The organism is Sphingobacterium wenxiniae, assembly GCF_900116225.1.
GTDB lineage: Bacteria > Bacteroidota > Bacteroidia > Sphingobacteriales > Sphingobacteriaceae > Sphingobacterium > Sphingobacterium wenxiniae.
On record NZ_FOZZ01000005.1, the window covers coordinates 57672 to 284716 of the forward strand.

176 protein-coding genes and 1 pseudogene are annotated in these 227045 nt (G+C 41.9%); 99 read left to right on the plus strand and 78 right to left on the minus strand.

The window, feature by feature from the left end; translation table 11 throughout:
- Nucleotides 1-73: 73 nt before the first annotated feature.
- Nucleotides 74-385, minus strand: a complete 312-nt coding sequence (locus tag BM375_RS08185) for a hypothetical protein (protein WP_093365126.1) — start codon at nucleotides 383-385, stop codon at nucleotides 74-76.
- Between the two features lie 100 nt (nucleotides 386-485).
- Between BM375_RS08185 and BM375_RS08190 the strand changes: the two genes are divergently transcribed.
- Together BM375_RS08190 and BM375_RS08195 are read left to right on the plus strand one after the other, a co-directional pair.
- A complete protein-coding gene (locus BM375_RS08190) occupies nucleotides 486-746 on the plus strand; it encodes a hypothetical protein (protein WP_139227533.1) in 261 nt (86 codons plus the stop codon).
- Nucleotides 743-1423, plus strand: coding sequence for an ATP-binding cassette domain-containing protein (locus BM375_RS08195; RefSeq protein WP_093365131.1), 681 nt, complete (start codon nucleotides 743-745; stop codon nucleotides 1421-1423). The genes BM375_RS08190 and BM375_RS08195 overlap by 4 nt, the downstream gene beginning before the upstream one ends.
- 65 nt (nucleotides 1424-1488) lie before the next feature.
- Here the strand turns inward: BM375_RS08195 and rpmA are convergent, their stop codons facing one another.
- The 8 genes from rpmA to proS all read right to left on the minus strand — a co-directional run bounded on the left by rpmA (nucleotide 1489) and on the right by proS (nucleotide 9829).
- Nucleotides 1489-1752 (minus strand): 50S ribosomal protein L27, encoded by a 264-nt coding sequence (rpmA, locus tag BM375_RS08200; RefSeq protein ID WP_093365132.1) that lies wholly within the window; start codon nucleotides 1750-1752, stop codon nucleotides 1489-1491.
- Between the two features lie 45 nt (nucleotides 1753-1797).
- Nucleotides 1798-2109, minus strand: coding sequence for a 50S ribosomal protein L21 (gene rplU, locus BM375_RS08205; protein WP_093365134.1), 312 nt, complete (start codon nucleotides 2107-2109; stop codon nucleotides 1798-1800).
- A gap of 164 nt (nucleotides 2110-2273) precedes the next feature.
- Entirely contained in the window at nucleotides 2274-4184 is a 1911-nt protein-coding gene (locus tag BM375_RS08210; RefSeq protein WP_093365136.1) for an amidophosphoribosyltransferase, read from the minus strand.
- A 1005-nt stretch (nucleotides 4185-5189) separates the two neighbouring features.
- The gene (locus BM375_RS17320) at nucleotides 5190-5543 is read right to left on the minus strand and encodes a tetratricopeptide repeat protein (RefSeq protein ID WP_212611652.1); all 354 of its coding nucleotides are present in this window, start codon (nucleotides 5541-5543) and stop codon (nucleotides 5190-5192) included.
- Between the two features lie 141 nt (nucleotides 5544-5684).
- Nucleotides 5685-6089 carry a hypothetical protein gene (locus BM375_RS17325; protein WP_212611653.1) on the minus strand — a complete coding sequence of 135 codons (405 nt, stop codon included), beginning with the start codon at nucleotides 6087-6089 and terminating at the stop codon, nucleotides 5685-5687.
- 1 nt (nucleotide 6090) lies between these two features.
- Nucleotides 6091-7461 carry a sulfatase-like hydrolase/transferase gene (locus tag BM375_RS08220; protein ID WP_093365408.1) on the minus strand — a complete coding sequence of 457 codons (1371 nt, stop codon included), beginning with the start codon at nucleotides 7459-7461 and terminating at the stop codon, nucleotides 6091-6093.
- Between the two features lie 40 nt (nucleotides 7462-7501).
- Nucleotides 7502-8278 (minus strand): NAD-dependent epimerase/dehydratase family protein, encoded by a 777-nt coding sequence (locus tag BM375_RS08225; protein ID WP_093365139.1) that lies wholly within the window; start codon nucleotides 8276-8278, stop codon nucleotides 7502-7504.
- Nucleotides 8279-8356: 78 nt separating this feature from the next.
- On the minus strand, nucleotides 8357-9829 hold the full coding sequence (proS, locus tag BM375_RS08230) for a proline--tRNA ligase (RefSeq protein WP_093365141.1): 1473 nt from the start codon (nucleotides 9827-9829) through the stop codon (nucleotides 8357-8359).
- A 231-nt stretch (nucleotides 9830-10060) separates the two neighbouring features.
- On the opposite strand from proS, the gene BM375_RS17175 reads away from it, so the two are divergent.
- On the plus strand, nucleotides 10061-11254 hold the full coding sequence (locus tag BM375_RS17175) for a hypothetical protein (protein WP_170852622.1): 1194 nt from the start codon (nucleotides 10061-10063) through the stop codon (nucleotides 11252-11254).
- 60 nt (nucleotides 11255-11314) lie between these two features.
- Entirely contained in the window at nucleotides 11315-12847 is a 1533-nt protein-coding gene (locus BM375_RS08240; RefSeq protein ID WP_093365147.1) for an OmpP1/FadL family transporter, read from the plus strand.
- Nucleotides 12848-12922: 75 nt separating this feature from the next.
- On the opposite strand, the gene BM375_RS08245 is transcribed toward BM375_RS08240, so the two are convergent.
- A complete protein-coding gene (locus BM375_RS08245) occupies nucleotides 12923-14275 on the minus strand; it encodes an NfeD family protein (protein WP_093365149.1) in 1353 nt (450 codons plus the stop codon).
- A gap of 31 nt (nucleotides 14276-14306) precedes the next feature.
- Between BM375_RS08245 and BM375_RS08250 the strand changes: the two genes are divergently transcribed.
- Genes BM375_RS08250 through BM375_RS08260 form a run of 3 tightly spaced genes read left to right on the plus strand, consistent with a single transcriptional unit; the run spans nucleotide 14307 to nucleotide 16636 of the window.
- Nucleotides 14307-15056, plus strand: coding sequence for a hypothetical protein (locus tag BM375_RS08250; RefSeq protein ID WP_093365151.1), 750 nt, complete (start codon nucleotides 14307-14309; stop codon nucleotides 15054-15056).
- 9 nt (nucleotides 15057-15065) lie between these two features.
- On the plus strand, nucleotides 15066-15971 hold the full coding sequence (locus tag BM375_RS08255) for a DPBB and LysM peptidoglycan-binding domain-containing protein (protein WP_093365152.1): 906 nt from the start codon (nucleotides 15066-15068) through the stop codon (nucleotides 15969-15971).
- Between the two features lie 20 nt (nucleotides 15972-15991).
- Nucleotides 15992-16636, plus strand: a complete 645-nt coding sequence (locus BM375_RS08260) for a uridine kinase family protein (protein WP_093365154.1) — start codon at nucleotides 15992-15994, stop codon at nucleotides 16634-16636.
- A gap of 221 nt (nucleotides 16637-16857) precedes the next feature.
- On the opposite strand, the gene BM375_RS08265 is transcribed toward BM375_RS08260, so the two are convergent.
- Nucleotides 16858-18084 (minus strand): MFS transporter, encoded by a 1227-nt coding sequence (locus tag BM375_RS08265; RefSeq protein ID WP_093365155.1) that lies wholly within the window; start codon nucleotides 18082-18084, stop codon nucleotides 16858-16860.
- Nucleotides 18085-18183: 99 nt separating this feature from the next.
- On the opposite strand from BM375_RS08265, the gene BM375_RS08270 reads away from it, so the two are divergent.
- From BM375_RS08270 to BM375_RS08300, 7 genes are all read left to right on the plus strand, one after another.
- Nucleotides 18184-18621: a hypothetical protein gene (locus BM375_RS08270; protein WP_093365157.1), complete on the plus strand. Its 438-nt coding sequence runs from the start codon at nucleotides 18184-18186 to the stop codon at nucleotides 18619-18621.
- 13 nt (nucleotides 18622-18634) lie between these two features.
- Nucleotides 18635-19282, plus strand: a complete 648-nt coding sequence (locus BM375_RS08275) for an SCO family protein (protein ID WP_093365158.1) — start codon at nucleotides 18635-18637, stop codon at nucleotides 19280-19282.
- Nucleotides 19282-19713, plus strand: a complete 432-nt coding sequence (locus BM375_RS08280; protein ID WP_093365160.1) for a c-type cytochrome — start codon at nucleotides 19282-19284, stop codon at nucleotides 19711-19713. Before BM375_RS08275 ends, BM375_RS08280 begins: the two co-directional genes overlap by 1 nt.
- Nucleotides 19714-20199: 486 nt before the next feature.
- Nucleotides 20200-20775 (plus strand): TetR/AcrR family transcriptional regulator, encoded by a 576-nt coding sequence (locus BM375_RS08285; protein ID WP_093365161.1) that lies wholly within the window; start codon nucleotides 20200-20202, stop codon nucleotides 20773-20775.
- Nucleotides 20776-20779: 4 nt separating this feature from the next.
- A complete protein-coding gene (locus BM375_RS08290) occupies nucleotides 20780-22111 on the plus strand; it encodes a TolC family protein (protein ID WP_093365410.1) in 1332 nt (443 codons plus the stop codon).
- Nucleotides 22112-22145: 34 nt separating this feature from the next.
- Nucleotides 22146-23276, plus strand: a complete 1131-nt coding sequence (locus tag BM375_RS08295) for an efflux RND transporter periplasmic adaptor subunit (RefSeq protein WP_093365163.1) — start codon at nucleotides 22146-22148, stop codon at nucleotides 23274-23276.
- 96 nt (nucleotides 23277-23372) lie between these two features.
- Nucleotides 23373-26543: an efflux RND transporter permease subunit gene (locus tag BM375_RS08300; protein ID WP_093365164.1), complete on the plus strand. Its 3171-nt coding sequence runs from the start codon at nucleotides 23373-23375 to the stop codon at nucleotides 26541-26543.
- Between the two features lie 47 nt (nucleotides 26544-26590).
- Here BM375_RS08300 and BM375_RS08305 read toward each other — a convergent pair whose 3' ends face one another.
- Nucleotides 26591-27298: a class I SAM-dependent methyltransferase gene (locus tag BM375_RS08305; RefSeq protein WP_170852623.1), complete on the minus strand. Its 708-nt coding sequence runs from the start codon at nucleotides 27296-27298 to the stop codon at nucleotides 26591-26593.
- A gap of 54 nt (nucleotides 27299-27352) precedes the next feature.
- Here BM375_RS08305 and BM375_RS08310 point away from each other — a divergent pair, with 54 nt between their 5' ends.
- The 6 genes from BM375_RS08310 (at nucleotide 27353) to BM375_RS08335 (ending at nucleotide 37438) form a co-directional block, all read left to right on the plus strand.
- Nucleotides 27353-28186 carry an MBL fold metallo-hydrolase gene (locus tag BM375_RS08310; RefSeq protein ID WP_093365167.1) on the plus strand — a complete coding sequence of 278 codons (834 nt, stop codon included), beginning with the start codon at nucleotides 27353-27355 and terminating at the stop codon, nucleotides 28184-28186.
- A gap of 135 nt (nucleotides 28187-28321) precedes the next feature.
- Nucleotides 28322-28897, plus strand: a complete 576-nt coding sequence (locus BM375_RS08315) for an RNA polymerase sigma factor (RefSeq protein WP_093365169.1) — start codon at nucleotides 28322-28324, stop codon at nucleotides 28895-28897.
- Between the two features lie 66 nt (nucleotides 28898-28963).
- Nucleotides 28964-29926 (plus strand): FecR family protein, encoded by a 963-nt coding sequence (locus BM375_RS08320; protein WP_093365170.1) that lies wholly within the window; start codon nucleotides 28964-28966, stop codon nucleotides 29924-29926.
- A complete protein-coding gene (locus tag BM375_RS08325) occupies nucleotides 29923-33279 on the plus strand; it encodes a SusC/RagA family TonB-linked outer membrane protein (RefSeq protein WP_093365172.1) in 3357 nt (1118 codons plus the stop codon). The genes BM375_RS08320 and BM375_RS08325 overlap by 4 nt, the downstream gene beginning before the upstream one ends.
- Nucleotides 33280-33299: 20 nt before the next feature.
- The gene (locus BM375_RS08330; protein WP_244525853.1) at nucleotides 33300-34817 is read left to right on the plus strand and encodes a SusD/RagB family nutrient-binding outer membrane lipoprotein; all 1518 of its coding nucleotides are present in this window, start codon (nucleotides 33300-33302) and stop codon (nucleotides 34815-34817) included.
- Between the two features lie 164 nt (nucleotides 34818-34981).
- Entirely contained in the window at nucleotides 34982-37438 is a 2457-nt protein-coding gene (locus BM375_RS08335; RefSeq protein WP_093365412.1) for a phosphocholine-specific phospholipase C, read from the plus strand.
- Nucleotides 37439-37670: 232 nt separating this feature from the next.
- Here BM375_RS08335 and BM375_RS08340 read toward each other — a convergent pair whose 3' ends face one another.
- From BM375_RS08340 to BM375_RS08350, 3 genes are all read right to left on the minus strand, one after another.
- Complete coding sequence (locus BM375_RS08340) at nucleotides 37671-39047, minus strand: OmpA family protein (protein ID WP_244525854.1); 1377 nt, start codon at nucleotides 39045-39047, stop codon at nucleotides 37671-37673.
- 752 nt (nucleotides 39048-39799) lie between these two features.
- A complete protein-coding gene (locus BM375_RS08345; RefSeq protein ID WP_093365176.1) occupies nucleotides 39800-40810 on the minus strand; it encodes a PorP/SprF family type IX secretion system membrane protein in 1011 nt (336 codons plus the stop codon).
- A gap of 99 nt (nucleotides 40811-40909) precedes the next feature.
- Nucleotides 40910-50548 carry a DUF7507 domain-containing protein gene (locus BM375_RS08350; RefSeq protein WP_170852624.1) on the minus strand — a complete coding sequence of 3213 codons (9639 nt, stop codon included), beginning with the start codon at nucleotides 50546-50548 and terminating at the stop codon, nucleotides 40910-40912.
- Nucleotides 50549-51422: 874 nt separating this feature from the next.
- Here BM375_RS08350 and BM375_RS08355 point away from each other — a divergent pair.
- Nucleotides 51423-52097 (plus strand): response regulator transcription factor, encoded by a 675-nt coding sequence (locus BM375_RS08355; RefSeq protein ID WP_093365179.1) that lies wholly within the window; start codon nucleotides 51423-51425, stop codon nucleotides 52095-52097.
- Nucleotides 52084-54075, plus strand: coding sequence for a sensor histidine kinase (locus BM375_RS08360; RefSeq protein WP_093365181.1), 1992 nt, complete (start codon nucleotides 52084-52086; stop codon nucleotides 54073-54075). The genes BM375_RS08355 and BM375_RS08360 overlap by 14 nt, the downstream gene beginning before the upstream one ends.
- 367 nt (nucleotides 54076-54442) lie before the next feature.
- Here BM375_RS08360 and BM375_RS08365 read toward each other — a convergent pair whose 3' ends face one another.
- The gene (locus BM375_RS08365) at nucleotides 54443-54643 is read right to left on the minus strand and encodes a hypothetical protein (protein WP_093365182.1); all 201 of its coding nucleotides are present in this window, start codon (nucleotides 54641-54643) and stop codon (nucleotides 54443-54445) included.
- Between the two features lie 756 nt (nucleotides 54644-55399).
- Here BM375_RS08365 and BM375_RS08370 point away from each other — a divergent pair.
- The 6 genes from BM375_RS08370 (at nucleotide 55400) to rodA (ending at nucleotide 63425) form a co-directional block, all read left to right on the plus strand.
- Complete coding sequence (locus BM375_RS08370; protein ID WP_093365184.1) at nucleotides 55400-57058, plus strand: M1 family metallopeptidase; 1659 nt, start codon at nucleotides 55400-55402, stop codon at nucleotides 57056-57058.
- Between the two features lie 633 nt (nucleotides 57059-57691).
- Nucleotides 57692-58714, plus strand: a complete 1023-nt coding sequence (locus BM375_RS08375; RefSeq protein ID WP_093365186.1) for a rod shape-determining protein — start codon at nucleotides 57692-57694, stop codon at nucleotides 58712-58714.
- A gap of 106 nt (nucleotides 58715-58820) precedes the next feature.
- Nucleotides 58821-59657 (plus strand): rod shape-determining protein MreC, encoded by an 837-nt coding sequence (mreC, locus tag BM375_RS08380; RefSeq protein ID WP_093365188.1) that lies wholly within the window; start codon nucleotides 58821-58823, stop codon nucleotides 59655-59657.
- The gene (locus tag BM375_RS08385) at nucleotides 59650-60177 is read left to right on the plus strand and encodes a rod shape-determining protein MreD (protein ID WP_093365190.1); all 528 of its coding nucleotides are present in this window, start codon (nucleotides 59650-59652) and stop codon (nucleotides 60175-60177) included. Before mreC ends, BM375_RS08385 begins: the two co-directional genes overlap by 8 nt.
- Before the next feature lie 19 nt (nucleotides 60178-60196).
- Entirely contained in the window at nucleotides 60197-62158 is a 1962-nt protein-coding gene (gene mrdA / locus BM375_RS08390; RefSeq protein ID WP_093365192.1) for a penicillin-binding protein 2, read from the plus strand.
- Nucleotides 62151-63425, plus strand: coding sequence for a rod shape-determining protein RodA (gene rodA, locus BM375_RS08395; protein WP_093365194.1), 1275 nt, complete (start codon nucleotides 62151-62153; stop codon nucleotides 63423-63425). Before mrdA ends, rodA begins: the two co-directional genes overlap by 8 nt.
- Before the next feature lie 81 nt (nucleotides 63426-63506).
- On the opposite strand, the gene BM375_RS08400 is transcribed toward rodA, so the two are convergent.
- Genes BM375_RS08400 through BM375_RS08410 form a run of 3 tightly spaced genes read right to left on the minus strand, consistent with a single transcriptional unit; the run spans nucleotide 63507 to nucleotide 65829 of the window.
- Complete coding sequence (locus BM375_RS08400) at nucleotides 63507-64361, minus strand: nucleoside phosphorylase (protein WP_093365196.1); 855 nt, start codon at nucleotides 64359-64361, stop codon at nucleotides 63507-63509.
- On the minus strand, nucleotides 64358-64975 hold the full coding sequence (locus BM375_RS08405) for an IMPACT family protein (protein WP_093365198.1): 618 nt from the start codon (nucleotides 64973-64975) through the stop codon (nucleotides 64358-64360). Before BM375_RS08405 ends, BM375_RS08400 begins: the two co-directional genes overlap by 4 nt.
- Nucleotides 64972-65829, minus strand: a complete 858-nt coding sequence (locus BM375_RS08410; RefSeq protein WP_093365200.1) for a DMT family transporter — start codon at nucleotides 65827-65829, stop codon at nucleotides 64972-64974. The genes BM375_RS08405 and BM375_RS08410 overlap by 4 nt, the downstream gene beginning before the upstream one ends.
- Before the next feature lie 646 nt (nucleotides 65830-66475).
- Here BM375_RS08410 and BM375_RS08415 point away from each other — a divergent pair.
- The 5 genes from BM375_RS08415 (at nucleotide 66476) to BM375_RS08435 (ending at nucleotide 71798) form a co-directional block, all read left to right on the plus strand.
- Nucleotides 66476-67300, plus strand: a complete 825-nt coding sequence (locus tag BM375_RS08415) for a prephenate dehydratase (protein ID WP_093365202.1) — start codon at nucleotides 66476-66478, stop codon at nucleotides 67298-67300.
- A 128-nt stretch (nucleotides 67301-67428) separates the two neighbouring features.
- Nucleotides 67429-68535 (plus strand): chorismate mutase, encoded by a 1107-nt coding sequence (locus BM375_RS08420; protein WP_093365204.1) that lies wholly within the window; start codon nucleotides 67429-67431, stop codon nucleotides 68533-68535.
- Nucleotides 68535-69788 (plus strand): 3-phosphoshikimate 1-carboxyvinyltransferase, encoded by a 1254-nt coding sequence (gene aroA / locus BM375_RS08425; protein ID WP_093365206.1) that lies wholly within the window; start codon nucleotides 68535-68537, stop codon nucleotides 69786-69788. Before BM375_RS08420 ends, aroA begins: the two co-directional genes overlap by 1 nt.
- Before the next feature lie 74 nt (nucleotides 69789-69862).
- A complete protein-coding gene (aroC, locus tag BM375_RS08430; RefSeq protein ID WP_093365207.1) occupies nucleotides 69863-70957 on the plus strand; it encodes a chorismate synthase in 1095 nt (364 codons plus the stop codon).
- Nucleotides 70947-71798: an ROK family protein gene (locus BM375_RS08435; RefSeq protein WP_093365209.1), complete on the plus strand. Its 852-nt coding sequence runs from the start codon at nucleotides 70947-70949 to the stop codon at nucleotides 71796-71798. Before aroC ends, BM375_RS08435 begins: the two co-directional genes overlap by 11 nt.
- 35 nt (nucleotides 71799-71833) lie before the next feature.
- Here the strand turns inward: BM375_RS08435 and BM375_RS08440 are convergent, their stop codons facing one another.
- The gene (locus tag BM375_RS08440; RefSeq protein ID WP_093365210.1) at nucleotides 71834-74248 is read right to left on the minus strand and encodes an alpha-ketoacid dehydrogenase subunit alpha/beta; all 2415 of its coding nucleotides are present in this window, start codon (nucleotides 74246-74248) and stop codon (nucleotides 71834-71836) included.
- A gap of 665 nt (nucleotides 74249-74913) precedes the next feature.
- Here BM375_RS08440 and BM375_RS08445 point away from each other — a divergent pair.
- The 3 genes from BM375_RS08445 to BM375_RS08455 are packed head-to-tail and all read left to right on the plus strand — an operon-like array spanning nucleotide 74914 to nucleotide 76925.
- Nucleotides 74914-75651, plus strand: coding sequence for a hypothetical protein (locus tag BM375_RS08445; protein WP_093365212.1), 738 nt, complete (start codon nucleotides 74914-74916; stop codon nucleotides 75649-75651).
- Nucleotide 75652: 1 nt separating this feature from the next.
- Nucleotides 75653-76468 carry a 3-keto-disaccharide hydrolase gene (locus tag BM375_RS08450; RefSeq protein ID WP_093365213.1) on the plus strand — a complete coding sequence of 272 codons (816 nt, stop codon included), beginning with the start codon at nucleotides 75653-75655 and terminating at the stop codon, nucleotides 76466-76468.
- Nucleotides 76469-76472: 4 nt separating this feature from the next.
- Nucleotides 76473-76925, plus strand: a complete 453-nt coding sequence (locus tag BM375_RS08455) for an NUDIX domain-containing protein (RefSeq protein WP_093365214.1) — start codon at nucleotides 76473-76475, stop codon at nucleotides 76923-76925.
- A gap of 224 nt (nucleotides 76926-77149) precedes the next feature.
- Here the strand turns inward: BM375_RS08455 and rlmH are convergent, their stop codons facing one another.
- Complete coding sequence (rlmH, locus tag BM375_RS08460) at nucleotides 77150-77623, minus strand: 23S rRNA (pseudouridine(1915)-N(3))-methyltransferase RlmH (RefSeq protein WP_093365216.1); 474 nt, start codon at nucleotides 77621-77623, stop codon at nucleotides 77150-77152.
- A gap of 110 nt (nucleotides 77624-77733) precedes the next feature.
- Here rlmH and BM375_RS08465 point away from each other — a divergent pair, with 110 nt between their 5' ends.
- Nucleotides 77734-78615 (plus strand): DUF3078 domain-containing protein, encoded by an 882-nt coding sequence (locus BM375_RS08465; RefSeq protein WP_093365414.1) that lies wholly within the window; start codon nucleotides 77734-77736, stop codon nucleotides 78613-78615.
- 466 nt (nucleotides 78616-79081) lie between these two features.
- Nucleotides 79082-79672: a riboflavin synthase gene (locus BM375_RS08470; protein ID WP_093365217.1), complete on the plus strand. Its 591-nt coding sequence runs from the start codon at nucleotides 79082-79084 to the stop codon at nucleotides 79670-79672.
- A 116-nt stretch (nucleotides 79673-79788) separates the two neighbouring features.
- Here the strand turns inward: BM375_RS08470 and BM375_RS08475 are convergent, their stop codons facing one another.
- Nucleotides 79789-81579, minus strand: coding sequence for a chloride channel protein (locus tag BM375_RS08475; RefSeq protein ID WP_093365219.1), 1791 nt, complete (start codon nucleotides 81577-81579; stop codon nucleotides 79789-79791).
- A 6-nt stretch (nucleotides 81580-81585) separates the two neighbouring features.
- Nucleotides 81586-82527 carry a hydrogen peroxide-inducible genes activator gene (locus BM375_RS08480; RefSeq protein WP_093365221.1) on the minus strand — a complete coding sequence of 314 codons (942 nt, stop codon included), beginning with the start codon at nucleotides 82525-82527 and terminating at the stop codon, nucleotides 81586-81588.
- A gap of 93 nt (nucleotides 82528-82620) precedes the next feature.
- Here BM375_RS08480 and BM375_RS08485 point away from each other — a divergent pair, with 93 nt between their 5' ends.
- The gene (locus BM375_RS08485; protein WP_093365222.1) at nucleotides 82621-84789 is read left to right on the plus strand and encodes a S46 family peptidase; all 2169 of its coding nucleotides are present in this window, start codon (nucleotides 82621-82623) and stop codon (nucleotides 84787-84789) included.
- Nucleotides 84790-84913: 124 nt separating this feature from the next.
- On the opposite strand, the gene BM375_RS08490 is transcribed toward BM375_RS08485, so the two are convergent.
- The 9 genes from BM375_RS08490 to BM375_RS08530 form a co-directional block, all read right to left on the minus strand.
- Nucleotides 84914-86854, minus strand: a complete 1941-nt coding sequence (locus BM375_RS08490) for an OmpA family protein (protein ID WP_093365224.1) — start codon at nucleotides 86852-86854, stop codon at nucleotides 84914-84916.
- A gap of 32 nt (nucleotides 86855-86886) precedes the next feature.
- Nucleotides 86887-87873, minus strand: a complete 987-nt coding sequence (locus BM375_RS08495; protein ID WP_244525855.1) for a PorP/SprF family type IX secretion system membrane protein — start codon at nucleotides 87871-87873, stop codon at nucleotides 86887-86889.
- 33 nt (nucleotides 87874-87906) lie between these two features.
- Nucleotides 87907-98961, minus strand: a complete 11055-nt coding sequence (locus BM375_RS08500; RefSeq protein WP_170852625.1) for an Ig-like domain-containing protein — start codon at nucleotides 98959-98961, stop codon at nucleotides 87907-87909.
- Nucleotides 98962-100227: 1266 nt separating this feature from the next.
- Nucleotides 100228-101043, minus strand: coding sequence for a ZIP family metal transporter (locus BM375_RS08505; RefSeq protein WP_093365228.1), 816 nt, complete (start codon nucleotides 101041-101043; stop codon nucleotides 100228-100230).
- Between the two features lie 102 nt (nucleotides 101044-101145).
- A complete protein-coding gene (rplT, locus tag BM375_RS08510) occupies nucleotides 101146-101490 on the minus strand; it encodes a 50S ribosomal protein L20 (RefSeq protein ID WP_093365229.1) in 345 nt (114 codons plus the stop codon).
- A gap of 100 nt (nucleotides 101491-101590) precedes the next feature.
- The gene (gene rpmI / locus BM375_RS08515) at nucleotides 101591-101791 is read right to left on the minus strand and encodes a 50S ribosomal protein L35 (protein ID WP_093365231.1); all 201 of its coding nucleotides are present in this window, start codon (nucleotides 101789-101791) and stop codon (nucleotides 101591-101593) included.
- A gap of 122 nt (nucleotides 101792-101913) precedes the next feature.
- Nucleotides 101914-102477, minus strand: coding sequence for a translation initiation factor IF-3 (gene infC / locus BM375_RS08520; protein WP_093365232.1), 564 nt, complete (start codon nucleotides 102475-102477; stop codon nucleotides 101914-101916).
- Between the two features lie 11 nt (nucleotides 102478-102488).
- Entirely contained in the window at nucleotides 102489-104414 is a 1926-nt protein-coding gene (gene thrS / locus BM375_RS08525) for a threonine--tRNA ligase (RefSeq protein WP_093365234.1), read from the minus strand.
- A 135-nt stretch (nucleotides 104415-104549) separates the two neighbouring features.
- The gene (locus BM375_RS08530) at nucleotides 104550-106973 is read right to left on the minus strand and encodes a T9SS type B sorting domain-containing protein (protein ID WP_093365235.1); all 2424 of its coding nucleotides are present in this window, start codon (nucleotides 106971-106973) and stop codon (nucleotides 104550-104552) included.
- 516 nt (nucleotides 106974-107489) lie between these two features.
- On the opposite strand from BM375_RS08530, the gene BM375_RS08535 reads away from it, so the two are divergent.
- Complete coding sequence (locus tag BM375_RS08535) at nucleotides 107490-108113, plus strand: 7-carboxy-7-deazaguanine synthase QueE (RefSeq protein WP_093365237.1); 624 nt, start codon at nucleotides 107490-107492, stop codon at nucleotides 108111-108113.
- A 284-nt stretch (nucleotides 108114-108397) separates the two neighbouring features.
- The gene (locus BM375_RS08540; protein ID WP_244525856.1) at nucleotides 108398-110245 is read left to right on the plus strand and encodes an OmpA family protein; all 1848 of its coding nucleotides are present in this window, start codon (nucleotides 108398-108400) and stop codon (nucleotides 110243-110245) included.
- 107 nt (nucleotides 110246-110352) lie between these two features.
- On the opposite strand, the gene BM375_RS08545 is transcribed toward BM375_RS08540, so the two are convergent.
- Both BM375_RS08545 and BM375_RS08550 read right to left on the minus strand, forming a co-directional pair.
- Nucleotides 110353-111420, minus strand: a complete 1068-nt coding sequence (locus BM375_RS08545; protein ID WP_244525857.1) for a Gfo/Idh/MocA family protein — start codon at nucleotides 111418-111420, stop codon at nucleotides 110353-110355.
- Between the two features lie 82 nt (nucleotides 111421-111502).
- On the minus strand, nucleotides 111503-112780 hold the full coding sequence (locus BM375_RS08550; protein WP_093365243.1) for a Gfo/Idh/MocA family protein: 1278 nt from the start codon (nucleotides 112778-112780) through the stop codon (nucleotides 111503-111505).
- 114 nt (nucleotides 112781-112894) lie between these two features.
- Here BM375_RS08550 and BM375_RS08555 point away from each other — a divergent pair, with 114 nt between their 5' ends.
- The gene (locus tag BM375_RS08555; RefSeq protein ID WP_212611654.1) at nucleotides 112895-114160 is read left to right on the plus strand and encodes a DUF819 family protein; all 1266 of its coding nucleotides are present in this window, start codon (nucleotides 112895-112897) and stop codon (nucleotides 114158-114160) included.
- A gap of 87 nt (nucleotides 114161-114247) precedes the next feature.
- Here the strand turns inward: BM375_RS08555 and BM375_RS08560 are convergent, their stop codons facing one another.
- From BM375_RS08560 to BM375_RS08570, 3 genes are all read right to left on the minus strand, one after another.
- Entirely contained in the window at nucleotides 114248-115759 is a 1512-nt protein-coding gene (locus tag BM375_RS08560) for a bifunctional GNAT family N-acetyltransferase/carbon-nitrogen hydrolase family protein (RefSeq protein WP_093365245.1), read from the minus strand.
- Nucleotides 115760-115871: 112 nt separating this feature from the next.
- Nucleotides 115872-116198 carry a DUF3467 domain-containing protein gene (locus tag BM375_RS08565; RefSeq protein WP_170852629.1) on the minus strand — a complete coding sequence of 109 codons (327 nt, stop codon included), beginning with the start codon at nucleotides 116196-116198 and terminating at the stop codon, nucleotides 115872-115874.
- 80 nt (nucleotides 116199-116278) lie between these two features.
- Nucleotides 116279-117397, minus strand: coding sequence for a M42 family metallopeptidase (locus BM375_RS08570; protein ID WP_093365247.1), 1119 nt, complete (start codon nucleotides 117395-117397; stop codon nucleotides 116279-116281).
- 135 nt (nucleotides 117398-117532) lie between these two features.
- On the opposite strand from BM375_RS08570, the gene lgt reads away from it, so the two are divergent.
- The gene (lgt, locus tag BM375_RS08575) at nucleotides 117533-118363 is read left to right on the plus strand and encodes a prolipoprotein diacylglyceryl transferase (protein ID WP_093365249.1); all 831 of its coding nucleotides are present in this window, start codon (nucleotides 117533-117535) and stop codon (nucleotides 118361-118363) included.
- A 51-nt stretch (nucleotides 118364-118414) separates the two neighbouring features.
- Here lgt and aroQ read toward each other — a convergent pair whose 3' ends face one another.
- Both aroQ and BM375_RS08585 read right to left on the minus strand, forming a co-directional pair.
- Nucleotides 118415-118831 carry a type II 3-dehydroquinate dehydratase gene (gene aroQ, locus BM375_RS08580; RefSeq protein ID WP_093365251.1) on the minus strand — a complete coding sequence of 139 codons (417 nt, stop codon included), beginning with the start codon at nucleotides 118829-118831 and terminating at the stop codon, nucleotides 118415-118417.
- Nucleotides 118832-118946: 115 nt separating this feature from the next.
- On the minus strand, nucleotides 118947-120569 hold the full coding sequence (locus BM375_RS08585; protein WP_244525858.1) for a gliding motility protein RemB: 1623 nt from the start codon (nucleotides 120567-120569) through the stop codon (nucleotides 118947-118949).
- A 225-nt stretch (nucleotides 120570-120794) separates the two neighbouring features.
- Here BM375_RS08585 and BM375_RS08590 point away from each other — a divergent pair, with 225 nt between their 5' ends.
- Both BM375_RS08590 and murI read left to right on the plus strand, forming a co-directional pair.
- The gene (locus BM375_RS08590) at nucleotides 120795-122213 is read left to right on the plus strand and encodes a glycoside hydrolase family 125 protein (protein ID WP_093365253.1); all 1419 of its coding nucleotides are present in this window, start codon (nucleotides 120795-120797) and stop codon (nucleotides 122211-122213) included.
- Nucleotides 122214-122276: 63 nt separating this feature from the next.
- Complete coding sequence (gene murI, locus BM375_RS08595; protein WP_093365254.1) at nucleotides 122277-123092, plus strand: glutamate racemase; 816 nt, start codon at nucleotides 122277-122279, stop codon at nucleotides 123090-123092.
- A gap of 23 nt (nucleotides 123093-123115) precedes the next feature.
- On the opposite strand, the gene BM375_RS08600 is transcribed toward murI, so the two are convergent.
- The 3 genes from BM375_RS08600 to BM375_RS08610 form a co-directional block, all read right to left on the minus strand.
- On the minus strand, nucleotides 123116-124273 hold the full coding sequence (locus BM375_RS08600; RefSeq protein WP_093365255.1) for an acyloxyacyl hydrolase: 1158 nt from the start codon (nucleotides 124271-124273) through the stop codon (nucleotides 123116-123118).
- A 17-nt stretch (nucleotides 124274-124290) separates the two neighbouring features.
- Complete coding sequence (locus BM375_RS08605) at nucleotides 124291-124710, minus strand: SufE family protein (RefSeq protein WP_093365257.1); 420 nt, start codon at nucleotides 124708-124710, stop codon at nucleotides 124291-124293.
- Between the two features lie 80 nt (nucleotides 124711-124790).
- Nucleotides 124791-126014: a cysteine desulfurase gene (locus tag BM375_RS08610; RefSeq protein ID WP_093365259.1), complete on the minus strand. Its 1224-nt coding sequence runs from the start codon at nucleotides 126012-126014 to the stop codon at nucleotides 124791-124793.
- A gap of 172 nt (nucleotides 126015-126186) precedes the next feature.
- On the opposite strand from BM375_RS08610, the gene BM375_RS08615 reads away from it, so the two are divergent.
- The 5 genes from BM375_RS08615 to BM375_RS08635 all read left to right on the plus strand — a co-directional run bounded on the left by BM375_RS08615 (nucleotide 126187) and on the right by BM375_RS08635 (nucleotide 130970).
- Complete coding sequence (locus BM375_RS08615) at nucleotides 126187-127182, plus strand: acyl-ACP desaturase (protein ID WP_093365261.1); 996 nt, start codon at nucleotides 126187-126189, stop codon at nucleotides 127180-127182.
- 87 nt (nucleotides 127183-127269) lie between these two features.
- Nucleotides 127270-127710: a MarR family winged helix-turn-helix transcriptional regulator gene (locus tag BM375_RS08620; RefSeq protein ID WP_093365262.1), complete on the plus strand. Its 441-nt coding sequence runs from the start codon at nucleotides 127270-127272 to the stop codon at nucleotides 127708-127710.
- A gap of 79 nt (nucleotides 127711-127789) precedes the next feature.
- The gene (locus BM375_RS08625) at nucleotides 127790-128794 is read left to right on the plus strand and encodes an NAD(P)/FAD-dependent oxidoreductase (RefSeq protein ID WP_093365264.1); all 1005 of its coding nucleotides are present in this window, start codon (nucleotides 127790-127792) and stop codon (nucleotides 128792-128794) included.
- 2 nt (nucleotides 128795-128796) lie between these two features.
- Complete coding sequence (locus tag BM375_RS08630) at nucleotides 128797-129129, plus strand: 2Fe-2S iron-sulfur cluster-binding protein (protein WP_093365265.1); 333 nt, start codon at nucleotides 128797-128799, stop codon at nucleotides 129127-129129.
- Between the two features lie 173 nt (nucleotides 129130-129302).
- Nucleotides 129303-130970 (plus strand): DNA polymerase/3'-5' exonuclease PolX, encoded by a 1668-nt coding sequence (locus tag BM375_RS08635; protein WP_093365266.1) that lies wholly within the window; start codon nucleotides 129303-129305, stop codon nucleotides 130968-130970.
- A gap of 72 nt (nucleotides 130971-131042) precedes the next feature.
- Here BM375_RS08635 and BM375_RS08640 read toward each other — a convergent pair whose 3' ends face one another.
- The 4 genes from BM375_RS08640 to BM375_RS08655 all read right to left on the minus strand — a co-directional run bounded on the left by BM375_RS08640 (nucleotide 131043) and on the right by BM375_RS08655 (nucleotide 133886).
- The gene (locus tag BM375_RS08640) at nucleotides 131043-131846 is read right to left on the minus strand and encodes a M48 family metallopeptidase (RefSeq protein WP_093365268.1); all 804 of its coding nucleotides are present in this window, start codon (nucleotides 131844-131846) and stop codon (nucleotides 131043-131045) included.
- 48 nt (nucleotides 131847-131894) lie between these two features.
- Nucleotides 131895-132542: a glycerol-3-phosphate 1-O-acyltransferase PlsY gene (gene plsY / locus BM375_RS08645; protein WP_093365269.1), complete on the minus strand. Its 648-nt coding sequence runs from the start codon at nucleotides 132540-132542 to the stop codon at nucleotides 131895-131897.
- A gap of 28 nt (nucleotides 132543-132570) precedes the next feature.
- Nucleotides 132571-133425: a carboxylating nicotinate-nucleotide diphosphorylase gene (nadC, locus tag BM375_RS08650; protein ID WP_093365271.1), complete on the minus strand. Its 855-nt coding sequence runs from the start codon at nucleotides 133423-133425 to the stop codon at nucleotides 132571-132573.
- A gap of 86 nt (nucleotides 133426-133511) precedes the next feature.
- On the minus strand, nucleotides 133512-133886 hold the full coding sequence (locus BM375_RS08655; RefSeq protein WP_170852626.1) for a DUF4783 domain-containing protein: 375 nt from the start codon (nucleotides 133884-133886) through the stop codon (nucleotides 133512-133514).
- An 814-nt stretch (nucleotides 133887-134700) separates the two neighbouring features.
- Here BM375_RS08655 and gpmI point away from each other — a divergent pair.
- Together gpmI and BM375_RS08665 are read left to right on the plus strand one after the other, a co-directional pair.
- On the plus strand, nucleotides 134701-136236 hold the full coding sequence (gene gpmI / locus BM375_RS08660) for a 2,3-bisphosphoglycerate-independent phosphoglycerate mutase (protein WP_093365275.1): 1536 nt from the start codon (nucleotides 134701-134703) through the stop codon (nucleotides 136234-136236).
- On the plus strand, nucleotides 136223-136780 hold the full coding sequence (locus BM375_RS08665) for a hypothetical protein (protein WP_093365276.1): 558 nt from the start codon (nucleotides 136223-136225) through the stop codon (nucleotides 136778-136780). The genes gpmI and BM375_RS08665 overlap by 14 nt, the downstream gene beginning before the upstream one ends.
- 35 nt (nucleotides 136781-136815) lie before the next feature.
- Here BM375_RS08665 and BM375_RS08670 read toward each other — a convergent pair whose 3' ends face one another.
- The 4 genes from BM375_RS08670 to BM375_RS08685 all read right to left on the minus strand — a co-directional run bounded on the left by BM375_RS08670 (nucleotide 136816) and on the right by BM375_RS08685 (nucleotide 141071).
- Nucleotides 136816-137346 (minus strand): adenine phosphoribosyltransferase, encoded by a 531-nt coding sequence (locus BM375_RS08670; RefSeq protein WP_093365278.1) that lies wholly within the window; start codon nucleotides 137344-137346, stop codon nucleotides 136816-136818.
- A 110-nt stretch (nucleotides 137347-137456) separates the two neighbouring features.
- Nucleotides 137457-138371: a ComEA family DNA-binding protein gene (locus BM375_RS08675; RefSeq protein ID WP_093365279.1), complete on the minus strand. Its 915-nt coding sequence runs from the start codon at nucleotides 138369-138371 to the stop codon at nucleotides 137457-137459.
- 27 nt (nucleotides 138372-138398) lie between these two features.
- Nucleotides 138399-139706 carry an efflux RND transporter periplasmic adaptor subunit gene (locus BM375_RS08680; RefSeq protein ID WP_093365281.1) on the minus strand — a complete coding sequence of 436 codons (1308 nt, stop codon included), beginning with the start codon at nucleotides 139704-139706 and terminating at the stop codon, nucleotides 138399-138401.
- Nucleotides 139707-139718: 12 nt separating this feature from the next.
- Nucleotides 139719-141071 (minus strand): TolC family protein, encoded by a 1353-nt coding sequence (locus BM375_RS08685; protein WP_093365282.1) that lies wholly within the window; start codon nucleotides 141069-141071, stop codon nucleotides 139719-139721.
- 58 nt (nucleotides 141072-141129) lie between these two features.
- Between BM375_RS08685 and BM375_RS08690 the strand changes: the two genes are divergently transcribed.
- Nucleotides 141130-141738, plus strand: a complete 609-nt coding sequence (locus BM375_RS08690; protein ID WP_093365284.1) for a polysaccharide deacetylase family protein — start codon at nucleotides 141130-141132, stop codon at nucleotides 141736-141738.
- 1 nt (nucleotide 141739) lies between these two features.
- Here the strand turns inward: BM375_RS08690 and BM375_RS08695 are convergent, their stop codons facing one another.
- The 5 genes from BM375_RS08695 to BM375_RS08715 form a co-directional block, all read right to left on the minus strand.
- A complete protein-coding gene (locus tag BM375_RS08695) occupies nucleotides 141740-142564 on the minus strand; it encodes a DUF4249 domain-containing protein (protein ID WP_093365285.1) in 825 nt (274 codons plus the stop codon).
- Between the two features lie 4 nt (nucleotides 142565-142568).
- Nucleotides 142569-144890 carry a TonB-dependent receptor gene (locus BM375_RS08700; protein WP_093365287.1) on the minus strand — a complete coding sequence of 774 codons (2322 nt, stop codon included), beginning with the start codon at nucleotides 144888-144890 and terminating at the stop codon, nucleotides 142569-142571.
- Entirely contained in the window at nucleotides 144887-145699 is an 813-nt protein-coding gene (locus BM375_RS08705; protein WP_093365421.1) for an alpha/beta hydrolase, read from the minus strand. Before BM375_RS08705 ends, BM375_RS08700 begins: the two co-directional genes overlap by 4 nt.
- 117 nt (nucleotides 145700-145816) lie before the next feature.
- Nucleotides 145817-146704, minus strand: a complete 888-nt coding sequence (locus BM375_RS08710; protein WP_139227537.1) for a hypothetical protein — start codon at nucleotides 146702-146704, stop codon at nucleotides 145817-145819.
- A gap of 61 nt (nucleotides 146705-146765) precedes the next feature.
- Nucleotides 146766-147398, minus strand: coding sequence for a hypothetical protein (locus BM375_RS08715; protein ID WP_093365290.1), 633 nt, complete (start codon nucleotides 147396-147398; stop codon nucleotides 146766-146768).
- Nucleotides 147399-147727: 329 nt separating this feature from the next.
- Here BM375_RS08715 and BM375_RS08720 point away from each other — a divergent pair, with 329 nt between their 5' ends.
- Both BM375_RS08720 and BM375_RS08725 read left to right on the plus strand, forming a co-directional pair.
- Nucleotides 147728-147931, plus strand: a complete 204-nt coding sequence (locus BM375_RS08720; protein WP_093365291.1) for a hypothetical protein — start codon at nucleotides 147728-147730, stop codon at nucleotides 147929-147931.
- A complete protein-coding gene (locus BM375_RS08725; protein WP_093365293.1) occupies nucleotides 147928-148353 on the plus strand; it encodes a PIN domain-containing protein in 426 nt (141 codons plus the stop codon). The genes BM375_RS08720 and BM375_RS08725 overlap by 4 nt, the downstream gene beginning before the upstream one ends.
- Nucleotides 148354-148506: 153 nt before the next feature.
- Here the strand turns inward: BM375_RS08725 and BM375_RS08730 are convergent, their stop codons facing one another.
- Nucleotides 148507-151428 carry an FAD-binding and (Fe-S)-binding domain-containing protein gene (locus tag BM375_RS08730; RefSeq protein ID WP_244525859.1) on the minus strand — a complete coding sequence of 974 codons (2922 nt, stop codon included), beginning with the start codon at nucleotides 151426-151428 and terminating at the stop codon, nucleotides 148507-148509.
- A gap of 235 nt (nucleotides 151429-151663) precedes the next feature.
- Here BM375_RS08730 and BM375_RS08735 point away from each other — a divergent pair, with 235 nt between their 5' ends.
- The 4 genes from BM375_RS08735 to smc all read left to right on the plus strand — a co-directional run bounded on the left by BM375_RS08735 (nucleotide 151664) and on the right by smc (nucleotide 157701).
- The gene (locus BM375_RS08735; protein WP_093365294.1) at nucleotides 151664-152143 is read left to right on the plus strand and encodes an Lrp/AsnC family transcriptional regulator; all 480 of its coding nucleotides are present in this window, start codon (nucleotides 151664-151666) and stop codon (nucleotides 152141-152143) included.
- 3 nt (nucleotides 152144-152146) lie between these two features.
- The gene (locus BM375_RS08740) at nucleotides 152147-153253 is read left to right on the plus strand and encodes an EamA family transporter (protein WP_093365296.1); all 1107 of its coding nucleotides are present in this window, start codon (nucleotides 152147-152149) and stop codon (nucleotides 153251-153253) included.
- 88 nt (nucleotides 153254-153341) lie between these two features.
- Nucleotides 153342-154049 (plus strand): DUF4397 domain-containing protein, encoded by a 708-nt coding sequence (locus BM375_RS08745; RefSeq protein ID WP_093365297.1) that lies wholly within the window; start codon nucleotides 153342-153344, stop codon nucleotides 154047-154049.
- Nucleotides 154050-154164: 115 nt separating this feature from the next.
- Nucleotides 154165-157701, plus strand: coding sequence for a chromosome segregation protein SMC (gene smc / locus BM375_RS08750; protein ID WP_093365299.1), 3537 nt, complete (start codon nucleotides 154165-154167; stop codon nucleotides 157699-157701).
- 79 nt (nucleotides 157702-157780) lie between these two features.
- On the opposite strand, the gene BM375_RS08755 is transcribed toward smc, so the two are convergent.
- From BM375_RS08755 to BM375_RS08785, 7 genes and pseudogenes are all read right to left on the minus strand, one after another.
- Entirely contained in the window at nucleotides 157781-159007 is a 1227-nt protein-coding gene (locus BM375_RS08755) for an MFS transporter (protein ID WP_093365301.1), read from the minus strand.
- A gap of 272 nt (nucleotides 159008-159279) precedes the next feature.
- Nucleotides 159280-159723, minus strand: coding sequence for an Hsp20/alpha crystallin family protein (locus tag BM375_RS08760; protein ID WP_093365303.1), 444 nt, complete (start codon nucleotides 159721-159723; stop codon nucleotides 159280-159282).
- A gap of 137 nt (nucleotides 159724-159860) precedes the next feature.
- Nucleotides 159861-160226, minus strand: a complete 366-nt coding sequence (locus tag BM375_RS08765) for a dihydroneopterin aldolase (protein ID WP_093365304.1) — start codon at nucleotides 160224-160226, stop codon at nucleotides 159861-159863.
- A gap of 444 nt (nucleotides 160227-160670) precedes the next feature.
- A complete protein-coding gene (asnB, locus tag BM375_RS08770; RefSeq protein ID WP_093365306.1) occupies nucleotides 160671-162359 on the minus strand; it encodes an asparagine synthase B in 1689 nt (562 codons plus the stop codon).
- Between the two features lie 295 nt (nucleotides 162360-162654).
- Nucleotides 162655-162849 (minus strand): annotated as a pseudogene (locus BM375_RS17645) (Txe/YoeB family addiction module toxin); the annotation flags it as partial.
- A gap of 389 nt (nucleotides 162850-163238) precedes the next feature.
- Nucleotides 163239-165077, minus strand: coding sequence for a UbiD family decarboxylase (locus tag BM375_RS08780; RefSeq protein ID WP_093365309.1), 1839 nt, complete (start codon nucleotides 165075-165077; stop codon nucleotides 163239-163241).
- Nucleotides 165078-165138: 61 nt separating this feature from the next.
- On the minus strand, nucleotides 165139-166008 hold the full coding sequence (locus BM375_RS08785) for an SDR family oxidoreductase (protein ID WP_093365311.1): 870 nt from the start codon (nucleotides 166006-166008) through the stop codon (nucleotides 165139-165141).
- Nucleotides 166009-166278: 270 nt separating this feature from the next.
- On the opposite strand from BM375_RS08785, the gene BM375_RS08790 reads away from it, so the two are divergent.
- The 4 genes from BM375_RS08790 (at nucleotide 166279) to BM375_RS08805 (ending at nucleotide 172952) form a co-directional block, all read left to right on the plus strand.
- Entirely contained in the window at nucleotides 166279-167520 is a 1242-nt protein-coding gene (locus BM375_RS08790) for a deoxyribodipyrimidine photo-lyase (protein ID WP_093365312.1), read from the plus strand.
- 174 nt (nucleotides 167521-167694) lie between these two features.
- On the plus strand, nucleotides 167695-170433 hold the full coding sequence (locus tag BM375_RS08795) for a 2-oxoglutarate dehydrogenase E1 component (protein ID WP_093365314.1): 2739 nt from the start codon (nucleotides 167695-167697) through the stop codon (nucleotides 170431-170433).
- Nucleotides 170434-170532: 99 nt separating this feature from the next.
- Nucleotides 170533-171777: a 2-oxoglutarate dehydrogenase complex dihydrolipoyllysine-residue succinyltransferase gene (odhB, locus tag BM375_RS08800; protein WP_093365315.1), complete on the plus strand. Its 1245-nt coding sequence runs from the start codon at nucleotides 170533-170535 to the stop codon at nucleotides 171775-171777.
- Nucleotides 171778-171938: 161 nt separating this feature from the next.
- The gene (locus tag BM375_RS08805; protein ID WP_093365317.1) at nucleotides 171939-172952 is read left to right on the plus strand and encodes a hypothetical protein; all 1014 of its coding nucleotides are present in this window, start codon (nucleotides 171939-171941) and stop codon (nucleotides 172950-172952) included.
- A 9-nt stretch (nucleotides 172953-172961) separates the two neighbouring features.
- Here the strand turns inward: BM375_RS08805 and BM375_RS08810 are convergent, their stop codons facing one another.
- Together BM375_RS08810 and BM375_RS08815 are read right to left on the minus strand one after the other, a co-directional pair.
- A complete protein-coding gene (locus BM375_RS08810) occupies nucleotides 172962-174893 on the minus strand; it encodes an LTA synthase family protein (protein WP_093365319.1) in 1932 nt (643 codons plus the stop codon).
- A 55-nt stretch (nucleotides 174894-174948) separates the two neighbouring features.
- Entirely contained in the window at nucleotides 174949-176829 is a 1881-nt protein-coding gene (locus tag BM375_RS08815; RefSeq protein WP_170852627.1) for an LTA synthase family protein, read from the minus strand.
- Between the two features lie 128 nt (nucleotides 176830-176957).
- Here BM375_RS08815 and BM375_RS08820 point away from each other — a divergent pair, with 128 nt between their 5' ends.
- A complete protein-coding gene (locus BM375_RS08820) occupies nucleotides 176958-179576 on the plus strand; it encodes a valine--tRNA ligase (protein ID WP_093365323.1) in 2619 nt (872 codons plus the stop codon).
- Nucleotides 179577-179680: 104 nt separating this feature from the next.
- Nucleotides 179681-180430, plus strand: a complete 750-nt coding sequence (locus BM375_RS08825; RefSeq protein ID WP_093365324.1) for an isocitrate lyase/PEP mutase family protein — start codon at nucleotides 179681-179683, stop codon at nucleotides 180428-180430.
- A gap of 160 nt (nucleotides 180431-180590) precedes the next feature.
- On the opposite strand, the gene BM375_RS08830 is transcribed toward BM375_RS08825, so the two are convergent.
- Both BM375_RS08830 and BM375_RS08835 read right to left on the minus strand, forming a co-directional pair.
- Entirely contained in the window at nucleotides 180591-181304 is a 714-nt protein-coding gene (locus BM375_RS08830) for an anti-sigma factor (RefSeq protein ID WP_093365326.1), read from the minus strand.
- 3 nt (nucleotides 181305-181307) lie between these two features.
- On the minus strand, nucleotides 181308-181871 hold the full coding sequence (locus BM375_RS08835; RefSeq protein ID WP_093365327.1) for an RNA polymerase sigma factor: 564 nt from the start codon (nucleotides 181869-181871) through the stop codon (nucleotides 181308-181310).
- 89 nt (nucleotides 181872-181960) lie between these two features.
- Between BM375_RS08835 and BM375_RS08840 the strand changes: the two genes are divergently transcribed.
- Nucleotides 181961-183949 (plus strand): PKD domain-containing protein, encoded by a 1989-nt coding sequence (locus BM375_RS08840; protein WP_093365329.1) that lies wholly within the window; start codon nucleotides 181961-181963, stop codon nucleotides 183947-183949.
- Nucleotides 183950-183953: 4 nt separating this feature from the next.
- On the plus strand, nucleotides 183954-186578 hold the full coding sequence (locus BM375_RS08845) for a CHAT domain-containing protein (protein ID WP_093365331.1): 2625 nt from the start codon (nucleotides 183954-183956) through the stop codon (nucleotides 186576-186578).
- 91 nt (nucleotides 186579-186669) lie between these two features.
- Here the strand turns inward: BM375_RS08845 and BM375_RS08850 are convergent, their stop codons facing one another.
- A complete protein-coding gene (locus BM375_RS08850; RefSeq protein ID WP_093365332.1) occupies nucleotides 186670-188433 on the minus strand; it encodes an OmpA family protein in 1764 nt (587 codons plus the stop codon).
- A gap of 271 nt (nucleotides 188434-188704) precedes the next feature.
- On the opposite strand from BM375_RS08850, the gene BM375_RS08855 reads away from it, so the two are divergent.
- The 3 genes from BM375_RS08855 to BM375_RS08865 all read left to right on the plus strand — a co-directional run bounded on the left by BM375_RS08855 (nucleotide 188705) and on the right by BM375_RS08865 (nucleotide 190249).
- The gene (locus BM375_RS08855; protein ID WP_093365334.1) at nucleotides 188705-188965 is read left to right on the plus strand and encodes a hypothetical protein; all 261 of its coding nucleotides are present in this window, start codon (nucleotides 188705-188707) and stop codon (nucleotides 188963-188965) included.
- A 56-nt stretch (nucleotides 188966-189021) separates the two neighbouring features.
- Nucleotides 189022-189204 (plus strand): YqaE/Pmp3 family membrane protein, encoded by a 183-nt coding sequence (locus tag BM375_RS17650; RefSeq protein ID WP_093365335.1) that lies wholly within the window; start codon nucleotides 189022-189024, stop codon nucleotides 189202-189204.
- Between the two features lie 166 nt (nucleotides 189205-189370).
- Nucleotides 189371-190249 (plus strand): SH3 domain-containing protein, encoded by an 879-nt coding sequence (locus tag BM375_RS08865; RefSeq protein WP_093365337.1) that lies wholly within the window; start codon nucleotides 189371-189373, stop codon nucleotides 190247-190249.
- A 4-nt stretch (nucleotides 190250-190253) separates the two neighbouring features.
- Here BM375_RS08865 and BM375_RS08870 read toward each other — a convergent pair whose 3' ends face one another.
- The 4 genes from BM375_RS08870 to BM375_RS08885 all read right to left on the minus strand — a co-directional run bounded on the left by BM375_RS08870 (nucleotide 190254) and on the right by BM375_RS08885 (nucleotide 194020).
- Nucleotides 190254-191042, minus strand: coding sequence for a hypothetical protein (locus BM375_RS08870; RefSeq protein ID WP_093365339.1), 789 nt, complete (start codon nucleotides 191040-191042; stop codon nucleotides 190254-190256).
- Nucleotides 191043-191394: 352 nt separating this feature from the next.
- Nucleotides 191395-191826: a Dabb family protein gene (locus BM375_RS08875; RefSeq protein ID WP_093365340.1), complete on the minus strand. Its 432-nt coding sequence runs from the start codon at nucleotides 191824-191826 to the stop codon at nucleotides 191395-191397.
- A 177-nt stretch (nucleotides 191827-192003) separates the two neighbouring features.
- Nucleotides 192004-193248 (minus strand): hypothetical protein, encoded by a 1245-nt coding sequence (locus BM375_RS08880; RefSeq protein WP_093365342.1) that lies wholly within the window; start codon nucleotides 193246-193248, stop codon nucleotides 192004-192006.
- 163 nt (nucleotides 193249-193411) lie between these two features.
- Entirely contained in the window at nucleotides 193412-194020 is a 609-nt protein-coding gene (locus BM375_RS08885; protein WP_093365343.1) for a Crp/Fnr family transcriptional regulator, read from the minus strand.
- Nucleotides 194021-194277: 257 nt separating this feature from the next.
- On the opposite strand from BM375_RS08885, the gene BM375_RS08890 reads away from it, so the two are divergent.
- The 11 genes from BM375_RS08890 to BM375_RS08940 all read left to right on the plus strand — a co-directional run bounded on the left by BM375_RS08890 (nucleotide 194278) and on the right by BM375_RS08940 (nucleotide 204404).
- A complete protein-coding gene (locus tag BM375_RS08890; RefSeq protein ID WP_093365345.1) occupies nucleotides 194278-194754 on the plus strand; it encodes a c-type cytochrome in 477 nt (158 codons plus the stop codon).
- 26 nt (nucleotides 194755-194780) lie between these two features.
- The gene (nosZ, locus tag BM375_RS08895; RefSeq protein WP_093365346.1) at nucleotides 194781-196754 is read left to right on the plus strand and encodes a Sec-dependent nitrous-oxide reductase; all 1974 of its coding nucleotides are present in this window, start codon (nucleotides 194781-194783) and stop codon (nucleotides 196752-196754) included.
- A 195-nt stretch (nucleotides 196755-196949) separates the two neighbouring features.
- Entirely contained in the window at nucleotides 196950-197540 is a 591-nt protein-coding gene (locus BM375_RS08900) for a hypothetical protein (protein ID WP_093365348.1), read from the plus strand.
- A gap of 138 nt (nucleotides 197541-197678) precedes the next feature.
- Nucleotides 197679-198131, plus strand: coding sequence for a nitrous oxide reductase accessory protein NosL (locus BM375_RS08905; RefSeq protein ID WP_093365349.1), 453 nt, complete (start codon nucleotides 197679-197681; stop codon nucleotides 198129-198131).
- A 49-nt stretch (nucleotides 198132-198180) separates the two neighbouring features.
- The gene (locus tag BM375_RS08910; protein ID WP_244525860.1) at nucleotides 198181-199389 is read left to right on the plus strand and encodes a nitrous oxide reductase family maturation protein NosD; all 1209 of its coding nucleotides are present in this window, start codon (nucleotides 198181-198183) and stop codon (nucleotides 199387-199389) included.
- On the plus strand, nucleotides 199386-200105 hold the full coding sequence (locus tag BM375_RS08915; RefSeq protein WP_093365352.1) for an ABC transporter ATP-binding protein: 720 nt from the start codon (nucleotides 199386-199388) through the stop codon (nucleotides 200103-200105). The genes BM375_RS08910 and BM375_RS08915 overlap by 4 nt, the downstream gene beginning before the upstream one ends.
- A complete protein-coding gene (locus BM375_RS08920) occupies nucleotides 200102-200872 on the plus strand; it encodes an ABC transporter permease subunit (RefSeq protein ID WP_093365354.1) in 771 nt (256 codons plus the stop codon). The genes BM375_RS08915 and BM375_RS08920 overlap by 4 nt, the downstream gene beginning before the upstream one ends.
- A 185-nt stretch (nucleotides 200873-201057) precedes the next feature.
- On the plus strand, nucleotides 201058-201984 hold the full coding sequence (ric, locus tag BM375_RS08925; RefSeq protein WP_093365355.1) for an iron-sulfur cluster repair di-iron protein: 927 nt from the start codon (nucleotides 201058-201060) through the stop codon (nucleotides 201982-201984).
- 6 nt (nucleotides 201985-201990) lie between these two features.
- Nucleotides 201991-202812, plus strand: coding sequence for a DUF2249 domain-containing protein (locus tag BM375_RS08930; protein WP_093365357.1), 822 nt, complete (start codon nucleotides 201991-201993; stop codon nucleotides 202810-202812).
- Between the two features lies 1 nt (nucleotide 202813).
- A complete protein-coding gene (locus tag BM375_RS08935; protein ID WP_093365358.1) occupies nucleotides 202814-204094 on the plus strand; it encodes a hypothetical protein in 1281 nt (426 codons plus the stop codon).
- Nucleotides 204075-204404, plus strand: coding sequence for a metal-sulfur cluster assembly factor (locus BM375_RS08940; RefSeq protein ID WP_093365360.1), 330 nt, complete (start codon nucleotides 204075-204077; stop codon nucleotides 204402-204404). Before BM375_RS08935 ends, BM375_RS08940 begins: the two co-directional genes overlap by 20 nt.
- 5 nt (nucleotides 204405-204409) lie before the next feature.
- Here BM375_RS08940 and pdxR read toward each other — a convergent pair whose 3' ends face one another.
- Entirely contained in the window at nucleotides 204410-205831 is a 1422-nt protein-coding gene (gene pdxR / locus BM375_RS08945) for a MocR-like pyridoxine biosynthesis transcription factor PdxR (RefSeq protein ID WP_093365361.1), read from the minus strand.
- 99 nt (nucleotides 205832-205930) lie between these two features.
- Between pdxR and BM375_RS08950 the strand changes: the two genes are divergently transcribed.
- The 9 genes from BM375_RS08950 to BM375_RS08990 all read left to right on the plus strand — a co-directional run bounded on the left by BM375_RS08950 (nucleotide 205931) and on the right by BM375_RS08990 (nucleotide 210755).
- Nucleotides 205931-206431, plus strand: coding sequence for a cupin domain-containing protein (locus BM375_RS08950; protein ID WP_093365363.1), 501 nt, complete (start codon nucleotides 205931-205933; stop codon nucleotides 206429-206431).
- 21 nt (nucleotides 206432-206452) lie between these two features.
- Nucleotides 206453-207352: a dihydrodipicolinate synthase family protein gene (locus tag BM375_RS08955; protein ID WP_093365365.1), complete on the plus strand. Its 900-nt coding sequence runs from the start codon at nucleotides 206453-206455 to the stop codon at nucleotides 207350-207352.
- A 23-nt stretch (nucleotides 207353-207375) separates the two neighbouring features.
- A complete protein-coding gene (locus BM375_RS08960; protein WP_093365367.1) occupies nucleotides 207376-207606 on the plus strand; it encodes a thioredoxin family protein in 231 nt (76 codons plus the stop codon).
- An 87-nt stretch (nucleotides 207607-207693) separates the two neighbouring features.
- Complete coding sequence (locus BM375_RS08965) at nucleotides 207694-208026, plus strand: 2Fe-2S iron-sulfur cluster-binding protein (RefSeq protein WP_093365369.1); 333 nt, start codon at nucleotides 207694-207696, stop codon at nucleotides 208024-208026.
- Between the two features lie 102 nt (nucleotides 208027-208128).
- Complete coding sequence (locus BM375_RS08970; protein WP_093365371.1) at nucleotides 208129-208575, plus strand: GNAT family N-acetyltransferase; 447 nt, start codon at nucleotides 208129-208131, stop codon at nucleotides 208573-208575.
- A 116-nt stretch (nucleotides 208576-208691) separates the two neighbouring features.
- The gene (locus BM375_RS08975; RefSeq protein WP_093365373.1) at nucleotides 208692-209243 is read left to right on the plus strand and encodes a GNAT family N-acetyltransferase; all 552 of its coding nucleotides are present in this window, start codon (nucleotides 208692-208694) and stop codon (nucleotides 209241-209243) included.
- A complete protein-coding gene (locus BM375_RS08980) occupies nucleotides 209228-209713 on the plus strand; it encodes a GNAT family N-acetyltransferase (protein WP_093365375.1) in 486 nt (161 codons plus the stop codon). The genes BM375_RS08975 and BM375_RS08980 overlap by 16 nt, the downstream gene beginning before the upstream one ends.
- Nucleotides 209714-209731: 18 nt before the next feature.
- Nucleotides 209732-210460: a YggS family pyridoxal phosphate-dependent enzyme gene (locus tag BM375_RS08985; RefSeq protein ID WP_093365377.1), complete on the plus strand. Its 729-nt coding sequence runs from the start codon at nucleotides 209732-209734 to the stop codon at nucleotides 210458-210460.
- A 22-nt stretch (nucleotides 210461-210482) separates the two neighbouring features.
- The gene (locus tag BM375_RS08990; RefSeq protein WP_212611656.1) at nucleotides 210483-210755 is read left to right on the plus strand and encodes a hypothetical protein; all 273 of its coding nucleotides are present in this window, start codon (nucleotides 210483-210485) and stop codon (nucleotides 210753-210755) included.
- Between the two features lie 277 nt (nucleotides 210756-211032).
- Here the strand turns inward: BM375_RS08990 and BM375_RS08995 are convergent, their stop codons facing one another.
- The 5 genes from BM375_RS08995 to BM375_RS09010 form a co-directional block, all read right to left on the minus strand.
- Nucleotides 211033-211470, minus strand: a complete 438-nt coding sequence (locus tag BM375_RS08995; protein WP_093365379.1) for a PepSY-like domain-containing protein — start codon at nucleotides 211468-211470, stop codon at nucleotides 211033-211035.
- A 19-nt stretch (nucleotides 211471-211489) separates the two neighbouring features.
- Nucleotides 211490-211780 (minus strand): PepSY-like domain-containing protein, encoded by a 291-nt coding sequence (locus BM375_RS09000; RefSeq protein WP_170852628.1) that lies wholly within the window; start codon nucleotides 211778-211780, stop codon nucleotides 211490-211492.
- A gap of 9 nt (nucleotides 211781-211789) precedes the next feature.
- Nucleotides 211790-211924, minus strand: coding sequence for a hypothetical protein (locus tag BM375_RS17570; protein WP_262987258.1), 135 nt, complete (start codon nucleotides 211922-211924; stop codon nucleotides 211790-211792).
- Between the two features lie 76 nt (nucleotides 211925-212000).
- A complete protein-coding gene (locus BM375_RS09005; RefSeq protein ID WP_093365383.1) occupies nucleotides 212001-213302 on the minus strand; it encodes a sensor histidine kinase in 1302 nt (433 codons plus the stop codon).
- Between the two features lies 1 nt (nucleotide 213303).
- The gene (locus BM375_RS09010; RefSeq protein ID WP_093365385.1) at nucleotides 213304-213975 is read right to left on the minus strand and encodes a response regulator transcription factor; all 672 of its coding nucleotides are present in this window, start codon (nucleotides 213973-213975) and stop codon (nucleotides 213304-213306) included.
- Nucleotides 213976-214188: 213 nt separating this feature from the next.
- On the opposite strand from BM375_RS09010, the gene BM375_RS09015 reads away from it, so the two are divergent.
- The 9 genes from BM375_RS09015 to BM375_RS09055 all read left to right on the plus strand — a co-directional run bounded on the left by BM375_RS09015 (nucleotide 214189) and on the right by BM375_RS09055 (nucleotide 226989).
- Nucleotides 214189-219459, plus strand: coding sequence for a translocation/assembly module TamB domain-containing protein (locus tag BM375_RS09015; RefSeq protein ID WP_093365387.1), 5271 nt, complete (start codon nucleotides 214189-214191; stop codon nucleotides 219457-219459).
- Nucleotides 219425-221761, plus strand: a complete 2337-nt coding sequence (gene tamL, locus BM375_RS09020) for a translocation and assembly module lipoprotein TamL (RefSeq protein ID WP_093365389.1) — start codon at nucleotides 219425-219427, stop codon at nucleotides 221759-221761. Before BM375_RS09015 ends, tamL begins: the two co-directional genes overlap by 35 nt.
- 179 nt (nucleotides 221762-221940) lie before the next feature.
- Entirely contained in the window at nucleotides 221941-222879 is a 939-nt protein-coding gene (locus BM375_RS09025; RefSeq protein WP_093365390.1) for a malate dehydrogenase, read from the plus strand.
- 10 nt (nucleotides 222880-222889) lie between these two features.
- Nucleotides 222890-223327, plus strand: coding sequence for an aspartyl protease family protein (locus BM375_RS09030; RefSeq protein ID WP_093365392.1), 438 nt, complete (start codon nucleotides 222890-222892; stop codon nucleotides 223325-223327).
- A gap of 121 nt (nucleotides 223328-223448) precedes the next feature.
- The gene (locus tag BM375_RS09035; RefSeq protein WP_093365394.1) at nucleotides 223449-223736 is read left to right on the plus strand and encodes a transposase; all 288 of its coding nucleotides are present in this window, start codon (nucleotides 223449-223451) and stop codon (nucleotides 223734-223736) included.
- An 87-nt stretch (nucleotides 223737-223823) separates the two neighbouring features.
- Nucleotides 223824-224432, plus strand: coding sequence for a hypothetical protein (locus tag BM375_RS09040; RefSeq protein ID WP_093365395.1), 609 nt, complete (start codon nucleotides 223824-223826; stop codon nucleotides 224430-224432).
- A 158-nt stretch (nucleotides 224433-224590) separates the two neighbouring features.
- Nucleotides 224591-225106, plus strand: a complete 516-nt coding sequence (locus BM375_RS09045; RefSeq protein ID WP_093365397.1) for a hypothetical protein — start codon at nucleotides 224591-224593, stop codon at nucleotides 225104-225106.
- 147 nt (nucleotides 225107-225253) lie between these two features.
- Nucleotides 225254-226312 carry a YbjQ family protein gene (locus BM375_RS09050; protein ID WP_093365398.1) on the plus strand — a complete coding sequence of 353 codons (1059 nt, stop codon included), beginning with the start codon at nucleotides 225254-225256 and terminating at the stop codon, nucleotides 226310-226312.
- Between the two features lie 20 nt (nucleotides 226313-226332).
- A complete protein-coding gene (locus BM375_RS09055) occupies nucleotides 226333-226989 on the plus strand; it encodes a hypothetical protein (RefSeq protein ID WP_093365400.1) in 657 nt (218 codons plus the stop codon).
- Nucleotides 226990-227045 lie beyond the last annotated feature (56 nt).

Below are 227045 nucleotides of genomic sequence, written 5' to 3' on the forward strand. Positions count from 1 at the left end.
TTCAATACCTTTTCTCGTTATCGGATTTTAAAAGAAATGACTTCCTAAAAACGATATTTACAAAAACAGCTTACTACAAAATCAGACTCTTGGAAAACAGCCTCATCAGCTTCGGGTCAGCAATTCTTCTATGCTTAAATAACCAATACATTTTAGCTCTACTACTGTCCGTAGCGTGCGGACTTTTTATTTTCTTATCCACCTCCTCCTTTTGGAAACGATGTATTCCCACTCCTTTTACTAAAAAGCCATTTGAATTTATCATAGGGTTTCGCAACAGTTGGCTGTTATTACTGTGCTTGTACACTATTAGCATCATTGCTTTTACAGTAAATAATATCAATCTGGCATTATTCTGTCTGTTTTGCATCTGCTTATCTTGCATTTTTTATTATCAAAGCCCCGAACCGTCCCTTATCCATTGGAACCAGAACCGGAAACCGGCTTCCTTCTTGCGCTATAAGATTTGGCGAGGCATCATACAGTTGAGTATACTCCTAGGTCCGGTTCTCCTTCTTTTTGCCATTCTGCACTTGGACGAATTTCACAAAGCTATTGTGGTATGGTTGCTGGGGCTTACCCTAATTCCATTTATAATTACCATGAAATATGCTGTATTTCCAAGAAAGATGAGCGTTACAGAACTAACGATTGTAGGGCTTTGTTTGGCCTTCTACCCATTGATATTAGCCATCATCCCCTATTATTATTTCAAAGCGATTAACAATTTAAAAAACACAGCATGATTCGTATAGCCAATATATCAAAATCCTACGGAAACAAAAAAGTGCTTAACGACATCAGCAGCAATTTTGAACAAGGCAAGGTCTATGGTATTGTTGGGGAAAACGGTGCAGGAAAGACAACGTTGTTTCGCTGCATTGCAGGCTTGGAATCTTATACAGGGGATATAAGTTGTGATAAACCGCCATTAAAGAATCGCTTGGGATTATTAACATCCGAACCTTACTACCTGAACAAAATAACAGGAGAGGAATATATTTACGTTCTGACCGATGCACGTAAGATACAGTTCAGGAGCTTACATGAACGCAACATCTTCCAGCTGCCTTTGAAAGAGTACGTTTCCAACTATTCTACAAGCATGAAGAAAAAACTGGCTTTAACCGCTGTCTTACTTCAGGAGAACGACTACTTTATCCTTGATGAACCCTATAACGGCATCGACCTTGAGAGTTCCATTATCCTAAGCCACATCATCCATCGACTAAAAGAAACAGGTAAAACTATCTTGATATCATCCCACATTTTCTCTACACTGAAAGACTGTTGCGACCAGATATTAGTATTGGAAGCGGGTCAGATAAGGAAAATGGTTGAGAAGGAAAATTTTCAAGAACTAGAGGAAGAAATGAGAAGAAAGGTCTTACTAAAGGATATAGACAAGTTGATTAAAGGTTAGTCCTTAAACAGAATAAGCCGTCAGAAAAATCTGACGGCTTATTCTGTTTCTTTGGAAAACCTTACTTAGTTTTTCTCTGCAGGAACTACAGAAACGTAAGATTTATTGTTTGCTTTTTTACGGAATACTACTGTACCGTCGATCAAAGCGAATAATGTATGGTCTTTACCGATACCTACGTTAGTATCAGGATTGTGTTTTGTACCACGCTGACGAACGATAATGTTACCAGCGATAGCTTGTTGACCACCAAAAATTTTGATACCTAATCTCTTACTATGTGACTCACGGCCGTTCTTGGAACTACCCGCACCTTTTTTGTGTGCCATTTCTTTATCTTAATTTATGACGTAAAGTCAGATTAAAAATTCTATTTACAAACTGATACCAGTAATCTGGATTTTAGTGAATTGCTGACGGTGACCGTTTTTCTTTTTGTAGCCTTTACGACGTTTTTTCTTGAAAACGATTACTTTATCACCTTTCAAATGAGACAAAATCGTAGCCGAAACTTTTGCTCCTTCAATTGTAGGTGCTCCTACAGTGAATTTACCACCGTCTTCTGCTAACAATACATTGTCAAATTCAATAGTAGCGCCCTCTTCTCCTTGTAAGCGGTGTACAAAAAGAGACTGGTCTTTTACAACCTTAAATTGCTGTCCTGCTATATTTACTATTGCGTACATTGTTATATAATATAATTGTTAAATATTTTAATGAGTTGCAAAGGTATGAAAACAAATTAAAAAGTAAAAATTAAATAGTAAAAAATTATCAGTGGTAAGTAGTCAGTAACATTATAAACTATCACTTACAACTGACCACGTATCACTTACTGACTTATGACTAATTAACTACTAAAATAAGCTCTCACATTTTTACCCTCTACCCAGTTCATAAACGCCCTGTTCACGACCTTATTACCTCCTGGAGTCGGATAATCCCCAGAGAAATACCAGTCACCTTTATGGTTAGGACACGCTTTATGCAAATTATTCAGTGTCTGGTAAATAATCTGTAGTTCTGCTTTCAGCGAGTGCGGCCGTACGATGTTTGCAATTTCTATCGATATTTCCTCATCCGAGAACGGCTCATAGATTGCTTTTACATAATTCTCGACCTCGTCTTTCGGCTTGGTAATAGAGGCTAAACATTTTTGGTAAACTTCATCGACAATATGTCCCATCCCGCGCTGCTTTAACAAATTGATTGCAGCCTCAAACGCAACGAACTCACCCATTCTGGACATATCGATACCATAACAGTCTGGATAGCGGATTTGTGGTGCAGAAGACACGATAACAATCTTCTTCGGGTTTAATCTATCTAAGATAGTCAAGATACTTTGCTTAAGCGTAGTACCACGCACAATAGAATCATCAATAGCAACGATCGTATCTTGATGATCCTTCACAATACCATACGTCGTATCATAAACATGTTGCACCATATCGGTACGGTCAGCATCCTGTGTAATAAACGTTCGAAGTTTCGCGTCTTTCACATTCAGCTTCTCGAAACGCGGTGTAATATTGAGCATTTCCTCTAGTTCCTCGTCGGATATTTTTTCAGCACGCTTCAACAGAACATCTTTCTGATAATCACGAACATACCTATTCACCCCTTCCATCATACCGTAGTAAGAAACCTCAGCCGTGTTAGGGATAAAGGAGAACACCGTGTTTTTAATATCATGATTCACCGCTTCCAATACCTGAGGAATCAGTAAGTGTCCTAATTCTTTTCTTTCTTTATAAATATCGGCATCCGATCCCCGAGAGAAATAGATACGTTCAAAAGAACACGATTTCTGTTCAACCGGCTGACGGAACATTTCTTCTGTAATTGTACCATCCTTCTTCGCTATCAGCGCATGTCCGGGCTTAATTTCCTGCACTGCTTCCAAAGGAATATTAAAAGCCGTTTGGATAACCGGTCGCTCAGACGCAACCACCAGTACTTCATCATCTTGGTAATAGAAAGCTGGACGGATACCTGCCGGATCACGCATAACGAATGCATCGCCGTGTCCGAAAATCCCTGCAATTGTATATCCCCCGTCCCAAGTTTTCGCTGAACGTGTCAAAATATTAGCCACATCCAGATTTTTAGCTATCAGTGCACTTATTTCAATATTCGAATAACCTTCCTGCTTGAACTTATCAAAAAGCTCCTGGTTCTCATCATCCAAAAAGTGTCCGATTTTCTCCAGTACCGTAACCGTATCTGCCTGCTCTTTTGGATGTTGCCCCAATTCATAAAGCTGTTGCAAAAGTTCATCTACATTTGTCATATTGAAGTTTCCGGCAACAACCAAGTTACGGCTCATCCAATTGTTTTGTCTTAAGAACGGATGGCAACTTTCGATACTATTTTTACCATGCGTACCATAACGCAAATGCCCTAGCAGAACCTCTCCGGTAAAACTTACATGATCTTTCAACCAAGTAGTATCCTTCGATTCCTGTGGATAAGCCTTATGGACAGCTGCAAATTTTTTCTGCACATATTCGAAAATATCCGCCACTGCCGACGCCCCCATTGCCCGATAACGTGAGATATAACGGTTTCCAGGTTTTACATCAAATTTAATAGTAGCAATACCCGCACCGTCTTGTCCTCTATTATGCTGTTTCTCCATCAGGAGATACAATTTATTTATGCCATAATAGGGCGTACCATATTTTTCTTGATAATAAGACAGGGGTTTTAAAAGTCGAATAAGTGCTATTCCGCACTCATGTTTTATAGCGTCACTCATTAGCTTGAATTGAGATGCAAAAATAGAAAATATTTAGAAAAAAAACATAGTGATTCCCTTCATTTCAATGATATTATCTAAAGCCTCAGATCCTACCCCGAGAAAACTTAGGGATAACAAAGAAAAAGGATAATACACAACGGGATTACAAGCGATAAAAACCTGTGAAATAGAGAGGTTAAAGAACTACGCTGTCATAAAGTTATAGATAGTTTTCAACTCCACACATCATTTTGAGGAAAAACATATAAACAACAACTTGCTCACGACATATAACAAAACGCCCAACATATACTTATTACCAAACTACATAAACAACACAACAGACACAACTGCTTTCCACAACATGTAAATATACCTGTCCTTCCCATACAAACTCATATTCATAAACGCAACAGTTTATTCCACAGTGTAAATCGTATTTTTCTTGCTGTACATATTCTTAGCAAAGGATACAATAGTCTTTATAAGAACCTACACGATCATATAGTTAACGTAACGTGTCGTTGTTGTTTTGCTACGTAACATGCCTTTAAAGAAAGGCAAATTTCCTTAAAAGAACAATGTCGTTACCTTAAATTAAACAGCGGAACACAATTTGTATGCTGTTGTTGTACAAAAAACAATAGACTTTATCGCTTTGCACATAGCATCCCTGTAAAATCACTATGACAACAGCAAAATTTGAATTGACTTATGGAAAATTCCAATACGCGATGCAAAAAAGCCTCCTATCATCAAGAAAAAGAGCATTGCACAGATATAAAATACAACAGAGCCGTTGTAAATTCTCTTCGACTTTGTTCTAATGTATGTTGTCTCTCCGGTGATGTGTGTTGTCTTTGTTGTATTGCATGTTGTCTTTATAGCAATGTATGTCGTCACTGTCTCCATGTTACGTACAATTTTAAACTGTAAATCATAATGTATAACAGGTTATTACCCATACCTCGGCGATGATATACGCCAAGAATTAAAGTACACATAAGACAGACACACAGAAACTTAATTATTCCTCAGTTGATAGGGATAACGCTCGTAAATCGCATTATCCTCATTGATGGTATAACCCTTTTTTCTATTCGCGATTGCTTCTTGTATCAATTCAGGAGCTTCCATATATCTTTCCGTATATGGAAGGCAAAACGCTTTATAATACTGTGCTTCCGAAAACTGCGGATATATACGTAGCACCCAATCGAATGTTTCTATCGCCTTTCTATATTCTTTCTTCTCATACTGAACAATCCCATAATAAAGCAATTCCAGATGATGCACGCCCTCTTTCCCCCACTTTGCCTCCATCTCATCCAGCTCTTCACGAAGCAATGTTTCCGCTTTATCATATTCATTTAACATACGGTGGCACAATGCCCTGTAAAAACGATAAGTATGATCCATAATATGGAGATTACCCTCCAAACGCTCACATTCTTCCAGGTCCGCAAGTGCTTCCCTATAAGTCTTAGCAAAAATACATTTGATAAAAGCCCGATACCCTTACCAGCTTTGACGATCATACTTTACCGCCTTATCAATATATGCCATACCTACTTCATATTTTCCAGCCTTAAACCAAGGCATGGCTTTTTGTTGCCACAGGTAAGCGATAGTAGAATCTTCTGCTAACCCCTTATCAATATAGTATTGCCATTCATGGTCAACGTAAGAATACGATCTAGCACTATCCACCAACCATTTATCGATAATAGCCTGTTGCTTTTCCTTATCCACTGATGGGCGTTCGGATTTTTCAGTCGTTGTGCCACAACTGCCAAGAAACAGCATTGCTATATAAGAAAGTAAAACATAGACTTCCGAAGTTTTCGAAATTTCGGAAGTCTTTAGAAACCTCCTTCTACCAAGAAGACAAAAAATGCCTCCCATATACAACAGGTTATTCATACTAATTCCCTTCTATATTGCCATCAAAGGCATCGAACAAACGTTTCAATTCCTGCGCTTTTTCCTCATATTCCTGCATAAGGTTTGTGCGTTCACTTGGGTCCCAAGCCAGGTTAAACAGTTCCTCAATCGCAGGATAAGGCTGTCCCGATATAGCATTCACACCTGCCGGAATCCGACGGTACTTCCACTCACCTACCCTCACAGCTTCTGCTTTCCCGTAATTCACCAAAAATATAGGCCGATGCTCAGCTGTCAAATCGGAAACTTCACCCCGCAACACCGCAGTGATAGATTGTCCATCTAAATCCTTTGTCGGCAAGGGTGCTCCTGTCCATTCGGCAAACGTAGGCAATATATCCAGATTACTCAACGGTTGACGAATGACTTTCCGCTTACCCACATACGCTTCCGGACCATACACAATCAATGGCACGCGCACGCCGCCTTCATACGTTTCGGCTTTCGAACCACGGAAAACACCCGCCGTACCTACATGCCAGCGACGCGTTTCACCGTCATCCGCCATACGTTGTGGATAATCAATCCACGGCCCATTATCACTGGAAAACATAAGGATCGTATTTTCTGCCAAACCTTGTTGCTCCAGGACTCTCCACAATGCAGCGATATACTGATCCAGCTCCAGCATCACAGCACCTAAAACCCCAGCCTGCTGCTTATCCATAAAGCGATTATGCGTATTGGCAAAAGCCAAAGGAAGATGAGGAAAATTATGCGCATAGTATAAAAAGAAAGGTTGCTCTTTCGATTGCTCCTGTACAAATTTCACAACCTGCTCATGATACAGCCTACTTAAGTCCGCATCATCCGGAGCAGTAACGGCAACGCTTTTATTCTGAAATAGCTTTATCGTTGTGTCCGTGCGCACATACGGGTTCCTGTAATCATGGCTGTAGAGCATACCGTAAAAATAATCAAACCCATGTGCATTTGGATGAAACTCAGGTTTGGTATCGCCCAAATGCCATTTCCCAACCAACCCTGTGCGGTACCCAACTTTCTTCAACATGGTTGCTATGGTTTCTTCATCTGCAGGCAAGCCTTGTGGTGCTCCCGGTCCAATAGGTGCAGGCAAATTATAACGGGAAGCATAACGCCCCGTGAGCAAAGAAGCACGAGAAGGCGTGCACGAAGGTGTCGTGACGACATAGTTGGTTGCACGCAATCCGGCATGCGCCAAGGAATCCAAAAAGGGCGTTTGTATATTCGGACTTCCATAACTACCCAAGTCAGAATAGCCCAAATCATCCGTCAGGATAAAAATAATATTTGGCTTTGATGTCTGCGCGTAAAGATCGGCAGCCATAAGGAAAAACACAATATATAGGAGTCCCGTTATTCTTTTCATGCACATTTGCTTATTTTGTTTAGTTACACCGACTAATATATCAAAAATCTAAGGGCGACGGATACAAGAATGTATATTGTAACGCGTTTTCTACTTTTCGTCCGGAAACAGTCTTCTGAAAATCAGCTTGCTTATCAAAGCTCACAGGCAATGCAAAGCCATATTTCTGCGCCGAAGACAAAACAACCTCCTTCTTTAAAGGATGTTCTGGCGTTACAATATTATAAAATTCCCCAACAGGTAGCTTTTTAAACCCTTGGTCAAGGATTTCAAGCACATCCCGCAGATGTATGAAATTAGCTAGTTGCTGACCAATAGCACATATTTTATTTTCAAAGTACTTGGCTAACACTCTATTCTCACCAAAAAGCCCGCCTAACCGATAGATTATCGTATGAGGCAATACACGCATATACTCTTCTGCCAATGCCAGGTTGGAATCGGTTAATATCGTTGATTCTTCATCAAAAACGCCATCAATATCGGGATAAATCCCTATAGAACTGAGAAAAATATGCTTACGATAAGAAGTATTGCCCAATACCTCCACCACACGCGCAAAACGTTGCTGTATTTGTTCAGCAGACAATCGTCTTATAGCAGGCACACTATTCAGCACATAATCCACCTCTTGCGGAAAATCTGAAGGATTGACAGGTTGGTCAAAGTCACATAATATAGCAAAAATACCAGCATCTTTCAGACGCTGGTATTTTTCTTCTTTGGTTGTTGTTGCGTATACACGATGCCCTTCTGCACAAAGTTTAGCAGCAAAAGCCTCACCTATCCAACCGCAACCTAATATCAGAATATTCATTTTTTCTCAGTGGTAAGCAGTAAGTGATATGTTGTCAGTCTATTTACCACTGAGAACTTATCACTTACCACTAAATACCTAATACGCTTTTGCGAAAAGCACACGTTTTGTCGAAGGTTTCCCTGTAAAAATACAAGTTCCGGCTTCTTCCTTTGCATCCAACGGGATACAGCGGATAGTCGCTTTGGTTTCTTCCTTCACTCGTTTCTCGGTTTCTACCGTGCCATCCCAATGACAGGAAATAAAGCCCCCTTTACTTTCTAACACTTCTTTAAATTCGTCATAAGAATTCACTTCCGTGATATTTTCCGCACGGAAATTCAATGCTTTTTGGAAGATATTATCCTGAATGACATCCAAAAGATTGCCAATAGTATCTGCTAAGCCTTCCTGAGCAACAGTTTCTTTGGTCTGTGTATCACGTCTTGCCAGTTCCACAGTTCCGTTTTGCATATCGCGTGCACCTACTGCCACGCGCAAAGGCACGCCTTTCAATTCCCATTCCGCAAATTTAAAACCAGGGCGTTGTGTATCACGGTCATCATATTTTACGGACACGTCTTTTCCTTTCAAGTCAGCCGTCAATGCATCCACAAAACCATCAATCTGCGCTTTTTCTTCGTCTGTTTTATAGATCGGAACGATAACGACCTGAATAGGAGCCAATTTAGGCGGCAATACCAAACCCTGATCGTCCGAATGCGCCATAATCAAAGCGCCCATCAAACGGGTTGACACCCCCCATGAAGTAGCCCAAACGTATTCTTGCTTACCTTCCTTGGATGTAAATTTCACATCAAAAGCCTTAGCAAAATTTTGTCCAAGGAAATGTGACGTACCAGCTTGCAAGGCCTTACCATCCTGCATCAGCGCCTCAATACAATACGTATCCAATGCACCTGCGAAACGCTCATTTTCAGTTTTTCTTCCACGAACAACAGGCACTGCCAAAGTATTTTCTACGAAATCAGCATAAACATCCAACATTTTTTCAGCCTCTTCAATAGCTTCAGCCTCTGTCGCATGGGCAGTATGCCCTTCTTGCCACAAAAATTCCGCTGTACGTAAGAACAAACGCGTACGCATTTCCCAACGCACAACATTCGCCCACTGATTCACTAGAATCGGTAAATCGCGGTACGACTCTACCCAGCCCTTATACGTGTTCCATATAATCGTTTCCGATGTCGGACGCACAATCAATTCTTCCTCCAATTTGGCATCCTCATCCACGATAATGTTACCATTACCGTCATTTTTAAGTCGGTAATGTGTCACCACAGCACATTCTGTCGCAAAACCTTCGACGTGGGAAGCTTCTTTGGAAAAGAAAGATTTCGGAATAAACAAAGGAAAATAAGCATTGGAGTGCCCTGTCTCCTTAAATCTTTTGTCCAGAATCGCCTGCATACGCTCCCAGATACCATAGCCATAAGGTTTGATAACCATACATCCTCGAACGGCAGAATATTCTGCTAAATCTGCTTTTATCACCAAATCATTATACCATTGTGAGTAATCCTCACTGCGGCTCGTTATTCCTTTTCCCATTGTTTGTCTTTATTTCTGGAACAATTATCGTAATTTTTATATATCAATCACAAATACTTTAGCCTGCACTAAAGTTTTATTTATATTTTTGAAAAAGCGGTTAAACCCTTCTTACAAAAGTGCGTCTAAGATAGTAAAAAGACGTGTATTAACGAAAGTTTAACGATATATAGCGGTTATCGACCAATGAAAAGGCGAGCGACTGAAATAGGAAAAGAAAACAGTAAACAGATGAAAACAAACAGATTATTATTCGGAAGTCTAACATTAGCAGCAATATTTGCCCTAAGCTCATGTTCGACAAGTAGGCAGGTTGCTTACAAAGATGATGTGTATAATAATCAGTCCAGAGCTCCTCAGGATTATCAGAGTCCGGATTATTATTACACCGATGGCGGACAAGGGGAACAATACGCTGAAAACGACTACTATGCTGACGAATATACCGACGGTGAGTACGTAGAAGGCTATGAATATGACGACAATCTGGAATATGCAAACCGCATCAACAGATTTTATTACGCCACACCCGGCATGGGTTACTACGACCCGTGGTTTGATCCATGGTACGGTTATTCTGGCTTCGGTATGGGATTTGGCATGAGCTTCGGATGGTCTAACTGGGGCTGGGGACGCCCAGGCTGGTCAATGGGCTTCGGTTGGGGCTCTCCATATTACGGCTTTGGTTGGGGTGGTTACCCTTATTATGGAAACCGTTGGGGTGGATACTACGGGTATGGAAATCACTGGGGATATAACGCTTGGGGACATCCATTCTATGGATACAACAATTACTATTATGGAGGTGGTCACTATGTAGGAACGAACAGATACCGTGTAAGACCTGCAAACTCGTCACCACGTTCAGCTTACCGCGATGGCTACAACTCTCGTGTTAGCAGCTCATCCCGCGTACGTAGCGGCACAATAGCAAGAGATGCTAACGGACGTATTGTTTCCGGTAGAACTGCAGACCGTACAACAGTTGGAAGCTCATCCAGAACAAGAACCAACACAAACGGGACAGTTTCCCGCGGAACGAATTCACGCACGACTGTCGGTAGAACAAGTGATTCACGTACTCGCGTAGGAACAACAAATACGACAAGACGTCCAACAGTGGGCACAAACCAACCAGCTACCCGTTCAAGAGTCGGAACAACTCCACAACGTACGCGTACGCAACAGGGGTCTAACATGGGAACAAGCAGACCGACAACACGGCAAAACACAACGCCTACAAGAACAACAAGAGGTTCTTCTGCAGCACCAACACGCAGTTCGGCTCCTGCAAGAAGCAGCTCTGGTTCATCTTACACACCTTCACGTAGTTCTGGCGGAAGTTCAATGTCCAGCGGAGGCGGTGCTTCCAGAAGTTCCGGCGGCGGAAGCAGTAGCCGTTCAGGAGGTTCATCAAGAAGATAATATTTTTATAGTAAAGACGCGATTAATCGCGTCTTTACATCTATATACACAATTAATTATATGAGATTAAAAAATATACTATTCACGTCGTTATTTGTTTCAGGGATTGCATTTTCTGCACAAGCGCAGTTTATAGGAGATGCTTTGACTTTTTCACAGGAGAACAACCGGGGTACGGCACGTTTTAAAGCTATGGGAAATGCCAATAGCGCATTGGGTGGCGACTTGAGTTCTATTTCTGGAAATCCTGCTGGTTTGGGGTTCTTCGGACAATCCGATATATCCGTTACCTTGAATTATAACAATGCTAACAACAAAGGCTCTTTCTTTGGCACGAATACGAGCCGAAACAAAGGTCGTGTAGGGGTAGACCATGCAGGCGTTGTATTTCACTTCCCTACCAATCAAGGTTATTCTGGCTGGCAGAATTTTAACGTAGGTATTAGTTACGAAAACACCAATACGTTCACGAATAATGTTCGCTATGAAGGAATAAATCCCAACAGTTCGATTGTAGAAGATTATGCACTGACAATAAATAGCAATCCGAACAGCAACTTTACACAGGACATGTATTATTCTTACCTTGTTGAGAAGCATTCAAACACGGGCAACACCTATTTCCCTGTTGTCAAGGAGAATTTTGCAAAAGAGCAGATTAGTGATATTTTGACAAAAGGTTACAACTCCCGCACAGCTGTAGCTTTTGGTGCGAATTACAATAACAAACTTTATATCGGGGCTAATTTAGGATTTGCTTCTTTCCGATATGACCATTCGAATCAGTTCTCTGAGTTTGGGATGACAAAAAACAGAAGTGAAATTCTGGCAAACAACCCCAATTCTACTATTGCAGATCCAACACATCAGGACTACGACTATGTGGAGGCGAATTACGACCTATTGGATGATTATTATCAGCTGACCGAAGGAAGCGGAATCGATTTCAAAATAGGTGCTATCTTCAAGCCTACCGTGGACTGGAATATCGGTGCAACAATCGCTTCCCCTACCTGGTATACCATAGACGATTACACCAGCAGCTTTAATGATGTCATCTATTTCGATCCGAACGACCCGAACTGGGAATCGTCATTTCAAACTCCGGAAGAGCAAACAGAAGACAGATACCGCTTAATCACTCCTTGGAAATTCAGCTTAGGTGTATCCAAATTCTTCAGTCGTGGTTTGTTATCTGCTGATGTAGAATATGTAGATTACAGCAGTACAAAATTGAGAACCATCGGCAATCTAGACACATCATTAGAAGCAGATTGGGATGCAGACATGAAAGACGCTTACCAAGGTGTTGTTAATGTACGCGTGGGAGGTGAAGTCCTTCTAACCAATACCATTAGTGGCCGTGCCGGCTTCAACTATTACGGCAACCCATATAAAGGCGCGGACAACACGCAATATAGCGGAAGCTTAGGATTGGGTGCGAAATTAAGTAATACACTTTACCTGGATCTGGCCGTTGTACATTTAGTAAATGATTACAAGGTTTCTCCATACGCAACGGCTAATGCACCGATTGCGGACATCAAACACCAACGTACAAATGCCGTATTGACATTGGGTGCGAAGTTTTAATAAAAGAACTTTCTATATCAAAAACAAGGGGGATGCAGCTACATCCCCCTTATTTTTGATATAACACCTTTACACTTACACTTTCGGTTTATCCGACAGCTTCCGTACAAAGAGATTATAGTTCTCGTGCTTCTCCACGTATACTTCCTCTCCCGCATCGATAAAACCATCTAAAGCCACCGCATCATACCACACACCGTCAATCTCTATTTTACCCGAAGGCCGCAATACCGTACGAGCAACACCATTCCGATTAAGGAGATTCACTTTGTGCTGTGAAGAGACATAGCCACTCTCCGCAGTTTGCTCGTCCTCAAGCACCAAACGCTTGAACGCTCTTGACCGTAAAATATTCCGTCCAAAAATCACCATTAGGATAACGGTCAGCACCATAGCCCCCGTTACAATTATAAAAGAGTTCACTAATAATCCAGGTTGTGTTAATTTAAAATCTAAGAAATCATTGTCGACCATCGAAAAAGCCAAGCCACAGAGTACCATAATTATCCCCAGAATGCCCGCCACACCAAATCCAGGTATAACAAACACCTCCAAAGCTATTAGAATAACACCTATTACAAATACGGCAATTTCCCAATTATCCGCCAGACCTTGTAAATAGAGTGGTGCAAAAAACAGTGCCGCACAGGTCAACGCTACGACCAGTGCAAACCCAATACCAGGTGTTTGCAACTCAAAGTAGATTCCTCCGATAATTCCCATAATCAATAGACCGCTGACGATAGGGTTAATCAAAAGTGCGATGATCTTATCTATTGCGGTCACTTGATGTTGCTTCACATCGCTCCGAGAAAGTTGTGCCTGTTGATACAATTCATCCAGATTATTGACCTCTGCCTTTACTATCCCAGCTTTCACCGCTTCGGACGAAGTCAATGTCAACAACTTTCCGTCTGGTTTGAAGTCCGGAACGGAGACTTCAGGATCAACGAAAGCCTCAGCGATACGTGGATCACGATTTTTGGCCTCGGCAGTTGCCCGCATCAGTCCTCTCATGTAAGATTGGTACTTTTCCGGCATGATTTCTCCTTGTTGATTGACTACGCTCGCTGCCCCCAGACTCCCCCCTTTATGCATATAAATATCATCCGCAGCCAACGAAATCAACGCCCCAGCAGATGCCGCATTATTATTGACATAAACAATGGTTTTCATCGTTGAACTGAGCAATCGCGAACGGATAGAATCAGCAAAATTCACGGCACCCCCAAAAGTATTGAGCTCAATTAAAAAGATATCAGCCCGTTCCTTTACGGCTTTTTGATGAGCAAGGTTAACCGTCCGCCATGCATTCGGTCCAATATCTTCCTTGATATCCACCTTGTAGACTTGCTGAGCCACAGCGATGTTCAGCAAAGCACAAAAACCAATAAGCAAAGCCCGAATGCTTTTCGTAAATTTGTCCATATAGATCGTATTTGTCTTATCCGTTATTCGAATGATTAAATATACAATAAAAAAGGTATTTGATAAAGCTTTCCCCTTGGAAATTTGGAAAATAGCCGTCGATGCCGAACAAGAACATATTGCTATAGAAACGCGAGATATAGAAACCACATGGCCCTATATTTACATATTGGATTTTCAGGGAAATATTCTTTTAGAGCATCATCCTCTTGAAGAAAAAAGCTGGACGTTAGACAATATACGCCAACATACCGTGGTCTTAAAAGCCGTTGGTGATTCCAAACCCGTAAAAGAAGGAATCATCCTTTTGGATCTTCACGGAAAAGAGAGACTATATTTGTCGGACTTTATACTCTTGGAAACTTATCAGCAATATATTAAAGTAAGGCACCGCAGTTTTCAGTCTGGCTTTGAGAAGTATATAAATCTTTCGGAGCACGACAATCTTAGCATAGGTGATGAGGGGCTTGATCATTATGGCGAAGAGATAGAACTACCTCTTCCCTACCCTTATCAACGGCCGGCCTACCTCGAAGCAAGAGACATCGAAGACATACTCTGGGTTAGCAGAACACAAGACAAAACCCTGTGGGCATACCACGCCAAACGAGATGGCCAATACACATTAAACCTTTGCGTAGCTAATACATCCAACATCCTGAGCGAACAACCGTTAATAAGTGGTATGTCCAAAATGCTTCCTCAACCCTTTTTTCAGGTCAGGAATCAAATTTTTCTAATGTCATATAATAAACGGGAAATTGTTTCGTATTTAGTATAATTGCAACATATGAAGAAATCGAGTAATCTTTTCAACCCAATCAAATGGGGAATATTGAGTATATTCTGTACACCACTTTTTATTTTTGCCCATACGGAAACAACTGTTGAACATTCCTTCGTTCCTTACACTACCCCAGATTCTGTAGGTACGGAAATTATCAATGGCGAGGTATACATCATCCATGAAATAGAGCGAAAGGACACCTATTATGCTTTAAGCCGACGTTATAACGCTCCGGTAAATGGTATTATGGCTGCTAACAATAAGAAGAGCCTGAAGCCTGGAGATAGAGTGAAAGTCCCTACTGGAAGAAGACCTGCGCAAGAAACATCAACGCCTGTGCAAATACCAGTTGCACAATCCCAAGAGCAAAACCCTGTATTGACTGAATATAAAGTCGGGAAAAGTGAAACACTCTTTGCAATTTCAAGACGTTTCAACACCACTGTTGAACAAATCAAAAAAATGAACAATCTTAGTTCTGACACGGTCAAGGAAGGGCAACTAATCAAAATCCCCAATTCCGACTATGTAGAACCAGCTCCGGTTGTAGCAGCTCCTGTTATTATCGAAAGTCCTGTTGCAGAAGATCTACGTGATTTGGGATTTGAAGCCAATCGTTACGGTATCCGTGAAAAAAAAGAAAAAGGTATAGGCGTATGGATAGATAATCTAGAAAGTGATGGCAAAAGTAACTTGGCCTTACACCGTACCGCGCCTGTAGGCACAATTCTTAAAATTACCAACCCGATGACCAAAAACGTTACGTATGCAAAAGTCGTTGGAAAATTCACGGATAATGCTGAGACACATGATGCTATCGTTGTTTTATCAAAATCGGCGGCTTCGTATATCGGTGCGATAGACAGAAGATTTTTGATTGAAATTGCATATGGCGTACCTTTGCAATAATTTTAGCTAATTTTGCACCGATGAACAAACCGTACGTTATTGGCATAGCCGGAAGCAGTGGTTCCGGAAAAACATTTTTTTTAAAAAGCTTTTTGAATCATTTTCTCCCGCAACAGGTCACCCTGATTTCACAGGATGATTATTATATTCCGGCCAATACCAAAACGCAGGAAGAGAATCGCTTGTACAATTTCGATTTGCCTACTGCCATTAACCGCAAAGATTTCTATCAGGATATCAAACAGCTTTTTGATGGCAAAACAGTATTCAAGGAAGAATATACATTCAATAATCCAGCCTTAAAACCGAAAATATTAGAAATTAAACCTGCTCCTATCCTTATTGTTGAGGGGTTGTTCATCTTTCATTACGAAGAGGTCAACGAACTTCTGGATTTTCGGATTTTCCTAGATGCGGAGGAATCTGTTGCATTGGAAAGAAGACTACGCAGAGATCTAATAGAACGAGGCTACGATCATGACGATGTTATGTACAAATGGGAGAACCACGTAGTACCTTCTTACCAACAGTATTTATTACCCTACAAACCGGAAGTTGATTTGGTTATCATTAACAATACCGACGACCCGAAAATCATTGACGATGCAACACACAGCATTTCCACAGATCTAAAAGCAAAAAAAATCGACATCAGTATTATTTAAAATAAATCTAAACAACTATCTTTGTACCAGAAAGAGGAGTTGATAGTGAACAATTTAGATTTTAATACAGATAGCAATCCCTTTTTGGATGAAATCCGAAAAGGTTTTAAATCCAATACCGATATAGACTGCTGTGTGTTCAAAAAATGCTGCAAGAAATACAAGGATGGCAAACGCTGCAAAAAATGCCCGAAGAGATAGTTTGTGTATTTAATGGTTAATCAATCTTTCTCTACGTAATTCAAATCCTTATTAAAACTTTCCTGTAGCTGCGATAACGCAAACACCGCTATCAGGGTTAAACAAGCTGTGACCACCATAGCAGCATTTAAAATTCCCATGGAAGGCACCAATGCCCCATAGATCATCGTTGAAGGTATCAATGCTCCGCGCACGAAATTTGGTGCTGTCGTCGCTACAGTGGCACGTAGATTAGTACCAAACTGCTCTGCAGCTATCGTGACGAATGTTGCCCAATAGCCGACTCCTATCCCCATCAGGAAAGCCAGCACTAGAAATTTACCTTCCGTTATACCTGTACTCGTAAGGTAGGTAATCGAAAATATCAAAATCAGCACCTGGCATATCAACACGACTTTCCTTCTTGACTTTAACCATTGCGCCAGCACACCGGCCATAAAATCCCCCAACGAAATACCTAAATAGGTGAACATGACACCTTTTCCCGCGCTCAATGGGTCGGTAGATTGCAAAGCTTTCCCTATTTCCGGCGCTTGCGTTACCAATACGCCTACCACAAACCAAATCGGTAAGCCGATGCACAGACAATAGACATAGCGCAGGAATCGTTCTTTATTGGTAAACAACATCCAGAAATTCCCTTTGACCACATTTTGCTGTGCCTGCTTTTGGAACAATCCGGATTCAAACGTTCCCACACGCAACAAAAGCAGTAAAAGCCCCATTCCTCCGCCTACAAAATAAGCCGTCCGCCAATCAAACCATTCTGAAATAAAATAGGCCAATATTGCTCCTAAAACACCAACTCCGGCAACAATCATTGTCCCATAGCCCCGCTTGTTCTTAGACATACTCTCGCTTACCAGGGTAATTCCAGCTCCCAACTCCCCCGCCAAACCTATACCTGCAATAAAGCGGACAATACCATAGGTCGTTACATCCTGTACAAAGCCATTATAGATATTCGCCAAAGAATAGAGCAATATAGATCCGAAAAGAACTTTCAATCGTCCGAACTTATCTCCAATAATACCCCAAATCACCCCACCTATCAACAATCCAGCCATCTGCATGTTGAGCACATATTCACCTCTCGTACGCATATCAGTCTCAGGAATGCCGATATCCTGAAAAGATTGTACACGCACAATGGAAAAGATAATAAGGTCGTAAATATCGACAAAATAGCCCAGTGAAGCGACGAGTACCAGTACCCATACGCGTTTAGATTGTAGGTTGCTCTCCATAACTTATAGTTCCGCTACCAATTTACAATCTTTTGGATTTATTACAAGAATAAAACATTCAAATTCCCCAATACCGGGCGATAATTGTACTTTTGTATTATGAGAAAGTTATTTTTTATAGCCCTTGTAGCTTCATTCACTGTAATGGCGTGTCAGAACAGCAAAACAGAAAACAACGAAGCTGCTGATTTAGCCAAACAAGCCATCGATATACACGATGAAATCATGCCTCAGATTGCACTATTTGATAGACGAACAGTACTGATAGACTCGCTATTGGGTGATTTAAATGCAATTAAGTCACAACATCCAGATGTGGATACAGTACAACTTCGCGAGCAACTTAGCCAACTCAAAATCGACTTAGAAATCGCAACCGATAATATGATGCTGTGGATGCGTGAATATGAAAAAGATAGTACTGATGTTAGTTATCAAGAGCAAGAAGTTCAGCACATGATGGCCATGAAAGCGCAGTTCCAGAAAGTCACTAATGAAAGTGACAGCATATTACCCAACATAACGCAAGAAAAATAACACCCCCCCCATAATGAGAAACAATTTGTTATGTGCATTCGGTTTAGCCATAGCCTTTTTGGCTTCAGGTTGTTCTGATTCCAAGACGAATAAGCGATTGCCCCACATTGGCAACCACAGTACAACGGAAAAAGTTGTTGATGGCAAAACCGTTATCGATACAAACTATTATCAAGTTCCAGAGTTTCGTTTCCTCAATCAAGACAGTGTATATATTTCCAGTGCAGATTTTGCCGACAAGATATATATTACGAATTTCTTTTTCACCCATTGCCCGAGTATCTGTCCAACTATGCAACGGAATCTTTTGCAGGTGTACGAGAAGTATAAGGATGACAACCGGGTGGCATTCCTCTCACATAGCATAGACTTCAAGTATGATTCACCGAGCGTATTAAAATCCTATGCTGATAAATTAGGTGTTACCAATCAGCAATGGCAATTTGTAACAGGTGAGAAGAAAGACATCTACGGAATAGCAGATCATTATTATGTGTATACCAAGGAAGACGAGTCTGCTCCTGGGGGGTACGACCATCAGGGCTATTTGGTTCTTATCGATGGCCAGCGACACATTCGCGGAGCCTATGACGGCACCAACGATGAGCAGGTAAAACAGCTTTTCGAAGATTTAGCCATCTTATTGGAAGAGAACAAATAATGATAAACAGGGCACACACATTATCGATCATCAGCATACTCTTCAGTGTGCTGATGATTGTTTTTTCCTGCCAACCCAACGTCAGTATAGAAACAGCCCAATACGCCGTCAATGGACAAAAGTTATATGTAACCCATTGTCAAAATTGCCATGGCGCTAAAGGGGAGGGATTGGGTAATCTATATCCACCGCTAACCGACACAAATTTTCTTAACCAGAATCGAGACAAATTGGCCTGTATCGTTAAAAACGGTTTGTCGGGAAGTATTGAAGTTTCGGGTAAGATTTACGACACCGAGATGCCAGGGATTCCGGAGTTAACTCCTGTTGATATTGCCTATATCCTGACTTACGTAACAACCTCTTTCGGCAACAGCACTACTACCTATACACAAGAAGAGGTAAAGAAAAGTTTGGGAGAGTGTTTGTAAATATTTTTATACCGTAGGGGTGTATCGCATACGCCCTTTTGAATCTTCTTACAAAAATCATCCCTCCTATCCTTAGATTTAGCGAAGCGTTCGCCTTCCTGTCGCAAGCTTTTATAGCTTGTGACTGAAATAAATCAAGTTTTCAACTTGGTTGTATCAGCAAAGTTGAAAACTTAGGCTATTTATACTCACAAGTTACGCTTCGCTATAACTTGCGAAAGGATGGGGCATTATACACAGTTTATAAAGTTAGGGACATAAAAAAAGGTTTCCAAACGGGGAGAATGGAAACCTTAAACTAACCAATTATAAACCTAAATTATGATGACACAAAGATAAAGAAGAAAACAATATCCTGCAAGAGCAAAAATGTTTTAGCAGCAGATTTAACAGAAACTTAACATTAGAAACCTCTTTCTTCCACGCTTATTTTATAACAAATATTTGACATAGCAAGCTCGTAAATTTCATTACATTTGCAACCGAATGAACATTCAATTGCACAACAAAAAAGAAGCTATCTTCGAAAGTACCTTGCATCTTATCTATGAATATGGATTTAGAGGTACCCCCATGAGTCAGATTGCCAATCATGCAAATGTTGCTACTGGTACCATTTATCATTATTTTGCTTCAAAAGATGAACTGATTCTGGAACTGTTCAAATACTGCCGTGAGCAGACTAATGAACATATTTTTTCCGTAGATAAGAATCTGCCATATAAGGAACGCTTCTTCTTCATTTGGAAACGATTGGTGGCCTATTATTTGGACCACAAAGAAATTTTCAGATTTGTAGAACAATTTTATTCTTCTCCCTATTTTGCCATTATGCAATCCAGCCAAGACCCCAGTTATTATGGTGTGGACAAGTTGCATCAGTTTTTTGAAGAAGGGGCAAAATCCGGGATTATCAGGGAAATGAATTTCCCGACTATTGTCTCAGTCTATATAGGACCGGCAACCTCCTATATTAAGAATATCAGCTATGGTTTTTGTAAAATGACCGATAGCGACAGAGATAATATCATTGAAATAATTTGGAATGGTGTTAAAAAATAATAAAATGAGATTTAAAAAACTTGCTATCCTATTTATGGCCTCTTTCGGTATAGGGCAGCTTTATGCCCAATCTGGCGCTGAGGGTCAACAACTAAACAACAATGCCACGTTAACAGATTTGATTGACTATGCACTGCGCAATAAAATCGAATTAAAACAAGCTGACATTGATAAGGAAATCGGGGAGCGTGAAATTGCATCAGCACTTTCTGGCTGGCTTCCACAGATCAATGCTACAGGTAACTATATCCACAACATTCAATTGCCGACTGCAGTTATTGCAGGAAACACCATTACGATGGGACAAAAGAACACCAGTATGCTCACTTTTCAGGCGGACCAATCCATCATCAGTCCGCAATTGTTCCAAGCATCCCGAGCTGCAAAATTTGTCCGTGAGCAGAATAATTTGAACATCGAAAGCACGCGGATCAATACAGTAGTGGATGTAAGCAAAGCTTATTATGACATATTAACCTCTGAGGAGTCCATCAACATCATCAACGAAAACATTGCTCGCTTGGAACGCCAGTATACAGAGGCTAATTCCCGCTATGAGGTAGGGTTAGTAGACAAAACGGATTATAAGCGTGCACAAATCTCCCTCAACAATGCCCGAGCACAGCTAAAATCGGCCAATGAGATCCGTAATTATAAATATGATTACCTTAAAATGCTATTGGGGATGCCTACGTCGCGTCCTTTGTCCCTATCTTTTCAGAATCAGGACATGGAAGCCTCTATCCTATTAGATACCACCGAAGTATTGAATATTGCAAACCGCGTGGAATTCAAGCAAATGCAAACACTGAAAGATCTACAGAAGTTGAACACACAATTCCAACGTTGGAATTTCTTACCGCGCGTAGGGGCTTATGCCAACTATGGACTGAATTACCGTAATGACAAGTTCGGTGATCTCTATAGAGATAATTTTCCAAGTTCATCTGTGGGGTTGACGTTATCTATGCCGATCTTCACTGGAACCAAGCGTATTCAGGAAATTCGCAAATCCGAACTTCAAGAAGAGCGCTTAGATTGGGATTTAATCAATTTAGAGAACAGAATCAGTACAGAATATTCTGCAGCGATGGCCAGCTACCGAGCCAACATGACGGAATGGCGCAATGCAAAAGAAAACATGGAATTATCAGAAGAGGTATACAATACTATCAAACTGCAATATGATGCAGGTGTAAAAACCTACTTAGAGCTAATGACTGCAGAAACAGATCTAAAAACAAGTCAATTAAACTATTTGAACGCACTTTATGCTGTATTATCCAGCAAATTAGATATACAAAAGGCATTAGGTACAGTAGATATCACAAATTAACAACAACCTTTATCAACATAGAAATATACAGAATATGAATAAGAAGCATTTACTTTCCGCACTATTAATAGGCTCTGCAATCTGCTGGCAATCCTGTGGGTCAAAAGACGGAGCTAAGCAACAGCAAGCTGCTCCGGGTGAAATGGCCATTCCGGTATCAACAGTTACAGTTGAACAACAGATTGTCTCAGGAATTAAAAGTTATCCGGCAACTGTAGTCCCTTTACAGGAGACAGAGATCCGTGCCGAAGTCAGTGGATATGTTACCAAAATATACGTAGCCGATGGAGCTTTTGTTTCTCAAGGTCAATCGCTTTACGAAATTGACCGAGTGCGCTATCAAGCTGCTGTAGACCAAGCAAAAGCAAATTTAGAAATTGCGAAAGCGAACCTAGACCGCGTAGAGAAAGACTTACAACGTTACCAGACTTTGGCAGAAAAAGATGCGATTGCCAAGCAGACTTTGGACTATGCTACTACGGACGTAAACAACCAAAAAGCACAAGTTCAAGCAGCTCAAGCAGCTTTAACTACCGCACAGACAAATCTACAACGCGCTATTATCAAAGCTCCTTTCTCAGGCGTAGTAGGGATTTCCCAAGTACGTAACGGTGCATTGGTAAGTCCTGGAACTACTTTGTTGACGACTATCAGTGCCATTGATCCTATTGCCGTTGAATTCCAGATTTCGGAAAAAGAGATTGCTGAGTTTTCTGCTTACCAGTCTGGCAAAGCCTCTACAGAAATTAGCGTAGCGTTGCCTGACGGAAGTATTTACGACAAAGCCGGACGCGTTGCAACAATGGACAGAGCTGTGGACCGCACAACAGGTACTTTGAAAGTTCGTGCCACATTTAACAACCCCGAAAACACATTACGTGCAGGCATGAACCTCACTACCAACGTTATAAGTGCTTCTTCTTCCGAACAACTTATTATCCCTTTCAAGGCTGTACGTGATGAATTAGGTGTATATAATGTTTTTGTAGTGAACGACAGTAGTCGTGCGGAACAAAAGATGGTACAGTTAGGCTTAAAAGTCGAGGATAAAGTGGTCGTAATATCAGGTGTCGAAGCAGGGCAGAAAATTGTCGTTGACGGCATTATGAACGTACGTAGCGGAGCAAAGGTAGCTGAAAAACCAACAGAACCGCAGACTAAATAATCGTGAAGTTGTAAAGTTGTGAAATTGCGAAGGATGAAAACATCTTCCATACGCAAATCTCACATCACATATCTAATATCTCAATAATAAACAAAAATGATATCAGAAGTATTTATAAGAAGGCCCGTCACGGCAATCGTTATCTCGATTCTCATCTTGATTATCGGTACGATTTCCATTATGACATTGCCGATTAGCCAGTACCCTTCTATTGCGCCACCGACAGTAAGTGTTACGGCCAACTATACAGGGGCTGATGCGCAGACAGTCGAGCAGACTGTTACCACACCTATTGAGAGTCAAATCAACGGTACGCCCGGGATGATCTATATGTCTTCGAACAGTACATCCAATGGTCAATCGAGCATCACCGTAACATTCGAAGTTGGTACAGACATCGACATTGCCACTTTGGATGTGCAAAACCGCGTAGGCATTGCCGAACCCGCCCTTCCAGAAGCAGTAAGGCGCTTAGGAGTGACCACACGTAAAGCCAATACAGACATCTTGATGTTAGTATCACTAGTTTCTCCCAACGGCACACGCGACGATAAATTTTTAGCCAATTACGCCAACCTATATCTTAAAGATGCAATTATGCGTGTTAAAGGTGTGGGCGATGTAACGGCTTTTGGTCAACCATTCTCCATGCGTGTGTGGTTAGATGCCAACAAGCTGACAGCTTTGAACCTTACCCCGGCAGATGTATCTTCTGCAATCGCAGAGCAAAACTTAAGAATGCCCGGTGGTTCCGTAGGTGCTCCTCCGCAATATAATTCACAGGTATTTGAATATCCGGTTATTACGGACTCCGATCTTTCCGAAGTAGAAGATTTTGAAGAAATCATTATCAAATCCAACACAGATGGTTCTATTGTGCAGCTAAAAGATGTTGCCCGTGTAGAATTAGGACAGTTTAACTATGCAACAACCACACGTGTAAACGGCATGCGTTCGACAGGTATGATGATCGCACAGACTCCTGGAGGAAACGCAGTAGAAACAGCGGAAGGTATATATGCGGCATTGGAAAACCTAAAAAAGTCCTTCCCAGAAGATGTTGACTATGTAGTTGGTTACGAAACAGTTTCCGTAGTACACGCTTCTATTGAATCTGTTATCCACACGTTGGTAGAAGCCTTACTTTTGGTAACTTTCGTCGTATTTTTCTTCTTACAATCATGGCGAGCCACGCTTATCCCTGTATTAGCGATTCCGGTTTCTATTGTAGGTACATTTATATTCTTTACCCTCTTCGGGTTTTCCATCAACAATTTAACCCTATTGGCCTTCGTTTTGGCTATCGGTATTGTGGTGGATGATGCCATCGTTGTGGTTGAGGCCGTGCAGCATTATATCGATCATTATAAGTTATCCGCCAGAGAAGCAACCATCCGCGCAATGCGTGATATTACAGCACCGGTTATTGCCATCGCCCTAATCTTGGCCGCAGTATTCGTTCCGGTTGGTTTCATTCCGGGTATGGTGGGTAAACTGTACCAACAGTTTGCCATAACCATCGCGGTATCCGTATTAATTTCAGCATTTGTAGCGCTATCACTTACCCCGGCACTTTGTTCCTTACTGTTAAAACCTACAGCGGTCAATGCCGAAGCAAAAGGCTTAAATAAGTTCTTCTACAAATTCAATCAATGGTTTGCCAAAGTCACGAATAAATATTCCAATGGTGTGCGTACGACTATCCGCAGAGCACCGCTGGCTTTGATTATATTAATCTGTATCTTTGTCGGAACGGGCTACATGTTCAACATAAAACCTACGGGATTCATTCCTACCGAAGATAACGGGATGTTCTTTGCCGGAGTTACTTTACCTGAGGGAGCTTCTGCTTCAAGAACAGCAGAAGTACTAGACGAACTTGAAGCTGATCTGCGAAAGGATTTCCCTGAAATCAACCATATTACCCTCATCTCAGGGATTAATATCTTGAACAGGTCGTTCAAATCCAATGGTGCGACGTTATTCGTCTCCTTACACCCTTGGAAAGAGCGTACACGCACAGCCGCACAAATCACAGGTGCCATTATGGGCAAATACGCGGCTTATAACAAAGCCCGTATATTGGCTGTAACACCACCAGCAATTCCTGGTCTGGGGACATCAGGAGGTTTCTCCATGATGGTTCAAGATCACCAAACGGTGGATATCAAACAATTTGAAGCGGTAGTTGGTCAGTTCTTAGCTGCAGCGAACCAACGTCCAGAAATCGGTATGGCTTATACCTTGTTTAACTCAAATTCACCCAACTTTAAAATATCGGTGAATAGAGAACAAGCTAAGAAAATGTCTGTACCTGTATCTTCAGTATACAGCACACTATCGGCTTATTTAGGTTCAGCTTATATCAATGACTTTACCAAATATGGACGTAATTTCCGTGTCGTTACACAAGCGGATCAGGATTTCCGTATGAATATTGAAGATATCAATAAATTGTATGTGAAAAACCTACAAGGAGCCTCTATTCCGATGGGAAGCTTGGTAAGCTGGGAATTGGTACAGAATCCTTCCATTATCAATCACTATAATATCTTCCGTAGTATCGAAGTCAGCGGTTCAGCTGCTCCTGGATATAGTTCGGGGGATGCGCTGCGAGCCTTGGAAGAAGTGGCTGCCCAAACTTTGCCAAATGGGTATGGATATGAATTCTCGGGATTATCCTTACAGGAGAAACAATCAGGCAACATGACGATTATGATCTTTGCCCTCTGTATTGTTTTCGTTTTCTTGCTATTGGCATCGCTATATGAAAGTTGGTCCGTACCGTTTTCTATTCTTTTGTCTGTGCCGATCGGTATCTTTGGAGCTATCCTTACGCTCCTATTTATTCCGGCATTAGATAACAACATCTATGCACAGATTGGTTTGGTAACCATCATTGGTTTGGCGGCGAAAAACGCTATCCTGATCGTAGAGTTTGCAAAAGAACGGGTAGATATTGGTATGCCACTATTAGATGCAACTCTGGATGCCGTAAAGCTAAGGTTACGACCAATTATCATGACCTCTTTTGCGTTTATTCTGGGAATTATCCCATTGATGTTATCCACAGGAGCAGGTGCTTTCTCCAGACAGACCATCGGCTGGACCGTATTCGGGGGGATGACTGCTGCAACATTATTAGGAATTTTCATTATTCCGGTATTGTTCTATGTCATCACCAGAATGGCTTACGGCAAGAAAAAGCTTGCTGAGCTAGAAGCCAACTTCGATGAGGAAAAAGCGAAAAACTTAAGTGCACACTAAACAACAATAATAAAAAAGCCCCCTCGGTATACCGAGGGGACTTTTTTTTATTTAAAAGCTACGAATGAAGCAAAACACAAGTTCTTGTGGAGCACATCCACTGTTTCAAAGCCTACTCTTTCCAATAGTTGCAGTTGGTAGACTAAGCTTCTCGGCGAATCTTCCTTAGCAATATAAGCAAATACAGCATCCCGATACTGTTCATCTTTTAAACTTACCAAATACTTACCATACAAATCGGTGTAGATATAATTCTGAAGCGAAACAGTGTGCTGCTCCACCAAATCAAAAATCCAAAGACTCCCCCCTGGTTTCAGTAACCGATAAAGTCTGCTGAAAGCACTTTCCCAATCATCGTCATCACGCAGGTGGTGCAGTACCGCCGTAGCAATAATCACATCAAATTTTTCATTATCCAAGGCTACCGTCCTAAAATCACCTTTTACTGCACGGACATTTCCCTTCGTAACTGCACCGAGACGTTCTAGAGCTTTATCCAACATCGGTTGACTTAAATCAACCAACGTCACGGCGATATCCGACATTTTTTGCGCAAGCTTTACCGGGTAGTTCCCAGCACCACATCCAATATCTAATACAGCAATAGGTGATGAATAATGCCTTGCAATGCCCTCGGTCATCAGTTCCATATTCCATGCCGCATCCAGGGTAGTTTGTTGTCCGGTATTCAGGTTGGAAAAACGATCTACATCCTTGTCAAAACGTTCTTCAATTTCTTTTAATGTTGATTTCATTTTAATTCCATAACTCCAATCTCTTTCCTAACTTTATGACAAAATACAATAATTATGAAACTTTATACCATAGATACAGGATTTTTTAAGCTTGACGGTGGCGCTATGTTTGGCGTAGTTCCCAAATCCATTTGGCAACGCACGAATCCTGCCGATGAAAAAAACCTCTGTACATGGGCAAACCGTTTACTACTTATTGAAGATGGCAAAAGGCTTACTTTGGTAGATACCGCTATTGGTGACAAGCAAGACGACAAATTCTTTAGCCATTATTATATGCATGGAGATGATACATTGGATAAATCTCTGGCCAAATATGGATTTAATAAAGATGATATTACTGATGTCATTTTAACGCATTTGCATTTTGACCATTGTGGCGGAGCAATCGTTAGAGACGGAGAAAAACTCTTACCTGCTTTCAAAAATGCAAATTATTGGAGCAATGCAAAGCATTGGAATTGGGCAGTAAATCCCAACCCACGTGAAAAAGCATCCTTCCTAAAGGAAAACATTCTTCCAATACAGGAAAGCGGACAATTACAGTTTCTTGAAGAAGGCGAAAAATACGACACCGACATTGCTATACGCTATGCCCACGGACATACGGAAGCTATGATGCTACCACAGATTCAGTACAAAGGGAAGACCATCCTCTATATGGCAGATTTGTTACCCTCCATCGGGCATATTCCTCTTCCTTATGTGATGAGCTACGACGTTCGTCCTTTGGTTACGATGGATGAAAGGCAAAATTACTGGCAGGAAATTGTAGATAATGAGTACATTCTCTTCTTGGAACATGACCCTGTCAATCCTTGCTGTACCTTACAACACACGGAGAAAGGCATCCGTTTGAAAGAGACTTTCCGACTGGAAGATATTTAACTCCATCAACATCTTTTTTAATTACTTCACAAAAACTTAATCTGGCTTTTTTTAGGAATGCCAATTACTTTTAATAATATTGTACCGTAATCACCTAACAGCAACTAACGAAATCGCAAAAAGCTTAAAGGAATTATGGAAGAGATATGGCTAAAATTGAGGAAGGGAGATACCGAAGCTTTTCGGGTATTTTTCTATTCGCACAAAGATGCTATCTATAAGTATGCTTTTTTACACCTCAAGGACGAAGAACTAGCCGCAGATATTGTACAGGAAGTATTTCTTAAATTCTGGAATAAAGTCAAGAGTATAGACCCCCATCAAAATATACGAGCCTATCTCTATACCATCACCAAACACACCGTATTAGAAGAACTACGTAAAAAGGCTTTGTTCTCTAATTTTATAAATCATACCCAATATCAACACACTGAAGGCTCAAACAGTAACGAAGAACAACAAGCATTTCAGGAATTACAGACCATTTATCATCAAGCTATCTCATCCCTTCCAGAAAAAAGAAAGGAAATCTATCAACTTAGCAAATTAGAAAACCGTTCCAATCAGGAAATTGCAGAACATCTTTCCATTTCCCCCAATACCGTACGCGATCAATTGGTAAAGGCTCATAAATCTGTAAAAACATATATCCTTTCCATGTCCAATTATATCCTCCCTCTTCTTCTTATCATTAAAAAAATATTTTTTTAATCCACGCATCGTCTTTTCCCTTCGTGAGTTAGTATATATAATAAAGCACAAGGCTAACACACGTAAATGCGAAAAGAAGAATTTAAAATTTTATACCAAAAATATCTTATTGGTGCATGTACTGCTGAAGAATTGCAGAAGTTAAAACAATTTTTCGCTCAATTGCAGGATACTGATGATCTGGAAGATGTAGAAATCTTAATTGAGAAAGATCAACGTCATATCATACTACCTTCGGATAAATCCAGTGATATTTTGGAAAATATCCTGACATCTACACATCCAAAACGTAAAACGGTGAGCATCTATACATATTTAAGGTATACTGTTGCTGCTGCCAGCATATTTATCGCGGGTTTTCTTTTCTTCAAAAAGCAGGAGCAGGAGACAGTTCCTTCTTCACCCCATGTTGTGTTCAAGAACGACAGCAATCATCTAAAGAAGGTTTTGCTACAGGATGGAACCACAGTTTATATCAAACCTAATAGCCAGATTACCCAAACTACTAATTTCGAAACAGACACTCTCCGAGAGCTTCATTTGTCAGGCGAGGCATTTTTTGCAATTGCGCACAATGCAGAAAAAGCTTTCATCGTACAAGCTGACAATGATGTTTCTGTACGCGTATTAGGAACAAGGTTTAATTTGAAATCAACCAAAGAAGAACAAGAAGTCGTCCTTACCCAAGGAGCCGTGGCATTAAGCCGAGATAAGGAAAACGTCATCCTCAAACCGGCAGAACGTGCAGTATATTCCAAGGAACACCAAGCATTTGAAACGGCTGTGGTCGATACCTTACAATACATCGCTTGGAAAGACAACCAAATGTACTTCTCAGATACAAAACTTGCACAAGTCATTCACCAATTAAATAAAAATTATGCGTATGAAACACAAAAACTAACCGTTCCCAAAGCGGCAGGCAACTTGGAGTTTACAGGCTATCTGCCTACAAACAATTTGGACAAATGCGTAACGATTTTAAACAAAACATTTGCTAACCACCATATTATCATCACAAAAAAATGAAAAAACAATCATTAACTTGGGTGCTGGCCCTAGCTCTCTGTACCGGAACATTAAGTTTCGATACTGTTAAAGCCAAATCACTGAACCTTGACCAGGACAAAAACATCACCGAGCTTCTCAAGCAACTAGAGAACCGTTTTGATGTACGATTCAACTATGAATCAGGATTAAAAAACCTCAAAATCAAGAACAATTTTGATATCAAAAACCTACGTAAAGGCGATATTGAAAGCTTCGTAAAAGAGGTTACTTTAAATCAAATCGTTATTGAAAAAGTTGGGAATAACGCTTATGTTATCCAAAAACCAACAGCTGCATCTGTTAATCAAGCAAGCACACTTGTCAACACGATTAGCAATACTGTTCAGCAGACCCTATCGGGAACAGTGATCGATGCAAACACCAATACACCACTTTCCGGTGTAACCGTTCGCGTGAAAGGCGGAAGTCAATCTACACAGACAGATGCAAACGGTAGATTTTTCTTTGAGGGAGTTCCGAGCAACGTTACACTTATTATCTCCAGTGTAGGATATAACGTGGTAGAAATTGCCGCTTCTAATAATCAAACCATCCGATTAACTGCAGATGATCAATCTTTAGAGGAAGTTGTCGTAACAGCCTTGGGTATAAAACGTGAGCAGAAAGCCTTGGGTTATGCCGTACAGGATATCAAAGGCGACCAGTTACAAAAGGTAAAAGGTGTGGATATAGGAACTACCCTAACCGGACGTATCTCCGGTATGCGCGTTACCAACAGTACAGAGTTTAACCGTATGCCTACCATCCAATTACGAGGTATGAACCCTATTTTGGTTATTGATGGTATTGCCTATGAAAATATGGATCTAAGAGATATTCCTGTAGACAATATCGAAGATATCACGGTTCTAAAAGGAGCTACAGCAACTGCATTATATGGAAGTATGGGAGCTGGTGGTGCCGTTATGGTAACTACCAAAAAAGGACTACAGCAAAAAGGTGTTGAAATAGCCGTAAGTTCCAATAACATGTTCTTCTCTGGCTATTTGGCATTGCCCGAGGTACAATCCTCGTACTCTGCCGGTTATGGCGGTAAATACAATACCGATGATGAGGTTTGGGGAGACAAATTGGATATCGGCCGGATATATTCGCAATGGAACCCACTTACCAAACAAATGGAGGATAGCGAATTGACTTCTAAAGGAAAAAACAACTTCCAGAACTTTTTAGAACCTGGCTTTATTTCTAATAACTCGGTTAGTTTCACCAATCAAGGTGAGAACGGAAGTATCCGCACATCAATAAGCCATATTTACAATAAAGGGCAATATCCGAACACTAAACTGAATATGACCAATATTTCTGTGTCTGGCGAGACCAAAATATCGGACAAAATCAGTCTAGAAAGCCGCTTTGGTTATAATCGTCGATATGCACCAAACGATTTCGGCGCTGGTTATAACGATCAAGGATATATCTATAATATCTTGGTGTGGACAGGTCCCGAATATGACCTTACACAATACAAAGACTATTGGTTGGTGCCAAATGAAAGCCAAAACTGGCATTACAGAGCTTGGTATGACAACCCTTACCTATCCGCACATGAAAAGCTTAGTTCAGATTTAGTGAATAAACTGAATGCTGCAGTAACATTAAACTATCAAGTGACCGACTGGGGTAAATTCATGTTGCGCAGTGGTTATGACTATTATGGAAACACTCGTGAGCAAACGAATCCAATGGGTATCTATGGTACGCGTGGAGGTTACAGCGGCTACCACAATCGAGGAAAATACTGGACACAAAAAACTGATGGGTTCGGTACCACAAACGACTTAATCTTTACAGTGAATAAGGATTTTGGCGATTTCACCATTGATGGACTTGCCGGTGGTGCTATTTTCTATCGCAGAGATAATAATATCACTGCTTCTACAGTCAACGGTATCTCTATTCCAGGTTTCTTCTCATTACGCAACTCTGTGGATCCTATCACGACCTCAGAATCAAAAACGAAAGAGATGGTTAATAGCGTCTACGGTCGTCTATCTTTATCATGGAGAAATGCCATATTTGTTGAAGCAACCGGACGTAACGATTGGACTTCTGCATTACCAAAAGAAACAAGATCTTACTTTTACCCATCTGTATCCGGAAGTGTAGTTGTTTCGGATTTAGTTAAAGATATCAAACCAACTTGGGTATCCATGTTTAAAGTTAGAGGTTCTTGGGCTGTTACAAAATCTGTTCCTAGTCCTTATGAGATCAGACAAAATTTTGGTGTCAATTCTAATGTTTGGGATGGTATGACCACAGCGTCTTACCCGAACTCCATCAAAGATTTTTCCATCTCCCCTACACAAAGGGATTTAACGGAAGTTGGTGTTGATATATCTTTATTCAACAACAGACTTTACGGTAACTATACTCGCTACTATAGATTACTACATAACGTAACAACCTATGCAACGATTTCTTCAGCAACAGGTTTTTCTTCTCGTCTGATTAATACAGGCGAGCAAACGATGACCAAAGGTCATGAGATTACAATTGGTGGTACAGCGATGAAAAAAAATGACTTCCAATGGGATATCATCAGTAACCTTTCTCAAAATTTAAGCTATTACCACAAGCTTGATCCAGAATATTCGGAAGATGCACTATATGTAAAAGTTGGTGAAAGAACAGACCACTACGTCACCCGAGATTGGGAACGTACCCCTGATGGTGCTATCATACACAATACTGCCGGTATGCCTATCAGTGCTGTACACGCTTCCCGTCTATTTGGATACTCCGCACCTAAATGGTTCTGGGGATTGACCAATCAATTCCAATACAAAGATTTCAGCCTATCCTTCAGCTTCGATGGGCGCATAAAAGGCCTTTCATATTCCAATATGAATGCCCGTTTATGGCAAACAGGTGCTCATCCTGACTCCGACACAAAAGAAAGATATGAGGAAGTGGTGAACGGCAATCGTACCTTTATTGGGCAAGGGGTAAAAATTGTATCAGGTTCAGTGTCCTACGACAAATATGGTCAGATTGTATCGGATGACCGCGTATTTGCTGCAAACGACCAAGTCGTTTCTTATGAAAACTATTGGAAAAGAGCTTATTCCGGAACAAGGAATATCTGGGATGAAACCTTTATTAAACTACGAGAAGTCTCACTAAGCTACAATGTGCCTGCAGACATTGCTTCGAAACTTAAAGCCAAGAGAGCAAATATCGGTGTAACTGGCCAGAATCTATTCTTATGGACCAAAGAGTATAAATTCTCTGATCCAGATAATGGTTCAGAAGATTTGAACTCACCTTCTATGCGTTACCTTGGTTTTAACCTTAGTCTTAGTTTTTAACCTTTAAGATGGATTACAAAATGAAAAAAATATTCACATATCTATTAATCGGACTTGTTGGTACGACAACCTCGTGTTCAAAGTTTGAAGAAATCAATACCAATCCCGAAGCTACTGAGAAGGTAACTTCACAGATGATCGCCACAAGGATTATTTTAAATCTAGCAAACCAACCTACCCAAAAAGGCTTCTTACAGCCTTATATGCTGAACAAGAATATTGTATGGACAGAGTTTGTAGAGTCCTATCAATACAATGGATTCGGTGCCGGTGCGCTTAGTTTTACTGCTATTAATGATGCGCATTTTATGCCTGAGTTTGCCGGAACAGAAGGTTTAGCAAAATCATATGAAGGCTTGATGTACTTTGCCCGTGGAGTAAAATTCTTTGAAGCGACAATGGATTTAGGAGATATTCCATATACCGATGCACTCAAAGGAGAATCCGACAAGCAATACTTCCCAAAATATGATAACCAAAAAGATGTATTTATCGGGATTCTGAACGAATTGGAACTTGCAGACAAAGCTTTTGCGGAAGGAGACAATTTTACTGGAGATCCCATATACGGAGGAAATACCACAAAATGGCGTAAATTAGTCAATAGCTACGCCCTTCATGTACTTATACAACTTAGTATGAAGGAAGCTGATGCCGACCTGAGTGTCAAAGGGCGTTTCCAGCAAATATTAGCAAATAAACCTATTTTCACATCTAATGCAGACAATTATCAGTTGGTTCGTTCCGATAAAAATGGTCAGCAATATCCTTTTTATAAAGTAGGGAACAACTTTACCATCTACCCTACCATGTCTTCTGAAATTGTCGATCGTTTAAAAGACCGTAGTGACCGTCGTTTGTTTTATTACGGAGCACCTTCTCCAGTAAAACTAAATAGTGGCCATACGCAATCAGACTTCACGGCTTATGTAGGTATAGATCCTTCCATGATATACGATGATATTCTGCATACGAAGAACTCAAATGATTACTCTAAGCTAAACGATCGCTATACTGAGATTGCAACCGGGGAACCCACACAACAGCTTTCTTATTCCCAATTGTGCTTTATTATTGCGGAAGCTGCTGTGAGAGGCTGGATAAATGAATCTGCTATTGAATGGCACAAAAAAGGTGTAGAAGCATCCATGCAGTTTATCTTTGACAACACACCGAATACGGAACAGTTCCACCATGGCATGCCTTTGGATGCAGCTTATGTAAGCACATATGTCAGTGGATTAACTTTACCTGCCGGTACAGAAGCTCAGATCGAGGAAATCATTACGCAGAAATATTTAGCAAGCTTTCTTCAGTCTGAATTCCATACATACTATGATTATAGAAGAACCGGATATCCGAAATGGAAAATCAACCCAGCGACTAGCTTAAATTCAGAAGCACCTTCTAAGATGCCGGTACGTTGGCGTTATCCTGCTACGGAATTCAGCTTCAATACGGAAAATGTGGACGCTGCTGTTTCAAGACAATTCGGTGGTATCGATGATATCAACCAGTTGATGTGGATTTTGAAATAATTTTGTATATTGTAAGGTACAAACAGAAAAGTTTTTATATAACATAAGCTTTCCCTATTGTCATCCCGACTTTGGAAGAATCTGGAAACCAAGTAAACAGATCCTTCCTTCGTCAGGATGACAAATTTGTTTTAAACCAAAACAGCTTCTTTAATAAAAATACCATGGATAGTAGAAGAGACTTCATAAAAAAAGCCGGATTACTTGCCGGTTCCTTTGGGCTATTTCAATCATTGCCCCAATCCATCCAAGCAGCTTTACAAATCGACCCTACAGATGGCTCGACCTATCTGGATGCAGAACATGTCGTAATGGTCATGCAGGAGAATCGATCATTTGACCATAGCTTTGGGGCATTAAAAGGTGTTCGCGGATTTAATGATCCTCGAGCCATACGTTTACGCAATGGTAGACCGGTATGGTTGCAATCTTATGCAAATGGTGACACTTATGCACCTTTTCGTCTGGATATCAAAAACTCCAATGCAGCATGGACACGTGATCTTCCCCATTCCTGGGAAAACCAAATTGGAGCATGGAACAAGGGAAATTTCGACAACTGGCTGGAATCCAAACGATCGGGTAACAAGCTATATCGGGATATCCCCTTAACCCTGGGGTATTATACACGCGAAGATATTCCCTTCTACTATGCTTTTGCAGATGCCTTTACGATTTGTGACCAGCATTTCTGTTCTTCCATTACTGGAACGACAACCAATCGCCATTACTTCTGGACAGGGAAATGCACACCTTTAAAAGGAGATAAACCTTTGGTCCGCAATTCCGATATTTACTTCAACCGAGAGGCTTCCTGGCGAACATTTCCAGAACTGTTGGAACAAAACAACATCAGTTGGAAAGTCTACCAAAATGAAATTAGCCTACAAAATGAACTATCGGGCCCTCGTGAAAGCTGGTTGGGGAATTTTACAGACAATAACTTAGAATGGTTCTCACAATACCAAGTGAGGTATAAAAAAAGCCACGTAGATTTCTATAGTAAACGGATTCAAGAGTTACCTTATGAAATCCAACAGATAGAAGAAGAGCTTGGTAATAAAAACGATCAAAAACTCAAACAAACGTTACAACAGAAAGAGCAGCAATTAGCCAGCTACAAAAAGGAGTTGGAAACTTATAATGATGAGAATTTCCAGAAATTAGACAAATTTACGCAAGCTTTACATCAACGCGCTTTCCAGACCAACGAAGGCGACCCTGACTATCATCAGACTGAAGAAGTTGAAATGGACGGAATCAACATCACCGTACCCAAGGGCGATGTACTCCATCAATTCCGTGAAGATGTGAAAAATGGCCAGCTCCCTACAGTTTCCTGGCTTTGTGCTCCGCAGAATTTTTCTGACCACCCAAGTGCGCCCATGTATGGCGCTTGGTATATATCCGAAATCTTAAATATCCTGACCGAGAATCCCGAAGTCTGGAAAAAAACAATTTTCATACTGAACTATGACGAAAATGATGGTTATTTCGACCATATCCCACCTTTTGTCGCGCCAAAACCTGGCGATAGCACTACAGGAAAAACCAGTGAAGATTTGGATTGTAGTACAGAATACGTTACTAGGGAACAAGAACTGACCTACGGTATTGAGGAAAAATATGCGACAGAAGGCCCTGTAGGATTAGGTTATCGTGTTCCGTTGATTATTGCTTCACCTTGGACACGAGGTGGTTGGGTGAACTCTGAGATTTGCGATATTACTTCGACCATTCAGTTTATCGAGCATTTCCTGAATAAAAAGTATAAACTCAATATTCAAGAAGATAATATCAGCAGTTGGCGCAGAGCCATAACGGGTGATTTGACATCTGCTTTCAGACCTTTCCAAAAAGAGAAACAACCACTTCCTACCTTCTTGGATAGAAACGAACAAGTGGCTTTTATCAATAAGGCTAAAGACAAACCGGCTCCCAATGGACAAAAATTGTTGGATAGCACTACCATACAAGCTATCAGCAAAGGATATAGAAGCCCAGAACTTCCGCAGCAAGAAAAAGGAACAAAGCCTTCTAACGCTTTATGCTACGAACTGTATGTGGATGAAGAAACAACGGCAGAGCAACTCCGTATATACTTCTCTGCATCAAAACAGCTTTTCGGTGATAAAGCTCTAGGTGGTGCATTCAATGCTTTTGCCTATGGTTACAAACACGAAAAAGCCAATTGGTCCTTTGCGATGTCTGCCGGAAAGACTATAGATTATCACTGGCGTTTAGATGATTTTGAAGGTGATGATTATGCCTTAGCCATACATGGGCCAAATGGTTACTATCGCTATTTTGCCGGGCAGAAAGGCCCGCAACCTGTTATTATTCAACAACGCTACGACTTTCGTACAGAAGAGGTAATTTTTGAAATCAGCAATAAATTGGAAACCAACCTTTCGTTGAACATTTATGATCGCTATACACAGAAAAAGAAATCAGTTGTATTTAAGGCTAACTCCACCAAGGTTGTCAAAACAGGTACCAAATCTTTCCAGCGTTGGTATGATCTGGAGTTAAGTGTAGCAGGTTCGAACTATAGCAGAAGGTATTCCGGTCGTATAGAAAATGGTAAAGATAGTATCACTGATCCTTTGATGGGTAGTTAATAAGTGGTAAAAAAACAAACGTCCCATGCCGGGGAGGCAAGGGAACGTTCTACCTATGAAAAAATACCTATTATGGTATTATGAAAAAAAAATTTAATAACTTATCAGGCTACTTTTTAATAAGTAACGAGCAAAGATAAGAAATATTGTTAAAAATTGCAATTGATATCCAAGAATTAGTATTAAGTCGTCAATGAGTAGCCATTCCTGACAACTGTTCATTGACGACTAGTTAAAACTCCAGAACCTCGACCTCCGTTCTCCGGTTGGCCTGGTGTTCCTCGATCGTACATGGGACACCGTCCTTACATCTGTTCACCAATCTTGTCTCTCCATAACCCTTCGCTACCAATCTATCACGCGATATACCGCGGCTGACCAGATAGTCTACAGCGGACTGTGCACGACGCTGCGACAGCCCCTCGTTGTACCTGTGCGTACCCCGGCTGTCCGTATGGCTCGATAGCTCGATCTTCAGCGTTGGGTTGTCTCGCATCGTACGAACCAATTGATCCAGTACCTCCGATGCATCCTTACGGATGTTGTGCTTGTCAAAATCGTAATAGATGTTCTCCAGAACAAACTTATCGCCTACCCTGAAGATGGGCTCCAATCGCAACGTAACGTGCAGCGTTGTATCCCTGGCAGGGTTGATACCCGCTATACTTGCCGAATCCGCATGGAAACCCTGCTTCTCGCCCAGTACCTTATAATCCGTGTTCCTGTCCAAAGTGAAACGGAACTCCGCCTTTCCGTCACTCCTAACCCGGCCTACGATCTGTCTGTTGCCGCTGTACAGCGTAACCGAAGCATCGGGAATAAGTTCCTCCGTCTTCCTGTTCAACGTCAGACCTTCCAGAATGATAATGATCTTCGGCTTGCGGAAACTGTACGAATAGATATCGTCACCACCTGCTCCTCCGGAACGGTTTGACGACAGATACCCGATACTGCCATCCTCATCCTCCTGCAACTGGGCGAATGCAAAGTCGTCGCCTGCAGAGTTGATCGGGAAACGAAGGTTCTCCCTGCCCGTGAAACTGTTCCTTTCTCCCTTCGCACGGAAGATGTCCAGTCCACCCATGCCCGCAAATCCGTTGCTCGAATAGTACAGCTCATCCCCCACTACCGATGGGAACATCTCGTCGCCTGCAGAATTGATCGCTGCACCCGCATTCTGCGGTGCTCCCCAGCTGCCATCGCCCTGAAGCTCCGAGTACCAGATATCAACTCCACCCAGTCCACCGGGCATGTCAGAGGCATAGTACAGCGTACGGCCGTCTCCGCTCAGGGCCGCATGCCCCAACGAATATGCCTGCACATTGTTGTAGGCAAAGTCCTCCTCTTTCCAACTGTTGCCTTCCAATCTGTAGATTTTCAGCTCCAGGTTGTGCTTGCGGAACTTCTGCCCGTTCTCCTTATGCTTTTCGGTATCCTTGCCCGGATACGTACGTGTAACGTAAAGCACATCCTCCGAGGCGTTCGCGATCGCTGGACCTACGTGAAGCTCCGAACCGTTGAAGCTTTCCAGCATCACTGTCGGGTTGGAAAGTCCCCCATCCGCACTCCGCTCAGCGCTGTACACACGAAGGTATGCCTGGCCCGTCATACCGCTGCGCTTGCCGATCACCGTGTTCGGTTCTCCCGCATACAGCACACCGTTGCTTGTCGGGAAAACACCGAAGTTCCCAAGGTCCGTGTTAACAGACTGCTCGTTGCGAAGACGGTGGCCCGTAGGATGTTCCATCCACACCACCGCAGAGTCGGCCCCAGCTATCGCAAGCGTAGCTCTCTCCGAAGAGCCGTACCGCTCCACATAGCGCCCGTACTGTTCCTTCGCCTCTCGGTACTTGCCGTTCTGCTTCAGTACCTCAGCATAGTTCCACAAAGATTCTTCGCTGAAATCGTCCGTACCCACGATACGTGCGTACCAGTTCTCCGCAAGTTCGTAGTCCTTCAGGTAAAGGTAGCTCTCCGCCAGACGCTCCATGTCCGAAGTACGGACTTTCTTTTTGTCCACCAGCTTCTCGTAAAGGCCCGCGGCGTTCGCATACTCGTAACGCTCGAACAGCTGCTCTGCACGGTGGCGCAAGCTCGGCTGTTCCTGCGCATGCAGGCCACCGCTCAGAAGGACCAGCGATAGCCCTATATATGTCAGTTTCTTGTTCATACTTTTGCTTCTTTTTTCCTCTCCCCCGACCCCTCTCCCAAGGAGAGGGGAGTACGGAAAGAATTTCTTTCGTCCCTATTTGTTGTTATCCTCCGCAGGGGATGGAATATTATTGTTGTCCCTAACAGGGCAGATAATGATCCGCCCCTACGTAACCTTTATCACTTTCAACTTTCAACCGACCACTTTGATCAGAAATAACGTGGGCTCAGGATCTGGCGGAATGTCTGCCCGAACGTGATACCAAGCGTAACCTCGTGCGTGCCGTTCTGCAGACCACGCATGCGGTTCAGCATGATGTCGTACGAATAGCCGATACGCAACCTGTCCGTCGCATAGAACTGAGCGATCGCCGTAACAGCGTTCGTCGCGCTCAGCTTGGCAGGGGAACGGTCATAGTACTCCCGGTCGAAGATACGTGCACGTGTGCGGTAACCCCCGCCGATCCAGAATTTGTTGTTGAAGATGAACATCGCGTTCACGTCAAGCGAGGTAGGACCCTTGAAGTCGTCCTTCACCAGCACGCTTGGACGCAGGTGAAGGCCCTCCTCCAGTTCGAAGAGCGCTCCACCGATAACATAGAGGCTCACATTACGGTACAGGCTCTCCAACGTGTTCTCGTTGAACCGGAACTCCTCGTTGCTCGAGGCGTTCGCGAAAAGGTCCTGCACGGAAACACCTGCATACCATTTCGGGTTGTAGTAATACACGCCCAGGCGGATGTCAGGCTTCCAGTTGCTCAGCTTGCCCGATGGGATCACCACATCGCCCGTCTCAACCGCCTGCAGCTTGTTCCCGTCAAGGCCGTACTGCGTAACGCCCACACCAACACCTAGCGACAGGCGCTGCGTGTCCTCATCGTCCAGCTGAAGGCGAAGGGCGTAGTTCGCAAAGATCGAGGTCGCAGACTGCGCACCAAGGCCGTCGGCCGTCACCTGCAGACCGACACCGTGGCGCCGGTTGACCGGGTCAAGGACGCCATCAACCGATACACTCCCCGTTTTGGGGGCTCCGTCCCAGCCCGTCCACTGGCTGCGTAGAGCCATCTGGCCGAACCACTCTTCCTTGTACCCCGTATACGCAGGGTTCACACTGATCGAGTTGAAGATGTACTGCGTGAACTGGATGCTCTGCTGGGCGTAGCTCTTCACCCCGCCCAACAGCAGGAAGCCCAGACTTAGATATTTTATACTTTTTCTCATTTTCTTTTTTATATGATGACACAGATTTGATAGCAAAGTAACCGATTAACCATTTAATCAATTAACCTGTCAATTAAACAGTTAACCGGTTAAGCTCCTTTATCGCTTCTTGATCAATACCCATCCTTTAAGGGTCTCTGAATTTCCTCCTTTATGTGCCGTAATAATGTAATAGTATGTACCTTCATTTAAAGTACCGCCATTCCATGTATTATCGTAGTTTTCACTACGGTACACCTCATTGCCCCAGCGGTTGATGATGACAACCCCGACTTTATCGTATCCTTCTATACCCACAATCTCAAAGGTATCGTTCGTGCCGTCCCCGTTCGGTGTGAACACATTCGGAATGAACAATCCCTCGGCCTCAATAACAATCACAGCGATGGCCGAAGAACAGTTGGTAGGGTTCAGTACTTCACAGATGGTGTACGGATACTCATACCTACCCGGTCTGGTCGATGGTGCAATGGTAATCGTACCATCAGGATTCATCCGTAGTCCCGGATCACTTGGTGTGCCCGGAGTCAAGACAACATCAGCAGGATTTAACGCTTTTCCATCCAACCGGTCATTATCCAGCACACTTGGCGTGGTAACGGACCCTCTACTCCAAGGCATCGTGAAGCTGTCATCAATAGCTTCAATTGGTGCTACCTCAACCACCACCGTCACTGTTGCCTCGTCACAATTAAATGGATTGCGTACCTCACAGATTCTATAGCGAATGGTATGCGTAACTCTTGGCGTCCCGGATTCGACAGTTATGGTTCCATCAGGATTCAAGGTAAAGCCTTCCGGAGCATCGTCCAACCATGTGAGAATGACCTCATTCGGGTTAACCTTGATATTATTCAACAAATCATTATCAAATACCGGTGGAGTACTACCTCCTGTAGAACCATTAATCGCAAATTCACCATCATTAATCGCTTCAATAGGTTTGGCAGGAAGTGGCGTGATTGTACAATCGTCACAGGCTGGATCAAATGGATCTCCCGGTTCCGGCGTATTACCACTTTCTGATTCATCTTCTACCTCATTGCCTTTAGGGTCTTTACCTATTGCGTTAGCGATATTGGAAACATATCCTCTATCCATATCGGCTTGTGTAATCGTATGGTAAGCAGTTAACACTTCACTTGCTCCTACCCTAAGCTCTGCAATCGTACCCACTTCTGGTGTATCCGCATTATCATCGCTTACCAGAATATTGCTTACAGTTACATTTCCTATATTACGAACCTCAATTTGGTATTCAATACGTTCACCTACATAGCGATAGCGTTCATCCATCACAGCAGTCTTAACAACTTGAATAGCGGCGGACTGAATTAATTCCGTAACTGTAGGATCGTTGCCCGGATCACCATCGTCATCACTGTCTTCGGTACCCGGTGTAGTAATTGTACTGCCATCAGGATTAGTACCTGCATCAGAGTCGTCTGATACTGGTATTCCGTGAATTGTCTCACCTTTGGCAAGGGCTTGGTTGATAATTTCCCCCACATCCAAATCTTCCTGTGTCAATCGGTACACGGCTGTATAAGTCGTTGTTCCTCCCGGCACTAATGAAGTTTGCGGTAAGTCTACTTCATTCAATCCCAGTTTTGCATCAGTTAATGTGAGTTCATTCACCGTCACATTACCTGTGTTGGTCAACACAAAAGTATAGGTGATCTCATCACCGACACTATGGCGATTGTCATTATTTCTATCGACAACAGTACTTGCTGATTTTATCAATGTAAGCTCAGGATATTGAGGAACAGTTATAACTGTTTCATCGTCCGGTGCTGGCGTATCCGGATCGTCCGATGGCGTGTCAGGAATATCAGGTGTACCAGGTGGCGTTTCAACGCTTACCAAAGCATGGTTGACAATACGGCCGTTGTTCACGTCTGCCAAGGTAACCGTATAGGTAGCCGTAGCCGTAACGCTCTGCGAAGGCAGAAGCACGCCTGCATTGCTCGCATCAGGCCATGTATACGCGATCGCACCAAGGTTAGGCAAAGGATCGCTGATAGCGACATTGCTCAGGGTAACATTGCCCGTGTTCGTCACTACGAACGTGTACGTCAGCTCGTCGCCCTCGCTCACTTCATTGTTGTTGTCCGCATCGTTTGTCAAGGCATCCGACTTCGTGAACGTCAACGATGGACGCTGCGGAATCACCACAACAGTTTCATCGTCCGGAGTTGGCGTATCCGGATCGTCCGATGGCGTGTCCGGAATATCAGGTGCAGTCGGTGGCGTATCGACGCTTACCAAAGCGTGGTTGACAATACGGCCGTTGTTTACATCAGCCAAAGTAACCGTATAGGTAGCCGTAGCTGTAACGCTTTGCGAAGGCAGAAGCACACCTGCATTGCTCCCATCAGGCCATGTATACACGATCGTACCAAGGTTAGGCAGAGGATCGCTGATAGCGACATTGCTCAGGGTAACGTTACCCGTGTTCGTCACTACGAACGTGTAGGTCAGCTCGTCGCCCTCGCTTACTTCATTGTTGTTGTCCGCATCGTTTGTCAAGGCATCCGACTTCGTGAACGTCAGCGATGGATGCTGCGGAATCACCACAACAGTTTCATCGTCCGGAGTTGGTGTGTCCGGATCGTCCGATGGCGTGTCAGGAATATCAGGTGCGCCAGGTGGCGTTTCAACGCTTACCAAAGCATGGTTGACAATACGGCCGTTGTTCACGTCTGCCAAAGTAACCGTATAGGTAGCCGTAGCCGTTACGCTCTGCGATGGTAACAGCACACCTGCATTGTTCGCATCAGGCCATGTATACACGATCGTACCAAGGTTAGGCAGAGGATCGCTGATAGCGACATTGCTCAGGGTAACGTTACCCGTGTTCGTAACCACGAACGTGTACGTCAGCTCGTCGTCCTCGCTTACTTCATTGTTGTTGTCCGCATCGTTTGTCAGAGCATCCGATTTAGTGAAAGTCAATGACGGTGATTGTATCAGCTCGCGTACCGTCGGATCGTTACCCGGATCGCCGTCTCCGTCGCTGTCTGTGCTGCCCGGATTGGTAACCGTACTGCCGTCAGGGGTAGTGCCCGTATCCGAGTCGTCCGTAACAGGGTTGCTGTTCGGATCTTCACCCGATACCGTAGCACGGTTCTCCACTTCACCGGCATCCATATCTGTTTGCGTCAAAGTATAGATAGCGCTGTACTGCACCGACTCGCCCGGGTTCAAGGCACCGGCATATGTACCCGTACCGCTGTAGCTACCAGCAACAACACCTATCGTTACCGGTTCATTCGGTGCTTCAAACAATGGGTCTGTGAGTACAATACCGTCAACCGTCACGTTGCCCGTGTTGGTCACCGTAAACGTATAGGTAATCTCATCGCCAGCACTGTGGCGGCCGTCAGTATCGGTGTCGACAATATCTCCGGCAGATTTCACCAATGTCAACGATGGACGCTGCGGAATGTCAACAACCGTTTCACCGTTCGGCGTAGGCGTATCCGGATCGTTCGATGGCGTGTCCGGAATATCAGGTGAAGACGGTGGTGTAACAACGCTTACCAACGCCTGATTGGCGATACGGCCATTGTTTACGTCTGCCAAGGTAACTGTGTATTTAGCAGTCGCGGTAACATGTTGCCCGGGCTGTAAAGTACCGTTCGCAGCTGGTATAGGCCAGGTATACGTCAACTGTCCTAAGCCCGGTAAATCCGTATCGGTAATAACGACATTCGTTAAGGTCACATTACCCGTGTTGGTTACCACGAACGTGTAGGTTAGCTCGTCGCCCTCACTTACTTCATTGTTGTTGTCCGCATCGTTTGTCAAAGCGTCCGACTTAGTGAAGGTCAGGGAGGATACCTGTGGCAATGGCACAGAGGTAGGATCATCCGGAATAGCAGGAGTCGCGGGATTATCGGAGACCTTAGTTACAAGATAACCATTTGGCGCCACTGTACTCACTTCCGCCTGATTGTCTACTTTTCCCGTATTTATATCGGCCTGTGTAATCGCGTACGTTGCCGTATAGGTAAGCGTACCATTCGGTAATAACGCCGCAGCTGTACTTCCTTCACTTGGTGTTGGAGCAGAGAAGGTAGGTCTTGTCCCTGTTCCACTAAATGTAAGTTCACGAATATTTGCATTCCGCAGGGTAACATTTCCTGTATTTCTTACAACAAATGTGTAAGTAATAATATCATTGGTTCTGGCTATTCCATCCACCGGGGTATAGGCAGCTGCTTTCGTCAACGTGAGACTTGGGTTTTGCACCAAGTCCAATATAGTCGGGTCATCGTTATTCGTCCCTAAACCATCGCTATTAACCGCACCGGGATTGCTAATTGTACTGCCATCTCTTTCCGTACCTGTATCGGAAATAACAGTAAACGTCTGTCCATTCTGCACATTTGCCGGCAGTCCGGTCACGCTTCCTTGATTCCGTATATACCCCAAATCCAGGTCTGCCTGTGTTAAGGAATAAGCCGGGGCAGTATATGTAGCCGTCTCACCCGGAGGCAAACTGGCTGGGCTTAAGGCTATATTATTAACTCCTACTTTCGTATCGGTTATGCGCAGATTATTCATGGTAACTGTACCGGTATTCGTTACTCGAAAGCGGTACGTGAGCTGCTGTCCAACGGCATTCCGACCGCCAATATTGGTAATATCCTTAATAACCGATAAGCCCGGAACAGGTGTTAACGGTCTGGAAGCCGTAGCTGTTCTTTGCGTAACAGCTCCATTATTCAAATCTCTACCGTTCACACGGGCGGTATTATTCACTATAGCCGCATCCATATTCGCTTGGGTAATGGTATAGGTAGCGGTATACTGAACAGACTCGTTCGGCAAAAGCCTGTTGGCATATGTACCTGAACCCGTATAAGAATTCGGAACAACTGTTAGCGGAACAATAGGATTCGGAGCCTGGAATAGCGTATCAGCAAGCACGATATTGGTTACTTCTGAACCACCGTTATTTCGTATAGTAAATGTATAGGTAATTTGGTCTCCGGTATTATGGCGACCATCATTGTTCGTATCCACTACTTCTCCTGCAGATTTCGTCAGCGCTAAGCTCGCTGTATTCGAACGGATGGTAATATCTTCATAGAACGTACCACATTGATTTGTTACATTCCATCTTACAACAACTTCGGAATTATTGGGGATAGTAACACTCGTTACGTTACTATTAGATGTTGTGAAAGTTACGTCGGCATTCTCGTATCCGGGCAATTGTACGACCGAAATCACCTCCCATTGGCCTGTTGTCCGTCCTGCAACAAGCAGTGTACCGGTCAAATCGAAGTTTCTATTGTTATATTTCTGTGTCTGATTGCCGGCTGCTGAAATTGTAATATCCAAATCTCCATCCAGATAAACCCTTACCGCCAAAGCATCACTCCAACAGTCCAATCCATCAATCAGTCGCTTGCGGGCATAGTAGGTAACCCCATCAACCAAAGGCGTAGCAGGATCTAAAGGTGTGATACTTGTAGAGCTGTCAAACCATTCCAAGCGGTTCTGATCCTCGTTATTAATCACAATATCCGCTAAGGTAGGATCACCGTTTTCACAGAAAATTTGTGTTGCATCGCCGCGTGGCGTCGACGGTTTGCGCAAACGGAAATCTGTCGTATGCTCTACCAGCACCAGTTTCTGCAATCCACAAATTGCCGGATCGCTACATCTCGATTGAGGTTCATACTCGGCAAAAAGCCTCTGACTAACATCGCCAAATGATTGCTCACAATCTGTTGATAATGTGCCTTCATACCTTATCCGAACATTACTCAGATTAATACGCCCGCCCACAGGGACATCCGACGCTACTTTAAATACATAACGGCCATTGGCTTCATCGGAGTTAGTCGGATCATAGACCATAACACCAACCGGAACAATATCCTGAATAGTAGTATAGTCCAAGAACCAATCGGCAGGCAATTGCAATTCATACGAATATTCTTCGCTGATATTATCGTCCGTCGTGTTACCAAACTGGTCAACTCCCACATTATTGATGACGGTGCTAAAGCGTCCGCGTAAAATGTTATCTGTTAATGACTGTTCCCTATCTACACTGACATCTGACGTCATTTCCACAATAGGCAAATCAGCAGGCGACCCGGCAATAATAATACGATCTGTGCCTATAATCACAAGCCGCTCACCAGCTATATTTTGGCCACAGATGCTTCTTCCTGCCGGTGTTACGGAAATACTCTGCCCGCTCGGGAAGTTACATCCATCTAGTTTGACGGTAAAGGACAGGTGGAATTTCTGTGCGTTTTCCAATGTAGAAATATGGGTCGAAGGTATGGTAATCACAGCTGAAGTCCCTGAAGAAACATCGATATTAGCCGGATCTATCGCCGTAAAGGCAGGTACCGTATTTCCGGTAAAAGCAGGGGTAACTTGTGTTTGCCCAACGACAAACTCCATTCCTTCTTTTACCTGTATAGTGACGGTTAAGGCACTTGCCTGTCCACCGGCATTGTTGATTTCGACGACATAAGTAAGCTCTTCACATAGTTCCCATGTATCATCCGTTCGGCTTGGTGTTGGATAGGTCACAACACTGGTCTGCAATAACGGCATAACAGGCTCATAGCTCACACTTAATGGTGTACTTTGTCTACAGGTCGTTGTGGCAGGATCTGCGGGGTATCCGTCACATTGATTTCCGGTTATGATCTGAATATCACCGCGGCCGCAGTCATTGCCGGTAAAGTTTCCTTTAATCTTGTAATAAGCGACTTGGTTAGGCGTTACATTTCCTAATTCGAAAATGCCATTGGCGTTTGGCGTGATTGTAGTACCGGTTGGTTGTCCTGCTTGATTGACGACTTCTATCGCTGTAATATTTACATTCGCGGGTGCATTATAGGCCAACCAGACATTATTAAAGGTACGGAATCCAGAGGAGTTATATACTTCCACTGTCCATTCGATATTTCTTGCTGTTGTCTGGTAATTATTCAGCACCGGCTGAATGAGCAATTTGTCATTATCCGTATGGTAAGTCAATGTACGCTCTGCTGTAGAAACATTGCCCGGGACATAATTCACCGTATTATAATGGAATATCCCGTTGACAGACATCGCTATTTTCACCGTTTCATCCGCTCCGGCATCGCAGTCGATCGATACTTTAGGATAAACACGTACCGTAAAACCTTCATCCAGTGTCGCTGTTCCCAAAAGCGCAGCAATTTCATTGGCCAGGTTAAGGTTACCTGTGCTTCCGCCCGATATCGGCGCAATAGCCACATCACGTCGGGCAGATACACCTTGACCAAGTATTTCTAATTCATACCCCGTCATGGTCAATCCGGCCGACACGTCAAAGCTTACATTCTGCGGAGCAGCTATTTCACGAGTCTCATTTGGGAATAAAGCGTTTCGATAATTTTTGCCGGCAACACCAAAGCGCACCTCGTATGCAACAGGGCTTACACCCTCCGCACAATTGGCCAGATTCGTAGAAGCCTCATCGCCCACGGTTACAATCGTGCTGCCATAATACCCTGTCGCACGGTAGGAAAACCCGCAAGAATGCAAATCGCTGATACCTATATCCGCGTCATCATCGTGCAGGCCGTATACAGTCGGAAATTCCTTAAGTCCAGTAGACGCGTTTGGCGTCATGCTTTTTATCACAAGCGAAGCGACGACTTCGTCACCATCCTGAAATCCGGCAAACCCTCCTGTCGCGGCAGGCAGATTGATAAATAAATGTCCACCTTGATCAAGCACTTCAAGATTGTCAAAGGTTATCGGTAACGGATCGTTAGGATTTACAATTACCTTTCCCGAATTGGCGACTGCTTCTAAAGAAAGTGAAGACAGCCCGGAGATATCTACCCCGAAAACACCGCCCCAAGTCCAGGTCGTTGCCGTTGTGCCGCTCCTTACTGTACCACGTTGCGAAATCTCCAGTTCATCACCCGCGATAAAAGCGCGGGTATCTACATCATCCATATTCGTATATGTACCCAGCGTCAAACGTTTTAACGTTGCACGACCGCGCCCCATACCTCCTTCGGGACAGTCTGTCCCGCAGTGTCCATATAAATTGACGGTCTCCGCACAGAAATTTATACTTTCCGGACAATTCGGGTCTCGCGCCAACGAAGCAGATACCGTGTACCAAGGATCTCCATTCGTCAAAGGGCAAGACAACCCGAGCGGAAATTGCAGGCTAATATTTCCGGAAGAAAAATCCACATCAGCAGGGTTCACACGGAAAGTATAAACGTTTCCGTTCTGCGTGACAGTACCATTCACGGGAGTTCCTCCGTTCATTAGTTGAAGCGCAGAAGGATCTAAGTCTAATCCATCCGAAAGCTCAACTGTAAATTCGACATAAGCATCGGGATCTAATCCCTCTTCCGGGATAGACCAGTCACTCATAAGGAAAGAAGCCTGGTAGTCCTGTCCTTCAATAATATCTACCTCGCCCACATTTTCGCCGGATATGGCGAAGCGCAAAGCAGGCTTGGTCTCAGTATTCCCGATGGTATAGGCTGGAGTTCCCCCTCCCACAGCACAGCTTTCTGCATGAGCATAAGATAGCTCATAACTTGTGTTTCCGATGACATGTGCACCATTAATACAGCCTTGGGAAGGCAACGGGTAAAATTGCTCAAAAGAGATGGTCTCTTCTGCACCGGGTTCCAAGGTACTTATGGTATATTGATTAGCTCCAGGTCCGGCAGTAACTGTACCACTGGTCATTGCGACAGCAGAAATCGTACTTCCACTGCCCCCATTGATGGTAAGGACTATACTCGAGGCTCTACCATTTCCTTCATTCTTAATTGTCCATTCATGTCTATAGGATTGACCTAAACAACCGATTACAGGTGTTGTTTTCGGCGTGATAACCATGTTTGGACGGATAGTCCTGTCAATCTCTATACTTGCTTCCGCCTCGTTCTGGTCGCCGGGTTCACAGTCATTATGCTGTCCATAAAAAGCTTCGAAGGTCGTGTTTAAGTTGCCACAACCATTAATCCTTACCGTCTCATTGAATGACACCGCGGCATTAGGCGCTAAGCTGCCCGCATAGGTATAGACATTGTCATTATAGGACCATGGAGCAGCAACGTTTGAAGACTCCCGCACCAATCCGGCTCCATAATCCGCGTTTAGTACAAACCCGGGAACAGACGCGTTTCCGACATTGCGGACAGTGATGGTTCTGCTGCGCTGATCACCAATAAGACCTGCCGTAGAAGCCGGACTTACAGTTACCTGCAGGACTGCAAAACGTATATTGACCGTGTTACTGGTCTTGGTTTCCGTGCCTGATATTCCACATCCTGTCAATGCATAAGTGAGGTTATTTCCTCCATCAAGGCCTACACCACAAAGCGTTTCTACCCCAAAAGCAAGCTCACCATAGGAGGAGGTTGCTCCGGCTTCAATGTTGATAGGAACCGTAACTACATTGTCCGTTACCGTCACTGCGCCACGTGCTGTAATCCCCTCAGCATAGACCATAGAATTAGGTGCATAACGAAAACCTGCCGGGAGGGTAATCTGCAATACACCATCGCTACATGCGTGTACAGCCTTTGCTATACGCAACCGAAACGTCCCGGGACCGTTCTCCACTTCCAAAGTAGGCACAGGTAAATCCGCATTCAATCGATTTGATTGGGCATGTACAGCCACACTGATAAACATTGCCATTAGCCATAACATGGCTTGCCGTAAATAATTAACGTAGTTACATCTCATAATAGATAGCATTATATTAGATAATCCAATTACTCCTTTCGTTCCAACTTCAAAAGCACAACCCGAACCTCCGAGATAATCTTATATCCGCATACATTTTATTTAAATTCCAAGGAACCTTCGCAGCTCACGGCCCGACAGTTCCTATCCTTTTATTCTTCGAAATCAATCCGGCAGCTTATGCACACAGGCATTGGCTAAACCTTATAGATATAGAATCACACACACACAGGCACACAAAATTAATCAACAACCATTAACCCTGCACTTCATATAACGAATTATAATATTTTTTGTAGTAAATAAGCTACAAATAGCGGTTACACCTTACAAGTTTGCATCTATACCCCCCTTTTAAGACCATTATTTAAACCTTGAGTTAACACCCTACCGAATATTACATTTACTTTTAAGGAAATGCTATAATTTCAAACATGCCGATCGCCACACACATGCACACAAACGTATAACATGTTTGTTAAAAAACGTTAAGAAATGGCTTAATATAACAAGAATTAGCTATTTTAATTTAAATTATACCTAAATATTGGTACATTAATTTTACTTCTATCTTCTAAGGGAAACATCACATTTCGTTTTACGATAAAGAAACGTACAGTTATAAACAGGAATAGGTTAGAAAACATCGGCAACCTATAGATTGCCCCACTGGACTAAGAGCCTGTTTAAATTTCTAAATTTTATTTTACAGGTATAAATATTGTCATGTTGAGGCTTGCCGAACCGACCGCAGGGAGCTCCTACGAAGATAAACATCTGTAAATTATACGAACAGATACTTCACCAAGGTTCAGTATGACAGTAAGAAACGCTAAATAGTATTTTTAAACAGGCTCTAAGATCATTATTAAATTTGTCATTCTATGATGCAGCACGTATCTTAGTATCCAAGAATACAAAAGTCATGAAAGGTCCCTTTGCTATCATATTAGATGATCACCAACTATTTGCAGACTCATTTTCCCTGATGCTGGAACAGTACAATCTGTTCGAACAAGTACATACCTTGTATGCCACGGCAGATTTCCCGAATCTTTTAATCTCCCTGGGCAGAAAAGATGTGTATATCTTTTTGGATTATTATCTGGGGGATAAAAACGGGCTTTCGGTCCTCGCCGAGATCAAACGGCTACATAAAAATGTCCGTGTTATATTTATAACAGCAGCCACTTCGCCCACTGTAATCCAAAACATAATGCTTTCCAAACCGCATGGGCTAATCAGCAAGCATAGTGATCTCCCTACTCTAATCGAATGCATCGAGCACAAAAGCACAAAAAGTGTTTTTACGGACAGTTATACCCGGAGCCTGCTGAAAGACCAGCAGCCTCTCAAATCTACCTTTACCGTCCGCGAGCTGGAGCTTCTACAGCATTTTGCAAATGGGCTGAGCATTGCGGATACTGCAAAAAAAATTTCGCTCAGCATACACACGATCGTAGCCCACCGCCGAAAGATGATGGCAAAAGCAAATTGCAACTCTATAGGCCAATTGATAAAATACGCGCAAGACTATGAATTCATTTAAGTCCTCCCCTGCCCTTTTCGGCAACGGCACACCTTGTACAGCACCAATCACAAAGATGATGGGCATCCCGCTGCTCATCGCTTGCTGCTTCCTGTTGTTGCCTACGGCTTATGGCCAGTCTGACGGAGCTGCTATCCTGCAAGACCTTTATTCCCAATATCAGAACAAGCAAACCACGGCCAAGGATTTTCTGAACCATACGAGTCGCGCCATCGATGAGCAGTTTGCAGCAGGGCATCTCTTCGAAAGGGAAGAATTGATACGTATGCTGGAACCTTACAGGGAAATAGCCTGGAGCGCCGATTCGCTGAGCCCATTCCGGATCAACTACTATATTTGCCTCAGCAACAATGCCAACTATGCTAACCGAGAAGGCGAAAGTGTCTATTACTTGGAAAAAGCGGAGAAAGAAATTGAAGCACATTACGGACAACCGAGCCTCATGGTTGCCGGCCGAAAATGTAATACCTACCTCGACAAGAACAATTACAAAAAAGTAATCGATACGTATCAGGAAGTTGCCGACTATATCGGGAAGTTCCCCACATTAATCCGGGAAAAAGCCGTTAACCTCAATATCGGGCTGAGCTATATCAATGTCATCAACCCCGTTGTGGAAGCGTATGCGCAGCTTCGGGACACCGCGCAGTTATCGGCCACGCTCAAGCTCGCGGAAGCCATCCACGAGGAGCTTGCCAAGCGGGTCGAACCGCAGAACCAAAACATGATGACGGTGAACTTTTACCAGCACTACCTGTATTTCCATCAATACTTCACCTTGTTGGGCAAGCGTAAAGAAAGTGAGCAGGCTTTGGAGAAAATGACCGAAGTCATGCAGGGTCCTGAGCGCGCGGCTGACGCCATCACCGGCCATTTGCTTCCGACCTTGTACACGGCAAAAGCGGATTTTTTTCTCCATTACGGGCTGAACGATAGCGCCGCGCACTATATCGACAAGCTGAAAGCCGATCCTGTCCACTTCGGCAACCACTACTACAACATGCATCGCATGGAGGCCAATCTCCTGGCAAACAAAGGGCGATATCAGCAGGCCTATGAATCGGCTATGCTGTCGGCACAGCATATCGACTCCATACAGGGCGTATTGGTCAATGACATTGACGAAATGCTATATGCCCATACGGCCGCTGAAGAGAACAAGGCGCTATTGGTCATCGCCGAGAGAAAAGAACACGTACGCAATTGGTGGATCGCGGCGATTGTCGTGCTGTCTGTTTCGGGCTTTCTCGGCTTCTACCTCTACAATCGACGCAAACATATCAAGACACAGCAACAGCTCACCCTCCTGAATGAGGAAGCCAATCTTCAGGTTGCTGTACTACAGGAAGTAAAAGCCACCATCCGGACGGAAGAGCAACAAAAACTTGCACAAGACCTGCACGACAACTTAGCGGCAACATTGGCAGCCACCGTACACCATCTTGCCTATATAGATGAACAGCCTTTGCTTCCCCCGCACCGGGAAAGCCTGCAGCTTACCCGCACGCTCCTGGACAAAGCTTATCAGCAAACTCGCGGCAAAAGCCACCTTCTCTACGAAGAAGGTGTCAGCCAACAGGAAGATCGCTATATCGAACATCTTTATAAGCTGATAAATACGGCTCTGCCATCCAGCAGGTATACGTCACAAATCGCCATCGACAAGGGTACGCTCGTCGGGACTTCCATAGACCTGCGGATAAACATTTTGCGCATGACCCAGGAGATATTGACGAATATTATCAAACACGCCCAAGCGCAAAAAGTCAATGTAACGATATATAAAGAAAGTAATTCCCTATATATACATACTGAAAATGATGGAAAAGTCTTTAGTCTGGACAAAGCCGCGAACAGCAAAACACTTGGACTGAACTCGTTACAAAACCGCCTGAAAGGTCTAAACGGTTCCATAAGCATTCAACCCGGAGGAATTGGCACGGAAACCATCATTTATATTCCTGTATCGGGCGCATAGTAAAATAGTAGGCGGTGTCTAAAAAGCCCAACATCACCGTCATTGCGAGGCACGAAGCAATCTAGTGATGTCAAAAACGTCCCGATACTCGGGACTTCGTCATACTTCCTCGCAATGAAGCGTTTTTTTACTGTTCGGCGACCTTTTTGGACACCCTCTAAAAACATGAAGGTGTCTAAGAAGTCACTGAAAGTTGTTTTTTTGTCATCCCGACTTTGGCGGGGTCTTTAAACAACACAGATAATCAATCGTTTAGATTCAATGTTGCATCAGCCTCGCAAGTCCCGCACCCGACCTTGATGCCTGCTTCGCAGTCACTGCGTTCAGGATGACAATTAAGGCACATTTTTTCATAATGCACCACGGGTTAGTAACGTATAGTATCCGATGCTAAAGCCGGTAAAGTATAATTTCCCGTATCAATTTTTAAATTTCCTGCCTTTGCACTTTCGGACGAAAGTTGCTGAACATGGCTCTGGAAAACATAAACGCTTGGTAAGGAAGGTATCCCAGATAAAGCTTGCACACCTTTATCGGAAACCTTCGTACCCACTATATTTAGGTACATTAATCCTATGAAGTATATTGGAACAGCCCGGAGGGATATACTGTCGTCTGCGAAGCATACCCTTCAAATGTTGAAGCATATGTTCTATACTACGAAGCATATACTTTAAACCACGAAGTATCTCCTTACAACCATCAAGTTTATTCGGTATACTGCGAAGTATATACTTCAGCCCACCAAGTGTCTGTTTATACAGCTGAAGGATATACTTCCCGATTGGAAGTCATCTATACGGTTTCAAAAGGCTTTAGGGACGTCTTTAATCGGTTTACTTTCCGCAACCAAATATCCACTTCGTGTCTTAAAGTTTCCACTTTATCTTCCGAAGTATATCCTTGTCGTCCTCACGTATATACTTCAAAGGTTAAAGTATATACGCGAACAGTTGAAGTATCTCCTTTAACTTTTTAAGTGTACGCTTCATCCGCTGAAGCATATACTTGACAGCACGAAGTATCTCTTTGACATCACGAAGTGTATTTTTTCAATTAGGAAAGAAATCGTTTCCTAAAAAACGGGGTTTAGCGCATTTACAAAGGGTATACTTTATTTAAAAAAGCAACGTAGCCAAAAAATGAAGTATATGCTTTAAACACATATTTTGCACAATTGCATACTTCACATTTTGCACCGATAAAGACAAATCCTGCACATAAAGACTGATAAGAAATAGTGAAAAAACCGGGTATTAAAAAGGTACTGCCACCGGAGAATTTGTATCTTTACCCTTCATAACGCAAAGACACCTTTTTTAACATGAAGAACTTCTTTTCATTATTTGCATTGATCGCCGGCCTGATTTCATGGCAACAAAGCCATGCCCAATTGCTAAAAGCCAAAGAATTATTTACCAAAGCGGATTCCCTGCGCGGTACACTTACGCCTTTGCGTACCTGTTATGATATACAATATTACCACTTGGATGTCAAAGTCGACATCGACAGAAAGTTCCTATCAGGAAGCAATCTTTTTAAATTCAAAGCTGTTGAAAATTTTGACCGTCTACAATTTGATCTCTTTGATAATCTATCCGTAGACAAAGTCGAATATCACGGTCAAACCCTATCTTTCTCACGTGAACACAACGCCGTTTTTGTCGATTTTCCGATAGCTATAGAAAAAAGCAAAATCGATTCTTTCACCGTATATTATTCCGGCACGCCCATTGCAGCTACCCGCGCCCCTTGGGATGGCGGTTTCGACTGGAAGAAAGACAGCAACGGAAAGCCTTGGGTAGCTACAGCCTGTCAAGGTCTAGGTGCTAGTGTATGGTGGCCTAATAAGGACCATCAATCTGACGAAGTGGACAGCATGCTGATCTCCGTTGCCGTTCCCAATGGCGTGATGAATGTGTCCAATGGTCGCCTGGTTAAAACCGAAAAACTAAAAGACAATTACACGAAATACCACTGGAAGGTAGTCAACCCCATCAATAATTACAATGTAGCTATCAATATCGGTGATTATGCGCATATACAAGAGACATACGCCGGGGAAAAGGGTCCATTATCCATTGACTATTATGTACTAAAGGAGAACAAGGACAAGATTGCCCATCTCCAAAAGAATGCACAAGAGACGCTGCAAGCCTTTGAGCACTGGTTTGGTCCCTATCCTTTCTACGAAGATGGCTATAAACTGGTGGAAACCGCGCATCTGGGCATGGAGCATCAGAGTGCTGTGGCGTATGGCAACAAATACCAGAATGGTTATTTGGGTAGAGATGGCTCTGGCTCTGGTTGGGGTATGAAGTGGGATTTTATTGTTGTACACGAATCAGGGCATGAATGGTTTGGCAACAGTATCACGGCAAAAGATATAGCCGACATGTGGATACACGAAAGTTTCACGAACTACTCGGAAGCACTTTTCATCGACTATTACTATGGAAAAGAAGCCAGTCAAGCCTATGTACACGGCAACCGCAACGGCATCCTAAACGACAGACCTTTGCAAGGGCCTTATGGCGTAAACCGGGAAGGATCGGGCGACATGTACCTGAAAGGTGGCGTATTGCACAACATGATCCGCACCATGATTGCCGATGACGCGAAATGGCGTGATATATTGCGAAAAATGAACCAGCATTTCTATCACCAGACCGTAAATTACGAAGACATCGTCAATTTTGTCAACCAAGAAAGCGGCCTCGATTTAAGCAAGGTTTTCGAACAATATGTAAAATATCGCAGTATCCCAACCTTAGAAATTAAAAAGCTTGATGATGGACAGGTGGCCTGTCGCTGGATAGCCGAAGCCCCACAGTTTCACATGCCAATACACCTAGCTATTGGCGATGGAGAATGGATACGTTTTGAAATCAGCAACCGCTTTCAAACTATCCCGCTAAAGGTGGAGCGATTGGAAGATCTTAAGGTCGATACGTATAATTATTATATTGGGGTATTGAAGTAGTGAAATAGTCCTCACCCTTAATCTCCCGTCAAAGCCGGGACAGGCTCTCTCCCTCGTCAGAGCCGAGGTACAGCAAAGGAGAGGGATGGGGAGAGAATAATAAAGCAGACCCCTTGCTGTCGCAAGCTTTTATAGCTTGTGACTGGGATAGATCAAATTTTCAACTTGGTCGTAACAGCTAAGTTGAAAACTTAGATTATTTGTTCTCACAAGATACCGCTGCGATTAATCTTACGAGAGAAGGTAGATACTTCCTAAGCTTTAGACTTTCGAAGTTTCGAAAACTTCGGAAGTCTCCTACATGAAGAATGCGTGTTTTTAGTCCGTTTGTATTTGTAATGCAATAAAATAGGTTTCGTACAATGATTTGTTGCAAACAAATGTCATATATCCCACCCCGACAGACGAAGGACAGTATGGGGTCATGCGGCACGCGTGCACCAGCGGTATTCAACTTAATATTTAATTATGGTACAGCCTCCTAATTTGTTAAAACTTAAACTTTGAACAAAGAAAACTTTAAACCTTAAACAAAAATAACTTTAAACTGATTTAACAAAAATCGAATCGATAAAACAATTTTTTTTACTTAATTTCGCAATTAATTTTTACAAAAAATACAACACACGCCAAATGGGGTTATTTAACTGGTTTACGCAAGAAGTTGCAATCGATTTGGGGACTGCCAACACCCTCATCATCCATAATGATAAAGTAGTCGTAGACGAACCTTCTATCGTGGCTTTCGACCGCACCACCAATAAGGTGATTGCTATTGGACGTCAAGCCATGCAGATGGAAGGTAAGACACATGATAATATAAGAACGGTTCGCCCATTGCGCGATGGTGTCATTGCTGATTTCACTGCTGCTGAGCATCTTATCCGCGGGATGGTCAAATTGGTCAACAACGGAAAATCCTGGTTTTTCCCTTCTTTGCGTATGGTAGTTTGTATTCCTTCTGGCATTACCGAGGTAGAGAAACGTGCCGTTCGTGACTCTGCAGAAATTGCCGGGGCCAAAGAAGTATACTTAATCCATGAACCTATGGCTGCAGCTGTAGGTATTGGTATCGATGTAGAAGAACCTGTCGGAAACATGATTATTGACATCGGCGGTGGTACAACGGAGATTGCCGTTATTGCACTTTCGGGTATTGTATGTGACCAATCCATCCGTGTTGCCGGAGACAACTTTGACTCCGATATTGTACAATATATCCGTCGTCAGCATAACATTATGATCGGTGACCGTACGGCAGAGAAAATCAAGATCGAAGTAGGTGCCGCACTTCCGGAACTTTCAGACCCTCCTGCCGATTTTGCTGTGCAAGGACGTGACCTGATGACCGGTATTCCAAAGCAGATAACGGTATCCTATACGGAAATAGCACATTGTTTAGACAAGTCTATCTCTAAAATCGAAGAAGCTATATTAAAGGCTCTAGAGATTACCCCTCCGGAGCTTTCTGCCGACATTTACCAAACAGGTATTTACCTAACAGGTGGCGGTGCTTTATTGCGTGGATTAGACAGACGTATTCAAGCAAAAACCAAACTTCCGGTACATGTAGCCGAAGACCCACTTCGTGCTGTAGTAAGAGGCACGGGCATTGCACTTAAAAACATTGGTCGGTTTAAGTTTTTGATGCAGTAAAACGAATCGATAAGAAAAACGTACATCGTAGGGGCAAATGATGATTTGCCCCTACGCTATTAAATACACCGAAAACAAATTATAAAACAGCAGAGACAAAGAACAGATGAAAAACCTTTGGCTATTTCTTAAAAAATACAATGCCATGTTTTGGTTCATCTTGTTTTTCACGGTTTCTATCATCTTAGTGTTGGGTAACAATAGCTATCAGCGCGCTTACTTCGTCAACTCATCCAACACGGTTATCGGTTCATTCTATAAAGAGGTTAATGCCTGGAAGGGTTATTTATCCCTCAACGAGACTAACGAAAAGCTGGCACAGGAGAATGTACTCCTTCGACAGCAAATACAGAATCTCTTACAAGCTGATACATCGGCTGATACGGTACATATTGTTGACTCCATCGAACAGGGACGATATAGCTTCATTGTTGCCGGAGTCGCCAACAACAGTATACATCTGAAGAACAACTATCTAACCTTGGACAAGGGTGCTCAGGACGGCATAGAAAAAGGTATGGGGGTGATAACTTCCAATGGCGTAGTAGGATTTGTCGTCCAGACCTCCAAGCATTTTAGTACGGTACAGTCCTTGTTACATCCCGATACAAAGATCTCGGTCACACTTGATAGCTCTGAGGTTTTTGGCTCTTTGGTATGGGGACGAAATATAGATCCGCGTTTTGGTATGGTGCGTGATATCCCCAACCATGTACAGGTGAAAAAAGGTGAAAAAGTTTATACTTCCGGCTATTCGCTTTTCCCTGCGGGAATTCAGGTCGGCGAAATCGAGGAAACGGGTATTACTTCCGGAGAGAGTTTTCTTGACTTGAAGATACGGCTTTCCACAAATTTCAGTAATTTACATCATGTATATATCGTAAAGGATTTAATGGTTAACGAAAAACAGGCTTTGGAGGAGTTAACAGAGAACAATGGGTAAAGTAATCCTATACAACATCATCCGCTTTGTCATCTTGATTGTTTTGCAGGCAGCCTTGTTCAAGAACATGGGGTATTACAATCTGGCTACGCCTTTCCCGTATATCCTTTTCATCTTTCTATTGCCTGTTGGACTTCCCAACCTTTTACTGTTTCTGATTTGTTTCCTTACAGGGCTCACCTTGGATGCTTTCTACGATTCCATCGGTGTGCATGCCGCTGCGTGCGTAGTTTTAGGACTGTTCCGCATATCGTTTATGCGCGTAACCATTGAGGTGGACATGCAAAACTCCTTCATTACCCCTTCTCTGTCCGAAATGGGGATTAAGTGGTTCCTAACGTATATCAGTATCGGTACTTTAGTGCATCAGATTACCGTTTCTTTCGTTGAAATCTTTTCCTTTACCAATATTTTATACACCTTGGCCGGTACAATCATGAGCAGTATCTTTACCATATTGCTGATTTTATTGTTAAGTTTGTTGATATATCGGAAGAAATCACGAGTCAGTAACTTTTAATTAAAAAAGGTTCATCTACATGAATAGCTTTTTTGCCCGCAGATATGTCATTCAAGGCATTTTCATCGTCATTGCACTTATTATTGTCGCAAGACTTTTCTATATACAGATTATCGATAAATCGTATCTCCTTTCTGCAAACAACAATGTCTTGCGGAAAGTTGTTATATATCCTGCCCGAGGAGTAATATTCGACAGGAACGGACAGGTATTGGTTCAGAACGAACCCGTATACGATCTACTAGTCACTCCGCGAGAGGTAAAAGATATTGACACAGCTCTTCTTTGTCAGATTATCGATATTGACATGCAAGGCTTTGTAAACCGCATGGAAAAGGCGAGAAACCACTCTCCTTACCGAGCCTCTATTTTCGAGAAACAACTTCCCGCAACCACTTATGCCCAACTGCAGGAGCACCTCTATAAATTCCGTGGTTTCTACGTACAAAACCGTACCGTAAGAAGCTACCCAGATAGTATTGCGCCACAGGTACTGGGTTATATCCAAGAGGTCAATGACCGAGATATTGAACGATCGAATGGTTTTTACCGCCCGGGAGATTATATCGGAGCTAGTGGAATAGAACGTTCTTATGAGGATTTGCTTCGTGGGCAACGGGGCGTAAGAAATCAGATGGTCGATGCGCTGAACCGTCCGCAAGGTATCTTCATGGAAGGGAAATATGATACCTTGGCCGTTTCGGGTGATGGTTTGGTTTCCACCTTGGACAAAGATCTGCAGGTACTTGCCGAACGTTTAATGAAAAACAAATTAGGTTCTGTTGTCGCCATCGAACCGGCTACCGGAGAGATCCTTGCTTTCGTGAGCAGTGCCTCTTACGATCCAAACCTCATGGTTGGACGTGAAAGAGGAAACAACTATATGAAGCTTTTGAATGACCCGACCAAACCGATGTTTATTCGTCCTATTCAAGCCTCTTACCCTCCAGGCTCGGTCTTCAAGGTCGTTGCTGCACTTACCGCGCAACAAGCAGGTGTCATTAATGCCCAGACTTCCTTCTACTGTCCAGGAGGTTATCGTTACGGTCGTGGAGCCATTATGCGCTGTACGCACGTAGACGGAGCGACCGACTTAATCAAATCTATCCAACGTTCTTGCAACACGTATTATGGCTATACTTATGCGCGCATGATCGATTCACGCGGTATGTCAGGACCAAAAGCTTATGACCTTTGGCGAGAAAGTTTGACAAAGTTTGGACTGGGAAGTCCGTTAGGAATTGATCTACCAAACGAGAAAGGTGGGTTTATCCCGGAGTCGGCTTGGTATACCAAACGGTACGGTAGTGAAAAATGGCGTTCCAGTTATAACATTTCTCTTTCCATCGGCCAAGGAGAACTAGGGATCACACCTCTACAAATGGCCAATATCATGGCTATTGTCGCCAATCGTGGTTTCTATTACCGCCCCCACCTCGTAAAAGCTATCGGTGAAAAAGGAATTGTCAAGGATGAGTACAGGGAAAAAATCCATGCTGGTGTGGATGCTAAGTATTATGACCCAGTGATTGAAGGTATGAGCCGAGCTGTAAATATGGCTGGGGGAACCGCAACAAGTGTCCGCATCCCGGATATAGAGATGTGTGGCAAAACAGGGACAGTACAAAATCCGCACGGTGAAAACCATGCCGTGTTCTTCGCCTTTGCTCCGCGCGAAAATCCCAAGATAGCCATCGCAGTATTTGTGGAAAATGCCGGGTATGGCGGCACCTGGGCAGGCCCGATCGCGAGTATGTTGGTAGAAAAACATTTAAAAGATACCATCACACTACCAAAATACATTCAGGACAGGATTTACAATGTTAATCTCTTGCCGAAAACAGCAAAGAAAGAGGAAGTAAAACAAGCTCCCTCTCCAGCAAAAAAAGATTCGGTTAAAGCTGGCCAAACAGCACAAGCCAAAGCAAACAAACAGGAATATTTTGTACACCATAGCCAAGTAAGAAGACGGAATGACTAATCTCAACGAAAAAAGTTTCTTTGGCCGTATCGATTGGCTAACCATCTTGCTTTGGTTCATCCTTTGTGTCATCGGACTGTTCAATATACATGCTGCTGTTTACGACCCTGAAAATCCAGGGCTTTTTAACCTGGCCACAAACTATGGTAAGCAGTCTATCTATATATTCACGGCTATACTGATTGCTTTCAGTATTCTTATCATCGATGCCAAGTTCTTTATTTCGGTCTCTCCGATTATTTATGTGGTCGTGATTATATTATTAATCATCGTACTGATCGTCGGGCGAAATGTGGGCGGAAATCAGGCTTGGATACCGTTAGGTAGCTTTCGTCTACAACCCTCTGAATTCGGTAAATTGGCCACCTGTTTACTCTTGGCTTCTTACCTAAGTACACAGACCAATAAAAGTCCCAACATGAAAACTTTGCTGATAGGGGCAGCTATTGTATTGCTTCCTGTGGCATTGGTCATGTTGCAACCGGATACCGGTTCGGCTCTTGCCTTTTTTGCACTTATTTTTGTGTTTTACAGAGAAGGATATGTAGGCAATACTTTTTTATTGTTGTCCGGATTAGCTATTCTATTGTTTGTACTGGCGCTATTAGTGCCTAATGAATGGATATTGATAGCTGTGCTTTTTGTCATCTGCGGACTGTTCGCTTACAGCCTGCGCAGAAAACGAAAATACCTGATAAGCATAGGCCTTTTATTCTTAGCTTCTTCCCTCTACATTTTATGTGTAGATTTTGCTTACGAAAACATCCTTCAATCCCATCAGCGTAACCGTATCGATATTATCTTAGGCAAAATGGATGACCCTCGCGGACAAGGGTATAACCTCAACCAATCCAAAATTGCCATCGGTTCCGGGCAATTATGGGGGAAAGGTTATCTGCAAGGCACACAGACCAAATACAATTTCGTGCCAGAACAAAGCACCGACTTTATTTTCTGTACTATTGGTGAAGAGTGGGGTTTTGTAGGAAGTATCCTATTGGTAGGCGTTTATCTTTTTCTACTATTGCGGATTGTACATATCGCCGAAAGACAACGAACAGCATTTGCCCGTATCTATGCCTACGGTGTAGCTTCTATCCTATTCTTCCACTTCTTCATTAATATCGGCATGACCATCGGTATTGTACCGGTAATCGGAATTCCACTACCTTTTATCAGCTATGGTGGATCTTCCTTATGGAGCTTTACGATACTGTTGTTTATTTTGTTACGTTTTGATTCCAGCCGGAAAGGGTTGAATGGTTAATTTGGATTAATTAGTGAACTGGTTAATTGGTTAAACGATTAAACTTCTAAACAGTTAACCTCCTAAACGATTAAACCACTATTACACCCTATCCAATACATAACGTATCGCTTCGTCAATGATTTCCTGTGGCTTAGCGGAAAAGGAGTCATTCACCCGACTAGCGAGGATGGCATTAATAGAAAGCGCATGATGTCCAAACATATTTGCTAGCGCATAAATTCCTGCGGTTTCCATTTCCAAGTTGGTCATGAATCTACCTTTTATCCGAAAGCTATTTGCTTTCTGTATTAAGTCCGGAAATACATTGATTGAACGCACAGATCTTCCTTGAGGAGCATAAAATCCAGGAGCTGTCATCGTGATTCCTTTTGGTAAGTCCTGCGCTATTTTATGCAATAATCGCTTGCTGGCGCTACCTACATACGGCGTTAATCGAATATCCGGAAAATGCTGCATAATAGCCGACTGAATATCTTGCTCATCTTCGGAATAATGTTTTACATAGTATTGCATCAGTGCATCAAAACCTATGGCATATTCGCTTGCCAGAATAGTCCCCATCTTGATGTCCCCCTGAATAGATCCCGACGTTCCGATACGGATAATATCCAAACTCGTCAACTGGGACTTTAATGAACGTGTGGCAAAATCAACATTGACCAATGCATCAATTTCATTAAATACGATATCAATATTATCCGTACCAATTCCCGTAGAAATAACCGAGATGCGCTTCCCTCCGAGCTGTCCTGTATGGGTAATAAACTCCCGTTTGCCTTTTTTCACCTCGATATGGTCAAAGTACTTGGATACCTCAGCCACACGGTCCGGATCACCTACAAAAATAATAGTTGAGGCTAAGTCCTCCGGTAAAAGATTAAGATGATAGATACTTCCATCCGCATTTAAGATCAATTCCGAGTCTGCAATCATAATGTAGTCACATAAGTATAATGAACCTGTTCCAATTTTTCCAGTTTCCCGACAACTTGGTTAACCTGCAATTTCCTGACCTCCACTTCCATCACACATAGGTTGTCAAATTGCTGGTTCAATATAACTAAATTTTCATCCTTCACCAAACGCATAACATCATTCATCTGCAAATAGTCAAAAGAAATCCGATAAACATCATTGACCGTTTTCTCGACAATGACCGCCGCTTCCAAAGCTTCTTGTGTTGCGGTCTTGTAAGCATTGATCAATCCTGGTACACCCAATAAAGTTCCCCCAAAATAACGAACTACAACTACGAGGATATTGGTCACATTTTTTGAAAGTAAAGCATTCAAAATAGGTCGCCCCGCTGTTCCGGAGGGTTCTCCGTCGTCATTCACCCGGTACACAGAACGATCCGGTGTCAACCTATACGCCCAACAATGATGTCGCGCCTTAGGGTGCTGCGCTTTCAAGTCTGCAATAATGTCTTTCAATGCCGATTCCGATTTGAACGGATAAGCATACGCTATAAACTTGCTTCCTTTATCCCGAAATAACCCTTCGGACGGTTCATCAATCGTAAAATAAGTATCTTCAAATAAACTCACAGATATGCAATAATTAAGACGGAAATCATGGCCAGCCCTATACCTATTTTATTGTAAAAGGATAGCCTTTCCTTAAAAAACACAACACCAATCACTGCCCCCAATAGGATAACACCAATGTTCATACCCGTAAAAACAATGGATGGGCTATCCGGCAAGGCACGATGCGCCTTCATATAGAACAAGATATTGCCAAAGTTAAACAATCCCAAAAGGATTCCCCAGAACAAAGAACCTAATTTCAGCTGCTCGTGCCTCTTTAGAAGTTTATATGCTAAAAACAAGAACGACAGAACCATCGCCCCAACAAACACCACAAACATGGAAAAGGAATAGGGAACTCCTTGATATAGGGCAACTTTCTTAAACAGAACATCAATAATCCCCATACCTAGGAATACCGCCAAAGGATAGCCCCAAGCTTTTGTCGGGACTTTTTGTCCCTTTTTATTCCAGCCAATGGAAAATAAAATAGCCAATATACCCACGCCTATACCGATCAATTTGGTTGTGCCAATATGCTCCTTAAAAATAAAAAAAGCCGCTAACAAGGGAATAAACAAAGAGAGACGCTGGGCAACTTCAGTCTTAACGATACCACTGTATTGTATGGCATAAGCTATACACAGAAATATAGTGGGCAACAACACAGCCAAAGGCAGATAAAGGTCCCAAGGAAGTTCGCTCCATATCACTTGCCCTACCTGAGGCATTAACAAAAGATAGGTTGCCAAAGCAGCCACAGGGTAGTTCCAAACAATAAGATGTAAATATTTATAACCTCTCCCTTTTGCCAATTTGATAATAACCGCAACACTGACACTACAAATAACACTAAAAAACACGTACCACATAGAATAATTGCTCTTGCTTCATATACCTTATGACTATGAAATTCCAAATGTACAAATTAATGTAAAGGTTAGGTATAAGTAGCGATATTAACTACAAACCTATAAGGTTTAACTTCGTTGAGGGCTTCGCCGTTTTGAAACCTTATAGGTTTTGCTCTTTCAACAAAACCTATATTTTAGGATTTTTCAATCAACAAAACACATCATTACAATAAAAAATAAACAACAAAATATACATTAATTTTACATTAAAAAATCTATAAAATTTCATTAATTTTAGTGTATTTTTTCAACAAATAAAACAAAATAAAAACAATAAAAAACTAAATATAAGCATATTACAAATTTTAAACAATTAAAAAACACTCATTAAAAACACCCAATTTTTAATCAAAATTTCTACCATATTTTATATACATAAAATATATTTTTTTGAATTTATTTTGGATATTAAAATATTACTTCTACATTTGAAATGTTAATTCGAGACATGAGAACATATACAACATATTTTTACTTTGGATTCTTTTATTTTAACAATAAAAGCCGGGATTAATATGTTGCGATAAATAACCAACAAAAAGAGTCCCGGGTCATTAAATCCGGGACTCTTTTTGTGCAAGAAAGCGTTGAATAAAAACAATTGATGAAAACAAGAATAGCAATACAGGGGGTTAAAGCCTCATTTCATGAAGAAGCTGCGTACAAATATTTCGGTGAAGATATCGAAACAGTAGAATGCGAATCCTTCAAGAAGACCTGTGACATGCTCAAGCAAGGCAAAGCGGACTACGTGGTCATGGCCATTGAGAATTCGATTGCAGGGAGCATCCTACCAAACTACAATCTTTTGCGGGATTACCGGTTCCATATCGTTGGCGAAGTACATCTAAATATACAGCAAAACCTTCTGGCACTGCCCGGCACGAAGCTATCGGATATTAAGTTCGTAGAATCCCACCCCATTGCCATCCGCCAATGTGACGAGTTTTTGATAGATCATCCCGAGTGGACCATCAAAGAGGGCATGGATACTGCTGCCTGTGCAAAAGGAATTGTAGAAAATCAATTAAAAAATACAGCTGCCATTGCCAGTGCTTTAGCTGCAAAAATTTACGGATTGGAAATTCTCGAAAGAAGGATAGAAACCAACAAAAAGAATGCAACACGTTTTCTTATTCTTTCCAACGAGCTTGTGGAACACAAAAATGCCAACAAAGCTTCCCTATCCTTCCAGACTGGAAATGCAGTAGGAGCTTTAGCCAACGTACTGCAATGCTTCGCTGAGCAGAATGTCAATCTGAGCAAGATTCAATCGATGCCAGTCGTTGGAAAAAGAAATGAATATGACTTTTACGTCGATGTGGAATGGAAAAAGCAAGGTGATTACGATGCTGCAATCCGAAAAGTACTGAAACACACTATCAACTTCACCATCATGGGTGAATATATTAAAAACGAGAAAGTATAATCCTCCCCCGACCCCTCCAAAGGAGGGGAGATATGATTACTCCCTCTCCTTTGCTGTGCCTCGACTCTGACGAGGGAGAGGATTGGGGTGAGGATAAATAAAGAAAACATAAAAAATTACATAAAAAAATGAAACATACATTAGACATTGTCCCTTTAAAATCTTGGTTAGATACAGGAGATAAGCCTTTAATCATTGCAGGCCCATGCAGTGCCGAAACAGAAGAACAAGTAGTTTCTACAGCACACTTATTAGCGAATACCGGTAAAGTGAACGTACTGCGTGCTGGTATCTGGAAACCACGTACCCGTCCGGGAGAATTCGAAGGTATCGGAAGCATTGGATTGGAGTGGTTAAAGAGAGCAAAAGAAGAAACAGGTTTATTGACAGCAACGGAAGTTGCAACAGCGAAACACGTTGAAGAAGCTTTGGCTGCTGGCGTAGATATCCTATGGGTAGGCGCACGCTCTACAGCAAACCCATTCACTGTACAAGAGATTGCTGATGCATTGCAAGGCGTAGACGTTCCTGTATTAGTTAAAAACCCTGTGAACCCTGATTTATCCTTATGGATCGGTGCATTGGAACGTATCAACGGTGCAGGTATCAAAAAATTAGCTGCTATCCACCGTGGATTCTCTTCTTTCGAGAAAACAGCTTTCCGTAATGAACCGATGTGGGATTTGGCTATACAATTGAAATCTGCTTGCCCAGAGTTACCTATCATCAATGACCCAAGCCATATCTGCGGTAACAGAGAGTTAATCCCATACATCGCTCAAAAGGCAATGGACATGGACTTACAAGGCCTGATTATCGAATCGCATATCGATCCTTCTGTAGCTTGGACAGACGCCAAACAACAGGTAACGCCTGCAGCTCTTTCTGACTTATTAGACAATCTTTCTGTACGCCGTCCGGAATCTAACAATCCTGCTTTTGAAGATAAACTGGCAGAATTACGTCAACAGATCGACCAGCTGGACGATGCAATCTTGAAGCAGATCGGCGATCGCATGAAAATCGCAGAGAAAATCGGCGAATATAAACGTGACAACAACGTAACCATCCTTCAGGTAAGCCGTTGGGACGAAATCGTTGAAAAACGTTTACAATTGGCAAGAGCTTTAACATTGAGCGATGATTTCGCGACAAAATACTTAGAGCTATTGCATAACGAATCGATTAGAAAACAAAACGAGGTGATGAACACTAAACCTGTTGCGGAGGCCTAATGAACGTAACAAGCATTCGGCTAACGCATCCCTCCAAACAAATAGGAGGCACGGTACAATTAACGGGCTCAAAGTCCGAAAGCAACCGTGCACTTATTATCCAGGCGCTGAGCAAGGGTCTTGTCCAAGTAGAGAACCTTTCCGAAGCTGCTGACACCGTCATCATGCAAGCGGCCTTGCGCCGCGCGCAAGATGCGGATAAAAGCCTTGTCACAACCATTGACATTGGACCAGCAGGAACAGCCATGCGCTTCCTGACATCCTACCTGAATACGATCAAAGGAGAATTTATCCTTACCGGAACAGAGCGTATGCAACAGCGTCCAATCGGTATTTTAGTAGATGCACTCCATGCTATAGGGGCAAAAATCGGATACGAAAAGCAGCAGGGCTACCCTCCTATCCGTATCCAAGGTAGACTCACACAGCAAAATGAACGCGTTTCTATCAAAGGAAACGTAAGCAGTCAGTACATTTCTTCGCTTTTACTGATAGCCGCTTCTTTGGAAAAAGGGTTAACACTAGATATAGAAGGAGAACTAACGTCCCGACCTTATGTAACCATGACACTGAACATGCTTCAGGAAGCAGGAATCACACATACATGGAAAGACAACAGTATACAGATTGCTCCGCAATCGTATAAACCAACAACTATCTATGTAGAACCAGATTGGAGTGCAGCTTCCTACTGGTACGCTATCGTCGCTCTTTCAGACAACGGACACATTGTACTTCCCGGGTTAAAAGAAAGCAGCCTGCAAGGTGATATTGCGATCAAAGATATTATGCAGCATTTTGGTGTAGAAAGCACTTTTAAAAATGACGGTCTGCATCTGACTAAAACGGCACAAGTTTCTTCCGAGACTTTATTTGATTTCAAAGAATGTCCGGATCTTGCGCAGACAATCGTGGCGCTGACCGCCGCATTAAAAAGAGACATTTCGATTACAGGTGTAGAAACCTTGAAAATCAAGGAAACCGACAGGTTGAATGCGCTGAAAGTAGAAATCGCCAAATTTGGCGCAGAGCTGATTGCCGATGGCGAAGTTTATCATATTAGAACAGCCAATATCTATACGCCTGAAAACTTAGATATTGACACCTACGAAGACCATCGCATGGCTATGGCTTTTGCCCCCTTGGCATTGGTATTTCCTCAACTGACAATCCATGAACCTATGGTTGTTGAGAAGTCTTACCCTGACTTTTGGCAGCATCTGTCAAACCAAGGTTTCCAAATTCAGGAATAAGCAGCCCAATTCAACAATAATTTGAAAAGATTATTGTTGAATTGGCTATATTTACCCCCAATATTAATTAGATTATGGCAGGAAATTCATTCGGCAGTCTGTTTCGTATCACTACCTTTGGCGAGTCACATGGCAAAGCTATTGGCGTTATCATCGACGGCTGCCCTCCAAATATTGAGATTGACGAAGAGTTTATTCAATCCGAGCTAGACAAGCGCAAACCCGGACAATCCAAAATCACTACCCAACGCAAAGAAAGTGATACCGCTCAAATTTTGTCCGGTGTATTCGAAGGCAAATCTACAGGAACACCTATCGCCATTCTCATTCCAAACGAGGATCAACGCTCCAAAGATTATTCCCATATAGCAGACAAGTACCGTCCTTCACATGCTGACTATACCTATCAGCAGAAATATGGTATTCGCGATTACCGCGGAGGCGGGCGTTCATCAGCGCGCGAAACTGCAGCTCGTGTAGCGGCTGGCGCTATTGCCAAACTATTTCTAAAACAACAAGGCATAGAAATATTTGCCCATGTTTCAGCAGTAGGAACGCTAGAAGCTCCTAACCTAGATTCGACAGACCTTACGAAACTATTAGACGTACGCGAAAGCAACATTGCTCGTTGTGCCGACCCAGCCACCGCTAACGAAATGATTAGCTTAATTGATTCCGTTCGCAAAGATGGCGATACCATTGGTGGAAAAATAGCCACAATTATCCGGAATGTTCCTGTGGGGTTAGGAGAGCCGGTGTTTGACAAATTACACGCCGATTTAGGCAAAGCCATGCTAAGCATCAACGCCGTACACGGCTTTGAATATGGCTCCGGTTTTTCGGGTTCGGAAATGCGGGGCTCAGAACATAATGATATTTTTGTTAAAGAAAACGAACGTGTACTAACACGCACCAATTTCTCAGGTGGTATACAAGGTGGCATTTCCAACGGAATGGACATCACATTCCGTACAGCCTTCAAACCAGTGGCAACTATTATGCGTGACCAAAACACGTTGAATGAAGCCGGTGACAATACCAGCATCTCCGGCAAAGGCCGTCACGATCCTTGTGTAGTTTCTCGTGCCGTTATTATTGTTGAAGCCATGGCAGCACTGGTTATTGCAGACCATCTGTTACGCAATCAAGCTTACGCGTATGGAAAGTAATTGGGTAGTAGCAGCTGACATCGGAGGTACACATATTACATCCGCTATTGTCGACATCTCCACGTGGGAAATTATAGAAGGCACGACCTTCCGCAACGCTGTGGATTCAAGCGCAGATGCTAAATCGATTTTTAATTTCTGGACTCACGCCATAAAGCAATCCATAGCTGCATCAAAAAAAACAATTACAGCACTCGGTATCGCTATGCCCGGACCTTTCGACTACGAGGTTGGCATTTCATTAATGCAAAATCAGGATAAGTACGACCAGATTTATCAAAAAGAGATAAACGGCGATCTTAAAGCCATATTAGGGGCAGACATAGACATACGCTATATCAACGATGCGGCTGCTTTTTTGCAAGGTGAAGTATTCGCCGGAGCTTTGGAAGACCGCCCGAAAATATTGGGGATTACCCTTGGAACAGGACTAGGGTCTGCCGTTTGGCAAAAAGGAGAAAAAGCTTTTGATGCTAATTTATGGAGTGCACCTTATAAAGATCGTATTTTTGAAGAATTTTTAGTAACCAGATGGTTTACAAAACGCTTCTTTGAGTTGTCTGGCATCCGTGAAAACGGTTTTAAAAATATTCTCCAACATCATCAAGATACAGATGCTTTTCTGCAATTGATGACAGAATATACCGAATCGCTACACGACTTTTTATCATTCTTTTCGCAGAAGCATCAGTCCAATACGTTCATATTAGGCGGCAACATTGCCAAAGCATGGGGCATTATCCGCAGCTACAAACCAGAAGCGTTCGAGGATTTTGAAGTCTTTACGGGGCAATATGCAGAAGATGCAGCCATCATAGGAGCTGCATCATTATTTAGATAAAAGAAAAGCGGAGCAATGCTCCGCTTTTCTTTTATCTAAATAGCCGGATATTTACCGGTATCGTATTCATTCATCATTTCGTAAACCATTTCGACCACATCATCTATGGATGGTTTGGTAAAGTAATCTCCATCCGAACCATAAGGTGGCCGGTTCGCTTTGGCACTTATTGTACGCGGTTGTGCATCCAGGTAATAATATCCTTTTTGTCTTTCCAATATCTGCTGTGAGATATACGCACTGGCTCCTCCCGGCATATCCTCATCGACGACTAGAAGCTTATTGGTCTTGGACAAAGATTTTGCACATATATCTTCTCGATCAAAAGGTTGCAGACACTGCGCATCAATAATCTCGATGGAAATGCCCAGACGCTCTAACTCTATAGCAGCTTCCTGTACAACACGCAACGTCGAACCATACGACACTACAGTCACGTCCTTCCCTTCCCGAATGCATTCTGCAATACCAATAGGCACCATAAATTCCCCCACATTTTCCGGCATACGTTCTTTTAATCGGTAACCATTCAGGCTTTCGACTACTAAAGCCGGCTCATCCGAACGCAAAAGCGTATTATACATTCCAGCAGCTTGAGTCATGTTCCGCGGCACACAGATATGCAAGCCACGCAAACCACCCAATAACACCGACATAGGCGAACCCGAATGCCATATCCCTTCCAAACGATGTCCACGTGTACGTACAATTACAGGGGATTTCTGTGTACCTTTTGTGCGGTAACTTAAACTCGCCAAGTCATCGCTCAACACTGGCATTGCATAAATCAAGTAATCTAGATACTGTATCTCAGCAATCGGCCTTAACCCACGCAGTGCTAAGCCCATTCCTTTACCAATGATAACCGATTCACGAATACCTGTATCAAAAACTCGATGTTCACCGAACTTTTGCTGCAACCCCGCAAAACCCTGATTGACATCTCCTATCTTACCTACATCTTCGCCGAAAGCCAAGATACGCTCGTCCCGTTCAAAATTAGCATCAAAACAAGCATTCAGTACTTCTCTCCCGTCCACCAAAGGTGCGTCTTCTGCATAAATAGCAGGTCGCACAGGCTTCAGCAAGGGCGAATCTACCGTATCAGTAAAGAGCTTGTCATTATATCGCCCATAATTGACCTCTTGCTTCTCTTGATACCAAGCGATCAGAGCGTCTTTTTCTGCCGAGGCCTCTCCTCGTAAATCACGAATCGCCCTCCTTACCTGTGCATATACTTCTTTCAAGGATGGTTCGCCCAAAGACTGTAAAGTCTTTAAAGGCATTTCTGCCATAGGATGATGGATTTTGGATAACAATGCTACAGCCTCATCCAAATCAACCTGTAAATTTTTATGATAGTCTGCCCAAGCTCTACGTTGTTCCTGACGAACATGTTCTTTGGCTTCCCGTTCTATCGCAGTCAATACTTCATCGGTCGCCATGCCAGAATCGATTAACCATTCCCGCATCTTCGTGTTACCATCGTATTCCTTCTCCCAATCCAAACGTTCCGGAGACTTGTAACGCTCATGTGAACCCGATGTCGAATGCCCTTGTGGCTGTGTTACTTCGGTCACATGTACAATACAGGGCACATGCTCTTCCCGAGCATATCTCTCCGCCATCTCGTACACCTCGCACAAAGCAGGATAATCCCAGCCACGTACCTTAAAAATTTCTACACCATTGCTACCACCTTCACGTTGAAAGCCCTTCAAAGCTTCTGAAATATCAGATTTTGTGGTTTGGATTTCGTTTGGCACAGAAATTCCGTAACCATCATCCCAAATAGAAATAATCACAGGCAACTGTTTTACGGCTACGGCATTCACCGTTTCCCAGAAAACACCTTCAGAGGTGGATGCATTACCCACCGAGCAGAAGACCACTTCATTTCCTTTTTGCGAGAAATAAGTCAGATAGTCCAATTCCCGATTTTCGCGATAAAGCTTCGAAGCTAAACCCAACCCAGCTATCCGAGCCATTTGTCCAGCAGTTGTGGAAATATCCGACACCGAGTTTTTCTGCTCCAACTGGTTCAGCCAATTTCCCTCCGCATCCAATAACTGCGTAGAGAAATGACAGTTCATCTGTCTTCCCCCCGAAGAGATATCGGCCTCTAAATCAGGGTTTGCATATAATTGGGAGAAATAATGATATAAGGTAGTGATACCTGTTGCAAAGGCAAAAGTCTGGTCTCTATAATAGCCGGATCGCCAATCTCCATTCCGGAAAACTTTCGCCATAGCCAATTGTGGAAGCTCCTTGCCATCGCCGAAAACACCAAACTTCGCTTTTCCTGTCAGGACTTCCTTTCGTCCCAACAAACTGGCGTATCGACTCTGCAAAGCAAGCTTATAATCGTTTAACACAATAGCGCAGAAGTCTTCAAAGCTAATTTTTGAATGTTCAAGACTGTTATGTGTATGTAAGGTGGTATCTGACATATTTGAATTTGTCGTTTTAGCAAAAGTAATAAAAATATAAGGTTTATCGCTAATTACAATATTGCAAATTCAGAGACAACTCATTTATTTTATCTATATTAATATACTGAGGATTTTATTAAACATTTCTTTTTGTCGCTTGAACCGCGACAGGGCGTCAGTTATCCATGATTGTCTATTTTCTTATGGAATGGATGATTGCTTCGCAATTTTGTAGAGCAAAAGTGACCAAACCGACCGAAGGGAGCTCATCGAAGATAAACCCTTTGTCCCATCCGAGGTGGCCTGTCCTCGTCAGAGCCGAGACAAGTTTTCGACAATAGGAGACATCTATTCGTTATGCAGTATATATAGTTTACAGATCCTTCCTTCGTCAGGATGACAAAGACGGCGGATGCATAAATTTTCCGCACTAACCTTTCCTTAACAGAAAAATGTCGCCTTAAAAGTTTTGACCATGTAGGAAGATATTTTTAGCACTATCTCTCTGGTCAAAGCTTTTCAGCGACGCTTTTTGGGTACTTTTTTCTAAAAAAGTACCATGCCTCGCCGCTGTGCCCCGAACGCATTCGGGGGCATAGAGGCGAAACGATAAATTCACAAAAGAAATTTTTCTTTACACCAATAATCGCTACTTTTAGGCTCTTTTTGGATAGAAGAAGAAGATGAAGAAAAACAAAGAACAATATCAATCGTCCGCGAATCTATTGGGCGATCTGGAGAAAACCATCATTATCAACGAATTGATGACGATCTCCTTTGCCGAGCGTGATGCCCAATGGCGTGACAGCTTTTTGAGCAACATTGCGGGTGCCAATTTAAAATTAGGTGAGCCCGAAGTTATCATGAGCAACGACGGCTTCCCTTATATCCAATTGCAAACAGTTAGCACCAACGAAAGCTTTCAAGCTTACGTCATCGACAACCAGCTTGACGTGCTGATGGAACAGGGATTTGGCATTGTGATCAATGCACATCTGGGGCAGCCTGATTGGGCTTTTTCCTATGGTGACTTGGTGAATTTAAAGCTAAACGGTTCTTTTTACACGGATCAGAGTACATTCTCTACGCCAACCTCTTCACAGCAGGTGTTAGGAAATGACGAAGAAATATTGGTTGGACAACCTTCGGAAGAAATCTTCCCAAGCTACCTGCGCAAGCATATCAAAGAATTTTTACAGTATTCGGGCGTCAAGAATCCTAAAATCATGCTGATTGCCCGAAATTACACGGATGAGGATTTGGTTTCACAAGACTTGGTCTTCAATATGATGCCCGCCCAATTCGCTACGGAAAAAGAATTCAATGACCTAATGACGACCTTGCAATGGTTCCTTCCCAAGCATTATTCTTTCTTCGGCATTGACGAGCTCAGTATTGAAAACGGTTTCCAATCCCTGTAAGATGATAAAAAGAATTACCTTTACCCCCCTTGTTGTTGCAATATCGTTTTTGATCTTTTCCTGCAACACGGCAAAGTCCAGCATCAACGATGAGGAATGGATCCCCCTTTTTAATGGCAAAGACCTCACGGGTTGGACCCCTAAAATATATTCTTATGAAGCGGGGAACAATTTTGCGAACACTTTCCGTATCCAAGACTCGGTTATTCAGGTGAATTATGACGGATATGGTGATTTTGGTGACCGGTTCGGGCATTTATATTATGACACGCCTTATTCCTACTATCATCTTAAATTAGAATATCGCTTCATCGGCGAACTACAGGCGGGAGCGCCCTCCTATACCTTGCGGAACAGCGGCTTGATGTTCCATTCACAAGACCCGCGCAACATGACCAAGGATCAAGATTGGCCCATATCTGTAGAAATGCAATTTCTGGGAGGATTAGGCGACGGCAGACCACGCCCCACCGGCAACATGTGTTCACCAGGTACACATATTGTCTACCAAGGGCAACTTTACGAAGGGCACTGCATCAACTCTACGTCCAAAACTTATGACGGCGACCAATGGATAAAAGCAGAGTTGATTGTACTGGGGGATTCCCTCGTCACCCATATCATTGAAGGTGACACCGTGCTCCAATACAGCAAACCGCAAATCGGAGGCGACAAAATCCACAACCATAATCCCGCTGAAAAACCAGACGGGAAACTACTCAAAGAGGGATTTATTGCACTACAAAGCGAGGGGCAACCGGTAGAATTTAAAAATATTTATCTCAAGGATCTTTCAAAGACCTATAAAAAAGATTAGAGGCATGTTCTTATTTAATGTACGCGTGTACGGCATTTTGACCACCGCAGACAATGAAGTATTGATTAGTGATGAACAAACCCAACGGGTCTCTTTCACCAAATTTCCTGGAGGCGGATTGGAATATGGTGAAGGATTGATAGAAGCCTTAAAACGTGAGTTTTTAGAGGAATGCCAATTAGAAATTGATGTTCTACAGCATATCTATACGACTGATTTCTATGAGAAATCCAGCTTCAACGAAAGTCAGATCCTATCCATTTATTACCAGGTAAAAGCCCTAAGCCCTATCACTTTCGATATCAAAAAAAGTCCTTTTGACTTCTCGAAAGAAAAACAACAGGAAAAAATGGAAGTATTCCGTTTTGTACCCGTACAGGAATTAACGGAAGCAGACCTTACTTTCAAAACAGACAAAGTAGCCTGGAAAAATTTTCTGGAACATATAAAAATCTAAATATAGGGTTCATGGTATGCCATCAACCTTATATTTAATATTACCTTTTCAATAAATACATCAGAACAATCATCACTACTATACAAATGACAATCAGCGTTTTATTTCTTCTACCTTCTGTATAAGATTGTTCGCTTTTAAAGCGATAATCCCGCTTAAATTTATTCATATCCATAGTGCCTCCTTTTTTTATAGGATGTTTCAAAGTTTGAAATTACATAAAATTATTCATGATGATAGGGTTCTCCACGTAAAATCGTAAATGCTCGGTAGACCTGTTCTACAAAAAACAGACGAATCATCTGGTGCGAGAAGGTCATTTTGGACAGTGACAATTGCTGATTAGCCCGTGCATACACCTCCTCTGCAAAACCATAAGGACCTCCGATAACAAATACCAAATGGTTCACTGAACCGATCATCTTCTGCTCTATAAACGCGGAAAATTGTTTCGAGGTATATTCTTTTCCTTTTTCATCCAAAAGTACTACAAAATCAAGGTTACTGATATTTTTCAAAATAAGCTCTCCCTCTTTACTCTTTTGCTGCGCTTGAGTAAGGTTCTTTGCCTGCTTAACATCCGGTATCACCAACATGTTAAAGGTAATATAATGCTTTAACCGCTTGAGATAATTCTCTATGCCCGATTGGATATAATTTTCATCTGTTTTACCAATACATATCAGGGTAATTTTCATACTAATACTGTGGATTTATGGCTACAAAGAAAAGTCTTTTACTTCGTTATTTTTGTAAATAATAATTAATTTCAATTCAAAATTAAACTTATTCCATTAAAAAAATGCTTATGAACAAGATTAAACATTTCCTTCTTATAGCTATGCTTAGCCTTCTGTCTACGGCTTATGCACAAGAAGATACCACAAAAAACTGGACAATCAAAGGTGAAAACACTTTCCTTATCAACCAAAGCTCTTTTTCCAATTGGGCTGCAGGCGGGGTAAATTCCTTTGCAGGCAACTTAATCTTCAACTATGATTTTAACTACAAAAAAGACAAGTGGATCTGGGACAACAAATTATTGGCAGCCTATGGGCAAACTTTTCAGAAAGAAACAGATTGGCGCAAAAACGATGACCGTATAGCTCTTAACAGTTTATTGGGGTATCAAGCAACAGAACATTGGCTTTACACCTTCTACATGAACTTTAACACGCAATTTGCCAATGGGTATGACTATACAACTACACCAAAATCAAAGATATCAGGGGCTTTTGCTCCAGCATATTTAAGCTTCGGTCCCGGTTTTGCCTACAAGAAATCAGATGATTTCAGAGTGAACATATCTCCTGCAGCCGCTCGTTTTGTATTTGTAGGTGATGAGAATCTCCGAACAAGTTATGGGCTCGATGCAGATAAGGGTTCCCGTTTCGAGTTTGGTGCTTCATTGGACGCTTACTACAAAGTGGGAATTATGGAGAATGTAACTTTTGAAAATATTCTGAAGCTATATTCCAATTATTTGGAAGATCCACAAAATGTCGATGTGGATTATACAGCAAACTTATTCATGAAAGTTAACGAGTTTATCACAGTTAATGCCGGTGTACAATTGATTTATGACGACAATACTCTAATACCTAAAATAGAGAATGGAAATGTTGTTGGTAATCGTCCTGCCTTACAGATTAGACAGATCCTGGGAGCGGGTATTACTTATAAATTCTAGTTATTTTTTATTGGCGTCGGGATTATAATCCCGACGCCAATAAAAAAAGCCTGAGAGAATCGGAGAGATTTCTCAGGCTCTAAATATAATCCCGTGAACGGGATAATCAACCTAAACCTACTGCAAAGTTAGGGCATATCACCCATAACTTGCAAATATTTACGCCTTTATTTTCTGTATTTTAGCGGTATTTAAGACAACATATTGATTATCAGGAACAAAAAAAAGGTTTCCAAACGGGGAGAATGGAAACCTTAACTAACCAATTATAAACCTAAATTATGATGACACAAAGATAGTGTAAAAAATACACTAAGCAAAATATTTTTTTATTTTTTTTGTCAAAAGGGGTTCTCCTATCTTTAAACAGCTTTTTATAGGAAATTCTTTTGCTTATTCCGTACATTTATGGCAATTTTGGTGCACAATTGCACTATTGGCTTTATCTTAATCCATATAAAGTAATATGTTCACAGGCATTATTGAAACCTTAGGTAAGGTTGTTCGTATTGAAAGAGACCGCAGCAACGTACATTATTACGTACAATCTTCCATTTCTCCAGAACTTAAAGTTGATCAAAGCGTCTCCCACAACGGCGTCTGCCTAACGGTGGTGGGCATCCAGAACGATATTCATCAGGTTACGGCTATCGAAGAAACACTTCGCAAAACCAATTTAGGTGAATTGCAAGTTGGCGACAAAGTGAATTTAGAACGTTGTACCCCCGCCAATGGCCGCTTTGATGGTCACGTAGTCCAGGGCCATGTGGATCAAACGGCTATTTGCATAGCCAAGGAAGATCAGAATGGAAGCTGGTTATTCACCTTTCAATACACTCCAGAACATCAAAATATTACTGTAGAAAAAGGTTCCATTACGGTCAATGGCATTAGCCTCACTGTGGTAAATTCTTTAGATGACCGGTTCTCGGTAGCGATTATTCCCTATACATTGGAGCACACGAACCTCCAAAAGGTAGAGGTAGATCATCCTGTCAATATTGAATTTGATATTATCGGAAAGTATGTAAGCAAAATAATGCGTATGCGCGATTAAACAGCCATAAGCTAATCACCGTGCATTCAGTATGACAGTCTGTCGTAGACTTCCGAAGTTTCGAAACTTCGGAAGTCTTTACAAGTCCAACTTTGTGTGGATGCCTGTCAAAAAAGTTAAGCTAAATAATTTCCTTGTCTTGCAAGTAGTGCTCGGTATTTATTGAATACGCTCGACTTAGATACAAAACCCAAATATTTTCCATCTGTATCCAACACAGGTAAGATCCAGATATCATCGCGGTTCATCTTAGCCATAACGACTTCCATATTTTCCGTATCCCGAATAATATCATTAGGCTGCTGTACAAGTTGCTCAAACGGTTTCTCCCGCCCTTCTTCCTCGCCTAATAAGATGGAAAAAAGACGTTCACTGTATAAAATTCCCAACAAGACGCCTTTATCGTTGACTACAGGAAAAATATTTCTCTTCGAATGTATAATATCCGATGTCCGTTCCGCTGGGGTCTGCTCTGGGCGTAACACGACAAAATTCGTTTCCAACACATACCGTAGCTTCATCATACTTAGTACTGTCCTATCCTTATCTTCGTAGGAAAGCAAATCCCCGGATTCTGCCAATACCTTTGTATAAATGGAGTGTTTTAACACCGATCGATTAATCAAGTATGCAATGGAAGCCACCAACATCAGCGGCACCATCAGTGTATACCCCCCTGTAATTTCCGCTATCAGGAACATTCCTGTCAGTGGTGCATGCATAATACCCGCCAATGCGGCGGCCATCCCTGCCATCACAAAGTTTGGTACATTCAATTGAACGACTCCAAATTGGTTCACCCCATAAGCAAACGCAAATCCTAAGAGTCCTCCCATAACCAAACTAGGACCGAAAACCCCACCATTCCCACCTCCGTTCAATGTAAACAGCGATGCAAATGATTTAGCAAATAAAGTCAAAACCGTATAGCAGACCACAACCCAGCCTATATTTTTATAATCCGAGAATAGGCTGTTCTTCACAATAGCATCAAACCGCCCATCCAAAATCTGCTGTATGGTCAGGTACCCTTCCCCATAAAGCGCAGGAAACACCAAAATCATCCCTCCTAATGCTATACCGCTTATCCACACTTTTTTATAGGGATTACTGATTTTTCCAAACCAGTTTTTGACAGCAGTACTCAATTTGGCAAAATAAATCGTATAAAGCCCTACCAAAGCTGCCAGAAGGAAATAAAAAAACAAAGCCCCTACTTCCCAATCCGATACTGTAGTATGAAAGAGAGGCTCACTGTATAACAACTTAGATACAACAGAAGCCAATGCAGCCGAAATTAATAAAGGGATAAATACGGGAATAGAGAATTCAGGCAATAGTATTTCAATAGCAAAAACCACTCCTGCAATAGGGCTATTAAATGCTCCGGAAATCCCAGCAGCTGCCCCACAGGCCAACAGCATTGTTAGCTCTTTATACTGCAGGCCAAAAAAGCGTGCAGTATTGGATCCTATTGCCGCTCCACTATACGCTATCGGCGCTTCCAATCCCGCAGACCCTCCAAAACCAACAGTAATCGCACTGGTAATGATTTGAGAATAAATGTTATGCGGTTCAATCTTACTGGATTTTCGGGAAATAGCATAAATAATCGGTGTTACACCATGTTCAAACTTCTTTCCACGAAGAAACTTGCGAACGTAAAGTACACTTAACAGAATCCCAATCAAGGGTAGAACAAAGTAAAACGAATATTTGAAATGCCACTCGATATCATCCTGCAAGGTCGAGGCTATAAAATGGGTTAGGCTCTTCAGTAATGCAGCCGCCAATCCACCGATGATACCTACTACAAAGGCCAATATGATTAAAAAATTTCGATTGGATATTTTCTCCATCCGCCAACGGTTAAGCTGGATTAGTTTCTGCTGTAAATGTAGTTTCATTCTTGACTATAACTCAAAGCCCATAACTTCTTTTTTCTTCTTCGTCTTAAAACGATCAGGAACAACGGCAAGAATTTCTTCTTTGAGCACCTGCACAGCTTGTTTTTTCACAAAGTTTTGTGTGGTGGTCAGACTAATCTCCCGCACAGGTTCTGGCGCTTTAAAATAACGCACATGGCTAATCTGCTCTTCATCATATCCTAAGATACTCAGCTCGGGCAAAATTGTGACCCCCGAATTAATGTCTACCATGCGTTTCAACGTTTCCACGCTTCCTGTATTGTATTCAAAAGTTGCCTCTGCAGCGTGATTATGCTTATAATGACAAAGGTTCAACACCTGTCCGCGCATACAATGTCCTTCATTTAGCAGCCACAGTTTCTCCTTTGCAATCTCGTCTGCGGTCACTATCTTTTTTTGGTACAAGGTACTTTTCTCAGACACATATGCAACAAAAGTCTCGTAATACAACGGTGTTTCCTCAATACCAACCTCCTGCAACGGCGTTGATAGGATACCGCAATCCAACATACCAAGCTTCAATTCACGGATAATGCGTTCTGTAGTATATTCCCAAATCTGCAAACGTAATTTGGGATATTTCTTCAGTAGGTTAGGAAGTATTTCCGGCAACAGATAAGGAGCAACAGTCGGTATGACTCCTACACGTAGTTCACCGGATAATTCGCCCCGCTCCTCCTGTAAGAGTTCCTCAATTTTCTTACTTTCTGTTAAGATAACACGCGCCTGCTTGATTATTTTTTCCCCTATTTCCGTAGGCACGACTGGTTGTCGGCTTCGGTCAAAAATCTTTGCTCCCAAAGATTCTTCCAGCTTTTGAATCTGCATGCTTAAAGTTGGTTGTGTCACATAACAATGCTCTGCCGCAGCGACAAAACTCCTATAGGTGTCCACAGCAATAACATATTCCAATTGTACGAGCGTCATTCCATAAATTTTAACTATACAAAGGTAAGGATATTGACCGAAAGATACTATTACAATACTATTCGTATCTTTGAAACCAATAACTTAAGAATTATGGTAAAATTAAAATCAAAAAGTGCTTTTGTGTGTGCACTGTTGTTAGGTTTGGGAACATTTAACTTTTCGGCTTCGGTACCGGATGAGGGCATGTTTCCCCTCAGTGAGTTGAGTCGTGCGGGATTAAAGAGTGCGGGGTTAAAAATTTCTGAGAAAGACATCTACAATCCGGGACAAGTAGGTTTAGTAGATGCGTTGGTGCAAGTTGGCGGATGTACAGGTTCTTTTGTTTCCGACAATGGTCTTATCATTACCAATCATCACTGTGCGTTCAGTGCTGTACAATTGGCAAGCTCTCCTGAGTTTAATTACCTAAAGAATGGCTTCGTTGCCAATTCCTTAGAACAGGAAATCGAAGCAAAAGGGTTAACTATCCGTATCACGGACTCTTACGAGGATGTGTCCAACGATATTTTGGGTGCTGTCGCGAATATCAGTGATCCGACAGAACGTATCAACATCATCAATAAACGTCGCACAGAGATTGCCAAAAAAGCCGAAGAGGAAGATTCAACCATCCAGGCAGAAGTGTCCGAAATGTTTATCGGAAAAAGCTACGTCTTATTTCGGTATAAAACCATTGCCGATGTACGCTTAGTATATGTTCCTCGTCAGGATATCGGAGAATTTGGTGGCGAAACAGATAACTGGGTATGGCCAAGGCATACAGGTGACTTCTCTTTCTTGAGAGCTTATGTTGCTCCTGACGGCTCTTCTGCTTCCTATGCGGAAGAAAATGTACCATACAAACCAAAAAAGCATCTCAAAGTCAATCCACAAGGCGTTGACGAGAACGATTTTGTTTTCATCCTAGGCTATCCCGGGCGTACTTTCCGTCATCGTCCAGCACAATATATGGAGTATCAGCAACGCTTCTTGCTTCCTTATACATCGGAACTATACGATTTCCAAAATCAACAAATGGAGTTGGCCGGAAAAGATAACGTTGCCGTACAGTTGGCTTTAGCAACGCGTATCAAACGCAATGCAAATGTCATGAAGAACTACCGTGGAAAGCTCAAAGGCTTGCACAACCTAAATCTCTTAGGCGACAAACAGCGTGAAGATGCTGCATTGGCACAGTTTATTGACAGCAAAGCGGAACTGAAATCCAAATACGGTTCATTGATGTCCGATATCGACCAACATTACCAATCTGTATTCAAAGAGGCGCAAAAAGAACTGTGGTTCAACAACATGTACAGCAGCACAATTCTATTACGTGCGGCCATGGTGATCAATGGTTTCAAAAATGCCATTATCAAGCAATCCAATCCAAAAGCGCAGGAGGAAATTTTTGCTTTGAACATTGAACAGGTAAAGAAGCAGTTAGACAACATCTACCTTAGCTACAACCTTCAAGTTGACCAAACTATCGCATCCCACATGTTTAAAGATGCCTATCTGATGGAGGGATCAAACCAATTGGCATACTTCCAACAGAAATCCTTTACGGACAAAGACGCTGCTGCCGACTTCATTTCCGGAGCTTTGGAAAAAACCAAACTAAATCAAAAGGAAACACTCTTCAATACAGTGCTGAAGGATGTAAATAGCCTTAAAAACTATAACGATGAACTTCTGTCTATTCAGGCGGACTTAGCTACGGAAATGGCCGTTTTCAACACAGAGCAGAAACGCAAAGAAGGTGTCCTTAACCGTTTGATGGGGGATTATGTAGCGGTGAAAGAGATTTTCCAAGCCAAAAACTTTATCCCAGATGCCAATTCTACACTGCGTCTTACTTTTGGCAATATCAAAGGGTATAGCCCTGCAGACGCCACTTATATGTCTCCTTTTACCACAGTCAAGGGTATTATTGAAAAAGGCAACTCCGGTCTGGAGGAATTTATCTACCCGGAATCTATCAAAAATGCTTGGCAGGCCAAAGATTTTGGTTCTTATGTCAAGAAAGAACTCAACGATGTACCGGTAAACATCCTATACAACATGGATACAACCGGTGGTAATTCGGGGTCGCCGATCATGAATGCCTATGGGGAACTTATTGGCGTCAATTTTGACCGTGCTTACGATGCTACCATCAATGACTTTGCCTGGAACGAGAATTACAGCCGTTCTATCGGCGTGGATATTCGCTATGTTTTATGGATTGCAGACAAAATAGACCATGCGCAATTTATCTTAAAAGAGATGGGTATTTAATTTTATGAGGTTCATGCGATATCCCGCATGAACCTCATAAAAAATTCGGCATTGCCGGGGAGGCAACACCGAATTGACATCTACCATAAATGTTAGCTCTAGGATAGGCCAACTAAACTGTGAATTAAAAATCTATTACTTCAATTTCCGTACGACGGTTTGCTTGATGCTCTTCATCCGTACATTGCACACCGTTGCCACACTGATTGACCAATCGGGTCTCTCCATACCCTTTTGCAACCAACCGATCTGCAGCAATACCTCTGCTAACGATGTATTCTACCGCAGATTGCGCCCTCCGCTGCGAAAGCTTCATATTGTAACTATCGCTACCACGACTATCGGTATGACTGGAAAGTTCTATTTTCAACGTTGGATTATCCCGTAAGACTTTCACCACATGATCCAAAACCAGCGCTGCGTCCGGACGGATGTTGTGCTTATCAAAATCGTAATACAGGTTCTCCAAGACAATTTTATCCCCTTTTTCCTTTAATGGAGCCAAGTATAAAGCCACATTCAAGGTCGTATCCTGTAATGGCAAGACTGCGGCCACCTGCGTGGAGTCTCCCATATACCCAGCCTGTTCTGCGGTTATCTTGAAACCTTCTCCTTTTGTTAGCTCAAATTCAAATGTGCCTTCAGCATTGCTTAGCTGTCGTGCAACAATTTCAACGCCGTTTGCATCCAATAATGTAACTCGGCTATTTCCCAAAACTGCATTCGTCTTTTTGTCATACGTTATCCCCTTCAGTAGGATACGAATTTTAGGTTTAGCAAAATTAAACGAATAAATATCGTCGGACCCTACCCCTCCCGGTCTATTGGAAGCTATATAACCATAGAATGCATCGTCATCATCGGCCATCACGACAAAAGAAAAATCATCCGAGGCTGAATTAATTGGATATTGCAAATTCTTACGGTTTTTAAATGTTGAACGTTTCCCCTCTGCCATGAAGATATCCAATCCTCCCATACCCGGAAAGCCATCACTGGAATAATATAACGTATCTCCATAAACCGTAGGAAACATCTCGTCTCCTGTCGAGTTCACCACATCACCAGCATTAATCGGTGTCCCCCAACTTCCATCACTGTTCTTTACACTATACCAAATATCTACACCTCCGTATCCACCTGGCATATCCGACGCAAAATACAAAGTTTCCTCATCATCGCTTAAGGCAGCATGCCCTAAGGAATATTGTTCTACATTATTATACGCAAAGCTTTCTTCACTCCAATCACTACCCTGATTCCGATAGATCATCAATTCTAGATTGTGTTTCCTAAAGCGGGTACCATCAGCTTTATAGCGTTGTACTTCTTTTCCAGGGTGTGTGCGTGTTATATACAGTACATCTTCGTCCTTATTCGGAATAGCTGGCCCCACATGATATGGCGACTTATTGAAACTATACGGCATAACGTTCGGAAGGGTCAGCTGTTCCGCATTTCGCGCAGCCGAAAATACTTTCAGGTATGCTTGACCAGTCATACCGCTTTTTTCTCCTCCTATTTTCGGTTCTGCCGCATATATCGCACCATTACTGGTCGGGATAGCGCCGAACTCCGCAAGATCGGTATTTATCTCTTGTTCGTTTTTAAGGTTGTATTTCAATGGAGAAGCCATCCATACCACAGCCGAATCACAACCGATAATTTCCCTTTGGATTTTTTCCGATTCCCCATACTGGGAAGCATAATCCAAAAACTGTTGTTTCGCTTCTGTATACTTACCATTTTGCTTTAAGGCTTCTGCATAACCTAATAAGGCATCAGCAGAATGCCCTTCTGTTTGCACCGCGCGAGCATACCAAGTTTCAGCACGTTTATATTGGTTTAAGAACAAATAGCCACGAGCTACACGTTCGATATCGATAATCTGAGGTTTCTTCCCTTGAACCAAACGTTCGTATATGGACAATGCTTGTGCATATTCCATCCTTGCAAACAAATCGTCAGCACGCTTACGCAAAGTAGGTTGCTCCTGTGCCTGAATACTTCCTGAGAAGAGAAGAAGTCCCGCTAGACCGATGTATAGTGTATGTTTTATTTTCATTGCTCTCTTTTTTATGTATTAAGGGCTTAGGCCTAAAAATACCTTGGGTTCAACATCTGCTGCAACGATCTGCCAAAAGTGATCCCTAAGGTCACTTCATGCGTACCACGTTGTAATCCCCGCATCTGGTTCAACATAATATCGTATGAATAGCCGATACGTAACCTTTCTGTCGCATAGAATTGGGCTATAGCTGTGATAGCATTCATGGAACTCAACTTGGTAGGCGATTTATCATAATACTCTCGTTCAAAGATTTTCGCACGCGTACGGTAACCACCTCCTATCCAAAACTTGTCATTAAACACAAGCATTGCATTAAGATCTAAAGAAGTAGGACCTTTAAAATCATCCTTTACCAATAGGCTTGGGCGAAGCAACAAACCTTCCTCCAATTGGAACAAAGCTCCTGCTATGAAATATGCGTTGACATTCCGATAAAGACTTTCTAAGGAATTTTGGTTAAATCGAAACTCTTCATTACTACCCGTTCCGGAGAAGATATCATGCACTGCCACACCTGCATACCAGGATGCATTATAATAATATATTCCCAAACGGATATCAGGACGCCAAGTCGTAACTTTACCTGCCGGCACAACCACATCCTCAGTATCCATCGCCAATAACTTATTTCCATCCAAACCGTATTGGGTAAAGCCAGCAGCCACCCCCAAGGCCAGACGTTGTGTATCATCTCCGTCCAATTGTAAACGCAAAGCATAATTTGCATAAATAGAGGTGGCATCTTGCGCACCCAACTTGTCAGCAGTTACCTGCAAACCTACACCATGCCTCCTATTAATGGGATCTAATACACCATCGACCGATAAGGTGCCGGTGCGCGGAGCACCGTCCCAACCTGCCCATTGGCTACGCAATCCCAACTGCCCAAACCATTCCTCTTTATACCCCGCGTAAGCAGGGTTTACACTAATGGAATTAAAAATATACTGCGTGAACTGCACATTTTGCTGGGATTTCGCTTGAAATCCCAACAAAATAAGTAAACAACTCACTGACGCCTTTATGCTATAACTTTTCATCTTCGATTAATTACGTTTTATCAATACGGTTGATTTCACATCGGTAGTAGAACTTCCGCGGATAGCCTTAACAGATATAAAGTATGTGCCATCATTTAATCCTCTACCTTCCCACTCATCCTGATAATTGTCATTACGATACACTTCATTACCCCATCTGTTGATGATGGTAACCGATATACGATCGTACATTTCTCTTCCTCCAATTACCAATCTATCATTTCGACCATCTCCATTCGGTGTAATGATTGTTGGAATAACCAAATCATTTGGAAGAATGTTAACAGTAACCGTGGCTATATTACTCCATCTACCGTTCACATCTCTAACACGATAGGTAAATGTATCTTCGCCTATCTGGTCTCTTGATGGTGTGTATACAATCTGTCCGTTAGAAAGGATTTCAATTGTAGCACCCGGAGATGAAGTTACGATCTCTATTGACGTTGGGTCAATCGCAGCGCTCTCTGCTATATCGTTTTCTAACACATCAATAGTAACCGATACCGCTGCTTTTGTTTCCGCAAAATCGTCAACCGCATTAATACGGATCAGGTCTACTGGCACAGGTTCGGTTTCGTCCTCATCATCTGGATCTTCAGTCGTAGGTTTATCAGGTCCCCAGACACGAATACCGTTCGTAATGGTTTCTGGTGTATCTGGACTCTCTTCTACCTCTGCTTCTACAGATACTATGATATTTCCACCCACAGGGATAACTGCTGTCGTTGTTACCATCGCTGTGTTTTCAGTTCCTACAATTGTCGCATTATTGCTCAGCATCTGATATCCAGTGATACGAATACCCTCTCCAGGAAGTTCCTCTAGGCGAATTGCTTTACCTACCGCAATAGCCGAAGGTCCATCGTTGGTGATTGTTACCGTGAATGTTGTTGATTCACCCTCTTTCACGCGAGCCTCATCTGCCACTTTCGTAATACTCATCACCGATACACGATCCACATCGATTTCTGGTGTTTCATCCTCATCATCTGGATCATCAGTGGTTGGTGTATCTGGTCCCCACACAGCAACACCGTTTGTAATCTTATCTGATGCATCCTCATCAACCATTGTCGTTACACGAACAACAATAGTTTCTCCCAAAGCAATCTTATCAGTAGTAGTAATTACTGCATCATTACCTGTACCTTGTATTGTACCAGAACCTGACACAATTTGGTAACCTGTAATCGTCACACCTGTTCCCGGACGCTCTTTCACCGTAATCTCGCGATTAGCCTCCATCACCGATGGACCAACATTTGTAATCGTCAACGTAAATGTCGTCTCCTCTCCAGCTGTCACACGAGCTTCGTCAGCTATCTTCGTAATACTGACTTTCGATTCACGATCCACATCGATTCCCGGCGTTTCATCCTCATCGTCTGGATTATCGGCCGTCGGTGTATCTGGCCCCCACGCTGCGACACCGTTCTTAATCGTAGCAGGTGCATCCGCACTAACCATAGCTGTCACACGAACAACAATCCTCTCTCCTAAAGCAATCTTACCTGTAGTAGTAACGATAGCATCGTTTCCTGTACCTTGTACTGTACCAGAACCGGATACAACTTGGTAACCTGTAATTGTCACACCTGTTCCCGGATGCTCTTTCAGCGTAATCTCGCGATTAGCCTCCATCACGGATGGGCCAACATTTGTAATCGTCAAGGTAAATGTAGTCTCTTCACCTGCTTTTACAAGTGGCTGATCAGCTACTTTTGTAATGCTGACTTTAGACACACGATCTACCGGAATCGGATCGGTCTCATCTTCTCCATCAGGAGTTGATAAATTATCAGGATCTGTACCTGGATTATTCTGCCAAATTTGAATTTTATTGCTGATAAATGTCGGTGCATCCGAATCGACCATTACCGTAACATTAAAGGTAAATGTCGCATTCACAGCTACATCATTAGCCATTTCAAGATGGAATAAACCATTGGCTGCCAGACTCTGTGTCACACCAGCATAACTTACGGATTGTAAAGTCTGACCTGTTCCGATCACATCCCGGAAATAAATCGGTGTGCCAGCTAAAATAATTGACGGCCCCTGATTCTCCACAGTCACGGTATATGTATAAGCTTCACCAGCGACAGCTCCACCATTTCCTTCTTTATTAATAGCATCATCATCAAATCCATAATCACGATCAACATTGATCGGAGGGGTCTCCCCTGTAGCATCTGGTGTAGCCAGATTATTTATATCCGTTCCCGGATTGTCCTGCCAAAGCTGAATTTCATTTTTAATCGTAGCAGGTGCATCTGCAGCGACCAATACGGCCACATCAAAGGTAAAGCTATCTCCGGCTTCCAACGGTCCGTTAACAGCCAGGCTGAATAACCCGTCAGCTCCTAATGACTGCGTATTACCGGCATAAGTCACCGACTGTAAAGTCTGCCCCGGACTTACCACGTCATGGAAATACAACGTTGTACCATGCAGAATCGTAGATGGCCCTTGGTTTTCTACCGTTACCGTATAAGTATATGGTGTACCAGCTATCGCATTCTCATTTCCATGCTGACCCACTTTTGCAATGGCATCATCATCAAAACCATAATCGCGATCCACATCAATTTCCGGTGTTTCCGCTATTCCATCCGGATTGTCGACATCCGTCTGCGGATCGTCCTGCCAGATATAAACGGTATTGCTGATCTTATCTGGCGCAGCTGCATCCACCAACACCGTAACATCAAAGCTAAACGTTGCTCCTGCAGTAATGTCGTTGACCATCTGCAGGTCAAAGCGTCCATTCATACCTACAGTTGGATGCACCCCACCAAAGTCTACAGACTGAATCGTCTGTCCACTGCTCACGATATCACGGAAGTAAAGCGTCGTACCATTCAGAATCGTAGACGGTCCCTTATTTTCTACCGTTACCGTATAAGTATATTCACGACCTGCTACCGCATTTTCATTATTGTTCTGTCCTGCTTTTACAATAGCATCATCATCGAGTCCGTAATCTTTTACGACATTCAAGACCGCTGCTGCAGAGAACACATCACAACCCTCATCGGAGGACACCTGCACACGGTATTCCGCCATTTTCCCAACAGGCTGATCTGCAGGCACCAATACCGTTAATGTTGATGCTACAGCACTTGGGTTTGCAACCCCATCAATCGCTGTCCATGTTCCACCATCATCGGTACTCTCCTCCCATTGGTATGTCGCCTGAATGCTTGCAGCATTGCTGACATCCACCGTGAAGCTTGCTTCAGCCCCTGCTGCTACTTCCTGATCCTGAGGTTGGCCTGCTGCATTTATGACCGCCATCTCGTTGATAACAACCGTTATCTCCTCCAAAGGACCGACGGCACAGCCAAAACGCATGGCTCGTACCTTGAACGTATAGGTCCCCGGCTGAATACCCGATGGTAATTCGAAGTTTAAATTATCCGTTGTTACCAACGGTGTTCCTGATTGATCATACACTTCATAAGTCGTACAGGCGTCTTGCATTTGAATCTGTAAATTATCCGAAGGACAAAGTTCAAAATTCATAGAACCATCATATACGTTGGCAATTTTTGGTGCGACAGCGACATCATAGATGTTGACAAAATCACCAAGAACGGACACAAACTTATCATAAGCAATATCCACCCGATCATACACCAGACCGTCGGCAGCAATAGTCAACACAGCTTTCTGTGAACCATCGCCCATCAAGCCCAGTAAGCGCAATCCTAAAATATTCTGATCTAAAGGACGAATTTCAGCACCTACTTTTGTATTTCCTAAATAGCGTTGTATTTTAATATTTGTCAATAAACTAAGGCTCAACACAGGCTGCCCCGGAATGGCCAAAGTAATATGCAGAGAGTCTGTAGGCATACTCCGTGATTTGAACACCGGGGTAATAAATCCTTGATTAAGAATCCCTGCTCCTGCCCACATCTCCGCAAAGGTATTCGGATCGTTATCCACTGCTCTCCATGGGTCTTTTACGGTAGCCAACGAACTTGCTACACCCAAACCAATATCACGCACCCCGTGATACAGGTCAAGAATATCTTTATTCGTATCGCTATCTATTGGGTCACAATCTACTGCCCCTTCGATGGTATAATACGCGCCATATAAACGTGCGTTCTGTGCGACACTCACCAGCGCGCCCTGTACTACACGCACCCCTGTATAAGGTTGTGGGATTCCACTTCCATCGGTTGGCACAAAAGTAAACTCAACTACATTATCGGAATTCAACAAGTCTAATATTCCACCTTGTACTCCCCGTAGAGGTCCGATAGTGGCATTACCATTTAACCCGACAACAGTAATACCACCGGCAAGCATTAAACCGCTGTATTCCTTACCAAGCTTAATCGTTACAGGTGTTCCTGCAGGTACAGTATGACCAAAATTCAGATTTTGCCATACGGTACCAATACCCAACAGCCCTACTCCGGTAGTCAATGTCGAGTATGTCTTCACATTACCATCGACGGCTCGTCCAGCATTTGAAACTCCACCCGTAATGGCTGAAGCCCAGCTTTGAGATGAAGCGTACACACGCTCCATCTCCGGAGGACAATTATCCGGATCAAATACCGTGATCGTAATAATCTCAGAAGCTGTACATCCACCTCCATTTTCGGCGGTGACACGGAAAGTATACGTACCTTCTGTAGCGAAAGAAATATTTGCTAATCTTACGGCTACATCCCCTACAGGAATTACTGTGTTATTTTCATCATACCAAGTAACAGTCGCTGTACCTGGTGTTACGGTATAGCCCGATAGATCCAATACACTATTTACCGGAATAGCATAATTTGTCTGTCCACCCGGCAAGCTGATTATCGGCATTTCATGTACGGTTATTCCATGTGTCTGAGCTGTTCCGACAGCATTCGGACAATAGTTATCACCTTCTACCGTTACGTACAAAGTATTTAAACCGACAGTATTTGCCGTCATAATAAGTTCTGCTCCTGTATGTATCAATTGTGTCAAGGCAGCATCTGCATACCATTTGAATACAGGGTTGACGATAGCTGGGTTTGCAGGATTTAAAGGATTTAACGCAGCATTGAGCGTTATGTTTTCTCCCTCACAGGCTGCATTCGGCCCAGTGATAAGGATAAATTCAGCCTTACCACGCGGTGTTACCGTTACGGTAACTTCTTTTGCTTCTGCCGGCAAGTTTTCACAAATACCGGTTCCACTTACAGTTAAATAATAGGTCGTAGATACCGTTAAAGCAGGCGAAGGTGTAAAACTTGCACCTGTATGCACCAGTGTCGTCAAATCAGCATCTGTATACCATCTAAACACAGGGTTGTCAATAGCTACCCCAGGTGCCAGCGAAGCTACCAAATTTTTCTCATCACCTTCGCAGATCGTTTCGTTTTGAGCAGCGATATCCGTCGCTACTGCACGTGGACTAACAGTAACAACAATCTGTGCCGCTGTATTTGGTGCATTTTCACAAATATTCGTACCGCTCACTGTTACATAGTAAACATGCGTACCGACAGCCGGAGTTACCGTGTTCGATGGTAATTCAGTTGTCAATGCTGCATCTGCATAATACTTGAAGGTAGCTTCAGCAACAGTACTGCTCACTAATGTAGACAAATCAACAGATCCGCCTTCACAAAGCGCATCATCTGTGGTTGTAATGTCTGATGCCGTAGCACGTGGATTAACCGTCACAGTTACCACCTTTCCAGGCGTTTGGAAACAGGCTCTTCCACCTTCGATACTTACATAGAACGTATGCGTCCCTGCAGTTGTCAATGTTGGTGTATAGGTCTCTCCTGTATGTACGATCGGACCGCTATCCGATCCTCTGCGCCATACAAAATCAGCACCCGCAGGCAAAGCAGAGCCTGCAGCAAGAGCAGCATCCAATTCCACTTGTTCTCCTGCACATATTGCACCTACCAGAGCAACTACAATATCAGCAGCCGAAACAGGGTCACAATCCGAAAGAACTGTTTCCGTAGCTGTTTCTGAAACTGTTGTATTACCTTCTTTTGTATAAGTAACCGTGGCTATATTGACAATAGGGTCATTATTTAGCAGCGCAGCTTGTGCCGTTACCTGAATGGTAATCGTTGCAGATTCGCCTACCTCTAGATTACCGACAATATGGGTAATGCCAGTACCACCAACAACCGTCTGTAGAACGCCGTTAACTTCGACCTGATCTTCAAAATAATCCGGAATAGCATCCATCGGATCCGTGATCGTGACTCCGGTCAATGCTTTGTTACCGGTATTTTCAACTGTTAGTGTATATGTTAATGTCTGTCCAGCAGTAATCTTTTTCAAACCGGTCGCATCTTCTCCCACTTTCGTAAAGGTCACTTTCGAATCATCGGCTACCGGAATATCTGTTGGTCCCGGAGTCGGGCTTGGATCTGTCGGGTTTTCATTATCCAGCGGTGGTGTAGTCGGCACTGGTGTAAGAATCCCCGTACCAGTTACTGTAGCTATATTGGAAATAACATCCACACCGGTTAAATCTGTGTTTACTTTTACACTGAAAGTACGGGTTACTGTCTGTCCAAAACCAATAGTTATTGGCGTAGTTGCGCCAAAGCGAACAATATTTCCATCCAATGTACCACCCGACACATGGGTTACATCTGCAGGTAGCTCATCAGCAATAACAACACCTGTCAATTGCTTATTCCCTGTGTTACGCACGTGAATGGTGTATTCCACAATCTCCCCTCCTTTTACAGAAGTAACCGAGGCATCATCATCTACTTTGTACGATTTCCAGGCAACAACAGACAGATTATCCGTCACCGGAATGATGGTCGGTGTACCCGGCATTGCTGCAGCATCCGGTCCATCGGCTGGGTTAGCGGGATCTGCCGGAGGCACCGTACCTTTTGGAGTCGTACCGCCATAGTCTACGAAAGCAACATTGCTGATTTCCTTAAGACCGGTCAGATTATTAGCCACGTCAACTGTAAAACTTACCGACACCATTGCACCTACAGCGATGTCTATATTTTCAAAAACAACTTCATTATTCCCATTAACAGCACCGCTGTTAGTAGCCGAAACGAAAGCCGTACCCGCAGGAATCTTATCTACTACCTCTACTCCTGTCAAATCCTGATTACCATTATTACGGATATAGATGGTGTAGGTTACTTGTTCGCCTCCGCTTACCGTAGTCGTTGAAGGACCGTTTGCAATGCTATAGCCTTTCCAAGTGGTGACATCGCTTACAGCATCCACAGGAATATCCGTTCCTGTATCGCCACTATCATCCGGTTCATTGGGATCAGCTGAATCTGGCGGGAATGTCTCTGTACCGGTATCCGTTGGATTTTCTTTGACCAAGGCTACATTGCTGATGGCCGGTACCGCTGTCAAATCAGCATCCACCGCCACACTAAAGGTCAAGGTTTCGGTCTCCCCGACACCGACATGTACACCAGAGAACGTTAAGGTATTGGTGCCATTATCGTAAGCACCACCATCCGTATCCGCAGAGCCGTCAACATACGTTGTGTACGCAGGAATAACATCCGTCACGGTAAAATCAACCAATGGCACAGCTCCTGTGTTGCGCACATGAATCGTATATTCCACGGTTTCACCACCTTGAACTGTTTTGATAGCTGGATCACCGTCTACTTCAAAAGATTTCCAAGCGACAAAACGTGGCTCTGTACATTCCCGTTGTACATTATACACACGCAATGCAGGGAAAGCTTCTACGCCCACCAGTGTTTTCACACCAATGCTTATACGGTCGTATGGCACTCCCGGCGTATACGGTAAGTTAACAGGTTGACTGTTCTGTACCAATTGTAGCACGTTTATGCCATTGATCAAACCGTTGGTTCCCCAGTCCAGCGTATGTACAAGATCATTTCCTGCATACGCCTGAATCACCAAATTACCTAATATATCAACGGTAGCTACATTCGCTTGCGTACGGAAGCTGATCGTTGTCACATCATCCGCTTTGGACATACTGTTAAAGAATATCCATTGCTTCGTCGACGTTCCAACACCTAATGTCCCGTTACTGATTTCGGAATACTGCGTAGGATTACCGTTGATAGCGTAATGCGGGTTGGTTACTCCGGCAGCACCAAGATCATTCACACTTAAGCTCAGCCCCGTATATTCATAAGAAGTCGCAAAAGCATCCAGACAAACATCAGTACTTGCATCATAGCACATACCATACACATGCATCGTGTTTGGTGTAGCCAGTAGCGAAACAGCAGCCGCAGTTTTAGCTGTAATACGTATCGAGGTATAAGGCTGATCCGGTGTAACAGCAATATAATAACGACCTTGCGCATCACGTACTACACGTATAGCGTCATTACCACCGGCAGATGCTGTCGCACTACTTGCGGAAACAACAGAAGTGCTGTTATTTTTGACATCCACCTCGAAGAAGTGATCGCCCAATAGCAACCCATTCACCAAACTGGAAACAACATTACCTAAACTACCGCCCAATAAACCGTTCAATATATCCTGATCAAAATCAATACGGATATAGGAGGTTGTTCCGGCAGGCACCGTATGGTCATAGCCCATTTCCACAAAGCCTTCTTTGTTTGAACCAAACAGTCCTAATAATGTTCCGGCGCCTGAGTTTAATACGGCAAAGCTGTCGAAATCATCATCAAACAAATACTGTACATCATCGGCATTATGTGCAGCAAGCAATGATGTCGCACAGACAGGACTATCAAATGGCGATACGCCCGGAACTTCCGGACATTGCACACCGTGGCGACTTACATTGTACAAGCGCAAAGTTGGTGTAGCCAACGAAGCTGACAAGACCGATTGAATTCCAATATCCACACGATCGAAAACAACCGCCGGTGTAAATTCCAATGTAACTGCTCCACCTGATTGGAATAAGGCTAACAAGTCCAGGTTATTGATAAGTCCCTGTGATAATACATGTTCTTCTACCTGCTGGTCCCCATTAAAAAACCGTATCTGATAGTTTCCTATTGCATCAAGCGCAAGTACAGAAGGAGGTGCTGCCAAACGAACCTTCACATAATCACCTATCTGTGATGGGTGATTGAAATAAACCGATTGGAATACTTGTGCACCGATCGCAGCTACACCTAATGAAATCTCCGAATATTCGGAAGAATTAGCACTGATTGCCCGGTAAGGGTTAACTACTTTGGCTTCCGAAATATCTCCGACACTCAGGTTCAGCCCACTTCCTGTATAAGAAGTGAAATTTGCTGGGAAACAAACATCTGTTCCTAATTCAAAACAAGCATTGTACACATCCAGTGATGCTTTCTTACCGGTAGCCAAAAGTGCGACTACATGATTGGAAATTCGGATACGGTCGTAGTCTGCATCTGGTGTAATGGCCAGATAAAAACGACCAATATTATCCTGTACTAAGGTTACCGTTCCATTTCCTATATACGAAGCTCCTTCAAAACCATTGGAACTTCTTCTGTCCAAAACCGTGGTAGAAGCACCATTCTTGGCTTCAATCTGAAAATACTGATTACCTAATAAAAGATTGTTCGCCAAATCAGTAACCAATTTACCTAAGCTTCCTCCCAATAAGGTATTCAGCACATCTTCATCATAGTTGATGCGCACATAAGTCGTCCTATTGGCTGGGAGAACAGCGCCCATATCCATTTCAATCCAGCCGGATGTTGGTCCGGAAACCAATAGTCCTCCTGCATCGGCATGTAGTGTTGCAAAGGTTTCGTTATTTCCATCTACTGCTTTGTGTGCAAAGTCCACATTATCGAAATCAATCAGGGATGTTGCACAGGAAGGCGTTTGCAAAGGACCTGGCGTAGCTGCAGGTACAGCCCCCAATTCTGGATTAATACAACCGGACACTCCGCTATAGCGCTGTACATCATAGATACGCACGCCATTGCCTAACAAACTTAAACCAAGAGTAGAATTTAACTTAATTTCTAAACGATCAAACGCGCGCCCCGGACCAAATGTAGCCGTAATAGGCTGTCCGGACTGTAATAAGGCCAGTGCATCTGTATTATTCAGCAAACTGCTTTGTAACGAACGTCTATATACGACGTCATACTCCGCTGTCGTAGTATTCCACTTGGTGAATACCACTTCAATACCGCCTAATAAATCGGTATTTATAGCACCTCCCGAACCTAAGTCCAATTTAATATTGACACTGTGGTTTTCAGAAGATGTCGTAGGAAAATAAAAATATTGCGAAAACTCACGTGCAACGGAAAGATCCAACACGCCGGTTGATTTCAGAAGAGAATAAGAATTTGGATCAGCATCTATCGCACGGTTAAGATGTTGGTCATCAAAGTCTGCAACCGTCAAACCTATGCCGCTTCCTCCGTCAAAAGAGGTAAAGAACGGACGACCGCAGTTTGTTCCACCTGCACCGTAAGTCACTGCCGAATAGACATCTAAAGTATACTGTGCACCCAAGCCAATAGCAGATATTGATCTGTTCGTTAGATGAATCCTGTCATAAGAATATGCCGGACGTACAGCAATATACGTATTGCCCTGACCGTCCAGAACCAAACGCACCCTATCCGTCGTAAAGCCTTCGGTATTTGAGCGTTTTAAGCGGGAGGTCGTCCCATCCAGCACATCCACCTCAAATTCCTGATTACCAAGAAGCAACCCTCCCACAACAGTTCCCAGAGTATTTCCTAAGGAACCGGCCAATAAAACACGTAAGAGACCATCATTTGCTCCAATCCGTACATACGACCATTGGTTAGCCGGCACCGGGTTCGAGAACCTTAGTTCGATTTTTCCTGTATATGAACCTCCCCCAAGCAGCACACCGGGACTTGCCCAGACACGGGCATAATCACCATTATCTGAAGAAGCATTGCCCGGATTTTGGACGGTAGGCTGATTACGTCCCCAAATGCCTGGTTTATTTTCCGTCAGAGCCTCAACGTTACTCGCCACCGTCTTGGTCTGCCCCCTCGCCAAATCAGGCAGGAACAGTGACCAACAGAAAGCCATGAGCATAAACAGATAACCCATTCCCCGGTTATCCCATTTCTTAGGATTTTGAGCTTCTTTTTTCATAACACACATTCAAATAGGTATCAGTAATACTGGTGAAAATGCAGTACATTTCCACCAGCAAAACATCAACGGTATTTTTTCATAGTGTAGGTCTTATCAAAGTGTGACTCGCCCTACGGGGATAAAAGTAGATTTTTTTTATTTAATTCACAAATTATTCCCTATTCAACAACCCGTGTTAACTAAATAAAATATTTTATCTTTAAAAGAAATAAAAATAAAAATTCAGTCATAAAAACTATGTTTTAACATATTTTAACAATTAAACTTTTCTTTAAATGAATATTTAAGCATGTTTTTCAACAGGAATTAAAGAAAAAATATATTCCTATCAACAAAACAAGTGACAAACATCACTTTTTTATATGATAAATAATATAAAATAGAATTTAAGGAACATCATATTCCTATTAAGCATAAAAATATTATCAAAAAGAAAATAAAGACAAAATATTAGATGCAACGGCAACTTTATTTTAGAGGGAAAAACCCATTTTTTTGTAGAAAAAAAATCTATAAAAAAGTATAAAAACATATAAATTTAACACACGCACTTCCTTTCTCAACTATAAATATCCCTAGAATTAGTTGGAAATTGAAGGCTCAACATCTGAAGTTTAATATTGAAAATTTCTTTAATGACCTTATTAAGTATAACCTAAACATCCCTTACCTCAACGACAGCGAGAATATTTGTTGCAAATTTTGTTCTAAATTGCAACCATAACGAGTCGAGATTCGGTCGGGACATATTCGAGACTGCGTATAGATAAATCCGTGGTAAGTCCGACTTGAGTCCGTGTTGAGTCCGAGTCTTATAGCGGACTTACTTCGGAAGAATGACACAAGGACCACTCTGACACCCATAACCATTCCCGAACCTAGGCCCTATCTAAGTCGAAGCAGTGTCGAAGACCACTCGAATAAATGTCGATAACTTAATAAATACGAAACAAAATCATACTTTTCATAAACGGAGTCCGTGTTAGGTTATCAATTTTTCAATCACTTTTCGAACAAGCATTTTCATATTTTCAATATCTTATAGCCTGTTTAAAAATAAAAAATTTTCATCATCTCGACAGCCTGTCCCGAAAGCTTTCACATAGGCGTCAAGTTATTCGTTTTTTGTCCGGATCCCGACCTGAGACACATGCTGGCGCACACCTATGGTGTGTGTGCCCTTTACTTATTTATTTAAGGCACGAGCAGTACACTCGTGCCAGTGAGGGGTTAACTGTTAAGCTAATGAAGAAGCCATACGCACTACCCCAACACTACATCTAAGCTCATCATCAATAGGAAGCCACCGATAAAACCGATTGTAGCTATATCAGAGCTTTTATTCTGCTGGGCTTCAGGAATAACTTCCTCTACAACGACAAAAATCATCGCTCCCGCAGCAAAGGCCAAAGCATAAGGTAAAATAGGTGTAAATGCAGCTACTGCAATAGCTCCTACCACTGCAGAAATAGGTTCTACAATAGCAGAAATCTGTCCATAAAAGAAACTTTTGCGACGGCTCATGCCTAAGCGTCTCAGGGGTAAAGAAACTGCAACACCTTCAGGCAGGTTCTGCAAACCAATCCCCAAGGCCAAGGTCACCGCTCCGGCAATAGTTGCATCAGGTACTCCTGCAGCTACGCCACCGAAAAGAACGCCAACGGCCAAACCCTCCGGGATATTATGTAAAGTAATAGCCAATACCAATAAGGTGGTTTTCTGCCAAGGAGTCTTGAGTCCCTCTACTTTCTTAAAATTGGAATGAAAATGGGGTAATATTTTATCTAAGGCGAACAGAAAGCCTGCGCCCATAAGGAATCCCACAACAGCTGGTAGCACTTTTAAAAATCCATCGCCTTCGCTCATTTCCATGGCTGGAATCAATAAACTCCAGATACTGGCTGCTACCATGACTCCGCCAGTAAATCCCAGCATACCATCCATCAGACCGCGATGAGCCTTTTGGAAAAAGAAGACAAATGCAGCACCTATAGCTGTCATCAGCCACGTGAAGGTAGAAGCATATAATGCCCCCCATACAGGATTAAGCTGCTCAAAATAGTGAATAACGGACTCCATAGTTTAATTCAATGATCAAATTTAAAGAATTGGCAAACAAAAAAGGAGCCTATAGGCTCCTTTTTTATAAATATCTAACAGAATTGATAACGGTTCAAAACTCTATTTTACGGCGTCAATAACTGCTTTGAAAGCATCAGGGTGATTTAAAGCTAAATCAGCTAAAACCTTACGGTTCAAACCAATGTTTTTAGCACTCAATTTACCAATCAACTGTGAATAAGAAATTCCATGTTGACGGGCACCTGCGTTAATACGTTGAATCCATAAAGCTCTGAACTCGCGTTTTTTGGTTTTACGGTCGCGGTAAGCGTACTGTAAACCTTTTTCTACTGTGTTTTTAGCAATAGTATAAACTTTGCTTCTTGATCCGAAATAGCCTTTGGCCATTTTCAAGATTCTTTTTCTTCTTCTTCTCGAAGCTACTGCGTTAACCGAACGTGGCATATTAATTAAAATTTAGTTTGGTATGAGGCGTTGCGTTTTGCAGCACACTTACGACCTAATACCCGGTTAAAAAATTATTGTTATTAAATTGAAATCAAACTTATTTGCCGATAGCAAGCATACGTTTTACGTTGCCCATATCTGCATCATGTACATAACTTGTTTGTGTCAAGTTACGTTTTTGTTTAGTTTCTTTCTTAGTCAAGATGTGGCTTTTGTAAGCACTTTTTCTTGCGATTTTACCTGTTCCAGTCAATTTGAAGCGTTTTTTCGCGCTGGAATTGGTTTTTACTTTTGGCATAATACTAATTGTTTTTATATCAATCTGTTAGAATTTCTTTTATTCAGTTGTTAAGTAATCAGTTGCAAGTGATAAGTATAAATCATCTACTTACAACTTATCGCTGATAACTTTCCACTTATCTACTTTTTCGGTGCTGATTTTGGAGCAAGAGTCAAGAACATACGCTTACCTTCCAGTTTCGGCAATAGCTCCACTTTACCATAATCTTCCAGAGCTTGGGCAAAGCGCAACAAAAGGATTTCTCCCTGTTCTTTGAAGACAATTGCACGTCCCTTAAAGTGTACATACGCACGTACTTTCTCCCCACTTTCCAAAAACTTAATAGCATGTTTCAGCTTGAAATCAAAGTCATGATCGCTGGTGTTCGGACCGAAACGAATCTCTTTGATAACGGTCTGCTTTGCGTTAGCTTTGATTTCCTTTTGTTTCTTCTTTTGTTCGTAAATGAATTTACTGTAATCAATTATCCTACAAACAGGAGGAGCGGCATTGGGTGAAATCTCCACTAAATCAAGTTCCAATTCGTCAGCCAGTTCCAAAGCTTTCCGAGTTGGGTAAATACCTGGTTCTACATTCTCGCCCACTAAGCGTACCTCTGGCACACGAATATGTTCGTTAATGCGGTGTTCTGGTTCTTTCTTTCTCATTGGTGGTCTTGGACCACCGGGTCTTTTTAATGCCAAATGTTTAAAAATTAAACGGTTATCTCTTTAATTAATACTTCTTTAAATTCTTCGGGACTCATCGAACCGAGTTCGACTGATCCGTGCTTGCGAACAGAAACCGTGCCACTTTCCATCTCTTTCTCCCCTACAATCAACATATATGGGATTTTTTTGACTTCAGCATCACGAATCTTCCGACCGACCTTCTCATCACGATGGTCAATCAGTCCGCGAATATCGGAATTATTTAGCGATTCTAAAATATTTTTTGCATAATCTTCATATTTTTCCGACACAGGCAAGACGATAAACTGCTCTGGCGCAAGCCATAACGGAAACTGTCCTGCACAGTGCTCGATCAAAACCGCGACAAAACGTTCCAACGAACCGAAAGGCGCTCGGTGGATCATTACCGGCCTGTGTTTCTGGTTATCACTACCGGTATATTCCAATTCAAAGCGTTCCGGTAGGTTATAATCCACTTGAATAGTCCCTAACTGCCATTTTCGTCCTAAAGCATCTTTCACCATAAAGTCCAACTTCGGACCATAGAAAGCTGCCTCGCCATATTCCACCACGGTTGGCAAACCTTTCTCAGCAGAGGCTTCAATGATAGCCGATTCCGCCAGATCCCAGTTCTCATCGGTACCGATATACTTGGCTCTATTTTCCGGGTCACGCAACGACACCTGCGCCGTAAAATCTTCAAAGCCTAATGCTCCAAATACATACAACACCAAATCGATCACCTTCTTGAACTCATCCTTCACCTGATCCGGACGACAGAAAAGGTGGGCATCATCTTGTGTGAATCCTCTTACCCGAGTCAACCCATGAAGCTCACCGGACTGTTCATAACGGTAAACCGTACCAAATTCTGCAAAACGCACAGGTAGTTCCTTATAAGAACGTGGTTTTGTTTTGTAGATTTCACAGTGATGCGGACAGTTCATTGGTTTCAAATAGAACTCTTCGCCTTCTATCGGGGTATGGATTGGCTGGAAAGCATCCGCACCATATTTTTCATAGTGACCTGAAGTCACATACAATTGCTTATGTCCGATATGTGGTGTTACCACAGGCTCATAACCAGCTTTAACTTGCGCACGCTGTAAAAAATCCTGTAATTTCTGACGTAAAGCTGCTCCTTTTGGCAACCATAGCGGCAAACCTGCCCCTACTTTCTCCGAAAATGCGAACAACTCCAACTCTTTACCCAACTTACGATGGTCACGCTTCTTGGCTTCTTCTATGAATTTCAGATAGTCTGAAAGTTCGGAAGCTTTCGGAAATGTAACGCCGTATATACGTGTCAATTGTTTTCTTGTTTCATCACCACGCCAATATGCTCCTGCAACATTGGTCAACTTGATCGCTTTGATAAAACCAGTATGTGGAATATGTGGACCACGGCACAGGTCAGTAAAACTACCTTGTGTATAGAAGGTGATTTTTCCGTCTTCTAAATCTTTGATTAAGTCCAGCTTATATTCATCTCCTTTATCGGTAAAATAGGCTAAAGCATCAGCTTTAGACACGGCTTTGCGATCGAAGGTTTCTTTCTGCTTCGCCAACTCCAACATCTTATCTTCGATTTGCTTGAAGTCATCGGAAGAAAACTCACGGTCACCAAAGTCTACATCGTAATAAAATCCTGTTTCGATCGCAGGGCCAATACCAAACTTGATTCCTGGATACAAGGCCTCCAAAGCCTCTGCCAAAAGGTGGGCTGATGAATGCCAAAAAGTAGATTTCCCTTTATCGTCGTTCCAGGTCAATAATTTCACGGAAGCATCTTCTTCAATCGCACGGGAAGCATCCCATACTTCGCCATTTACTTCTGCTGCCAGCACATTTCTGGCCAATCCTTCCGAAATAGAAAGGGCAACCTGCATTGCTGTTGTTCCCTTTTCAAACTGACGTACGGAGCCGTCAGGTAATGTAATGTTAATCATCTACGAATATGATTTTTAATTTGTTGAATAATAAAATACAAACCCACAAGGTGTACAATTACCTTGCTACGGAGCTTGCACAAAAAAATTAATAGCTACAAAGATACCGAATAAACTTGAAGAAAGAAAGTGCCATCATGATCCAGCATACAACTTCCTTATAATCACCAAGTGGCTCTTACGGCGAAATTGCTTACCGGCCAAGTCTCGTCCGCGTACGATCAAAAAATATGACCCGTCTTCTATTAAATCGCCATTCCAATCATTCTGGTAGTCCGAACTGAAATAAACCCTTTTACCGTGCCTATTAAACACTTCCAGAGTCACTGGCCCACGGCTCTCAGCGCCAACAATCACAAAGCGATCGTTTATACCATCTCCGTTGGGCGAGAAAACATTCGGAATTAAGAACGCGGATTCTATTATCCCCCTACCTATATTTGGCCCACCTACCATAGGATTATCTGGCTCCTCTGTTTCTGGCTCATTAACCACAGGCATACCTTCTACCAGCATAACCTGCATATTTGCTAAAATATTATTACAGCCTCTACCAAGACCATTTTCGGTACAATCTTCATAAATATTTCGTCGATTTTTCATTGACAGCGAAACATCCGTTGCATCTGGATCTGTCGTATCCAGATCACGCAACAGGCTCGCCTCCAAATGCAAAGCTCCATAAAATTCCTCTGCAAGCTCCTGTGGCACTTTCACATGAAGAACATATTGTACCTCACAGCCGACAGGAATATGCAAATGTAACTTTAACACACCTTCCTCCGCAACCTTATCTGTTTCTCTGGCACATGAAGAATAGAGTTTTACATCTTCTAACGTAAGCAATTCGGGAATACGGATCATCAATACTGCATCTTCTGCTTGTGAAGGCCCGTAGTTCTTAGCCCATAAAGTATAAGAAAAAGACTCGCCTTCTGTAACCAACAAGCTGCTTGGTTGAATCTCTTCCACCGCAAGATCCATTACATTTACCGTAATTTGTTTTTCTACACGTTGTATACTTTGTGCTGTAAAAGCCCAAGTATCCATCCCCTTGTTATTTCCAAAACTATACGACCCATAGTTATCATTTCCGGAATAAAGCCAGTTAATATCTGTATCAGCGTATGTGCCCCATTTGTGTCCATTGACCGCACTGGAAATCCCTTCCTTATTTACCACGGGCTTAGACATCTCACCCGACTTTCCGGCAGAGACTTCCGAATCATCCCAATACACCTTAGTAGGCTTAAACAGATTTTCTTCAATCATCTCTTCAATCAAGATCCCCATAGGATTTATTTCCATATCCAAGTATGGGAAATGAACCTCTCCGCCTAACGAAGCGACCTCTACTACCACCCCATAGTTTCCACCTTCTGACATGAACTTCCCCGCCCCATCCAAGCCATCCCAAAAATATTCATTACGGCCAACCTGTGCCTGGACTGTAAACTCCCTTTTTGCAAACCGAGCCACAGCACCTGCCTTAACTACATGGTCAACACTAAGCTTATAAATGCCTGCTTGATTCGTCTCAAAAGAAATAAGACTTCCTTTCCGACCTAGTTTATTCTCCGTACCTTCAATACCAACAATTCTTATGTTTTCTATTCGGATAGAATTGCTCTTTTTCGTGTAAAGCCAAGTATTTTCTCCTGGAAATGCACCGCTTGCATAGGCTGGCATATCCTTATCAGGAAATGTATAAAACATTTTATGTGTTACGTTTCCTCCGCTATCTTCGGCTGTAGGATTGTGAATACTATTGTGGTATTTTGAGGTATTGATGCTCTTATAGAGTGGATTGCCTTCTGTATCTAAAAAACCTTTATTGTTAACGAAATAAGAGAAATGTATACCGTTACTCCCATTACCGTGTACTCTGTAAACATGGCCATCATCTGTCAGCACATAATTTGTTCCGTGGAATGCTCCCTCTGCATTGGACATTTTTTTTGAATGTATACGAAGCGTTAGTATATTAGTAAACACACGTCCCGAAATCCATCGATTGTCTTGACTATCCCTTACAGAGACATCCCAGGCCACTACATATTCCATTGTGGGTTGAACCCAGTCCTTACTAACAGGAATATCTGGAACATCAAAATCACTATTGGACATGGCATATTCACCAAAAGGCGAAAAAAACTCCACGCTCCATATCCCAATCTCTGAAGAAGAAACCTTTATTTCATAAGGATCGTACCCCACTCGTGGCCCCTGTATCTCGGCACGTAGCGTTCCCTCGCCCCTATCCATGATACGTCCCACATTGTTGGCTGATGTTTTATAAACCTTACCTGAAGGTGAAGTTACACGTATACGTCCCAAGCCCATATTTTGTGCACTGGATGCTACAGCAATAACCTCTCCCTCTTCCGCATAGACATAATGCTTCCCTAATGTCCCAAAAGGGCTATCATTCAAGGGATTAACACTTTCTAGGAAAGCTCTGTTACCTTTCCCATTTCCATAAAACTCCTTTGACCCATCGGCATACAGATAACCCATAGATGAACAAAGGAGGACAATTAGACACAGACTCCATTTCATAGATGACCTCCATAGGATAACGCTACGTTAAATGTAGTAAATATTCTACAAATATGAAATTTTTGTAGCCAAAAATCTACATGAATACAAAAGGGCAATACAAATCATTTTTTGGATCCTCGCCTAATTCTGCTCTCTTACCAAGTAACGACCAGCACATTTGCTATATAACGATTTGAGAAAACGTGAGACAAATCATTTTTACTAAAAAGTAATTACGACCAAAGTAATAGTGACTATGACAGCGAATTTAAAAAAATCGTATCTTTGTCCACTTATTTAAAATGAGGCTTATAGCAATAGGCAATAAGCCTTAAATAAATTATACAGATACTTACGGTTTATAGCTTACAGCTTAAAGCCACAAACTTTAAAATAGAGTGATGGTGGTTATGGTAGTGAAGATAGTGATAGAGTTTACATTAGCTGGCGCATGCGTTTCGCGTGTACCTCAGTAGTACTACTTCCATCACGTCCATGACTTCGTTCTCTTCTATAACTTTTAAAACACACAACATGGCAAGGCAAGTCCCAGAGGACGGAAGTCTGCTTCCTTTAATGGAAGAATTTTACACGATACAAGGAGAAGGGTATCACACAGGCAAAGCAGCTTATTTCATCCGCTTAGGAGGTTGTGATGTGGGGTGTCATTGGTGCGATGTGAAGGAAAGCTGGGATGCAGAACTGCATCCATTGACTCCTGCTGATGAAATCATCGAAAATGCTAAAAAATATCCTGCAAAAACTGTTGTTATTACCGGCGGAGAGCCACTGATCTACAATCTGGATTATCTAACCCGGGGTTTAAAAGAGGCCGGCATACAAACGTTCATCGAAACTTCTGGCGCTTACACGCTTTCCGGTTACTGGGACTGGATATGCCTATCACCAAAAAAATTCAAAGGTCCTCGCCCCGATGTGCTTAATGCTGCAGGGGAGCTAAAAGTAATCGTATTCAACAAAAGCGATTTTCAATGGGCAGAAGAACATGCGCGCTTTGTCGGCAAGAATTGTAAACTATACCTGCAACCGGAGTGGTCTAAAGCTGCGGAAATGACCCCGCTCATCATTGATTACGTCAAAGAGCATCCGCAATGGGAGATTTCTTTACAGACACATAAGTATTTGAATATACCGTAATTAGTTAACTAAATAATTAATCACTTGTCTTCGTTTGAAACGAAGATGTTCATACGTTATACTCTACTCTCGTCTTCGTTTCAAACGAGGATGTCTTACCTCATACTCGTTACCGCTCTACTCAAACGAGTACGAGTGGCAATACTTCAACAGTTAATTAATCAATCAACCACCTAAACGATTAATCAATTAAAACAATTAATCAAAATAACAATATCTTTGTCTAGCGAACAGGCTCTCTAATTATGGTAAGTCCAAAGGTTTTGATTTTTATTATCTGCTTTATGTCGTTTCAGGCTATTGCACAGAAGCCTTCTGCTAACAAAAAGGCGCAATCGGCATTTCTGGAGGCTAACAAAGCACTTCGGCTCCAACAACATGAAAAAGCTGAGCAATTGTTACTTGAGGCTGTATCACACGACCAGCATTTTGCCACGGCCTTTCAACAGCTAGGTGACATCTATCGTAAAAACGAACAATATGAAAAAGCTATATATCCTTACCAACAGGTATTGAGTAATGATCCCAGCTTAACCCCTTTAACGCATTTCGGGTTAGGAGAATCCTTACTGTTTACCGGACAATATGCCTTAGCAGAAGAGCACTTAAAAAAATATGGCAATGCTAATTTATCCGAGAAAAGCCGACAGTTAGTCAATAAATATTTAGCCGATTGTGCCTTTAGTCTAGCAAACGTCAATCATGGTATTCCTTATTCCTTAAACAAACTTGGCCCGCAGATTAATACGGTAGATGATGAGTATTTCCCAAAACTCACTGCCGACAATAAGACCATTATCTTTACAAGAAAAACAAAAAATCAGGAAAATTTTTATGAAAGCACACTCATAAATGGTCAATGGACAGAAGCTCAAAAACTTATGGGCGACATCAATTCTGAAAATTTTAATGAAGGAGCACATTGTATCTCTCCCGACGGGAAATACCTATTCTTTACGGGTTGCAACTGGCCCAATGGATTAGGCAGCTGCGATATATACGTCTCCAAGCAGGAAAACGGCTTATGGGGAGCACCCCACAATTTGGGATCCCCCATCAACACACGAGGCTGGGAATCGCAACCTGCTATCTCCGCAGATGGCAAAACGCTCTATTTTGTTAGCAATCGAAATGGTGGCATAGGTGGTTATGACATCTATAAAAGTGTTTTAAAAGATGATGGCACTTGGGGTGTAGCCCAGAACCTTGGCCCGAACATCAATACCCCCTTTGATGAAAGTGCACCATATATACATGCAGACAACCAAACCCTATACTTTGCCTCAAACGGATGGCCGGGCTTTGGGCGCAAAGATATCTTCAAAAGCCAACAAGACAGTATGGGAAACTGGAGCGAACCCCAAAACTTAGGTAGCACCATTAATAATTTTCGTGATCAGATGGCACTCCATGTAAGTATGAATGGCAGAATCGGCCACTTAGCCTCCCAAGACAGCCTGGGACAACAGGACATTTATACCTTTGCGTTACCGGATAACACGCGTCCTAAGACCGTTGCCTATATACATGGAAAAATTATGGATGCACAAAACCGGGAACCGTTGGAAGCTCGTATACAGGTCACGGAAATCCTATCCGACAAAATTATATTCGAAGATCGAAGCGATTATATAGATGGTGGTTTCCTTGCAACCCTACCTTTGGGGAGTGACTATGCTGTACATATACAGAGGGAAGGCTATCTTTTTGAGTCCCAGACTTATCTTTTAAAGGACAGTAGCCATGCCGATGAACGATTTGAATCTGAAATTTTATTGAAGCGCATCGAAAAAGGCGCTACCGGCACATTAAACAATATTTATTTTGCCGTTAATAAATTTGACCTCTTACCCGAATCTACCATCGACTTGAAAATGTTGGTGTACTTCTTGAAGATGAACCCTCAGATATGTATTGAAATTAGCGGACATACGGACAATACCGGAAAAGCAGAGGCCAACCAAACCCTTTCGGAAAACAGAGCCAAGTCTGTACAGCATTTCCTCTATCAAAACGGAATTGAATATAATCGCATCACGACAAAGGGTTACGGACAGACTGCTCCTATAGCAGATAACAATACCGAAGAAGGCAAAAGGTTAAACCGCAGAACAGAATTCAAGGTTCTATAATTTTTTTAGGGTTTTCTAAAAACCGAAACATCATCAGATTGCTTCGTTTCCTCGCAATGACGATGATGTTTCTGTTTGCGAACCTTTTTAGGTAGACTCAAGAAAAATTACAGAAAAACCACTTGTCCGGTTTTCACGGACTCATCACAAGCAAGCGCTATTTTTAAGCTGTTTAGCGCATCTTGCATGGATTTAGAAAGATCGATATTTTCGTGTATAGCTTTAAGAAAAAAAGCTTGTTCACGATTGCACAGTTCCTGATGATTAGGTTCATCCTGAAGGTCTAGCCATTCATCCGGTCTGGTAAACGCATTCTTAGCGTCAATATCTGCATAGTGTACACGAATAGATTCGGTTTGAGTGTGCGCTTCTACGGAATCAGACTTTCCTGTCCCACTGGCTTCCTTCGCCACGATAGACGCTGAGCCTTTCGGCCCTATTACATCCTTAACAAAAAACGCAGTTTCAGAAATCATCGGCCCCCAACCTGCTTCATACCAACCTACAGAACCGTCGGCAAAACGTATCTGCAGTTGTCCGTAATTATAATTATCAGTAGGAATATCGTTCGTTAATCGAGCTCCAATGGCTGTCACCTGCACAGGTTTCGCTTCTGTCATCTGACACATCACATCAATGTAGTGCACCCCACAGTCTACAATAGGACTTAAGCTCTTCATGAGGTTGCGATGTACGTCCCACATATAGCCATGGCTTTGCTGGTTCAAATTCATCCGAAACACCAAAGGCGTTCCCAAAGTCTTTCCTACTTCGATGAATTTCATCCATGAAGGATGATGTCGAAGGATATAGCCTACCACGAGCTTCTTATTCGCTTTGACCGCCGCATCAATTACGCGCTGTGCACCGATCACCGTATCTGCTAGCGGTTTTTCTATGAACACATGTGCCCCTGCTTCAAAAGATTTAACGGCGTATTCTTCATGTGTATCAGGATATGTCGAGATACATACCGCATCTGGATTTGTCGTTGTCAATGCAATATCAAAATCATCAAACAGCGCATAATCTGTCCCTAATGACTCATTAAGCTTTACCTTGCTTTCTCCCCGAGAAACAAGCCCAATGATTTCAAATTCCGGAGACAAATGATAGGCTGTAGCATGGGATGCTCCCATATTACCACACCCTACAACTAAAATTTTTATTTTCAAATCAGTAGTTATTTAATAGTAAGTGGACAGTAGTCAGTGGTAAGTTAAACACTTAACCAACTAAGCCATAACCAATTAACAGTTAAACAAACTTATAATGTCCCGGTCTGGCAATAGCTAACTCATCTGCCGTCATATTCCAATGGTAGTCTTCTGCTGCCGGCCCCAACACTTCTTTGGAATTAATAACCTCGTCATACGAAATAGCTCTTCCTGAATAAGCTGAAAGTCGTCCCCAAATAGCCAATAGTGTAGACTTGGCCATATAGTCATCTATTAAGGGTTCTTTCGCACGAATAGCTTTGAACAACTCGTCATGCTGCGTTTGGTACATATTGTTCAACCTTTCCGTATTCTTCCAAGGATGTTCACCAAACAATTCATACTTACTATTGATAGCGACGTCAGCATAGCCCTTTGTTCCCATCACTTCTACCGTATTACGATTCGTTGTACCATTTTGCTGTCTTCCGAAATGCATGCCTTTCAATCCATCGCGATACTGATACTCTACGGCAAAATGATCAAATACATTCCCAAGTGCATTCCACGGTCTACTCTGGCGACCACCAGTTGCCGTCACTTGTACAGGGAGTTCATTATGTAAGAGCCAAGACATATAATCAATGCTATGGACTGTCTGTTCTACAATCATATCTCCTCCATAGCGTTGATAATAAAACCAATTACGCAATTGGTACACCAGATCACTCCATTGAGGCTGTCTTTCTTTATAGGTCAGTTCACCACCATACCTAAAAGTAGTGATAGACTTAATATCACCAATATCACCATTGTGGATGCGCGATACAATCTCCCGGTTAGGGAAAGAATAACGAAAACAAAATCCACTGACCACACAGAGGTTCTTTGACTTTGCCAGCTGAATGGCCTCCTCGACCTGATGGATTCCTGGTATGTCTACAGCAACCGGTTTTTCGCAGAACACATGCTTACCTTCCTGAATAGCTAACGCCAAGTGTGCAGGCCTAAAGTTGGGTGGTGCACATAATAAAACCACATCTACCTTGGATTTAATCAACCGCTCATAGGCATCAAACCCAATAAAAGACGTTTTCTCATTGACAGCAATGCGGTCACCATATTTTGCCTTCAAAGCTGTTAGGGTTTCTTGCAAATTATCCTCAAAAATATCTGCCAAAGCTGTCACTTGCACATCTGGGTCGGCATCCAGTGCTTGAAAAATAGCTCCTGTTCCCCGCCCCCCACAGCCAATCAACCCGACTTTCAACACTTTATTTTTCTGTCCTGCTTCTTCTGCAAAAATATTGTTACTCAAGGCAGCAGCTCCCAGTATCATTCCACTACTCTTCAAAAATTCTCTTCTATTTGTTGTCATTTTTAGTTTAAGTTGCCTTTATTTTGCATTTTTATGCACGAATCACAAATAAACACTTGCAAATCGGGATATAATATCTAATTTCACTTCCAAATTAATAATAAACTGAACATTATGCAACACGGAATAGAAGAAGCTACCCCATTAATCAGCAATCAAGCGGCCGTATTTGGGTTATTGATGATCGTTTTGGGATTGGTATTCTATACCTCTAATTTAACGAATAAATATTTTCAGAAGTTCTATGCTATCATTCCACCACTTCTTCTTTGCTATTTCATTCCAGGGATATTAAATTCTGCCAATATCATTGATGGAGAAAATTCACCCTTGACAGGAATCGGAAGCCGCTATTTTCTACCAGCCTGTTTAATCCTGTTTACACTTAACTTGGATCTCAAAGAGATGTGGAATCTCCGTAAGCGGGCAGGACTGATGTTTGCCACTGGAACCGTTGGTATCATACTTGGGGGGCCATTTGCTGTCTGGGTCACATCGCTTGTCGCCCCACAGGTCGTCGGTGGTGCGGGTCCTGATGAAGTATGGCGTGGGTTAGGTACTTTGTCGGGCTCGTGGATTGGTGGTAGCGCCAATCAGGTAGCACTCAGAGAAATCTTGCAACCTTCTCCTAAGTTATTCTCTTCTATTATTGCTGTGGATGCTTTTGTTGCCTATATCTGGATGGCGTTATTGTTGTATGGTGCCAGTAAGGTAAAAAAAATGAATGCATTTTTTAAGGCTGATGCTTCGGATGTTGACGCTTTGATGAGACGAATGGACGCAAAAGTCAAAGCCAACAGCCGAATTCCGGAAACCAAAGATTTCATATTAATGCTCGCCCTCGCTATGGGAGGGACAGGATTAGCTGCGCTCCTTGCTGAACCTGTTGCTCAATACATGAGTAATAATCATCCTGAACTGGAAAAATTATCTTTGACCAACAGCTTCTTTTGGATTATCCTGATAGCAACTATTTTTGGTGTCATACTTTCTTTTACTCCTGCCCGAAAGTTGGAGAATGCAGGCGCTTCTAAAATTGCAACAACACTTCTCTACATGCTTATAGTCACCATTGGCATGCAGATGGACGTCTTAGCTATATTAGAAAACCCAGGTCTATTCTTTGTAGGATTCCTTTGGATATCATTTCATGCTACTCTTCTATTTATCATGGCAAAGATTATCAAAGCTCCGTTTTTTTATTTTGCAGTGGGAAGCATGTCCAATGTGGGGGGCGTTGCTTCCGCTACCGTAACCTCGGCAGCCTTCCACCCATCGCTGATTTCAGTAGGCGTTATCCTTTCTGTATTCAGCTATGCGATCGGCACGTACGCAGGTTGGCTTACCGCAATTTTAATGCAGATGGTGTCGCCGGTATAGTTGATTCATAAAAGTTTAAGGTTCAAAGTTTGAGGTTTAGAAAAGAACCTTAAACTTTGAACCTTGAACTAAAAAATTGCTCCTACATCATTCTTTCAATCTTACTTCATACAGATCTTGTCGTCTATCTTTTAAAATCTTGACGGTACCATATTCATGTAAGTCACGTAGAGCGTATAAGTCCACGTCTGCAATCAGTACCATTTCTGTATTGGGAGTGGCTTCAGCTTTGATGCCATTATTGGGAAAAGCAAAATCCGAAGGTGTGAAAACAGCCGATTGCGAATATTGTATATCCATATTATTCACACGCGGAAGGTTACCTACACAGCCCGCAATGGCGACATAACACTCATTTTCAATAGCGCGGGCTTGCGCACAGGCTCGCACGCGCATATATCCATTCTGCGTATCGGTCATGAAAGGGACAAAAAGAAGTTGCATCCCTTGGTCAGCCATAATACGTCCCACTTCTGGAAATTCCACATCATAGCAAATCAATAAACCGACTCTACCACAGTCCGTATCAAAAACCTTAATCTCATTTCCCCCGACCATCCCATAATACTTAAATTCATTGGGTGTGATATGGATCTTCTTATGCACATCCAATTTACCACTTCGATGACAGAGATAGGAAGCATTATACAGTTTTTTATATTCCATGATAGGCATAGAACCCGCGATAATATTAACGTTATAGGTTACTGCCAGCTCCTGCATTTTTTCGATAATTTCCTGGGTTAGTTCCGAAAGTTTTTCCATCGCTGCCCGTTCCGGCAATTCGTTGTAAGGACTCATCAATGGTGTATTGAAAAACTCCGGAAACAGAATAAAATCTGTCCCATAGTCGCTCACCGCATCGACAAAAAACTCTACCTGATCGTAGAAATCCTGTACATCTTTGAACAGACGCATCTGCCACTGCACTAAGCCCAAACGTATCGTCTGCTTGCTAGCTGAGGCAGCCTTGGCATCCGGTTCATAATAAATATTATTCCACTCCAAAAGCGTCGCATATTCATTAGACTCCTTGTCCTCCGGCAAATAATTCTTAAGGATTTTCTTCACATGGAAATCGTTGGACAGTTGGAAAGTCAATGTCGGATCGAAAATCTCTTTCCGCCGAACCTTCTCAATATAAGTCCGTGGCGCCATTTTATCCGCATAATGGTGATAATTCGGGATACGCCCTCCCGCCACGATACCTTTTAGATTCATAGCCTCACACAACTCTTTACGAGCATCGTAAAGCCTACGTCCTAAACGCAACGATCGATGGTCAGGATGCACAAAGACTTCGATACCATATAGCGTATCCCCTTCATCATCATGTGTCGTAAACTTACCGTCATCGATGATTTCGTAATATTTCTTGTAAAGATTGGTTTTCTTGGAATCTATAATTAAGGACAATGCACAGGCTACTACTCGCCCATTGAGTTCCACACACAATTGCCCATCAGGAAAGATGGTAATCAGGTCCTCGATATTCTCCCGGGTCCATACATCTCCGGCATCATCTCCATAAGCTTTCGCCATGGATTTTCTAAGGTCTTTGTAATCTTCTACGGTTAGATTTCGAACGTGTATATCCATTTAAAGTTTAACTGTTTAAGCGTTTAATTGTTTAACTGATCAATCGTTTATACAACAATCATACCTTTAAATGGTTTTCAGTCCACGGTTTGGACCGTGGACTGAAAAAAAACTAGGCTTCGCCTGTAGGGCCACCAAAGTTTAGTGGCATGGCAGTCTCGTTCGTTTTTATCGGACCATTATGTGCTTCATAACGGTTAACGTTATCCTGTAATGCTCCCAACAAACGCTTCGCATGTTCCGGAGTCAATACAATCCGTGATTTTACTTTTGCTTTAGGAATACCTGGCATGATTCGGATAAAATCCACGACAAATTCAGAATTAGAATGCGTAATGATTGCCAGATTACTGTATATCCCCTCTGCAATTTCCTCGCTTAGCTCAATGCTCAGCTCATTGTTATTATCCACTGTTTCGTTATTGTTTTTCAAATCCATAAAATTAACATCCATTTTAAAGTAAAAATTAAAAGGTAAAAAGTAAAAAATTAATCATAACCACTTTCACCACTGCCGCCTTATTTTACAAACGTACGGAAATCCTGTCCAGATTCGATACGCAAGAGCGCCTCGTAAATCAAACGGATAACATTGTCCACATCTTCTTTGTGTATCATCTCCACAGTGGTATGCATATAGCGCAACGGCAATGAAATCAACACCGAAGGTACCCCTCCATTCGAATAAGCAAAGGCATCGGTATCAGTTCCAGTGAATCGAGAAGAAGCTTGACGTTGGAATGGGATTTCCTGTTTTTGAGCAACATCGACCAAAAGCTTATTAAAGTTAATTTGAACAGCCGGTGCATAGGATAGCACAGGACCTTTCCCACACGCTAAATCCCCTTGGGTCACCTTATTGATCATGGGTGTTTGGGTATCATGCGTTACATCGGTTACGATAGCTAGATTCGGCTTGATATAATCAGCTATCATCTCTGCTCCCTTCAGTCCAATTTCCTCTTGTACCGAGTTTACGATATATAAACCAAAAGGTAGTTTCTTCTTATTTTCCTTCAGAAGGCGTGCTACTTCAGCAATCATAAATCCTCCCGCACGGTTGTCCAATGCCCGTCCAACATAATAGCGATCATTCAGCACCATGAATTCATCTTCATAAGTCACCACACAACCGACATGGATACCTAGCGCTTCCACTTCTTCCTTGGATGTCGCTCCGCAATCCAAAAAGATATTTTTCAAAGATGGAGTCTCCTCCTTTTCACCCGAACGCGTATGGATAGCGGGCCAGCCAAACACAGCCTTGACAACTCCTTTATCTGTATGAATATTTACACGTTTCGAAGGTGCTATTTGATGGTCCGAGCCACCATTACGGATAACATAGATTAGACCATCTTTCGTGATATAATTTACAAACCAGGAGATCTCATCCGCATGAGCTTCTATAACAACCTTATACTCTGCTTTCGGGTTAATAATCCCCACAGCTGTACCATAATTATCAATATACGTCTCATCTACATACGGCTTCAGATAGTCTAACCACAGACGTTGCCCTTCCCATTCGAAGCCCGTAGGCGACGGATTATTGATATATTTTTCAAAAAAACCAAGTGACTTTTTCGTCACTACAGGCACATGTGCTTTTTCTCCTTTGTCTTTCTTATTTGCCATATATTATTTTTTGACCTTTATTCTTGAATCTTCATTCTCTCAAAGTTATAAATTTCGTTGTATTCGCGTAAGATATTTGACGCATTATTGAATTTTTAAAGGATAACCTTATCTTTACCGCACAATATATACCATATGTATACACTATTTAACGCTATTCACTGGAATGCAGACCCCGTTATCTTTGAAATCGGGTCTTTCGGATTACGCTATTATGCCTTGTGTTTCCTTGCAGCTTTCGCCTGCTCTTATGTCTTGATGCTTAAAATCTTCATAAGAGAAGGAAAACCCCAAGAGCTGTTGGATCAGTTGAGCATTTATATATTCTTGGGCACCCTCATCGGTGCGCGTCTTGGGCATTGCCTATTCTACGAATTTGATTATTATATCAAGCATCCGCTGGAAATGATCCTCCCTTTTCGACAAGTAAACGGAAGTTGGGAATTGACCGGGTTCCAAGGCCTGGCTAGCCATGGAGGCGCAATCGGTATTTTAATCGCATTATTGCTCTTCTCCAGGAAAACAAAAACGGATTTTATGTGGATTACTGACCGCTTAGTCATTGTCATTCCTTTAGCAGGTGCTTTTGTACGTCTGGGAAATTTTTTCAACTCAGAAATCATCGGCTTGCCAGCTCCTGAAGGGTTGCCTTGGGCAGTAGTATTTGAGAAAGTAGACATGATTGCACGACATCCGGCACAATTATACGAAGCAATATGCTATGTACTCATCTTCATTATTCTATGGGCGATGTATCAGAAAAATGCAAAACCAAAACCTGGTTTACTATTTGGCATATTCCTCATTCTATTGTTCGGCACACGCTTCTTCATTGAGTTCTTCAAAGAAAACCAAGAAGCTTTTGAAGATAATATGAAATTCAATATGGGGCAGCTTTTGAGTATTCCTTTTATGTTGGGAGGCTTGTTCCTTGCCTTACGGAAGACCAAGGAAACGAAAAAATAAAGAAGAAACGGCGACCAAATTTGGTCGCCGTTTCTTCTTTATAAAGATTAGTTATAGAAAACTCTGAACGCCGAGTCTATAACTATTCAAACCAAACCCACAGATCACCCCGACACAATTTTGTGCCAGATAAGAATGGTGTCGAAAAGCTTCACGTTTATGCACATTGGAAATATGTACTTCAATCACCGATGTAGTAACCGCTGCAATAGCATCTCCAAGCGCAACAGAAGTATGCGTATACGCTCCGGCATTGAACACAATACCATCAAAGGAAAAACCGACTTCGTGTATCTTGTCGATAAGTGCTCCCTCATGGTTACTTTGGAAATAATGCAATTCAACAGCTGAAAACTCCTTTTTCAACTCCTCAAAATAAGACAAGAAATCTTGGCTCCCGTATATGCTCTTCTCCCGAACACCTAACAGGTTGAGATTCGGGCCATTCAATATTAAAATCTTTTTCATAATCTATGTAAATGTAACAAAGAATTTCACAATATCATGCATTGAATAATTCAACCAATGTCTTTCTTCTCCACTCCTTATTCTTTCTTCTTTTCTCTTTCCTCTCTACTACCCTCTATATATCTCCATAAAAATTACGGAACGATGAGCGCAAACCGATGGAAATCACCCCGGATTTTTGGGTTGCTACATTTTCAGTCCTGTTATAACGTTGTGTGTATCCTACTTCAAAACGCAGGTTATATTTTGGGTTCAACACATAGGCTGCTTTTGCATCAGCATAAAACAGTTCATTTTTTACCCCTTGTCCAATGTAATTACCATATACGTTAGGCATTGTTTGATACGATTGAAAAATATCCCCTCCCATATTTGTTCCATCCGCAGGATCTGTGCCATAACGGCTATACACGCCTTGCACTGAAAAATCAAAACGTTTCCATGAATAATTGGCAATCCCTAACAGCTCTTTAAAGTTCGCTCCACGAGGATGTGCCAGAGGCTCCCCATGGTTACTATAGTTGGATATAGAAACGAAATGTTGATATGTATATGGACGCACCACATTATATTCCAATAAGAAGTTTAGGTCTTTCACCTTAAACATGTCAAATCCGCGTATACCAACTTGTGCACCCCATTTATTGTGTCCATATCCATTTCCACCAAAAAATTCTTTAGCTGTAAATTCTCCCAATAGAAATTGACCATAAGTAGTTATATTATTCAATACTTTATACTTGGCATTCAAGCCCAGAAACATTTTATCTGGCGAAGTGGAATTATTAGATTCGACTGGACGCAGGAAAATTACTGGACTGATATAATTGAAGTCAAAGCCCCGATGTCCGGCCTGATTACGATTCGCCCAGACTACAGCTTGAAAAAAGCCGATAGACAGACGATTAGTAGCATTGTAATCCAAATATTGAAAAGCCCCCCATTTAATACCATCGCCAAAACGTCCTCCTGAATCCAACGAGTCTATCCGAGGATTTTTAGGGTCATTCATATATGCCCATATCGAAGTATATTGCACATTGCCGATTTTACCTGTTAATTTCAAATGAGCATAATTGGAAGAAAAGTCCGACAACAATAAAGAGCGGTACCCATCACCAATATGATTTTTATCGTAAGCCAGCGTTGTCTGGAAATAATCACTAAAATCGTAAGTCAGACTTGCAGTGGCATACATCCAATCTTTCTTATTATTAGATTGATGTTTTACTGTACCCTGTCCTGGAACAACGTTATTACGGTCGATATAATCCGTCAGGTATTGTGGAAACAATGCCTGGTTCTCATATGCATTCGCATGAAAAGTAAATTTATCCTTTATAGTAAGCCCTACCTGGAATCCTCTTGTATTCAACCACGTTGTTGGTTTATTCTCATCTATAAGATCCTTCCCTATCACAAAATCCGGCATAAAATCCAGAAAGAAAGTATGATCTTCTTTATTCACTTCAACCAGATGCTCGTTAAAAATCTTACGCATAAACAAATTTTCTGAATCCACCTGATTGGCACTTTGTAATGAATCCATTCGGTTCAGCAAATCCCCCTTAAACAGGTAAGGTTTCGAAGCGGTATGCAAGCGAGTATTTGGGGAGTATAGTATATTGCTATACTTTTGAGTATGTTGAAAAGAATAAGTCTGGTTTTTCACCTGTGCTTCGACAGAAACAACTGTTAACAAAAACACAGAAAGTAGCGACAGATAGCTAAACTTCATATCATATATAATTATGCTAAACCTCAGGAATAGCAAATTTCATTCCTAATTATTTTCTGTGCAAAGCTACAATAATATCGGGGAATCGTGAAGTATCGTATTGTATTCTTCAGCATCTGAAACTTTGAAAAATTCTGAACGCTAAAAACCTAAACATCCTTTTCTATTTTTTTTCTTATCTTTCGGGAATTATAAATTAAGCAATACATATATTATCGATATATCATGAAACGTAGAACATTTCTTCAAAATGCGGCAGCTTTAGGTGCGGGTGTAATGGCGAGCAAATTCTCTTTTGCCGAAAGCTTCGATACCTTCCCTACTGTACGTGTTTCCGCGGACCAGAGACATTTTTCAAGCGCTGTAATTGAGGACGCTATCAAAGAATTTCAAAAAAATGTGGCAAATAAAGAGTTGGGTTGGCTCTTCAACAACTGTTTCCCAAACACATTGGACACCACAGTATACGATGAATCAACTGCAGCCAAAAAGCTGACCTATGTCATTACCGGAGATATTGATGCCATGTGGCTACGGGATAGTAGCGCGCAGGTATGGCCGTACTTACAGTTTATGAAAAAAGACCGTAAGCTGCAGGATTTGATTTTAGGGCTTATCAACAAACAATCGCAGTGTATCAATATCGACCCTTACGCGAACGCTTTCTACAATGACCCCACAAAAAAAGGAGAATGGTTTTCAGATCATACGCAAATGAAACCAGGTATCCACGAACGCAAATGGGAAATCGATTCGCTTTGTTATCCTATTCGCTTGGCTTACCATTACTGGAAAGAGACTAACGATGCTACAGCTTTTGACGAGGAGTGGGTAAAAGCACAGGAAAATATTTATAAGACATTTGTTGAACAACAGCGCAAAGATGGTAACAGCCCTTACGTGTTCTCCCGGACAACAAACCGTGGTACTGATACTCTGCAAGTTGATGGCTTAGGTTATCCTGTCAACCCCGTAGGACTTATTTGTTCGGCATTCCGTCCTTCGGATGACTGTACGATCTTCCTGTTTTTAATCCCGTCAAACCTTTTTGCGGTGACCAGCTTACGCCAATCCGCTGAGATTCTGCGCAAGGTGAAAAACAACACCGACCTGGCAACCCGAATGGAAAATCTGGCGAATGAGGTGGAGGAAGCCGTAAACCGTTATGGTATCGTAAACCACCCAGAGCACGGGCGCGTTTATGCTTTCGAGGTCGATGGATTTGGAAGCTACATGATGATGGATGATGCCAACGTGCCGTCCTTGCTTGCCTTGCCTTATTTAGGTGCAGTAGATGTAAACGATGAAGTGTATCAACGTACACGTAAATTCATTCTATCGGAAAAAAATCCATTTTTCTTTAAGGGAACAGCAGCAGAAGGCATTGGGGGCCCACACATCGGGCGCGATATGATCTGGCCGATGGCTATTATCATGCGGGCGTTTACCTCGACTGATGAAAATGAAATCCAAACTTGTATCGAAACCTTGCGCAAAACACATGGTGACACAGGTTTTATGCACGAATCTTTCCACAAAGACGATCCGAAAAAATTCACAAGACATTGGTTCGCATGGACAAATACTTTATTCGGTGAACTCCTTTGGAAAACTTACAAAGAAAAACCATCTTTGCTGAAGTAATATAGATTATTCAGCTATACGTAAAGCGTTGGCAGAGTAATCTGCCAACGCTTTATTATTTATATGCAAGAGATAGGTCCTATAGGTATTTTTGATTCCGGATTTGGTGGGTTGACCGTCTTTCGGGAGATCAAAAACAAGCTACCGCAGTACGATTACATATACCTTGGCGATAATGCCCGTGTCCCTTATGGAACACGCTCATTCGATACGGTCTATCAGTTTACCAAAGAATGTGTTTTCAAGCTTTTTGACTTAGGCTGTAATCTGGTGATTCTCGCCTGCAATACTGCTTCCGCAAAAGCTTTACGGACTATCCAACAAAATGATTTGCCTGCAGGAAAAAAAGTGTTGGGTGTTATTCGACCTACCACAGAATCTATACAGCAATATACATCGTCACAGAAGGTAGGAATTTTAGCCACCCAAGGCACTGTACTTTCGGAATCTTACAAAATTGAGATACAAAAATTCTATCCGGAAATTGAGGTATTCCAACATGCCTGCCCTCTATGGGTACCTTTGGTGGAAAACAACCAAATCGATACGCCTGCCACGGCTTATATCGTTCAAAAAGACATTGAAGCTCTTTTACAGCAAAGTCCGGAAATAGATTGTATTGTATTGGCTTGTACACATTATCCGCTTTTGGCTCCTGTCATTCAGGCATCCGTTCCTGCCCATATCAACGTTTTATCACAAGGCAAGCTCATCGCTGAAAGCTTACAACATTACCTCCAACGGCATACAGAAGTCGAAGAGCTATGTTCCAGAAGCGGCAATATGCAATTTTTGACAACGGATGATGCCGCTGACTTCGAAGCAAAAGCAGAAATATTTTTCGGAGAAAAGATAAAGGCCACGCACCTTAGGTTATAAAAGAGGGATACCAGATTATGAAATCACATCTTGAAAGCAAGCCCCCAATTGATAAAATCCGCTTGCATACGGTGCATATACAAGGTGCTCTGCACACCAATTCGAGTCGTAATATAATACCGTAATCCAGTCGTCCAATACCAACGGATGTCCTCATAGTAGCTCTTGTAATACAAGTAGCGTCCCACCATACCATTGGCGACAAAGCGCCCCATGGCGATATCCAAGCCACCGCTCAATCCTACACGTACGCGCTCATAAGAAGAGCCGAAATATTGGAAAGTTTCCTCATGACGCTCCGCATCATAAATCGTATAGTAATACACCATATCCGCCCCTGCTTTCACCGCTATAGCTGGATTAACAAAATAGCTATAACCTGTAAATATCCCGGAACGGTAAAGTTTTTTATCTGAAGACCTGTATTTTCCCCGCACGCCTAAACCCACCATCAATTCCGCATGACCTCCCTCCAAATGCTTAAAAGGAGCTTTCTTTCGCCCAGTAACGACACCTGCATTTTGGTCTGGTGCAGTCCCGAAAGATTTCCTCAGTCCTAAAGAAGCCCGAAATGCATTAATCCCACCATTAGGGATGCTGGCACCGCCATTGGAATAATGAAGTACCCCAACATCAGTCGTAATACCCCAATCTTCCCGAAGAGGAATATCTATTCCCAATTGAGCACCTAATGATATGTTCACAGCACTTCCTACAGTAGAGGTTTCCGGTTGCGTCTTAATATTTTTTGTGATATAGGTGAGTCCGACTTCGGGTTTTAAGAAAAAACCTACCAAACCGATTTGATACAGTTGAAAACCTACCCCAGCGGACAAACCTATCGCATGTCCATGATTATACCAATTCTCCCCTACCTTTTCATGCATGCTTTGCATATCCGTCCAGAGGAGATTCGCAGCAAAATACTTGGCATTTAACGTCTTGATCCATTCTTCATCAATATGCGACAATCCTCTTGCATATTGTACTTGGACACCATACAGGGAATTGGTCTTATCTGCGGTTTTAGCATGAACCATATCCCAGCCATACGTACTTCCCACAGTAACCGATGAGCCTTTATATTGCCCATAAGCCAGACAAGAGCAAACGATATAAAATAAAAATGTGAGACAAGCTTTCAGCTTACCCCACATCCTATATTTTGTTCCGTTAAACATATCTTTACATGTTTATCCTACCCTTTAGCCTGTAAAGCCAAAGCATACAGCTTCATCTGCTTCACCATGGAAAGTAAGCCGTTTGCCCGTGTAGGTGAAAGGTGATCCTTTAAACCTATTTGGTCGATAAAATAAAGATCTGCTTTAGCAATCTCTTCTGGTGTATGACCGGAAAGTACTTTAACCATCAGACTGACTAATCCTTTGGTAATTATTGCATCACTATCTGCTGTAAAAATTATTTTACCATCATGCAATTCTGGATATAACCACACTTTGGATTGACAACCTTTGATAATATATTGGTCTGTTTTGTAAGCTTCGTCAATCAGAGGCACTTCCTTTCCTAACTGGATAATATACTCATATTTTTCCATCCAGTCCTGATAAAAAGCAAAGTCCTCTATAAGTTCGTCTTGTATTTCGTTTATTGTCATTATTGTTCGTGATTACACAGATTATTTTTATAATTATCTTCAATGAGCTCGCAAGCTCTGTCAGGATTGCACAGATGAGGTTACTTTAACATCTGTACCGCACGTTTCAAACCTTGCACTAAGTTATCAATGTCCTCTGTGGTATTGTACATTGCCAGACTTGCACGAACGGTTCCCGGTATCCCAAAACGGTCCATAACAGGTTGTGCGCAATGATGTCCTGTACGAACCGCAATACCCAATTTATCCAAGATAACACCTATATCATAAGGATGAATACCATCCACGATGAAAGAAATCACCGACGATTTATGCGAAGCCGTCCCAATAAAACGGACACCCTCTACCTTCGCTAACTCATCTGTCGCATAAGCCAGCAATTCATCTTCATAAGCCTTAATTGCATCAAGACCAATCTCCTCGATGTAGTCAATCGCTGCCGTTAGGCATATCCCGGCCTCGATATTTGGTGTACCGGCCTCAAATTTAAAAGGCAGTTCATTATAAGTCGTCTTTTCGAAAGTCACTTCCTTAATCATATCGCCACCACCTTGGTAAGGTGGCATTGCGTTCAGCAAAGACTCCTTTCCATAAAGTATCCCTACTCCGGTAGGGCCATACATCTTATGCCCAGAAAAAACAAAGAAATCAACATCCAACTCCTGTACATCTACTGCGATATGCTGTACAGCTTGCGCACCATCAATCAATACAGGCACTTGGTGTTCATGCGCGATAGCAATCATCTCTCGCACAGGATTAATTGTTCCCAACGCATTGGAAACATAAGTAAACGAGACCAATTTTGTACGTTCAGAGAATAGCGCTTTATAAGCCTCTATATCCAGTTCTCCCGCATCATTCATTGGAATCACACGCAACTTACAGCCTTTCTCATCACATAACATCTGCCAAGGCACGATATTCGAATGGTGTTCCATGGCTGATATAATGATTTCATCCCCTTCACCGATAAAAGCTCGACCGTAGCAGGACGCCACAATGTTTATAGACTCTGTCGTTCCTTTAGTAACGATAACCTCATGCTCATGTTCAGCATTGATGAACCCCTGTACTTTACGACGCGCCACTTCAAAGGCATCCGTAGATATCTGGCTTAAATAATGCACCCCACGATGCACATTGCTGTTCATCGCAGTATAATAATCAACAATAGCATCAATTACGGCTTTAGGTTTTTGAGTAGTCGCCCCATTATCCAGATACACCAAAGGCTTATTATTAACCTCACGTTTCAGGATGGGAAAGTCTGCCCGAATTTTTTGTATATCGAAAGTCTTCAATGTCTTAAATATGCTTGTAATAAACCACAAAGTTACTACAATTCGTTAGGAAAATAGGTCAAACCTTTGTATTCTTTTTGATTTTCATCATCACTCTCACTATCGTTATCCTCACTTTTTCAGAAAAATATACATTTGGATTTCTCGTTAATTCGTTATATTTGTTAGAGATATGCAGGAATTACCATTAAATATCCCCGAAGGCTCTCGCAAAGAGGTGATGACGTATTTGGAACCGTTCATGTTAAATGAGATGAGCGAATACCTCAAACCTGTAGAAGAGATGTGGCAGCCGGCAGATTTCCTGCCCGATGCCTCCCGTAGCACTTTTTTCGAGGAAGTCAGAGAATTGCAGGAAAGTGCCAAGGAATTGCCTTATGATTTGGTGGCTGTTTTAATCGGCGACACAGTTACGGAGGAAGCTCTTCCCACTTACGAATCTTGGTTAACCATGGTCGAAGATGTGGAGAAGAACGAACAGGGTGGCTGGATGAAATGGGTTCGTGCATGGACCGCGGAAGAAAACCGTCACGGCGATCTGCTCAACAAATACCTTTATCTTTCAGGGCGTGTGGATATGCGCCAATTTGAGATATCTACACAATACCTTATCCAGGATGGTTTTGACATCGGAACAGGGGCTGACCCCTATAGAAATTTTATTTACACCTCCTTTCAGGAATTAGCTACGAATGTCTCACACAGACGCGTAGCTGGTATATCCAAAAAATCAGGTGATAAGTTATTGGCTAAAATGTGTGGTGTTATTGCTGCCGACGAAGCTCGCCACGCCAAAGCATACATGTCTTTTATTTCGCATGCCATAGAAGTCGATCCCAGTGAAGTGATGCTGGCCTTTGAGGACATGATGCGTAAAAAGATAGTCATGCCAGCCCATTTTCTTCGTGAAGCGGGTGAGCCACAAGGTGAAGCTTTTGCCCACTTCTCCGATGCAGCACAGCGTTTGGAGGTTTACACAGCTTTAGATTATGTCGACATCTTGAAAACCTTGAACGAAGAATGGAACATTGATAAGGTTTCTCATCTTAACGACAAAGGCGAAAAAGCCCGCGATTACCTGATGAAATTACCAGATCGCTTGACACGCCTTGCTGACCGCATTAAAGTACCCGAAAAAGAGTATAAATTTAAATGGATACACGGGTAACAAAAAAAGCTTGAGCCTATAGACCTCAAGCTTTTTTTGTAGTTGTCAAATACTTTGCTTAATTTAGTTGTCACACTAATAATTGCTATGCAAAAAGAAAAATTTAGTCAATATTCTTTCATTCTGGATCGAACGGCGCGGAAAGTCAAGCAGTATGCCCAAGTCTCTTTTGCCCAAAGAGATTTTGATATCACCATCGATCAATGGTCTATCATCAAAATTCTTTTTCAAGAGAATCCTATGACACACAAAGAACTTGCAGAACTGTCAGGCAAAGATCAACCAACGCTCACACGCATTATGGATATCTTAATAAAAAAAGGACTTGTACGCCGTGTGGAACACCCCACAGATCGACGAGCCCTGCAGTTACAACTTACGGATGAGGGAAAAATCAAAGTTGACAATCTCAGCCCATTGGTAGCGGAAGTGCGTATGAAAGCTTGGGAAAATCTATCGGAGGAAGATTTTGAGCACTTTGTTAGAATTCTGAACACCATCTATAGCAATCTGGAAAAGGAAAATTAAATAGATACATCTATAAGGCTTTTGATAAACTTATAGATGTTCAAATCAAATAGTAAAACAAATAAACGCTTAAACGAATATGATAACGACAGATATATGCATTATTGGCGCTGGTCCGGTGGGACTATTTGCCGTATTTGAAGCCGGTTTATTAAAAATGCGCTGCCATCTGATAGATGTATTACCGCAGGTCGGCGGGCAGCTTTCTGAGATTTATCCTCACAAACCCATTTACGATATCCCGGGCTATCCTTCTATCCAAGCCCAAGAATTAATTGACCGACAAATGGAACAGATTGCCCCATTTAAGCCGACCTTTACCTTAGGCGAACGTGTGGAAGCTTTGGAAAAACAAGCCGATGGTTCCTACCACGTCATTGGTTCAGAAGGGACAGTTATCCATTGCCAAGTTGTCGTTATTGCTGGCGGATTAGGATGCTTTGAGCCTCGTAAACCAGAGCTTGCCAACCTTGCAAAATACGAAGATGAATACGTACATTACATGGTTAGGAACCCAGAGAAATTCCGAGACAAAACCATTCTGATCGCGGGCGGAGGTGATTCCGCATTGGACTGGACAATTTACCTAGCGGACATTGCCAAACAGGTCACTCTGGTACACCGCAGCGATTCCTTTCGCGGCGCCCCCGATTCGGCGGACAAAGTTTACGAAATGGCTAAGGCGGGTAAAATCAACTTATTGCTCTCTCACAATCTCGTAGCTCTACAAGGGAACGGAAAACTGGATAGCGTGCAATTGACCAACAAGCAAAAAGAAGGGCTAGTGGTAGCGACCGATTATTTCATCCCTTTGTACGGTCTAAGTCCAAAATTGGGGCCGATCGCAGACTGGGGATTGAACATTGACAAAAATGCCATAGAAGTCAACACTTTCGATTATTCTACCAATATCGAACGTATCTATGCTATTGGTGATATCAACACTTACCCCGGAAAGCTCAAACTGATCCTTTGCGGATACCATGAAGCTGCGTTGATGTGCCAAAGTGCATTCCGTTATGTTTATCCCGACCAGAAACTAAGTTTTAAATATACCACAGTGAACGGGGTTAATGCTTTTTAATTATGGACAGCAATATCATCACTATAGCGATAGAGGACCGCAATGGCACTATACAGGACGTAGAAGTACCTACGGATGTTAACCTTAGTCTCATGGAGATACTCAAAGCTTCGGATTATGAAATCTTGGCAACTTGCGGCGGAATGGCATTATGTGCAACCTGCCATGTACAAATCAAGGAAGGAGGCGAGCATTTACCCGAGCCTAGCGATCAAGAATTGGATATGTTGGATACTTTGCCTGATGCAGATGACGAAAGCCGTTTAGCCTGTCAATTACATCTTGTAAATGAGAACAATGGATTGTCCATTAAAATCAAGGGTGCCCTGCAATAATTTTTTATGGAAAAAGGATAAATGAACAGGGATTGAAGACTTTTAATTCTATCTTCGTACTTTTGAGTACAAGAAAGAGCAAAGAAGAAAGAGTCAAGATTGACGTTGTTCTTCTTGATTCTTGTTTCTTTGCTCTTTCTTCTTTACTCTTGATCCTCTTACCCTAATGCAACATGGAAAATAAAGCGATAGCCAAAACTTTCAAGCTTCTTAGCCAGCTCATGGAGCTGCATAACCAAAATCCTTTTCGCACCAAGGCTGTAGCTTCGGCATCTTTCAAAATTGACAAACTCCCTTTTGCTGCCGCACAAGCCAGCATGGAACAATTAAGCGAACAACAAGGTGTCGGCAAAAGCACTGCCGAAAAAATTAGGACTTTGATAGAAAGCGGGAGCTTACCTGAACTTGATACGCTCCTCGAAAAGACACCGAGGGGTATATTGGACATGCTTGGCATCAAAGGTTTAGGGCCTAAGAAAATCCAGATCATCTGGAACGATTTGGGAATCGAGTCTGTAGGAGAGCTTCTATATGCTTGCAACGAAAACAGACTTATCGAAGCGAAAGGCTTTGGCCTGAAAACGCAGGAAGATATCAAGAAATCCATAGAATTTTCTATCAGTAACCAAGGAAGATTCCTATATGCCAAAGTAAAACCTTTGGCAGAACAGGCATTTGCCGACCTCAGCAAAGCTTTTCCGGCGGCCCGATTTTCATTTACCGGCGATTTTAGGCGCAAGGTTGAGATTATTAATGCCATTGGCATTATAACCACAGCAAACAACGCGGAATTGATCAACTTTCTAAACGACAACAGTACTTACACCGTAACTGATCAATTGGAAAATTCACTATTCGCAACCGATGAAACAGGTGTAAAATATCAAATTCTGTATAGCAGCGTAGAAGATTTCGCATTGAAACTTTTACAATCAACCGGTTCGGAAACACATATCCAGCAATTGCTGGATATATCCTCCCCTCTCCCTTCACTGGATTCCGAAGAAGCAATCTACAAGCAATTAGGCTTGGATTTTATAGAACCTGAACTTCGCGAGGGGCTGGATGAAATCGACCTGGCAAAAGCACATAAGCTGCCAAAACTCATCACTTTCGATGACCTTAAAGGCACCTTGCACAACCACTCCACATACAGTGATGGCGTGCACAGCCTAGAGCAGATGGCTCGCCACTGCAAGGAAAAGATGGGACTAAGCTATCTGGGAATATGCGATCACTCCAAAACTGCTGTCTATGCGAATGGGCTGACCATCGACAGACTACAGCAACAATGGGAAGAAATCGACAGGTTGAATTCAGAACTGGCGCCCTTCAGGATTTTTAAAGGTATCGAATCGGACATCTTAGGTGATGGCTCATTGGACTACCCTAATGAGGTATTGGCAAAATTTGATTTTGTGGTCGCTTCTATACACAGCAATCTGAAAATGGACGAAGAAAAAGCAACGCAACGCCTCATTACTGCTATCGAAAATCCCTACACGACTATACTCGGCCATCCGACCGGACGGTTGCTATTAAGCCGGGAAGGCTATCCTATAGACTACAGAAAAGTAATTGATGCCTGTGCAGCCAATCAAGTTGTTATAGAAATCAATGCGAATCCACTTCGCTTAGATCTGGACTGGAGGTGGCATCGCTACGCTTTGGACAAAGGTGTACTACTTTCCATCAATCCAGATGCTCACCGAACAGAAGGTTTGGCTGATATGCAATACGGAATTTACGTTGCCCGAAAAGGTGGTTTAAGTGCGGAAAAATGCTTGAATGCTTTCTCTTTATCGGAAATTGAAAACTATTTCAATAAAAGAAAGAGCTAATGGATGAATCTCCATTAGCTCTTCTTACATATATCGGTAAAAGAATAGTCCCCCCTACTAATCAACCACTGATTACTTTTTATAATACTGCATCGCCTGAGGGATCAGCTTCTGTATATCGTTAATTCTTCTAGCATCACTTGGGTGCGTGCTCAAGAATTCTGGTGTAGAGCTTGCCGCTTTCGCAGAAGCCATACGCTCCCAGAACGAAACTGCATGTTGCGGATTATATCCTGCCATAGCCATGAACATTAACCCTAACTGATCCGCTTCAGACTCATTGCCACGTGAATATTTCAACAAGGCTAGTTGTCCGCCAATACCATAAGCATTATTGACTACACCTTGAAAAATCGAACTTTTCCCTGAGGTAGCTACTCCCAATACCTGCGCTCCAACTTGCATGGCATATTGATTAGACATCTGTTCCATAGAGTGACGTGCAATAGCGTGGGCAATCTCATGTCCCATTACTGTAGCAAGTCCATCTTCATTTGCTGTAAATGGTAGTATTCCGGTATAAACGGCTACTTTACCACCTGGCATACACCAAGCATTCACATCAGAGCTCTGCACTAAATTAAATTCCCAGTTGAAATTATATTGATTTGCCAAGCCTTGGCTAGACAAATACTGGTTAACTGCAGCTGCAATACGGTTTCCAACCTTCTTCACCAATGCTGCATCAGAAGTGCCGGTAACGACCTTCGTATTCGGCGAATTCAAAAACTCCTTATAGGCAGTTGCTGCCTGATCTTGTATCTGATCATCACTCACAAGTGATAATTGCTTTCTTCCGGACAACGGAACAGTAGAACATGAGGCTATTGTAACGCCCAACAAGCCCATTGCCACATATTTTGTAAAATTTCTCATTATAAAATCTCTTTTGTAAATTTTAACACAAATCTTGTGCCTAAAACGTCAGGAATTTTTCCGCTTAAATAAATAAATCTTGGATTCGTGTCCTTTGAGTAATCGCTCTATGTTCTTTTGGTGAGTAACAAGTATCAGTGCACAGATAGCAATCCCATACAACAATACTGCAGGCACAGACGTATGGAAAATAAAAGCAACGCTAAACGGAAACGTAAAGCCTGCCAAAATAGAACTCAACGACACATAATGGGTCAACAGCAACGTGATAAGAAAAACAGAAACACAACATAATGCAGCCCCCGGGTGTATAGCAATGACCATCCCAAACAAGGTCGCAACACCTTTTCCACCCCTAAATCCAGCAAAAATGGGGAATAAATGTCCCAATACAGCTATCACACCTAAGGCCAACTGTATATTCACAAACTGCACAGAATTGGGCACCCCCACTATAGTAGAATCCAGTAAATGAGGTAAGTTTGTTGCCGTCCATCCTTTTAGGATATCAACAAACATCACAATACTCCCTGCTTTTTTACCCAACACCCTAAACGTATTGGTCGCTCCAGCATTGCCACTTCCATACTCACGGACATCTACCCCGTAGAAGGCTTCTCCAAACCATACAGCAGAAGGTATAGACCCAAATAAATAGGCCAATACAACAATTCCTACCAAATAAATTGAAATCATAAAATGATTTTAGCTCCTCTAAAGATAATTAAATTATTTTAGCCTTTAAGCTTAAATCCAAACTTTTCACCGAGTGGGTCAAAGCACCGACAGATATAAAGTCCACACCAGCAAGAGCATAGTCGCGGATAGTATCTAAAGTTATCCCTCCCGAAGCCTCAGTTACCAACCTACCATTTACCAATTCCACCGCACGTTTCACCTCTTCAGGAGTAAAATTATCGAACATAACTCGGTCGACTTTTTCATTGGCCAACACCTCTTCCAACTCTGTGAAATTACGCACTTCAATCTCAATAGGAATATCCAGGTTATTTGACACACGATAGGCCTGCGCGCGCTGCAAGGCTTGTGCAATCCCCCCCGCATAGTCCACATGGTTATCCTTTATCAATATCATATCGTAAAGGCCAAAACGGTGATTGGCACCACCACCTATACGAACAGCTTCTTTTTCCAAAAATCGCAACAGTGGCGTTGTTTTACGGGTATCCAAAACCTTAGTATTTGTTCCTGATAATGCTTCGGAGTATTCCCTAACACGAGTTGCAATCCCCGACATACGTTGCATCACATTGAGTACCAAACGTTCTGCTTTCAAGATACTTTGGATATTTCCACGGACATAAAGCGCTATCTCTCCAGGTTCCACTTCACTTCCATCTTCCAATAACACCTCAACAGTCAAACCGGCATCTATAAAACCAAAGATATGCTCTGCTACTTCGATTCCAGCTAATGTGCCTTTTTCTTTGACCAATAGTTTGGCTTCGCCTTGCGCATCTTGTGCAATAGTGGATAAGGAAGTATGGTCACCTTCTCTTACGTCTTCCTCCAATGCGAGTTCAACAAACCTTTTTAACTTACTAACATCAACGCCCATGTACTCTATTTACGTATTTTCATCAGCGAAGATGAAGAAAATATATTTTATAATAAAATCTAAGTCTAATTTTTTAACCAAGGAGATTATTCTATACGCAATTCCACAACCTGTGCACTACGGTTATTTTGTGAGAATTTAACAAATACCCGATACACAGATGTACCCGATATTAACCGATAAACAACAAAATTATTGGCGGAATTATTGACCTTTTGATCTTCTTTGAGCTCACTGACCTTATTTAATCGAAAGAAGTCCTGCAACAACAACTCTGCTTGAAATTTAGTATAAACGCCTTCCTCTTTTTTGATAGATAAGCTCAAATTGGTATCGAAAGTGCGGCTCAAAGCTTTTGCATCTCCTGCTTTCAACGCACTATATACCTGCTCAAGAGCCGATTGCATAGGCTCATTGGCATTTGCTGAAAAGAACAAACCTCCAATCGTAAAGAGCAACATTAAAAATCTTTTATAAAAAACAATGACCGGCATAAAAATTAAGTTAAATACAAATACTCTTTTCCCTGCGCCAAATCGCTACGTCCTGCAACTACAAAAACTAAGCCATTTTTAGCTTACAGTTAAAATTTGTCGTCAACAGCTCGAAAACAGACTGTCCCAAGTTTTAATGGAATTTGTGTTGCGGTAAAACGGAGGATTAATTTCTACAATTATGGTTTCTTCCCATCGCACAGTCTTTCCGTCCCTCGCCGGGACAGGGCATTACTTTTGAGACCAAAAGTAATCAAAAGTCTTCGTCTCCGCCGGCCGGCGGATGGCCTTTCGCACGGTTCCAGCGCACACAAAGGAAATCCCTCTAAGGCTGAAACCACTGTCCGAAGCTTTGTAGAGAGCTTCGGACACTAGTTTCCTTGCCTTCTCCTTCCGCACAATCCCTTGGTATTTCCTTTGTCTTTCCGCCACTTGGATGGAACAGGGAAGCGCTTTCGCGCCACTCGGTAGAAGATGCGATGGGAATCGCCTTCACCTACTCGCACCAACCATTCCTTAAAAGAAAATGGCGCCTCATTTTTGTGAAGTAATGCACCAATTAGCGCTTTGTAGGCACAACATTTTCACAAAAATCAGCGCCGAGTTTTTTTGCATCCTTTTTTTGCGGTCAAAAAAAGGATGGGCCTGTCGCGGCCCGAGCGACAAAAAGAAATGTCTAATAAAACCCTCTGTATATTTTAAACATAAAAATATGATGCACTTAGCCTGCGGACAAAGCTTCTCTCTTTGCAAATAATCTGAAATTTCGTTAAGTTTGTGTGTGAATAATTCAGAACAAAAAAAAGTTGCCTTATTAATCCTGGATGGTTTAGGATACGGCAAAGACGATAATTCCAATGCAGTTAAAGCGGCACATACTCCATTTTTGGATGAACTTTTAGCAACCTACCCTAATTCTAAACTAGAAGCTTCGGGTGAAGCCGTAGGGTTGCCTGAAGGACAAATGGGAAACTCCGAAGTCGGTCACATGAACCTTGGCGCAGGGCGCGTTGTTTATCAAGAGCTGGGACGTATTAATAAAGCGGCCAAAGACGGTGAATTCAACAGCAATACTGTTATTCAAGATGCTTTTGCCTACGCAAAGACTAATGAAAAAAAGGTGCATTTCATTGGTTTGCTGTCTGACGGAGGTGTACATGCCCACATCAATCATCTGAAAGCTTTATGTGATGCAGCAAAAAACGCTAATCTAAACGAAGATCAGGTCTTCATCCATGCCTTTACAGATGGTAGAGATACTGACCCGAATGGAGGTATTGGCTATATCACTGAATTGCAAAATCACCTGACAAATTCCCGTGGGAAAATAGCTTCTCTTGTCGGGCGTTATTACGCCATGGACAGAGATAATCGTTGGGAACGTGTAAAAGAAGCATACGATCTGTTAACGAAAGGTGTGGGAACGGCAACAACCGACCCCCTTGCCGCCATTCAGCAGTCTTATGCCGATGGTATCACAGATGAATTTATCAAGCCTATCGTTGTGGTCAAGGAGGACGGAACCGCATTAGCCACCATCGAATCAGGTGATGTGGTCATCTGCTTTAACTTCCGTACGGATCGTGGGCGCGAAATCACGATAGCATTGACACAAGAATCTTTCCCGCAATATGATATGTCACCTTTGGATTTGTACTATATCACGCTAACATCTTACGATGACACTTTCAAGCGTGTACAAGTCGTTTTCCAGAAAGAGAATCTCTCCAACACACTTGGAGAAGCTTTAAGTTCTCAAAGCTTAACCCAGGTTCGCATTGCCGAGACAGAAAAATACCCACACGTAACTTTTTTCTTCTCTGGAGGACGCGAACAGGAGTTTACAGGTGAAAGAAGATTGCTTATCCCTTCTCCCAAAGTGGCTACTTATGACCTTCAACCAGAAATGAGTGCTGAAGGTATCACACAGGCTATCTGTAAAGACATCACAGAGAACCAACCTGATTTTATTTGTCTGAATTTTGCCAATCCGGACATGGTCGGTCACACAGGCGTTTTCAGCGCCGTAGTGAAAGCCGTAGAAACGGTAGATGCTTGCACGAAAAAAGTAGTGGAGACAGGATTAGAGCATGGTTATTCGTTTATCATCATCGCTGACCATGGAAATTCGGAATTTATGGTAAATGAGGATGGTTCACCAAACACGGCACATACGACTAACCTTGTTCCTTGCATCCTAATCGACAAAGATTTCAAACAAATCCAAGACGGAAAGCTTGGTGATATTGCCCCTACAGTTCTTCGACTTTTAGGCGCGCAAATCCCAGCTGAAATGACAGGCAATGTATTGGTATAAAAACACTATACATATCACAAAAAAAGCAGCAATAGCCTTCGCTATTGCTGCCTTATTATGGAACTGTAACAGTTCTCAACCTGGTGTTGCACATCAGGAACGATACATCGATATTCCAGCCTACTTTAAACAGGAAATAGCAAAGCTACAAGCCGAACAACCTACTGTCGTAAAAACGGTTAAAAAGGATAGTGCGACCGAATCGAAAGACTTGAAAATAGCCAAATGGGAAAACGAATTGTCCAGCTTTACGGGAATAGATCTTAATAAGCCAGCTTATCAGGGCTATATACAAAAGGACAGCAGCAATCATCTCGTCACGTACCTATTTACAAAACCCGATCTGGACTTAAACAAAGTCGAAATCCGATATAACGATAAGAATCAGGCTATCAGCTTCCGTATAAACCGTACAATCAGAAACTCGCTGTACAATACGAAAGAGGTACTTTTCTACCAACAAGATTCGATCTATAGCTTAGAAAAAGAGCAATCCGTATTGCTTTTGGGAGATAAGTACTATTTTATTGAGGGAAGATTTTAATTTATTGTCCGTAACATTGTGTTACGGACAATAAATCAATATCCTACCAATGAAACAATATTCTCACTAAAACGTGTCAGCCTTCCCCTGCTATTCAGAAAATCCAGACTGATTACGAAAGAATATCCGGCTACGATACCGCCAAGCTTTTCTACCAATTTTGAAGCCGCTACGACTGTTCCTCCGGTAGCTAAAAGATCATCATGTAATAATACGCGTGCTCCCGGAGCAAACGCGTCTTCATGGACTTCAATCGTTGCTTGTCCGTATTCCAGTTTATAAGATTCTGCTATGGTCTTGAAAGGCAATTTCCCCTGTTTACGAATCGGCACAAAGGGCAAACTCAACCTATTAGCAAGCATCAAACCAAACAGAAATCCACGGCTTTCAATTCCAGCAATCACATCGATGTCTTGCCCTTGCAATCTTTCTGCAAATGCTTCTACCACGGCAGTACACAGCTCCGGGTCTTTCAAAATTGGTGTAATATCCTTAAATACAATACCGGGCTGTGGGAAATCCACAATATCCCGAATTACTTCTTTTAACTGTTCTTCTATTGTCATTGTTTTTTTTAGTTGAAAGTGGAAAATTGAAAGTTGAAAATCATCACTCACTACCCAATACTCATATCTCAATACTCATATCTCAATACTCATATCTCAATACTCATATCTCAATACTCAAACCCCAAATATGGTTCAATTTTACGCAAAAAATCTGCATTTAGAGCTACGATGTCGCGAAGACTTTCCATGGATTGAAAAGAGCCATGTTGTTCCCGGTAACGCAAAATAATATCCGCCTGCTTTTTAGAAATGTACGGGTGGCGTGCTAACTCAGTTGCGGCAATAGCGTTGATGGACAACTTCTTTACTTTTCTCTCGCCCTCCGAAAGCTGTCCTTCAATGGACGCATACAATTCCTCCGATAGTCCATATACTTCCCGCAACTGCTCTTTGCTGTGAAAACCACCTAAAGCATCCCTAAATTTTACAATACGATTTGCAAATACCGAACCTATCCCCTTTAAACGTTTAAATTCCGTCGTGTCTGCCCGATTCATATCGATAAGCAATACGGGTGTATTTTCCTTGGCTACAAAACTGGCAATTGATTCGGCTTTTTGAGTTCCCTTCTCTTTTTCGGCAAACCTAAGATAAGGTTCTATACGTTTGAAATCCTTGTCCGAAATGGAATATATTTTAGCGACATCCGCCTTGCTGTAAAACCTCCCGCCTTTTGCTTCATAGTTCTTGATAACCCGAATCTGCTTATCCGAAAAGCCTAATGCCCGCCATTGATCTACAGGTAGATTGTTTGGGTTAAAAGGAGATAATGTAACCGGAGATTTGGAAAAATGGTTTTCATTTTCACTGGATAGCAGACCAATTTCCTCCGGTTCAGCCAATTCTTCCTCAGCAGGTAAACCCAGCAACCCAATATGCGCTGTCAATTCGCCCTGTTGCTGTGAAAGATGATATTTATAACCGATTGGAATCAACAATACAATAGCTATCAGCACAAAGAGGGCTATTAGCCCTCTTCGTTCCCCTGTCGTCAACGAAAAAAAATCTATTAATCTTTTCATATACGTCGGGCTTATATAAAAAACATCCTATTTCAACATACTGGCTTCTACTTTCTTCACGCGACTACCGTCTTGCAGAATCTTGGAAATCGCATTGAAAGGTCTGGAAACCACCTCCTCATCTTTCTTAACACCACTTTTCACCACGATGAACTGGTCATCCTGAATACCTGTTTTTACTTCAACCATCTTCACCACTTCACCATTCAGCACAAAAACATATTCTTTCACACCATCGGCAGCTGTCGTATCCGAACCTGTACCCGTACGCACGGTAACGGACTGTATCGGTACGACTAAACCTTTCTCGCTCTTGGTGTGTACCTGCACCGTAGCCGACAATCCCGGACGAAAAGGCGACGAATTTACATTGTCATCATCGATCAAATCCTCATAAGAAGAAGGCTCAATACGCACTTTCACATTAAAGTTTGTCACCTGCTCAGCCGTAGTCGTTGCTGTTGTCGCAGTAGACGTCGAAGAACTGCTGATCTCGGTAACTACGCCCTTGAACTTACGTCCTTGAAAAGCATCAACATCAATCGTCGCCTCATTGCCCACTTTCACCCGGTTAATATCGTTCTCATTCACCTCCACATTTACTTCCATAATCGACATATTAGCGATACGCATAATTTCCGTACCCGCCATTTGCGCCGTACCCACTACGCGTTCACCCAACTCGATGGATAATAAAGATATAACACCATCTGATGGCGCATAAATCGTCGTTCTGCTCAAGCTATTGCCCGCCTCGCTCAATTGCGCACGCGCCTGGTTGACCCCATAACGTGCCGCAACAACCTGTTGGCGCTGCGACTCTAAACTTGCCAAAGCCGCTTCGTAATCAGCACGCGCCTTGTCCATCTCTGCTGCCGAAATAACCCGTTTCTCAAACAAGGCTGCATTACGTTTGTAAATAGCTTCTATATTGACAAAATTAGCTTCCTGCTGTTTCAGAACTTGTTGTGATGCCGAAAGATTCGCCTGCTGCTGGCTCACCATTGCTGCCACCTGATCGTAGCCCGATTGCAATAGATCCGGCTTCACCCGACACAACACCTGCCCTTTTTTAACCACATCACCTTCTTTCACATTCAGTTCAATAATCTCACCCGAAACCTCCGAGCTGAGCTTTACTTCAAACTCCGGCTGTACCTTACCACTGGCCGACACCTGTTCAAAAATGGTGCGTTCCTCAACCTTATCCACAGCAACCCGCTGCTCACCACCATCACCAAACCAACCTAACTTATTCCCAATAATAACAACAGCCAGCAATCCTATCGCTGAAAATACCAATATCTTTGGGAGTTTACTCTTTTTCTTTGCCATGAAATATTATTGTTAAAATGTTATGGGGTTTCCTATATAATAATCGATTACTTTGCCGCGGAACACCAGTTCATATTTGCGGCGTATCATTTCAAATTCTGCTCTATTCCTGTTGGTCTGTGCCGTAAACAACTCAATAGAGTTTGCCACACCTACATCATAGCGTTCTTTCAAAGCATCGAAGGCAACTTGTGCCGTGTGGAATGCTACCTGAGAAGCCAGATATTGTCTATTCGCAAATTTTAAATCTACAATTGCTTGCGCAATTGTTTTCTCTAGATTACGCTTTGCTAAAGCTTCATTATTTTCCGCCTGTAAATAGTTGATTTTGGCTTTACTTAGTGCTACTTTGCGACGATTATTGTCAAAAATAGGAAAATCCAAGCTTATCCCGCCACGGAAAGATTTATTCTGATCCAACTGCTCGCCAAGACTCATTTTCTGTTGCGTAATAATATCACGGCCTTCCGATGTATAGTTCGTTCCATAACTCCCTGATAAAGTCACGGTAGGGTAATAAGCACCTTTTGCAATATCAATTTGTTTTTCCGCTAGTTGCCTGTTATACCCTGCTTGCTCAATAATCGGTTGCGTAGACAGAGCCTTCTGAAATGTATTCTCATAAGACACATCAGCATATTCTGCCATAATACTTTCAATATCGGGTTTGATAAGTGTTATCACCGTGTCCGGCGACATTTCCATCAATTGTTTCAGTTCAAGAAGCGATAAATCATAGGCATTTTGTGAACTCATAATGTTCAGTTCATCCGTAGCAACCTGATTTTCCGATTGTGCCAAATCCGCTAAAGTCTTGTTGCCGACTTCAAACTGTATACTATCTTGCCGCAACTGCTCTTTAGATAGTTGCACCTGCTGCGCCGCGGCTTCATAAAGCTCTCCATTCGTAATCGCTTCCAAATAATTCGTTATGACAGACAAGGTGAGGTCGTTTTCAACCTTTTCCACTTCGGTAGCATCAATTAACAGCTGCACTTTATTGGCTTTGATTTGATTTACCTTCTGGAACCCTTGGAAAATAGCAACACTCGAAGAAAGTTGTGCACCGGCATAATTGGTCCATTTGTTTCCACGGATAAGTTGTCCCGATATCTGGTCAAACGCCAATCCATAATTATATGTATTGCTTGCTCCGACCGAAAGGTTAGGGTACAAGGCAGACTTCGCTTCATACAAGTTCTGCTCGCTGACTTGATAACCAAATCGTGCCTGTTTTATCTGTAGGTTCCTATTCAATGTCAACTGTATAGCCTCTTCCAGACTGATTTCTTGCCCATAGGCTATAGTGCAAAAGCCTAATAAGGTCAGTACAGAAAACAGATGGAAAGTAATTTTTCTTACCATTTTAAGTTTTAAGAATAAATGATTTCTAAATTTGGCATAAAAATATGATATTACCAACATGTATTTTATTAATGCGCCATTTTTTTTGAGATGGTACTATCCTAATGTTACTTTTAACCGTCCGAGAACAGCCAAAAAGGTATATCTCACCTTTGACGATGGCCCTATTCCAGAGATTACACCTTCTATTTTGGACACATTGGCTGAGTATGGCATCAAAGCGACATTTTTCTGCGTTGGGGAGAATATCGAACGTAATCCCGACCTGTTTGCTCGGCTATTGGCAGAAGGACATCGTATCGGAAACCATACCCAAAACCATCTCAAAGGTTGGGACACCGCAGACGAAGTCTATCTGGATAATGTTGCCAGATGCCAACAATTAACGAAGACAAGCCTATTCCGTCCGCCCTATGCACGAGCAAAAAAGTCGCAACTAAAACAACTCTACAAGAACTTTGAGGTTGTTTTTTGGGATGTTATTTCAGGAGATTTCGACACAGCGATTACCCCCGAACAATGCTATCAAAATGTAATTAAATATGTACAGAATGGCTCTATCATTGTTTTCCACGACAATTTAAAGGCTATTCCACGGGTATCATATGCCCTACCCAAAACCATTGATTATCTCTTGGAAAGAGGCTATGAATTTGATGTGTTATAAATTAAGGAGTTGTAATTGTACTATCAAATGAGTGATCTATGAGGTCCAAATCCAGAATATGGAATTCATATTCCTTTGAAGAAGAAACAGAAAAATAGCCTAATGCCCCATTGGAAATATTAGAAGTAGGGTTGCCGGGCGCAGCCGTCCCAGGATTAGTCGACTGAAACTCGTTCCAATACTGGTATACACTTTTATTGATACAATGTCTTCTAACCGTAAAGACATCACCTACTTTTACTTCATTATCAAAATCCGTGACCTGATGTGTCACATATAATCCATCATTGAATTTATCATTGAACACTAGTGCAAATTTAAAATCACCGCCATTGACCGACATATCGTACTTATAATAATTTGGGGCACCTTGCGGGTCTCCAAACTTAAAGGTAGGCAGGTAATAATCCTCATTGAGTATTCTTTCTTTCACAATACCCACGGAGTCAATCTCTACATACGGCTGCATAATTTGTTCTGCATGAAAATATTGATCCCCAATCTCAACATATAAACGATAGGTTCTTCCGGGAACAAGCTTCATATTCCGTTCTTCGTAAATCCCATTACCAATATGCCGAAGTGTATAATATCCCGCAAACGAATCCATAATCAACACCGTCGCGCCTTCAACAGGTTTCGAGTTTGCCGTTGCACCAAAGGGTACAGTTTCCGAAACACGAATATGTTGTATCGGAGATATATCCGTCAATTGTGCTTCTATGACATATCGTGGATTAGCATCATTCAAGTCTACATCGATCAGTTCTTCGCAAGAAACGGACAACAAAGCCAGCGACAATAGTATATAATGAACTAAACGCATGTTTTTAAAATTTAAAATTCCAAGTAACTGAGGGGATCGCACCAAAAAGTGCAATTTTGTAAGCTTCTGTTTTATTCGGTACTGTTTCACTATCCCTAAAGTCTATAATATACGCATTCTTGCGATTGTATGCATTATAAACGCCAAAAGACCAGCTGGATTGCCAACGTTTGTTCTTGGGCTTCGGTTCATAAGTTGCCGACAAGTCCAGACGGTGGTAATTTGGCATCCGATATCCATTACGCTCGGTATAATAGAACATAGTCTTACCGTCCATCTCATATTTACCACTTGGGAAAGTAACCGCATGTCCGGTTTGGAACACAAAAGTAGCCCCTAACGTCCATTTTGGTGACAACTCATACATGCCGACCAACGAAATATCATGCCGACGGTCCTGCCTTGCATGAAACCAATCACCTTGATTGATTGCATCAAAACGGCGCTCGCTTCTGGAAAGACTATAACTCAACCAGCCATTGAATCTGCCACTATTCTTCCGTAGATAAATTTCTATACCATACGATCTTCCCTCGCCGTACAACAAATCGCTCTCAAAATACTTGTTGGCCTGCAAATCGGCTCCGTTCTTAAAATCAATCTGGTTATTAAGGTATTTATAATAAGACTCCACCGAAAATTCATAACGATTATCCTTAAAATTTCGAAAATAGCCAAACGCGACCTGATCTACTAACTGAGGATTTATATTCAAGCTACTAATTACATACTGATCTGTCGGTAAGCTCGACGTTGTATTCGTCAACTGGTGTAAATGCTGTACAATACGATTATATGAAGCTTTCAAGCTACTATTTTCGTCCAACATATAACTTGCCGACAAACGAGGTTCCAAATTTAAATAATTCTTAGCGATACGGTTGCCATAGTACTGCTCATGGGTAACCTCTCCATCTTCGTCAAAAGTATAGAATGTGCCGGGGCCCATAACCATAAAATCCGTGAGTCGCAAACCATACATCAACGACAGCCTGTCCATCACCTTCCACTCATGCGAAATATATGCTGCCAATTCCATTCCCTGCCGGGAATCTATATCCATCGAATGAACCGAAGCGTCTTCTCCTGCCTCTACGCTTGCAGGTTTTATATTTTGCCTCAACGCATGCAGTCCAAATCGCAAGGTGCTTTCGGGATGAATATAATACGAAAAATCCTGCTTTAAATTCCAATTCTGGATTTTGGAAGCAATTTTAAAATCACTGTCATTGCTCGACACATCCACATGGTAAGTAAAATCACTATATATCAGGGAGGTGTTACTAAACAGGCGCTCACTAAAGAAGTGGTTCCAGCGCACAGTCGCCGTTGCATTTCCCCAGTCAAAACTGAACATGTCCGAATAGCCTAAATCGTCTTTACCAAAGTATCCCGAAAGAAACAGCGTATTTTTCTCATCCAATTTATAATTGAGCTTGGCATTTAAGTCGTAGAAATACAACTTACTTTTCTTGGCATCCTCATTTTTTGAAAGCTTCAAAAACATATCGGCATACGTTCTGCGCGCACTTAGCATAAAAGATCCGCGGTCTTTTACAATGGGGCCATCCAATTTAAGTCGCGAAGCGATAAGCCCTACCCCTCCTTCTGCGCCAAACTTTTTTTGGTTTCCGTCTTTCATGGTAATATCCAATACCGAAGAGATACGTCCGCCATATTGGGCGGGAATCCCGCCTTTGAACAGTTGCACATCTTTAATAGCATCGGAATTAAACGTAGAGAAAAAGCCCATCAGATGCGAGGCATTGTATACGGTAGCTTCATCCAGTAATATCAAGTTCTGGTCACCACCGCCGCCGCGCACATAAAAGTTTGCCGACCCTTCGCCCCCACTCTGTACACCCGGCATCAATTGTATGGTTTTCAGAAGATCTTTTTCACCAAACACGACAGGGATATGCCTGATTTCTTCCATCCCGAAATTGAGCGAACTCATCTGTGGATTACGGACATGATCATCAGCTCTGCGGCCTGAAACCACAATTTCCTCCAATTGATTGTCTACAGGTTTCAATTCAAAATTACGCCGCACACTTGCCTGCATATCCAGTTCCATCCGAAAGCTTTCATAACCTACATAGCTTATCACCACCGCCACCTTCCCTTGTGGCAATTGCAAAGAATAAAACCCATAGTTGTTCGTACTGACCGATTGCTGCTCACCCTCCATAGCAACTACCGCCCCAATCAGCGTTTCTCCTGTGGAAACATCCCGAATTGTCCCGCTCAGTACATACGGAGCCTGTCCTAAGACAATTCCGCTATAGCATAAAAGTATAAAACTAACGTAATAAGCTATCTTCATTTTTTAGTAGATGCAGCAGCAAAACATTGATGAAAGAAAGCCATTTGATAATCGATAGACTTCGACCAATACTGTCCATCATGTTTGCCCGGCATCGTCTGGTAATGATGTGGCACGTTCATGTAGGTTAATTTTTCGTGCAGTTTTTCATTCACTCGGAAAAAGAAATCTTCGGTTCCACAATCAATAAATAGCTTTAGGCTACCGGGTTGTATCAAATGCGTCAGTTCCATTACAGTATGACTATCCCAGACATCAACATTTTCGCGGTATTCCCCCAAATGCTTCTTCATATTCCAATTGTTGGGAAAAGGACGAATGTCTACACCCCCGGAAGTACTTCCTGCGCAGGCAAACAAATCCTGATGGCGAAATGCCAGATACAAGGCTCCATGGCCTCCCATGCTCAGCCCGGTTATGCCACGATGCATCCTATCTGCTGGTGCACCGTATTTTGATTCGGCATAGGGCAACAGCTCTTTGGTGATAAAAGTTTCGTAGAAATAGTTCGTGCTTTCGGTATCCCAGTACCAACTGTCAAAACCTCCATCAGGACACACAACCAAATACTGATTTTTATCCACCCAATCTTTCATTTGCGGTGCTAAATTTATCCAACTGCTATAGTTGCCCGAATAACCATGAAGTAAATATAAAGTTGATTGCGGTGTTCCTTTTTCAGGTGATATAAATACCACCTTAACATCTTTCTCCATACGCTCGCTAAATACCGACACTGTATCTACTTTTGCCGCCTGCACCTGCAAGACAGCAGCAACCCATAAAAATAACACTATTAGTTTCTTCATAAAATTCATCTTCCTTTGTCCTCTAAATTGTCCTATCGTGCCCACACGACAACTAAATTGTCACACTCAGCAGCTAAATTGTCACACTGAGCGGAGTCGAAGTGCGATAATTACACATCATTCTAAAGTCGCCCCTTTCAAAACACGATATTTGTAAAGATAAGCGTCTAACCCCAATGGTCGTTCACTTATGCTATAAAAAATGTCACTATCATTACCAAAACAAATCGCTTCCCCCTGCGGTTCCGGCTGATAAGGCAATTTTACAAATTCTCCTTTGAGTATCTCCAGAATACCTTTATCTGCAGTTCGTTGCCAGCGGTATACCTCGGTGAGGTTTTTCATCAGGATATAATTTCCATCAGCAGAAATATCTGCCGCGGTAATAAAAGTCAATGGCAATTCTAAAGCTTTCTTAAGCACAACCGGGTCAGTCGAACTTATAGCCTGCACCAAATCAAAAGGGTACACACCTACATGGAAATCACGTTTACTAATAAGATAAACCGTCAAATCCTTTGGATCTACAAAAATAGCCTCCGCATCGCGCGGCTTATCAGCATACGTCAATGACAGCACTTTAACTTCATCACGAGCAATACGATAATGTTCAACACCTTCAACAAAAGAAGGCTCTTCCACAATATAAAGCCGAATCTGTTGTCGCGCTGCACGATTATCACCTATATCCGCTAACAACAAGAAATGTTTTCCATCCTGGCTAAAGGTTGCAATATCCTCTATGTCTTGTGCCTCAATGTCTTCTAAACTATAACTCCCTTTTAATTTGGCATCCCTGTCAATGAGGAAAAAACGAGCACTGTCACCACTATCGTTGTGTGTCCAGAACAACCCCTGATACTTTCGAGACGCAACCAGTCCAGAAAGCTCGTTCAATCGGCTATCCTGCACTTTACCAAGTACCATACGTTCTACTTGCTGAGCGACCGTCACTATAGGCAACAAGTATATCAGCAATAGAAAATGAAACAAAATTTTAGTCATATAAAAAGAAAAATCGGAGGTCGGAGCATACTTTCGCATGCCCCGACCTCCGATAATATAATTATTTACCTTCAAATGCAGCTACAATCCTGTCGTATTGCGTTGTATCCCGTGCGATAAACTCAAATGTACGTTTGTACAAATCCAATTTGGCAAAGATTTCTGCCGGCTCACCTACACCATTTTCCAAAAACATCTTGAAGGAGTAAGTATCGTTACCGGATAGATCAACAGCTTTCTTATTGGAAGAGAAAGCTAAAGGGCTAAGCGTTCCCTGCACCATTCCACCTCCAACAGGGAGCTTATAAACTTCACCCAAGGCACCTACAAAATTATCCGATAATTTACCAACAGATGTAAATTTAATTGCCCCCGTACGGAATCCTTTATCTTCTTTCACGGCTTCGTCCGCGAATAATCCTGCTTCTATATCTTTCATTACCTCAATCTGTAGACCGATGGTATCCGTACCTTTCAATGATTTTGCCAGGTATACGGTGGAAGAATCGGTCTGTTCTGAAGATACCAGACGCAAATAAAGTGTAGGATTCTCTTTTTCAGACTCCGCGATAAACTGTCCCAAATGCTGCTCCATGGCTGCCTGTGAACTTTCTTTGCTCGTATTGCCACCACAACTTACCAACAAAGCCAGACACCCTCCAGCGACCATAAAGCCAAAAACTGTTTTTCTCATAGCTATATTTATTTTGATAATTACCTGTATCTAAAAATCACCTTTGAACATCAAAGACTTAAACCTCTTAAAGATAAACATTTCTTTTTTGTTAACCTACAACAATTTATACAAACAATCAGCGTAAGCGCATCAAAACCTATTTTTAAACGTAACGTTATCGAAAGAAGACCTTCGCTTATTTAAAACATAAACCGAGGGTGTAAAGTGAACTGTGCCACTCACTCCAAAACATAAGCAAAATTATCCTTTAGGTTCCGTAGATTCAAGGGTTTTTGTACGAAAATTTTTGTATTTTTGTATAGAGTAAAACTAAAAAACCCAGTGTTATGGTTGTAGAAAGAGTAAATGACGAAATTGTGATACGACTACCCAAAACGGTAAAGTTTGATGAAATTCAGCGTATCATAGACTTGATGTTTTATAAAGAAGCAACTGCACAAAGTCAAGCAAAACAAAGCGATATTGATGACATTGCCAAATCCGCAAATAAAGGTTGGTGGGAGAAAAATCGTGACAAATTCATCAAATGAAAATTATTGTAGATACTAATGTTGTATTTAGTTCATTGGTAAACACCAATAGTGTCATTGCAGAAATTATTATCGCAAATAGCAAACTCCATTTTTACTCAAGTGAATATTTGTATTTGGAGCTCGATCATCATCGTGAGAAATTAAAGAAAGTATCCAAACTGTCCGATGAACAGTTAGAGGTCGCCAAATACCGTATTTTCAAACATATCGAATGTTTAAGTTTGGAAATGATACCAGAGAGATATTGGAGAGAAGCCTCCGAATTGGTCATGGATATTGACCCCGATGATGTTGCTTTTGTCGCTTTATCGCTCTATTTAGATGCATATTTGTGGACAGGGGACAAAGTTTTGTATAATGGACTAAAGTCAAAAGGATTTGATAAAGTTATCAACACAAATGAAGTGAAAGAACTTTAATAGTGATCTCTAATTGACCGATACAACTACAAGTTTTTGGCGTTTAAAAAATACAAAGTGTTACCAAATCAGATTTAGTCTTCACCAAAAGTAAAAAGGGGTATTACCAAATTGAATTGGGCATCCTGAAAACCGAAAGAAAAGAATTCTTACTTACTTCACCAAAGCATCATACAGAATCTCAACCGGATGATAGGACCTTCTTCCTACACCATCCTTGATTTGATGTCGGCAGGATGTCCCTGCGGCTGCAATAAGCACATCCTCGTCAGTTTCCCGTACGGCTGGCAACAGTACCAGTTCTGCTACTTTCATCGACACGTCATAATGCTCTTTTTCGTAGCCGAATGATCCCGCCATACCACAACAACCAGAAGGTATTACCTCTACCGTATAATTCTGAGGCAGAGAAAGTAATTTTTCTGTATAACCAACCAGATGAAAAGCCTTTTGATAGCAATGTCCATGCAGCTTTATCTTTTTCGCTTCATCACTAAATTGTTCTGCACGAAGGCGTCCGGCGTCCACTTCTCGCATTAGAAACTCGTCAATCATCAAAGCCTGCTGTCCTAGCCTACGAGCAGCATCTTTCCGAGAACTATCCACCAAATCCACATACTCATCACGAAAAGTAAGGATAGCCGACGGTTCCAAGCCCAATAGCGGTGTATCTTCGGAAACAATATCTTTTAGGATATCCACATTCCGCAGGGCAATCTTTTGCGCCTCTTTAACAAAGCCTTTGGAAAGATAAGTTCTTCCACTTTCCAAATGTTTTGGCACAACGACCTCATAGCCCAAAGCAGTTAAGAGCTTATACGCGGTGATGCCAATCTCCGTGTCATTATATTCCGTAAACTCGTCACTAAAGAGATAAACTTTTCGAATTCCCCTCTGTGGAGATTGCTTTCGTACCCACTGGGAGAGCGTAGTACCATGCACAGTAGGCAAAGAACGTTTTGATGCAAACCCAGCTACCCTTTTAACCAGACCTGCTAAAAAAGGGGTTTTAATGATACCATTGTACAAGGGTGCAACATACGCTCCCAAACGCTGGCTTTTAGTAAAGTTGGCTATCAAAGTAGAGCGGAAGGATGCACCATGCGCATCATAGTAATGCTGTAAAAATTCTGCTTTCATCTTCGCTACGTCCACGCTGGACGGACATTCACTCTTGCAAGCTTTGCAACTCAAACAGAGGTCCATGACCTCCTTAATTTCTTCATGGTCAAAGCGGTTTTGTTTTGTAGAGTTCGTCAGGAATTGACGCAACATATTTGCCCGAGCGCGGGTCGTATCCTTTTCATTACGTGTGGCCATAAAAGAAGGACACATTGTGCCACCCGTAATCTCCGTTTTCCGGCAGTCGCCCGAACCCGAGCATTTCTCTGCCAGACGCAGAATACTTTCCTGTGCCGTAAAATCAAAATAGGTGGAAATACTTTTACCATCGGTCACCGTATCATACCGCAAAGCGGTATCCATAGGAGGCGTATCGACAATTTTATTTGCATTGAAAATTCCCGACGGATCAAAGATGCTTTTGGTTTGCTTTAACAAGGCATAAACCTGTTCACCCAAAACTTTACCTATAAATTCACCACGCAAACGGCCATCGCCATGCTCTCCACTTAATGAACCGTTGTATTTCAGTACCAGGTCGGTTGTTTTCTCCAGAATCGAACGAAATTTTTTACGCCCCTCGGCAGTTTTCAGATTGACAAAAGGTTCAATATGCAATTCCCCCGCCCCCGCATGCGCATAGTAAGAAGCGTGCACACCTTCTTCTTTGAGCAACTGCTGGATATCCGCAACATAATCCGGCAAATCTTCCGGTGAAACGGCACAATCCTCAATCAGGTTTACCGGTTGCTCATCGCCCGGTAGATTACGAATAAGCCCTAGGCCAGCCTTACGCACATCCCAAACCAGATTCGTTTGTTCCGTCCCAGTGATAAACGGGTAGGCATACCCCAACCCTTTTTCTATCAGATCCTGTTTTAATGCCGTCGCCTTATATTGCAGTTCCTCCAAGGTATCTGCTCGAAATTCCACAATCAGCAAAGCTTGCGGATCACCTTCTATAAAGAAACGGTTATACTGATAAGTCGGATGACCAACCGTAAAATCCAGAATATACTTATCTACAAGTTCTGACGCTTCCGGCTGATGGGCCAAAGCAACATTATTTCCGTGCATACATTCCACCATATCGGCAAAATGCACACAAAGTAAGCCTATTTCCTTTGGAGGCAAAGGCATAAGCTGTAATTTAGCTTCCGTAACAATACCCAGTGTCCCTTCTGATCCTGCTAAAAGCGAACATAAGTTGAAAGGCTTATCTCTATCGACCAAAAAATCCAATGCATAGCCCGTATTACGTCGTGTCAATGTCTTTTTTGGATAGCCTGATTGTATCGCAGCAACATTTGTTTTATCGGTTAGCAATACATTCAACGTTCTATAGATCTCGCCCTCGCGTGTCTGAGCAGAAAGCTTCTGAAAATATGCCTTCTCATCTAGTGCTCCAAAAAGTACTTCCGAACCATCATCAAGCAAGACGTTTGCTTCCAACAGATTTTTTCGCGTATCGCCCCAGACAATAGAATGCAAGCCCGAGGAATTATTCCCGATCATTCCACCGATCATCGCACGACTCGCCGTAGAGGTTTCCGGACCGAACATAAGCCCGTATTTCTTTAAATAATTGTTCAGATCATCACGGATAATACCTGGCTCTACACGCACCCAACCTTCTTCGACATTCACCTCAAGTATGCGGTTAAAACCACGGGAAACATCGACTACAATTCCCTTACCCACGACCTGACCGGCCAACGAAGTTCCAGCAGTGCGAGGAATAAGTGTCACGCCTTCCTGTTTCGCAAAAGTTATCAGTGTTCTTAAATCTTGCTTATCTTTAGGAATAGCTACGGCCAATGGCATTTCCTGATAAACAGAAGCGTCCGTGGCGTAAGCCATGCGCATAGTCTGATGCGTCGCATCTTCAGGATTATAGAACAGCTCGCACTGCAATTGTTTAGTAAGCTGATGAAGTCTATGGAGTACTTGCACGTTTTTGTTTTTTTATTGAACAAATCTACATAGATTAGATGAAATTTTGATAGAAAAAAGCACAATTCTTGCTTAACCAAATAAACAAAACGCACAAAAACGCAATGTAATTTCATACTGAACAACACTTAAAATTCAAAACAAAATTTCAAACAACAAAAATAACAATGAATAATATTCAATTATTAAACATATATTTTGAATATTATTCTGAAACCATTACTTTTGTACCGTTATGGCAAAATTAGAATACAATCTCGATCATATTGATTATCAAATCCTGCGCATTATGCAGGACAATGCCCGTACCAACAATGCGGACATTGCGCGTGAATTAGGCATGGCTCCATCTGCTATTTTAGAACGTGTAAAAAAATTAGAACAGAAGGAAGTGATCTTACAGTATAATGCCAAAATCAACCCACAGGCATTAGACCAAAAGCTTCTTTCCTTTATTTTTATCAAAGCACAAGACATTATCGGAGAGCAAAAAGTCGGACTCCTTTTAGCTGAAATCCCTGAAGTACAAGAAGTTCACGATATTGCTGGCGACGATGGCTATCTAGTCAAAGTGAGAACCAACGATTCCGCAGGCTTGGTAGACTTAATGCGCAACTCTTTGGGTCGAATTGATGGGATTATATCTACCCGCACAACAATCGTACTGGAAACGGTTAAAGAAGAACAAAAGCTCGTTATTCCAACGCAGAAATAAAAAATGGTAAAAGAAAATAAAAGCAGCCCCTCTACTACCAGTTTGGTGTTTGCCTACCTTGTCGTGTACTTGGTCTGGGGATCTACATTTTTTTTCATTGAAAAAGCTTTACATAGCTTTCCCCCTTTTGTTCTGGGTTCCATCCGCTTTGTCATAGCGGGAAGCTTACTCATGACATATTGCTACTTCAAAGGGTATAAACTTTACGCAAAGCAAGCTGTGAAAGATGCACTCTTTGTAGGCTTTTTACTTCTTTTTATTGATATGGCAGCTATTATCTGGGCAGAGCAGCACATATCCAGTGCTATTGCAACCATTATTGCGGCAGCCACAGCTATTTGGTTCGTCATTTTTGACAAGCCAAAATGGAAGCAGAATTTTTCCAGCCCAACAACAGTTTTGGGACTTATCTTTGGTTTCTTAGGCGTATTTATGCTTTTTGCTGAACAGATTTTCGCCCAAGACGATTCTCCCGAAGAGGGGAATATGAAAGTCACAGCAATGATTGTGTTAGTCTGCGGAACCATTGCCTGGACGATAGGCTCCCTACTTTCTAAATACAGTAAAGAAAGAAGAGACCGCAACCAAAAAGAGACCGATGAAGAAGACTTGGATGTTATGGTCAAAACAGCGTGGCAAATGGTTTGTGCAGGGGTTTCGTTCACATTAGTTGCCTCCTTCAATGGCGAATACAGCCGATTTAAATTTGCAGATGTGCTTCCCGAAGACTGGGGTGCGATGATTTACCTCGCCACCATGGGATCCATACTTGCCTTCGGCAGCTATATTTGGCTTTTACAACATAGACCTGCAACCGAAGTAAGCACCCATGCGTACATCAACCCTATCGTAGCACTGGTGTTGGCACATTATTTTACAGACCATCATGTCACCTCACTGCAGATTATTGGTCTTACCGTAGTACTAGGCAGCGTTCTATTGATGAACTGGAACTTATATCGGGACAACAAAAAATTTAAAGTGTACAAGCGCGCCAAACGTATCAAAAAACTGCGCGATGCTGTACCTTACCGAAGTGTGCCAAGGCTTCTGGAGTTATCCAACTTCAACGACAAACACGAAAAAAAGAAAAATAAAGCGGATCTATAAGAGTCCGCTTTACTTTTTTTATCGAATGCTGTAGCGAAGCCCTTTTTTCCTCCGTATGAGTTGAAAAAGAAAAAAACAATACAACATCATGAAAAATTCGTTCATAAAACTGTGTTTATTATTTGTGGGGATAATCAGTTTTAGCAGCTGCTTAAAAGACAACGATGGATACGGTAATGATTACCCTTCTAACATTGCGCTGATGACTTTTGTCAATGCCTTCCCTGAAGCTACAGGACTTAATTTTGATTTAAACGGCAACCAACCACCCTTTGGGCTGGAATACAAAAAAGTATTGATGCCTTACAACGGTGTATATCCCGGAAAAAGACAGCTTGAGATTTTCAGCATCAACCAGAACAAAACATTTATCGACACACTAATCAATGTGGAAGCAGGCAAAGGGTACACTGCATTTGTTTTTGGCACACAGAAATCACCTAAATTCGCAATGACACAGGACACGGTTATCAAAGATTTTGACGCTGAAAAATCTGCTTTTCGTTTCCTCAACTTTGGCAACAACACATCCGCTATCTCCATTTTTATCGAGGGCGAAGAAGACCCTATTTTCTCCAATCGTTCCATGGATTCCGGCACATCTGCTGTACAGAATCAACGGTTTACAGCACACACTTCAGGCACATATACCCTCGTAGCCAAGGATAGCGAAGGCACTATCTTGGTTAAACGTGAAAATTTCAATTTTGAAAAAGGCAGATACTACACAATTATGCTATCTGGTACCAAAGACCACGCACAGACACCTTTGTATTTAGGCGTTGTCCAACATTAAAGAAAATAAACTGAAAAGCAAAGAGGCGATGGATTAACCCATCGCCTCTTTGCTTTTCAGTTCTCCCCAAAAATCCTTATTTTCGTCCACAATTTTGACAAAAAAATAGCTTGCGATGCAATTAACAAAGCTGGAAATAAAAGGGTTTAAAAGCTTCGGCGATAAGATTACCATCAACTTTAATGAAGGAGTAACGGCTATCGTTGGACCTAATGGCTGTGGAAAATCCAATGTGGTGGATGCAATACGTTGGGTGCTGGGCGAACAGAGCACACGCATGCTCCGCTCCGAGAAGATGGAGAACATCATCTTCAACGGAACAGCCAACCGCAAACCGGCCAACCTTGCCGAGGTATCGCTCACTTTCGAGAACAACAACAAGCTTCTCCCCACAGAGTTCACCACCGTTACTATCACCCGTAAACTCTACCGCACGGGTGAAAGTGAGTATCGCTTAAATGATGTCAAATGCCGGCTAAAGGACATTACAGATCTATTTTTAGATACAGGCCTAGGTGCTGACTCCTATGCTATTATCGAATTGAAGATGATTGACGAAATCATCAATAACAAGGACAATTCCCGCCGTAATCTTTTTGAAGAAGCTTCTGGTATTTCCAAATATAAAGTACGCAAAAAGCAGACCTTATCACGCTTAAAGGACACTGAATCCGATTTGTCGCGTGTGGACGATTTGCTATATGAAATCAACAAGAATCTAAAACAGCTGGAAACACAGGCTAAAAAAGCCGATAAATACTTCCAACTGAAAGAAGAGTATAAAGAAGCAAGTATTGGTTTGGCGTATTACCGATTGGAAAATTTCAGCAACGATTTGGAACGGATCGCCGAACAGGAACAGACGCAACAAGAAAATATCCAGATAACCAACGGCAAAATCGAAGAGCAGGAAAACCAACTTCGCGATCTCCGTCAAGACATGCTTGCCAAAGAGAAAAATCTCGCCAAGCAACAGAAAAGCACAAACGAATACATCCATAAGATTCGCGCTTATGAGTCGGATAAAAAAATCAAGAATGAGCAGATGCGTCACTTGCAGGACAAGGAAATGCGCTTGACCGCCGAACTCAACACCGACAAAAAACAGCTTGAGCATGTACAGCACACCCTAAAAAGGTTGAATGAAGAGCTATTTGAAGAACAGGGCAAATTAGATGTTTTCCAGTTAGATATACAACATAACCAAACGGAGGTAGAGGGATTACGAAACCAACAGCGTTCCGCCAAAGCGAAACTCGATGCCTTCACACAAGAAAGCAGTGATATTCAGAACAGAATCTACAAATTAGAAAAGGATATTGCCGTCCTGCACATCCAGAAAGACGCTTTGCAACAAGAATCGCTTCGCACGATGACAGATGCGACTTCCAGAGTCGAAGAACTGAATGAATTTAACAAAGCCGTCACAGATTTGGAAGAACGCGTTGCCCAGCAACAAGCACAATATGAAGAAGCACAACAAGCGGAGAACGCCCTGCAACAACAGATGCAGACCATCGAAGAACGACTCAACGAGACCCGCACACAACTAAACCGTGAATCGCGCTTAGTTGACGCCAAACAGAACGAATACAACCTGACAAAGTCTTTGGTTGACAACCTCGAAGGATTTCCAGAATCTATTAAGTTCCTACGAAAAAATGCAGGATGGAGAAAATCCTATCCTTTATTTTCTGACATTCTTTTCTGTCAAGAAGAATATCGGGTAGCCATTGAGAACTATTTGGAACCCATCATGAACCATTATGTGGTGGAAAGCCAGCAGGAAGCTGTACAGGCTATACAATTGTTAAGTGACGCATCCCGCGGTCGGGCAAACTTTTTTGTTCTGGATGCCATCCAGGTTGCAGAAAATACACCTACAAAACCTGAAAATGCCGTATCAGCATTAGACGTGATCAAGGTCGATAAAAAATATAGCGCTTTATGCGAACAGCTATTGCAGCATGTATTTATCCTAAAACCAGATGCTGTCGACACATTAGAGCAACAATTGCCACAAGAAGACATTATCATATTGCACCCCGAAGGAAAGTTCGCCAAGAATAGACTGGGACTAAGTGGTGGCTCCGTAGGTTTATTTGAAGGAAAACGTATCGGTAGGGCAAAAAACCTAGAGAATCTGGCAAAAGAGATTAAGGAAATCAACCAACGTATAGAAAAATTACAGGAAAATGAAGCAGCAGATGTAGACACACTGGCTACGCTACGGATTTCTTCACAGAAAGATGTTATCGATGAACTTCGCGCTGTATTGAACCGCCTGAACAATGAATTGATTTCCGTAAAAACCAAACAAGAGCAATACCAGACTTTCATAACAACAAGCCAGAACCGCAAGCAGGACATCGAAAGCAAAATCACTGTGATTAGCTACGAATTACAAAAAGCAGAACCGGAATTACAGATACTTAAAGTAGAAGCCGAAACACACCAAAAGCAATTGGCTGAACTGCAAAATGCTTACAATGAAATAGCCGATATTTTAACGGAAAAATCCACAGCATTCAACCAGGAAAACATCCGCTTCCATCAACAGCAAAACAAAGTATCCAGCCTGCAAAAGGATCTGGAATATCGCGAGAGTCAACAAGAGGCCTTAGAAATCCGCGTTGAAAAAAACAGCCTGGAATACGAGCAAGTCAAAGTTGACATGAAGGATGCCATGCAATATGTTGACCATAACGATGACGACCTTGTAGCGATGTATGCGCAAAAAGAATCGTTGGAAAAAGGGTTGCAGGAGATGGAGGAAGATTTTTATACTTCGCGAAAGAAAATCAATGATTTAGAAGAGGAAATCACCCAATTACGCCGCAACAAAGATCAAAATGACTTCCTACTTTCGGAACTTAAGGAGAAAAAGACTGCCTTACAGATAGATCTCAATTCTTTAAAAGAGCGATTGGCAGTAGAGTTCAACATTGACATCAATGAACTGTTGCAAAGTGAAATACCCGAATTGCAAGCTTCACAGCAAGAGCTATCAAGCAGCTGCGATCAACTTCGAAAACAGTTGGATACCTACGGGTCGATAAACCCAATGGCAAAGGAGGCATACGACGAAATGCTCGAACGCCATACGTTTATATCTAAAGAAAAAGCAGACTTAATGGAGGCTAAGGCTTCTCTCATGAGTACCATCAACGAAATCGACCAAACGGCAAACAGCAAATTCATGCACACATTCAACACCGTGCGTGAAAACTTCGTTCAGGTATTCCGCTCTCTGTTCAACCAAGAGGATTCCTGCGACATGGTGCTGACCGATCCCGCCAATCCTTTAGAGTCCGATATTGACATTGTCGCGAGACCAAAGGGTAAACGACCATTGTCTATCAACCAACTTTCAGGAGGAGAAAAAACACTGACCGCGACAGCATTACTGTTCTCACTGTATCTCCACAAACCCGCTCCGTTCTGTATATTCGATGAGGTAGATGCCCCATTGGACGACACCAACATTGATAAGTTCAACAATATTATCCGGGATTTCTCGAAAAACTCTCAGTTCATTATCGTCTCGCACAACAAGCGCACCATTGCCAGCACCGACATTATTTACGGAGTTACCATGGTAGAACAAGGGGTGTCACGTGTTGTTCCTGTAGATTTAAGAGATGTGGCTTAGATAAGAATAAAGAGCAAAGAAGCAAGAGACAAGACTTAATCTTTTCTCTTTCTTCTTTGCTCTTTATGCTCTTATTTCTCTATCCCTTACGCCCCAGTCCCATAATACTCTTATTCAGAAAAGATAGCACACCAACAAGTACAATCACTATACCCAGCACAATAAAGATATTATTTACACCAAAAAAATCGGCTGCCCAACCCGTTCCTAGTAAACCAATCACAGTCGGGATAATAGCAATACTAAAATACAAGGAAAAAACTCGCCCCATAAGCTCCGGGCGTATCTCTTCTTGCAGAACCGTTGTAAAGCTCGCATTATAAATTGCGGCCGTTATACCAGCAATAGCTGTTAAACCTACAAAAATCCAGAATGTATTGGGTGGTATAAGGCCCGAAAGCGATAAACTAACGCCGAGAATGACATGCATCAAGTTAATCAGCACTACTTTTGGAGTACTAGGTTTAAAAATCCCCAACATACTCCCCCCGACCAACATACCTATCCCCCAGACTACCTCCACGATGCTCATCTCCCATTTACCACCACCAAAATATTGTAATGTGAGCAAAGGAAACAACACAGCAATAGGCATAATACAGAAAGTACCAATAGAGATATAGATAAACAACCAGGTCAACCCCTTATTATCCGCAATAGCTTTCATCCCCAACTTCAGATCATACCAAGCCTGCGCTAAGCTTGCTTTGGCCTTCTCGGTAGTTTCAGGATTAGGTATATGGACAAATAGCAAAGATATAATAGCCACCACTGCTCCACCAATATCTAATAAAAGTACATTACCTATAGACATTAAGGATATCGCCAAAGCGCCCAAAGCGGGACCAGCGATTGCCGAAACAGACTGGATCATCTGATTGATCCCTGCGATACGCAACAATTCACTTTCGGGCGCAATCATTGGAACTGAGGCCTGCATAGCCGGCATATGGAATGCAGATCCTACTGAGCGCAAAGCCAACATTGCATAGATAAGAATCAGGCTTTCATAGCCCATATAGAAACTAATCGACATAACCAATGTACATAAGGCAACAAAACCATCTGCCAACATCATTGTCTTTTTTCTATCCCAGCGGTCAATATATACACCAGCAAACGGCCCTATAATACCAGCAGGAAGCATCCCCGCAATAGCACCGTAAGCAAGCACCTCCGCAGAGCCGTGCTCGATACTCAACCATATAATAATGGCGAAATTCACAGCAGAGCTGCTAATTAGGGAAATAAATTGCCCAATCCATATAAAGAGGAACTTCCTTTTCCAAGAATCTTTTTCTTTCATAAGAAAACACGAATAAATAAAACGAATCCGGCCTTCTACAACCGTACAAAACAAATATATAAGCTGTGGAATAAAACCCGAAACGGCCTATTCCTAATGGATAACCAGTGTAGGAACCGGCACTTACGCTATTCTATCGCGCACAGTCAATATCCTGTATAGAGCAGTAATTTTCATAGCGTCAAAAGTAGTAAATTTCCGTAATAAATAAAAAATAGCCCCTGCAAAAAAATCGCAGGAGCTATTCTCACCTTAAAACACTTACTACACTTTTATTTTACTTCGATCAATCGTTTCGCAACAATCGATTCTTCTTTTTTACCTACTGTAAGCACCAATACACCATCTTCATAAGAAGCAGTGATGTTGCTGTAGTCCACCGTATCCGGAAGAGAAAAAGACCGGGTGAAAGAGGTGTAGCTAAACTCACGTTTGCTGTACAATTTTTCCTCTACATTATTTTCTTCTTTTTTCTCCACAGAAATCGTAATCAGGTTTTTATCAACATTGATTTTGAAATCCGATTTCTGCAATCCCGGAGCTGCCAATTCGATATTAAACGTTTTATCAGTTTCTGCGATATTCACCGCAGGAACTCTCGTCACCAAACGATCGCCAACAAAAGAATCGTTAAAGAAATTATCAAAAAAACTGTTCACATACGGATTTACACCATCTGTATTCAATGTTTTGGTTGGAAATTTAATTAATGCCATGTTTATATCCTCCTATTTTTTTCTTTTAATCAATTACACCAAGCTTAAGTCAAACCTTATGCCGATTGAAAAAAATAGAAAAACCAAGCCATTTTGACACTAAACATTCAAAATAAGATGACTTTTTGTCTTAAAACCTATCGCTTATATTGTAAACAGACCGCAGAATGGGCAGAATCCGTTCCAAAGGGAGGCGTAGTCTTTGTGATACGCACAGTAATCTCTTCCGTAAAAAGATAACGCGTACGTATCTCCATCAAGATGGCTTGAGCAGCCGATTCGATAAGCTTTCTTTTAGGACGCATCACCTCTTGCAAGATAACATATAGCTCTGCATAATTTAACGTGTTTTGCAGATCCTCAGCATCTAGGTTCTCAAAAGGAAAACGAACACTTACATCAACAAAAAACTCATTGCCTAAAACCTGTTCTTCTTCATAAAAACCGATTGGCGAAAAAAAACGCACCTGACTTAATGATACCTCCTGTGTAATTGTCCCCATACCACAAACTTAACAAAAATTCCAAACAGTCTGTTTTACTTATTATTTTACTATACTTTCTACAGACCTGCTTCGCCCTTTCTTCGGACACTCTTCGGCCATTTACCGAAGATTTACCGTGAAGTTATCGTACTTTTACCGTGCATTTCACGGTAAACTCTCGGTAAAAGCTCAGTAAAAACCGGGTAACCGGGCGAACAAAGAGCGAACAAGGTCTACAGCCAGTCCGAATAAAACACGATAATTAAGCCCTCCGAAATTGACATTCACAGTCCTTTTCCGACCTTAACCGCATCAATTTCACGGACGAACCCTAAAAGGATTAAAAGCAAAGCATCCTATATGAAAAAATTGTACGTTGTTTTAATTTGCATTTGAAACAACATAAATAGGCGATGCCGCCGTTGCTCGCAACGGCGGCATCGCCTATTTATGTTATTATTCTTAAACCGTCTCTAATTTTTTGGCATAGCTATCGTTATGCACCGCAGCAACTGCTCGCCCTGAAGGGTCATTTAAGTTTTGGAATGATGCATCCCAAGCCAAGGCCTCTGGTGTACTACACGCCACAGACTTCACAGAAGGCACTGTCTTTGCCGCAGCTTCCGAAGGGAAATGCGATTCAAATATGGTACGATACAAAAATTCTTCTTTATTTTTAGGTGTGTTGACCGGGAATCTTTCCGCAGCGCCTGCAAATTCTTCATCTGTCACCTTACTCTCTGCCTGCGCTTTGAGTGTATCTATCCAGCTATAACCTACACCATCCGAAAACTGTTCTTTTTGGCGCCATGCAATACTTTCAGGCAGGTAATCCTCGAACGCTTTGCGCACAACCCATTTTTCCATACGTCCCTCACGAATCATTTTATCGGCAGGATTCAAGCGCATCGCCACATCCATAAACTCTTTGTCCAAGAAAGGAACTCGACCTTCTACTCCCCATGCCGCCAAAGATTTATTTGCCCGCAAACAGTCATAAAGATATAATTTCTTTAGCTTACGCACCGTTTCCTCATGAAACTCCTGTGCATTTGGCGCTTTATGGAAATATAAGTAACCACCAAACAACTCATCCGACCCTTCACCCGAAAGTACCATTTTAATACCCATCGACTTAATAACACGCGCCAACAAATACATAGGCGTAGAAGCCCGGATTGTAGTCACATCATACGTTTCCAGATGATAGATCACATCGCGTATCGCATCCAAGCCCTCTTGGATAGTGAAATTAATTTCGTGATGGATCGTACCAATATGATCTGCCGCCTTTTGCGCAGCGATCAAATCCGGTGCGCCTTTTAATCCCACAGCAAAAGAGTGCAAACGTGGATACCATGCTTCTTCTTCATCCCCTGACTCAATACGTTTTGAAGCAAATTTTTTCGTAATCGCAGCTATAACCGAAGAATCCAATCCCCCCGACAACAACACACCATACGGCACATCCGACATCAATTGTCTATGCACAGCATCTTCCAATGCCTTGCGCAAAACAGCCAAATCCGTTTCTTCATCTTTCACCGCATCAAAAGATTCCCAATCACGCTGATACCAGAGCTGAGGAGCTTCACTCTCCGCACTGTACCAATAATGTCCCGGAGGAAACTGCTCGATCACCTCACAAAATCCTTCCAACGACTTTAATTCCGAAGCGACAAACACTTGCCCCTCGCTATCTTTCCCATAATATAGTGGAATAATCCCCATGTGGTCGCGAGCCACTAAGAAAGCATCATTGCGTGCATCATACAAAGCAAAACCAAAAATACCGTTCAATTCTTCAATAAACGCGGGTCCTTTTTCAAGATAAAGCGCCAGAATAACTTCCGAATCAGATTGTGTAGCAAAATTATAATTTGGAATAGAATTTCGTAGTTGTTGATGATTGTATATCTCACCGTTCACAGCCAAAACGACCTGACCGTCCGGACTATACAAAGGTTGACTCCCTGATTGGGGATCGACAATAGCTAAACGCTCATGCGCTAAGACCGCCTTTTCTCCAGCAAAAATACCCGACCAATCCGGTCCGCGGTGACGGATACGCTTAGACATCTCCAACACCTGAGCTCTCAAGGCTTCCGCAGAAGCTTGCTTCAATTCAAAAGCACCTACAATTCCACACATAAATTTAATTTTTACTAACGATTTCTATGTTTTATTAAAATTACTCCACAAAGTAAATCATTATAAAACTAAATTCACAATATTTTTAACAATTATTTGAAAATAAAATAACAAAAATATAGTTTTATTGAAAATTTAGAACCCAAACATTACTTTTATTAAAAACGGAGAGCGTCCTGATATAAATCAGGACGCTCTCCGTTTAAACGACTTTCCTAACCTTCGTCAATGAGCAAACCAATACATTCCTTGTAGGATTTTTGGTTCACCTTGTCTTTCCAGAGGTTGTCAATTTTCATTTATCATTATAATGTCCCCAAGCCGAAATTAAGAAGACTTCATCCTCTGATATTTCATAAACAAATCGATGTTGTTTATTTATCTGCCGGGACCATGTTTCCGTATTCCTATATTTCAATTGTTCGGGTTTACCTATACCACTCCGTGGGTTATCTTGACACGCAGTAATGAAATCCACTATTTTCTCAACTAGTTTCTTTTGCCCGGCCTTTTATGCTTTCTGACGTCATCTGAAAACTTGTCGGAATACGCAATGGAGAAACTCATAGCGAATCAATAAAGTCAATAACATCCTTTTTAGTCTTCAAAACACTGGCAGATCTAGTCTTCTTCGAAAAATCCAACATCTTCTCATACTCTTCCTTTGTATATTCGACTTTATCAAATTGAGGATATTCAGAAGTTTCGACTTCCTTAATCTTTTTTATACCAAGAGCTTTCAGTACGTTTTAAATCTTTTCGATTTCCGATGTTTCTGCTTCAAAAATTATTGTTTTCATACTGCTTGTTTTACTCAAAGATACGAAAATATAGAGATATGTCTAATGTATGATATGGAATCTGTTCCCCCCCCTTCCTCTATATCACCCCATGCAACGAACCCCCTTTAGCTCCCAACTGATCCACTCTCCGCTCCACAGCTTCATCCTTTATTAATGGCGGCGCATGATGTGGTTTATTCCGGGCATCGATAATCAATGGCCCGCGACAACCCCAATGTTTAAACTCCGTAAAGCTGTCCACTCCGTAGGTATCGTGCGAAGGGTTGCTCCGCGTAAAGGTGACCCAAACAAAATTATTCACCGTATCCGCGGCAAATCCTGCATCATCTACCAATACGATTAGACGAATCCCGTTTAGTTTATCCTTATCTATAGTTCTTGTCCAGGTTTCTATCACCGACTGTTCCTGTTCGTATGATGTAAAAGATTTGCCATCCACTACCATCACGCCTGGCAAGGCTAATTTTGCTCCCTGAAAAGGTTGCGGTAGATCAAGATTGGCGGTTAATTCGTTTGCCAGTTTGTATTTTCGCCCCCCAACAGCCGCGAATACGACCTTAGATCCTGCATTCAAGCCATCACCCGAATAATCCAAGGTATCAATAGTCGTATTGGTCTGGAAATGCACATCACGCGTCCAATCAATGCGTTCCAATATATGAGACATAAAACCAACAACATCATGAATATCCAATTCCGGATTATCAGCATACGAAGAAATAAACAGGTATTTTGCCAAGCTCAACTGGTTCTTACCCAAAATCTGATTGGCAATGGTCAATAATTCCTGCGGGCGTTCTACGTTTTGGTAGGGAGTATACCGTTCGCTTCCGATGGCAAATAGCAAAGGATGCACCCCTGCAGCATCTACAGCATGGACAGCGTGAAGACCATTGATCTCCTGAGGAATAGCAGAACCCGTAATCTCATGTATCAATGCCCCAAAACTGGTGTCTTCCTGCGGCGGCCGCCCCACAACAGTGAACGACCAAATAGGATTTTCACGGTGATATACGCGATGTACCTTCATCAACGGGAATGGGTGCACCAAGGAATAATAACCAATATGATCGCCAAAAGGTCCTTCGGGCTTGTTTTCATTGGGGTAAACCGTTCCTGTAATCACAAAGTCTGCATCCGAGGATATACAGAACCCTTCATCATCATAGAAATATCGAAATCGCCTGTTCCCTAAAGCTCCTGCGAATATCATTTCAGACAGACCTTCGGGCAATGGCATCACAGCAGAAAGCGGATGCGAGGGAGGCCCTCCGACAAAGATAGACACTTTCAAGGGCTGCCCTAATGCATTGGCTTTCGCTTGATGCACGCCAATCCCACGATGCAACTGATAATGTAACCCGATTTCCTTATCAGGGATATAATCATTTCCCGACAACTGGATACGATACATACCAAGGTTGGAATGCATCACGCCCGGTTTGTCGGCATCCTCAGTATAGACCTGCGGCATGGTCACAAAAGCTCCCCCATCCATCGGCCAATTGACGATTTGCGGAAGTTCAGAGATGGTTGTACGTCCATACAAAATCGGCGCATTAGATTTTTTCTTCCAGGGAAGAGCACCTAAGGCTGTCATAGAAGAACCGATATAGTGAAAAGGCTTCTTGACAACAGACATCGGATCCATCTTCACATCCACCAGTTTCTTGATGTGATCCAACGAATCGCGAAACATAAACTTAGAACGCTCTAACGTACCGAACAGGTTAGACACAGCCGGAAATTTTGATCCTTTTATATTTTCGAAATACAAAGCCGGCCCTTCCACATCATAGACACGCATATGAATTGCCGCCATTTCCAAATATGGATCTACTTCTTCCTTAACACGTATCAGATGTCCGTTCTGCTCCAAATCCTGCACACATTCGGCCAAACTCTTATATCCCATAATTACTTTCAATCTGTATATCTACAAAAGTAATAGAATTAAGCTGTTTTGAAAGCGCTTCTTACAGATTATAGTCACTTCGGAGGACATCCTCAACCGAGCCAAATACAAATGGCATATCAGCCGACCAGACATTTTCTGTTATATCATCAATCGCGACCATATTGTTCATTTCTTCAAAATCACTCTTATCCATCCCCAGTCTGCGTGAATAAAAAAAATCGGTCATTTGTCCAGGCAAACGGAAAAAGCGAGTATCTTCCCGCACCATACCCAACCGTCTATACAACTGTGACAGCTCTTGAAAAGATAGGGCTTCTGCTCCCCCTACTTCTAAAATTCTGCCTTGAAAAACCTCCACTTCCAGCAATCTCTTCAGCCAATTAATAAAATCTCGTACACCTAATGGCTGAAAGAAGCGTTTTATTGAACCATTGGAATAAGGAAAAAAACGATGATTGCACACCTTTTTAACCACACGATCTATCAGCGAGTCTCTTCCGATAACACTATGTTTCAGCACGACGGTATACTTCACTCCCGATTCTTTCAACAACATAACTATCGGCTCAATAAAAATCTTATCCATTAATCTAACCACATACACCAGCCGATTACAGCCAAAACTGCGTATAAACTGAATAAAATTACCAAGACACAGCAGCTCTACTTTCATACCAACAGGGTCGCTCAGTGTGGGCACTTGCGTAAAATAATAGGCCGCCTGAATATCTGGCCATCCCGGCCCACTTACACTGCCATATTGCAGGAGATCCATTTCCAAAAATTCTGCATTTATAGGTTCGAACAACCTTTTTTGCAACAGCGCAAGACTCCTCACAATAGCAAAAACCCGGAAATTTTCATCCTCCATAAGACCAACACTCCGCAGTCCTGCATAATTATTTAGCCCGCTAATTACTACATTCATGATTATCTTAACGCATTAACAAATTTAGTTATGTGTTAATAACAGTCGTTATTCCATTTTGTTCAATTTTTTGCAAAAATTTCCATTCTCATTGTTCTTTACACAAAACAATTCAACATGTCCTCCTCTAATAGAGCCTTGAGCGATTGTCTCTAATATGTAAAAAGAACACCTATACAGCATATATGGAGAGAAAAAGCAGACTCTTTCAACTATATTTGCCTGTACACGAAATTATTGGCATTTCTGCTCTGCTTAGCAATTCCCCGTATGACAAAGAAGGTGATTTTAGTTTGGTTCAGGAACGACTTACGGATTAACGATAACGAAATCCTATTTGAGGCGATCAACAAAGGCGACATTGTTATCCCGGTATATATATTTGATTCACGCTATTTTGGCAAAAACAGCTATGGATTTCACTATACTGGTATTCTACGCACAAAGTTCCTTTTAGAATCCGTGGAGTACCTAAAGTCCCAATTGCAGGCATTGGGAGCCGACCTTTTGATTTTTCACGGAAAACCAGAAGAAATCTTGAGTAAAGTCTGTGCAAAATACGAAGTAACGCAAGTATATCATCATAGAGAAGTTGCTTTTCGTGAAACCCGCATATCAGAAAAAGTAGAGGCAGCTTTGTGGAAGGAGAGAATCAATCTCAAGCATTTTATCGGTCATACACTTTATCACAAGGAAGACCTTCCTTTCCCTATCAAAGATGTACCCGAATCTTTCGCTCAATTCAAGAAAAAAATTGAAAAAGAAAGTTTTGTCCGACCAATCATACCAGCAATAGATCATATCATTACCCACCCTCACCTGGAGCAGACTAATCTGCCTACACTGGAAGAATTAGGATTTACCCCACAGGAAATTGCACAATCAGACTCCAACAGTACGCCTTTACAAGGTGGTGAAGAACAAGGCCTGTATTGGCTTGAACGAACGCTGTCTCCAAGCTACGATGAGATAAACGACTACAACTATATCTCACCCTACATTGCACATGGAAATATTTCTCCAGCTTATTATTATCATAAAATAAAGGAGAGTTTGCCTACCGGGAAAAAGAAAAAATACGATAACCTTATCAATCGATTATTCTGGCGGGATTATTTCCGATTCATGCTCAAGAAGCACCCTAACATTTTCTTTAAAGATCAAGAGGAAACGAAGGACTTCCAACAGTCAACAGATCGCCTACTCCACTTGCTGAAAGAAGGCAGTGACAATGACGCTATCAATGACCTATTGAATGAAATGAAACAGACTGGAAATTTACCCTATGAATATCGGGAAATATTAGCGGCCTACATGCTACAGGAGCTTGGCGTACACCATCTAGCAGGGGCACTGGTTTTCGAAGAATATTTCATTGATTATGCACCTGCTACAGTATACGGATATTGGGCGCATTATGCTGATAAGGGTACAAGTACAAAGGACAGCATTCAAGTTCCATGGCGGGATTTGCTAAAAAAACACTATTGTCCTCGTATGGTGGTAAAATAAGGCTCCCAAGCAAAACATAACCTCCTTAATTGCAACAGATACGGATTTTTACCGGAAATGAACAAAAAACTTAAAAAGAATACAATTTAAGACATTATTTTGTTCATTTTCGGGATGATAAACTCTTTATTATTTCCTAACTTTGACCAAAATTTTTATACATAAGATTTCCTCATGGATAAATTAACATATTTGAGTAACGCAGACAACGGATACATCGACTCGTTATATCAATCCTACAAAGAAGACCCGAACTCCGTAGACGTAAGTTGGCAGAAATTTTTCGAAGGGTTCGATTTTGGACAAACCAATGTAAACTCAGGCGATAATTCCGTCGAACAAACTCCTGAGCACGCTATCAAAGAGATCAACGTATTGAACATGATCTACGGATATCGCGATCGCGGGCACCTGTTTACAGAAACAAACCCAGTACGTGAACGCAGGAAATATTTCCCGGGCAAAGAGTTAGAAACATTCGGTTTATCAGAAGCCGATATGGAAACCGTTTTCAATGCTGGTGTTGAGTTGGGCATTGGACCTGCGAAACTGAAAGATATTCGTCAATTTATTGAGGATACTTACTGCCGATCTATCGGAGCAGAATTTCGCTATATCCGCCATCCAGAGAAAATCAAATTTTTACAAGATAAAATTGAGGCCGACCGCAGCACCCCAAGCTTTTCTATCGATGCAAAAAAACGTATCTTGAAAAAGCTAAATGAGGCTGTCATCTTCGAAAGCTTTTTAGGCACGAAGTTTCTTGGTCAGAAACGCTTCTCTTTAGAAGGCGCAGAATCATTGATTCCGGCATTGGACTCAGTTATTCAAAAAGGTTCTTCTTTGGGCATTGAGGAATTCGTTGTCGGGATGGCTCACCGTGGCCGATTGAATGTATTGGCCAATATCATGGGGAAATCCTACAAAACAATCTTCTCCGAATTTGAAGGAAAAATGTATGCTGCCGAAGACCCTGAATTGCAATTCGGCGGTGATGTGAAATATCACTTAGGGTTCTCTTCGGACATCATCAGTCAAGAAGGTAAGAATATTCACCTGAGCCTTGCTCCCAATCCATCACACCTAGAAACAGTGGATGGTGTGGCAGAAGGTATGGTTCGCTCTAAAATAGATTTAAAATACAGTGGTGATTCCTCCAAGATAGCTCCTATCTTGATTCATGGGGATGCTGCTGTAGCTGCTCAAGGTATCGTATACGAAACCATCCAGATGTCAAAATTGGATGGGTACAAAACGGGCGGTACCATCCATATTGTTATCAACAACCAAGTAGGTTTTACCACAAACTATAAAGACGCCCGTTCATCAACATATTGTACGGACATTGCCAAAGTGACTTTATCTCCAGTATTCCATGTGAACGGAGATGATGTGGAAGCCCTGGTATACGCAATTAACCTTGCTGTCGAATACCGCCAGCGATACAAAACAGATGTATTTATCGATTTATTAGGCTACAGACGCTACGGGCATAATGAAGCTGATGAACCGAAATTCACACAGCCCTCACTTTATAAGCTGATTGAGAAACACCCGAATACACTTGCGATATATGTAGAGAAGTTGATCAAACAAGGTTCAATAGAGGGTACGTATGCCAAGGACTTGGAAAAAGGGTTTCGCGGTGATTTACAGAAATGTCTGGATGAAGCAAAAACGGTAGAACAGCTCAAGGAAGAAAGACCTATGTTCGCCGGTGCATGGAAAGGTTTGCATCAAGCTCGTACTGCAGACATTGGTATAACTGCCGACACAAAGGTTAGCAAAGAACTTTTCTTGGAGCTAGCTAAACAGATGAACACATTGCCGAAAGAAAAGAAATTCTTCCGCAAGATTACGAAGGTATTTGAAGACCGACTGAAAATGATCGACAGCGACAAATACGATTGGGCAATGGGCGAATTAATGGCTTACGCTACCTTACTTAACGAGGATTTTCGCGTGCGCATATCGGGACAAGACGTTCAACGGGGGACGTTCTCTCATCGTCATGCTGTAGTTACTTTAGAAGATTCTGACGAAACATATACGCCTCTTTCTAAATTAAAGGGTGGCGAGAATTTTTCAATCTACAACTCTTTACTATCAGAATATGCTGTATTGGCTTTTGAATATGGTTATGCCTCGGTTAACCCGAACGCATTGACAATTTGGGAAGCACAGTTCGGAGACTTTGCCAACGGTGCCCAAATCGTATTCGACCAATATATTTCATCTGGCGAAACCAAATGGAAACGTTCAAACGGCTTAGTCATGTTGTTACCGCATGGTATGGAAGGTCAAGGCCCAGAACACTCCTCTTGCCGTATTGAACGCTATTTAGAATTGTGTGCAAACAATAATATTATCGTTGCCAACTGTACAACTCCGGCAAACTATTTCCATCTATTACGCCGTCAGCTTCATCGCGATTTCCGTAAACCTCTGGTCGTAGCAACACCTAAGAGTTTACTGCGTCATCCAAAAACGGTATCACCTTTGACTGACTTTACCGAAAAAGGATTCCAGGAAATCATTGACGACACCAACGTTACAGCGAAAACAGTAAAACGTGTATTGTTATGTTCAGGTAAGATTTATTACGATTTGTTAGAGCGACAAGAAACAGAAAAACGTAAAGATATTGCTGTTGTACGTGTAGAACAATTGTACCCAATCGCTCACGACCAGATTGAGGCATTGCAGAAAAAATATGCGAAAGCTGAATTTGTATGGGTTCAGGAAGAAAATGAAAACATGGGCGCATGGCCATTCTACTGTCGTAAATTCCGTGGATCGACCTTGGATTTACAAGTGATTGCCCGTCCTGAAAGCGGATCTCCGGCAACTGGGTATATGAAACAGCATGTCGCACAACAAGAAGAGATAATTAATAAAGCATTTGCAATTTAAAACAAAGTGATAATGGTTATACAAGTGATAAAGGCGATGAAGGTTTGACTCCCATCACTTCCATAACTTATATCACTTCCATAACTTTAAAATAAAAATATGAGCTTAGAAATCAAAGTACCAGCTGTAGGTGAATCGATCACAGAAGTAACCTTAGCACAATGGTTAAAACAAGATGGCGATTACGTTGAGATGGACGAAAACATCGCTGAATTGGAATCAGACAAAGCTACATTTGAATTACCGGCAGAAAAAGCAGGTATCTTGCGTATCATCGCACAGGAAGGTGACACATTAGAAATTGGAGCAGTAGTATGTAGCATCGAAGAAGGTGCTGCACCTGCGGGCGGTAGCGAGAAAAAAGAAGAAGCTTCAGCTCCTGCTGCAGAAACTGCAGCACCAGCAGCCAAAGATGATAATGAAAACCCAGACTCTTATGCCGCTGGTACAGCCTCTCCTGCTGCCGCAAAAATATTAAGAGAAAAAGGTATCGATCCTTCCACCATCAAAGGAACGGGTAAAGACGGACGTATTACCAAAGAAGATGCTGAAAAAGCACAAGCTAAGCCAGCTGCTCCGAAAGCGGAAAGCAAACCGGCAGCAGCGACTAGCACAACAGCACCGGTTGTTGCTGTAGCAGGTTCTCGCAATGAACGTCGTGAGAAAATGACTTCCTTACGTAAAACCATTGCAAAACGTTTGGTTAGCGTGAAAAACGAAACGGCTATGTTAACCACTTTCAATGAGGTGAATATGCAGCCTATCATGGATCTTCGTGCAAAATACAAAGATACCTTTAAAGAGAAACACGGCGTAGGATTAGGATTTATGTCCTTCTTCACAAAAGCAGTTACCACAGCCCTAAGAGAATGGCCAGCAGTGAACGCACGCATCGAAGAAAACGAAATTGTTTATTCTGATTTCTGTGACGTTTCCATCGCGGTTTCAGCACCTAAAGGTTTGGTTGTTCCAGTTATCCGCAATGCGGAATCCATGAGTCTGTACCAGATTGAAAAAGAAATCATCAATTTGGCGACAAAAGCACGCGACAACAAATTGACCATTGATGAAATGACTGGCGGAACATTCACGATCACCAACGGTGGTGTATTTGGTTCGATGATGTCAACGCCAATCATCAATGCACCGCAATCGGCGATTTTGGGTATGCACAATATCGTACAACGCCCGATTGCTGAAAACGGTCAGGTTGTTATCCGCCCAATGATGTACATTGCTTTGTCTTATGACCACCGTATCATTGACGGTCGTGAGTCCGTAAGTTTCTTGGTGCGTGTTAAACAACTTTTGGAAGATCCAGCGAGATTGTTGTTAGAAGTTTAATTATACTTTAAAAATAAGTTCTTGTCGTCATTGCGAGAAGGAAGAATAGCCTGTCCCGAAAACATTCGGGAACAACGCGGCAATCTGTAGATAACAAAACGCAGATTGCCTCGTCGCTACGCTTCTCGCAATGACGCTTTTTTGTTATAACTATACATCACATGAAACCATTTATACAAATTTTATCCGTTGTTGTCTTCTTGTGTTATAGCCTTCCATTTCTTTCAAAAGCTCAACAAATAGGTGCCGAAATCGACTTTTTCGGATATGTAGATAATCGTGAATACAAATCCATATACACCGAAGACAAAACTTTTCTGGGCGCTATTATTTCCCCGAAATTGTATTTTGCCATTGATAGCAATCATCGTATATACGGTGGTCTAAATTATGGACAGGACTTTGGAAGACATCACGAAAACAAGGAGAATGTATCTGCTATCGCTTATTACAATTTCAAAAACCGGCATTTTGATTTTGCATTGGGACTTATGCCCCGACACGAGCGGTTAAAAGATGTTCCAAGAATTGTGCTCGCCGATACATTCCAATACGAAAAGCCCAATATGGAGGGCATGTACTTTGCCTTTCAGAAAAAAAACCTAAAACAGGCCTTATACATTGATTGGTTAAGCAAGCAGAGCCATAATCAAAGGGAACGCTTTATGGTGGGGTTAACAGGTAAATACCGCTTTGGAGATTTTTATGTCGCAGACGATGCCCTGCTTTATCATAACGCCTTAACCAGTAATGATGAAATCGACGACCATATACAAGATAATGGTATTGTACTACTTCGTTTAGGAGCAGATTTCAGCAAAAAAACGTTTCTGGACTCCTTAACTATCGATGCCGGTATAGCGATTGGGTTTGACCGTGTGCGTACAGAATATGAGCTGCGAACAGCCAAAGGATTTATTTCTCAAATACATCTTGGCTACAAACAATTTTTCTTGGACAATACACTTTATCTGGGCGAAGCACAGAATCTGCCGAATGGTGACTCCTTTTATCATCGGGATCGATATAATCGATTAGATTTAGGCTGGTCACCGTTTAAGAAAGGGAATATAGAGGGGCGATTTACCGCTTCATTTCATATCGCTCCCGATAAGACCAGCAACCAACAGGCTTTCACTATACGCTATCGATTCGGCACAGTTTTGAAAAAATAGTGTTTTCCCCTATTCAACAACCAAGCTATTGTGTATCATCCGATAGTTATACTGCTGTATGAATGCTTTTAACTGCTGATCCAGACTATCTACCATCAAAGGTTGTTTGGACAGCAGATTATCCCGCTCTAAAGCATCCTCTTTCAAATTGAATAGGGAAATAGGTTTTATCCCATCGTGGGTCATAAAATAGTCGCCCTGAAAAAAGTTAAAAACACCACCGATATTATTCACCAAGAAATTATCTTTATTCGAAGACAAGGCATCAAATCCAAATGAAAAATAAGGTTGATCATACCCCAAATAGTTTAATACGGTAGGCAGTATATCGATTTGCTGGACCAATTTATCCGACATACCTTTCCACTCCCCACCAGGCCGATAAAAAATAATAGGAATAGCAAACGAGTTTGCCTGTGTCTGATACGCAGGTAAGTGACTAACCGACGAATGATCAGCACATAAGACAAATAGGGTGTTTTCAAACCATGGAGCTTTCTTTGCTTTCTCGAAGAACTGCCTTAATGCATAGTCGGTATACCCCACAGGCTCATGCAGGGGAAGTGGTCCCTTAGGGAAGACCCCCTGATACTTTTCAGGCACTTTAAATGGGTGGTGAGAGGAAAGAGAAAAGAAACTTGCAAAGAAAGGCTCTGGCATCTCGGTCAGCTTATCCGCCATGAACTGCATAAAAGGTTCATCCCAGATTCCCCAAATGCCATCAAAATCCTTATCATTGCTGTATTCGTCTTTTCCAAAATAATGCTTTATACCTGCCAGCTGCGTATAAGCCGAAAACCCCATACTTCCATTTGGTGCTCCATGGAAAAAAGCTGTCTCATAACCTTTATCACCCAAGAGCTTCGCTATGCTTGTGGTCTTATTACCCGAATAGATAGAAAGCACAAAAGGCTCTCCTACCGAAGGTATTCCCGTAATGATAGAAGGTAGCGCATCGATTGATTTACGTCCATTAGCAAAGGAACGTGTAAAGGTAAAAGATTCCTGCACCAAAGAATCCAAAAACGGTGTATAACCTTTGTATTTTCCACCGTCTATAACCTTATTCAGCGCACCAATGTGCTCCTTACCAAAACTTTCTAGGATAAGGAAAACCACATTCAGCGGTTTAAAGGTTATAGAATCTGCAGGATAATGAATAACAGGATAACGTGCATCCAATTCCTCTTCTGTATAATAATGAACCTCTTTTAGCTGTATGGCTTTCAACGTTTTCAACATGCTGAAGGGCGTATTCAACACGATATTCATTTCTTCGGGTAGCTTCACATAATCACCCGCATTGCTCAATGTGATAGGTCTCGTGCTATGTGCCCAACCGCCACGTACTCCCCCAATAAACAAAAAAGCGACCAATAGCAACAATGCCAATTGTGTACCATAGAATGCCCAGCTCATCCATATGGGGCGCTTCAGGGAGATTAGTCCGGCAATTTTATACACCAAATAGACCAAAGCGATGAACACAAGCACAAGCCCCCAATAGTCTATTAAAAAATCACCAATCAAACGTCCTATATTTTTCTCATTGGCAAATTGTCCGAACACTGTCCCTGTCGTTCGTTTCAACGTAAATGGGTAATAGGCATAATCAATTAAGTTTAAAGCCACTCCTAAGCTGTTGGTCACGATAAACACATACCGCGCAATTTTTTGATAAATACCCGCATATTTAAAAGGAACAGGCAGTGACTGCATGAGGATATAAAGGATATTCAGATACAGTAGGGCTACAACATCAAACTTTATACCTCCCCACAACATCGGGATCAGGTCTGTCCATTCCACTCTTGGAAATAACGCCACGTTATACCAGTAGAACCCTATACGGAGACCTGTGTACAATAGCAACAACAAAACAAATTGTGCCGCCATCAACAGAAAAGTATTGCCTACAGACTGTGCGATGATCTTTTTCATTTATAACAAAGATATGAGCTGTATTTCCTTAGACAAAAGTGAACTATCCATACGATCAATATTTTAAAAAATCATTAAAAACCGTCTGATAATAAGCCTTCGCTACGTGGATAAGTTTCTCCCGGTGATCCACACTATCTTTTGGAAACGTACTGTAGCTGATATTTCTTTTTAGCATATCATAGCTTACGGCTCCTTCATTATTTATTACACCAAAAGCTGCATTCGAATTATAAAAAGCCAGATGTTTCCGTCTCAAAGCAAAAAGGTCTTGCGAATACTTAAACCGCATCGTCTTCTCTTGCACAAAGCCTGCCAAGGTACTGGCTATATCCAACTGGCTAACCACCTCGTCTACCTTCTTACCTCTGTATTCTTCTTTGAGCGCTCCTCCAAAAACAAACAGCGGAATATGATAACGTTCCGGACGATCAAGTCCATATTTTTCTGTGGGATATACATGTCCATGGTCGGAAGTAACCACTACAATAGTGTTTTCGTACCAATCTTGCTGTTTTGCTTCTTCAATAAAGTTAAACAACATCGTATCGGTATAAAATGTAGTACTACGATAAGCATCAGCTTTGGTTTTATTCCCAAACGCATACGAGGGTGACAGATCAAACGGTTCATGATTCACCAGTGTGTAAAAAATACTGAAAAAGGGTTTTTTCTCTTTTTTCAAACTATTCAATAATCGTTTCGCGACCAGATGATCGTAAACACCCCAAGAATTACGCTGTGCATTTATAGGGAAATTGGCATTATCCACCACTTTATCAATACCATGCGTAAGCATAAAAGACTTAAAGTTATAAAACTCACTTTGACCTCCATGGTAAAAGGATGTCGCATAGCCCAAGGAGTCAAAAACTTGTCCTACAGCAGGTAGTTTTTCATGTTTCGGAATATATTTGATAATACTTTCAGGACCCTGCGAAGGGAAACCACTCAATACGGCAATCATTCCTTTGTCAGAACGATCAGCAGCAGCATAAGCTTGTGTAAAATTAACTCCTTCACGCATCAATGTTGTCATCTTCGGCGTGATGTCTTTCTCTCCTCCTAAATCAGCAAACACTTGTGCCACCACCCCCTCCAAAATAACCAAAATAACATTTGGCCTATCCGTTTTCAAGACATTGATCACACTATCCCGATCATATAACAAGCTGTCACCCACGATAGCTTTTGCTTCTTCTTCCGACATAAACTGATAAGGACTCTTTTTCGTACTTTTCGTCAAGTCTTTCAGAAAGGACCAATACGTATTGACCGCAGCATGGTTTGCCGTATTATCGTCAGAGAAATACACCGCACTTTGGTTCAATGTTGCTCGTCCATATCCTCCACGAATGAACGTAAAGAGGGCTAAAGCTCCCAATACAAACAATATAACTGTGCTTTTCAGGGATTGAGATGTGTATTTCGCTCGCTTCACCACCACCCAATGATAAAAATAATGAGCAACGACAAAATAAATGGTTAGCATCAAAGCTGCCTGCAAAAGCATACCCGCATCTACAGAACTTGAAACACCACCGATAGTATCAAGCCCTAACGTAAGCGCTCTTTTGCTCACTTTCTCTCCCCATGACTCATACAATGGCAGGTTAGCAATCGTTATTGCTGCAAATAAGAACGTAGGCAACATCACATACACGCGAAGCAACCACGGAGACACTCCCCTTTGCAACCACAACTGTTGGATAATAAAAAACAAAAAAGGTAACGCCATTAGATAAGCAGCCAAAGAAAAATCTAGCCTGAGTCCATAAAGAAAGGCATAGGCAATATCCTGTACGTCCTCTATTTTATATCGGAAACTCAAGACGAAAGCTGCTCTGTCAACAAAAGACAACACAAGCCAATAGGCAAATAATGACACAAAAAACAACAAACTAACGCGCCAACCCGGCTTCTGCCCTACGTTCATATAAGTATAAAAAATAAAATTAACCGCAAATTTACATATTATTGTTTGCAAATTCACGGATTTGCACATTCGCAAATCTCCCCTTAAATCCGTATTTTTGCATTTCGATTTTTGAACGATTTATAACAATGAGCATAGCAAAAACTTATAACCCAAAAGAGGCTGAAGAAAAGTGGTATTCCTATTGGATGGAAAACGGTTTTTTCCGTTCTACACCTGATGAGCGTGAACCGTACACCATTGTGATGCCGCCGCCAAACGTAACAGGCGTTTTGCACATGGGGCACATGCTAAATAATACCATTCAAGATGTGTTGATTCGCCGTGCACGTATGCAAGGTAAAAATGCCTGCTGGGTTCCGGGAACAGACCATGCCTCGATTGCAACGGAAGCCAAAGTGGTCGCTATGCTTAAAGAGCAAGGTATCGACAAAAAATCCCTTAACCGTGAAGACTTCTTAAAACACGCTTGGGAATGGAAAGAAAAATACGGCGGCATTATCCTGAAGCAACTGGAAAAGCTTGGTGCTTCCTGCGATTGGGATCGCACCAAATTCACCATGGATTCGGATCTTTCCGAAGCCGTGATTGATACGTTCATCAAGTTTTACAAAGAGGGTTACATCTATCGCGGTGTACGCATGGTCAACTGGGACCCACAAGGAAAAACTGCTCTTTCGGACGAGGAAGTAATCCGCAAAGAAGTCAACCAAAAACTATACTACATCCGCTATCAAATCAAAGACAGCGCAGAATATCTCATTATCGCGACTACTCGTCCGGAGACGATTATGGCAGATACAGCCATCTGTATCAACCCGAACGACGAGCGTTATCAGCACCTAAAAGGTAAAACCGTACTCGTTCCTTTGGTTAATCGTGAAATTCCGGTTATTCAGGACGAGTATGTAGAAATGGAATTCGGTACAGGATGTTTAAAAGTGACTCCTGCCCACGACTTGAATGACTACGAATTGGGGCAAAGGCACAATTTGCCGGTAATCGACATCTTAAACGATGACGGAACACTTAACGAAAAAGCGGAGATATTAATCGGTGAAGACCGCTTTATCGCACGTAAGAAAGTGGCGAAAATGTTGGAAGAAGTCGATCAGATTGAAAAAATTGAAGATTACAAATCACAGGTTGGCTTCTCTGAACGTACAGATGCTGCCATCGAGCCTAAGCTCTCTATGCAATGGTTCTGCAAAATGGACCAACTGGCAAAACCGGCTTTGGAATATGTAGAAAACGGCACCATCAAACTGATCCCGGAGAAATTCTTTGCTTCGTACAAGCACTGGATGGAAAATGTGAAAGATTGGTGTATTTCCCGCCAGCTGTGGTGGGGACAACGTATCCCTGCTTGGTACAACAGCAACAACGAATGGGTAGTAGCCAAAACCGAAGCAGAAGCTATACAGGAGTTTGAAGCACAGGGCAAATCTACCGAAGGCATCCGTCAAGAGGATGACGTTCTAGATACGTGGTTTTCTTCCGGGTTATGGCCAATGTCTGTATTTGATGGCGTACGCAATCCAGATAATGAAGATTTCAAATACTACTACCCAACCAACGATCTGGTGACAGCACCGGAGATCCTGTTTTTCTGGGTAGCGCGCATGATTATCATGGGGCATGATTATACTGAGAAGCCTCCATTCCGTAATGTATATCTTACAGGTATTGTGCGTGATAAATTAGGTCGCAAGATGTCTAAGTCATTAGGGAATTCACCTGATCCTATTGAATTGATGGAGCATTATGGTACTGATGGTGTTCGTGTAGGGATGTTACTCTCATCGCCTGCTGGAAATGACCTGATGTTCGATGTGTCTTACTGTGAACAAGGCCGTAACTTTGCCAATAAAATATGGAACGCATTCCGCTTGGTAAAAGGCTGGGAAACAATTGATACCCCAGCTACCGAAGCACAAAAAACAGCGGCACAGTGGTTTGAGAACCGCTTTAATCAAGCCGTTGCCGAAATCGATGAGCATTTTGCCAACTACCGCTTATCCGATGCTCTGATGGCAACCTATAAATTGGTATGGGATGATTTCTGCGCTTGGTACTTAGAATTGGTTAAACCCGCTTACCAAAGCCCTATCGAAGCCGAAACTTTAGAAACGGTCAAAACCTTGTTCCAGAAAATATTAGCATTAGCACATCCATTTATGCCATTCTTGACTGAAGAATTATGGCACGATGAGTTATTCGGCACACGGCAAGCCAAGGATTGTGTTATCGTAGCACAATATCCTGAAGTAAAAGCTTTTGATGAGCAAATCATCAAAGAATTTGCAACGGTACAGCAGATTATTTCCGAAGTACGTAATATCCGTAACTCCAAAGGAATGTCGCCAAAAGTAGAGCTGCCTTTGGCAATCAACAATACAGACGTTAACTTCTCCAAATACGAGGAAAGTATCGTCAAGTTGGCCAATATCTCTGAATTGACCTTCGTTCAGGAAAAAATCACAGGAGCAATCAGTTTCTTAGCCGGTAAAACCGAGTGCTATGTTAAGCTGGACACCGACAATATTGACGTAGAAGCTGAACGCGAACGTATCAGTAAAGAAATCGCTTATCTGCAAGGGTTCTTGGTATCGGTAGACAAAAAATTATCGAACGAGCGCTTTGTACAAAACGCTAAACCGGAAATCGTACAGAACGAACAGAACAAAAAAGCTGACGCAGAAGCCAAAATCAAGATTTTGGAAGAAAGCTTGGCTAATTTGGGATAATTTAATCAAAGACCTATAAGGTTTTAAAAACCTTATAGGTCTTCCTCCCCTTCTCACAAACAAAACCACTCCTCAGCTGTTCTTTAATAAAAAACAATTGTATTATGTCTTATACTACATTTAAAGAACTTCACGAAAAAGAACAATTATTGATATTAGGGAATGTCTGGGATGCCCAAAGCGCAAAATTAGCCGAAGAGGCTGGTTTTAAAGCTTTAGGAAGCTCTAGCCATGCAATTGCCAATCTACTGGGTTACGAAGACGGCGAAGAAATCTCGGTGGATGAAATCCTGTTTATGGTTGAGCGTATTGTGAAAGCGGTTGATATTCCTGTATCGGTTGACTTCGAAGCTGGTTACTCCGATAACCCCGAAAAAGTGGCACAACATGTCAAACAATTGGTTGACCTTGGTGTAGTCGGGATCAATCTCGAAGACGGAAAGGTTATCCAAGGCGAACGGAAATTGCAGGACACACAGTTATTAGTACAAAAGATTCAGGCTATAAAAGCAAACACTCCTGACATTTTCATTAATGCACGAGCAGATACGTACACTACCAAACACCCACAGGCGTTAGAAGAATCTATTGAACGGGCTAAAGCGTACACAGCAGCAGGAGCAGATGGGATATTTATTCCCCTTGTAGAAGAGCAAAGTGATATTCAAAAAATTACGTCTGCAACATCCTTACCGTTAAATATTTTCCTAACGGACAAACTACCAGATGTGCAAACATTGCACACTTGGGGTGTCAAGCGATTGAGTCACGGTGCTAAGGTTTATGAATGGCTAATCGAAAAGAATAAAGAGGTATTTAATGATTTTATTCAATCGCCGAAATTACCAAAATAGGTGTATGAGCATGTCTCCTATGTTTGTATAAAGCAAATATAGGAGACATTATTCCATATTACTTCTAATATAGTCCGCGAGCACGAGAAGACTCCTCCTATTAGAAATCCGTACAGACCCTTCCGAACTCTATGGATAGTATCGGCAATAAACTATCTAATTACCTTAACTTTTTCAGCAACTTCTGGGCTTTATCGTAAATCTTCGATGAAGTTCCAATCATTTCCAGTCTTTGCTTGGCTTTCTCTTCCTGCCCTCCCTCTATATAAGCTACTGCCACATAGTAGTTGGCCTCATGTTGAAATACCGATTCCCCATCAGCCAACGGCAACAGATACTGTGTTGCTTCTTCAAATTTCTTCTCCCCGATCAAACTTAGCCCCAGATAATACTGATATTGCAATACCGATGAATCTTCGGAAAGTAATTGCTTCAGGATTTTTGTACTCTCCACATAATCTTTTTCATTGAACGCACGAACCGCCTGCTCATACTGATTTTTCTCACTGTTTATATCCCCCCTTACAATCTCAGAGCGCATTTCGGGCAATTGGTAATAGGAACCTGGAAACAAAAACAATCGGCCTAAGATAAGCAAGCACGCTGCCGCAGCAATTGGAATAATCCACCTTCGCCAAACCCATATTTTCCCTTTTTCTGTGCGGAACGATTTTTCTGCATCTCGTAAAGTCTGACGCAACGGACCGTCATCTGCCAATAAACGCTTGCGCAGGACTGCGTGCAATTCCTGCTGTAGCCCCACTTCCTCCTGAAAAGAGGAATCCGTCTCCCACAAATTATCAAATGCGTCTTGATCCTCCGCAGACAATACGCCATCAATATAATCCTGAATAAGCTCCTCTCTCGTCTTCATGACCTATTTCTTTCTAAATAATGGATGTTCCTTGACCTTTTCACTCAATTTCGCCATGCATTCGCTCTTTTTCTTACGAAGATACGCATACGTAATCCCCAAAGCTTCTGCTATTTTTTCCTGATGTTTGGATTGCATACAACGCCGTATAATTTCCTGACAGCGTTCGCCCAGATCAAGCAACAATTCCATGATAACCTGCTCGCGTTCTTCTTGTACTAAATAATCCGCATACATCTTCTCTCCCTCATCTTCTACATTAAATACAGTGTCATCTACATTTGTTACCTCCCTATGCTTATTTTTTTTCAGTGTATTCAACCACTTTCGCTTAGCAACCAATAAAAGAAAGCTTTGGAAAGAGGTCGTTAACTGAAAATCTCTGTTTTTGGCAATATGGTAAATGTCCACCAACGACTCCTGCAATATATCCCATCCATCATCTTCCGTACCATTATTCTTTACTATCATATTCACAACCACACGGCCATATTGCTTATAAATAAGCTGGATACCGCCATGCTGATTGTCTAATAAATATTGAATGTATTTTTGTTCAGGATGCATACAGCTGATTAGTATTTTGTAAATTTAAAACATTAATTGTATTTTGGAAAAAGTAGGCTTACATTTTAAAAACTCACCAATTGGCTACTATGAAAAGATGTATATTCGGTTTGCTGCTTCTTACCCTTGTTCAGATACTACAAGGTCAGGACACAACGTTGGTCATGCAAGACACTTTTCCTTCCAGTATTAAGACGGAATTTATAGGCAATAAAGTGAAATTCACACCCGTTATCCGCCCATTAGTGCCTATTCCAGGAGGCAGACAGGCCTACTACACCTATCTTTGGGATTTTGGTGACGGTAACTTTAGTACTGAGGCTACTCCAGAACATCAATACGCAGATTCAGGCGAGTTTGACATCTCGCTCTATGTGGTCAATAACTACGATAATGGTCCTCGTCCGAGGAAACCAAAAACCAAGGTAAAAGTAGACAGTAAACTTGCAACAGTATCGCCAAATTCCTTTGAGCAGAATTTCTTCAAATCCAATGGTATTTTCCAGATTTTCAAAAATGCAGATGCGGTTCCCGGAGAAGATATGTCGCTGGTCATCGGTGTCAAACCCACAACGGACAAAGGAACTATTTTAATCCTTACCAACGAAAAGCTTATCAATCCCAACGGTTTCGTTGTCGCCAATCAAAGTCAATATCATGGGGAAAAAATAATACCTCACATAACCGCCAATGCATTAAACAGCTTATGGGCAAATGTCAACGGTGCGCTGATTACGCAGAGCGGCAGTCCCGATTATGGGTTAAAAGAAGAGTTGACATTTGAAGGTAACGAGGCTACAAAATACTTTCAGAATCTATTAGATGAATACAAAACAGTATCACAATATGAGATTGCGAGCGAAAACGATGAGGCTCAATTTTCTATACTAAACTTAGATATTACACCGGAAATGTTGGCGGATACGAATGCTATCGTGACAGTGACGGGTATTTATCTTGCCGAAGGAGGAAAACCGGTTATCCATAAGTTAGACATTCCCATCATTAAATCCCATGACCCAAACAAGATGTCTGTTCGTCCCGCACGCATGGACTATCGTTTACAATTCAAGAAAAAGGAACTAACATACAAAGTACAATTCCAAAATGATGGCGAAGGGGATGCTAAGGATATTCGCTTGGAAATGCATTTTCCCGAGCAGGTCAATATTCGTTCCTTCAAGCTACTCAACCTTTATCCACAGTGTGATAGTTGCTTAACCGCTCAGGATGTAGGGTGCTATACTTATCAGCAGGAAGGAACAGATAAAATTATTTTCCGCTTCAAAGGCATTGCTTTACCAGGCACTGCATCCCCAATATTGACAGACCAGGATAGCACCAAAGGTTTTATACGTTTTACGGTACAATCCCACAAGAAGCTACAGAATAAATCTTTTGGCAGCTATACGGACATTTACTTTGACAAAAACGAGCCTATTCGCACCAACAAGTCGGTAGCACGCTTTAGACCCGGACTTTCGCCCTTGATTAGTGTAGGGTTAAACACACCGCTACGACCCGCTGACGATGAGATAGGCAAACTAACCAACGGCTTAACGGTAGGCGTCGGTTTAGCACCCATTGCACCCTACAAAAGACCGTATTGGCAAATTGAACTTTTCGCCAGTACTTTCGGAGTAGATTATTCCGAGTCTTTCCCTTTACGAAGAGGGGAAATACAAGTACCCGATGACCGTGGAAACCCTATCTATAGGAGCTATAACGGTGTGGACAGTACCGCTATGAGGAAATATATAGCTTTACAAATCCCTGTTCAGATACGGCACAACTGGAATCGTTATTTTTCTACGGGCATAGGTGCTTTGGTAAAAACAAACCTGAATTACCATAACGAACAACAAGCTATTTATCACCTCATCAATGCCAATGGACAGACAACTCCCCATATCCAGGAGAAACAGACAAAGAAAGAAAAAATGTCACCTCTGCTCTTCTCTCCTTTGGTAGATATAAATATAGGGAGAGCCTATTTAGGACCTGCATTGGGCATACGGTATCATTATGATAAAACCTATAAGAATAACGTGAATTTCTATCTGATGTGGAGGTTATAAGACTGTGTTTTATATCAGTAAAACATATATTTCAAATACATACAGCAGATGCCTCGAACTGTTGTTGCTTGGGGTTCTTTTCTATTGTTTTTCCTGTCAAAATTCCGATTCTTTATCTGCTCATATCGATTACCCGCAGGATACCATACCCAATGCACTCATTGATTCATTGGGCGAGCTAGCTTACGAACATTATCTGGCATTTGAGAAGCAACCCGATGTCTTTCTGCAACCTCTGGAGAACAAAAAACTCACCGAAACACAGCAAGAAACCTTTATATGGATTCTATTGAATATGGCATACAGCTTTCAGGAGCATAGCCGTTATCTCGCTTCCATCAAATATTATGAGCAAGCCCTACGTTATGACCGCCACCATAGACTATTGACCCGTGACGATCGTCTAACCTATATTTACAAACCGTTGGCTAATAATTACACCATCATAGCGGATTACCACAAGGCGGAAGATTTACAGCTTCAAGCTATCCAAGAGACGACGGACGCATCTTCCAAAGCTTCATTTTATAACAATTTGGCTTTATTATATGTGTTTAAGGGTGAACATGAGGCATCGAAAAAAGCGGCTTTATCAGGATTACAACAAAGTGGAGACAACACTTATCTTACAGCATTATTACACAACACGCTGTCTGCCGCTTATGTAACACTTGGTTTGCCTGATTCAGGTCGTGTACACAATAGTCTTGCCCTAAATATTGCAAAAAAACTTCCATTAGATGAAAACACAGCGGCTGTAAGAAGTGTTGCCTTAGAGCGGCTCTCCCAATTCCAACGAATCGATAAACAAGACAAGCGGGCACAGACATCACTCAAGGAAGCATTAACTTTAGAAGAGCAATTTTTCCCTAAAAGTCATATCCGCGAGAAAGCTAATCTTTTGAATCTTTTAGGCGAGCTTCATTACACCCATGGTGAACTTGTTTCAGCAAAAAACTATTTTCTACAAGCCAAATCATATATAGACCAAGACAGTATATCTATCCAGCGTAGTAATTATACCGGGATAAATATTTTGGAGAACTTAGGTGTTGTTTATTCCACACAGCATACAGATTCGGCTCTTTGGTATTTTCAACAAGCAATTGAAGCCGACTTTGCCTTCCAGCAAAGCATTCGCAGTCGGGACAGCCATCTACAGGAGAACCTGCACAATCGCAGGATATTAGAACGGGTTTACTCCCTGCTGGATACCCAGAAAGATATTAGCCAAGAAAAATTATTTAGGCTATTATGGCTCACCGAATTGACAAAAGGCAGATTGCTTTGGAACGAAATCAACAGATCGGCAATATGGAAAACTGATAGCTCTCTTCTACAGACGGAGGGAGTCGCTCTGCAACAACTTTATGCACTTCGGGATAACTTAAGTGACCCTAACGAAATAGCAGAAATCGATACCAAGATCAAGAAACTGCTAAATGATTTTGAACTGGAAGAACAGTATTTCAGCAGAAATATCAAACTCCCGGATTTTGATACGTTCAAAACATACCTAACAAAAAATGAAAGTACGACATACAGCTATTATATTCACGCCGATAGCACCTTATCCATCTTCCTCATCGATAGAGACCTGGTTTCTTATCATAAAAACCATAATACAGCATTATGGGATAGCATTGCGCAATTCAAAAACAACTATTTTACAGATTCCCCTGCATTATTCAACCAAAATCCTAAAGCATATTTCCAGCGTGCCCAGTATTTCGGTGAACAATTGCTACCTCGATTGCAACATACAGCATCTTCCACACTTCAATTATCCTTAGACAATGAGCTTCATGTTTTACCCTTTGATGCGCTCTATCAAGAGGGACGTTTTGTCGTTCAGGATTATAATGTGCAGTATATGCACACGCTTCTAATGAACCATTTTTATGAAGATAAGCCTGCAATCCCACCAAATATTTCAGTGATATACCGTGATAAATATACCCCACCATTAGCCGATCTGCATTTCGTGGATGGGGAGATACAATATTTAACAAGCCGATTCAAAACCACAGTGTATCCCTATACGACTTTAGATAAACAGCGTATGCAAGATATTTTCAAAACACAGGACATTATCCACATTGCTGCACATACGACCGTTGATGAACAGCAGGAAGCCCGTCTTTTATTACATCAACCAATATCCATAGAACAACTGCGCTATCAACATCTTCGGGCTCCATTGGTCGTTCTTTCGGCATGCAATACGGCCTCCGGGCGTTTGCTTCCTTCCGAGGGTCTGGCGAGTATAAACCGTGAGTTTTTAAGTAAAGGCATACCCGGTGTTATTGCCACACACTGGTTTGCCAATGACCAGGTAACACTGGATTTAACACAAAAATTCTACGAACAATTAGCCTGCACAAAGAATCCGATAAAGGCTCTGGCAAATGCCAAACGCCAATATCTCCATACAGAATCAGAAATCGAAAGCAATCCCTGGTATTGGGCGAACATGGCCTACACCGGTATAGACACAAAAATAGACCTGCACAATCGCACAGGTCTACTTTTAAAAATCGGTTTATGGATAATGGCTATTTCCTTACTCCCGCTATTGTTTACGCTCTATAAGCGACGATTACGGGCGACATATCCAAAGAAGAAATAAAATATATCCAACCAATAACTTGTATAAAGGGACTTTTGACATAGTCTGTTCCATGACAGCCTCCTTTCTCTCCTCTTTTTTCATCCTCGGTCTATTTATAGTTTAATACTTTAATTTCTGTGCGTCTGTTCTCCTGATGTTGCTCCTCAGAACAATTTATTCCGTTTCCGCAATTGTTCAACAATCTCGACTCACCATAACCTTTAGCTACTAAGCGTGATCTGTCAATACCGCTTTTCACTAAATATTCAACAGCCGATTCTGCCCTGCGCTGAGACAACTGCATGTTATAACTGTCATTTCCACGACTATCTGTATGTGAAGACAACTCAATACGCAAAGTAGGATTCTGTTTCAATACTGACACGACATTATCCAAAATAATAGCTGCATCCGGACGAATGTTCCATTTGTCAAAATCATAGTGTATATTCTTCAATACCCAGTTACCACCTTCAACCAAATGACATACGCCGAGTTTTAATGTAACATACAATGTTTTGCTACGGTCCAATCCTTTCGTAGAAACCAACTCTGTCTGTGAATAACGACCAGCTTGATTCGCCACAATGGAATAGTCTGCCCCTTGATCAAGCTGATAAATAAACTTACCTTCTACGTCTGACGTTTGACTCATATTCTGCTTATTTTCCGTTTGGGTCAGCACGGTAGCTATATTCGATACGGCAGTATTAGTTTCGCAGTCCACAGTCTCACCTATCAAGGTAAAGCGTGGGTCATCGTGAAAGATTTCTCTATAGATCACCGCATCATTGCCTGCAAAATCAGCCTCTGTCAAAGTCAATACATCCGTCTTGATACCATTTTTCTCTCCTACGATGGTATAAACTGCAGCCTGTGCATCCGTTATCCGTGTAATTTCGCCTTGTGCATTGGAATTTTCCTTAGTATTGTATACGGAAGATTCTATCGAAACTGTCACACCGCTTAGCGCTAATCCCGTTTGTTTATCCTTTACGACAATCTGTATAGCTTTCGGCATGGCCTTGCGTTGTGGGACTTCCTGCTCAATAGGCATTTGGTAGACAGGTTCTTTGACAGGCTTCTTGCCAAATACATATTTAATACCTGCCCCCACGTTTAAGCTCTTATACGGTGTTTTTTTCTGCACGAATACATCACTGTAATATTGTGACCATTCTCTTATTTCGGTTTTTTCGTCTATAACCGCTCCCATTCCTGCACTTTCTCTTTCTTCTATATAAAATTCAGAAGGTTTGCCGCCAAACTTAGTGCCGAACGACTGCATATAATCTGCTTGGAGGAATACCGCCAGATTGGGCGAAATACTGTAGTTGAACCGCAGACCCCCTAAGCCTACCCAGGCATTGGCCTTATTCGTAGCGTCATTTATTGTACGTTTAATCGGAATATGGGTCATCCCACCCATGGCATCACTAAATGACAACGTTCTTTCGTATTGGGGAAATGTTTGCATGAGTATACCTCCACGCAGGTAGGCTTCCACATGAAAATTGCCAGAATGAATTTTATAGCTTGGTCCCAATGTAAATGCCCAATGTTTAAATTTCGGTGCATTGACATAATCCGTTGCAATAAATCCATTGGCAAAAAATACCGAATCATCCTGTAGAATACTGTGGGTAAGGTAACGCGCATCCAAACCTAAGCCGAAGCGGTTTCCTTTAAAATATTTGTCAACAAACAATCCTCCGAAATATCCGGTTTTGGTCTCTCCGATAGACTTGTACGTTCCCATTGGGAAAGAAGCTCCTCCAAATCCACCGATCTGAAGATCTCCTGATTCTTTGACCTGCGCCCATCCCAGAAGCGACAGCGTCAAAAACAACATCGATAGTAAAATTCTTTTCATGACATTTTCTTTTTAAAATTGAACACTCTTTTGTTTACTTGTACAGAGAGATAAAGCCTTTCTTAAAAATGTTACCCCCATTCACCGAAAAAAATCTACTTTTTACCGAGAAACTTCCAAACCCGACCTACTTCCACTGTTCTGAAGTAGAAATCCGTTCTATCTTTGGAGTATACAAAAGAGGTTAATTAATAATGCGGTTAATAGATTAGCTATTTAAAAAGCTTAGTACTTAACATCTTAAACATTAAACATTTTAAATAAAAACATCATGTCAACAAAAACAACTTTCACCATGAACAGCGAAACTATCAGCAACGGATTCCAAAAATTTTTCTCCGTTATTCAAGAGTCGAAATTGAAAATCTCTTCCAAAAAAGGAACAGAGTATATCAATCTCCCACTTATCTTTGCTTTGATTATCGCGATTGTATTTCCTTTGTCTCTCGTTGCATTGGTCATCTGTAGTCTATTGCTCTCGGTAAGTATTGAACGTGAGATCAAAGACGAGGTCAAAAGATTAGATGTTTAGGAAATAAACTAAACGATTAAACAGTTAAACATATAAACAATTAAACATAACAAACAATGATACTTATTGCTGTCCTATTTCCATGGTTATCATTCTTTCTACGAGGTCGAATATTAATTGGATTTCTATGCCTCATCCTACAATGCACACTCATCGGTTGGTTACCAGCAGCAATCTGGGCTGTAGCCTCACTTGTGGATGCTCGAAACAAAAAGCGTATACAACAACTGCGGTATTAGGTTATTTATGGTTAGAGGATTAGAGGTTAGAAGGTTAAAGGATTAAAGGATTAAAGGTTAGATAATTACAGATTAGACGATTAACCAGTAAACCAATTAAACAGTTAAACGAATCTCCCTGCTTTCAGCTATTGTATCATGCCGGGCTTTTCATTTACTTTGCTGTATGAAAAAGAATCTTTTGTGTTTGATTTTTATACTGACTTCTATAATAACTTATGCGCAGGAGGACAGACCCGCTGCTTACGAAGTATACGAAGGTTACAATTATTGGGGGAACAACAAGGGTGATACAGCCTATGTTTTTGCAGATGTAGCCTATGTGCGGGATTATCCCAGCACAAGCAGTGTTTTATTGGATTCCCTTACCCATGGCACAATGGTTACTATTATTAGCGATGGTTATAATGAAAGTATCATCCGTGGATTCGCAGCTCCCTGGCACGAGATAAGCTACCTTAAGAACGGACAAATCAGAAAAGGATTTATTTGGTTGGGTTTATTAGCTTTAGGACGTCATGTCGATGGTCAAGGCAATCAGTTTATCCACGGTTTCCTTCGCTTTGAGCCACCAACTTCCTATGGCGGTGGGAATGAATATCTTTGCGAAGTCAAATACCTCACTCCGCAACAAGAACTAATAGCCCGGCAGTATTACCCTGTTACACGTGATGGACAGAACTATTCAGACAGCAAGTTGCTTCCTAACATGGGATTGGAAGGATTACAATCCATTCACCGCGTAGGCTTTCATGGCGAAGCCTGCGGCATCCCCACGACACATTATTACTTAGGCTGGAACGGTCAGAATTTCGTAACGATGTTTTCCAAAACCAGTGTAGGCGATGCTGGGGTATACTATTATGAAGAGAAAATTCTGTTCCCTTCGGAACATCACTTAGACCCTACACTTATCATTAAGGATATTGTCGAAGGCGAAGTCATCGATTATGATGCCGAAGAACTCGAATATAAAGAAACTAAACGACGGGAAAAATATACTTGGGACGGCAAGAGCGTTTGGCAAGTATTGGAGATGAGGTAAGCGCTTATTCCCAGTCCGTCCCGCTATCTGTTTCTGGAGATGGCGTTTTGGAAATAACAGATGGTATATCTCGGTTTTTAAGTAGATTCCCATCCTTGACGTGGAATACCTCCAATAACTTACAAGCGTGATGCTGATTGTGAAATGACGGTCTTTCTTGAGGTTGCTCTGTATCGAAAAGGTAATATTGTGCAGTGCCCATAATTGCAACTAAACTGTTCGGAAATAATTGGACAGGAACAGTAGTACGTAAGCTTTTGATCTGCTCATCATCGGGGTGAATAGAAATCGTTTTTGTATAATGCAAACGTACGCTTTCCGTCTCATCTTCGTAATTGACAACAAGCACATGGAAAGTAATCCCCAGTCTGCTAAACTTTGGTGGAAAAGCCTGTCCTTTCCAGTTCCTGTCTGTCGGCAATTTAATTTTCACTTTATCGCCTTCACACTCCCACTCGAATATCGGGTTCCAACACACCAAAGCCCCCCAAGATCGGCGTTGGTTTAACTCTAAACCTTTTAGCCTATGTGCATACGTGTATTGCTTTGCCTCATTTTCCGTCAACTTCTGCTGATACGTATACACTTCTTTTATGCGGGTAAACAAATCCTTGTAGGTAGGATATTGGGTAAGCCAACTGTTGACCCCCTTCAGCGCCTGATACCATTTAGACGTAAACTTGTTGAGTACACCAAATTGTTCTGCTGTTAATCGGCTATTTTCATGAAGCGGATAATCTTCTCCTTTTTTACGCAGCTTTTTTAAAATATGTTTATCAAAAAGTCCATCCATTTTTTTTCGTTTAATTGGTTTATTTATTGCATATTTCGCAGACTTTACATATGTTTGGGCAACAGCTCAATACGGGTTACCCCTTCTTTCCTAACGCATCCAAAATCTATTTTCAAATCCCCCTAAGTCCGCTAAAGTCCCCTCAAGTCCGTGGAAGTCCGCTTTAACCTGCATTCACTTATAGCACAATACGTCTACAATTTGGTTGTACTTATACTACCGAGATACTAATCCGATACCAAAGTTACGTCATAACGCTATTCTGTCATACATGATTTTGTAAGACTGCGGTAGGACTCCCGTATAACTTCAGTATATCTTTAATAGAAAAAGCGCAGGACAACCCTCTTTTTTATGTGATTACCGTATCTCTTACCTCGACCTTCGTCCAATACTTGCTATATTTCTCCGCAGCGGTGATATGTAGCGGATGAATTTCATACGTATTAATAGCCTCTAAGTTATCAAATGTTACCAAGAGGCAGTATTGAAAGGAATTATCCACTACTGGGCGTGGCGTTGTCGCTGCCGGCTTACCGAAATGTAGGGTTCTCACACCAGGGACTGCACGCAGCTCTTCAAAAAAGTTTAAAAAATCTTGTTCCTCTTCCGCTGTAATATCTTCTTTCAGCCAGAAGTAGACCGAATGAAAAATTAGACCACTTTGTAGTGTGCTTGAATCTGTTTCTTGATGTTCAGGTGCTTTTTTCTCGGCACAGGAAGCCAAAGTCACACCACTCAAGCCAGCTATTGCAGCTGATTTTAAAAAATTTCTTCTTTCCATAAGAGGTTTTTATTTTTTCTTAAATATTATTGTACATGACAAAAAATAATGTCATCGTCATACTTCCTCGTCCCGAATGCTTTCTGGAACGCGTTTTTTTATGACTTATTCAGTTTTGTCATGTACTAAACTTAAAGATACAAAAAAATCGTTATAAGTGTATATGTGTTCATGAGGTTAAGAAGGAATCTTCTTATCCCGTTGCCTTGAAAGAACCCCTACCAAACCTACGACAATCATCCCAGAAGCGATAACGAGTAGCTGATTGGCGCCAGGGATATACGACCGTACTAACCCTCCTATTCCCTGTACTGTCAAAATCAATTCGTTGAATAAAACACCGAGAACTACTATATAGAGCCATATTTTCACCCCGTTGTGAAAACGCAGCAGCTGCAGCTGCACAGCTAAGCCCAATAGAAACAAACTGACAATTACCAACAGCACCAGATGCAAATACGCAATCACAATAGGTCTGTAACCATAGACCAATTTGCTCAGTGCTGGAACAACCGAAGCCGCTTGCAGCATAAATTTTAAAAATACGGCAAGCATCACGCCATACCATATTATCCGAATCGTAGGATTGAGCTTTTCCAATAATTGTGAGCGAAGCCGCAGTGTGTTGCGCATTAATGATGTCCAGATCAGTAACTGCACGAGAACCGTAATCACCACGACAACATATAGCCATTGCGGAAAGGCCTTCCACCATAATACCGACAAGAAATAAGCTGGCACGACACAAGCAAAAAAACTCCAAAACAATTGCTTAGAACAGATAACCTTGCCTGTTGATTGGTAGAGCCAATAAAGCAACAATCCTATACAGGAGAACAAAAACCAGCCATTATATTGAAAGTGTAGGTAAAAATAGACCGATGCCAATTGATTCAGCGGGGCTAATTGTTTGGTCACCATCAAGTATACCAGAGCGAATGTACCCAACGAGGAAAACACCAAAAAAAATAAAGCAGCTTTAAGCCAGTATTGGATGACTTTAGGTAACCCCGAACGTCCGATATCTCGACAAGAGAACCAGGCAAAAGTAAAGGACAGCAAAATTGTCAAGGTAGAAAAGATGATAGCATATAGCCCATATCCTTGTAGCGTAAAGCTGATAAGCATGCCATACGATGCCAACAAATTACTAACCACAATAAATCGATATCGTGGAGGCAACACATCGTTTGCTTTAAGACCGCATATCGCCATCACGATAAAAATCATCAGTGCATGGGAAACCCAGCCACCAAAAGCAAAATGGGAATGCGCATGCAACAGGAATTTTTGATTGGCCCAAGCTAAAGGAAAGATGACCTTAAGACGCATCAATAGTCCAAAACAACCAACAATCAACAAATTGAAAACAGCTATCCCAAACCATTGTCGAACACTACATTTTTGAATGAATTGCCACATACTACGAAGTTAGCTGTCTTTTGAAAATAACTTTATGATTGCACGCATAATCCGGATAGCCACAGTTTCAGTTTGCAAAGACTTCCGAAGTTTTACTTCGTAGAGGGCTTTGCCGTTAACTGCGTTCGTCGTTTGAAAACTTCGGAAGTCTAAAGTACGATGCCTAAATCCCATCTGCCGGAACAAACACTTTCCCTTTTACGATGCTCAACCGTTCCTCTTTCTCCATATTCTTAATTGCTCGAATAATAGTTTCCACCCGTAATCCCGTCATGTTCGCTAACTGTTGGCGGGTCAACATTAGTCGATTACATTCCTGACAAATTAGTTTTTTCTCTTGATTAAGGTATTGAATCAACTGTGTAATGATATCTTCCGGACAATTTCTGCTAATAATATCCGTCAGCATAAATTTAAACCTCAAATCGCTGACCATCGATTTAGAAAAAGCAAAATGAATAGCAGAGTTTTCCTTTAATATTTCATGAAATGTATCTGCTCGTAAACGTAATAATACGGCTGGTGTATCTGCAATGGCACTGCTTGCGTATGGCTCTCCATCAAACAAAGGCAACTCTCCGAAAATATCTCCCGGCTCCACAACTTTATGTAACACTTCCCTCCCGTCATCCAATAAATTGCACCAACGTACTCGCCCCGACACAATCTGATAATAATAAGAAGCATGCGTACCTTCGTGAAAAATAACTTCCCCCGGATCCAATTTCCGATAAGTAGCTCCCTTTTCCAAAAGTATTTCAACAGGAATCATAAGAATATGGCTTATGGGTATATTATCTTGTACAAAGGTAAAGACTTATCCCTAAGTTAAATTGACCCCAATCATACCAATAAGTGACAAGAATCAATAAAACACACAAAAACACTGACTAACAAAACCTTATGAACAAAAACACATCCTAAAATCATCGTTTTATGATTCAACGCATAAAATGTACACCCGTTGCAGAATACATTTGTAAAGTAAAATTTACAATTAATCGAAATAAGTATATAACACACAGTATTATGAAAAAATTAATCACACTCGTTATCATAGGCTTCTTTTTATACGCCTGTTCTTCAAATAGCAACAACGATCAGCAAACCAAACGATCTTTCCCTGAAGAGAAGGCCCGCACCTCCGATGCAAACACATACGACCCTAAACGCGGGGAAGGAAAATTCGACGCTGTAGAAATAAGTGACCAGCTGGATGCCAAGATGGCTAAAGAAGGGGAAACCATTGCCAACCTAAAATGTGCCAGTTGCCATAAATATACAGATGAGCGCTTAGTGGGACCAGGATGGGCCGGAGTAAGCAAAAAGCATAAACCGGAGTGGCTAATGAACTTCATCACCAATCCAGATCCAATGATTGACAAGGATCCGGAACTACAGGCTCAATTAGAGCTATGCTTGGTGCGTATGCCGAACCAAAACCTAAGCGATGCAGATGCCCGCAGCATTGTGGAATTCATGCGGCAATTAGACGGAGTAAAATAAATAATATCACAATAAAATTGAAAGTTATGAAACTTAAAAACTATCTCTTATTCGGTCTCGCTGCGGCTACCATGACCGCTTCTTTCCAGGCTTGTAAGCCAAAAGGAGCTGGTAGCGCTGTATCTGGCGATGCCGCTCAAAGAACTTACATTCCTCCCGGGCAGCATGACGAGTTCTACAACTTCGTTTCTGGAGGGTTTAGTGGCCAAATGAGTGTCTATGGACTGCCAAGCGGGCGTCTCTTCCGTGTGATTCCTGTTTTCTCGGTCGACCCCGAAAAAGGATGGGGATTCAGTGAAGAAACCAAACCTATGCTGCAGACCTCACACGGCTTTGTACCTTGGGATGATCTTCACCATATTGAAGCCTCTTTTACCGACGGAATGCCAGACGGTAAATGGATGTTTGCCAACTCCAACAATACACCACGCTTAGCAAGAATCAACTTGCAAACTTTCCGTACAGATGAGATTATCGAAATTCCGAACACAGGAGGCAATCACTGTTCGCCCTTCACAACCGAAAACTCCGAATATGTGATTGCAGCAACACGTTTCAGTGTTCCACCTGACGGGGAAGGTGATGTTCCGATTGACTCGTACAAAGAAAACTTTAAAGGCCACATCAGCTTCGTGAGCGTAGATAAACAAACCGGCGAATTTGACATTTCCTTCCAGTTGAAAACACCGGGATTGAATTTCGATTTATCCAGTGCGGGTAAAGGAGTATCCAATGGCTGGCTGTTCATGAGCTGCTACAATTCCGAGCAAGCACACACGCTTTTAGAAGTCAACTCTTCAAAAAACGACAAGGATTTTATCCTGGCTATCAACTGGAAAAAAGCAGAGGAATATATCAAAGCCGGAAAAGGCAAGAAACAAAACAACGTACGCTATGCACATAACAAGTGGGATGAGCATACGCACACCGCAAAACACGAAATCAAAACAGAAGTTACCGTATTGGATGTAACAGAATTTGAGGACTTGGCTTATTTGATACCTTGCCCTAAATCACCACACGGAACCGACGTCAGTCCTACAGGCGAATTTATCGTAGGTAGCGGTAAATTGGCGGCCTTGATTCCGGTGTTCAGTTTCGACAAATTGCAAAAAGCTATCTCCGCTAAAGATTTTGAGAGCGAACTATATGACGGCATTCCGGTAGTTAAATACGAATCTGCATTACACGGCGAAGTACAAAAACCAGGCTTAGGCCCATTGCATACCGAATTTGACGACAAAGGCAATGCTTACACCTCATTCTTTGTATCCTCAGAAGTCGTGAAGTGGAACATCAACACTTTGGAAATCTTGGACAGACAGCCTACCTTCTATTCTGTTGGTCACTTGATGGTTGCCGGAGGTAATGCGAAAAAACCTTTTGGCAAATATCTGGTAGCTTACAACAAGATTACGAAAGATCGCTTCTTGCCGACAGGACCTGAACTTTGCCACAGTGCGCAATTATTTGACATTAGTGGTGATAAAATGGAGCTACTATTGGATTTCCCAACAATTGGCGAACCACACTATGCACAGGCTTTACCTGCAGATCTTATCAAAGAGCGTTCACTACAGATTTATGACATCAACGCCAATAAGCATCCCCACAAAACCAATGGAGAGAGCGAAGCCCGCGTGGAGCGTAATGGTAACATCGTTCGGGTCTATATGACAACTATCCGCTCACACCTTACTCCTGACGTTATCGAAGGAATTCAATTGGGTGACGAGGTCTATTTCCACGTGACTAACTTAGAACAAGACTGGGATATGCCACATGGATTTGCCATCAAGGGTGCTAACAATTCAGAATTGTTGATTATGCCAGGCGAAACTACCACCTTGAAATGGGTGCCGGATCGAGTGGGTATCTTCCCATTCTACTGTACAGACTTCTGTTCGGCACTGCATCAGGAAATGACCGGCTACGCACGTGTATCGGCCCAAGGTAGCAATGTCCCAGTGAAATACTATACCGGAGAAAAGACAGAGTAATCAGCTATAAGCTATGGGGTTGTCTAAAAAGCTAAACATCATCGTCATTGCGAGGTAACGAAGCAATCTGATGATGTCAAAAACTCAGATTGCTTCGTCGCTGCGCTTCTCGCAATGACGCGTTTTTGTGGTTTGCGAACCTTTTTAGACACCTTTCATAACTTACAACAAAATACAAACTAAACAGATAAAGAAGTGAAAAATTCAACATCCATATCTACCACAAACCGCATCATACTTATCGTATGTAGCTTGGCACTGCTGTCGGTTATCTTCCTTCCAATCTGGCGCATCGAGTTAGATGCAGCACAATATCCTGAAGGATTAGAATTAAAAATATACAGCAACAAGCTGGCGGGGCAGGTGGAAATCATCAATGGGTTGAATCATTATATCGGCATGAAAACCCTTCATGCCGATGACTTCATTGAATTTACCGTATTACCCTATCTCATTGGCTTTTTTGCTCTTGCTTTCTTAGCTGTGGGTCTCCGTGGAAATCGAAAATCCATTTACTGGCTCTTCGGCGGATTCGTCCTGTTCGGGATAGTTGCGATGGTCGATTTTTACAGATGGTTGTATGAATATGGCCACGACCTCGACCCTAATGCGCCTATTATTGTTCCAGGAATGGCCTATCAGCCGCCACTTATAGGCTTTAAGCAGCTGCTCAATTTCGGAGCTTTCTCCATTCCCGATATTGGTGGTTGGATCTTCATTGCTGTAGGAATCTTACTGGCCTATTGCACCTTTATAGAGTTCCGCAGAAGTCGGGCAAAGAGATAGGTGACAGCCGTTTAATGTCATACTGAGCTTGAGCTGAAGCGGGAGAAGTATCGGTATGTTACACCATGCACAAATTAGGAATGGACAGATCGAATAGATAGCACACAGCGGATATAAATAACTTTAAATATTATACAGATGAAACGACATACATTATCAGGACTTGCGTGGGGCACATTTATCGTCCTATTTATCGCTCTTTTACAAGCTTGCTCCAGTCATGCCGGCCCCAAACCGATCAATTACGGTGTGGACCAATGTGCTTATTGTAAAATGACAGTGAGTGATGCGCGTTTCGGCACGCAGCTTATTACCAAAAAAGGACGTGCGTACAACTTCGACGATGTACAATGTATGATAGCTTATGTCAAAGAAGGACAAACCCAGCACGAAGATGTAGCGGCATTCTACCTGCCTGATTTTAAGTCCCAAGAACTGAAACCTGCGGAAAATATGTTTTACTTAAAAAGTGAAGCCTTAAAAAGTCCCATGCGTGGCGACATTGCTGCTTTTGTCAGCAAAACAGACTTAGAAAGTGTCTTAGCAGAATTTGGCGGCACTGTATTAACTTGGGACGATCTGTGGAAGTAAGTCGCAAAAAATGAAAATTTTTCTATTTAATATATGCGTTTGTTTATTGATGGTAGTCGGCATATCCCATGCCGCTACCATTAAAGTAGGCAAACAGTATCCAGTCACGACCATACAGCAGGCTCTCGAAAAAGCCAACGACGGAGATACCCTATTGGTATATACGGGCCACTACGCGGAAGGGAACCTCACCATCGAAAAGCGAATTATGCTGATCGGTATTGACCGCCCTATTATCGATGGACAACACAAACACGAACCTATATCCATCCGGACTGATGATGTAACAATAAAGGGTTTTACCATTCAAAAATCAGGACACTCTTCCATGGCTGATATTGCGGCAATTAAAATATATAGCGGCAAGAACATCAGCATCGAAGACAATATCTTAGACGACAATTTCTTTGGCATTTACCTGCAAGGAGCCTCGAATTGTCGTATAATAAACAATAAACTACAGGCCTATGGTAAAGCCGAACACCTTGTGGGAAACGGCATACATTCTTGGAAAAGCAACAATATTATTATTGAAGACAATGAAATCATCGGACATCGCGACGGCGTTTACCTAGAATTTGTCACACATACCCGAGTAGAACGAAACCTATCGCACAACAACCTGCGCTACGGATTGCATTTCATGTTCTCTCATGACAACGAATACCATTACAATACTTTCCGCTCCAATGGAGCTGGTGTGGCAGTCATGTACACACAACGCGTACGCATGGAGCACAACATCTTTGAGGAAAACTGGGGCGATGCAGCCTACGGTCTCCTGTTGAAGGACATCACCGACAGCCATATCCTGAACAATACCTTTGTCAAAAATACGACAGGCATCTATATGGAAGGCAGCAATCGCCTTCAAATCCACCAAAACAACTTTGAAAGCAATGGTTGGGCCATTCGAATCTTTAGCAGCTGTATGAACAATACGCTGGAACAAAACAGCTTTGTCCAGAACACATTCGATATCGCTACCAATGGCAGTAGTGGCAAAACCACCAATATCTTTACCGGGAATTATTGGGATAAATACGAAGGCTATGATTTGGACAAAAACGGTTATGGAGATGTACCCCATCATCCAGTCAGTCTTTTCTCCATGCTTATCGAACGTTACCCAACGGCTATGATCCTCTTCCGCAGCTTTATGGTCACCCTGTTCGATCGTACGGAAAAGATGATCCCAAGCCTAACACCGGAGAATTTAAAAGATGAGAAACCTTTGATGAAACTTCCTACGTCATGATTAAAATCGAACAACTTTCGAAGTCCTTTGGGAAGCTCCACGTCTTGAAAAACATTGATCTTCAATTAGAAGGCGGAGAGTGCGTATCCTTAATTGGTCCAAATGGCAGTGGAAAAACGACCTTGATAAAATCTATCCTCGGAATGGTTATCCCAAGTTCGGGTCGCATCCTTTTTGAGCATAAAAATATACATGGAGCTTGGCAATATCGCCAGGACATTGGCTATATGCCACAGATTGGTGAATATCCGGAAAATATGACCATCGGTCAGGTAGTGGACATGATGAAAGATATCCGACGGATGCCGGAAGCAGAGATGGACATGGAGTTGTACGACAAATTCGAGTTGCACCGCATGTTGGATAAGCGCATGCGCACTCTTTCTGGCGGAACACGCCAAAAGGTAAGCGCTTGTCTAGCATTTATGTTTAATCCCAAAACATTGATTTTGGATGAACCTACAGCGGGCTTAGATCCTTTGGCCACGGAAATCCTCAAAGAGAAAATTATCAAAGAAAAACATAAAAACAAGCTGATCCTAATCACCTCCCACGTATTGAGCGATTTGGATGATTTGGTCACACAGATTACCTATATGCAGGATGGTCAACTTATTTTCCACAAGACTATTGAGGCCTTGAAAACAGATACCGATACGGATAAGCTCTCTAAAGCTATTGCACAGGTAATGCGCACTGAAGGAGGGTTGAGATGAACAATAAAATCATAAAATACGTCATCACCGACTTGCTTCGAAACCGTACTATACTGGTTTATACATTGGTACTTTTAGCGCTTTCGCTTAGCATCTTTATGATAGAAGACAACACGGACAAAGGCATTGCCAGCTTGCTTAACATTGTGCTGTTTGTTATTCCTTTGGTCAGCATCGTTTTTTCGACAATCTACCTGTACAACAGCTCCGAATTCATTGCTTTGCTGGTCAGTCAGCCTTTGAAACGGCAGACGATATGGTTGAGTCTTTTTATAGGGCTGGCAACGGCGATGAGTCTTGCCTTTCTTGTGGGCGTAGGCATCCCTACACTTTTATTCGCTCCGGGGATTTCCGGTATCACGCTGGTCATTGACGGGTTGCTCTTATCACTTATTTTTGTATCGATCGCCATGTGGACATCCGTCCGAATTCGCGATAAAGCGAAAGGCATTGGCTTAGCCATCATGCTTTGGTTGTATTTCGCTTTGATATTTGACGCTTTGCTCCTATTTGCACTTTTCCAATTTGCAGACTATCCGATCGAAAATCTAATGATAGCCGTATGCATGCTCAACCCAATAGACATCAGCCGTATCTTGATTTTATTACAAATCGATCTTTCTGCCATGATGGGCTACACCGGTGCTATTTTCCGAAATTTCTTCGGCACACATTCGGGGATGATTATCACCTTCATCATTATGTTGCTGTGGGCAGCCATACCACTATACTTCTCAACACGATTCTTTAAACAAAAAGATTTATAAGAATTATCAGTTTCGATGAGCTTAAGCCCATCGAAACTGAATTCTTCTGACATCGTTTTGACAGTATATATCCCCCACTTATGCGTCTACGCATAAAACAAAAACACCATCCCCACTACCTTTGTATAGACGATAGGCGAGGAAAGCCTACTCCATCTTTTTCAACATATTAAACACAAAATGTCATGATAAAAACTGCTATACTCGATGTGACCAAAATCGAACCCCGTTTAAAACATCCAACTATTTTTGAGCATTTCGATGCCTTAGAACAAGGTGAATCGTTTACCATCCTCAACGACCACGACCCACGTCCGCTATATTATCAGCTATTGGGTGAACGCGGAAATTATTTTCGTTGGGAATATATAGAATCCGGTCCGGAATGGTGGCAAGTCGTGATCGCTAAACCCGCAACTGCAGAGAAAGAAGAAACCATCGGTGAAGTAGCAGCTGCCGATATGCGTAAGGCGGAAAGGTTAAAAAAATTAGGTATAGATTTTTGCTGTGGAGGCAAAATGTCGCTCAAAGATGCCGCGGCTTCTATTGGATTAAGCAAAGAAGAGTTGCAAGCACAATTGTCGGACGCTGAAAAACAAGAGCCTACACAGCAGGCTTTGCACTTCGATAAATGGGATTTGGCATTTCTTGCCGATTACATCCAGAACGAGCACCATAGCTATGTTCGGGAATACGGACCTATCATTGAGCAACTCGCCGACAAAGTTGCCCTTCGCCATGGCAATGAACATCCCGAATTACCACAGCTGGCCCACAACCTTCATGGCTTCATGTCTGAACTTTATGCACATCTGCAGAAAGAAGAGGAACAATTGTTCCCGGTTACTAGAACTGCTTCTGGCACAAATGCCAAAGAGGTCATCTCCACTTTGGAAGAATTACAAAAAGAACATGAAGAAGCCGGTGGGGAACTTGTCGAGTTCAGAAAAATAACCCAAGATTACCAACTTCCGGCCAATGCCTGTAATTCCTACACCTATCTTTACGAGCGTATACAAGCATTCGAGCAGAATCTTTTCCAACACATCCATTTGGAGAACAACATCCTATTCCCCAAATTAAAATCATCTTATCAGCAACTGCCTAATTAAGCGACAATGATAAAAATTAGTCCCAATACCCGCATATCCGAACTGGTCAAAACCAATAGCGCAAGTATCGAAGCCATCGCTTCACTGTCCAAACCTTTGGAAAAGCTCAAGAATCCTTTGCTCCGAAAACTTCTGGCAGCACGGGTCAATATAGCGGAAGCAGCCAAGATTGGCGGATGCTCGCTGTCGGATTTCAAGCGGGTATTGGAACCTTTAGGCTTTTCTTTAGCCATCGAATCCCCGGAAGAGGATACCGACACCAATGCGACAAATCTATTGCCCGATTGGTGTGTGAATAATCCTGTAGTGAAGATGGATGTCCGTCAAGGCATTGCAGAAGGGAATGATCCGCTGAAAGAAATACTCACAAGCTACCGACAGTTGCAAGAAGGACAGGTACTTTGTATCATCAACAACTTTATTCCTTCACCATTAATCTCCTTATTAGAGAAAAAAGGAGCACAATCCTTTACACACACAATCGATCAGGAAGAATATCACAGTTATTTCCTTAAGAAAGGCATCAACAGCAAACTACAAAAAGAAACTCCTTCCCTATCCATGATGAATTTGGAAGAATTTGAATTTTTACTCGACAGCTACTTACCTGATGATACTGTCAGACTCGATGTACGGGAACTGCCCATGCCACAGCCTATGGAACGTATCTTGGAGACTTTATCCACACTGGAAGAAGGCCAGGCACTATACGTGCGGCATCAGCGTGTGCCGTTACACTTGTTGGAAGCATTGCAAACAGATAATTTTGCCGTACATCTCTGTGTCAAGGAGGAAGTCGATGTAAGGTTATTCATTCATCACATATAACATGGCCGATATATTTGTCAACAAAGCACCCAAAGAATATGTCGTTGTTCCATTTTTCGGCACAGCGGCACTCTTTTTTTTATTGCTCTGCCTACTCCTTTGTTTCTCGGCGAAGGAAATTACAGGCCACTATTTTAATCCGCATATCTTAGCTATTGTCCATACTGCTGCTCTGGGCTGGGGAACTATGGTCATCATGGGCGCTGCCTATCAGCTTTTGCCCGTAATCTGTGAGAACGAACTCGTCAGTCCACGGATGGCGTTCCTGTCGTATCTGTTTCTCACCATTGGTACTTGTATATTAGTATACTGCTTCTGGACATTTCGCACCGATTGGCTGATGATGGTAGCCGGAAGCAGCATCGTCTTGAGTAGTTATTTCTACGCCTATATCATCTACCGCACCGCAACGGATGCCAATAAATCACCAATTTATCAGTATTTTTTGCTGATATCTGCGTTATGGTTATGCTTTACGACTACAGTCGGAATACTGTTGGTCATTAACCTTTCCTATACCTTTATTCCCCGGAATCATATAGATGTCCTCAAACTGCATGCGCACGCTGGTATCGTGGGGTGGTTTTTACTACTGATATGTGGCGTAGGCGCAAAGCTTATCCCCATGTTTCTCTTGGGCAAATCAAAAAAAACAATTCTGCTTTATGTCGCGCTTATCCTTCAAAATTTAGGTCTTATCTTATTTTTGGTTGATGGTTATTTCAATCCAATGGGCGGACGAATGCTTATCTACGGTGCGTTGATTGCCTTAGGCACCATCTGTTGGTTAATATATCTTGCCGACACCTACCAGCACAGAGCTCGTAAAAAAGTAGATGTCCCAATGCGGCATGCGGCATTTTCAATAGGTAGTAAGATATTAGCATTCGGTATGATTCCCGTCATCCTCCTTAATCCACAGACCAAATGGATAGCCTTATACGGCACGTTAATTTTTCTAGGCTGGATTACGGCACTGATTTTAGGTAAAACTTTTAAAACCTTACCTTTCATTGTCTGGAACCAACGCTATAAAAACCTAAACGGCAAGCTAAAAATCCCAATGCCCAAGCAACTGTATAGTGAGGAAGTAGTCAAAATCCAATATTATCTTTATAGCATAGCCATTGTCCTCTTGTGTCTCGGTATTGCATTGGACTCATCTCTTTTATTGCAATACACAGGAATACTTTGGGTTTTAGTCGCTGTACTGTATGTCTATAACGTCTTCCGTATTATTTTTCACAAAACGACTCTCCATCATGAAAATAGCACTAACTGATGCCTTTGCACAAGAGAAAATCAGAGCAAACCATGCACTGATACAGGTTATTGATCCCGAGCTCAATATCAATATCATTGATTTAGGCTTGGTATACGGACTCGATTTCACCATACCAAACAGAATAACAGTGACAATGACACTCTCCACCCCACATTGTCCTTTGGGGGATGCCATAGAAAGCGGAGTGACAAATGCATTGGGAAAAGTATTTCCTGACTATCAGGTCGACATCCAATTGGTCTGGGAACCGGAATGGAGCATAGATCTTGTCAGCGAAGCTGGGAAGGAACAGTTGGGAATTAAATAGGATAATCACAGTATTTCAGCCAAAGCTATAATTCCCTCTTCCAGTTCTTTTTCAGAAAGCGAGCCATAGCCCAATCTTATACCGTTTACAGTTTCAGCAAAGCTATATGTATCAGGCGTAATGATTTTGATGCCCTTGTTTTTTAGTGTTTGGGAAACCTGCGACCAATCTATTTGCGTATTAGGAACAATCCAAAAAGCCAATCCACCTTCGGGAATTGCATAGGTTGCTTTGCTTTTGATATGTTTATTCAGTACAGTTGCCATAAAATCCCTTTTGGCTTTGTAGTGGTTCGTTGCTTTTTTGATATGTCGTTTTATTGTGCCGTCTTTGATAAGTTGTAAAACCGCCTGTTCCATTATGCTGTCGCCCTGTACATCAATAATTTTCCGCAAACTGCCTACCTTTTCTATCAAGGCATCATCATTGCTCGCCAAATAACCGATACGCAGAGCAGGAGCTACAACTTTACTCATTGTGCCGACATAAACATAGTTTTTCAGTTCCGTAAAGCTGGACAACGGTAATACAGGACGATAACCAAAATGAAACTCATTGTCATAATCATCCTCAATAATCGTAAAGCCGTATTCGTTGGAAAGCCGTATCAACTCTAATCTTCTTTTCAAACTCAATGTTACGGTAGTCGGATATTGGCGGTGTGGTGTAACGTAAATTGCCTTTATCTTTTTGCCTGATTTCAGATAAGAAACAACATCATCTATCAGCAAACCGTCTTTATCTACACTTGCAGGCAACAATTTTGCCCCTGTATTCTCAAACGCAGACCAAGCAGGTTTATAACCGGGATTTTCAACGATTACATAATCATTTTTTGTAAACAAGTATTGAGCCGTCAGATACATTGCCATTTGACTACCACGAGTGATACAGATATTTTGTTCATTGACCTGCATTCCTCTTTGATGATTGAGCATTTGAACAATAGATTTTCTAAATTCCAAACCGCCCAATTCATTACCGTAACCAACCATTTGCCACCGGGCTTTTAGGTTGAATATCTGACGGTAAGCCCTTGCCAATTCTGTAATGGGAGCAATTTTGCTATCTGGGCTTCCATCATCAAACTGCAAATGATAATGGCTGTGCATTGTGCTTTTTGGGGTAGAAACTACACGATTGCTTTTCTGCACTTCCTTAAAATCGGGCAATGTATCAGCAATAAAAGTGCCTTGTCTTTCTTTGGAAATCACCCAACCCTCAATAATCAGTACATTAAGAGCTTCCACAACGGTATTCCGATTGACCTTTAAAAGCTGTGCAAGGTTTCTACTGCCGGGCAGGGCATCGCCTGCCTTTAATCTCCCAGAATGAATATCTTTTATAATGGCATCGGCTATTTGCAGGTAAACGGCTTTATCCGATTTTTCATCTAACTGTATTTCAAATTTCCAACCTCTTAACATCTGGACTATTAACTTTTATAAAAACTGTATCATTATAACAGTCCAAAGTTACAATACTTTTGTATCGCAATAATGCAATAACAATAAAATTTTTCAATTATGTCAAAATTAGAAACAGCGACAGAAGTAAAAAAATCTATCCACGCAGAGCAAAAACAATTCAGCTCCAAAGACTTTCATCAGACGTTTGCAAGACCAACGTATGTGAAGCCCTCACACGTTATTCACAAAAACGTTGAAAATGCAGGTGTACACAATCAGTTTTCGGAAGAAAGAAAACACCCTGTTTTCTTTGTGGACTTGCCGAGCAAAAGCGTAAGTATGACCATCGGAGGTTTATTGCCGGGACAGAAAACACACCTGCACCGCCATACCTACGAAACCGTTTTGTATGTCATCGAGGGCAAAGGTTGGTCACGAGTAGAAGATGAAATCGTGGAATGGGAAGCGGGCGATGCAGTCTATATTCCGTCTTGGGCTTGGCATCAGCACCAAAACACAAGTGAAACCGAAAATGCAAAATACATAGCTTGCGAAAATGCACCTCAACTGCAAAACTTGGGTGTGGCATTGCGTGAAGAAGAGGGCAGAGATTTTTAACTTTTAAAAACAGGACAATAAATGAACAAAGTACCATTTAAAGGTGTAATTGCTTACCCTGTTACACCATTTGACGACAACGAGAACATTGATATTCCGTTATTCCAAAAACAAGTAGAACGTTTGGTTACGGTAGGTTCTCACGGAATTGCCCCATTGGGAAGCACAGGCGTAATGCCTTACCTTAACGATGCTGAAAAAGAGGCATTGACCGAAACCTGCATACAACAGGTAGCCGATAGAGTACCTACATTGGTCGGTGTTTCTAACCTTACCACAGAGAAAACTGTTTACCACGCACAGTTTGCCGAGAAAGCAGGTGCAACGGCAGTAATGATTATCCCGATGAGCTATTGGAAACTGACCGATGACGAAATCGTAAAGCACTATGATGCCGTAGCATCCAAGATTTCCATTCCGATAATGGCATACAACAATCCCGCAACAGGTGGCGTGGATATGTCGCCTGCATTATTGAAACGCCTGTTGGAAATTCCAAATGTTACGATGATAAAGGAAAGTTCGGGCGACATTCAACGTATGCACTATTTAAGAAAAGAATTGGGCGAAGAAGTAGCTTTTTTCAATGGTTCTAATCCATTGGCATTGTCTGCATTTTCGGCAGGTGCAAGAGGTTGGTGTACCGCAGCACCTAACCTGATACCCGAGCTCAATATTGCTCTTTACGATGCCGTACAGGAAAACGATTTGGAAAAAGCCCAACGGATATTTTACAAACAGATTGATTTGTTGAAATTCATTGTAGCCAAAGGTTTGCCACGCTCCATAAAGGCAGGATTAGATTTGCTGGGTGTCGGCGGTGGAGGTTTTAAAAGCCCTTTGAAACCACTTAATGAAAGTGAAATAGCGGAATTAGATAGCATACTTTCAGTTGTTGAAAACGAAGTTTATCAGTATTAACCATCATTCTAAAACAAAGTAAAATGGCAAAAGCAATTTTTTATCACGCAGGTTGTCCTGTATGCGTAAGTGCAGCAAAGGACATTTTAAATCTCATACCTGAAAATGAGGTTGAAGTAATCCATTTGGGAGCGGACAAATCAAAAGTAAAAGATGCAGAAAGTGCAGGTGTAAAATCTGTTCCTGCATTGGTTTTGTCTAACGGCAATGTGTTACATATCAACTTTGGGGCTTCAATAGAAGATTTAAAGTAACCAAAATCTCAAAGCCCGAAAGCAGTAAAAGCTTTTGGGCTTTGTAAATTATTGTTTCAGAAATAAGTTAAAATAAGTAAATATAATATGAACCCGAAAGAAGAAACTAAACCCGCCGAAACCCAAGACGAAAAATCGGAAAACGTGGAAGTCACATTGACATTGTACGGCAATACAAAACATATTCAATGGAACAAACAGATACCTTTGCTTGATGCGATGCTTAATGCAGGCATCAATGCTCCACATTCGTGTTGCAGAGGAACGTGTGGTACTTGTGTATGTAAATTGGAAGAGGGAGAAGTACGTTTGAAAAGGAATTTTGTCTTATCCGAAACCTACATACAACAAGGTTTGATTTTGACGTGCGTAGCAGTTCCTATAAGTGCACGTGTTAAGATAAATTATGATGAGTTTTAAAATTAATAACGACAGAACTGGACTATCAATTTATTCCCAAACTGTGCCACCAAGCCAATCCTGCAATCTGATACTTTTGTATCATTATTAAATTTTATCGAAATGGAGTACAACATCAAAAAAGTAGGTCTAAACGATTTAGACACAACAGCAGAATTATTTAACCTTTATCGGGTTTTCTACCGCCAAGCAGACGATTACGAAAAGTGCAAACAGTTCATCAAGGAACGATTAGACAACGACCAATCAAACATTTTTGTTGTGTATGCAGACGGCAAACCAGTTGGTTTTGTACAGTTGTACAAGCTGTATCATTACATCAAATTGGCAAAGCAATGGTTATTGAGCGATTTGTTTGTACACCCCGATTACAGAGGCAAAGGGCTTTCGGTAGCATTGATAGACCGAGCAAAACAATGGTGCGATGAAACAGGAGCTTGCGGGCTAATGCTTGAAACCGAAAAAACAAACGACATCGGCAATAAATTATATCCACGTTGCGGTTTTGAATATGACGGCAACCACAATTATTACTATTGGTGGAAATAACGGAACGGGCGGGCTTAATCGGTTCGCCTTTTTTCTAAAAATGGGGATGGTTAGACAAGGGTACGCAATCCCCTTTACAGTGGTTCAAATCCATTCCTGACCTCAATTTTTGTTCAATGAATATACCAAGACAAACAGGCATCAACATTCAGCCGATATTAGAAGATGAAAAAGCAATCCTTTATCCTTTACAGGAAAAGGATTTTGAGGTTTTGTATGCCGTAGCATCAGACCCCAAAATATGGGAACAGCACCCCAATAAAAACCGTTGGAAAAAAGAAGTATTCAAAACGTTTTTTGACGGAGCAATGCAAAGTAAGGGAACTTTCAAAATTGTAGATAAAACAACAGGGAGCACAATAGGTAGTACAAGGTTTTATAACTATAATGCAGAGGACAATAGTATTTTCATCAATTACACTTTTTATGCGGTTGAGTATTGGAGTAAGGGTATCAATCATTCACTAAAGACGATAATGTTAGATTATATTTTTCAGTTCGTTTCAAAAGTGTATTTCCATATCGGAGCAAATAATATCCGTTCGCAGGTTGCCATTGGGCGTATTGGTGCTAAAAAGATAGCAGAACAGGAAGTAATCTATTTTGGCGAAGCACCGAGATTGAATTTTGTGTACGAAATCAGTAAAGAAAAATGGGAAATAAAGTAATAATCAGAGAAATGAAAGAGCAGGATATACCCGAACTCTTACGGCTAATGGAAGCGATTGTTTTGTTTGAGGGCGATACTGATTTTAGCCTTTCAGAAAGCGATTTGTTAAGTCGTGGATTTGGAGCAAACCCTCAATTTGGCGCTATCGTTGCAGACGCAGGTAACGGCAAACTTGTAGGCATAGCCGTTCATTATACCATTCCTTTTATGCACAATCTAAAACCCTCGTTAATGCTTAAATGGCTGTATGTCGATACCAACCAAAGAGGTAAAAACATTGGTAAAAGATTACTGAAAGGACTTGCACAATATGCCTTAAACAATGGGTATAAAAAATTTAATTGGTTAGTTCTTGTCAATAATATTAACGCTCAAAAATTTTATCAGAGTTTGGGAGCAAAGCCCGATGATAAATGGATACGTTGGACTATTACACCCGAAAAAACGGCAGTATTGGCAGAGCAATAACGTTTAATAATTGGAACTATGAACGAAGAAATTTTAAACAATATTACAGATATACAGGAGCGGATAAACAATGCCTGTATAAACAGCAACAGAAATCCTGATGAAGTAAAATTGTTATTGGCAACCAAAACCGTACCTGCCGAACGTATCAAAATCGCATTACAGGCGGGACATACGTTGATAGCAGAAAACAAAGTGCAGGAGCTTAAAGAGAAATATGAAATATTAAAAGAAATTCCTCATACAAATCATTTCATTGGGCATTTGCAGACCAACAAAATCAAAGACCTTTTGAAATATAACGTGTCCTGCATTCAGTCGCTTGACCGTTTGGATTTGGCAGAAAAATTACACCAACGGTTACAGTTTGAAAACAACACCATAGAAGTATTGATACAGGTAAATACTTCCTTTGAAGAAAGCAAATTTGGCGTTAGTCCCGACAATGCAATAGAATTAGTAAAGCAGGTAGCACAGCTGGAAACCCTTAAAATAAAAGGCTTAATGACCATAGGTCTGTTTAGTGCCGAAATTGAAAAAGTCCGCAAATGTTTCCGATTGCTAAAAGATATTCAACAGCAAATTATTGCTTTAAATATTTCTAATGTAGAAATGCAGGAATTGTCAATGGGTATGAGTGGCGATATGGAAACAGCCATTGAGGAGGGAGCAACCATCATAAGAGTAGGTACAGCAATATTCGGACAAAGAGTTTATCCCGACAGTTATTATTGGAACGAAAAATAAAAACTTAAAAAGCGATAGAAAAATGAAAGTACATTTTATTCAACACAAAACATTTGAAGCACCAGGAGCATATTTAGAGTGGGCAATACAAAGAAATCACGACATTACATTTTCAAAAGTATATGAGAATCAACCTCTGCCAGATACGGCCGATGATATTGATTTGTTGATTATAATGGCTGGGCCTCAAAGTCCTGATACCACGCCAGATGAAATTCGAAATTTTGATTATACAGAAATGAACCAGATGTTGTTTATGTTCTTAGATAAGCTTTCATTGGAACTACCCTTGTAAATTATCACCTTTTTTGTCCTCCTGAGTCTGTCCAAGGATAGACATGCCACTCTCTTTCTTCGCCATAGTCGAAGCACAGCGACAAGCTCAGAGTGACAATTAGGAGACTTAATTATTGCATAAGGCACAACAAGTTGGATCTATAAAGTTGGCTTATTCGCAACAACCAAACTTCACGCAACGGGTTAAAAACGGAAATAGAGAATCCTTTTAAACAAAAAGCGGCTTTCCTTTTACAGAAAACCGCTCTATTTGGTTTTTGAAATGTTTACTATTTTTACGGGTCTACACGAACGAAATCACCCGTGGCATTAAATACCAAATCAATATCTCCAGTCACTAAATCCACGTCAAAACCTTGATTAGTTTTTTCTATGCTGTTGATACCATTGCCTGTATATTCTGCTGCTACATAGGCAACAATCTTCGGGTTGATAAAACCTGTAGGAAGCGCCATACCATCCGGAGCGTCCACATCTATCCACTCTCCGGCACTGTTAAAATCTACTTCAACACCATTAGCCAGATTAACAGAATAGTTGTTTCTTTCCTTCTCCACACGTGTGATATCAACTCCTGCAAAATAACTGCTTAAAAATTGATTTGACGCTAAAGGAAGCTCCTTTTCTGTTACTACTTTATCATCATCACAGGAGATATTCATCACCGTCACTACTGCTAAGGCAGATAAACCTAAAAATGCTCTTTTCATCATATTATATCTTTTTTTGTTCTTAATCGTCTATTTTTAAAAATACCCCATTTTTATCAAACTCCAATTCTAGTCCATTGGAGATTTCCACCTCATACCTTCTACTTGTACGCTTGATTTCCTTCACATAAGTGTTCGGAAAACTATGGTGAATATGCTCTAAGATAGTCGAAGGCGTTATCTTCACGGGAACAGCTGTCGTCTTTGCCTTCACTTCTTTCCATTCTCCATCTCCATCAAACTCAATTTTGGTGCCATTTTTTAGTAGGACCGTATACTCTTTCTGTACGATGTATTCAGTATCAAGCAGCACACTAGCCACTTATTTCTCTGAGAAATGCGTTTTTACAAAGATTTGCGCCTTAGCTGGCAGTTGCGAGAAAGGTATAACTTTTTCTTTTGCCATTGTCGTATGACCAACCAAAAACAATAAGCCAATTAATATCCACTTATTCATTTTTCTTTCCTTTTTAAGCTGTTAGAAATATCCGATCCCTAATGTAATCGACTAAACTTCAACACAAAATACCCAATCAATTTGGGAAAGATTTAGGAAAAGATTTCAGAACACGAAAAATATGTTTCTCTTGTTCGAACGTGTAAGTAATAGACAGGTCTTTATAAGAATCAATAATGGATTTAACAATGGCCAACCCCACTCCATTTGAGCTACTATCCTGCTCGCCCTTATGGAAGCGTTTAAAAATCAGTTCCTGTGGTAGTGGATCAACCTTGCCGGTATTTTGGATACTTATGCTATCCGCTAAGATTTCAATCCATATTTTACCTTCCGCTGCATGGTTATACCGAATAGCATTTCTTAACAGATTAGATAGAAGTATAACAGCTAATCCCTTATTCATTGTAAAAACAAATGTGCCCTTTTCCTGCCAAACGACATTGATATCCTTGAACGCTATAAAATCAGCTAAATCATCTACTAAACTGTGTATTAACCTATTGAAATCTATGGCTTCCGTATCCCTATATTGCTTGTTTTCAATTCGGGAGAGCATGAGTAGCGATTTATTCAGATTCACCATACGCTGCAAAGAATCCTTGGCATCAGCCAATTGTACCAATTGCGTCTCCGTAAGGGATTCATCCTCCATCAGGAGTTCCAGTTTGTTGATAGTGATAGCTAAAGGCGTTTGAAGCTCATGCGATGCATTTTCAAGAAAGAGTTTTTGCTCTTCAAAAACCTGTTCATTGCGCTGCCACATCTGTTGGATATCTTGGTTCAACCGATTAAATTCCAACACATTCGTCTGTATAGGTTTTAAATCTTCTTTTTTTCCAAAACGATAGTGATTCAAATTGTCCAAAATAACTTTAAAAGGGCGCCAGGCTCGGCGTAAGATAAACTCATTAATCAGATAGAGACTCAATACCAGAACAACATACAGCACCAATAATGCCGAAGCCAGATCCAACATCAGATCATCTTCTTCAACGGTCGATGTCCGTATTTCCAGATGATAAGGGATTCCATCCTGCCCATAAAATCCTGTTTGAAGCACCCTGTAAGGTTCTTGTTCATCATCATACGGCATATAATAAAACTGGCTGCTCAGCTTATTTTTTTCTGAAAAAGTTTCTTTATCCGCCGCCCATATCCGAAATTGATTAACACCAAACTCCCGTATTTCCAAAATTTCGGGATTTCGATAAGCCTCTCTTATAATTTCTATTTTCTGGTTTTTCAGCCCATCATCCACATTGTCATATACCTCTTCCAAGATATAAGCATAGAATAAAGATGCCCATAAGGCCATAATAGCCAGGAAGACAAAGACCAGATAACGGAGTGTATAGTTTTTGAGCGAAATCTGCATATCAAACCAATTTATACCCTATGCCATATACCGCCTGTAGATCTATATCAGCTTGGTTCTCCTTTAACTTTCTGCGTAGGTTCTTCACTTGCGAATAGATAAAATCCAAGCTATCAGCTTGATCCGCATTATCGCCCCAGATGGCTTCTGCCAAGGAAGTCTTCTGTACTAATTTATCCGGACGGACAAGAAAATAATACAGCAAATCGTATTCTTTCCGATTGAGTTGCACTTCCATATCGTTTACTTCCACGCGTCGTTCATCAGGATAAATGCGTACATTTTTATGCTCTAACATATTGACCCCTTGTTGATGCTTACGTCTCAACACAGATTTTACACGAGCCAAAAGCTCCGCTAAGTGAAAAGGTTTAGCCAAATAATCGTCTGCCCCCAATTCCAAACCTTCCACTTTATCCTCTACAGAATCTTTTGCAGAGACAATGATGACTGAACCATCTTTACCCAAGTCCCTCATTTCCGACAACAGCTGCATACCATTGCCTCCTGGAAGCATAATATCCAGCAGAATACAGTCATAATCGTAGTTTGCGACCTTCTCCAAACCGCTGTTATAATCCTTTGCCACCTCTACCAGAAATTTTTCCTTTTCCAAAAAAGTGCGAATGACGTCCTGCAGATCTATTTCGTCTTCTATAATCAGAATCTTCATGTATGTTAAATCTACAATTTTAGTACCTCTTTTAGGAAACTTTTAGGAAAACTTTATTCTTTTGTCCATTCATTCAAACACATCGCTAAAAGCTTATATTTGTCTCACCTTTACGGATGTAAGCAAAATAAAAAGAGGATTAAACATTTTTCTTTTTCTTGCGTTTATATAAGTGTTACATAGTTTTATTGCACAAAAACATAAAAGACCGGTTTGAATAGATTTGGACGTATTGCTTTAAAGACCATACTTTGGCTGATAGGGAGTGTTATAGCCCTATTATTGCTTATTATTTTCCTCATTCGGATGCCTTCAATCCAAAACTATGTTGTGGGTAAAGTGACCCATTATCTAGAAAATAAGATCGGCACTCCGGTAAGCATCGGCTATGTAAACATTACCTTTCCGAAAAAACTGGTATTGGAAAATGTATATTTTGAAGACCAGTCTAAAGACACGTTACTGGCCGGAGAGAAGCTGATGGTCGATATCAACATGTTCAAACTACTGAAGAATACCGTCGAGATAGAGGAATTTTCTCTGGAAGGCATTACCGCCAAGATCAATAGAACGCTTCCCGACAGCAGCTTTAACTTCGATTACATTATGCAGGCTTTTGCTTCCGAGAAGGAGAGCACACCTTCCGATACGGATACCGCCTCCGCATTGCTTTTTAATATCGAAGATGTCCTGTTCAAACGCATACACTTTGTGTACAACGATGAAGTCATCGGTACCAGCGCCGACATACGTCTACAACATTTCGACACCAAAGTCAAAAAATTTGACTTGACCAACAACATGGCATTTGCCATGCCCAATGTCAAAATCGACGGTTTATCGGCTATTGTCAAACAATGGCAGCCTGTTTCAGAAGCTGAAGCTCCTTCAGCAGAAGATTTCGGCATTACTCCCGAACCCGAAGCGGCCTCGCTCCTACCGGATGTAGCTATCAACAACATTGATTTAAAAAATATCTTCGTCCAATACCAGGATGCCTCTTCGGCAATGGACACCAAATTCGACATTAAGCAGTTGACCGCCAATATCGAGGAACTGGATCTGAACAAAGAAGTGGTGCGCTTGAAAGAAGTTGCTCTGGACGGTTCGGATTCCGAAGTATTTCTAGGCAAGGTTACTCCCAAGCCCACTACAGCTGACACAACCACTACATCAAGCGTAAATTGGGTGGTTTCTGCCGAAAAATTGGTCATCAATAAAACCAATCTTTGGTTTCGTGACGACAATCAGCCCCGGATGAAAGGCTTTGATTATTTCAACATCAAAATCACAAACTTTTTAGGTGATCTGGAAGACCTTTACTATTCCAATGACTCCATTTCCGGTTCTTTAAAATCCTTGACCGCCAAAGACCATTCAGGTTTCGAAATCAAGAAGTTTCAAGCAGATTTCGTTTATAACAATACCGGTGCGGAGATTAAAAACCTTTTGGCACAAACACCAAACACCACCATTCGGGATTACATCAAAGTCAGCTACCCTTCTCTGGATGCCATTGCTGAACATCCTGAAAACATGCTTGTAGAGGCAAATATCAAGAAATCTACACTCGACATGCGCGACATCCGTTATTTCGTTCCGGACTTAGACACCATGGAGGTCATGAAACCACTGTTGACACGCGCTTTCTTTATCGACGGGCAAGTTAAAGGGCGCATGGATGACCTCAACATCCCGCATCTGGAATTTAAGACGTTGGATAAAACCCACCTTATAGCTTCCGCAAGAATAAAAGGGCTTCCCGATGTGGAAAAAATGAACATCGATCTTGACCTCAAGAAATTTACGTCCGGAAGAACCGACCTTGAACGCCTGATTGCTTCTTCCATGCTACCGGACAGCATACAGCTGCCTAATGCCATTGGTTTATCGGGTACATTCCGTGGCGGTATGTCGGGATTTAACACCGATATGTATCTGACCACCGACAAAGGCAGCGCAACGGTAAAAGGGAACATGAACATGGCGCAAGATACTACCTACGATGCTTTTGTTTCCATTGACAATTTTAATATCGGCAATATCCTAAATCAAGACTCCGTATTAGGTATACTTTCAGCAGAAGCGCAGGTAAAAGGGCGAGGGTTAAATCCGAAAAATATGCAAGCCGACATCAAAGGTAAAATCAACCATCTGGATGCCATGGGCTATGCCTATAAAGATATTTCATTGGATGTGCAAGCCCAAGATGGGGATATCGGAGGTAGTCTGATAAGTCCCGATCCGAATGTGCAGTTCAACCTTGACTTTGCTGCCGATATGCGTGGACAATATCCTAAAGTCCATGCCGAAATGATGATTGACAGCATCAATCTACAGAAACTGAAACTCATGGATGATAACTTCAGGTATCATGGTAAGGTCTATGCAGATTTTGAAACAGCGGACATTGATTTTCTCAACGGTTCCATCATTATATCCAATTCGTCAATAGCATACAATGATGAACGTTTCACATTAGATACGGTCTCTTTAACGGCTGCGGCAGATACCAACCGGAATACCCTTATCTTAAAATCGGAATTTCTCAATGCCCACTTGGTAGGGAAATATCGGCTTACCGAATTAGGCGCTTCCATGCAGGACATTGTGCAGATGTATTACAATCCGGCGAATAATCCGACGACCACATTGGCATACGAACCTCAAAATTTTGAGTTCAGTGCATCGCTAAATAATTCCCGGTTTATCCGTGACTTTTTCCCTAAGCTTGAGGAATTGAGAGATATCACGCTCGACGGAACCTTTAATAGCACGGATAAAAGTATCATGGCGAAGCTATTGGCGCCTAAGCTGGTCTATGACGGCACATCCGTTGAAAATGTCGGGGTTGATATTACCACATTGGATAGCACCCTCTATTATTCGGCGCTCATCAATAAGATCAAGATGGGCGAAATGGAGTTGATCAACACCGTATTGAGCGGTAGCGTAATTGAAAATAGCCTTGATTTCGGACTTTGGATAAAAGACAAAGATGATAAGGAACGCTATCATTTAGGTGCAAACATGCAAGTTTCGGAAAACAATTATGCATTAAGCCTGAATGAGGATGGGTTGATGCTGAACTACGAAAACTGGCAGATTGATGCCGGCAACCAGCTGACATTCGGGACAAGCGGCATTCGAGCAAACAATTTCCGCCTGGTGAATAGCGGGCAGGAATTTCTCATCCAGTCACAGGATTCCACGATGAATGCACCGTTGGATCTGACCTTCAATAATTTTAGGATTGAAACTTTTACCAAGATTTTGGAATCGGAAGCTTTAAATATGGGTGGAGGAATTGACGGCTCGGCAACTATTTCCCGTCTGGAAAGTAATCCGGTATTCGTATCCGATTTGACAATTAACAAATTTTATTTCGGACAGGACACGATCGGTAACGTATTGGTCAAAGTCAACAACGAAAAGGAAAACACGTTCTCTGCGGATATACGCATCACTGAGAACGGTAATGATGTGCAACTAATCGGGGACTTCATCAGTCCGCCAAACGGCACGGCATCGATAGACGCTACCCTGTCGCTCAAACCGATGAAAATGACGACCATTCAGGCGTTCAGCATGGGTTATCTCGAAAACAGCCGCGGCGACCTGACGGGTGACCTCAAAATCACCGGAACGATGGACCAACCGCGCATCAATGGTAAGCTGACCTTCTTGGATGCCAATATTAATGTAGGCATGTTAAATGCCGATATGGCGATGGACAATCAATCCATCACATTCAATAACCAAGGTATCCAATTCCGCCAGTTTGAAATTAAAGATGCACGTGGGAACGCTGCCCGCTTGAACGGTAGCATCCGCACCACGACTTATACGGATTTTGATTTCAACCTCAATATGACAACCAACGACTTTGCGGCGGTCAATTCCACCCGTGAAGACAATGATTTGTTCTACGGTAAACTCTATGTGACGTCCAATATCCGTATTACAGGCAATTTGGATAACCCAAGAATTGACGGAAACATTAGAGCAAACGACAAAACAGATTTCGTTTTTATCGTTCCGAACGATAATCCAGGAATTGCAGAGCGTGACGGCGTGGTAAAATTTGTCAACCGCAGCGATACTGCCCGTACCAATGTTTTTGCGAAATTGGATTCCATGACCACAGCAACCCACCTTTCTGGTTATGACATTGCTCTGAACCTCGCTACGGATCGGGATGCGAAGTTTAAAGTAATCTTGGATGAAGGGACACAGGATGCCTTGAATATCCAAGGTGTGGCTGAGCTGAACACTACTATTGATGCCAGCGATAAGATTACCATGTCTGGTACATTTACGGTAGAAAAGGGAAGCTATACCTTCTCTTTAGGACCTATCTCCAAGCCATTTACCTTTCAGAAAGGAAGTACCATTGTCTGGAATGGCGATCCCTTGGATGCCCGTATGGATATCACAGCTCTTTATTCCGATCGATTCCCGACATTGGAATTGGTACAGACCCAAATCGGTGCGGAAAGCCAAAACCTGTATAAGCAGCGTATTCCTTTCGATGTTAAGCTAATTCTGACAGGCGAGCTTTTCAAACCTACATTGAATTTCGACATTGATCTGAACGAAAGAAATGCAATCGCTTCCCAAGATGTAATCAATAAGGTCAATATCGCCTTAGCAAACTTGCGTGGAGACCCCGCAGAAATGAACAAGCAGGTATTCTCCTTAATTGCCTTGGGCCGATTTATGTCCGCCAATCCGTTTGAGAGTCTTTCAGGTGGTGGTACAGAGTCCGCCATACGGAATACATTGAGCGGGATGTTGAGTAGCCAGCTTAACAAATTAGCCTCCAATCTTGTCAAAGGTGTGGAATTGGATTTCAATCTACAATCCGAGGAAGATTATCTAACGGGAAGAGCCGAAACACGTACGGATCTGAACATCGGTATTTCGAAAATGCTATTTGATGATCGCTTAAAAATCACCATAGGTTCCAACTTTGAAGTCGAAGGAGCCTCCAGACCTGGTGAGAAGGCCTCGAATATTGCAGGTGATATTTCCCTCGATTACCAACTTTCCAAAGACGGTCGCTATTTTGCCCGCGTTTATCGCAAAAACCAATACCAAGCGACCTTACAAGGACAATTTGTGGAAACGGGTATCGGTTTTATCATCACGATGAGCTACGACAGATTCAAGGAACTGTTCATGAGTTCGAAAGCCTTAGAACAATATTATAATACCGATAGCCGTAGCTTCCGCCGTCGATTCGATGTAGAACGCATGGATGTCGATTCGGTATACCGGGATAGTGTCCGTCAGGTTATCCGCGATAGCTTGATGACCCACAGTCCGGAATTTAAGAAACGCTGGGAAGAAAGACAACGCGAAGAGCAAATTTTACAGCAACAACAAAACAACGAGTCCAACGACTCGACCGAAACAAAACGAGATACGACGAACAACGCTATACGCAATGAAGAAGACGAAAGGAACCAAAATGAAAATTAAACTAACTCGACTATTCAGTATAGCACTTTTGAGTGCAGCCCTTGCTAGCGGCTGTAACTCCACTAAATATCTGGCAGAAGACGAAAAGCTGTACGATAAAGGACATGTGGTCATTCATCGCGATAGCATGGATGCCGACCGGAAGCAGGCTTTTGAAGAGTATCTGGAAGGATTACTTCGCCCGAAACCTAACAAAAAAGTTTTAGGTATGCGCTTCAAGCTTGGGCTGTACAATATGGGGGGCGGTCCGGACACGACCGGAGGTTTTTTCAAAAGATGGTTAAAAAGACGTGGTGAGGAACCTGTTTTGCTCAGCGATGTCAACCGGGAATACAACGAGAATCTTCTACGCAACCGCATGGAGAACTTTGGCTTTTTCAATGCAGAAGTAACTTCAGATACCAGTATCAACGGCAAGCTTGCTGAGGTCACATACAATGCTTTCCCGGGTAATATATACCGTATTGCCAACGTAAACTTTGAAGTAGACTCTTTAAAAAATTTAGGACGTGATATTCTGCGCACTAGTGATCAGTCCTTATTAAAACCTGGCAGCCCCTACAATCTCGATGTCATTATCAACGAGCGTGAACGTATTGACAATGACTTAAAAAACAGAGGTTACTATTATTTCTCCCCCGATAATATCTTGGCTGAGGTCGATAGCACCATCGGTGACCACAAAGTCAACATGTTTGTCACCGTAAAGCCCGAAACAGCAGAAAAAGCGCGTATGCCGCAAAAAATCGGCAATATCTTTATCTATACGAACTACACACAGACTTCGGATGGATTCCGTGCGGCCAATCCGCGTCGAATGGAACTCTACCAGGACAACTACTACATCATTGACCGGGAGAACAAATACCGAAAAAAAGTGCTTGCCAATCACATTTTTTTCCATAAAGGGGAACTATACAATCGGCATGACCACAACTTGACCATTAGTCATTTGGTAAACCTTAATGATTTCAAGTTTGTTAAAAATACCTTTGTCGACAATCCTGATTCTGCGAATACCTTGGATGTGTACTACCACCTCACGCCAATGCAGCGCAAATCTATCCGTTTTGAAATCTTAGGAAAAACAGCTTCAGTCTATAACGGAACGGAAGCCAACGTAAGCTGGACACTGCGCAATGCTTTTAAGGGTTTTGAATCACTCACAGTCAATGTATTCGGTGGTTATGAGACACAGACAGGCGGTAGCGTGAACCTCAATTCCAGTTATTTGCGCTATGGTGCGGACGTTGGTATTATGTGGCCTCGATTGCTTTCCCCTTACAAATGGGCACCTTCTCGTCGTTTTATTCCGAAAACCTACGCCAAAGTTAGTTATGAATTTTTGAATCGCCGGAATGCCTATACCTTAAATTCCTTGACGCTAAACTATGGATACAACTGGAAAGAAAACGACCAGAAACAACATGATCTTGCTGCTGTAGAGATTATTTACGTGCAGCCACGCAATATTTCCGATGATTATCGGGCTCAAATGGATACCGTCCCTACCCTACGTCACATCGTAGACCCGCAGTTTTCTTTCGGTCCGAACTATTCCTACACCTTTACCAATACCATGGAAGCCAATCGTACGCACACCTTCTATGTGAAAACAGGATTAAACACTTCGGGGAATGTCCTGGGCTTAATTCAAGGTGCAGACTACAATTCCGGGAATATCAAAACGCTCTTCGGAACGGCGTATTCACAATTTGTCAAAGCCGAAGTGGACTTCCGCCATTACCTGAAACTATCACCAGGTAGTCAATTGGCTTCCCGTTTGATGGTTGGTACAAGTTATTCTTACGGTAATTCCCGTTCCTTGCCTTATCTCAAACAGTACTTCTCTGGGGGACCTAACGGCTTGCGTGCATTTCGTCCACGTGCAGTTGGTCCCGGAAGCATGATGCCTGAAAATATAGGGAAAGACAATTTCTTTGCTGACCAAACCGGAGATTTTAAACTGGAACTCAACACGGAATACCGATCGCAAATATCGGGCATGTTCCATTGGGCTGCCTTTGTCGATGCGGGAAATATATGGTTACAACGTGAAGATCCAAACAGACCCGGTGGTAAACTGAGCAAGAACTTTATCAAAGAGCTTGCCGTTGGTGCCGGCGCCGGCTTACGTATGGATTTAGATTTCTTGATTATCCGTACAGATTTTGCTATTCCAGTACGTGTTCCGTATCGTCAACCGGGAGACCGTTGGGTATTCAAATATATTGATTTCAGAAACTCTGAATGGCGGAAACAGAACCTCGTGTTCAATCTGGCAATCGGTTATCCGTTCTAAGGTAGAAAGAAGAAAGAAGCAAGAAGAAAGAAGCAAGAACCAAAAGAAAAGAGCCAAGAGTAAGGACATCAAGTCTTGCTTCTTGGCTCTTTTCTCTTTCATCTTTTTTCTCTTTGTTCTTCCATCTTTATTCCATATATTTAACTATTCATAGGTTATTCACTTTAAAACGCTATAACATGAAAATAACTGTCATTGGAGCTGGCGCTGTAGGCGCTACCACAGCAGATAATTTAGTTCGCCGCAACATTGCCGAAGAAATCGTTTTATTAGACATTAAAGAAGGCGTGGCAGAAGGAAAGGCACAGGATATGATGCAAACAGCAGCATTACTGGGCTTCGATTCCAAAATCAAGGGTGTGACGAATGATTATCTACAGACAGCTGGCTCAGCAGTAGCAGTTATTACTTCCGGGATACCGCGTAAACCAGGAATGACCAGAGAAGAGCTTATCGGAACCAATGCAGGTATTGTAAAATCGGTTGTAGAAAATCTGATTAAGCACTCCCCGGATATCATTATATTGGTCGTATCCAACCCTATGGACACCATGACCTATCTAGCATTAAAATCCAGTGGACTGCCTAAAAACCGTATTATCGGTATGGGTGGCGCCTTGGATTCGGCACGCTTCAAATATCAGTTAGCGACCAAGCTCAATGCTTCTGCAAACGATTTGAATGCTATTGTCATTGGAGGACATGGCGACACCACCATGATCCCTTTAATCGCGCATGCGACATGGAACAGCATTGCTGTGGATGGTTTCTTAACCTCCGAAGAGCAGGACGAAATCGTTAAAAAGACTATGGTAGGTGGTGCAACACTGACAGCTCTTATAGGCACCTCGGCATGGTATGCACCAGGTGCTGCTGCTGCAGCGATGGTTGAGAGCATCGTTAAAGACCAAAACCGTCTATTCACGGCTTCCGTTTATCTCGAAGGAGAGTATGGACAAGAGGACATCAACATCGGTGTGCCTGTAATCATCAACAAAAACGGTTGGGATCGTATCGTTCCATTGCAGTTGTCTGACAAGGAAAAAGAACTGTTCGAGGCAAGTGCTACAGCAGTAAGGAACATGAACCAAGTGCTGATTGACCAAGGTTTAGTATAGTCTCCCCTACATGCAAAAAATTCCGTTAGAAATCATCGATCTGCAAGGCGATGGGTATCACTTATTGGTGAAAGTCAACCTCTTCGACCATGATTTTAACATGGTTGTCGACACCGGAGCATCCAAAACCGTCGTGGATAAGAATACACTCCTTCATTCCGGTATTCCCGAAGAGCAATTTGAGGATACCAATGTCCTATCGACTGGATTAGGCACCACCAATATGCAGAGTTTCATTATCGATATTCCCGAATTGCGCATTGGCGAATGGAAAATCAAACATTTCACTACAGCCGTGCTGGATCTGAGTTCGATTAATTATGCTTACGAGCAGATGGGATTAGAGCCTGTGATTGGTGTATTAGGTGGCGATATATTACGACGCTTTGGCGCACATATCGACTATCGAAAATTGCTATTGACACTGCGTGATAGAGCTGTGAGGTAATTTTTCACATTTATCCTTAGTGTTTAGCACAGCGATCACTAAAGACGACAAAATAACAGACAGTTCTCCAGACTATCTCAAAACACCTCTGTGATTTCATCTTTTTATGTAAATTAGAGATATGAGCAATTACGGTTATGCAATAAGGGATCAAGAGGGGATTCATTTTATAACATTCGCTGTAGTGCAATGGGTTGATGTCTTTACAAGGAAAGAATATACGGATATAATAATAGAAAGCCTAAGATATTGCCAGAAAAACAAAGGATTAAAAATATATGCATGGTGTATTATGAGCAATCATGTACACCTTATTGTTTCCACACATTCGCCATACCATTTATCTGATATTTTACGAGATTTTAAGAAATATACAGTCATTAGTTACTCAAGTGTTTATTTCACCTGATTACGTACAGGAAATCATTTAAAAAAATAAATAGAAATAATTGCGGATAATCAGATTTTATGTTGCTTTTCATTATAAAATAACAAGATGATATTTAAGGAAACTGACAATCAAGAAAATAATGCGGATGTCTCTCACAGCGGACAGTATTACAACATGTGGAATAAATTTGCTATTTCATACAAATTAGCAGCGGAAGCTATTGCTGAAAAGATAAATTCAGAGAAATCAGAAATCGATCTTCTAATCTATCCATTAGTATTTCTATATCGACATTATTTCGAACTTAGAATCAAAGAGATTTTGATTAATAGTGGGGAATTTGACAATACGAAAGATTTATTAAAATTCGATCACAATTTAACAGAAAATTGGGAAAAGTGCAAAGAGCGATTTACGCTTATGAAGCAAGGAGGTCTTGATATACAAGGGACGTCAGAAGAAAATTTAGAGTGTGTTGATCAAGTTTTAAAAGAAATATATCTGCATGATAAGAGATCTGATGCTTTCCGTTATCCGTATAATACAAAAGAAAAGCCGACCTTGACGCGTCTCAATAAAATTGACATTTCTAACTTTCTGTCCTCAATAAATTCAAGTATTTCAGTTTTAGAAGAAATAACAAGTATGATGTCAGCGACTATTGATTTCAAAGATTTACTGCTTCCAGACGAGTTAGACAATTCTTTGGTATAGTCTCTGTGGCTGTGTTCTTACACTTTGTAGCTCAATTTATGACTTTTCAGCATCTTGATCTACAAAAGCAGGAATGATATTTCTTCTTTTTACGGGAAGGCGTAAAGAAATATAGTGGGAAATTTGTAGCATTGAAAGCTGATATTATTAGTAATGCAATGAAGAAGATTTTTATAATATTTTTAGCAATATTTGTACTGATCATGGATCTTTATAGTCAATCAGGTTTTGGTGTCGACATTGGTGGGGCAAGCTCAAAATCTTATTTACTAAATTTAAAATATTTCAAAAACAAAAATCATTTTTCTATTGGCGTGACTCGGGAGTTGAATGATACAAATGGGAAAAAAGTTTCTCACCAATTGACCAACTATGGAAGAGAAGTGATTGGAAATGGAGAATATTTTTCTACCGTAGACTTTTCCTTTGGAAGGTTTTTTACAAAAAAGCTCTCTATCTCTACAGAAGTATCACTGGGAAAAACAAATCATTATACTAACTATAGAGACAATAGGTTTAATAATGGAGGATACTATATGGTAAATAGCACTTCAAGTCTATTTGGTTTCGGTGGATATTGTACATACACATTAAACAAAGCATTCGGTCTCTTTGCTGGTTATAACTCCATACGAAAGATTAGCGGAGGTCTTGAGTTAAGGCTTATTAATTGATGTAAATGTAATTTTACCTTATTATTTTACAACTTATCCTTTTAAAGGCTCACTTTTATGGTAAAAGATTGAGAAATTTGCAAGTAAGCTTGTAGCTTTGAAAGCTGAGATTATATAGTAATACCTGAATATTTTCATTTTAGAATAATGATCGTAACTACAACCGACAATATTGATGGAAGAAATATCATAAGATATTTTGATCCTGTGACTAAATCTGTAGTACTCGGCTCCAATGTTATCGCTGACTTTGGAGCAGGTTTAACTGATTTTTTTGGTGGACGTTCCAATAATTATGAAAGCAGATTACAATTAATAAATGAAAATGCTTTAGATATGCTCAAAAAGCATGCGAAGCGTTTGAAAGCAAATGCAATTGTGGGAGTAAAAATTGATGTAGGAGAAATATCTGGCGGGGGTAAGAATATGTTTATGGTGACTGTGGTTGGCACACCAGTTATCTTAGATGTCAAACAAAATCAAATTCAACAGAGAAAAGTTATCGACCATCAGTCTATTAATACAAAAATAAAGGTCAAACGTCTCATGGCTTCGAGTGATAATATTTACCAATTAACTAATGAACAATTGTTGTATGCTGTAGAGTCGGGCATACCTGAATTTATCCCACATATTGAGCAAAGTTTAGATATAGAAAATCCTACTTTAAAAAATGCGTTTGATTTAGAGTCATTAATTGGCAAATTAAAAAATAGCTTATTAATTTTTGATAGGTTGCCCGTAGATATAGCTAAGGATAACCTATATAGCTGGTTATTACAAGATATACATTTTCGTGTCAAATCTACTATTTCGAACACGATAATTGAGTTGGAGTTGGTGGATTATGAAAAATCGTTAAAACTTCTTGATTCAAAAGATGTTATAAATAAGAAGCACGCTTTGAAAATATTAAATACGGATAAAAATATTTATTCTGAAAATGATTTAAAAGCATTGAAAAAACTACAAGACAGTAACTTGTTACATTTTTTTCCTAACTCTGAAATATTCGAGACTAAAGGGATCTTTGGGACAAAAAGGATATGGAAATGTACCTGTGGTGCCACTAATAGTGAAATCGATCTAAGGTGTGCCTGTGGTAGAGATTTGCAAGGCTTTCGCTTGGATGAAATCACTCCCTGTCATGTTCAAGAGATTATTAATGAAAAAATAAATCTATTGGAATTGAATAGTCCTAAATAGCTTACGTCATAAGATTAGGTATGTATAATTTTGAGAAATTGGTTGCGTCAAGCCAGTCTACTAAGTCTTCTGAAGTGAGCATCAAGGTGGAAGTACCTAATGCAGGAAATGTAAAAATATCATTTAATAAGGATTCAGAGGCCTATATTTGTATGGTTTTTTATTTTAAGCCCTCAACGGAAAAACTACAGTATAGAAAGGATGGGGAGATTTCACCACAATTGTTATTAGAGGTAAAGAAGAAAAGAGAATTCATTAGACAATCTATAAAGCAGACCAATGAATTATTAAAATTCCAGAGGAACAAAAAAGTATATTTTCAGACTATTAGAGATAATTTGGCTGTTAATTTGAATTCGATAGCCGATTCCAAGCTATCAGATCAATTTTATGAGGATTTCTTTTTTTCTAAAGTAAATTACACTCCTTTAAGTAGCCAAATCAAACCTCAAAAATTAGTACTGTTAAACCAGTACGGAAGACCAATTAAGCCATATAGACCCCGAACTCCATTTTCGTCAAGAAATCCTTATTCTAACAGAAGAAGAGATGAAGAAGCGCAAAGATTGAAGATCGAAAGTATGAATAATGGCACTTGGAATGAAAGAGATTATAGGAATGCAAAAACTGTAGCCACTGTATCCTCCCTACGAACTACAGGTCAGCTAATTTTTTGAAGTTTTGCGGATAAAGATCCTTTAAGTTTTTATGGTTTATTGACATAATGTTTTCC

Bases quoted from the DNA above. Each gene is read 5' to 3' on its own strand.
- BM375_RS08185 (WP_093365126.1), bottom strand. From the start codon at position 385: ATGCAAGATAAGCAGATGCAAAACAGACAGAATAATGCCAGATTGATA.
- BM375_RS08195 (WP_093365131.1), top strand. From the start codon at position 743: ATGATTCGTATAGCCAATATATCAAAATCCTACGGAAACAAAAAAGTG.
- rpmA (WP_093365132.1), bottom strand. From the start codon at position 1,752: ATGGCACACAAAAAAGGTGCGGGTAGTTCCAAGAACGGCCGTGAGTCA.
- rplU (WP_093365134.1), bottom strand. From the start codon at position 2,109: ATGTACGCAATAGTAAATATAGCAGGACAGCAATTTAAGGTTGTAAAA.
- BM375_RS08210 (WP_093365136.1), bottom strand. From the start codon at position 4,184: ATGAGTGACGCTATAAAACATGAGTGCGGAATAGCACTTATTCGACTT.
- BM375_RS17320 (WP_212611652.1), bottom strand. From the start codon at position 5,543: ATGTTAAATGAATATGATAAAGCGGAAACATTGCTTCGTGAAGAGCTG.
- BM375_RS17325 (WP_212611653.1), bottom strand. From the start codon at position 6,089: ATGAATAACCTGTTGTATATGGGAGGCATTTTTTGTCTTCTTGGTAGA.
- BM375_RS08220 (WP_093365408.1), bottom strand. From the start codon at position 7,461: ATGAAAAGAATAACGGGACTCCTATATATTGTGTTTTTCCTTATGGCT.
- BM375_RS08225 (WP_093365139.1), bottom strand. From the start codon at position 8,278: ATGAATATTCTGATATTAGGTTGCGGTTGGATAGGTGAGGCTTTTGCT.
- proS (WP_093365141.1), bottom strand. From the start codon at position 9,829: ATGGGAAAAGGAATAACGAGCCGCAGTGAGGATTACTCACAATGGTAT.
- BM375_RS17175 (WP_170852622.1), top strand. From the start codon at position 10,061: ATGAAAACAAACAGATTATTATTCGGAAGTCTAACATTAGCAGCAATA.
- BM375_RS08240 (WP_093365147.1), top strand. From the start codon at position 11,315: ATGAGATTAAAAAATATACTATTCACGTCGTTATTTGTTTCAGGGATT.
- BM375_RS08245 (WP_093365149.1), bottom strand. From the start codon at position 14,275: ATGGACAAATTTACGAAAAGCATTCGGGCTTTGCTTATTGGTTTTTGT.
- BM375_RS08250 (WP_093365151.1), top strand. From the start codon at position 14,307: ATGATTAAATATACAATAAAAAAGGTATTTGATAAAGCTTTCCCCTTG.
- BM375_RS08255 (WP_093365152.1), top strand. From the start codon at position 15,066: ATGAAGAAATCGAGTAATCTTTTCAACCCAATCAAATGGGGAATATTG.
- BM375_RS08260 (WP_093365154.1), top strand. From the start codon at position 15,992: ATGAACAAACCGTACGTTATTGGCATAGCCGGAAGCAGTGGTTCCGGA.
- BM375_RS08265 (WP_093365155.1), bottom strand. From the start codon at position 18,084: ATGGAGAGCAACCTACAATCTAAACGCGTATGGGTACTGGTACTCGTC.
- BM375_RS08270 (WP_093365157.1), top strand. From the start codon at position 18,184: ATGAGAAAGTTATTTTTTATAGCCCTTGTAGCTTCATTCACTGTAATG.
- BM375_RS08275 (WP_093365158.1), top strand. From the start codon at position 18,635: ATGAGAAACAATTTGTTATGTGCATTCGGTTTAGCCATAGCCTTTTTG.
- BM375_RS08280 (WP_093365160.1), top strand. From the start codon at position 19,282: ATGATAAACAGGGCACACACATTATCGATCATCAGCATACTCTTCAGT.
- BM375_RS08285 (WP_093365161.1), top strand. From the start codon at position 20,200: ATGAACATTCAATTGCACAACAAAAAAGAAGCTATCTTCGAAAGTACC.
- BM375_RS08290 (WP_093365410.1), top strand. From the start codon at position 20,780: ATGAGATTTAAAAAACTTGCTATCCTATTTATGGCCTCTTTCGGTATA.
- BM375_RS08295 (WP_093365163.1), top strand. From the start codon at position 22,146: ATGAATAAGAAGCATTTACTTTCCGCACTATTAATAGGCTCTGCAATC.
- BM375_RS08300 (WP_093365164.1), top strand. From the start codon at position 23,373: ATGATATCAGAAGTATTTATAAGAAGGCCCGTCACGGCAATCGTTATC.
- BM375_RS08305 (WP_170852623.1), bottom strand. From the start codon at position 27,298: ATGAAATCAACATTAAAAGAAATTGAAGAACGTTTTGACAAGGATGTA.
- BM375_RS08310 (WP_093365167.1), top strand. From the start codon at position 27,353: ATGAAACTTTATACCATAGATACAGGATTTTTTAAGCTTGACGGTGGC.
- BM375_RS08315 (WP_093365169.1), top strand. From the start codon at position 28,322: ATGGAAGAGATATGGCTAAAATTGAGGAAGGGAGATACCGAAGCTTTT.
- BM375_RS08320 (WP_093365170.1), top strand. From the start codon at position 28,964: ATGCGAAAAGAAGAATTTAAAATTTTATACCAAAAATATCTTATTGGT.
- BM375_RS08325 (WP_093365172.1), top strand. From the start codon at position 29,923: ATGAAAAAACAATCATTAACTTGGGTGCTGGCCCTAGCTCTCTGTACC.
- BM375_RS08330 (WP_244525853.1), top strand. From the start codon at position 33,300: ATGAAAAAAATATTCACATATCTATTAATCGGACTTGTTGGTACGACA.
- BM375_RS08335 (WP_093365412.1), top strand. From the start codon at position 34,982: ATGGATAGTAGAAGAGACTTCATAAAAAAAGCCGGATTACTTGCCGGT.
- BM375_RS08340 (WP_244525854.1), bottom strand. From the start codon at position 39,047: ATGACGGGCCAGGCATACCTTCGTGTGTACAGCGCTGAGCGGAGTGCG.
- BM375_RS08345 (WP_093365176.1), bottom strand. From the start codon at position 40,810: ATGAGAAAAAGTATAAAATATCTAAGTCTGGGCTTCCTGCTGTTGGGC.
- BM375_RS08350 (WP_170852624.1), bottom strand. From the start codon at position 50,548: ATGAGATGTAACTACGTTAATTATTTACGGCAAGCCATGTTATGGCTA.
- BM375_RS08360 (WP_093365181.1), top strand. From the start codon at position 52,084: ATGAATTCATTTAAGTCCTCCCCTGCCCTTTTCGGCAACGGCACACCT.
- BM375_RS08365 (WP_093365182.1), bottom strand. From the start codon at position 54,643: ATGTACCTAAATATAGTGGGTACGAAGGTTTCCGATAAAGGTGTGCAA.
- BM375_RS08370 (WP_093365184.1), top strand. From the start codon at position 55,400: ATGAAGAACTTCTTTTCATTATTTGCATTGATCGCCGGCCTGATTTCA.
- BM375_RS08375 (WP_093365186.1), top strand. From the start codon at position 57,692: ATGGGGTTATTTAACTGGTTTACGCAAGAAGTTGCAATCGATTTGGGG.
- mreC (WP_093365188.1), top strand. From the start codon at position 58,821: ATGAAAAACCTTTGGCTATTTCTTAAAAAATACAATGCCATGTTTTGG.
- BM375_RS08385 (WP_093365190.1), top strand. From the start codon at position 59,650: ATGGGTAAAGTAATCCTATACAACATCATCCGCTTTGTCATCTTGATT.
- mrdA (WP_093365192.1), top strand. From the start codon at position 60,197: ATGAATAGCTTTTTTGCCCGCAGATATGTCATTCAAGGCATTTTCATC.
- rodA (WP_093365194.1), top strand. From the start codon at position 62,151: ATGACTAATCTCAACGAAAAAAGTTTCTTTGGCCGTATCGATTGGCTA.
- BM375_RS08400 (WP_093365196.1), bottom strand. From the start codon at position 64,361: ATGATTGCAGACTCGGAATTGATCTTAAATGCGGATGGAAGTATCTAT.
- BM375_RS08410 (WP_093365200.1), bottom strand. From the start codon at position 65,829: ATGTGGTACGTGTTTTTTAGTGTTATTTGTAGTGTCAGTGTTGCGGTT.
- BM375_RS08415 (WP_093365202.1), top strand. From the start codon at position 66,476: ATGAAAACAAGAATAGCAATACAGGGGGTTAAAGCCTCATTTCATGAA.
- BM375_RS08420 (WP_093365204.1), top strand. From the start codon at position 67,429: ATGAAACATACATTAGACATTGTCCCTTTAAAATCTTGGTTAGATACA.
- aroA (WP_093365206.1), top strand. From the start codon at position 68,535: ATGAACGTAACAAGCATTCGGCTAACGCATCCCTCCAAACAAATAGGA.
- aroC (WP_093365207.1), top strand. From the start codon at position 69,863: ATGGCAGGAAATTCATTCGGCAGTCTGTTTCGTATCACTACCTTTGGC.
- BM375_RS08435 (WP_093365209.1), top strand. From the start codon at position 70,947: ATGGAAAGTAATTGGGTAGTAGCAGCTGACATCGGAGGTACACATATT.
- BM375_RS08440 (WP_093365210.1), bottom strand. From the start codon at position 74,248: ATGTCAGATACCACCTTACATACACATAACAGTCTTGAACATTCAAAA.
- BM375_RS08445 (WP_093365212.1), top strand. From the start codon at position 74,914: ATGAAGAAAAACAAAGAACAATATCAATCGTCCGCGAATCTATTGGGC.
- BM375_RS08450 (WP_093365213.1), top strand. From the start codon at position 75,653: ATGATAAAAAGAATTACCTTTACCCCCCTTGTTGTTGCAATATCGTTT.
- BM375_RS08455 (WP_093365214.1), top strand. From the start codon at position 76,473: ATGTTCTTATTTAATGTACGCGTGTACGGCATTTTGACCACCGCAGAC.
- rlmH (WP_093365216.1), bottom strand. From the start codon at position 77,623: ATGAAAATTACCCTGATATGTATTGGTAAAACAGATGAAAATTATATC.
- BM375_RS08465 (WP_093365414.1), top strand. From the start codon at position 77,734: ATGAACAAGATTAAACATTTCCTTCTTATAGCTATGCTTAGCCTTCTG.
- BM375_RS08470 (WP_093365217.1), top strand. From the start codon at position 79,082: ATGTTCACAGGCATTATTGAAACCTTAGGTAAGGTTGTTCGTATTGAA.
- BM375_RS08475 (WP_093365219.1), bottom strand. From the start codon at position 81,579: ATGAAACTACATTTACAGCAGAAACTAATCCAGCTTAACCGTTGGCGG.
- BM375_RS08480 (WP_093365221.1), bottom strand. From the start codon at position 82,527: ATGACGCTCGTACAATTGGAATATGTTATTGCTGTGGACACCTATAGG.
- BM375_RS08485 (WP_093365222.1), top strand. From the start codon at position 82,621: ATGGTAAAATTAAAATCAAAAAGTGCTTTTGTGTGTGCACTGTTGTTA.
- BM375_RS08490 (WP_093365224.1), bottom strand. From the start codon at position 86,854: ATGAAAATAAAACATACACTATACATCGGTCTAGCGGGACTTCTTCTC.
- BM375_RS08500 (WP_170852625.1), bottom strand. From the start codon at position 98,961: ATGAAAAAAGAAGCTCAAAATCCTAAGAAATGGGATAACCGGGGAATG.
- BM375_RS08505 (WP_093365228.1), bottom strand. From the start codon at position 101,043: ATGGAGTCCGTTATTCACTATTTTGAGCAGCTTAATCCTGTATGGGGG.
- rplT (WP_093365229.1), bottom strand. From the start codon at position 101,490: ATGCCACGTTCGGTTAACGCAGTAGCTTCGAGAAGAAGAAGAAAAAGA.
- rpmI (WP_093365231.1), bottom strand. From the start codon at position 101,791: ATGCCAAAAGTAAAAACCAATTCCAGCGCGAAAAAACGCTTCAAATTG.
- thrS (WP_093365234.1), bottom strand. From the start codon at position 104,414: ATGATTAACATTACATTACCTGACGGCTCCGTACGTCAGTTTGAAAAG.
- BM375_RS08530 (WP_093365235.1), bottom strand. From the start codon at position 106,973: ATGAAATGGAGTCTGTGTCTAATTGTCCTCCTTTGTTCATCTATGGGT.
- BM375_RS08535 (WP_093365237.1), top strand. From the start codon at position 107,490: ATGGCAAGGCAAGTCCCAGAGGACGGAAGTCTGCTTCCTTTAATGGAA.
- BM375_RS08540 (WP_244525856.1), top strand. From the start codon at position 108,398: ATGTCGTTTCAGGCTATTGCACAGAAGCCTTCTGCTAACAAAAAGGCG.
- BM375_RS08550 (WP_093365243.1), bottom strand. From the start codon at position 112,780: ATGACAACAAATAGAAGAGAATTTTTGAAGAGTAGTGGAATGATACTG.
- BM375_RS08555 (WP_212611654.1), top strand. From the start codon at position 112,895: ATGCAACACGGAATAGAAGAAGCTACCCCATTAATCAGCAATCAAGCG.
- BM375_RS08560 (WP_093365245.1), bottom strand. From the start codon at position 115,759: ATGGATATACACGTTCGAAATCTAACCGTAGAAGATTACAAAGACCTT.
- BM375_RS08565 (WP_170852629.1), bottom strand. From the start codon at position 116,198: ATGGATTTGAAAAACAATAACGAAACAGTGGATAATAACAATGAGCTG.
- BM375_RS08570 (WP_093365247.1), bottom strand. From the start codon at position 117,397: ATGGCAAATAAGAAAGACAAAGGAGAAAAAGCACATGTGCCTGTAGTG.
- lgt (WP_093365249.1), top strand. From the start codon at position 117,533: ATGTATACACTATTTAACGCTATTCACTGGAATGCAGACCCCGTTATC.
- aroQ (WP_093365251.1), bottom strand. From the start codon at position 118,831: ATGAAAAAGATTTTAATATTGAATGGCCCGAATCTCAACCTGTTAGGT.
- BM375_RS08585 (WP_244525858.1), bottom strand. From the start codon at position 120,569: ATGAAGTTTAGCTATCTGTCGCTACTTTCTGTGTTTTTGTTAACAGTT.
- BM375_RS08590 (WP_093365253.1), top strand. From the start codon at position 120,795: ATGAAACGTAGAACATTTCTTCAAAATGCGGCAGCTTTAGGTGCGGGT.
- murI (WP_093365254.1), top strand. From the start codon at position 122,277: ATGCAAGAGATAGGTCCTATAGGTATTTTTGATTCCGGATTTGGTGGG.
- BM375_RS08600 (WP_093365255.1), bottom strand. From the start codon at position 124,273: ATGTTTAACGGAACAAAATATAGGATGTGGGGTAAGCTGAAAGCTTGT.
- BM375_RS08605 (WP_093365257.1), bottom strand. From the start codon at position 124,710: ATGACAATAAACGAAATACAAGACGAACTTATAGAGGACTTTGCTTTT.
- BM375_RS08615 (WP_093365261.1), top strand. From the start codon at position 126,187: ATGCAGGAATTACCATTAAATATCCCCGAAGGCTCTCGCAAAGAGGTG.
- BM375_RS08620 (WP_093365262.1), top strand. From the start codon at position 127,270: ATGCAAAAAGAAAAATTTAGTCAATATTCTTTCATTCTGGATCGAACG.
- BM375_RS08625 (WP_093365264.1), top strand. From the start codon at position 127,790: ATGATAACGACAGATATATGCATTATTGGCGCTGGTCCGGTGGGACTA.
- BM375_RS08630 (WP_093365265.1), top strand. From the start codon at position 128,797: ATGGACAGCAATATCATCACTATAGCGATAGAGGACCGCAATGGCACT.
- BM375_RS08635 (WP_093365266.1), top strand. From the start codon at position 129,303: ATGGAAAATAAAGCGATAGCCAAAACTTTCAAGCTTCTTAGCCAGCTC.
- BM375_RS08640 (WP_093365268.1), bottom strand. From the start codon at position 131,846: ATGAGAAATTTTACAAAATATGTGGCAATGGGCTTGTTGGGCGTTACA.
- plsY (WP_093365269.1), bottom strand. From the start codon at position 132,542: ATGATTTCAATTTATTTGGTAGGAATTGTTGTATTGGCCTATTTATTT.
- nadC (WP_093365271.1), bottom strand. From the start codon at position 133,425: ATGGGCGTTGATGTTAGTAAGTTAAAAAGGTTTGTTGAACTCGCATTG.
- BM375_RS08655 (WP_170852626.1), bottom strand. From the start codon at position 133,886: ATGTTGCTCTTTACGATTGGAGGTTTGTTCTTTTCAGCAAATGCCAAT.
- BM375_RS08665 (WP_093365276.1), top strand. From the start codon at position 136,223: ATGTATTGGTATAAAAACACTATACATATCACAAAAAAAGCAGCAATA.
- BM375_RS08670 (WP_093365278.1), bottom strand. From the start codon at position 137,346: ATGACAATAGAAGAACAGTTAAAAGAAGTAATTCGGGATATTGTGGAT.
- BM375_RS08675 (WP_093365279.1), bottom strand. From the start codon at position 138,371: ATGAAAAGATTAATAGATTTTTTTTCGTTGACGACAGGGGAACGAAGA.
- BM375_RS08680 (WP_093365281.1), bottom strand. From the start codon at position 139,706: ATGGCAAAGAAAAAGAGTAAACTCCCAAAGATATTGGTATTTTCAGCG.
- BM375_RS08685 (WP_093365282.1), bottom strand. From the start codon at position 141,071: ATGGTAAGAAAAATTACTTTCCATCTGTTTTCTGTACTGACCTTATTA.
- BM375_RS08690 (WP_093365284.1), top strand. From the start codon at position 141,130: ATGTATTTTATTAATGCGCCATTTTTTTTGAGATGGTACTATCCTAAT.
- BM375_RS08695 (WP_093365285.1), bottom strand. From the start codon at position 142,564: ATGCGTTTAGTTCATTATATACTATTGTCGCTGGCTTTGTTGTCCGTT.
- BM375_RS08700 (WP_093365287.1), bottom strand. From the start codon at position 144,890: ATGAAGATAGCTTATTACGTTAGTTTTATACTTTTATGCTATAGCGGA.
- BM375_RS08705 (WP_093365421.1), bottom strand. From the start codon at position 145,699: ATGAAGAAACTAATAGTGTTATTTTTATGGGTTGCTGCTGTCTTGCAG.
- BM375_RS08710 (WP_139227537.1), bottom strand. From the start codon at position 146,704: ATGACTAAAATTTTGTTTCATTTTCTATTGCTGATATACTTGTTGCCT.
- BM375_RS08715 (WP_093365290.1), bottom strand. From the start codon at position 147,398: ATGAGAAAAACAGTTTTTGGCTTTATGGTCGCTGGAGGGTGTCTGGCT.
- BM375_RS08720 (WP_093365291.1), top strand. From the start codon at position 147,728: ATGGTTGTAGAAAGAGTAAATGACGAAATTGTGATACGACTACCCAAA.
- BM375_RS08725 (WP_093365293.1), top strand. From the start codon at position 147,928: ATGAAAATTATTGTAGATACTAATGTTGTATTTAGTTCATTGGTAAAC.
- BM375_RS08735 (WP_093365294.1), top strand. From the start codon at position 151,664: ATGGCAAAATTAGAATACAATCTCGATCATATTGATTATCAAATCCTG.
- BM375_RS08740 (WP_093365296.1), top strand. From the start codon at position 152,147: ATGGTAAAAGAAAATAAAAGCAGCCCCTCTACTACCAGTTTGGTGTTT.
- BM375_RS08745 (WP_093365297.1), top strand. From the start codon at position 153,342: ATGAAAAATTCGTTCATAAAACTGTGTTTATTATTTGTGGGGATAATC.
- smc (WP_093365299.1), top strand. From the start codon at position 154,165: ATGCAATTAACAAAGCTGGAAATAAAAGGGTTTAAAAGCTTCGGCGAT.
- BM375_RS08755 (WP_093365301.1), bottom strand. From the start codon at position 159,007: ATGAAAGAAAAAGATTCTTGGAAAAGGAAGTTCCTCTTTATATGGATT.
- BM375_RS08760 (WP_093365303.1), bottom strand. From the start codon at position 159,723: ATGGCATTAATTAAATTTCCAACCAAAACATTGAATACAGATGGTGTA.
- BM375_RS08765 (WP_093365304.1), bottom strand. From the start codon at position 160,226: ATGGGGACAATTACACAGGAGGTATCATTAAGTCAGGTGCGTTTTTTT.
- asnB (WP_093365306.1), bottom strand. From the start codon at position 162,359: ATGTGTGGAATTGTAGGTGCTTTTGAATTGAAGCAAGCTTCTGCGGAA.
- BM375_RS08780 (WP_093365309.1), bottom strand. From the start codon at position 165,077: ATGGGATATAAGAGTTTGGCCGAATGTGTGCAGGATTTGGAGCAGAAC.
- BM375_RS08785 (WP_093365311.1), bottom strand. From the start codon at position 166,008: ATGAATGTAGTAATTAGCGGGCTAAATAATTATGCAGGACTGCGGAGT.
- BM375_RS08790 (WP_093365312.1), top strand. From the start codon at position 166,279: ATGACAAAGAAGGTGATTTTAGTTTGGTTCAGGAACGACTTACGGATT.
- BM375_RS08795 (WP_093365314.1), top strand. From the start codon at position 167,695: ATGGATAAATTAACATATTTGAGTAACGCAGACAACGGATACATCGAC.
- odhB (WP_093365315.1), top strand. From the start codon at position 170,533: ATGAGCTTAGAAATCAAAGTACCAGCTGTAGGTGAATCGATCACAGAA.
- BM375_RS08805 (WP_093365317.1), top strand. From the start codon at position 171,939: ATGAAACCATTTATACAAATTTTATCCGTTGTTGTCTTCTTGTGTTAT.
- BM375_RS08810 (WP_093365319.1), bottom strand. From the start codon at position 174,893: ATGAAAAAGATCATCGCACAGTCTGTAGGCAATACTTTTCTGTTGATG.
- BM375_RS08815 (WP_170852627.1), bottom strand. From the start codon at position 176,829: ATGAACGTAGGGCAGAAGCCGGGTTGGCGCGTTAGTTTGTTGTTTTTT.
- BM375_RS08820 (WP_093365323.1), top strand. From the start codon at position 176,958: ATGAGCATAGCAAAAACTTATAACCCAAAAGAGGCTGAAGAAAAGTGG.
- BM375_RS08825 (WP_093365324.1), top strand. From the start codon at position 179,681: ATGTCTTATACTACATTTAAAGAACTTCACGAAAAAGAACAATTATTG.
- BM375_RS08830 (WP_093365326.1), bottom strand. From the start codon at position 181,304: ATGAAGACGAGAGAGGAGCTTATTCAGGATTATATTGATGGCGTATTG.
- BM375_RS08835 (WP_093365327.1), bottom strand. From the start codon at position 181,871: ATGCATCCTGAACAAAAATACATTCAATATTTATTAGACAATCAGCAT.
- BM375_RS08840 (WP_093365329.1), top strand. From the start codon at position 181,961: ATGAAAAGATGTATATTCGGTTTGCTGCTTCTTACCCTTGTTCAGATA.
- BM375_RS08850 (WP_093365332.1), bottom strand. From the start codon at position 188,433: ATGAAAAGAATTTTACTATCGATGTTGTTTTTGACGCTGTCGCTTCTG.
- BM375_RS08855 (WP_093365334.1), top strand. From the start codon at position 188,705: ATGTCAACAAAAACAACTTTCACCATGAACAGCGAAACTATCAGCAAC.
- BM375_RS17650 (WP_093365335.1), top strand. From the start codon at position 189,022: ATGATACTTATTGCTGTCCTATTTCCATGGTTATCATTCTTTCTACGA.
- BM375_RS08865 (WP_093365337.1), top strand. From the start codon at position 189,371: ATGAAAAAGAATCTTTTGTGTTTGATTTTTATACTGACTTCTATAATA.
- BM375_RS08870 (WP_093365339.1), bottom strand. From the start codon at position 191,042: ATGGATGGACTTTTTGATAAACATATTTTAAAAAAGCTGCGTAAAAAA.
- BM375_RS08875 (WP_093365340.1), bottom strand. From the start codon at position 191,826: ATGGAAAGAAGAAATTTTTTAAAATCAGCTGCAATAGCTGGCTTGAGT.
- BM375_RS08880 (WP_093365342.1), bottom strand. From the start codon at position 193,248: ATGTGGCAATTCATTCAAAAATGTAGTGTTCGACAATGGTTTGGGATA.
- BM375_RS08885 (WP_093365343.1), bottom strand. From the start codon at position 194,020: ATGATTCCTGTTGAAATACTTTTGGAAAAGGGAGCTACTTATCGGAAA.
- BM375_RS08890 (WP_093365345.1), top strand. From the start codon at position 194,278: ATGAAAAAATTAATCACACTCGTTATCATAGGCTTCTTTTTATACGCC.
- nosZ (WP_093365346.1), top strand. From the start codon at position 194,781: ATGAAACTTAAAAACTATCTCTTATTCGGTCTCGCTGCGGCTACCATG.
- BM375_RS08905 (WP_093365349.1), top strand. From the start codon at position 197,679: ATGAAACGACATACATTATCAGGACTTGCGTGGGGCACATTTATCGTC.
- BM375_RS08910 (WP_244525860.1), top strand. From the start codon at position 198,181: ATGGTAGTCGGCATATCCCATGCCGCTACCATTAAAGTAGGCAAACAG.
- BM375_RS08915 (WP_093365352.1), top strand. From the start codon at position 199,386: ATGATTAAAATCGAACAACTTTCGAAGTCCTTTGGGAAGCTCCACGTC.
- BM375_RS08920 (WP_093365354.1), top strand. From the start codon at position 200,102: ATGAACAATAAAATCATAAAATACGTCATCACCGACTTGCTTCGAAAC.
- ric (WP_093365355.1), top strand. From the start codon at position 201,058: ATGATAAAAACTGCTATACTCGATGTGACCAAAATCGAACCCCGTTTA.
- BM375_RS08930 (WP_093365357.1), top strand. From the start codon at position 201,991: ATGATAAAAATTAGTCCCAATACCCGCATATCCGAACTGGTCAAAACC.
- BM375_RS08935 (WP_093365358.1), top strand. From the start codon at position 202,814: ATGGCCGATATATTTGTCAACAAAGCACCCAAAGAATATGTCGTTGTT.
- BM375_RS08940 (WP_093365360.1), top strand. From the start codon at position 204,075: ATGAAAATAGCACTAACTGATGCCTTTGCACAAGAGAAAATCAGAGCA.
- pdxR (WP_093365361.1), bottom strand. From the start codon at position 205,831: ATGTTAAGAGGTTGGAAATTTGAAATACAGTTAGATGAAAAATCGGAT.
- BM375_RS08950 (WP_093365363.1), top strand. From the start codon at position 205,931: ATGTCAAAATTAGAAACAGCGACAGAAGTAAAAAAATCTATCCACGCA.
- BM375_RS08955 (WP_093365365.1), top strand. From the start codon at position 206,453: ATGAACAAAGTACCATTTAAAGGTGTAATTGCTTACCCTGTTACACCA.
- BM375_RS08960 (WP_093365367.1), top strand. From the start codon at position 207,376: ATGGCAAAAGCAATTTTTTATCACGCAGGTTGTCCTGTATGCGTAAGT.
- BM375_RS08965 (WP_093365369.1), top strand. From the start codon at position 207,694: ATGAACCCGAAAGAAGAAACTAAACCCGCCGAAACCCAAGACGAAAAA.
- BM375_RS08970 (WP_093365371.1), top strand. From the start codon at position 208,129: ATGGAGTACAACATCAAAAAAGTAGGTCTAAACGATTTAGACACAACA.
- BM375_RS08975 (WP_093365373.1), top strand. From the start codon at position 208,692: ATGAATATACCAAGACAAACAGGCATCAACATTCAGCCGATATTAGAA.
- BM375_RS08980 (WP_093365375.1), top strand. From the start codon at position 209,228: ATGGGAAATAAAGTAATAATCAGAGAAATGAAAGAGCAGGATATACCC.
- BM375_RS08985 (WP_093365377.1), top strand. From the start codon at position 209,732: ATGAACGAAGAAATTTTAAACAATATTACAGATATACAGGAGCGGATA.
- BM375_RS08990 (WP_212611656.1), top strand. From the start codon at position 210,483: ATGAAAGTACATTTTATTCAACACAAAACATTTGAAGCACCAGGAGCA.
- BM375_RS08995 (WP_093365379.1), bottom strand. From the start codon at position 211,470: ATGATGAAAAGAGCATTTTTAGGTTTATCTGCCTTAGCAGTAGTGACG.
- BM375_RS17570 (WP_262987258.1), bottom strand. From the start codon at position 211,924: ATGAATAAGTGGATATTAATTGGCTTATTGTTTTTGGTTGGTCATACG.
- BM375_RS09005 (WP_093365383.1), bottom strand. From the start codon at position 213,302: ATGCAGATTTCGCTCAAAAACTATACACTCCGTTATCTGGTCTTTGTC.
- BM375_RS09010 (WP_093365385.1), bottom strand. From the start codon at position 213,975: ATGAAGATTCTGATTATAGAAGACGAAATAGATCTGCAGGACGTCATT.
- tamL (WP_093365389.1), top strand. From the start codon at position 219,425: ATGAAGAAGACGAAAGGAACCAAAATGAAAATTAAACTAACTCGACTA.
- BM375_RS09025 (WP_093365390.1), top strand. From the start codon at position 221,941: ATGAAAATAACTGTCATTGGAGCTGGCGCTGTAGGCGCTACCACAGCA.
- BM375_RS09030 (WP_093365392.1), top strand. From the start codon at position 222,890: ATGCAAAAAATTCCGTTAGAAATCATCGATCTGCAAGGCGATGGGTAT.
- BM375_RS09035 (WP_093365394.1), top strand. From the start codon at position 223,449: ATGAGCAATTACGGTTATGCAATAAGGGATCAAGAGGGGATTCATTTT.
- BM375_RS09040 (WP_093365395.1), top strand. From the start codon at position 223,824: ATGATATTTAAGGAAACTGACAATCAAGAAAATAATGCGGATGTCTCT.
- BM375_RS09045 (WP_093365397.1), top strand. From the start codon at position 224,591: ATGAAGAAGATTTTTATAATATTTTTAGCAATATTTGTACTGATCATG.
- BM375_RS09050 (WP_093365398.1), top strand. From the start codon at position 225,254: ATGATCGTAACTACAACCGACAATATTGATGGAAGAAATATCATAAGA.
- BM375_RS09055 (WP_093365400.1), top strand. From the start codon at position 226,333: ATGTATAATTTTGAGAAATTGGTTGCGTCAAGCCAGTCTACTAAGTCT.